The sequence below is a fragment of the Halarcobacter bivalviorum genome, from assembly GCF_003346815.1.
GTDB classification, from domain to species: Bacteria; Campylobacterota; Campylobacteria; order Campylobacterales; family Arcobacteraceae; genus Halarcobacter; species Halarcobacter bivalviorum.
The window spans coordinates 346,029-576,714 of record NZ_CP031217.1 but is presented as its reverse complement, the minus strand read 5'-3'; the positions used below and the strand labels follow the sequence as shown (position 1 = coordinate 576,714).

Sequence of the window (230,686 nt, the reverse complement as noted above, 5' to 3'; positions counted from 1 at the left end):
TTCTACACCCTTATATTTTTCAGAAATAAATTCTTTTGTACCAACATCAATAATTTTTTCATCAAAAACAATAGCACCATCTTTTATGATGGCACTATCTTCATTGCAAGTTATTATCCATGAGGCACTTAGAATTTTCATTAATTAGTTCTCTTCTTTTTGTGCTTGAGCTTTTGCTAAAGCATCTTGTTGAGCTTGCTGTGCTGCTTTAACTTCTGCAATAATTTGAGTTAAAGAGATAAGTCCTAAATGATAAGAGAAAGGACCAAAACCTGTAATAACACCTGTTGATGCACCAGCAGTAATTGATTTTTGTCTAAACTCTTCTCTTTTATAAATATTTGAAATATGTACTTCTACAGTTGGAAGATTAACTGCACTTAAGGCATCTTTGATAGCAATTGATGTGTGAGAAAATGCTGCAGGATTAATTAAAATACCATCAACTGTACCTAAACACTCTTGAATTCTATCTACAATTTCACCTTCTAAATTTGATTGAAAAAACTCTAATTCAACCTCATTTTGTGCTGCACTTGCTTTCATTTGCTCATGGATTTGATCTAAAGTCATTGGACCATAAATATGTTGTTCTCTAACACCTAACATATTTAAGTTTGGACCTTGAATAACTGCAATTTTCATATTATATTCCTTTTATAAATTTTGGGTAAGATTATATTCAAATTTTAGTTAATGAAAGATGAGTTATGCAAAATTATATACTATTAAATGAAAACGCTATCTACTATGAATGTGGATTTTCATGTGACAATGTAATATTTATTAAACTTGGAAAAGAGAGCTTTTTTATTACAGATGCTAGATATACGATTGAAGCAAAACAATATACTCAAAATTGTAAAGTTATTGAAAGCTCAAATCTAGTAGAAGAGGCTCAAAGAATTCTAAAAAAATCTAAAATCAAAAAAATTGATTTTGACCCAAATGATTTCACTTACTCTTTATATGAAAAATTAACTTTTGGTTTAAAAACTGAGTTTATAAAAAAAGAGAATTTCTCAAAATTAAAAAGAATAATCAAAACAGATGAAGAGATTGAATTTCTAAGAAAAGCTTCTAAAATAGGAAAAAAAGGTTTTAAACAATTAGCTAAATATATTAGAAAAAATGGTTTTGAACAAAAAGAGACTTTTTTACATTTTAAAGCTATTGAAAAACTAAGCTCTTTTGGAAAATATGATTTAAGTTTTGACCCAATTATTGCAATAAATGAAAATGCAGCAAAACCCCATGCTCTTCCTACAAATAAAAAACTAAAACTAAATGATTTACTTCTTGTTGATGCAGGAGTAAAATATAAAAGATATTGTTCAGATAGAACTTGTACTGCAAATGTAAACTTTGAGACTTTTAACTTTAAAAGAGAACAAAACTTTAAAAATAAAAAGTATCAAAAAATCTATGATATTGTATTAAAAGCTCAATTAAATGCTATTTCAAAAGCAAGAGTGGGAATGAAAGCAAGTGAAGTTGATAAACTTACTAGAGATATAATTGAAAAAGCAGGCTATGGGAAATATTTTGTTCATAGTACTGGACATGGTGTAGGATTAGATATCCATGAGTTTCCAAATATAAATAGTAAATCTGATGTAATTATTGAAGACAATATGGTTTTTACAATTGAACCAGGTATTTATCTTCCAAATAAATTTGGAGTAAGAATAGAAGATACTGTTGTAATGAAAAATGGAAAAGTAGAAATTCTTTAAAAAATTAAAAAATAATCTTGACTAACTTAATTAGTTTTATATAATAAAAGGAAATTATGAAAAAAATTCTAAGCAAAGATTTAACACTATTTTATACTTCAAATTTTCCAAAAACTTTTAATACCTCTACAAATAAAAAATATATTGTAACTATAGGTATTGGGGGGAATATAGGAGATACAAAAAAACTATTTGATAAGTTAGTCTTATCTTTAAATAAAAATCATAAATTTGATTTACTTATGACTTCACCCCTACTTTTAAATCCTCCTTTTGGATATCTTGAACAAAAACCATTTTTAAATGGTATAATCAAACTTAGTACAAACCTTAGTGTAAATGAATTTTTTAAAATTACACAAAGATTGGAAAAAAGATTTGGAAGAAAGCGGTCCTTTCAAGATGCGCCTAGAACCTTAGATATTGATATAATATTTTTTGATAACAAAAAAATAAGTACAAAAAAACTTATTATTCCTCACAAAGACTGGGCAAATAGAGAATCAGTGATTATTCCTTTAAACTATATGATGAACATTTAATTGTTCTTTTAAAATAAAATACAAATCAAATATATAAAAATTTATAAGGCTAGAGAATGAAGAAAAAAGTAGTTGTTGGAATGTCTGGTGGTGTTGACTCTTCAGTTACTGCATTGCTCTTAAAACAGCAAGGTTATGATGTAGTAGGTTTATTCATGCGAAATTGGGAATATGGAATCAAAGGGAGTCAATGTCCTAATCGTATTGAGTTTGAAGATGCAAAAAAAGTTGGAGAATTAATAGGAATTGAAGTAAAAGGTAAAGACTTCGTAGAAGAATATAGAAATAAAGTATTTGATGTATTCTTGGAAGGTTTAAAAAAAGGTCTTACTCCTAATCCAGATATTCTTTGTAATAAAGAAATTAAATTTAATGTATTTTTAAATGAAGCAAAAAAAATGGGTGCTGATATGATTGCAACTGGTCATTATGCAAAAATAGCAAAGTATAAAGACCATTTTGTATTAGATACTCCAAAAGATAGTTCAAAAGACCAAAGTTATTTTTTACATGCTCTTTCAAGTGAACAACTTTCTCATGCTATGTTTCCACTTGGTGATTTAACTAAAACAGAAGTGAGAGAAATAGCAAGAGAACATAATTTACCTGTAAGTGATAAAAAAGATAGTACAGGAATTTGTTTTATTGGTAACCAAAGATTTGATGATTTTATTACTCAACACTTAAAAGCAATTCCAGGTGATATTATTGATGATACAGGAAAAGTAATTGGTAAACACAAGGGTCTTATCTGCTATACATTAGGACAAAGAAAAGGTATAGGTCTTGGTGGATTAAAAGAGACAGAAGGGGATAATAATATCCATAAACCTTGGTATGCAGCCAAAAAAGATATTAAAAACAATACTTTAACTGTTGTTCAAGATACTAATCATCCCTTACTAATGAGTGAAATAGTAGAAGCTTCTCATATGCATTGGGTACTAGAAGAAGCACCAAAGGTTGGGGATAAACTAATGGCACAAGTAAGATATAGGCAACAAAAACAAGCTTGTACAGTTATAAGAGCAGATGAAACTAAAGTTTTAGTTAAATTTGATAAACCTCAAAGAGCTGTAACTTTAGGACAAAGTCTTGTTTTATATGAAGGAAACTACTGCTTAGGTGGTGGTTTTATAAGTGATTACCATTAATATGATATAATCCCGTTTTCTACTAATCTTTGCAGAATAATGTAAAGATTAGAGAATAAATATGGAAGAAAGCGATCCTTTCAAGATACGCCTAAACCTAAGATTAAATATCATATTGGGCAAATAGAGAGTCAGTGATTATTCCTTTAATAAAAGGATAAATAGATGAAAAAAAAAGTAATGGTAGGTATGAGTGGAGGAATTGATTCTTCAGTTACTGCTTATATGCTACAAAAAGATGGATTTGAAGTTGAAGGTTGTTACTTAAAACTTCATGATAGAACTGATGGTTATCACGAAAAAAATCTAGCTTACATTGAAGATGTAGCAAAATTCTTAAATATTAAATATCATGTATTAGATTTAACAAAAAAATTTGAACAAGAAGTATATGATTACTTTATTAATTCTTATTTAGAAGGTACGACACCAAATCCTTGTGTTAAATGTAATAGACAAATCAAATTTGGAGCTATGTTAGATTTTGCAAAAGAGCATAAAGCTTCATATTTAGCAACAGGCCATTATGTAAAAACAGATGGTAAGTTTTTCTATCAAGCAGACGATGATACAAAAGACCAAAGTTATTTTTTATCTCAAGTAGATAAAGAAGCCTTACCTTTTATGATGTTTCCATTAAGTACATATAAAAAAGAAGATATTATAAAATTTGGTGCCGAACTTGATGTTGCATACAAAAGAATTACAGAGAAAAATGAATCTCAAGAGATTTGTTTTGTTGAAACAGTTTATACAGATGTGGTAAAAAGACATGCAAACATTGATATTCCAGGAAAAGTTTTAGATGAACAAGGAAATGTTGTAGGAGAGCATAAAGGATATATGCACTATACAATTGGTAAAAGAAGGGGCTTTACTGTTCATGGAGCACATGAACCTCATTTTGTTACGAAGCTAAATCCAAAAGATAACACAATTATTGTTGGTAAAAAACAAGCCTTAGAAGTAAACCAAGTAAAAGCTGAAAACTTAAATATGTTTATTGATGAAGAAGAGTTTGATTGTACTGTAAAATTAAGATATAGATCAACTTCTGTTCCTTGTAAGGTTATAATTAAAGATGATAAAGCAACAATTAATTTAAAAGAGCCTGCTTTTGGAGTTGCAGCTGGACAATTAGCTGTTTTCTATGAAGAAGATAAAGTTATTGGTAGTGCTTGGATTAAAGCTACTTCATAATTAAAACTAAGAGGTAAGCCTCTTAGTTTTTAAAATGAGTATGAAAGTGTTAAACTTCCATATGTACTATCATTAGAGTCTGCATCATCACTATCTGTATCAATATCAGCATATAATAAGCCAACACTTAAAGAATCAGTAATTGCATAAGAAACAGTTAAATTTAACTCCTTTTCATCAAAATTATCTGCACCATATTCAGTATCTGAGTATAAAGCTCCTAACTCAACACCTGCTATTTCATATGATAAAGAACCATAAACAGTTTTTGCATCAGCTGAATAGATTTGATTTCCAGAATCCATAAGATTAATATTATCTCCATAAGTATCCATTAGACCTATTCCATAATCTTTATCAGTTTTAATATATCCTAAAGAAGCACTAATTCCTGCAAATGATGTTCCAAGTTCTAAATTTAAAATATTTCCATCATCTGTTGTAATATCTTTCATCTTTGAGTCAACATTACTAGTTGCATAATGAGCAATTGCAGAAAAAATATCACTTGAATATGAAGTTTTTAAACCATAAAAATCAACTGCATCAGGTGCAGAGTATGCATAAGGATTAAACTCTAAAGAATCAAAAGCTTTATATTTTATATCTAAAACATAAGCTCCTTCATTTGTTAGTTCAGTAAAATCACTACTCTCATCTTCATCTGAAATTGCTTGTCTATCTGTATAACCTAATATTATAGTAGTATCAGGAATTGCTGTTATTGCAGCAACTATTGCTTCATTATAATCTCCTAACCATTCTAAATCAATTGCTTGTCTACCAGCAGTAATAGAAAAAGACTCACTTGCATATTTTAAATAAGCCTCTGTCATAAGTGCATCATGTACAAAAAAGTTTTCATAATCACCCTCTTCTACTTCAGAAAACTCATGATTTGCTCTAAAACCCATTTTTGCACTTAAACCATAAAAACTTCCTGTTTCATAAGCTAAACCAACTGTTCCAGCAGTAAATCCAGAATCAACAACACCTTTATTATCATATTTAACTGTGTGTAGAGTAATATCTCCACTTACTTTTCCACTTTTAAATGCTTCATCAATAGAATCAGCTGCGAACACTGTTGATGTACTTAATAATAAAGCACAAGTAAAAAGACTAAACTTTTTCATAACTCTCCTTTAATTTCTATGCAACTATTCTAATACTGCAATTAAATTTTGTAAACAGTTTATTTGTATATTTATTAATCATTTTTAATATATATTTTTTATTCTTTTATATATAAATTCAATATAAGAAGTATTTAGCTAAAATCACAAAAAAATACTTACTACACACAAACAAGGAATATCTAATGTCAAAATATAAGCTTTTTAGTGGTACTGCTAACCCTGAATTTGCTAAAAAAGTTGGGAAATATCTTAATGTTGAAGTTGGAGAAGCTTCTATTAACAAGTTCAGTGATGGAGAAATCTCTGTTCAAATTAAAGAGAGTGTAAGAGGACAAGATGTATTTATTGTTCAACCTACATGTGCTCCAACAAATGACCACTTAATGGAACTATTAATTATGATTGATGCACTTAAAAGATCAAGTGCTGCTTCTATTTCTGCTGTTATTCCATATTATGGTTATGCAAGACAAGATAGAAAAGCTGCTCCAAGAGTTCCAATTTCTGCTAAATTAGTTGCTGATATGTTAGAAGCTGCTGGAATTGATAGAATGATTACTATTGATTTACATGCTGCACAAATCCAAGGTTTCTTTAACGTTCCTGTTGATAACTTATATGGTTCTGTTTTATTTGTAAGCCACTTAAGAAGCAAAAATTTAAAAAATCCTATTATTGCAAGTCCAGATATTGGTGGAGTTGCAAGAGCAAGATCATATGCTGATAAATTAGGATATGACTTAGTAATCGTTGATAAAAAAAGAGAAAAAGCAAATGTTGCTGAAGTTATGAATATCATCGGTGATGTAGAAGGTAAAGATGTAATCTTAGTAGATGACATGGTTGATACAGCAGGAACATTAGTTAAAGCTGCTGAAGTATTAAAGAAAAAAGGTGCAAATTCAGTAATGGCATGTTGTACACACGGTGTATTATCTGGACCTGCATTTGATAGAATTAATAATGGTACTTTAGATGAGCTTATTGTTTCAGATACTATTCCTATTCATGGACATAGTGATAAAATTACAGTATTAAGTGCTTCAAGAATTATTGGAGAAACAATTAGAAGAATTACTCATAACGAGTCTGTAAACTCAATTTTTATTGACTAAGAAAAGTAATTTTAAATAACTAAATAATTTAAATAATAGTTGTTTAAATATTTATTCGTTATGATGATTATGAATAAACACAAAAGGAAATAATATGAAAAAAATTATTTTATCAGCAGCATTATGTGCTTCTCTTGCATTCGCGGCAAATAGTGAGTACAAATATGAGATTACACCTTTAGTTGGTGGAAATATTACTGAAGGTAACTTAAACCTAGATGACCATTATGGTGTTGGTGGTTTAAGTTTTGGTGTAAACTTTGATGATACTTTATATGATCAAATTGAAGTTGGAATTTTAACTTCTTTAGAGCAAGTTGATTATGACGGTATTAACGAAGATACAAACATTACAAGATTATTTACTAACTTTGTAAAAGATTATGGTCTTACTGAAAACACTTCTTTATATGCTTTAGTTGGGGTTGGTTTAGAGCATTTTGAAAATGAAGAGTTAGGAAATAAAACTTCTCTATTTGGAAACTATGGGGTTGGTTTAAAATATAAGTTCTCTAATGATATGGCATTAAAAACTGATATTAGACACCTAATCAATACAAACGATAGAGATAACAACTTAATCTATACTGTTGGTTTAGCAATTCCATTTGGTGAAAAAGCTGCTCCAGCTCCAAAAGAAGAGAAAGTTGAGCCAAAACCAGCAATTGCAAAACTTGCAGATACAGATGGAGATGGTGTTCCTGATATTAAAGATAAATGTCCAGATACTCCAAAAGGTGATATCGTTGATGAAAATGGATGTTCTTTAAAAGTAAACTTAAACATCAACTTTGATTTTGACAGTGCAAGAATCAATAATGAGTATGATTCAAAAATCAAAAAATTTGCTGATTTTATGAAAAAATTCCCTTCTGTAAAAGGAAAAATTGAAGCACACACTGACTCAGTTGGTACAGAAGATTATAACCAAAAACTTTCTGAAAGAAGAGCTGCTGCTACAGTTAAAGCTTTAGAAGAGCAAGGTGTTGATAAATCAAGACTTAACTCTACAGGATATGGTGAATCTAAACCTAAAGCAACAAATGAAACTGCTGAAGGTAGAGCTGAAAACAGAAGAGTTGAAGGTTCAATTCAAAGATAATTTCTACTTTAAGTATAGGGTTTAATCCCTATACTTTACCTCCTAAATTTAAAACTTAACTACTAACTAACAAATTTTTAGATATAATCGCGGAATTTAATATAAACATAGGAATTTAATTTTGCAAAAAAATATTAGAAACTTTAGTATTATTGCCCATATTGATCATGGTAAGTCTACATTAGCTGATAGAATTATCCAAGAGTGTGGAGCTGTTACAGATAGAGAAATGTCTTCTCAGATGATGGATACTATGGATATTGAACAAGAACGTGGTATTACTATTAAAGCTCAAAGTGTAAGATTAAAATATATGAAAGATGGACAAGAGTATGTCTTAAATCTTATTGACACTCCAGGTCACGTTGACTTCTCATATGAAGTAAGTAGGTCTTTAGCTTCATCAGAAGGTGCTTTATTAATTGTAGACTCAACTCAAGGTGTTGAAGCACAAACTATTGCAAATGTATATATTGCTTTAGATAATGATTTAGAATTATTACCAGTTGTAAATAAAATTGATTTACCAAGTGCTGACCCAATGAGAGTTTTAGAAGAGACAGAAGAAGCTATTGGGCTTGACTGTACAGAACATAATCTAATTTCAGCTAAAACTGGTCTTGGAGTAAAAGAGTTAATAGATTCAATTGTTGATAGAATTCCAGCTCCTACAGGAGATGAGAATGCTCCTACAAAAGCTCTTATTTATGATTCATGGTTTGATAACTATCTTGGAGCTTTAGCACTTGTAAGAGTTTATGATGGTTCTATTAAAAAAGGTCAAGTACTAAAGATGATGAATACAAAAGTTGAACATCCAGTATTAGACTTAATGTATCCACACCCAATTAAAAGAGAAAAAACAACTGAAATAAAAACTGGTGAAATTGGAATTGTAGTTCTTGGACTTAAAACACTTGATGGGATTGCTGTTGGTGATACAATGACAGATGCAAAAAATCCTACTTCAGAAATAATTGATGGATTTGAACCTGCTAAACCATTTGTATTTGCAGGAATTTATCCAATTGAAACAGATAAATTTGAAGATTTAAGAGAAGCTTTAATTAAGTTACAACTAAATGATTCTTCAATCTCTTTTGAGCCAGAATCTTCAGCTGCACTTGGAAGTGGATTTAGAACAGGTTTCTTAGGAATGCTTCACATGGAAGTTATCAAAGAGAGACTAGAAAGAGAGTTTAACCTTGATTTAATTGCAACAGCACCAACAGTTGTATATGAAGTGGAAAAAACTGATGGAGAAAGAGTTATTATTCAAAATCCTTCAGAACTTCCTGAGCCAAACTATATTCAAACTATTTTTGAACCATATGTAAAAGCTACAATTTTAGTTCCTGATGAATTTTTAGGAAATGTAATTAAGCTTTTAAATGATAAAAGAGGTATTCAAAATAAAATGGATTATCTAGGTAAAAGAGTTTTACTTGAATATGATATTCCAATGAATGAAATTGTAATGGATTTTTATGATAAATTAAAATCTACTACAAAAGGTTATGCTTCATTTGATTATGAGCCAGTTGGATTTAGACCTGGAAACCTTAAAAAACTTGATGTTAGAGTTGCTGGAGAAGTTGTTGATGCACTTTCTATTATTGTACCTGAAGAAAAAGCAGTATCTAGAGGTAGAGAGTTTATTAAAGCACTTAAAGAACTAATCCCTAGACAGCTTTTTGAAGTTTCAGTACAAGCTTCTATTGGTAATACTATTATTGCTAGGGAGACTGTTAAGTCTATGGGTAAAAATGTTACTGCTAAATGTTATGGTGGGGATATTACAAGAAAAAGAAAGCTTTTAGAGAAACAAAAAGCTGGTAAGAAAAGAATGAAGGCAATTGGTAAAGTAAATGTGCCGCAAGAGGCTTTCATGGCAGTTCTTAAAATCTAATATTTAACGCATCTTCTGCGTTGAAGAGGAACGGTTTCGTATAGTCACTTAGTTTACTAAGCTTCTATACTCAACAACCCTCTTCACCTTGAATCTACATAAAATCTTAAATTTTTACTTTTTAAATATCAATCTCAACAAATAAAATCTAAAAATCCAAACTATCTTGAATTGTGAGCATTTAAAAATAGCGTTAATTAAAAATGCATAAAATATATAAGAAATTAAAACTGTTCGAAGCCTTTAGGCTGAGTTTTTTAATTTCTATATTTTAAAATTTTTATAGCGTCATTTTTATCTCTGCTCACGCTTTTTTGCGATACTTTTTATAAAAAAAGTATCATACCTCTAAGAACAACAAGAACTTCCACTACAACAACTTGTAGCCTCTTCTTTCTTCTTCTCACTTTTTACTTCAGTAGAACAAGAGTTATCTTCACATACTGATTCTTTTGGTTTATCTTTTATAGTTCTAAGTATTCTCATTGAATTGAAAATTGCCAATAATGCAACTCCCACATCAGCAAAAATTGCCTCTTTCATACTAATCATTGCTCCAGCTCCAAGTACTAAGAAAGCAACTTTAATAGCCATGATAAATACAATATTTTGGTACACAACTACTTTTGTTTTTTTAGCAATTTTAATTGCATCACTTATTGATTTGATATTATCATTTAAAATTACAACATCAGCAGACTTAACAGCAATATCACTACCAACGCCACCCATAGCAAAACCTACATCAGAATTAGCAAGTGTTGGAGCATCATTGATACCATCACCTACAAAAGCAGTAACCTTGTTTGTATCTTTTTTTATAATTTCAAAGTTTGATAACTTATCTTGTGGTAAAAGTTCATATTTAACTTCATCTATACCTAAATAGTTTGCCACATTAAGGGCAACCTCTTTTTTATCTCCTGTAAGCATATATGTCTTTTCAATACCTAAATTTTTAAGTTCAGCTATTACCTCTTTTGCTTCTACTTTTATAATATCACTTACTACAATATAACCTGCAAATTTTGAGTTAATAGAGATAAATACTACATTTAACTCTTCTTCTATATTCTCATCTATTTTTACACCAAATTTTTCTAGTAATCTATCATTTCCTACTAGAACCTCTTTTGAATCTATTTGTGCTTTTATTCCTAAACCACTTAACTCTTCATGCAAAGCTATTGCTTTTGAATCAATCTCTTTACCATATGAAGAGACAATTGATTTTGCAATTGGATGAGTTGAAAAACTCTCTACATAAGCAGCTACTTTTAAAAGCTCATCTTCGTCTATACCAAAAGCTTTTACTTTTGTTACTTCAAATACACCATGAGTAAGTGTTCCTGTTTTATCAAAGATAATATTTTCTATCTCTGTTAGTTTTTCTATGTAGTTTGCACCTTTAACTAAAACACCTCTTTTTGATACTGCTCCAATAGCAGAGAAAAATGACAGAGGAATAGATACAACTAAGGCACAAGGACAAGAGATAACTAAAAATACCAATGCTCTTTCAATCCAATCAGCGTATAAAGCTCCTTCTATAAGCATAGGTGGAATAAAAGCTAACATCACTGCAAGGATTACTACAATAGGAGTATATCTTGAAGCAAATTTTGTTATAAACTTTTCTGCTTTTGCTTTTTTAGAACTAGCCCCTTCTATCATCTCAATAATCTTTGCAACAGTTGAGTCTTTATATAAAGATTGCACTTTTATATAAGTAGCATTTGAAAGATTGATAAAACCACTTAATACTTCATCATCTTGTTTTACAGTTTTAGGTTTAAATTCCCCTGTAATAGCACTTGTATCAAAAGAGCAAGTTTTATCTAAAAGTACTCCATCAACTGGAACTTTTTCTCCTACTTTTACTAATATAGTGTCACCTATTTTAACTTCATCGGGAGATTTTTGGACAACTGTTTCCCCCTCTTTAACATTTGCAAACTCTGGCTTTATATCTATAAGTGAATTTATACTATCTCTTGAATTATTTACTGCAACTGCTTGGAACATCTCTCCTACTTGATAAAATATCATTACAGCAATACCTTCAACATACTCCCCTAGCCCAAATGCACCAATTGTTGCAATTGACATTAAAAAGTGTTCATCAAATAGTTTTCCACTTAGTAGATTTTTTCCTGCTTTATATAAAACATCCCATCCAACTAAAAAGTATGCTATTAGATAAACAGCTAGTTGTAAATTAGCATTTTGAATATAGTTATATGAAATATAGGTTACTACAATAGATACTATTGTTATAAACAATAACTTTTTATCAAGTAGTTGCCAAAAAGTTCTTTGAGTTCTATTTTCATCTTTTATTATAAACACTTCTCTTTCAATATTTTGAATCTCTTTTTCTATCTTGTCTAATAAATCATCATCTGTATTTTGTTCAAAACTCAAAGTTGATGTTGAGAAGTTTAGCCTTACATTTGATAATTCATCTAATTCATTTAATCTTTTTTCTATCTTTCCTGCACAATTTGCACAATCTAAGTTTTGTAATTTGACTTTTTGCATAGATTATTCCTCTTAGCCTTTTATGATATGTTCTAATCCCATATCATAGATTTTTTTAATGTGTTCATCATCAAGAGAATAATAAATCTGTTTTCCTTCACGTCTAGGTTTAACAATTTTAGAATTTTTTAATACTCTTAATTGATGAGAAACTGCTGATTGACTTACATTTATAAGTTCACTTATAGCTCCTACACATAACTCTTCTTCTTTTAATACTGAGATGATTTTTATTCTTGTTGTATCTGCAAAAGCTTTAAAAAGCTCCGCTACATCGTATAGAGTCTCTTCTTCTATTAATGTCTTTTTTACTTTTTCTACTTCGTTTGAATGATCACAACACTTATTACTCATATTAATTCCTTTTTATATGTACATATGAATAAGTAATCATATGTTATTCAAACTTAAAACTTTATTAGTTTATAAATCAAAAAGTTATAATATTAAATATTATGAAATGTCTTATATGTGAAAGTTATAGTTTTAATATTTTTTGTAAAACTTGTCAAAAAAAACTCTTAAAGCCTTCTTTTTATAAAAGAGAGTTAGAAAAAGGGTTTTTTAATTACTGCTTTTACTCTTTTTCAGAGATAGAAGAGTTTTTAACTTCAAAATACTATTTTCATGGAGATAGAGTTTTTAATATTTTGGCAAAACTATCTTTTAGTAAATTTGCAAAAAATTTCAAATATAAAGAGTTGATTTATTCTATAGGAATAGATGAACACACAAGGCATGAATTTTCCCAGACAGCAATTTTATCAAAACATTTAGAATCAAAATATATAAAACCTCTTTATGGAAAATGTAAAGCAACAAATATAGTTAAATATGCAGGAAGAGATTTAAAATTTAGAAAAAAGAACAAAAAAAAGTTTGATATTAAAGTGTCAAATAAGAGTATTATTTTGGTGGATGATTTAATAACTACAGGAACAACTATTCTTGAAGCAAAAAAAGCTTGTGAAGAAAAAAATAACCAAGTTTTATTTTCTTTAACCCTAGCTGATGCAAAAATTTAGTATAATCTCATTTTTTTAAAGGATATAATTTTGGTTGGAATTATCGACTACAATATGGGAAATCTTGCTAGCGTTTACAATGCATGTCATTTAGTTGATGCCAAAGCTTCTTTTGTAAAAGACCCAAATGATTTAAAAAATTTTGACAGAATCATTTTACCAGGGGTTGGTGCTTTTGGTGATGCAATGGAACATCTTAATCAAACTGGAATGAAAGAAGCTATTTATGAATTTGCTAAAAGTGGAAAACCAATGATTGGTATTTGCCTTGGTATGCAACTTCTTTTTGAAAGCTCTGAAGAGTTTGGAGAACATAAAGGTTTAGGTTTAGTAGATGGAAAAGTTGTAAAATTTGATAAATCAAAAATGCATGAAGATACAAAAGTTCCTCATATGGGTTGGAATGTAATTAAAACTTCAAATGAACACACACTATTTGAAGGATTAGCAAATCCATACCTTTATTTTGTACACTCATACCATGCAGTTACAGATCCTAAAAATGTAATAGGAACTACAGAGTATGGATATGATTTTGTAAGTGCGGTACATAAAGAGAACATCTATGGTTTTCAACCACATCCAGAAAAATCACACGATAATGGATTAAAAATACTTAAAAATTTTATGAATATTAAATAATAGGGAAAAGATATGGATATTTTACCAGCAATCGATCTTAAAGATGGAAAAGCAGTAAGACTTAGTAAAGGACTTATGGATAGTGCAAAAATCTATTCAGATGAGCCTTGGCAAGTTGCAAAAAGATTTGAAGAATTAGGAAGTAAATGGGTTCACGTTGTTGATTTAAATGGTGCATTTAAAGGTGAACCAGCAAACTTAGAACAAATAAAAAAAATCAAAGAGAACTGTAATCTAAAAATCGAAGTTGGTGGTGGAATCAGAGATGAAGAGACTATCAAAATGTATGTTGAGCTTGGAATTGATAGACTTATATTAGGTTCAATTGCAGTAAAAGATCCACAATTTGTAAAAGATATGGCAAGTAAATATCCAATTGCTGTTGGAATTGATGCTATGAATGGAATGGTTGCAGTTGAAGGTTGGGCAGAAGTATCAACTATGAAAGCAACTGATTTAGCACGTGAGTTTGCAAATGCTGGTGTTGAAGCAATTATTTGTACTGATATTTCAAAAGACGGAATGCTTTGTGGGGTAAATGTAGAGTTTACAGAAGAGATTGCACTTGCATCAGGTGTTGATACAATAGCTTCTGGTGGAGTAAAAGATATCAATGATATCACGAACTGTAAAGCAAATGGAAATATTGCAGGTGTAATTGTAGGAAAAGCATTCTATGAAGGTACACTTGACTTAGAAGAAGGATTTAAAGCCTTATAAAAAGGATAAAAATGCCTTTAAAAAAAATCAATTCTGATAGTATTTACAATAAACTTGTAAATGAAGAAGATGCCAGAGTTTGTAAAGCTATTGATGAAAGGGCTTGCAAGGTAGTACCTGGTAACTTCCTTCTTACTATTATTTCTTACTTTTTTAATAAACTTGCAGATGCTGTTGCAAATGCAAAAGTTGTCTTACCTTGGATAATGGAGAGTTTAAATGTTCCATTATTTCTTATTAGTTTTTTAGTTCCAATAAAAGAATCAGGTTCTTTACTTCCACAGCTGTTTATAGCTGCATATGTTAGAAAACTCCCCATTAGAAAATGGGTTTGGTCTTTAGGGACTTTCTTACAAGCTTTATGTATGTTTGGTATTGCTCTTGTAGCTTGGAATATGGAAGGTTTAAGTGCGGGACTTGCAATCATTGCTTTACTTATTGCAATGAGTTTAGCAAGGGGCTTATGCTCTGTTGCTGCAAAAGATGTAGTAGGGAAAACTATTCCTAAAACTAGACGTGGCGCATTAAACGGCTTATCTGCTATGCTTGCTGGTTTACTTGTTGTGGTACTTGGAGTCTATTTTTTATTAAATGGTGAGAAACCATTTTCAGCTCAAAACTTTGGGGTTTTACTTTCACTTGCAGGATTCTTTTGGATATTAGCTTCTATAATTTATCTTCAAATTAAAGAATTTCCTGGGGAAACTGATGGTGGAGGAAATGCTTTTACTGTAGCAATAAGTAAACTTGGTATTTTAAAAACTGATAAACCTTTTAGACTATTTGTGATTACAAGAGCTCTGTTTCTTTGTTCTGTTTTATCTGCACCTTTTTTTGTAATCATAGCTCAACAAAATAGTGATGCAAATGCTTACCTTTTAGGTCTTTTTATTCTTTCAAGTGGTTTAGCTGATCTGTTATCTGCAAACTTTTGGGGTAAATTCTCTGATGTATCTAGTAAAAAAGTTATGATTATAGGAGCAACTATTGCAACAACAGTTGGATTTGTCGTAGTCTTCATTGACTTTTTTTATAAAGAATTATTTTCTATCATTTGGATTATGCCTATTATCTATTTTATTTTAAGTATTGGATATCAAGGTATTAGAATAGGTAGAAAAACTTATATTACTGATTTAGCAGAAGGAAATAAAAGAACAGACTACGTTGCTGTAAGTAATACTTTAATAGGCTTTATCTTACTTTTAAGTGGTCTTATTGGAACACTTAGTTCTTTTATAGGACTGGGTGGAATAATCCTTGTATTGTCTCTTGTAGGGCTATTAGCTATTTATTTAGCAAAACAATTACCTGAAGTGCAAGAAGATTGATTTGACATTAGAATCAAAAAGTGATACAATTTTATCAAACCATCGTTTGGGAAAAATATGGCAATAAAAAAAACATCTAAAGAAGAGATATTAAACAAAGCAATTAGCCTTTTTAAAACACAAGGTTTCTACAATACTTCAATGGCAAATATTGCAGATGAGTGTGGTTTAATAAAAGGAAGTATCTATCACCATTTTAAAAATAAAGATGAGATAGGACTTGAAGCACTTAAATATATAAGTGAATACTTTGATAAAAATATTTTTTCAATAAAAGATGAAGCACTATCTACAAAAGAGAAACTAAAAAAGATAGTTGCAAAAACAGATGAGTACTTTTTAAATAGTAATGGAGGTTGTTTATTAGCAAACTTAGCAACTGAAGTTTCTAGTCAAAATGAAGAGTATAAAGCTATTATTGTTGATTATTTTAAAGTTTGGGAAGAGTGTTTAGCCAAAATATTAGAAGAGAAATATTCTAAAAAAGAGGCTGAAGATTTAGCATATGAATATATTTGTACACTGCAGGGTTCAATTATAATGTTTAATCTTACAAACAATAAAAATAGACTTTTAGAAATAGGAAAAAAACTATTAGCTAAGGTTTAAATTTTTTTTGCCCTTTTAACCAAACAATCGTTTGTTTGATATAGGAGAATTTTATGAGTTATATAAAAAAAATAAAAGGAAATAAGGCAGAACTTCCCCCAAAAGTAGAGGCTATTGAGGTTGCCTTTGCTTTTATTGGTGCATTTATTGCAATATCAGTTGTTGCTTACTTAACAAATAGTTATGAAAATATCTTTATCATGGGTTCATTTGGAGCAACTTGTGTTTTACTATTTGGATTTAGTGAGAGTCCCTTCTCTCAACCAAGAAATATCTTTTTTGGACATGTAATTTCTACATTTATGGGATTATTCTTTTTCCATTTTGTGGGAGATTATTGGTGGAGTTTAGCCTTAGCTTTAGCCTCTGCAGTTGCCATGATGTTACTTACTAGAACAGTTCATCCTCCAGCAGGTTCAAATCCTGTTATAGTATTCTTAATGGGTGCTTCTTGGGATTTCCTATTCTTACCTACTGCTTTAGGGGCTATGATTATAATTTTAGTTGGTGTTCTTTATAACAATTTACACAAAAAAAGAGTCTATCCAAACTACTGGATATAAAGAGTAAAGCCTAAACTTTACTCTTGCTCTTCAGCCATAGTATAATGAAGCTCTAACCCTTTTGAAGTTGCCACAAAACCATTTACATTGATTTTACCCTCATGTACCATTTTATGATGAAGTTTACAAAGCGGTATTAGATTATATTTATGGTTTTGATTTATATGACCTATAAAACCATCTTTATTTGCTCTTGCTTGTTCTTTGATATGGTGTACATCATCACAAGCTCTTCCACAAATAATACAAGTAGAGGCAAATAAATCTTTATTGTATTTAGAGGTTTTCTTTTGAGTAAGTCTCTCTATCTTATCGTAATCATCTGTTAATCGTTTTCTTATCTCATTTGCAACGCTTAAGAACTCTCTATCCATATGGAGTGATTTAGCATACTCTAATCCATACATTGATGAACCACTTCCATATTTTAATTTTCTATCAAAAATAAGCTTATCTTCCTCATCTTGATACATCACAGAAAGATGAAGTGGAATTATATTTTTAAGATTTTCAATCTCTTTAATCTCTGGAAGTTGATGAAGATGTGTTGCAAAAACAAAGATTGATTCAAGTTTTGCTAACTTTAAAATAGCACTTGCAACAATAGATAAACCACTCATTGTTTCTGTACTATGAGAAATCTCATCTCCTAAGATTAAAGATTGTTTTGTAGCTCTATTAAATATATTTTTTAGTTCAAGCATCTCTACTGCAAAAGATGAAAGTCCTTTTGCTATATTATCAGCTCCACTTATTCTTGTAAAAACAGAATCAAAAATAGAAAATCTCATTGACTTACAAGGTACATAAAAACCTGCTTGAGCTAAAATAACTGCTATACCAATTGATTTCATAAGTGAAGATTTACCAGAAGAGTTTATACCATAAAGTAAAACTCCATGCATTTTATTATTATAAATATTTACAGGGTTTGAGTTTTTAATAATTACATTATTTTTAAACTCATCTTTTGAAAGGGATAACTCCCCTAAGATAATATCATTTGGTACATAAATTCCCTGCTCTTCATTTGCTTCAATAATTGGATGTCTTAAGTCTATTAGTTCTAAAAAGTTTTCATCATCTTTTGTTTTTACTATTTTTGGACAAACATAATTATATTTTTTTGCTGTTTTGATATTTGAAACTGTTAAATCAACCTCAGCAATAAACTGAACTAACTCTTCAAGTAGTGTTGCAAATTTCTTTTCAAACTCATTTAGTTTCTCTTTAAATACAAGTTTATTTAGCTCTATAATTTTTCTTAAATTATGTACATATTTATCTGAGATTTCATCACTTAATTTACAAGAGATTTTTACTGAAGTAGTTTGTAGTTTTATATTAAAATCTTTGAAAAGTAGTAACTCATCATCAATAATAAGGTGAGAGTTTAATAACTCTTCTTTTATTAGGTTAAACCTATTTTTTGTAAGTGTTAAAAAGAAACCCTCTTTATCAAGTCTATTAATACCTACAAAGTTTGAATCTTTTGCATTTAAAAGTTTTAAAATATGATTTTTTATTAACTCTAATTTTTCAAAAAGTTTTTCATTCTCTTTATTTAACTCATCTATCTCATGGTTTATTCCATCACAAACCATATTTGATTCAACATCTTTTAACATATATTTACCAGATACTGCTAAATCAAAAGTTGACTCAATAGAATCAATAAACATTTGAAGTTGGGCTAAGCTACAAGGTGGAGTTATAAATTTATAGTTCTCCATGAAAGCAACTACTTCTTTTATACTAAGTAAAGAGTCATATAAATAGTTTAACTCAAAAGGATGTAGTCTTGCAAGTTTTATTCTTCTTGTAAGTCTTTCTATATCATAAATATTTGCTAACTCATTTTCAATAGGTCCATGATAATCAAATAACTCTTTTGATAAAGCATATCTTCTTAACAGTTCTTTGCTATCTTTTACAGGATGAGTAAGTCTCTCTTTTAATAATCTTTTACCCATTGCGGTTGAAGTATTATTGATTAGTTTTATTAAACTTGGATTATGAGAAGTCTCTATGATATTTAATTGCTCTAAAGCATTATTTCCTAAATAGATATATTTTGAGACATCAAGTTTTATAGGAAGTGAAAGTTTTTGAATAATATTTGAATCATGTCCTATTACAAAATCAATAAGTATTGCTAAACTTTGTGAACTAAGAGGAGCTCTTTCCATATCAAGATGTTCTATTGCTGTAAGTAGTGATTCTATATCAAAGACATTTTTGAATAGTTCATTTTGGTAAGTAACTTTTGGAATAAAGTTTCCTATATGAAAAGTCTTTAGTTTTAATTCTAAATAATCAATTACCTCTTTTTGATTTATATTTTTATCAGCAAAGGTAATTACTACCTCATTTGTACGATGCATATTCATATAATTAAATACTTCATCTAAAGAGTAAAACTTATCTTCACTTGTTCCATGAATTTCATTATAATAACACTTACCAGTTGTTACATCAATAGCAGAATATCCTACAAGATAGATACCTTTTATTTGGTCTACTACTAAAGATGTGATATTATTTTCATCTTGGTCTATTACAAAATCAAAGTTTGTACCAGGACTTACAACTGTATCAAGGTATCTACTTACTTTAGGTGGAACACCTTTTTGTCTTATTAGTACTACTGTATATTTTTGTTCTGAAATAATTCTTGCAAGATGTTTTTCTAAAGAGATTGCTGGAACTCCAGCCATAATAGGATTCTCTTTTGAGTTTTCTAAAATAGATTTATTTTTTCTTGTTAATTGTATATTTAATAGTTCAGCAATCTCTTTTGCTTTTCCTATTTGTTCTTCATCATTATTTACTTCATAAACTTCAAAAAAAGTACCTATTTCCATAAGTACTACAGTATTTTCTCCATACTTCTTTTCAAAAAGTTGTTGAAGTTTAAAATAGGTAATTGTAAGTAAGGTTTTTTTATCCTCTAATAAGGCTTGAACTTCTTCTCTCAATTTACTTTTTTACTCCAGTCCAATCTCTGATTAATGTTCTTTGTTCTCTTGTCAAATTAGCTTTATCATGTGCTTTAATATAACTTTGTAAAGGCATAGAAGCATAAGCTGTTCTAAAAATAGCTTTCATTTTCTCTTCTTTTTTCTCTTCATCATAGCTTTCCCAAATTGAGAAGTTTAAAGCTTTTCTTCCATTTGTAACATGAGAATCAATTATCCATGAAAAAGGAGCAATATAAGAATACCAAGGCCATGTTGTAGAGTTTGAGTGGCAATCATAACAAGCAGGTTTAAAAATAGCACTTATCTCAGGAGGTGTTTTCATCTCTAATTCTGGCTTTGTTTCACTATTTATTTTATCTGTTTGTATAAATTGCATTACAATAAATACTATTAAAAATATTAAAAGCGTTCTTTTCATATATCCTAATCCATAAATAAATTGTATGGTCTTTCTAACTCTCTTATAAAGTTTATAACAGAGATATTTCTTCCCTCTCTTTTAAACTCTTTTGAATCAAAAAATACCAAGATAGTTGGTATAGAAAATACCGAAAAATTGCTTGCTATTTCTTTATAGATATCAGCTTTTACTTCATAAGTTTCAATTTTTGGTAAATTAAGATTGATTTGCTCTTCAATTTTAGGTTTTAAGGCAGTACATACAGAACAATTTTGTCCTGAAAAATATATAAGTACAGGCTCACCTGTACTTATAATCGAATTAACTTCTTCTAAACTATTTAGGTTCTTCATTTACAATTTTTGAATGTTCTTGTAATTTTTCAAGAACTTTTTCCTCTTCCTCTTTTATTAATTTTTCTACATTATTTTCTGGATTTTTATGATCTTTTCTATTTACAAAAATATCATGTCTACTTAAACTAATCCCTTTCATATGAGTTAATGGGAAAGCAAAAGCTATACCTTTACCACTTGTTGTTATATGTAGTGAATGAATAATAGATTTTATCACAGGATTCACTAAACTTTGTGGAAGTAAGAATAATAATAGAGCATCATTTGCCTCAAATGAAGTTCTATAGAAGTTATCCATCTCTCCAAGTCCAATCCCATCTGCTCTTAATACTGTAACACCTGAAGCTCCTGCTTTACTTGCAGCTTGAATTGCATCAATTTTTTTATCTTTAGGTACAATAATTACAACTGCTGAAAAATCCATTGGTAAAGAGTGTCTTCTATCACTTCCATCAATATTTACAGTTGCTAAGTCCATATTTTCTGCATCAATAAGTGCATCTTTCAAGATATTTGCAGTTTCAATTTCAGTATCAGATTTAACACCAAGTTTTTCAATAATAATTCCATAAAGCATTACAGTAATCATTGGAAAAAGTGAAGCAAAGGCAATAAGACCAAAACCATCAATAAGTGGGCTTCTTCCTTCTATATTTGTAGCTAATCCAATCCCAAGTGCAGCAACAAGAGGAACTGTAACAGTAGAAGTTGTAACTCCTCCTGAATCATATGCAATAGGAATAATATATTTTGGAGCAATTGAAGTTAAGATAATAACTACAATATATCCAAAAATAATGTAGTAGTGAATATGTCCCCCATCTACAATTCTAAATGCTCCTAAAGCAATACCAACAGCAACCCCAAAAGCAACAAAAATTCTTAAAGCAAAATCATTAATCTTTCCATCACTAATCTCTTTTGCTTTTTTTGCAATAGCCATAAGAGCTGGTTCTGCCATTGTTGTAGAAAAACCAATTGCAAAAGCAAAAGCATAAATCATCATTACTGAATCAGATTTTGTAAGTTGATAAGCCATAGTCTCACCAAGAGTAAATAACCCCATTTCAAGACCAAGGATAAAGGCATCTAAACCTAAAATAACAAGAACAAAACCTAATAATACTGTTTTTAAATTATCAATTCTTTTCTTTAATACGGCATATTGGAAAAATAAAATAATAAGTAAAATTGGTGCAACATCTTTAATTACATTTATTATTCCAGTTAATAAAGAATTAAAAGTAATATTTGCACTTGTAGATACTGTTGCTTGAACTGCAACGTCTGCAACATCTTTAGCTTCAACTAAATTATATACAGCAATTCCATAAATCTGTACAAAAATCATTGGTGTTAATGAAGCAAAAGCGATAAGTCCAAATCCATCAATAACTGGATTTCTTCCTTTTATAGTAGTTGCTAGTCCAATTCCAAGAGCTGCAACAAGGGGAACTGTAACTGTAGAAGTAGTAACTCCACCTAAGTCATAAGCAAGACCAATAATCTCTTGTGGAGCAAAAAAAGTAACTCCAACTACTAACATATATCCAGCAATGATATAGTAGTGAATTGGATGACCTTTATAAATTCTATAAACACCTAAAAATATAGCAAAACCAACAGAGCCTGCAACTACAAGTCTAAGTATAGTAGCATCAATTCTTCCACTTGAAATAGAAGCAGCTTTATCTGCAATAACGGCAAGTGCGGGCTCAGCAATAGTTGTACCAAATCCAATTAAAAAGGCAAAAAATAGAACCCAAAGCATTGTTCCATGCTTTGCAAAATCCCTCGCTAATCCTTCACCAACAGGGAAAATACCTATTTCTAAACCTTGTAAAAATATTGCTAAACCAACTCCAACAATTGCTAAACCAATAGCAGTACTAAGCCACCCATCTGGAACAGCTTGAATAATTGCAAGTTGAAAAAATAAAATTACAACAATAATAGGAACTAAGTCCCTAAAAGACTCTTTTAACAGCTTCAAGAAGAAGTTTAATTGTGTCATACACTCTCTCTTTCACATAAATTTAATATAACCTTTAAATTTTATTTTAATATGATTTTTCAAATTTTTTGCTGAAAAAAGTAATTTTAAAACTTCTTTTTTTGAAAGTTTAGGAAGAGTTAAGTTACAAAGCAGCCCATGGCTACCTTGTTTTATAAATTATACTTGGTGAGTAGTATTTTTAGATAATCTCTGTTTTTGAGAAAGATAAGAGTTTAATGCACTAACATATGCATTTGCAGTTGCAAGCATTGTATCAACACTTAATCCATGTCCAACAAATGATGGAGAAGTATCATCAAAAACAACTCTTGTTGTAACTTTTGCTAAAGCATCTTTACCTTCTGTTACTGAAGTTACATTATAACTTTGTAACTCTCCATTGTAGCCTGTAAGTCTATCAATTGTTTTAAAGATTGCATCCATTGTTCCATTACCAATATTTGCATCTGTTAATACCTCATCATTGTGTTTAATAGATACTGCTGCTGTGGGAACACCATTTGAACAGTCAGAGATTTGTAATCCTACTAATTCATAAGTTTTATCTTGATTTAAAGACTCATCTGTAATTAACATTCTTACATCATCATCAGTAACATCTTTTTTCTTATCAGCTAATACTTTGAATTTTTCAAATGCAGAATTTAACTCTTCATCACTTACTTTATCAAATCCTAATTGATTGATTTTATCTCTAAATGCTGCACGTCCAGAGTGTTTACCTAAGATTAATGTAGAGTCTTTAATAACACCTACATCTTCAGGTCTCATAATCTCATATGTTTCTTGATGTTTTAATACACCATCTTGGTGAATACCACTTTCGTGAGCAAAAGCATTTTTACCTACAATTGCTTTGTTTTGTTGTGGCTCAACACCAGTAATAGTTGCAACTAATTTAGATGTAGCATAAATCTCTTTTGTATTTATATCTGTATATAAATCTCCAAAAGCATCTCTTCTTGTTTTAATAGCCATTACAGCCTCTTCTAAAGCAGAGTTTCCTGCTCTTTCACCTAAACCATTAATTGTTACTTCAATTTGTCTTGCACCATTTAATACAGCTGCTAAAGTATTTGCTGTTGCTAATCCTAAGTCATTGTGATTATGAACAGAGATTCTAGCTCTATCGCCTGCAAAATCTGATAATTCTTTTACCATTGCACCTAATTCTGTTGGTAATCTATATCCAACTGTATCTGGTAAATTAATAGTTGAAGCACCAGCAGCGATAACTGCATCCATAACTTCTTTCATAAATGGAATCTCTGATCTTCCAGCATCTTCTAAAGAGAATTCAACATCATCTACAAATGTTCTAGCATATTCTACTGCATGAACTGCTCTTTTAATAACTTCTTCTTCACTCATTTTTAATTTATATTTCATATGAATTGGTGAAGTAGCAATAAATGTGTGAATTCTATGCATTGCCGCTTTTTGTACTGCTAAACCAGCTTGTTTAATATCATTTTCAACTGCTCTACTTAATGAACAGATTGATGAGTTTGTAACTCTTTCTGCAATTCTTGAAACTGCATCAAAATCTCCTGGGCTTGCTGCTGCAAAACCAGCTTCAATTACATCTACACCTAATTTCTCTAATTGTAATGCAACTTTAATCTTCTCTTCCGTATTCATCGAACAACCAGGAGATTGTTCACCATCCCTTAATGTAGTATCAAAAACTATAATTTTATTCTTATCCATAGTGTGTAACCTTTAAAAATGTGAAATATTATATCTTTTTTTATTTAAAAAAGAAAAACTAAGTCGTGTGATTATTTGTTCTGTAATATGTTATATATTAGAGGAAGTTTTTAAGAAGTAGAAGAGTATTAACACTTTTGATGAAATGGTTTTTATAAAAATCAAATATTTTCATTTTACTCTCCTTTAAAATTATGAGCCTATTATAATCTTTTAAGATTTTTTTGTCAAGACTTATTTAGCTCTCGCTAAAACAGTCTTTCCTGATTCTACTTTATTACCTATATTTACTAAAATCTCTTGTGAATTATCTAATTCTACAATAACTTGTCCATGTAAAAAAACTCCAAGCTTATCTCCCATAAGAGCTTCATTTGAAAAAATAGAAATATCTGTTCCATATAAAGATGAGATTAATTCTATATTCATATCAGAATATTTTATTGTTGCTTTTTCATTTAATTTTTTTGCTTTTAATGAATCTAATAAAGTATTTAAACCTTTTTGATGTATTAAGATAAAATTACCGTTTTTTGGTGCTCTTAAAATGTGATTATCACATAAAGAAACATCAATTATAATTTGTATTTTATTATCTCTTTTATCAATTGTTGATACTTTTCCTGAAATAGGAGCTAAAATATCAGAAATATCATAATCTTTTTCTAATCTTTTGTTTCTATAAATTAATGCAAACCATATAGTAAGCACAAAAAAGATAAAAGATAAAAACTCACAATCTAAAATAAAAAATAAAACAAAAGCTAAAAACAGATAAAAAACTTTACTTTGTCCTTCTTTTGCAATTAAATTATTAAACATCATTTTTCCCTAAATTTTTATTATGATATTATCATCTTATATTTTAATAAATACTTTCTATATTATTTTAAAGTTTTTTAAACTCAATTCTAAAGATAGTTCCTTTAGAAGAAGACTCTTTTAAGAAGATTTTACCTTCCATATTATTTTCAATAATGGTTTTTGTCATATAAAGACCTATTCCTGTACCTTTACCCTCTTCTTTTGTAGTAAAATAAGGATTAAATATTTTCTCTTGATTCTCTTTTTTTATTCCATTTGCATTATCTGAAACCTCAATAACATAAAGGCCTTTTTCTTCAAAAGAGGAGATTTTAATTAAACCATTTTTAATATCATTTTCAAGAATTATATCTTTGGCATTATTTACAATATTAAGTAATGCTTGAGAAAACTCATTTTCATATCCAAAAATAGTTAATTCTTTTTTAGGTATTTCTTGTTCAATTTTTATATCACTACTATTAAAGCTTGCTTCAACTAAAGAGATAACTCTATTTATACTTTTTTGTAAAGAGAACTCAACTTTTACTTTATTTGGTTTAAAAAAGTCTCTAAAATCATCAATTGTTTTAGACATACTATTTGTTAGCATTGTTGCTTTTTCAACTGAACGGTCTAAAGATTCCTTTGTTAAATCCCCAGCATAATATGAAAACTTCAAATTTTGAATAACTAAAGAGACTGCATTTAAAGGTTGTCTCCATTGATGTGCAATATTTGAAATCATTTCCCCCATTGCTGCATGCTTAGATTGTTGGATTAAAATTTGTTCTTGTTTTCTTTGTTTTGCAACTTCTTGTTCTACTTTAATTTTTAAAGTTTTATTTATCTCTTTTTCTTTTTTAATATGTTCTTCAAGTTTAGAAGCCATGGTATTAAATGATTTTTCTAGTTTTCCTATTTCATCATTTGTTGTAACTTCTATTCGATAATCAAGTTCATTTTTTGAAAACTTAGTTGTACCAATTAATAGTTTTTCTATTTTTTTACTTATGTAAGAAGATAAAGCTAAAGCTATTAATATAATTATTAAGACCATTATTAAAGTTACTATAGTTAGTTCATTTATTAACATAATTATAAATTTATGAATTTCAAAACCATTTTGTTCAACAACTTCTTTCATACTATCTGTTTGTTGATTTAAAATTTTAGTTACACTTCTTTTAGTCTCATTTGCAGCAGCATGAAATTCATCTACATTTGCACCTATTGTTACAAAACCAAAACCTCTTTTTGAAGAGGCATATTGTCCAGTATAATAAGGAATTGTTGCAGCTGTTGATAATTTCCAAACATTACTCCAATAGATAATAAAAGAGCCATATCCACCATTTTTAGTAACTTCCATCCAACCATGACATTGAGGTGCAAAGTTTAAATATCTACAATCCAAACCTACATTTCCTTCTTTTATTACTTGTTGAATATTTGGCTTTTTTGTTAAAGTTTGATTTTCAAAAGTTGGATAAGAAGATAAAAATTCATTAATTTCAAGTTTTGAGTCTTCATATTTTTTAGCTAAACTCTCACTTAACCAAGGCATTACTTCTTTTCCAGTTGTTTTATCATAACCTACTATAAAAAAATCTCTTACATGAGAAATATTTCTTCCTTTGTAGTCCCACATAAAAGCATAATTACCAGAACTTGCATCAGTAATATCTTGTACAGGTTCTTTTCCTGTAGGATTTACTGTATCAGTAAACTGCATAATATGTTCATGGTCTAAAGCTAAAGATAAAAAACCTACTTTTTTATTGTTTTTATATACAGGAGTTATAAATCTAATAATTCCTTCAAATTTTTTACCTATTGGGTTTTCTTTTCCTGCATAAGCTGATTTTTCAGGTTCAAACTCTATATTTAATTTATCTGTTCTCTCTTTAGTATATTTACCAATAATTTTTGATTTTACATACTCTCCAATAACATTAGAAACATATATTTCATCTTTTTTTAATTTTTGTATCTCTTGAAAATAGTTTTCTGCATTTACATAGGTATTTTTTTGAAGTGAAATATTTTTTAATTTATTATCAATTGAAGATATTTTATAAAGTTCTTCTCCTTTTAAATTAAAAAAACTAATCTCTTTATAAATTGGTATTTTTTTCTTTTTAAAGTTTTTAGCATCAGTAAAATGAAACTCTCTTTTATTATCTTCAAGAATAGTTCTTTTTATTTCTTCTTGACTATCTTTTTTATTTTTTAACACCCAAACTTTAGTATTTTCATTATAAATATATTCACCATGAACAATTATCTCTCTTTGTTTTGAGTTGTAAAACTTTTCTAGAAGTTCTTGATTTAAATCTACTTTTGATAAAAAAAGTAAATCTTCATCCCTTTGATATAAAAATTGAGCTACATTATTTGCTATTTCATAAGATAGTCTCTCCAGTGAAAGTTGAGATTTTTTGTCTAAGAACTTAATACTATCATCAATAGAAGCTTTTGCAGTTTGATTTATAATATTTTTACTCTCTTTAAATAGATAATCTGTACTATTATGAATATATTTATCTAACTGGATTACTCCTTGATATGCTATATAAGAGATAATTAAAAGAGGTACAATTTTAATTAATACAAAAATTATTATCAGCTTTATTTTTATACTAAGATTTTTCACGAGTTCTTACCAAAGTTATCTTTATATTTATCTCTAATTTCTAAAAATTCATCTAAGTTTTCTAAAAAGATATCTACTAAAGTAGGGTCAAAATGTTTGCCCTTTTGTTCTTTAAAATAATCTAATATTTGTTCTAGGGGCCAAGCTTTTTTATAAACTCTATCACTTCCTAATGCATCAAATACATCTGCAATAGCAGTTATTCTTCCAAAAATATGAATATCTTTACCTTTTAAACCTTTAGGATAACCTGTACCATCCCATTTTTCATGGTGAGTATAAGAGACTATTGCTGCTGCTTTTAAAATAGGTCTTGCTGAATTTTTTAAAATCTCATAACCTATTTCAGAGTGTGTCCTCATTATTTCCCACTCTTTTTCATCAAGCTTTCCTGGCTTATTTAGAACATTATCAGGAATTCCAACCTTTCCAATATCATGCATAGGAGAGGCACTAAATAGATGATTTTCTTCCTCTTTACTTAAACCATAATGTTTTGCTAAAAGTTTTGAATAATTTGCAACTCTTTTTACATGATTTCCAGTCTCTTTACTTCTAGTTTCTCCTACCTCACCTAGTCTATAGATAAGCTCTCGTTGAGTATCCTCTAACTCTTTATGAAGTTTTTCAATATCTGTAATATCATGTCTAACACCCATATACTCAGATATTTCTCCATTTTTATCTACTAAAGGATAAGAGATTGCTTTACAATAAAAAGTTGAACCATCTTTTGCTCTATTTGCAAGTTTTCGTCTTAATACTCTTTTCCCATCCATAGCATCAAACATCGCATTTATCTCTGTTTGATACTCTTCCATAGTAACATTGCTATCTTTTAGCATTGCATAAGGTTTACCTATTAGTTCATCTTTTGAATAGCCACTAACTTCACAAAAAGCATCATTTACAAAAGTGATATTTCTATCTAAATCTATTCTAATTATCATATTTGATTTATCAACTATATCTTTATAGGTTTTAGCTACACGAATTGACTCTTTTAAGTTAGTTGAAGTCTTTTCATTTCTATGTTTAAAGTACTCTTTAGACATCTCTAATTCTGTAATATCATTTCTTAAAGCAATAAATTCTTCAATCTCTCCATCAATATTTACTATAGGTTTTATAATCGTATCAACTATATAATAATCACCATTTTTCTTTTTATTTTTAATTTTTCCTTGCCAAACTTTTTTAGCTAAAATAGTTTGCCACATATCTTCAAAAACCTCTATAGGTGTATCTTCATGTCTAATTATATTATGTGATTTTCCAATTAATTCACTAACTGTATAACCTGAAATCTCTTCAAAAGGCTTATTTATATATGTAATTATTCCATTTATATCAGTTTTTGAAACAATTGATCTTTCATCAACTACACTTTTATATTGCTCAAAAGTATTTAGTATTCTTCTATTCTCTTTTTCTAAAAGTATATTTTTAGCACTCTCAATCATTATTTCAATTAAATAGTTTAAGTCTAGTGGTTTTGTAAGATAATTTCCTAAATTTAATTTTATTGCTTCCATTAAATATTCAGTATCATTAAAAGCCGTAGTAATTATAATTTTAGCATCTTTATTAATTTCTCTGATTTTTCTACTCATTTCTAAACCATTCATTTTAGGCATTTGAATATCAGTAATAATCAAATCAATTTGATTGTTTTTATAAGCTTCTAAACCCTCTTGTCCATTTGAAGCAATTGTTAGACTTTTTACTTTTCCAGATAAAAAGAATTCTAACTCTTCTTGAATATATTTGTCATCTTCTACATATAATACATTTAACTCATTTAGAAGGCTTAACTCACTTTTCATTTGAAGCATTATTACTCCTTATAAGTAGGAAGAGAGATAATGAATTGAACTCCATCATCTAAATTTTTAATACTTATATGTCCTTGCATATTTTTTTCTATAATTATTTTTGACATATAAAGACCAATACCTGTACCTTTCTCTTTTGTTGAAAAATATGGGTCGAAAACCTTGGAGATAACATCTTCAGGTATTCCTCCTGCATTATCTTTAACAATTAAATCAATCATATCATCATTCTCAACAAGTTCTATTATAATTTTAGGTTCTTCTATCTCATTTTCTTTAATTGCATCTTTTGCATTTATTAGTACATTTACTAATACCTGAGAAAACTCATTTTCATATCCATATGCTTGAGTATCAAGTTCTACTTTTGAAGAATCAATTTCAATATTTAAGTTTTCAAAAGAGGCATCAATAATTTTTAAAGCTTTTTTTACTGTATTTTTAACAATAAACTCTCTTTTTACTTTTTCTGGTTTGAAAAAGTTTCTAAAATCATCTATTGTTTGAGACATGGAATTAGTCAAAATTTTTATTTTTTCCATTGCCCTTTCCATCTGTTCATCATTTAAAAGTTGACCTTTATATAAAAAGTTTAAATTTTGAACAATTAAGCTTAAAGCATTTAAAGGTTGTCTCCATTGATGTGCTATATTTGAAATCATCTCTCCTAAAGCAGCATATCTTGATTGTTGAATTAATAAAATCTCACTCTCTTCTCTTTTTTTAAGCTCTGCTTGAACTCTTTTTTCCAGTGACTCATTTAATTCTTTTAGTTGTTTATTAAAATGTATTGCTTCTTTTATTCTTAACAGAGAGTAAATAATTAAAAAAGGACTTAAAATTAATAGCAATAATAGTAATTCATCGAGTTCATAATCTTCATAAGTTTTTAAATACTCTATTAGTAACTCAAATCCATCAATACTTGATAAAATACCCCAAATTATTACACCTAACACCAAAACTATGATTAAATCTCGTATAGTATTTAATTTATCAATCATAACTTAATCCTACAGTTGTATCTTTTATATAGTACCATAATAAATGTAACATATTTATTTACAGTTTAGTAGATATTTATATTTTAATATTAAAAAGTAAGGGAATTCTTACTTTTTAATAAATATATTTTATGAGATTATTATTTAGAGTCGTCTTTAGTAGATTTATTTTCGTCATCTAATGTTTCATTTTCATTAGATTCAAGGTTAGTATCAGTTTCTGTTGAAACTTCTTTTTCATTCTCTTTATTTTCTTCTTCATTCTCAGTAGAAGTCTCTTTTACTTCTTCATTTAAAGCCTCAGTATGTAAGTCTTCATCTTCAAAAACAGTTCCACCATTTTCTTTAATAATTTCTCTTACTCTTTCACCTGAAATAACTTCAATGTCTAAAAGTTCTGCTGTCATTTGCTCAATTGCTTCTTTATGGTCTCTTAACTCTTTTAATACAGCTTGATATCTCTCATTTAAAACACTTTTAACATGTTCATCAAGATTTTTAGCCATCTCATTAGAGAAATCTTTTTGAGTTTGTCCACCAAGGAATTGATTTGTTCTTTTTTCTAAAACCATTAAACCTGCAACATCACTCATTCCATAAATAGAAGCCATTGCTTTAATAATATCAGTTGCCCTTTCAAGGTCATTTCCAGCACCAGTTGAAATTTCTCCAATGAAAACCTCTTCTGCTGCACGTCCTCCAAGTAAAGTATCAACTTCAGCTATTAACTCATGTTTTTGCATTAGATATTTATTCTCTTCTGGAGTATTTAGTGTATATCCAAGTGCAGCAAGTCCTCTAGGAACAATAGATACTTTATTTACTTTTTTAGCACCTTTTGTAATCTCTGCAATTAAAGCATGTCCAGATTCATGATAAGCAACAATTTTTCTCTCTTTTGGAGAGATTCTTCTTGATTTTTTTTCTAAACCTGCAATTTGTCTCTCAACAGCTTCTTTAAAGTCACTTGGTTCAACTTGTTCTTTTAAAGCACGTCCAGCTAAAAGAGCTGCTTCATTAATAATATTTGCTAAATCTGCACCAGCAAGACCTGCTGTCATTTTTGCAACTTCTTTTAAATCAACATCTTTAGCTAATTTAACATCTTTGATATGAACTTTAAGAATTTCAATTCTTCCTTCATAATCAGGTTTATCAACTAAAACTTGCCTATCAAATCTTCCTGGTCTAAGAAGTGCTGGGTCTAATACTTCTGGTCTATTAGTTGCAGCTAAAACAATAACAGGAGCAGCTTCTGTAGAGAATCCATCCATCTCTGCTAAAAGTTGATTTAGAGTCTGTTCTCTCTCATCATTTCCACCCATTGGACCACCACTTGCTCTACTTTTACCTATGGCATCAATCTCATCAATAAAAATAATTGCAGGAGCACTTTTTTTAGCTTGTTCGAAAAGATCTCTTACTCTACTTGCACCAACTCCAACAAACATTTCAATAAATGCTGAACCAGAAACTGATAAAAACTGAACATCTGCTTCTCCAGCAACTGCCTTTGCTAAAAGAGTTTTACCTGTACCCGGAGGTCCTACTAAAAGAACACCTTTAGGAATCTGAGCTCCTAGTTTTACATATCTTTCTGGATCAGATAAGAAGTCAACAACTTCTTGAACTTCTTCTTTTGCTTCTTTATTTCCAGCCATATCTTCAAATTTTACATTTGGTTTTTCTGAATTAATCATCTTCTTAGAACTTCCTATTCCAAGAATTCCTCCAGAACCTCCACCCATTGATTTAGACATTCTTCTTGCTAAGAACATCCAAATTGCAAAGAAAATAAAAATTGGTAAAACCCATCCAAAAAGAACATCTGCTAAAAGATTTTCTTCATTAATTCCACCATAAGCAATACCTTTTTCCTCTAATGAAGGAATTAAAGTATTATCAGGAACTACTCTTCTTGCTGTAAATGTAGTAACTTGACCATTTGTTGGTTTACTTACTGCTTTAATTTGAGTATTTCCAATTCCTACATATTGAATACTACCATTAGAGATTAATTTTTTAAGCTCTGAATATGCAACTGTTTGATTTTTTGCTTGTCCAAAAGCTGCAATATTTTGATTTGTAGCTCCTACTTGAGAATTTCCTTCTGGAAATACTGCTTTGAAAACAAAAATAGTAACTATTGAGAAAATAACAAATACTAATAAAGGATTATTATTAAAAAAGTTATTGTTATTGTTATTGTTATTATCTTGGCCATTTTTATCTGGTCGATTGTTCATTTAAGTTAACTCCTATTTTTAAATATAACTGTTATCCACTCATTTTTATGAATAAGCTCTAACTGTTCTAAATCATTAAATTTTTTAAGTACCTTATCTTTATGTTTATCTAAAATACCTGATATAACTAGGATACCATCATCTTTTAAGCATTTTTTTAAATCTTTATGAATAAACATTAAAACATCAGCAACTATATTTGCAATTACCATATCATACTTTTTATCTTTAACACTATTTGCTGAACCAATCCATGCTTCATTAAAATTACTGTTATTTAATTCAAAGTTTGATTTAGTATCTTCTATACAAATTTCATCTGTATCACAAATATCTACTTTACACCCTAGCTTTGAAGCAGCAATTGCTAAAATTCCACTTCCTGTTCCTACATCTAATACTTCATAATTTTCTTTTGCATAAGTGCTTATTGCCTCTAAACAAGAAGAAGTAGTCTCATGATGTCCTGAACCAAAAGATAGTGCAGGATTAATTATTATATCAATTTTATCTTCTTTTTTTTCATCCCAAGAAGGTCTTACAAAGAATTTACCAACTTCTACAGATTTTACAGATTCTTGATACTGTTTTATCCAATCTTCATTCTCTTTTTTTGTTAGAGTAATAGTACAATTAATATTTATTGCTTGTGAAAACTTTTCAATTCCCTCTTTTACATCTATTAAATCTTCTTCACTTCTTGCAATAACTTTGCCATCTGATTCTTCTATTGCTTCATTTGTTAAAGCAGCAAGCAAATCAATAAAAACTTCTAAGTTATCATCAGGCTCAACTATCAACTCATAATAATAATCTGTCAATTTCTTCCTTATTTTTTAGATAAAATTTATTCTAACTAAATAGCTGTTAAAAAAAGTTTTCTATCATATCTCTCATAACTTTTTCATCAGTTACTCTATTTATGATATCTCTGAATTCTGCTGCACCTTGATACCCTTTTGAGTACGAGTGTAGAAGTTTTCTAAACATTATTGCCCCATGAATACCATGGAATTTAATTACAGCATCAAAATGTTCTAAGATTATCTCTCTTTTTTTATCAGCACTTATATCTTCAATACCATGCTTTAATTGATAAAAAACCCAAGGTTTACCAATAGCACCACGTCCAATCATTACACCATCAGCATTAGTATACTTTAATACCTCTTGAGCTTTCGTGTAGTCTTTTATATCCCCGTTGGCAATCACTGGAATTGAAATAGCTTCTTTCATCATTTTAATTGCGTCATAATCAACAGGTGCTTTATATTTTCCTGCTCTTGTTCTTCCATGAACTGATACAAAATCTATTCCACAAGCTTCAACTGCTTTTCCAATCTCTACTGGAATTTTTGTATCAACACCAAGTCTTACTTTTGCACTTGTATATTGTTTCTTAGAATATCTTTTTACTGTACTTAAAATCTCTTCAAGCTTTTTTAAATCTCCTAAAAGATTTGAACCTGAACCATGATTAAATACTTTTGGAGCTGGGCAACCACAATTTAAGTCAATCCCATCTATTCCTTCAATATCATTCAATATTTCAACAGCATCTCTAACTAATTCTGGTTTATTTCCTGCAATTTGTACAATATAAGGATCCTCTTCAGGAGATTTTTCTATCATTTTTCTTGTTTTTTCAGATTTATAAACAAGAGCATTTGAAGAAATCATTTCAGAAATAGTTACATCAGCACCAAATTTTTTAACAACAGATCTAAAAGGTAAGTCTGTATATCCTGCAAGCGGTGCCAGCACAATAAGTGGCTGGCTAAAGTCAATTTTTTTTGTCATTATTAATTTATGTTAGTTATATCTTCGAAAGAGTAATGTTTTCCAGCATCTTTTAAATCTAGTAAAGCTCTAATTGCTTTATGTTCATCATCATCATTATATCCTGATAATAAATCTTTTAATTGATCAATCATTTCAAGCTCTAATAGAATATAAAAGTATGCACCAATTGCATCTTCATTATCTGTTGATAATGTTTCAAAAAGGTCTAATAATTTATCTGGGTTTAATGCATCTTTATATAATTTCGCAAGAGTTAAATACTCTTCATTTGTATAATTTAAAGTTTTTGTAATTTTTTGTATTTCATCTTTTGATAATCCAAATTCTGTATTATCAATATCTTTTAAAAATAGTTTTAAAGCCATATCTTTTGTAAGTTTTACACTAGAATATACTTTTTTAACAGTTGTCATGCTTTTATTTTCTAAAACAGTATAAAAAGCTGCTTTAACAACCTCTTCTGAAAAATTATCTTGTTTTTTCAGAATATCAACTGCATAATCAACTTGTTCATTGATTTTATTTATTAAATTCTTTTTAGCTAAAGATGAATCTGGATTAAGTTTTAGAGTTTTCTCTGAAACATATTTACCATCTTCAATATCTTTTATTGAAGCAACGATATTATTTAATTCTTCATTTGAAGAAGTAAATGTACCTTCTTTTATTGAGATATTTAATTGTTTTAAAATTGAAGCTAAGTTTTTATAACCTTCAGTTTTAAATCTTCTTTTATCCTCTTTTTCAAGTAGTAAAGCTTTTACTGTTTCAATAATTGATTCTTCATCTTTAACAAAATTTCTTGTTTTAAAGAAATTTAGTGAACCATAAAATATTAGATGCAGAACTGTAAAAAAGAATAATGCTGTAACTGGAATAATAACCCACAATACTGTAGGCAACTGCATAGTATAATCTAAAATTGTAATTTCATAACTACCACTTTCTACACTATAAACATAAAGTCCAATAGCAATTATTAATAAAAGGGAAAACCCTATATATTTTTTAAGTCCCACATAAAATCCTTTATTATTGTTCTTGTTCGTGAATCTCTCTACAAGGAGTACAATATTTTGCAAATGGTTTTGCTCTAAGTCTTCCAATAGCTATAGACTCATCACACATTTCACAAATACCATAAGTACCTTTATCAATTCTTTTTAGTGCATCTTCAATCTCATTTAACTCTTTAATTTGTTGGTTTGCGATAATCCCTTCCTTAAAACTATCACTTGAAACCTCTGCATAATCATATTCATCATTACACTCAGAATTCTTTAAAGAATCGATACTGTCCCTGCTTCCTTGGATATTTCGAGTGATTAATTCTTTTCTTTCCAAGAGAATATTTTTCAACTCTTCAATCTGTTTTGCATTAGCCATATTATACCTTATTTAAAAAATTTTGCAATTATACTGAAAATATTATAAATTATTTATGATATGGGTGATTATTCTTTATTGCTAATCCTCTGAAGATTTGTTCTAGTAAGACGACTGTAACAACTTTGTGAGCCATAGTTAAATCACTAAGACTAATAACACTTTGACATCTATTTAAAAATTCCCTTTCAAAGCCATAAGCTCCACCAATGAAGAAATTAACTTCACTATCATTTGAAATTAATTCAGAGAATTTAAAACTATCAATCTTTTTTCCTAAAACGTCAAGTGCTATACAGTGACCTGTTAAATACTTTTCGAAAGCTTGTGTATAAGATTTTTGTGCTTCATTTTGAGAGATATTTTGAGCTTTTGCAATATTCTTATCAAAGATGTGATGAACTTCAACTTTAGCATATTTTGAACACATTTTAATAAACTCTTTATTTAGTTTATCAAAATCATCACTACTTGGTTTTACTATTGCATAAATATTTATTTTCATAAGAAGATATAAAGTTCCAAAAAGGAACTTTATAAAAAATTAACTTGCTGAGATATTTTTATAAAACATTGTTAATAGGTCAGATAGAGTTTTCTTCATATCACTTCTATTAACAACCATATCAATTGAACCTTTTTCTAGTAAGAATTCAGCTCTTTGGAAACCTTCTGGTAAATCTGCACCAATAGTTTGCTTAATAACTCTTTGTCCAGCGAAACCTACTAATGCACCTGGTTCAGCCATTATAATATCACCTAAGAAAGCAAATGAAGCAGATACTCCACCCATAGTTGGGTCTGTTAATACAGAAATATAAGGTAGTTTAGCTTGGTCCATTTTCTTCAGTGCTGCAGATGTTTTTGCCATTTGCATTAATGAGAAAGTTGACTCTTGCATTCTTGCACCTCCTGAAGCAGAAACAATAATTAACCCTTGATGCTTTTCCATAGCTCTATTTACAGCTCTAACAATTTTTTCACCCTCTACAGAACCTAAAGAACCACCCATAAAGGCAAAATCAAATACAACTATTTGAACAGGAACACCATTAATATTACACTCTCCACTTACAACAGCAGAAGTTCTTCCTGTTTTTTTCTCAGCTTCATCAACTCTTTTTTTATAAGACTTTTTATCAACAAATTTTAAAGGATCTATAGGTCTTAAATCAGCATCATACTCAACAAATGAGTCACTATCTGCTAAAATCTCAATTCTTCTTTTTGCTCCAATTCTCATATGAAAATTACACTTAGGGCAGATATTATTTTGGTTCTCTACCTCTTTAAAAAACATTAAAGATGAACATTCAGGACATTTAATCCAGTGTGTTGGAGCATCTTTTTTTGTAGCTTGTTGCTCTTTATTATCAAATGAAATTTTACTAAATAAGTTTTTTAAATCCATTATAAATCCTTTTTAAAATTTATCTTTTTAAATATTTTTCAGTTTCTCAACTTCGTCAAGTTTTTCCCAAGGATAATCACTTTGTCCAACTTGTCCTCTTGATGCAACATCTGCATAAAGGAAAGTTTTTTCACTTGGTTTATCTAAACCAAATTTTTCAGTAATCCACTTAGGAGTTAAAGGATACTCACTCATTATAACTTGAGATAATTTATCATCATTATGTTTTGTAAAAGTACCCATTGTATCAACAGCAACAGAAGTTGGTCTAGCAACTCCAATTGCATATGAAATTTGTACAATTGCTTTTTTAGCAAGTCCTGCTGCTACGATATTTTTTGCAATCCATCTTGCAGCATAAAGACCAGATCTATCAACTTTTGTATAATCTTTTGAAGACTGAGCTCCTCCACCAATAGGAGAATATCCACCAAAAGAGTCTACAATCAGTTTTCTTCCAGTTAATCCTGAATCATGTAAAGATGAATGATTTACATATCTTCCTGTAGGATTAATATGAATAATTGTCTCATCTTTATTATACATATCAGTTGGTAAACCAGTATCATCAATAAGACCTTGAATTAAAGCTCTTACTTCTTCAATTGGCATACCTTCAACTGAAGGTGCACTTACAACAATTGTATGAATTTTTTGAGGTTTACAATTCTCAAAATTCTCTTTTGTTCCATAATCAACAGTAACTTGAGTTTTAATATCAACTCCAAGTTTTTGATTATGTTTTAATGCATAATTATATACTTTATCACAAAGCATTCTTGCATATGTAATAGCTGCAGGCATTAAATCAGCAGTTTCAGAAGAAGCGAAACCGAACATAATTCCTTGGTCCCCTGCTCCTATTTCACCTGTCTCTTGGTCAACACCTTGAGAGATATCAGGAGATTGTTGATTTAATAAAACTTGAACTTGTACATCATCTGGGTGAAGACATTGCTCTTTTGTAAATGCAGACTTACCGTCATATCCAATTTTTGCTAGTGCATCTTTTACTAGTGTTTCATATTCTTCTTGTGAAAGTTGACATTTCGATTTAACCTCTCCACCAATAACAACGTGCTTTCCTGCAACAAATACTTCTGAAGCAACTCTACTCTCAGAGTCTTCAATAATTAATTTATCAACTATTGTATCTGCAATAATATCTGCACATTTGTCTGGGTGTCCAGGACTTACAACTTCACTTGTAAATAAGTAGCTTGTTTTGTTTTCCATCTTTGTTTTCCTATATTGTTTTCCATTTTTGTTTTCCATCAAATTCATACTTACTTTTTATCTTTAAACTACACTAAAAAAATAAAAAATTAATATTTATTCAACAGTTACCGACTTAGCCAAGTTTCTTGGCATGTCAACATCATTTCCTAATCGTACTGAAATCTCCATAGATAGAAGTTGCAATACAACTAACATTTCAAAAAACTCTAACATATAATGATCAGTTTTTTGAGTTTTAATAAAATCATCACTAAGTTCAAATTCAAGTGGAGAGATTGTACAAATAGTAGAGTCTCTAGCACTTAACTCTTCAACATTAGATTTAATTTTGTCATATAATAAATTTTCAGGCATTAGAGCAATCGTGAATAATTCAGGATCTGCTAATGCAATTGGACCGTGTTTCATTTCACCTGCTGGATAACCCTCTGCATGTAAATATGAAATTTCTTTTAATTTTAAAGCACCTTCAAGAGCTAATGGGAAAAAGACATCTCGTCCTATAAAGAAAAAACCATGGCCATGTAGATATCGTTTTGATAATCTTTTTGTTTTTTCATGCATTTTATCACTTACTATAAGTGATTTTGGCACTTCTCTTAATGCATGAATCTCTTTTTGTAAAGTCTCTTTTGAGATTTTATCATTTTGTTTAGCAAAGTACAAAGAGAGCATCCAAAGAACAACTGTTTGAGTTGAGAATGCTTTTGTTGAAGCAACACCTTTTTCAATGCCTGCTCTTGTTAAAATTGTATGGTCTGCAAGTCTAGTCATAGAAGAGTTATCAACATTACATACAACTAAAGTTTTAAGTCCAGCATTTTTTGCCATCTTTAAAGCTTCTAAGGTATCTGCTGTTTCTCCACTTTGGCTAATTACGATGAAAAGAGTATCTTTTGTTAAAAGAGGTTCTTTATATCTAAATTCACTTGCAATTACAACATTACATCTAACTTTTGCTAATCTTTCAAAAAGATATGAAGCTGTAAGTCCTGCATGATATGATGTTCCACAAGCACAGATTTTAATCTCATTAATTCCTTCTATAATAGAAGAATCAATTTCATCAAATAAAATCTCTTCATCTTGTATTCTTCCAAGCATACAATCACTTACAACATTACTTTGTTCATAGATTTCTTTTTCCATAAAAAATCTAAAACCATCTTTTTGAGCAAACTGCTTTGAAGTTGGTAAAGTGCTCCAAGAGTAGTTATCTGAGAAAAATTCAATATTTGAAGCAGTTGCAATTCCACCAACTCCATCTTCTAAATAAACTACATCATTAGCTAAACCAATTAAAGGAGCATCAGAAGATGCAAAAAGAACTTCTCCTTCTTCATTACCACGTGCTATTATCAATGGGCTTCCATGTTTAAAGAAAAATATTTTTTCAATATTTGCTTTTGTGATTAAAAGAATAGAAAAAGCACCTTCAAGTCTTTCAATTGTTTGCTTAAAAGCTTTATCTTCATCATTACAAAGATTATAATAGTTTTCAAAAAGGTGCACAATAACTTCTGTATCAGTTTGAGAAACAAACTTATGACCTTTTTGAATTAATTCATCTTTTATCTCTTTATAGTTTTCAATAATTCCATTATGAACTACATATGAAAACTCTCCTAAATGAGGATGTGCATTAAGTTCTGTTGGCTTACCATGTGTTGCCCATCTTGTGTGACCTATTCCTATAGAATACTCACTTAATGTAGCTTTTTGAACTTTTTCTTCTAAATTAGATAATTTTCCTAAAGCTTTAAATACATCAATCTTTTCTTTATTTAAAAGAGCAATTCCTGCAGAATCATATCCTCTATATTCTAGTTCTTTTAGCCCATCTAATAAAATTTTTGTTGTATTTTGCTTTCCTATATATCCAACTATTCCACACATTCTTTTACAGCCTTCATTTTTTTTAAAATCAGATATATTACCTAAAAAGTTCTAAATTGTTACTTTACTGATTTAGTAGTTCAACAAGCTCATCATGAATTAAACCATTTGATGCAACTATATATTTATCTTCAAAAAGGGTATATTCACTTCCTGTTAAACTTGTAAACTTACCACCTGCTTCTTGTAAAATAATAATACCTGCACTTACATCCCACGCTTTTAAATTCATCTCATAATAGCCTTCATAAGTCCCTCGAGCGATAAAACATAAATCAATTGCAGCACTTCCAAGCCTTCTAATATCTTGACATCGTGGAAGAATGACTCTTATTTTTTCTATTACATCATTTAAATCATCTTGATTTGTACTATTACTATAAGGAAAACCCGTAGCTAATAAAGATTTTTGAAAATCATTCTCTTTTGAAACTTCTAGTTTTTCTCCATTTAAAAAAGCTCCTTGGCCAATTTGTGCTTCATATAATTCATCTAAAATAGGATTATAGACTATTCCAATAAAGGGTTTTTTATCCTTATAAACTCCAACTGAGATACAAGTATGCGGTACTTGATTTACAAAGTTTGTAGTTCCATCGATTGGATCAATAATTATTGAATTATTAAACTCTATATTTGTATTATCTGATTCCTCTGCAATAATATTAAAATCAGTAAACTCTTTTAAAAACTCTTTTTTTAAATAGTTTTCTACTGCAACATCATATTTAGTAACTAAATCTTTTTTTGCTTTAAAGTTAACTTCTTTATTAGAAAAATATCCCTCTTTTAATAATTTTCCTGCTTCTTTTATAATTTCTACTAATTTTTCTTTCATTTTATCTTCCATTAAAATAGTTTTAGGCATTTTAACAAAACTTTGTTACACTTAAATTAATAAATTAAGAGAGAATATGAAAGAATTTATTGAAACATCAAATTTAAAATTTACTTTTGGTTCATGTAGTAATTGTGAAGCAAATTGTTGTAATGGTTTAAGAGGAACAACTTACTCTCAAATTTTAAAAGAAGAGTTTGTTAAGATATATAAAAATTTTCCTATCCTTTTTATCTTTGGAGATTTAGGCTTTATTAAACCGGTAATTATTTTAACAAATGGCAAAGACTACTGTCCATATCAAAAAAATCAAAGATGTACTATTTATGAAAATAGACCGACTGTATGTAGAACTTATCCCTTAAGTCCAAATCTAGATAATAATATCTATGTAGATAGTTCATGTCCTCAAATAAATCAATCTTCAAATGTATTAGTTGAGAATAATCAAATTATTGATGATTCATATAAAAATGAGATATTTAATAACTATCAAGAAAAATATATTAATACCCATTTTGAATTTGAAAATTTAAAAAAAGAAGACTTTAAAAATATTCTTAAAATTAGAAATATGGATTTTTATATATATACAGGGCAAAGCTCAAGTGAGTATCTTAAAATGCATAAAGAGTCAATAGAAAATCTAAAAAATCTTATCTCAAAAAAAGAAACTGACTTTATAAAATTTTAAGCTTAATAGGAGCATAATTGTTTTAAGAAAACACTACTGGAGGTGCGAATGACAAAGGAACTTCTATTTTAGTATTGTTAAAAACTTAGTTAAAAAAATTTACTAGAAAGTAAATTTATAAATATGAGTTTTATTTATAGATAAGGGAAAAAGGGAAGATGAAAATCTTCCCTTTTTTTATGGCTATATTTCAGAACAAAGCTGTTATAAATATTTAAGCTTCAAAAAATGCAAATTACTTTTGCATATATCCTACGCTTGCGAAAAGGATGAAAGCCAAACTATTGGCTTTCAATTATTCCTTTTCTTACATCATTCCTGGCATTCCCATTCCACCCATATCTGGCATTGCTGGTCCTGCTTTATCTTCTTTAATATCTGTTACAGTTGCTTCTGTAGTTAATAATAATGAAGCTACAGATACTGCATTTTGCATTGCAACTCTTTCAACTTTTGCTGGGTCAACAATTCCTGCTTCAAACATATCAACATATTCACCAGTAGCAGCATTAAATCCAAAGTTTTCATTATCAGATTTTTCAACTTCATTTACAACAACACCAGCATCAAATCCAGCATTTGTTGCAATTTGTTTCATTGGTGCTTTAATAGCTCTTAATACAATATCTGCACCAATTTGCTCATCACCTTCAAGTTCTAAGTTTACTTTAGCAGCAGCTCTAATTAATGCAGCTCCACCACCAATTACGATACCTTCTTCAACTGCAGCTCTTGTTGCAGATAAAGCATCATCAACTCTATCTTTTTTCTCTTTCATTTCTGTTTCTGTTGCAGCACCTACTTTAATTACAGCAACACCACCAGAAAGCTTAGCAAGTCTTTCTTGAAGTTTTTCTCTATCATAATCTGAAGTAGTATTTTCAATCTCTGCTTTAATTTGGTTAACTCTATTTTGAACCATTTCAGCACTTCCTGTACCATCTACAATTGTTGTATTATCTTTATCAATTACAACTCTTGCAGCAGTTCCTAAACAAGAGAACTCAGCAGTTTCAAGTTTCATTCCCATCTCTTCAGAAATAACAGTACCACCAGTTAATACAGCAATATCTTCTAACATTGCTTTTCTTCTATCACCAAATCCTGGTGCTTTAACAGCAGCAATATTTAAAGAACCTCTTAATCTATTTACAACTAATGTAGCTAATGCTTCACCATCTACATCTTCTGCAACAATTAATAGTGGTCTCCCTGATTGATTTACAGACTCTAAAATTGGTAACATCTCTTTTAAGCTAGAGATTTTTTTATCATATAAAAGAATAAATGGATTCTCTAATTCAGCAATCATTTTTTCAGAATTAGTTACAAAGTATGGAGATAAATATCCTCTATCAAACTGCATACCTTCAACTACATCTAACTCATCTGAAATACCTTTTGCTTCCTCAACAGTAATAACACCATCTTTTCCAACTTTATCCATTGCTTCAGCAATCATAGAACCAATTGCTTTATCTGAATTTGCAGAGATTGTAGCAACTTGCTCAATTTCAGTTTTATCAGCAATAACTTTTGATGAAGCTTTTAAGTTAGCTAAAATAGCTTCACAAGCTTTATCCATTCCTCTTTTTAAAGAGATAGGGTTTGCACCAGCAGTAACATTTCTTAGTCCCTCTTTAAATACAGAGTGAGCTAAAACTGTTGCAGTTGTAGTTCCATCACCAGCTTCATCTGCTGTTTTAGAAGCAACTTCTTTTACTAATTGAGCTCCCATATTTTCTAATGTATCAGCTAATTCAATCTCTCTTGCAACAGATACACCATCTTTTGTAATTGTTGGAGCACCAAATGATTTTTGTAAAAGTACATTTCTTCCTCTAGGTCCCATTGTAACTTTTACTGCATCTGCTAATTTTTCAACACCTGAGAATAATTTATTTCTTGCATTATCACTAAAAGTAATCTCTTTTGCCATATTCATTTCCTTTTATAAACGTTTTTTATTTATTAAAAATTTTACTATGTAAAATAATTTTATGTAAGTGCTTAGGTTGCTAAGTAACCTATTTATTACATAACCCCTATAATATTTTCAATATCTAATACTAAATAATCTTCACCTTCTAATGAAAGTTCTGATCCTCTGTATTGTTCAAATACAATAATATCACCTTCTTTTAATTCTGATACTTCAGAACCAACAGCAATTACTTTTGCAGTATTAGGTTTTTCTTTTGCAGAATCTACTAGGATGATTCCGCTCGCAGTTTTTTCTTCAACTTCAGTTCTTTGAGCAAGAACTCTTTTTCCTAATGGTTTAAAATTCATTTAATTCTCCTATAAAGTCTATATTTAAAATATTAGCACTCAAAAAAATAGAGTGCCAAATTTTATAAAATTTTTGATAATTTGTCAAGAGGTATGAGTATAATTGACTAAAGTTTTATGAATTGTGTCTAAAAAGGTATTTTGACAGTAGTTCTATCAAGTTTTCTTTTAAAGTTTCATCAAATTTTTCTAATTGATTTTCACACTTTTTGGCTAAATTATCAGCTGCCTCTTTTGCACCTTGTAAACCTAAAAGATTTACAAATGAGTTTTTAGCCTCATCGTTTTGTGTAGTTTTACCTGCTTCTTCTTCAGTTTGCGTCTCATCAATAATATCATCTTGAATTTGAAATAATAAACCTAAATCAAGCCCAAATGAATAAAGTTTATCTTTTATTTCATCACTATATTCAGCAATAGTTGCACCCATTTTAAGTGAACCAGCAATTAATTTTGCAGTTTTATTTATATGCAAAAACTCTAATTGTTCTAACTCAATTTTTTGGTTTTCAAAATGACAATCAATAGCTTGACCTATAATCATTCCATCAATTCCACCATCACTACTTAAAGTTTTGATTAATTCAATTTTAATATCATTATGTAGTGAAGCGTTTACTATTTTATTAAAACTTTCAGTATTTAAAGCATCACCAACTAAAATAGCTGTTACTTCATCATACTTTTTATGAAGAGTTTGAAAACCTCTTCTTAAATCAGCATTATCCATAGCAGGTAAATCATCATGAACTAGAGAGTATGTATGTAACATCTCTATTCCAAGAGCAACATCTAAAGAGTTTGCTATAAGAAGTGGTTTTCTTGATTTAACTACAGCTAAAAGTAGCATAGGTCTAAATCTTTTTCCCCCAGCTTTTAGCATATCTGCTAAAGCTTCTTCAAAATGGGGGTGAAAAGTTTTAGATTTTGGTAAATTATTTAATAAATGAGATTCAAAAGTTTCTAGTAGTTTTTTCATGATTTAAGATTTTTGACCAAAAGAGCCAAATCCACCCATCATACTCATTGCCATAGCTTTTTTATTTTCATCACTTTGTTTAATTACATCATTCATACAAGAGATTAAAAGGATTTGTAAAGAGTCTTTATCTTCTAATAAAGAGTCATCAATTTGTAAATCAATTACTTCACTATTTCCATTAATTGAGATTTCTACCATTCCTCCACCAGCTTTTGCAGTGAAAATTCTATTTGCATTCTCTTCTTTAGCTTTATCAGCCATCTCTTGAACTTGACCCATCACATCATTTAAATTGATTTTACTTAAATCAATACCATCAAACATGATCACTTCCTACTAATTCATTTGTAATTGTTTCAATATTATTTTTTTCATCAACAATTACAACTGTTGGTAAATAATTTTCTAGCTCTTCTTCTGTATACGAAGCATAAGAGATAACAATAATTTTATCACCAATTTCTACTTTTCTAGCAGCTGCACCATTTAAGCACATATCTTTACTGCCAGCTTTTCCTTTAATAACATATGTAGCAAATCTCTCACCATTATTCACATTTACAATCTCTACTTTTTGACCAACTCTAAGCTTTGCAGCTTTCATTAAGTCTTCATCAATTGTAATTGAGCCTACATAATTAAGATTTGCATCTGAAACAGTCGCTCTGTGTATTTTACTATACAGCATATCAAATGTCATTTTGTCTTTTCCCTTTTACTCTATTGAGCTAAATTTATAGGTTCACCCCAGAACTGTTCTGGAATTAAATATTCTTGTACAGGAGTACCGCCTATAATATGTTCTTGCACTATTTTATCTATTTTTTCCTTAGATAAATTGCTATACATATAATGACCTGGTTCTACCATCATTACTGGTCCCATTTGACATCTTCCTAAACATGAAGTTCTTATTGCTTGAACTGGTCCCATTATACCCTTTTGCATTAAACTTTGAGCAAGATAGTTAAATAAATCTTGCGTTTGTTCATTTACACATGAAGGTTTTGGCATTCCTGGAGGAGCACTTTGTTCACACTTAAAAATATAAAATGTTGGTTGAGGCATTTGAGGCATCATAATTAATCCTTTAACCTATATGAAATTATTATTTGAATTTTAACAAATCTTTATTAAACTCATCTAAAGTATAAGCTTTAATAATGTTTTAAATCTTCAAAGAATATACTAATTTCTTTATAAAATAGATAAAGGATAGATTAAAATGAAAAAGATTTTTCTTTTTTTATTTTCACTTGTAATGTTTTTAGAAGCAAATAACCCTATTGCAACAATTAAAACTAATCAAGGTGATATTGAAATTGAGCTTAGAGCAGATTTAGCTCCAAAAGCAGTTGAAAATTTTGTTACTCATTCAAAAAACGGATACTATAATGGTACAGTTTTTCATAGAGTTATTAAAGGTTTTATGATTCAAGGTGGAGATCCTACTGCCACAGGTAGAGGTGGTGAATCTATTTGGGGGAAACCTTTTAAAGATGAATTCTCTTCAAAAGCTTTATTTGATAAAGCAGGAATTTTAGCTATGGCTAATGCAGGACCAAATACAAATGGAAGCCAATTTTTTATTACAACAGTTCCAACTTATTGGTTAAATGGTAGACATACTATTTTTGGATATGTGAAAAGTGGTATGGATATTGTTAAAAAAATAGAAAATGTTCCTACTTCAGGAAGATATCAAGGTGATAAACCTTTAAGTGATCAAAAAATTATCTCTATTGAGATTAAATAATCTTATTTTGGAAGCTTTTTAAGAGCTTCCAAATATTCTAACTAAAACATCTTTTGGAGCTATATTTAAAAGCTCTTTTTCAAGTCTTTCTACTCTTTTTGCTTCAGCTTTTGCTTTCTCTTTCCAATATGAAAGTTTTTGAGATACAGCTTCTGCATTTTCTACATTTTCAAGTTTCTCTTTTAAAGTATTAAGTTCTTGTTCTAAATCATCTAATTCAACTTCATAATTTACTTTTATTTGTTTACACTCTTTTTCATGATTTGTTTCAATATTTTCTAACTTAGTACTTAACATTTTATTTTCGATTTTTAAATCAGCATTCTCTTTATTTACTTTTTTTACAAGAGTATGTTTCTCTTCTATCATATCAGTTTCATTTTTAAGTTGTTTATATTGTAGTTTTACTTTTTTATTTTCTACTCTATATTTTTCAAGACTATAAATATATTTATCTTTATCTGATTTTGATACTCTTAGCTCTTTTTCTAATTTTTCAATTTCAAATTTTAATCTATTTATTTCATATTGTAATTCTGCACTTGCTTCCTTACCTTTAATAAAAATTTCACCTTTGTCTTTTATTAAATGTGTTTGAACTTCTCTTCTTTTAGTAAGTTCTTGTGTCTCATCTTTTTGAATCATTAAAGAACCAACAAACTCACCAGAGTCGTTTAAAACAGCAACTACAGAAGTATTTGAAATATAAAAACTTCCATCTTTTTTTATATTTTTAACTCTCTCTTCAAATTGCTTATTAACAGGAACCATCATTTTTATTTTTTCATAGATTTTTTTATCTGTTTCAGGATGTCTAAGAGTATCAATATCTTTATCAAGTAACTCTTCATTTGAAAAACCTGTAATATCACAAAAAAGAGGATTTACATATTTGATTTTAAAATCACTATCAGTTCTAATTACAATATTATTATTATAGATAATATCTTTATACTTTTTTAGTTCTTTTGTTTGCTGATCTAATAAAAATTCTTGATATTTCATAAGTGCTAAATCATTTAAAATATTCATAAGCTTTCTTATATCAATAGGCTTAGTTACATATTCAAATACCTTTAACTTTATAGCTTCACTAAGAAATTCATTATCTGAATAAGCAGTTGCAAAAAGTACAAAAACATCTTTGTCTATTTCTCTAATTTTTTTTACCATATCAATACCATTTAAATTTGGCATATTGATATCTGCAATTATTACATCGATTTCATCTTTATTTTCTTCATAGACTCTAAGTCCTTCTTTGCCATCTTCTGCAAAAAAAACATTTTGAAAAAAATTTGATAAAAGACTAACTAGGTCATTTCTAACACTAGCATCATCCTCCACATATAAAACCTTTAATCTTTTTAAAAGATTTTTATCAATATTAGACATTAGTTATTTTTATCCAATTCAACAATTAAATTTATAAATTTAATAAAATCAAAAGGCTTTAGTAAATAATCATTTACACCAAGTTCTTTTGCTTTATTTATATACTCTAATTCTGTATGAGCTGACATTACAATTATTGGAAGATTAATATTTTTTGCTTTTAACTCTTCAATCATCTCTAAGCCATTCATTACGGGCATATTAATATCTGTTATTATCATAGATAAATCAGGATTATCTTCTACAAGTTTTAAGGCTTCTTCCCCATTTTTTGCAGTTAGATAATTACTATCTAATTTATCTAATGTATCAGATATTATTTCAATTAAATCCTCTTCATCTTCTACAAAAAGAAGTTTCATTGACCTAAGTTTTTTGATTTTTTCTTCCATCATGAAAACCTACCTATCGAAGTTCTTCTTTATCAACAACAGATTCAACATCCATAATTACTAACATTTGATTGTTTTCTAATCTTACAAAACCTTTTAAATATTTAGAGGGAATTGCAGACCCCATATCTGATACAGGAGCTAAAGACGAGATATCAATTCTTTGTACATCATCAACTTTATCAACTACTAATCCAATCATTCTTTTATCTTCTGTAATAACTGCAATTACAGCAGTACTCTCATTATAAATTGGTTCACCAGTTTTAAATTTGATTCTAATATCTAAAATAGGAACAACTTCACCTCTTAGATTGATTAAACCTTTTACCCATTTTTTTGTATTTGGCAGAGTAGTAATTAAATCAGGATAAGTTAAAATCTCTCTTATTTTTGGTAATTCAATTGCATATTTCATTTTACCAAGTTCAAATGTCATATACTCACTTGTATTAGCATTATTTACAATTTCTTCTTTATTCATTTTATTTTTTTCCATGTTACCTTCCTTCTTCTAAATTCCACTGAGCATAAAGTTTTTCAGCGGCTAAAATCTCTTCTCTTGATGGTTTTCTTCTACAAGATAAATATCCTTTTGTTCCATCACAACTCTCAAATGGATATACTGTTGCAAATACCCAATAATACCCTCCTGTTTTTGTTGCATTCTTCACATATCCTGTCCAGGTATCACCTTTTTGTACTGTCTCCCACAAGCTTTTAAATGCTTTCTTTGGCATATCTTTGTGTCTTACCATACTATGCGGATTCCCTACTAACTCTTCTAGTGAGTATTCTGCTATTTTACAAAAATCATCATTTGCAAATCTTATCATCCCTTTTGCATCTGTCTCACTAACTAGGAATGCGTATTCATCTAATACTGTCTCTTGTCCTGCTGCCATCTATCTCTTCCTTTAGTTAAACTTTTTACTTTTTGCGTCACTTACTAGTTCATTTGCCATTGTTGCTACTTCATCTGCTATTGCTTTTACTTGATTCGCTTCACTTGCGTTCTCTTGTGTTACTCGGTCTAGCATTGTTACTGCATCATTTATTTGTTCTATTCCTGTCATCTGTTCTTTACTTGCTTTTGACACATCTTCTATGATATGGATTGTTTCTGATATATGTGTATTTAATTCTTTATATCCGTTTATCATCTCATCTGATATCTTTTTACCATCATTTGCTTTTTGGTTTGCATCTTCTACTAAGTCTTTTATTTCTCTTGCTGCTTCTGCACTTCTATTTGCTAGATTTCTAACTTCTTGTGCTACTACTGCAAATCCTTTCCCTGCTTCTCCTGCTGTTGCTGCTTCTACTGCTGCATTAAGTGAAAGAATATTTGTTTGGAAGGCTATTTGATCAATAACAGTAATTGCTTCATTAATTGAAGTTACTTTTTCATTTATCTCATCCATTGAGCTTGCTGTTTTGCTTGCTAACTCTTCTCCTGTTGTTACTGATGTTCTTACTGTTTTTCCTAGCTCAGCCATTTTTGTAGCATTCTCTGCATTATTTCTTGTTATTGAAGTAATCTCTTCTACTGCTGCTGCTGTCTCTTCTAATGAGGCTGCTTGTTCATTCGCTTTTGCTGCTAGGTTATTCATTGAGGCTGTCATTGTTGCTGAATTATTCTCTAAGGTTTGTCCATTATTTAAGTTTAATCTTGCGTTACTCCCTAATGCCTCTCCTAGCTTATTTATACTTTCCATAACTTCTAACATTTTATCTTGAAGTTTTGGAGAGATATTTACTTTATCTGTATAATCATCATTTGCAAAGTGAGTTACTGTTCTCACAACTTCACTCATATTTTTTTCATTTTCATCAAGCATTTTATTAAGAGTATTTTTCAAAGTAACAATCATTGGATTATCAGAACTTGCATGAATTCTACACTTATAAATACCTTGTTCTACTTTATCTGTAGTAAGAACAATCTCTCCAATTACTTTCATATCATCTTTTAATTTTTTATCAAAAATATCTGCTGTTTCATTTAACATTGTCAACATTTGACCAACTTCATCATTTGTATAAACAGCTGGTTTTTTAAAAGTATTTGTTTTAAATGAGATAAAATCTAAAAAATGAGCAAATGAACTTTTAAACTTATTTAATCCACCCGTTACAATTTTCTTAAATAAAATTACTGTTACACTAACTAAAACTAAAGTTAATATAACCATCATTATAAGCATAAAATAAACTAAATTTGCAGATTCATTGAAACTATTATCTACATGTTTAATATGGTCTCCTGTTAAGTATTGACCAATTACATTACCTTGAAAATCTTTAATAGGGAAACTTGAATAAAAATACGAACTATCAGTAAAATATCCTTTAGTTAATAAATCATTAAAATCTAAAGAAGTTGCTGCATTCTTAAACTTTTCATCAACTTCTTTTTGTGAGATATAATATTTACCAACTTTGTTTTGTTCTGTTAAAGCATCTCCTCTTTTTAGACTCTCATTCATTAAAACTAAAAGAAATTCATCTTCTGCTTTAAAATCTTTAACAACAGAATTAAAACCTTGAATAAATTCTAAAGAACCAATATATTCTCCACTACTACTAAAAATAGGAGAAAGTCCTCTTAATACTAAACCTGCTCGCCCTACTTCAATTGCAGCTAAAGGTTTTTGAGTATTTTTAACTTCCAGGATAGTTTTTCTAAAAGAGCTTAATTCATCACCAAATTTTTCTGGCTTCCAATTTCTTAAAAATGAGTTTACATCTTTATCGTGGATATGAATTTTTACATTTTTGAAAGAGGTTCCATTTTTCATTGCACTAGAGATTCCAGCTAATGCTTCAACTGCTAATTCTCTATTATTTGTTTCTAGGGCTTCAATAATATCACTGTTTTTTGAGATTGTAACTGCATTTGAGATACCTATATCAAGCTTTGCTTTGATTCTTTCTTGAATAAGAAGTTCAAAATGATTTTTTGTTTGAAGCTCAATATCTTTCTTCATTCCCATAACAATATAGTATGAGATTCCTGCAGCAATTACAATGATAAATGCAGCAACTACTAAAATTCTACTTAGAATTTTACTTGCAATAGAACTTTCCTTCATGCCCGCTCCTTAAGAATGTTGCTATATTTTATCTACTGTAAACTTAAAATACTATTGCTTTTTTATATCTTCAATGGTACACAAAGCAATTGTTTTAGGGGTTTGTAGTGTAACTTTATCATTAAGGTCAAGATTTTCTAAGTTAACTATTTTATTATCTATTGATAATTGTGCATATCCATTTTTATATTTATTATCAGGATTGCTTAATTTTAATTGCTCTTTTAATAAATCAAGTCGGCTTTGTTTATTCTGGAAATAATTCTTTAAGATATTAAAATAACGCTCTTTTAATACTTTTATTTGCTCTGAAATAAAATTAAATTTTGAATCTAAAGAATTTTGTTCAAAAAGTTTATACATATTTTTTAAATCTACTTCTTTTTTATTTAAAAGATTTTTTAATCTATTTTCTAAATCTGTACTAAAATTGTCTAAATAAATTCTATGTTCATTAATATCAGGAAGTGAAATTTCCATCGCATTTGAAGGAGTTGCAGCCCTTACATCAGCAACAAAATCAGAAATTAAAAAATCTATTTCATGTCCAACTGCAGATATTACAGGTTTTTCACAATTATAAATTGCATCTGCAACTATCTCTTCATTGAAAGCCCATAAATCTTCAATACTTCCTCCACCTCTTCCTACAACTAATAAGTCAACCTCAAGTCTATCTGCATATTTGATTGATTCAACAATATCAAATTTTGAACTCTCTCCTTGAACTAAAGTAGGTATAAGTATAAGTTCAACTAAAGGCCACCTATTTGTTGCAACTTTTTTCATATCTTCAATTGCTGCACCAGTAGGAGAAGTAACTAATGCAATCTTTTTAGGATAGCTTGGAAGTTTTTTCTTTCTTTCTTGTTCAAAATAACCCTTTGCTTGAAGTTTTGCTTTTAATTGTTCAAAAGCAAGAGCCAAAGCTCCTTGTCCAGAGGGTTCAACTTTAGTACACATAAGTTGATAACTTCCCCTTGGGGTGTATACTGTTATTGTCCCTGTAATAGTGACTTTTTGGCCTACTTCAAGTTGAAACTTTAAATATTTTGCATTACCTTTAAACATCACACAAGAGATTGTTGAATTTTCATCTTTGATTGAAAAATAGATGTGTCCAGAATTATGGTAAGTTAAATTAGAGATTTCACCTTCTACATAAACATTGATAAAAGTAGTTTCAAGTAGAGATTTTATTTGAGTATTTAATGTTGAAACAGAAATTGCAGAATTCAAATTTTTCCTTTGCAATATTATTGCAAGAAATTAAATTTTTCTTGCAATAATAAGTGTAGAGATTTTCATAGAGAAAGATTGAACATGAATTGGCTCAAGTCCAGCTTGTTTTAACTCTTTACATAGATTATCAGTTGTTAAAAATTCATCAATTGAATCAGGTAAATATCTATATGCTTCTTTATTTTTTGAAATAATTCCACCAATTGTAGGTAAAACTTTATTCATATAAAAATCAGTAACGTGGTCTAAGATATTTGTTTTTTCTTGTTTTGTAAACTCTGAGATAACTACAAGACCATCTTTTTTAAGTACTCTTGCAAACTCATCAAAAGCCTCTTGTCTTTGTACTACATTTCTAATTCCATATGAAATAGAGATAAGATCTGCACTATTACTATCAAGTGGCATTTGAGCAGCACCTGCTTCAATAAATTCTACTTCTGGAAATTTATTCTTTGCAACATCCATCATCCCAACACTAGGGTCTACACCAACAATATTTTTTAGTTCAATTCCATTTTTTCTAGCAACTGTTTTCCAAAAATCAATCATATCACCTGTACCACAAGCAACATCAACAATTTTTTCTAAACTATCTTTGTTATATAAACTTAATGCTTTATTACAAGCCTTGTTTCTCCAAGACTTATCAATTCCCATACTTAAAATTCTATTTGCAATATCATATCTTCCCGCAATATCATTAAACATAGATACAATTTTTTCTTGTTTATCCATCAATTATCCTAAATTATAATAAATATTTTCCAACAAATAAGCCAGCTATAAAACCAATATTAAGCATAATAATTAAATATAAGATTGATATTTTTTTATCTTTTTCAGGTAGCTGTTTTAATACTTTTTTTTGTTGAATTACTGAATCATCAAGTGATCTTCTTGCATGATCCATGCTATCAAATGAGTTTCTTAGACTAAGTTCTGCTAATTCAAGCCTTTCTACAATCTCTTTGGCTTGTTTAAAAGTCATATCACTCATTTTTTAATATCTAACCACTTATCTAAATCAAAAAAGATTTTATTTAATGTTCCAAGTACATAATCTTTTGCTTCTGTTTGAATTCTTCTAAAGAAAAGATATTTTCTAGCACTATCTAAGTCACCTAACTCTTTTGCTTGCATTGCTTTTTTAGCAAAGTCAGTATTGTTATAAGCCATTTCCCAAACAGTACTTCCTAAATATCTACTCATAGTAATTACTTTATCATTTTTAACTGCAAAATATTTTGGGTCTTTTAAAAAATCACAAAGTACAGAATTACTATCTAAATATTTATGTCCAAAGAAGTTAATAAATTGTTCTTCAATATACTCTTGATCCATTGAAATAGCTCTATTTAAAGCAAATAAAGTATTCTCTTCAAGGTTATTTTCAATTTTTTTGATTTTTTTCATTGTAGCAATGGCATTTTTACCATCTAACTCCCCATCACCTAAAGGAATAATCCATTTGATATTTCCAAATGAACCTACTTTTTTAATCTCTTCTAGTACTAATGAAGAGGTTTTATTTCCACCAACATCAACAATAATTTCATGTTTGTCATCCATTAAAATAAGCTCATCTAATTCTGTTAGCTTATTTGTTCCTAACATTCTTTTTTCAACAATTTCAGTTCTTGTAAAAGACTTACTATCATTGTTTTCATCATCAATTTCAATGTATGTGATTTTTTTACCATGCTTTTTAAATAAATAAGGAGCAATTACTTGCATTGCAACAGTAGATTTACCAACACCACCTTTAGTCTGTGGAATTATTATCATTTTTTTCCCTTATTAAACTGTTTATTTCTTGTTTTCATATACTCAACAATTTTGCCATGAAATCGGCAATATAGCTTATTAAGTGATATTTCATATCCATATAGGTCAAATATTTTATCTAAATTATCATTAATTCCATATTCACACCAAGCTTGCAAATCCTCATATGTTTCAAACTCGTAGCCAAAAGAGCTTACTAATTTCTGAGTATACTTATCTACAACCATTATCTCTTGTCTACAAGCATAACAAAGAATAGCATCTGCTGTTTCTAAACCTATTCCTTTTTGTTCTAAAAGCCACTCTTTACCAACACTTTTGCAAAAAGATTCAAAAGTAAAAAACTCTTCTAAAATATTTGAAACTATTTTTTTAATTCTTATTGATTTTTGATTTTTAAAACCACTTGGAGTAATTGCTAAAACCAAAGTCTCTAAATCTACTCTATTTATAGCTTCTAAGCTTAAAAGGTTTTTTTCTCGTAAATTAGCTAGGGATTTTTCAACATTTTCCCATTTTGTATTTTGAGTTAAGATTGCACCTAAAAATATTTCAAAAGAGTTTTCATTTGGCCACCAAAACTCAGGATATTTTTCTAGTAGACTCTCTTCTTTTAGATATTTTAATAATTCAAAACTGTTACTTATTTCAATCAAAGATTGCCTCTGTTTTTATAATATCAGATTTATTGCAATATTTTTTTAATTTAAAACAATCAACTGCTTTTCCATCTTTTATATCTATTATCATTAGTTGTAAAATTGTTTTACAATTACTTGGAATAGAGAAATGACCACCAATACCAGTTGTAGCTTTTTCAATAGGAATTTTACTATCCATTCCTATTATATTATCTCTACAACCTGTTAAGCCAATATCTGTTAAGTATGCTGTCCCATCAACAACTTGTAAATCATCAGTTCCCACATGAGTATGTGTTCCACAAACTCCACTTACACGACCTTTTAACATTGTAAAAATAACTCTTTTTTCACTTGTAGCTTCTCCATGAAAATCTACAAAAATATTTTTTACTTCTTTTTTCTCTAACTCATCTACTAAAGAGATAGCCCAATTAAAAGGATTCTCTACAGTTGGCATTGCAAATTGACCCATTAAATTTATAACTGCTAGTTTTTCACCATTTATTTCAAATATTTTACAACCAGAACCAGGAAGTCCTTTTGGGTAGTTATCAGGTCTTAATACTGGTTTAGTATCTAAAAGAATGAACATTTCACCTTTTTTATCAAAAGAGTGATTTCCTCCTGTTATAATATCTATGCCACTATTTAAAAGTTCTTGACAATTTTTTACAGTAAGTCCAAAACCATGGCTAGCATTCTCTGCATTTGCGATTACAGCATCAATTTTAAATTCTCTTCTAATATTTTCTAAGTGCTGTTTTATAATTTTTCGACCAGGTCTGCCTACAATATCACCTATAAATGCTATTTTCAAAATAGTCCTTTAATTAAAATAGTTGAAATTGTAGCTACTTATTCTTGTAATTTCAACTTTACTTCAAATACTGCACCTATCTCACTATTATAAGCTAAAATCTCTCCTTCTTGGTCATTAATAATTTTTTTAGCAATATTTAATCCAACTCCCATTCCACTATGAGTTTTTGAACTAACAAAAGGATCAAAAATTTTATCAATTATTGCTTCATTAATTCCACCTGCATTATCTGAAAACTTTACAATTACCTCATCTTCTTGCTGATAAACATCTACTCTTAACTCTCTTTGTTCATAATCTTGCATATTCTTTAATTCATCTAGAGCATTATTAATGATTATAATCCAGACTTGTTCAATTCTTTGTTTTTGAACTTTTGCAAAGATTTCAAAATCATTTTTATCAATAGTTGTTGGAGTAAACTCTTTATTATTTAGATATATTTTAGAAATCTGTTTAGAAACATTGTATGCCATTGTTAAAGAAGTAAATAATGTAGCAAAGATATTAACTCTTTCTCTTGCTTCAGAAGAGCTTTGAGATATCTCTCTCATTGATTCTACTGTTACAGCAATACGATTAATTGCTTCTTCTATTTTTTCACAGCTTTCAAGCATATTATCTCTTGCTGTTTTATCTTCTAAATCTTCAATATCCATAGTTAACATCTCAAAATTACCTTTTAAATATGTTAATGGAGTATTTATTTCATGAGTAATTCCAGCTGCTAAAGTCCCAATAGAAGTAAGTTTTGCATTTTTTATCTGCTCTTCTTGGTGGATTCTATCTTTTTCTATATTCTTTTTAACTTCTTGTGCAACTCTTGATTCTAAATTATGATTAAGTTCTTGAAGTTTTCTTTTATCTTCTAAAGAGTTTGCAACCATAACTATATTTTTTCTATCAGGTAAAAGATTTAATGATACATCTAAATATAACTCTTCTTGATTTTTACAAATAAAAACTAGCTCTATATTTAAAATTGAACCATATTCTTTAACCTCTTCTATTATTTTTTTTAATAAATCAAGACTTCCACTATCAACTAAATCAAAAATTTTTTTCTCTACTATTTCATTTTCTGTATACTTAAAAAGATTAAAAAACTTTTCATTAAATCTTCTAAAGTTTCCATCAAAATCTATTAATGCTATTCCACTATTTGCATTTTGAAAAATTGTATTTAACTGTTCTATTTGATAGTTTAATTCATTATATAGTTTTTCTATTCTCTTATTATCACTAATATCATTTCTAATATCGGTATATCCTATTAACTCTCCAAATTCATTAAAATCTGGTTGAATATTTGATTTAACCCAATAATCTCCTGCAATTTTTTTAATTCCTTGAAGCTCTCCATTCCAAGTTCCAATGCTATTTAAAATATTAATAATATGTTCTTCAAAATGTTTTGCGCTATTTTTAGTAAGAAGTGAACTATATTTCTGACCTAAAAGTTCTTGTTTTTCAAAGCCTGTAACTCTAGATAAATAAGAGCTTGTATCAAGAATTATAAAATTTGTATCTAATTTTATATACATTACATGTTGATCAAGTAAAGCAAGGCTATCATTTAGCATTAAACTATTTCTTTTTATAGAGTCACTTAAAACATTTTTTTCACTCTCTAATTTTTTATTGATATTTGATAAGGGAGTTGTAAAAATCATTGACATTATAAAAGTTATAATGAACATTAGAAAAGCTACATTATAAAAAGAGTTTTCATACTTTAAAAAAAAGTCTTTATAAGTTAATCTTTCATTATCATCAACAAGGGTAAAAAAATGTTCTTTATTAAAAAATATCTGTTTTAAATAATGTGAATTAGTTACAATAAAACTATCACTAAAGATTCTATTACTAAAACCTCTTATTAAATCTTGAATGTTTAAATTAGGGTTATAATATTTTGACCAAGAGTTTAAGCCTGTTTTATCATAAACTATATTTAAATCTTTATCTATTAAATAATCTATTTTTTTAATTGATTCAAGAAGTGTATCTATTTTATAAGAGACAAATATTGTTTTTTCTTCAACTTTATAAATCAAATCAACTACTGTTTCAATTGGTAGTTTTATCTCTTCTTTTTCTTTTAATAAATAAGGTTCTGTAACAAATAGTCTGTTTTTTTCTATCTCTTCATTATTTAAATAAAAATGGATTAAATGACTTAATTCAAGTGGTGTTTTATATACTTTTCTATCTTTCTTTTCTAAAGACAATATACTTTCTCCACTATTTTTTATAATCTTTAAAGAGTGGATATTATCATTACTCTCTACTAAGATTTTAATCTCTTCTTCCAAAATCTCCTTATTATTGATTTTTTTAAAAGAAGGTGCATTAGAGATTGCATACATAAGTGTCTCATTTGAGCTAATAATATCATCTAATCTTTCTTGAAATAGTTCTGCTTTTGTTAAGAAGTTTTCAATATTTTTTTGTTCAACTTTTGTTTGAAAAGTTTTATATGTCAAAAAAGAGGTAAAAACAAAAAAGATTAATGAAAATAGCAAAAATGCTAAAAATAGTTTTAATGAAAATTGGACTTTCAAATTATTGTTCTCTCCTATTTTCTCTTCTATCTTTTGTAATTAATTTTATATAAAAGCAACAACCATTATCTTCATTTTTAGCCCAAATATCACCATCTAATTTTCTAACAATAAGTTTTGCTATATGTAAAGGTAAGCCTCTTGAAGATAGATTCTCTTTTGTACTAAAGCCTGTTTCAAAAATTTTACTTAAAAATTCTTGAGGAATTCCACCTGCATTATCTTTACATTTGATTAATAAATTATCATTGGTTTTATTTATTGTAATAGTTATTTTGCCATGGGGAATTTTTTTCTTTCTAAACTCTTCTATTGAGTTATAAATTATTCCTAAAATAATCTTTCTTAAATCATATGAAACTCCAAAAGTTTCTAAAGTTTCATCTCCCAATAAAGAAATAGTCACATCTTTTTGAGATACTGAGGCAATTGCAGTTTTTATTGCATTATAAACATTATATTTATCTTCACTTGAATTATGAGAAAAGAGCGTTTTAAACTCATTTAAATGCATAGATAAAATTTTCAACTCTATTCCTAGCTCTTTTGCTAAAGTATTAAGATAGTTTTTATTATAAGAATCTTCTGCAACACTATTTTCAAAGGCAAGTATTTTTGAAGAAAGATTTGAAATAGGCTTTTTCCACTCATTAGAGAAAGCATCTAATATCTGTCCCATTAAAACAATTTTGGATTGATCAATATTCATTCTATCTCTTGTTTTTATCTCATTTAGTTTTAAAAACAGGTCTCTTTTTAATAAAGAGTTTACTTTTAAAAGTTGTTTTTCATCACTAATATTAACTCTAATTGATCGATACCCTACTTTTTCATTTTTAAGGTCATAAATTGGTAAAATATTTCCTCTTACCCAATATGAGTTTCCATTTTTATCAATATTTTTTATCTCACCTTCCCAAACTTCATCATTACTTAGTTTTGACCACATATTTTCATAAAATCTTTTTGAGATATCAGGATGTCTTACCACATTAATTGATTTACCAATAAGTTCATCTTTTTTATATCCACTTACATTACAAAAAGCTTCAGAAACATAAGTAATAGTCCCTCTTAAATCAGTTTCAGCCACAATTACATACTTATCTATACTTTTACTTATACTATCTAGTTTTGATTTTGTAATTCTAAATCTATTATAAAAAAGGTTGATTATAAAAAGTAAAAGAGTTATTATAAAAATGGTTGCAATTAAAACATAAATATATAAATCATATCTCTTAACAATATTTTCATATTCATCACATTTTACATTTAACATTAAATATGAATAGTCACTTACAGGAATAAAACTTGTAATATAATATTTGTCATCTAACCTATAGTCAACAACAAAACTATGCATATTTTTCATCTTTTCTCGAATTTGTTTTAAAGCTTCTGAAGGAATTTTCTTAGTAATAAATCTATTAGTATAAAAAGAGTTTTGATACATAAAATTTGGATTTATATAGTGAGGAGAATAATTTTTTATGAATTCTTTATTTACTCTTTTTTTTAGAGTTAATCTATCAAAAATAAAATCTATTTGAAAGTTTTTTTCAATAAAGGTTTCATGAACAAGTTTTGGTAAATCCATAGATACTTCAAATATTGCAAGGGGATTTAGATTTTTGTCAAAAATAGTTCTTAAATATTGAATAGAAGCATTTGTATCATTAACTGAAAGAATAACCTTTGAATTAAACTCTTTTGAGACTTCTTGAATCTCTTTTTTATATTCATTACTTAAGTTCTTATTATATTTTTCAAAAGAACTTTTATATAAAGGTGTTCCATCTAAGGCATAAAAGTTTATCTCTTTTAGATGATGCTTTTTAAAAAATGTTAATTTTTTCTCATATAATTTATCCAAAGAAGCAAACTTTTCTTCTTTTGAATAACTACTTTTTATTATGTTTTCAAGATTTTTATTATTATGAACATAAGTAAAAAAGAAGAGCTCTGATACATCAAGACTCTTCTTCTTGTAAAGATTAATTATATTTTTATTTTTAACTTGTACATCTTCTTTTTGCTTTTCAATTAAATTAGCTTTAGAAAAGAGAAGTACAACTAAAGAGATAGTTGATAAAATAAGAAATAGAAAACTATATCTAAAAACCAACTTATTATTATTCATTTTAAACTACTTTTCTAGTAAAGTTCTAACTTTCTGACCTAAAGCATCTAATGAAGGAAAGGGTTTCATTATATAATTTTCAGCACCTTGTTTGTGAGACTTTAAAACTTTATCTAAAGTTGAATATGCTGTCATCATACAAACTTTTTGAGAAGGAATCTCTTTTTTTATTCCTTCTAAAAATTCTAAACCATCCATTCCTGGCATCATAATATCTAATAATATTAAATCATATTTTGTTCTAATACAAGAATCAAGAGCAACTTTTGGATTTGAAAAAGTTGTTATTTTATACTCTTGAGTTCTTTTTAAATATTTGTCAATTAGTTGTAGAATTTCTACTTCATCATCTATAATTGCTATTTCATAAATCTTTTTTTCCATCATTAATCCTATGAATTAAATAGTTTAGCTGCAGCATCTTTCATTACTGCATTATTTTTTTCTTCTAAAATTTTATCTAGATATTTAAATACATCTTCACTCGCATCTTCAACTAAAGCAATTTTTTGTTCAATTAGCTGTTTAGAACAAGAGATTTCATTTCCAGAACATTCACTTGCTAATTCATTTGCCTCTTTATGTACTATTGAATGGCAATGTTCTAAATGTCTATATGAAGGAACAAAACTAAACTGTTCTTTACCTAATCCTGTATCATACCACTTACCTAATCTACAATTATGATGGTCAACTGCTTTAAAGTTATGTTCCGCTCCAAAAATTAGTTGATATAGATTGTTTTTATAAATTACGTGATCTAATTTTGCTAGATTAATAAAAATTTTATTTGAAACACTCTCAACTTCATATACAGACCTACTAGAGTTTCTTTGGAAACCATTCATTAAATCACTTAATACTTCTACTCTATTTTTTGTTTCGGCAACAACTTCTGAAACTACATCTGAACTATTTTTTATTTTATGAGTTTCATGTTGAATTAAATCAACAACATTTTTAATCTGAGAAGCTGCTTCTGCTGATCTATTAGCAAGATTTCTAACTTCTTGTGCTACTACCGCAAACCCTTTTCCTGCTTCCCCTGCTGTTGCTGCTTCTACTGCTGCATTTAATGAAAGTATATTTGTTTGAAAAGCTATCTCTTGAATAATATTAATAACATCAGCTATATCTTTACTTTTTGCAACTAAAGAGTTTACTACTTCATGTTCAATTTCTATTTCTTTATGAAGGTTTTCTGTATCACTTACAATTTCATTTGTAAGTTCTAAACCTTTTGTAGAACCTTCTGCTGTATCTTTTGATTCTTTCATCATACTTTGAAGTTCATCTAAAAGGTCTAAATAAGCATTTTGTGTAGTTGTTAAAGAGTTAGTCATATTTTGATTGTGTCTTTCTAATAAGCCACCCTCTTTATTGTCATGTACTGAAGTTTGTCTTAATGAAGCAATAACTTTATCTTCATATTTTTCTAATAAAATTGAAGCCTCACAGTCATTTAAAACAACTGTTTGATTTCCTTGTTTTATTGCTGTTAATAATATCTTTGTATCTAATTCATGAGATTTTGCTCTTCTATTTATAAATAATACTTCATCATTTGTATTAAAAGCAACTAAGCCTTCTTCTTGAGAAATTTCAGCTAATCTTTTATAAAACTCTTTCTCTTTTTCTAGCTCTAAAATTTTTTGTTCATCTTTAAAAGATAGTTCAATTTTCTTTTCAAGATTTTCAATTTTTTTATCTTTTAAAGATAATTCTTCTCTTAGTAGTTCAAGCTCATTTTTTAAACTTTTTAATTCTTGGTTATTTTTCTTTGTATTCGAAAAAAACATCTCTATTATGCCTTTAAAATATTTTGTAAAATTAAGTAAATATTATATCTTAATAGGGCTTTATAATCAAAAAAGTTTTTTAAAGTGCTTTTAAAATCGGCTCGCACATAAGCTTGCTTGTGAAAAATATAACTGAAAGTTATAACCGCCTAACTCTCCTGTTGCATTTAAACACTCTCCTATAAAAAAGAGATTTTTTTGAAATTTACTTTCAAAACTATTTTTATCTACTTCTGAAGTATCTATTCCACCACTTGTTACTTCTGCCTTTGAAAATCCAAAAGTTCCAGCAGGTGAGAAGTCATACTCTTTTAAAATATTAAGTTTCTCTTTTTCCTCTTTAGATAAAGAACTAACTGCTTTATCTTTTAAGTCAATTGATTCTAAAAACTCTTGCATAAATCTTTTAGGAAGAGGTAAAGCAGTCGATATATTTTTATTTCCCTTTAATAAAGAGTCTAATCTTTTTTTAGGTAAAAAATCTATGGTTAATTTTCCTTTTTGCCAATATAAAGAGGCATTTAAAACTGCTGGTCCAGAACAACCTTTATGGGCAAAAAGTAGTTTTCCATTAAATTTTTTATTCTCTACTTTTATTTCAACATCACAAGAGATACCACTAAGATTTTTAAACCAAAACTGCTCTTTTTGTACAGTAAAGCCTACAAGTGCAGGTTTAGTTGGAATTATTGTATGTCCAAACTTTTTTGCAAGATCAAAAGCCAAAGAAGAAGCTCCCACAGTTGTATATGAAAGTCCACCACTTGCTACAACCAATTTTTTAGCTTTTATTATTCCTTTTTCTGTTTTAACAATAAACTCTTTATCATAATCTACATCTAAAACTTTTGTGTTCAAAATCTTTTTAGTATGAGAAGTAAGTTTATTGAACATATCAATTACATCAGAAGAGGCATTACAAAAGTAAGTTCCTTTAACAATTTTAGGATTAACTTTAGGGTAAACACCATTTTTATTTAAAAAAGTTAATAAATCTTTATTTGAAAAAAAGTCAAGGCTATTTTTAATAAACTCTTTATCTCCTAAGTAGTTATTTTCACTTACATTTTCATTTGTAATATTACACTTAGCTCCACCACTAATTTTAATCTTTTGACCTATTTTTGCATTTGTATCAACTAAAGCAACTCTTTTATTCTTAATTTGTGATGCAAACATTAAACCACTTGCACCAGCTCCTATTACTAAAATATCGTATTCTATTATTGTTCCTTTTTACAAATAAAAATATTTTTTTCATTTTCATACTTATACTCTAAGTCATAAGCATTTGCTTTTAAAATATTATGCACAATATATAAACCTAAACCAAATGAGTTATCTGTTTTCTGCTCATTTGCAAAAAATGGCTCATAATATTTTTCTAAATCATAAGCTAAAGCCTCTCCACTATTTTCAAAAATGATATTATCATTCTCCGTTCTTACAGTAACTTTTTTATCTTTTGAGTATTTAATTGCATTATCTAGTAGATTTTTAATTGCAATTGAAAATAGTTTAAAATTAACTTCTAGTTTTAAATTATCATGTTGTTCAATAACTCTATCTTCATCAATCATTAAAATATCTTTTGCGTTATCTAAGATATCATTTAAAAAGTATATTTTTTTATCTACATTTTTTGAAGAGATTAACTCTTCAATTGAAGCAAACTCATTAATTAAAGCCTCTAATCTATTAAAAACCTCTTTTAATTTTGCATCATTTTCTTCATTTCTTTGAATTTCAGTTAAAAACTTACCTTTTGTAATTGGAGTTTTTAACTCATGCATAATATTTCTAATAAAAATATTTCTTGCTTCTTTTAGCTCTTTTAATTTTTTTGCACTCTTTTTAAACTCTAAAGCAAGTAAAGAAACCTCATCTTTTCTATCTGTATTACAGCACTCAAAATCAAAGTTTTCATCACCTAAAGTACTAACCTTATCTTTTAAGATTTTTAAAGGCATTAATTTTCTAAGTGTTACTAAAAATGAGAGAATTAAAGTGATTAAAATTATTGCAAAAATCAATATTATATAAATAGCACTACTTTCAGTAAATTCATTTTTATCTTCAACTAAGAAAGTCATATCTTTTCTATTTAAGTATAAAAATTGTCTATTATCTAATTGTAAAACTCTCATAGTATTATTTTTAAATCTTTTTTCTACAATTACCTTAGTATTTGGATTATAAGTTATTGAATCAATTCTACTTTTCTTTAAATATAAATCATAATTAAAAGGCTCTAAACTCTGTTTAAATTCCTCATTTATATTTCCAAATCTATGATGTTGTCTATAAACCATCTTTGTCAAAGGTTGATATCTTTCAAAGAGAGTACTTTCTAATCTTTTTTGATTTCCAATCATAATGATTATAAAACTTACAACAACTAAAATAAGTGATATTATAAATGTAACAGTAACTGTAAAAAATAAAGATTGTCTATTCATTTGTAAATTTGTACCCCATTCCTCTTATAGTATGAAGATATTTTGGTTCTTTTGGATTATCCTCAATTTTTTGTCTAATTCTATTTATTATAACAGCTAAAGAACCTGAGTTTTCATAATCTGAGTTCAATAAATTTGAATTTTCAAAGATATCTTCTCTACTTATTACAAAGCCATCTCTTTGTACCATCAAAGATAATACTTCATACTCAGCTGCTGTTAATTTAATGAATTTACCATTTTTTGTAATCTCTTTTTTATCACAATTTAGCTCAAAAACTCTTTTAATATCATTTTTTTCTTCTACACTATTATGGTTAAATCTTCTTAAAATTGTTTTTATTCGAACTTCTAATTCTCTTGGGTCATAAGGTTTTGGAAGATAATCATCAGCTCCTAATTGTAAAGCTGTGACTTTATCAGTAATATCACTTCTGGCACTTGAAATAATAATAGGAATATCAAAATTTTTAACAACCTCTTTACATACATCAAGACCATCCATTCCTGGAAGTGTTAAATCTAGTATTAATAAATCAAATTTATTGAATTTCAAACTACTTAGAGCCAAAAAAGGCTCTTCGTAATTCGTTACTTCAATATTATATTGCTTTAAATATTGAGTTAGAACATCTGCTAATTCTAAATCATCTTCTACCATAGCAATTTTGATCAAAGTTCATCCTTTTATTCATCATGAAAGAGATTCTCTCTTTTTTTCTATCCATCATTGCTTTAAGCTCTTTTTTTTGCTCTTTATCTAAAAGCTTATAAACTTTATCAATCATTTCAGCTTTAGATTCTATCATATTCTCTCTTCTTTGTTTCATTAACTCAATATACTTATCTTTATCAAAAGATGATTCTGTAAAAGCACTCTCTTTTTGAAATCTGTTTTTAAACATCTCTTGTCTGATTGCTGAAATTTGTTCTTTTTGTTTTTCATTTAAATTTAATTGATAAACCATTGACATAAAACCTGAAGAACCTTTTTTCATCATTTTATGAGGAGCATTATTATAGTTTCCATTTCCTCCGCACATATTGTTACCACCAGACATATTATTATAGCATGATGCATATAAACCACTTGCTAAAACTGTAGCTAATGCTACTGAAATAATCATTTTTCTTTTCATTATTAACTCCTTTTATTTTTAAAATTATGACATCTATGTTTTAACCACTTTTAAATTTTATATTAACCTAATATTAACCAACTCTGATTTTATGATATAATCAGCCCATGAAAATTTCTAATACCATTTCAAAATCTATCTTTATAGTTTCTACTGTTTCAATTATTTTAGTTTTGTTAATCACTATTTTGCTTCAATATAATAATTTCTTACAAGAGAGTCAAGAGATTAAAACTACTTATATTGAACAAAAAAAAAGACATCTAAAAAAAGAAGTTGATAAAGTATATAAATATATTGAATTTAGAGATAAAGAAATTATTGATAACTTAAAAAAAGAGTTAAAACAAAAAGTAGAGAATGCTTATAATACTGCTTTATATATCTATAATGAAAACAAAAATAAAAAGAGTGAACAAGAGATAAAAGAGCTTATTGTAAATGTTCTTAAAAACTATAGCTTTACAAATGAAAGATCTTATTATTTTATTAATAGTAATAAAGGTAGAGCTATTTTATTTAATAAAGAGTCTTATCTTGATTCTTACAAAGATGTTTGGAATTTATATGATGTAAAAGGTGAATATATCATACAAAAACAAAGTACTATTGCTTTAAATCATGGTTCAGGTTATATTACAAACCATTTTGTAAAACCTGATTTAACAAATAACAAACAATATCCTAAACTTTCATATATAAAACATTTTGAACCTTTTAATTGGCACATAGGAATTGGAGAATATCTTGATGATATTGAGAAACAAGTTCAAGATACTATTTTAAACTATGTTGCTTCTATAAGGTATGATAAAAGTGGCTATATTTTTATTAATACTTTAGATAAAAAAGCTTTAATTTTTAGTGGAGAAAAACAAAACCCTATAAAGATTTATCCTGATTATGAACTTTTTAAAAAACAATTAGATGTTTCAACAAATAGTGAAGGTGGTTTTATAAGATATAACTTCACAAAATTAGATTCAAAAAAAGAGTATCCCAAAATTGCTTATGTAAAAAGATATGAGAAATGGGGTTGGATGATTGGAACAGGTGCTTATATTGATGAAATTGATGAGATTATTGAACAAAAAAAACTCTTCTTAAAAAATAGTGTCTTTTTTCAATTAGAGCTTGCTTTTATTTTTATTTTGTTAGTTATTTTAATAATCTATTTTATTTCAAAAAAAACCTCTTCTTTAATAAATATGCATATTGAAAACTTTATTAATGAGTTTAAAATAGCTACAAAAGAGTTTAAAAAAATAAATACTTATAATCTAGTCTATGATGAATTTAAAACTTTAGCAAATAGCCTTAACCAAACTTTAGAGCAAAGAAATAAGGATTATGAAAAACTTAACAATTATACAAAAATTATTAATGAACATATAATAAGTTCAAGTACTGATTTAAATGGTATGATAACTGATGTTTCTCAAGCTTTCTGTGAGATTTCTGGTTTTACAAAAGAGGAACTAATTGGACAGAATCATAATATTATTAGAGATCCTAGTTTATCTAAAGAGTTTTATGAAGAGGTTTGGGAACAACTAAATAAAAACAATTCTTTTAAAGGTGAAATAAAAAATAGAAAAAAAAGTGGTGAAAGTTATTGGGTAGATATTATTATTCAACCTATTTTTGAAAATGGAGTTAAAATAGGTTATACAGCAATAAAACATGATATTACTGATAAAAAAAGAATTGAAGAATTATCAATTACAGATGAGCTAACAAAACTTTACAATAGAAGATATTTTAATATCAAGATTGAAGAATTAATATTAAAAGCTACTAAAAAAGAGCAGGTTTTATCTCTTTTTATAATGGATGTTGATTATTTTAAAAAATATAATGATACTTATGGACATCAAGAAGGAGATGAGGCTTTAATAAAAATCTCTACTTTTTTAAAATCTTTTTTCAAAGAGTATAAATCTTATGTATTTAGATTGGGAGGCGAAGAGTTTGCTATTTTACTTATTTCAAAAGATAAAGAAGAAGCTGTTTATTTAGCAAATTCTCTTAAAGAAGGAATAGAAGATTTAAAAATTATTCATGAAAAAAGTGAAGTTTCATCATATATGACAAGCTCAACAGGACTTGCTTTCTTAGAAAAAGAAATGGAAAGTAAGGAGCTTTATATAAAAGCAGATAAAGCTTTATATAAAGCAAAACAAGAAGGAAGAAACAAAGTATCAATTATCTAATTGATACTTTATCAATAACTCTTTTGTCTCTTGAAAATTTAAAGGTTTAGAGAAAAGATATCCTTGTCCCATATTACAATCAATACCTTTTAAATACTCTTCTTGTTCTTCATATTCAATTCCCTCTGCGATTACACTATAACCTAAACTTTTTGATAGTGCTACTATTGCTTTAGAAATTTGAACATTTCCATTATCATGAGGAGTATTATCAATAAAAGCTTTATCAACTTTTATAACATCGATAGGAAGTTTTGTTAAATAACTCATAGAAGAGTATCCTGTACCAAAATCATCAATTGAAAACCTAAAACCTAATTCTCTTAGTTTTGACATACACTGCATATTAGTCTTAGAAAACTCCATGATATATCTTTCTGTAACTTCTAGCTCTATTTCATTTGGTTGAAGATTATATCTATTTACTATCTCTAAAATATCCGATACAAAGTTTTTGTCTTTAAATTGTACACTTGAGATGTTTATTGCCATATATTTTAGGTTTTTCTTTAATTTTCTAAACTCAATAAAATCTTTACAAGCTGTTTCAAAAATAAATTTACCCACTTCTACAATCATTCCTGTATCTTCAGCAATACTTATAAATTTATCAGGTCTAATAAAACCTAGAACAGGGTGTTCCCATCGAACTAAAGCTTCAAAAGAGACTACTTCTTTAGTTTCAAGTAAATATTGAGGTTGATAACATAAAAACATTTCACCTCTTTGTAAAACTCCTTTTAAAGCCTGTTCAATTTTTAATTGTTCATGAACATCAATTGATAACTGCTTATCATAATATTGATAATTGTCTTTACCTTTCTCTTTTGCATGATACATTGCAGTATCTGCATTTTTTATAAGTGTTGAGATATCTGTTCCATCATTAGGATACATAGAAACCCCAATACTTGCACTTGTATTTAGAACATGGCTTTTAACTTTTATTGGCTCTTTTATTAATTCTAAAATTCTTTGGCAAACATAACCAGCTGCTTTTTTAGTTTTACTTGAATCTAAAACTACAATAAACTCGTCTCCACCCATTCTAGCAATAGTATCAGTATCTCTTAAGACTTTTTTTAATCTTTGAGCTAAAACTTTTAATAATTCATCTCCTATTTGATGACCTAAAGTATCATTGATTATTTTAAATCTATCAAGGTCAATAAATAGTACAAAAAGATTTGATTCATTTCTCTTTGCAATAGAGATATTATAAGCTAAATCTTCTTCTAGTTTTGCTCTATTTGGAAGTTTTGTTAAAGGGTCATGATAAGCTAAAAAATCAGCCTTTTCTTGTGTTTCAATAATCTCTTTTAAATTTGTATGAACAGCAATAAATTTAGAAAACTTTCCATCTTTATCTCGTAAAGCTGAAATATTTAACCAAATAGGAATAATTTCTCCATCTTTTCTTTTATCATAAATTTTACCTCTCCAATAATTATTCTCATTTATTGAAGTCCACATCTTATTATAAAAAACTTTATCATGATAACCAGATTGAAGAATTCTTGGAGTTTTACCTAAAAGTTCTAATCTTTCATAGCCACTAATATTCTCAAAAGCATTATTTACAGTAATAATCTTTTTATTTTTATCACAAATTAAAACACCTTCTTGAATATTATCAAAAGCAATAGAAGATAACTCCAAACTCTCTTTTTGTTTTACATATTTAGTAATATCAAGTTTTATTGCAAGATAATTTACAATTTTTTTATTAAGTAAAATAGGAACAATTGAAGCTTTTTCATAAAAGATAGTTCCATCTTTTCTTTTATTAACAAACTCTCCTTCCCATTTCTCACCATTTTGTAATTTATTATTTAATTCAGAATAAGTATTAACAGGGGTATCTCCTGAATTTAAAAATCTAGGATTATTTCCAAGAACATCCTCTTTTTTATATCCACTTATTTTTTCAAAATTTTCATTCACATATAAAATATTTTGTTCTGGGTCAGTTAAAATAATAGAATTATCAGAGTTTTCAACTGCATATTTAAAAGCTAAAAGTTCATTTTTTATTTTTCTTGTTCTTTTATGCTCTAAATAAATCACTATTATCATAAAGATTAAAAATAGGAAAAATATTGAAGCAATTATTAACTGCATCAACATTTTTTTATTATAACTCTCTATTAAAAGAGTATCTACTCTTTCTAATTTTTGTGCTAAATCTAAATTTGTTACATTATCTTTTAATTTATTTATTTGAACTATTTTATTAATAGTTTTTTTTGTATGTATATATAATAATTCTAATCTTTTATCTTGAATCTCTTTTACTAAGATATCTATTTTATTTAGATTTTTATTCAAAGTTTTTTGATTATCACTTAGATTGATAAAACTTTGCATTAACAAAAATAGTGTTTGATTTATTAAAACTTTATGGTCATTAGAAATTCTACTTTTATTAAAATATTGATTCAAATCATAAATAAAATAGATCGAACTTAAATTTGAAGCTTGTAAAGATTTATATCTTTCAATATAATCTAACTTTTCTGCAAATAAAGAGTGAATTTCAGCTAATTCAATATAAATAATTGGAGAAAATTCTGTTTTGATTTTACTTTTTAAAATACCATTTAATATCTCATCAAAGCCATTTGTCTTTTTTACAATCTCATCAAAATTTACAAATTTATCTTGTTTTTCTAAAAAATTATCTAAATATAAATTTATAAATTTTAATTCATGAATCCCTTTTTTATAAAAGCTATAATTTTTAATACTATTTTCTATATGGTATAAATATGCAAAAAGCGAACCTATAAAAAAAGCAAAAAAGATTAGCTTCATTTCAAATGTTGCAATAAATTTCTTCATCTATTTTATTATTATTAATTCCCCATTTAATGTTTTTAGAAAGGCTACAATTTTTTCTATTTCTTTTTCTGTTATTGGTCTTCCTAATTGAACTAAAGACATTGTCTTTACAGCATCTTTAAGATTATCATAACGTCCATCATGAAAGTATGGAGCTGTTAAACTAATATTTCTTAAACTTGGAACTTTAAAATAGTATTTATCCCATTCATTTTTTGTAATATTATATTTACCTAAATGTTTACTATCAATATCAACTATCATTCCAAATTTACTATAAAGATTCCCTCCAATATTTACCCCATTATGACAAGAGATACAACCTTTACTTCTAAAGAGTTCATATCCTTCTTTTTCAAAAGAAGTAATTGCAGTTTCATCACCTCTTAAAAATCTATCAAAAGCAGAGTTTGGAGTAATTAGAGTTTTTTCAAATTCAGCAATTGCATCAGCAAGATTTTCTTTTGTAATTCCATCAATATATATTTTTTTAAAATCTTTATTATATGTAGTAGTTTTTAGTTTTTCTACTAAAGTAGCAAAGTCATGACCCATTTCTATAGGATTTTCTATAGGACCTAAGGCTTGCTCTTCTAAATTGTGCGCTCTACCATCCCAAAATTGTCTAAAATTGAAAAAAGAGTTTAATACAGTAGGAGCATTTATATCACCTTCTTGACCATCAATTCCTACAGAAAATTTTAAACCATCATCTCCACCATTGTTTAAATCATGGCAAGTAGCACAAGAAATTGAACTATCTTTTGAGAGTATTGGATCAAAAAAGAGTTTCTTCCCTAATAATGCTTTTTCATAATTATAATCGACTGTTTGAGGGATAGGTTCAATACTTGAGCCTAAAAGATATACAATAGCAATTTGTAAAAAAAGAATTTTTTTAAAAAACAATGAAATTCCTAGCTTCTATAATAAATCGCGATTATACCAAACAAAAACAAAAATTTTGATATAATAATAAAAAACCATCAAGGATTATCTATGAAAAATATAGCAATTTTTTATGCTAGTAGCACAGGTAATACAAAAGCAATAGCAGAACAGTTATCTAAAAATTTAGATGGAATAAAAGAGTACAATATAAAACTCACTGGTTGCGAATATATGAGAGACTATGAAAACCTTATTCTAGGTATTTCAACCTGGGAAGATGGAAAAATGCAAGAAGACTGGGAAAAAAGTTGGGAAGAGTTTTCCAGAATAGATTTTAAAAATAAAAAAGTTGCAATATTTGGACTAGGCAATCAAAAAAAATATAAAAATAATTTTTTAGATGCAATGGGAAAGTTATATAAGCAACTAATTAAAGCAAATGCTCAAGTAATAGGTTTCACTTCTACTATTGGGTATGAGTTTGAAAAATCTGAGGCAGTAATTGAAAATAGTTTTGTTGGATTAGCATTAGATTTAGAAAATAAAGAAGATAATTTGAAAAAAATTGAAGAGTGGACTACAATTTTAAAAAGAGAGTTCAAATAGGAGTTTTATCCTATTTTACTCTTGACACTCAGGACAAGTACCATATAATTGCATAGAGTGACTTGTAATCTTAAATTTATTTTTCTTTGCAATTCTTTCTTGTCTTTTTTCTATCTCATCATCTAAAAATTCAATAATTTTTCCACAACCTGTACAAATTAAATGATCATGATGTTCTTTTTTATTGCTTTCATACTTTTTACCGTCTACACCAAAATTAATTGATGTGATTAAATTAACCTCTTCTAAAAAGCTTAGTGCTCTATATACTGTTGCAATACCAATATTTGAGTCAGGATTTTTAGCTTTAATAAGATTATAAATTTCTTCTGCAGTTAAGTGTTCCTCAGCATGAAGTAAAACATTCAAAACAACTTCTCTTTGTTCTGTATATTTTAAGCCTTTTTGTTTAACAATTTTCTTTAATTCATCAATTACTTCATTGCTATTTGCCATAAGTTTACCCTTAAATATTTATTACTTAATAATTATTACAAAAAACAGTTCAATTTTACTTAAAATGATTTGTAAAGAACATTAATTTTAGTTATATTTCCAAAAAACTAGCAGAGCAATATTAAATTAACTATGAAAATTAAGTCGATGTTCAGTATCATTTCATTTGAATGATAATCATTATTAAAGAAGGACTTAATTTTGTATCTTAATGAACTATCAAAAAATGAATGTGCAAAAATCGTTGCTATAAAATGTACTGATAAATTAAAAGCTAGACTCTCTTCTTTTGGAATTACACGAGGCTCTGATGTTTTTATTATCGAACATACATTATCAAAAAATACAATTGAAATTAAAATAAACAATACAAAAATTGCTTTAAGAAAATCAGAGGCAAAACTTATTGAAGTAGAAAAAAGCTCATGCAAAAACTAATAAAAATTGCTCTTGTAGGTCAACCAAATGTTGGTAAATCAATGCTTATTAACTCTATTTCTAATTCAAGATTGAAAGTTGGAAATTTCTCAGGAGTTACAGTTGAGAAGGCTGTTGTTGAGTTTGAATACAAAGATTACCTTTTCCATATTACAGATTTACCAGGTTCTTATGCTTTAAATGACTATACTTTAGAAGAAAAAGTTACTAAAAAATATTTAGAAGATGATGAGTATGATATTATTTTAAATGTTGTTGACTCAACAAATTTAGAGAGAAACTTATATCTTACAAGTGAACTTTTAGCTTTAAATAAAAAAATGGTTATTGCTTTAAATATGATTGATGAAGCAAAAAAAGAGAATATTGAGATTGATGAATTACAATTAAGTAAAATCATTGGAAAACCTTGTATTAAAACTTCTGCAAAAAATAAAATAGGTATTAATGAACTTGTTAAAGCCTTAATAGATAAATTTGAAACACCAAAACTTGAATCAAAACTTATTTTTTCAGATGTTGTTGAAGAAGAGATAAATAATATTATCAAACTTTTAGAAGCTAAAAACTATAAAACAGAAGTAACTTATAGAGAGTTAGCCATAAAACTTCTACAAGAAGATAAAAAGACTTTTCTTAGTTTTCACGATGAACCAATATGGATTGAATTACAACCTCTATTAAACAATGCTTTTGAACATCTTTATATTCATTTTCATACTAAAAATATGAAAGATATTTTTGATGATGAAAAATTTGCTTTTGCAAAAGGAGCTGTAAAAGAGACTGTAGTTTTAAATGAAAAAATAGAAAATAAAACGCTAAGTGATAAAATAGATAATCTCTTAATCAATAAATTTTTAGGACTTCCCATCTTTTTATTTTTGATGTGGGTTCTTTTTCAATTAACCTTTGAACTTGGTAATATTCCAATGGATATTATTGATAGCTTTTTTGCAACTTTAATTGAGAGTACAAAAAATGCTTTAGGAGAGAATCAACTCTCTTCTATTATTGCAGATGGAGCTATTGCAGGAGTTGGTTCTGTAATTTTATTTCTACCAAACATTGTAATTTTATTTTTTGGAATTGCCCTTTTAGAGACTACTGGTTATATGAGTAGAGTTGCTTTTTTGTTAGATGGATTTTTTCATAAATTTGGTTTACATGGAAAATCTTTTATCCCTTTAGTTACTGGATTTGGTTGTTCCGTTCCTGCTTATATGTCAGCAAGAACACTAAAAAATGAAAAAGATAGACTTCTTACACTATTTATCATTGGTTTTATGTCTTGTGGAGCTAGACTTCCAATTTATGTACTTTTTACTGGAGCTTTTTTCTCTCAAGAACAAGCTGGAAATATCCTATTTCTAATCTATATTTCAGGTGCCCTATTAGGTCTTATTGCCGCAAAAGTATTAAAAATAACAGTATTTAAAAATGAAGATGAGCCTTTTGTAATGGAGATGCCTAAATATAGACTTCCTTCCTTTAAACTTATTTGGCATACTGTTTCAAATCAAGCTTTAATGTATTTAAAAAAGGCTGGTACTTTTATTTTAGCAGCTTCTATTCTTATTTGGTTTGCTTCAAACTATCCAAAGCACCTTGATTATGAAGAGATGATGAATAAAAAAATTGAAAAAGCTGTAAATATTCAAGAAGTTGAAAAACTAGAAAATGAGATTGCTTTATATAATTTAGAAAACTCTTATTTAGGAAAAATTGGTAAATTTTCTCAACCTCTTTTTGAACCTTTAGGTTTTGATTGGAGAATGACAGTAGCACTTGAAACAGGGCTTGCTGCAAAAGAAATTGTAGTATCTACTTTAGGAATACTTTATGGTTTAGGTGAAGAACTATCAGAAGAGAGTGATAGTTTAATAGACAAAGTAAGAGCTAATATACCTTTTACTTCAGCTGTAGCATTTATTGTTTTTGTAATGATTTATTTACCTTGTTTAGCAGCATCAATGGTATTTACAAGGGAAGCTGGGGGTTGGAAATATTTTGTTTATCTATTTATATTTACAACTACTACAGCATGGGTATTATCTTTTATAGCATACAACATAGCAAAAGTAATAGTTATTTAAATAACTATTACTTTATTTCAAAAGTTGTTACTGTTTCTCTTTTATTATCTATAACTTTAAATTGCCATATTCCAGGTAATCTTCCTGCAATATATCTAAAATCATAAATTGACCCATGTCCTGCAGGAATCAATACCGTTCTATCTCTAGAGATTTCTCCATTTGGATCAATCCATAAAACTTGAATCTCTTTGTCCTCATCTGAACGTTCGTGAATATATTTACAAACTATTGAGTTTTCATCTTCTAAAATAAGACAATCTGCACTATATTTTGTATCTTCATCAATTGTTTCTGCAAAAATAGTTGAAAATAAAAAAAGAGATATTAGAATAATCTTTTTCATATCTTCTCGCTTTATTAATATTGCAGAAATTATATCATATTTTGATTACGATTTGTACTTTTCCCATATAGCCTCTTCTTCAAGGCTTACTCTGTTAGTTAAAATTTCAAAAGGAGTATACGCTTCTTTATAACCCATTGATAAATGATCTTTTATCCAGTAACCTAAATAGATATATGGAATATTTAATTCTTTTGCAATTTTTATTTGAGCCAAGATAGAGAATTTACCAATTGATAAATCTTCATAATCATGGTCATAAAAGCAATAAATTGAAGAGATTGATTCTGATAAAATATCTACTAAAGCAACTCCAATTAATTTACCATCTCTTACATATAAAAACTCTTTTGTGAACTCATCTTTACCTTGTACATATGACCTGTCATATTCTGCAGGTTCAATAGGGAAATAGTTCCAATCCTTCTTTTTATTCATATGGTAGTGATATTTATCATAAAGTTTTAAGTGATCTAAAGTTAAAGAAGGAGCTTGAATATATAGTTTTGTATCCAAGTTCTTTTTAAATACCCTTTTTTCGGAACGAGAGAATTTGTAATTTTTTACATCAATTCGCATAGAGATACATTTTGTACAAGCTTTGCATTCAGGTACAAAATGCATTTTACCAAATCTACGCCAACCATGTTCAAGCATATTTTGGTAATCCTCTTTTTTACAATTACTTATATATCTATATCTAATATCAGATACTTCATCATCAAAATAGGAACACTCTCTTTGTTCTTCTATAAACTCTACATCTCGTTCTAAAATATGCATATTAATTTATTCGTTAATCTTTTCTTTTATTTCTCTAACAATTTTTGTTATTTTATCAATTTTTTCACTATTTGACAATGAGTCATCAATTAAATGTTTAACAAAAGCACTTCCAACGATTACTCCATCAACATTTTTTGCTTTTTCTTTACAAGTTTTTTCATCTACCCCAAAACCTATATAAAGAGGGGTATCTGAGTACTTTTTAACCGTTTCAATAATAAAACTTAAATCCTCTTGTTGACCACTTCCTGTAATTCCTGCATAAGCAACCATATAAATAAACTTTTGTGCATTTTGAACTATTTGCTTAATTCTATTTTCACTATGAGTTGGAGCTACAAAACTTATATTTGCTTTTTTATACTTATCAAATAAAGGTTTTATTAATTGTGCTTCCTCAAAAGGTACATCAGGAATAATCATTCCATTTACACCAAACTCATCTGCTTTTTTTAAGAAATTTTCTATTCCATAGTTATAAAAAGGATTCATATATCCCATCCATAACATATCCATATTTGGTGCTATTTTTGAAGAAACTTCAAATAAATCATTTAAACTAAATTTGTTTTCTAATGCAATTTGGTTTGCTTTTTCAATAACTGGTCCATCAGCAACTGGGTCAGAGAAAGGAACACCTAGTTCTAAAATATCAACACCTGCTTCTTTCATACTTAAAGCCAAATCAACAGAAAAATTATTGTTAGGAACTGAACATGTAATATAACCAACTAATTTTTTCAAAATAAATCCTATATAAATTATTAAATCCAATTATTCTATCAAAATTTATCTTGTAAGGGTATGAGTATTCCCCTAACTAAAATAAAAAGGATATTTTTGATACAATAATTACAAAATATTATAAATTATTAGGGAACTTTATGAGTATTATTAAAAATGACTTTGAAAAAATGAATGTAACTAAAATCAAAAAAGCTAAAAATAGTAAAAACTTAACAATGATTACAGCTTATGATGCACTTTTTGCAAAACTTTTTGAAGAGATAGCTGATATTATCTTAGTAGGAGATAGCCTAAATATGAGTTTCGCAGGAAAACCTGATACTCTTTCTGCTACTTTAGAACAAATGATTTATCACACAAATGCCGTTTGTGCTGGAGCACCAAAAGCTTTTGTAGTTTTAGATATGCCTTTTGGAACTTATATAAATAAAGATGAAGCCTTAAAAAATGCAGTAAGAGTTTATCAAGAGACAAATGCTGCTGCTGTAAAAATTGAAGGTGGAGAAGATAGAGCAGATATTGTAAAACATCTTACTTCAAATTCAATTGCAGTTATGGGACATATTGGGTTAATGCCTCAATATGTACGAAGTGAAGGTGGATATAAAGTTAGAGGAAAAACAAAAGAGGATACAGAACAATTAATCAAAGATGCTATTGCTATTGAAAAAGCTGGTGCTTTTTGTATTGTAGTTGAAGGAGTGATGTCAGAAGCTGCACAAAAAATCACAGAAGCAATTTCTATTCCAGTAATAGGAATTGGAGCAGGAAATGTAACTGATGGACAAGTTCTTGTATGGTCAGATATGTTAGGTTTCTTTGAAGAGTTTAAACCAAAATTTGTAAGACATTATTTAAATGGGGCTCAATTAGTAAAAGATGCTGTAAATCAATATAGAAGTGATGTTCAATCAAAAACATTCCCTTCAAAAGAAGAAGAGTATTAAAAGATGGAAAGAGTTGTAGAAGTAGAACAAGTATCATTTGAAGAAGATAATGCAGAAGTTAATCTAAGACCCTCTTCTTGGGATGATTATATTGGTCAAGAAAAAATCAAAAAAAATCTAAAAGTATTTATTGAAGCTAGTAAAAAAAGAGGTGAAGCCTTAGACCATATCCTTTTTTATGGACCTCCTGGACTTGGTAAAACTACAATCTCATATCTAATTTCAAATGAGATGAATTCAAATATAAAAGTAACTGCTGGACCAATGATTGAAAAAAGTGGTGATTTAGCAGCTATTTTAACTAATCTTGAAGAAGGAGATATTCTTTTTATTGATGAAATTCACCGTTTAAGTCCTGCAGTTGAAGAGATTTTATATCCTGCTATGGAGGATTATAGACTCGATATAATTATTGGTTCTGGACCAGCAGCACAAACAGTTAAGATTGACCTTCCAAGATTTACTCTTATTGGAGCGACAACAAGAGCTGGTATGCTTTCAAACCCTTTACGAGAGAGATTTGGTATGCATTTTAGAATGCAATTTTATACCTTTGAAGAGTTAGCAAAAATTATTCAAAAAGCTTCTATAAAACTTGATAAATTTTGTGAAGATAATGCTGCTTTAGAAGTATCTAAAAGAAGTAGAGGAACACCAAGGGTTGCCCTAAGACTTCTTAGACGTGTTAGAGATTTTGCAGAAGTTGAAAATGAGAATACAATCAAAATTGAAAGATGTAAATATGCCCTTGATGAATTAGGAGTAAATGATACAGGTTTTGATGAGATGGATATCAATTTACTTGAACTTCTAGTTTCAAATAAAGGTAAACCAATGGGTCTTTCTACAATTGCTGCTGCACTTAGTGAAGATGAAGGTACAATTGAAGATGCTATTGAACCATATTTATTAGCAAATGGTTATATTGAAAGGACTGCAAGAGGAAGAGTTGCAAGTGTAAAAACCTATGAACTATTTAGGTTAAATTATCCAGGAAGTGAAAAACTAGATGAAGGAACACTTTTTTGAAACCACAATATTTTCTAATAGCCCTTACAGCTGTTACACTCTTTTTTATGTTTGAGCTTTTTAGCCCATTTTTAAAACCTATGTTTGTTGCCCTCCTTCTAGCTGTGGCAACAAACTCATTAAATATATATTTAAAAAGACAAATTCCAAGTCAGTTTATTTCATCAATGTTGATGACAATCTTCTTAACTGCAATCTTTTTTATTCCTATCTTATATTGTATTTTTTCATTTGCAACAATGATTAATAAGATTGACCAGAAAGCTTTAATTGAAATCTATAATGCAATGGAACATTGGGTAAAAAATATGCCAAATGATTTACTATTTATAAAAGAGCAATTAAATAAAATTCTTGATAAGATTGATATTCCTCAACTTATTCAAAATCTAATCTCTTTTGGTGCATTTTTAGGGAAAAACTCTGCAAAATTTATTATAGATATGATTATGATTTTAATTTTCTACTTCTTTTTCAATTACTATAGTACAAGCTTATCACACTATTTTAAAGAAGCAATGCCTCTAAAAAAAGAGGATTCAAATGCTTTATTTTATGAATCATCAAATGTAATGAGTGTAGTTTTATATTCAATATTAGTAACTGCTGTTTTTGAAGGTTTATTATTTGGTTTTTTTGTGAGCTTTTTTGGTTATGATGGAATTTTATTAGGTGTATTATATGGTTTTGCCTCTTTAGTTCCAGTTGTAGGAGGTCTAATAATGTGGCTTCCTGTAGCTATTTATGAGATATTTACAGGAAGTACTACTAATGCTATTGCTATTGTAGCTTACTCTATTATAGTTATCTCAATTATTGCAGATACTTTTATCAAACCTATTATTATTAAATATATAAATCAAAGAGTAGTAAAAACACCAAGTGCAGTAAATGAACTTTTAATTTTCTTTGCAATTGTTGCAGGACTTTCTACTTTTGGTTTTTGGGGAATGATTATAGGACCAGCTATGGTTACATTTTTTATTTCACTTATTCAATTACTTAATAAGTTTAGTGATGATTTTTACAGTATAAAAAGAAGTATAAAGAACGAATAATCGTTCTTTACTTCTTTACTCTCCTGATAATAACTCCCCTCTGTAAGTTACTATTCCATAATCTAAATTTGCAACTGAAGAAAACCCCATATCAATCATAATTTTTTGACAATATGCACTTCTACTTCCACTGTGACAATATACTACAATAGGAGTCTCTTTTTTACTTTCTATTTGCTCTAAAGCTTGATAAAATGATGTTGTTGGTACTAAATAATCTGTTCCTTTTATTCTAGCTCCTACCCATTCCATCCACTCTCTTGTATCTACTAATAAAAAGTTTATAAGCTTTAACTCTCTAGCTTCTAATAAAGCTTCTACTTCATTTGCATTTATTTGCTCTTTTTTTAGAATATTTTCACAATCTTCTTTAGATAGACCTAAGGAATGAGTCGGAACTTCTTCTTTAACTTCTTCTTGCTTTAATGAATCAACATACTCTTTTGTACAAAAAATTCCACAGTGACAATGACCTTTTTCAGGGATTTCTTTTGTTAAAGCAGGTGTACAAGGGCATAATCTATTATCCTCTTTTTCTCTTTGAGAAGGAGTCTCTCCTATAACCATAAAACAGGGACAAAATCTTTGTCCATAAATCATTTTATTTCTTGTTAAACCTAATTGAATTGATTCATTTACATCATCTTCCAGATTATAAAAAAATCCATGTTCTTCACAAACTTTAGTAGTAAACTGTTTTGTAAGCTCAAGTTCTGTTTGAAACTCTTCACTTTCAATATCTATTTTTTTAATCATTATTATAATCCTAATTATATTTGTGTAAAAATAACATATTAATAAAGATATAAAAATTAAACAATTGTACTAAAAAAATTAACAAAGTTTTTATTATAATAATAAATAACCAATTTTAACACGAAGAAATAACTATGAAAAAACCAAAATTCTTCTTAAAGATAAAACCTACAATTTCCTTTATTTTAATTTTATTAATCGCCTCTGTAATTGTGATAACACTCTCTCTTCAATATTATTTTTCCAAAGATTTAGCTTTTAATGCGACTGAAAATAATTTCAAAATAACTGCTGAAAAAATAGAACAAAAAATAATAACATTTGATAAGAGTAATAGCGATATATTAACAACAATTATTCACTCTGAAGAGATGAAAGAATTTCCAAAAGTTGGAGAAAACCACAGATTATTAAAACAATTAACTGTTATTTTAGAAAATAAAAAACATATTTATGCCATTTATGCAGGAAATAAAAAAGGTGAATTCTTTGAGGTAATAAACTTAAATGTTAGTGAAAAATTAAGAGCAAAATATGAAGTTTCAAATGAGATAAAATGGCTTATTATAAAAATTTATGAAGAAGATGGTAAAAAAGTCAAATATGAAGAATATTTAGATAAAGACCTTATTATATTAAAAACCATAAAGAAACAAACGAAATATAATCCAAGTATAAGGCCTTGGTTTAAAAAAGCTTTTTCAACAAAAAATGTTATAAAAACAAAACCATATAAATACACAAACTTTGATGAGTTAGGAATTACTTATGCAAAGAAAATCAAAAATAATGATATTGTTTTAGGAGTAGATGTTCTATTAAACAGTATCTCAACTTTTTTAGATAAACAAACACATATAGAAGATAAACAAATTTTAATTTTTCAAGATGATAGTAAAATTATTGCTGCTGCAAATTTGGCTAATAACACAAAAACTGTTCCATATAAGCAGTTAATTGCTTTTTCTAAAGATAAAAAAATTCAAACACTAAATTTCAATCTAAAACTTGAAAAAGAGTATTTTGTTTATTATTCTGTAATTAAAACAGAGTTTAAGAACAAAGACTATTTAGCAATATTAATTCCTATAGATACAATAATGAAGCCCTTTATAGATAAAATCTATAACTCTTTTTTAATAACTTTATTAATTCTTACTCTTACAATTCCACTAATTTGGTATTCTACAAGGATTCTTGTGGAACCTATACAAAAACTAGAAAAAGAGAATGAAAAGATTTCAAATAGAAAATTTGATGATGTAAATCTTATAAAAACTAGAATCAAAGAGTATCATGAGTTATCATTATCTTTACATAGTATGTCAGTATCTATTAAAGAGTATGAACTAAAACAAGAAGAGTTGATGGACTCTTTTATTAAACTTATTGCAAGTGCAATCGATGCTAAATCAAAATATACAGGAGGACATTGTGAAAGAGTTCCTGTTTTAACTATTGCTTTAGCAGATGCAGCTTCAAAATCTCAGGAAGGAATCTTCAAAGATTTTAACTTAAAAACAAAAGATGAAAAAAGAGAATTAAGTGTTGCTGCTTGGCTACATGATTGCGGAAAAGTCACTACTCCTGAATATGTAGTAGATAAGGCCACAAAACTAGAAACACTTTATAATAGAATTCATGAAATTAGAACAAGATTTGAAGTAATACATAGAGACCTTACAATTAAAATGTATGAAAATGTTCTTTCAGGGGCTGATAAAGAAAAAGAAGAGCAGCTTTTAAAAGAAGAGCATAAAAAACTATTTGAAGAGTTTAAAATAGTTGCCACAGCTAATATTGGTGGAGAGTTTATGGATGAAAAAGATATTAAAAAAATAGATGAAATCTCTCAAAGAAAATGGACAAAATATTTTAATGATACCCTAGGTTTATCTCAAGATGAACTATCAAGAATTGATGATAAAAATAGAGTTTTTCCAAAAGAAGAAAACCTTTTAGTTGACAAAAAAGAACATCTAATTGAAAGAAAATATTTTTCACAAGAAGAGTTTGAAAAGTTTAGATTTAAAATGGAGGTACCTAAGTATCTTTATAATTTAGGAGAAGTTTACAATCTAACAATAAAAAAAGGAACATTAACAGAAGAAGAGAGATTTAAAATCAATGAGCACATGATAATGTCAATAAAAATGTTAGAACAACTTCCTTTCCCAAAAATATTAGAAAAAGTACCAGAATATGCAGGTGCACATCATGAGACTTTAATAGGTACAGGTTATCCTAGAAAACTTATAAAAGAGCAGATGTCTATTCCTGCAAGAATTATGGCAGTTGCAGATATATTTGAAGCTTTAACTGCAGCTGATAGACCTTATAAAGAAGCTAAAACTCTTTCTGAATCAATTAAAATACTTAGTTTTATGGTTAAAGATAAACATATAGATGAAGATATTTTTAAACTTTTTCTTACAAGTGGGGTTTATAAAGAGTATGCTCTGAAATATTTAAAAAAAGAGCAATTAGATGAAATTGATATTTCTAAGTACTTATAAACAATCACAAAGTGATTGTTTATAAACTATTTGAAAGAAGCTATATATTCAGATAAAATATCTAAATCTTCATTACTTAACGAGCTTACTTGTGCAATCATTACACCTTTCATTGCTGCTCCATAAGTTCCTTCTTTGTATCCTACTAAAGCATCAAGTACTTTTTGCTTATCCCAACCTTTAATAATTTGAGATTTACCTAAAGCTTTCATATCTCCATTTTGTCCATGACATCCTGCACATTTTAAATATAAAGATTTACCTTTTGATGCTACATTAGTATCTGTCTTTGTTTCTACAATATTATTGATACTTGTTTCAATATTATCTTTTGCTTCTTTTGTTTTATTTACAATTTCATCAGTTAACTCTTTTGCTACAACTTCAGCTTTTGAGCCAATACTTTTTGCGGCTTCAGTACTTTTTTGTGCAATCTCTTTTGACTCTTCAGCAACTTTTGAAGCTACTTCTGAACTTGCTTCTTTTACAACTTGAGTTATTTTTGCAGTAGATTCTTTAACTTGATCAACAAGTTTTGACTCAGCACTTGCTTCTTTTTCTACTTTTACTTCAGTTTCAACTGGCTTTTCAGTTTTTGTTTCTGTACTATCTGAGCATCCTGTTAAAAGAGCTATTGCTACAAAAGAACTTAGTAATACTTTTTTCATAATCAATCCTTGTGTTTTTTTAATTCTACTTTTTTATTGTATAGTTTTTGTAGAGTTTGTTTCAAGCGGTTTATAAGAGAATTTAAACTCATCTTTTACAAAATCAATTTTAACTTGACCACCTTTTTTAAGTTTTCCAAATAAAATTTCATCAGTAAGAATATTTTTAATCTTATCAGAAATAACTCTATTAAGAGGTCTTGCACCCATTGCTTTATCATATCCAAGTCTTGCAAGCTCATTTTTAGCTTTTGCAGTAATTGAAATTTTGATTTTTTTATTTTCAAGTTGCTTTTCTAAATCTTCAATAAATTTTCCAGCTACTCTTGCTACAATATCTTGCTCTAAAGAGCTAAAAGTAACCATAGCATCAAGTCTATTTCTAAACTCTGGTGCAAAGAATTTATTAACAGCCTTACTTTCATTTAAAGAGTCATCTTTAGCAAATCCCATTACATTTGCTTCACTTGCACCTAAATTTGAAGTCATAATTAATACAACATTTTGGAAATCTGCTTTATTACCACTATTATCAGTTAATTCAGCATTATCCATAACTTGAAGTAAAATTGACATTAAATCTGGATGAGCTTTTTCTATCTCATCTAAAAGAAGTACGCAGTGAGGATGTTTTCTAATTGCTTCTGTTAATAAACCTCCATTTTCAAAACCAACATATCCAGCTGGAGCTCCTATTAATCTTGAAACTGTATGTGCTTCCATATATTCACTCATATCAAATCTTTCAAAATGAATACCTAATTGATTTGATAACTCTTTTGCAACTTCTGTTTTACCAACTCCTGTAGGTCCTGTAAATAAAAAGCTTCCAATAGGTTTTTTATCAAGACCAAGTCCTGCTTTGTTTCTTTTAATTGATTGAACAATTGTTGCAATAGCACTATCTTGTCCAAATACTCTTTTCTGCATATTTGTTTCAAGATTTTTAAGTAAAGAAACATCAGATTTTGTTGTAGATTTTGAAGGCACATGTGCCATTCTTGCAACTGTATCTTCAATATCTTTTTGAAGAATTCTAATATTTTTTTTATTTACAGCTGCATACTCTATTTTTTTACTTGCTCCTGCTTCATCAATTACATCAATTGCACTATCAGGTAAAAATCTATCTGAAATATATTTTTTACTTAAATTTACAGCTGCTTCAATTGCTGTGTTTGAGTATGAAACTCCATGGAACTCTTCATATTTAGATTTTAAACCCTCTAAAATTGTAACTGCGTCTTCAAGACTTGGTTCATTTATATCAACTTTAGCAAACCTTCTACTTAAAGCTTTATCTTTAGAAAAATCATTTCTAAACTCAGAAAAAGTTGTAGCTCCAATACATTTTAATTTTCCATTTGCAAGCATTGGTTTTAAGATATTTGAAGCATCCATCGCACTTCCACCAACACTTCCAGCACCAACTATTGTATGAATTTCATCAATAAATAAAATAGCATTTGGGATTTTTACAATCTCTTTTAAAAGTGATTTTAATTTCTTTTCAAAATCTCCTCTATATTTTGTTCCTGCAACCATTGAACCCATATCTAAAGAAAAAACTTTAGCATTCTCTAAAAACTCCGGAACCCTTTTATTTGCAATTTCTAAGGCTAAACCTTCAGCAATAGCTGTTTTACCAACACCTGGTTCACCTACTAAAATTGGATTATTTTTCTTTCTTCTTCCTAGAATTTGAATAACTCTATTGATTTCATTTACTCTACCAATAACAGGGTCTATTTCCCCTTTCTTAGCTAAAGCTACTAATTCAGTAGAATTTCTATCTAATACTTTATTATCATCTTCTTTCTCATCATTTTTAATTTGCTCTTCTTGCTCATTTTCTCGATGAGAAATCTCTTCTAAAATATCTACTCTCTCTACTCCAGCAGATTTTAAAAGATAGGTTGCATAAGATTTTTCATTTTTTAAAATAGCTACAAACATATCTTCTACATTTGCATTTCCTCTACCACTTGTTTGCGTATGTGCAACCATATTTTCAATTGTAGAAGTTAAAGTAAGAGTTTCAATAGGTTCATCTTCTACATTTTCTGGAAAAATAGGAGTATTGTCTTCAATATATTTTTTTATTTCATTAAAAAATTTTTCTTGGTCTAAACCTAAATCTACAAATAGATTTTCAATAACCTCATCATGTAGAAGCATAAGAAAAATATGTTCTACTGTTAAATACTCATGCCGACTTTTCTTAGCATAACTTACAGCTTGTGCAAATATATTTCTTAATTCTTTACTTATCATATTTTATTCTTCTTCCATAATAGCTTTTAAAGGAAAGCCTTTTTCTCTTGCAAGTGTTTTAACCTGTGCAACTTTTGTAGCAGCTATCTCATGACTATAGATACCACAAACTTCTCTACCATTATTATGTATATTTAACATAATTTGAGTTGCCTCATCTACACTTTTTCTAAATATATTTGTCAATACATCAATAACAAAATCCATAGTTGAATAATCATCGTTTAGTAGAATAACTTTGTATTTTTTTGGTTCTGAAACCTTTAAATTACTATCCAATTCTATTTCTAATTCATTTGCCACTCATTTCACCTTTTATTTAATCTATTTGTATTATAACTAAAAAAGTAATTAGCTTCGTAAAAGAAATAGCCAATTAAATATTTTAAGCTATATTTATATTTTGTTCTTTATAAACTCTATAAGTTCTTCTTTACTAAGAGGTTTACTAAAATAATAACCTTGATAAATGTTACAACCAAAACTCTCTAATAGTTTTAGTTCATTTTGCTCTTCAACACCTTCAGCCACCACTTCAAGATTAATGTCTTTTCCAATATTTACAATTGATTTTACTAACTTCATATTCTCTTCATTTAAAAACATATCATGAATAAATGATTTATCGATTTTTAGCTCAGAAATAGGTAGTTTACTTAAAATACTTAAAGAAGAATATCCTGTACCAAAATCATCTAAAGAAATACTAATATTGTATGACTTTATAGTATTTAAAAAAAGAATAATCCCTTTTACATCTCCTAAAAAAATATTTTCTGTAATCTCTATCATAAACTTATCATTGGGGAAATTACTATTTAAAATAAGCTTTTTAAATCTATTCATCTCTTTTATAGAAACTAATTGCCTTGGAGATACATTTACAGAAAGAGTAAACTCTTCATTTGTTTGAGCCCAAACCTCTTTAATATCTTTTTGAGCTTGTTTAATAACATACTCTCCTATATCATTTATAATTCCACTCTTTTCAGCTATTTTGATAAATTTTTCAGGAGATACAAAACCTAATTTTAAGTTATACCATCTAATTAAAGCCTCAACTCCAACTATCTTATTTGTTTTAGAGTTAATTTTTGGTTGATAAACTAAAGAAAATTCTTCTCGTGCAATTGCTTGTCTAAGTTCAGTCTCTATTTGTACTATCTCTTTTGTATTTCCATATATTGCTTTTGAAAAGATTACATATGAGTTTTTATGCTCTTTTGCTTTATATAAAGCCATATCTGCTTGATTAAGAAGTTCAGAGGTTGTAGTTTTATTTTTAGAATATTTTGAGATTCCAATACTAACTCCCGTAAAAACTTCTATATCATCAATTCTAAAGTTATTTGAGAAAATATCTAAAATCTTTTTTGCTATTGTTCTTACGGTCTCTTCATCTCTTTCATCGATTAAAATAATAAATTCATCTCCTGCATTTCTTGCAATATAATCTCTTTTAAAAAGTCTTGCTTTTAATCTTTTAGCAACCTCTTTTAAAAGTTTATCTCCCACTAAATGGCCATAGTTATCATTGATATATTTAAAATTATCCAAGTCTAGAAAGAAGACATAAAAGTTTCTTTTTTTCTCCATTCTATTTTTTATCTCTTCATTCAAAGAGTATCTATTATAAACGCCTGTTAAAGTATCATGATTAGCAATATATTTTAATTGGTCTCTTGTTTTATTTTGAATTTTAATACTATAATTAAAAAGAAAGTATAAAATTAAAAGAAGAATAAACAATAAAATCATTGCAATAATAAGTTTCTTATTAAAATCTTTTGTAACAACATCAAAAGGGATAGAAACTAAAGAGTATAAATTATAATCTTCTATATAAATTACTGAGATTAATCTCTTTTGATTAGAGATATTAGAGATAAAAACTTCTGGAGTAAATTCTTTTACTTCATCTATTTTTTTTAAGATATGAAAATCAAACTCTTTTAAATAAATTTTCTCATAATTATTTTCTACTGGATTCTCAAATTGTAAAAAACCATCTTCTCTTATTAATTGTATTTTTAAATCTTCAGGTAGCTCTTTGATATTTAAAACCGTATCTCCCCCATCTACTTGAACTCCAGCTGTCATAACAAGAAGTATTTTCCCATCATTTGTTTCAATACCCATTCTAAGAGGGATAACCCATTTTGCAAGATTTTCCATATAATAAGTTCTACCTAATTTCATAGAAGTACTATCTCTTGCTTCTTCAAAACTTTTTGCAGTTAGTTTATCATCCATTAAATTAGGTAAATTATCTGTATTACTTAAAGTAGAGACTAGAATCAATTGTCCATCATAACGAGCTAAACCAAAGGCCACAATACCTTTATTTACTCTTTTCATATCATTTATAATTTTTCTTCCATTTTCTGGATTATTTAAAGTATCTAATTCTAAAAGGTTCTCACCTAATATTCTTAAAGTAGATTCTTTATTTCGAAATGATGAAATTGTATTTTGGACACTGATTTTATTAAAATTTGTTAAACTTTCAGTATACTTGTTTTTATTTATAATCCATTCATAATAAAATATAAAAATTGCTGCAGTTAATATTAATGTAGTAACTACGATATAAACAAGCCAGAAGTTAACTTCTTTAAGCTTTGGCATAATCTTCCTAATAAAAAATAACCTAATGATAAAATTTCATAAGGTATTAAAAAATATACAATATATAGTTTTTAATTTTACTTAGATAAAATTCAAAAAAAATTAAAAAGATAGTTTATGGAAAAATCAATTTTTATAACAGCAACAAATACAGATGTAGGAAAAACTTATGCCTGTGAAAAATTTATCAATTTTTATGCAAAAAAAGGTTTAAAAGTTGGCTACTTTAAACCAGTTGAAACAGGGGTTATAGAGTTACCTTTAGATGGTTCAAAGATGTTAAATTTAGTAAAAAAGCTGAATCCTTTTTTTGATGTTTCAATCAAGGATGTTGTTCCTTATCAATTTGAACTTCCTGCTGCTCCTTTTGTAGCTAAAAAAGATAAAAAAATAGATTTAGACTTTTTACTTGAAAAAAAACAAGAGTTAGAAAAAAAGTGTGATATTTTGATAATTGAAGGAGCTGGAGGACTTATGGTTCCCATTGAAAAAGAGTTTTTTATTATTGATTTAATAAAACTTTTTAAAGCAAAAGCAAAATTAATCACGCCATCAAAACTTGGTTGTATAAATGATACTTTATTATCTATAAAAGCTTTAGAAGATAAAGAGATTGAGTTTGATTGGTATATAAATCTATTTTTAGATAAAGATAGTTTTGAAAAGGTTTCACTACCTTTTTACAAAGAGTATTTTAAAGAGTTAAAATATCTGCATGAGCTATAGAAATTAGATAATTTTTCTATTTCTATAAGCTACTGCAATTAGAAGTACTATTATTACTAAAGTAACCGGTACAAAGGTAGGAATTGGTACAGGATCACCTGCTGCATATGAGTGTTTTCCTGCAAGGTAATAGTTCACTCCAAAATAAGTCATAATAATTGAAGCATAAGAGATTGTAGTTAATACAGCAAAAACAAAATCAGATAAAATATCTTTTATATATTTTAAGTGAATTATAATTGCATAAATAATAATAGATACTAAAGTCCAAGTCTCTTTTGGATCCCATCCCCAATATCTTCCCCATGATTCATTTGCCCAGATACCACCAAGAAAGTTACCAATTACTAATAATACAAGCCCTATTAAAATAGACATTTCATTTATTCTATTTGACTCTTTTATACTAACTAAGATATTAAAAAACTTCTCATCCTCTTTTTTAGGATTTGCAAGAGCAAAAAGAATTAAACTTAAAAATCCAAGTAAAGAACTTAAACCTAAGAAACCATAACTTGCAGTAATTACACTAACATGAATTGTTAACCAATATGATTTTAAAACTGGTACTAAAGTTGTAATTTGTGGTTCTAGCCATGATAAGTGAGCCACAAAAAGCGTAACCCCACTTAAAATAGTTGTTGTTGATAAAGCTAAAATAGATTGTCTTGAAAAGATAATTCCAGCTAAAACAATTGCCCATGAGATATAAATCATAGACTCATAACCATTTGACCAAGGAGCATGACCTGCAACATACCATCTTAATCCAAGTGCAAGGGTATGAAAAATAAATGAGATAGTTAATAAAACTAACACAACTTTTGCTATTTTTTCTAACTTAACATTACTTTTAAAAATATTTACAAAAATTAAAACTAAAAGAAAAAAACCTAAAATTAAATATATTGGTGTTAGGTTTTCAAAGATATTGTATTTATTGAAAATCAACTCAGCTTTAATCTTTAATTCACTTGGAAGAATATTTGCATTTGCATTGTTTTTTTGAAACTCTTTTATTTCTTCAAAAGAGGCATCCACTTCCTCCCATGAGATACTATTTTTTGTAGCTTCATTTAACTTTAAATAGTAGTTTTGCATTAACTCTTTAATTTTTGATGCATCTTTAGAGATTAGAAGATTTACAGCTTCATTTGTATTTAGCCATTTATTATTTATATCATCTTTTTTAGGGAAAACTCTTAAGAAGTCTCCTGTGAAAAGAGTATATGCAATATTTAGTCTCTCATCAACTTTAATTAAATCCTTATCAAACTCATCTCTTGCTGAACTCTTTTTTGCATTTGCTATTTCTAAATGCCCTTCAAGTTTATAGAAGCCCTCTTTTGTATAAATATCCATAAAACTAATTGTTTTTGCATTTTTATCTACACCTACAATCTCTTTTAATCTTTTACTTTTAACATTTATAAAGTCTAACTCTTGCCAAATCTTTGGATAAAGCATCATACTTAGAAAAAATTGATTTGCATCTAAACCATAGATTTCATTTTTTCTTGTGATTTTATTGATAATCTCAATAGCTAAAGAGTTAACAGGTTTAATTCTTCCTTGGTAATCTTGAACTAATAATGAACCAAATTTATTAGCATGTTCTTTATTTATATTTAAAATTTGAGGATTCTCTTTTAAAATATCCTTTGCTATTAAATTATTTGGTAAAAACAGAAGTGTAGAAAAAATAAAAAACAGAGATAACACTGCTTTTTTAGCATAATACATTTTTTTGATATTTTCAACATCATATCTTTTTGAACTCAATTTTTTTAATCTTCCTTTTTTTACAAATAGACTTAAGATAAGTCCCGTAAATAGTAAAAAATACCCTATATAAGTAGGAATTTTTCCTGGATCTTTATTTACTAACAGAATAGTTCCATCCTCATTTTTTGTATATGAAGATTGAAAGAATCTATATCCAGCATAATCTAAAGTATTGTTCATATAAATTGTATATTCTAAAGTATTCTTATTTTTTGTATCATAGATTTTAATATCACTTTCATAAGCTGAAGGTGCATTTGAACCAGGATATCTATGTAATCTAAAATCATTTAATAAAATAGCAAAAGGTAGTTCTAACTCTTTTGTCCCCCACTGAAGATAAAACTTCTTATTAGCAATTTTTACCTCTTTTTTAAATCCAGAGAAACCACTCTTTCCAAATAAAGCTACTTGCTCTTTTTTACCATCTACTACTAAATCAACAAGCACAGCAGAAAGTTGTTTCTCTTTAGGAATCATATCTCCTGCATAAACAGTTTTTAACTCCCCTTTTAAAGCTGCTTCATTTATTAGAAATTGAGTCTGCCCCACTTTATAGATAACTCCTAATTCTAATAAAACTTTTTCATTTGCTTTAATTGTTTTTGTTGATTTAAAATCTTTTGTAAAAAGAGTTGTTTCAAGATTTGAAGAATAAAATATACTCTCATTTGTAGTTTCAAAATTTACATAAGCCCTACTTTTATCAACATCTTTATTTAATGAAAAGTCTAAAAATTGAGTTTGAATTAACTCTTTATCTTTTAAATCAAGACTTCTTGAACCATTAAAACCTTTTACAACAATATTTATCATTGCTTTTCCAGTTTCACTTGGAACTATTCTTTCTACTGCATTATCTATAAAACTATTAAAAGTTATCTCTACTTTTTTCTTTTCAACTTCTGTAGTATATGAAAAATTATCCTGTGCAAGTTTTGTCATTAAAACTTTTTTATCATATACCAATTTATCATCTTCATATATTTTTATATACTCATCCATAGAGTACATTTTATTTTCCATTCTACCTTCATAAATTGTTATGTTTGCTTCATACCCTAAATATCTTGTCATAGCAGAACCTACAAAAATAAAAACTAAAGAGATATGAATCATAAATAAAAAGAATTTCTCTTTTTTATACATTTTAAAAACAAAAATATTAATAATTACAGCAAGAGTTAAAAGAAGCATTATTAACTCAAACCAAGTTTGACCATAAATAAAAGATTTAGCCCCTAATGGTCCAAAGTCATTCTCAATAAAAGTAGCAATAGCACATGAAAGAGCAAAAAATAGTAATAAGACAATTACTAAAGGCATTGAAAAAATTGATTTGATTATTTTAAACATTTTAGATTTCCGTAATATTTGTAAATTAGCATTTGTAAGTAACATCAAAAGATTTAATCATAAGTAAGGAGACTGAAATGAAAGAGATTTGATGTTACTTACAAATACCAATTTTATTGGTCTAGAGAACCGAAGTTCTCTAGTTTTTAGTTGTATGAAGTTTTATCTTCTACACCTTCTGTTGATTTAGGGTTATAAACACCTTTTTTCTCTGCTTCTTTTTTCCATTCTTGCATTAAACCATTTCTAAATTTCATTTTTTCTTCAATTAATTTCTCAAATGGTAATCCAATAATTTCTTGAGCTTGTTTTTTGTCTTTAATCTCAGGAGCTTTATAATCACCTGCACCATGTTTAGCTAATACTTTAGCTAATTTGATTCTTGCATCACCAGCTTTTCCTAAAGCAGTACCTAAAATTCTTAGAGTCTCTTCTGGTGCGTGGAAGAATGATGGATGCGAAGCAACAGCATAATCCCATCTCCATTGAGCATGTCTAATATCTTTTAAGATTGGAGCCATTTCTTCTTCAGTAGCACCAACTTCCCAAGCTTTTCCTGCTTCTAAGTGAGCCGCTGCAAGAGCTTTCATAGCTTTTTTGTGAAGCTCATTTTTTCTTTCTCTTTTTTCATTAATATTAGCAAGTAATGATTTCTCACTTACTCTGTGACAATTCATACAAGATTTATCCATATTTTCTAATGGATTTCCAATATTATGGTCTGTATATTTAATACCACCTTCTTGAACATATGGCATGTGACAATCTGCACAAGATACATTATTTTTTCCATGCGCACCAGTTTTCCACATTTCCCAACCTGGGTGTTGTGCTTTTAACATTGGTGTTTTAGAAACTTTATGTGTCCAATCTTTGAACTCCATATTATCATAATATTTTTCCATATCTTCAACTAGTGTACCTTCTGCCCATGGTAAAGTTACTACTGCTGCACTTTTCCCATCAGCTAATGGAGTTTTTGCAAAATAATACTCTACGTGACATTGAGCACAAACCATTGATCTCATATCTTGTTGAGTAGCTTCAGCTAAAGTTTTTTCACCTGCAGCTTTTAAACCTTCATCTAAATATTTTCTATTTACTTGAAGTTCCATAGTTTCTGGATTATGACAATCTACACAACCAATTGGATTGATAATATCAGAACCATATTTAGACCATTTCCCTGTATAATACTCCATATCACCATCTTCTGCCATAATTCTAGGTACATCAGGAGATTTACATGTCCAACATGCAGTTGGCATAGGACCTGTTTTCTCATCAACTGGACCACCAGTTCTTAATGTATTTCTATTATCTTCTACAGCATAGAAGTGACCTCTTGGTGCATTATAATCTTTTGCAAAACCATAACCAGCCCATAAAACTACTAACTCAGGATACTCTTTTAACATATCATGAATTTCATCAGATTTTTTAGTCTCTTTCCAAGAATCAAATTGTCTTGGATAGTGTTTTCTAAACTCTTCGTTTTTTGTTTCCCATCTATCTACTTTAGGAACTTGATTTAACTTCTCTTGCTCGTCTTTTTTCTCATTAATCGAAGCTACTAAGGCAGTCATCAAACCAATTGCAACTAAACTTACTGCAAGTAATATTTTGTATTTTTTCATAACAAACAACCTCTACTTATTCTTTTTCTTTAACACCAAGATTATATGGAGTTGATGTTAAACTTCTAACTTTTCCATGTGGCACAAATTTGTGACACTCCCAACATTTACGTCCATTTTCAAGACTTCCAACCTCTTCACTGTGATATTTGTCAGCGTTCATTTTTAGTGTTGCATTTTCACTAGCATGACATCTAACACAGTTTGCTTGTACACGGCTTGCTCCATCATCACTTATATGAATATTATTCTTATAAGTATTAAGAGTGAATGCAACTGAGTGATTCCACCCATCTATAGCTTTTGCTTTATACTTTGCAACAGCATCACCTACAGGCAAGTGACAATCGACACATCCTGCCACATTCTTATGTGAACTTTTTTCCCAAGTTGCATACGCTGAATTCATCGTATGACAATTTATACAGGCTTTTGGGTCACTTGATAAATATGACAACATATTTGATGCATAAACTGTGTAAACAAAAAGAGCTGAAGCGATTAGAAAACTTAAAATTGAACCATAAACCACAATTTTTTTATTCTTCTCCATCACCTATCCTTTATTTACTTTGAAAGTATACAATTAGTTTTTTTAGTTAAAATTGATACGAGTCAAGAAGTTGAATGAATATTCATATTTAGTTAATCTAAAGTTATAATTGAGACTATAAAGATTATTTTTCTTTAAGTTTATAAAAGCATTACAAAGCCTATAAATAGGCTTTGTATAAGTTTATGTATAAGTTTTGATAATAAATAAAAGATTATTGTTTTTTTTGCTATTTTTTATGAAACTTTTTTGTGACTTTTAAAAATCTAACTTAAATTTTTGCTTTTAACCACTTATAATAAAGAGAAACTATAAAAAATGCAAGACCAAGGAGAATAGTAATAATTTTTAATGATACTAATTCAGCCATAATTCCGATAAATAATGTAGTTAAAACATTAGTTAACATAAAAATCATATCATTATATGAAATCACTCTTCCAAGATATTTATTATCTGTTTTTTCTTGAATTAAAGCATATGTATATGACCAAATTGTAGTTGTTGTAAAACCTACAAAAAATATTGCTATCAAAGATAAATAAAAACTATCTTGAACCAATGCCCAAAAAATAATAGCTGCACCTTGAAAAATAAAAATATAAAAGAGAGTATCTTTATTTACTCTATTTGAAATAAAAAATGGACCTATCATTAAAGCAAGGGCTCTAACTGCATTTGTAATTCCAATTGCTAAAGGTACAGAAATCACATACTTATACTCATTTTTAGCTAATAGAGTAACTAAGGTATCAAATACTGTAAGCCCTACTGAAGAGTGAAGAACTATTAAATGAATTACTATTTTGTTCTTTTTTAAGTATAAAAAACCATCTTTTATTAAAGATAATATCTTCTCTTTCGTATGAATTATCTCTATTTTAAAATTGATATTTATCAATAATATTATTGCAGCGAGGATAATAAAGGCATCTATGATGATTGCTGTTTTAACTCCAACTAAATTTACTATTACTCCACTTGCTGCCATCCCTGCTGCAAAAGTAAAAGACCAAATAATAGAGTGAATCTCATTTGCTTTTTGTAAAGCTACACCTGATACAAGTTTAGGAAGAAGAGACATCTCTGTTGAAAAAAACATAGAAGCACTTGCCATTCTTATAAAGATTAGAATCATTAAAATCCATATCTCTTCTTTATTATCAATTGTAAGAAAAAGAATAGTCATTAATAACTCAATTAATAAAAGAGTTATCATCAAAGGTTTAATTTTAAACCTATCTATAATAGCTCCTGAAAGAGGAGCTATTATAATTGCTGGTAGAAAATGCATTGCAGTTACTAATGAAATAGCAAAAGCAGTTGAGCCAAACTGCACTAACATAGTATAAATAGCAACATTTGAAAACCAAGCAGCAAAGTATGATACTAACTGTAAAATAGATAGTTGTCTAATTACAGTATAGTTTGTTAATAATTCACGATAATTCAATTTCTACTAAAACCTCTTGAAAAATTGCAGAATTAGCTGCTTCGTCAGTTAGAAAAGGTGTTACATAGTTTGCATACTTATTTCCTGAGTATGCAACAACACAATTTTCTTTTATATCTTCACTATTTTTAATTTTAATTTTTGTTTGTCCATATGGTGATTTTAATAAAACTTCATCTTCATTATTAAAACCTAAACATGGGTTTACATATAAATAGTTATCTATTTTAAATTGAGAGTTTAAAGAGTTCTTTCTTTTTGAAGTTAAAAAATAGTATTGATTCTCTTTTTGTTTTTCATATAAACTTTCAACTTCTAACTCTTCTAAGAATTCAAATTTTTTAATAAAAGAGTAGTCTTCTACTTTTGTATTAATATAATAGTTTAAAATCTCTTCTTCATCTTTTAATTTCTCAAAAGCAAACTTTTCATTTAAAAAGTTAGCTAATTCATACTCTGTAATTGTATTTTCATTTTTGCTTTCAATATAGTTTGAAATAGCTTTTAACTCATGTCCATAAGAGAGTCTTACATCTTTTTTTGAAAGAAATGAGCTTGAAGGAATAATTAAATCTGCATATTTACTTGTTTCATTTAATACTGTTCCATAAAAAACTACAAAACTATTTTGAAGTCCTTCAATTACTTTTTTTGTATTTGGAGCTGTAACTACAGGATCTGTTCCTTGAATAAAAACCAATTTAAATTTTGAGAAATCTACAGTTGGAAGGGCAATTTTATTTTTAGCTTCAGCTACTAATTGTTTTTCATAACCATAAGAAGAATCATCTAAGTACCATAAACCACCCTTACTTTTATTATGAACTCCAATATAAGCAGCAAAAGAATCAATTGCTCTAAAAATTTGTGCTCCCTCATAATACTTTTGAGGACCTAAACCTAAAAGAATAGAGACACTTTTATCTTTTATTAATTCAAATAGTTTTGTAATTTCTTGAAGTTTAATACCGATTGTCTCTTCATAAGAGATAAGTGGTCTTGACTTAGCTAAATCAAAAAACCATTCTGCTCCCTCATGTTCATTGATAAAAGATTCATCTTCAAGATTTTCCATATGAGCAAACCTTGTTAGTAAAAGAGCTAATTCATGGTCTGTTTTTGGATTTATTTGTAGATGAAGGTCTGAAATTTTTGCTGTTTTTGTTCTTATAGGGTCTATTGTAATAAAAGTTTTATCTTTTATTAAATCGTACATATGAGAAGAAGTAACAGCTACATTTCTTCCCCAAGCAATAATAACATCACTATTAATCAATTTTTCTAAAGGTGGATTAACATTTATTCCCCCTCTCCCTAACTCTAAACCTAAAGAGCCAGTTTCATCACAAAGACTACCTTTTGTAAGAGTAGCTCCATATTTTGCAAAAAAAGTTTTTACACTATTTTGCATTACTCCTAAATTCCCAGCACCTTTGTAAAATAGGACATCTTCTTTTTTAGTTGCTTTTATTTTTTCAACTAAAATATTTAAAGACTCTTCTAAAGAAATCTCTTTATCTTCAAAATATGCTTTTGTTAGAAACTCTTCTTTTGCAAGATTTGCAAAATTTACGCATAATTTTCCATGGGTAACTAAATGCTCTTTTGAGCCTTTTAAATTTCCTTTTTCATCAACAAAAGCTTGGCAAGTATCAAAGCAGTCTAAAGGGCAAGCTACTAAATTATTTGAATTCAATTTTTACTAACCTAGAAAATATTTTTGGAGAGGGAATAACTATTTCTACTTTATAAGAAGAGATATGTTTAGAGTCTGCCACTTCATAAATTTTATTAAGTTTTAAATCACTCTTTTTACCATCAATATAGATATTTTTATTTTTTATTGTTTCAATATCATCAATAGGAACATAAATCTCTAATTTACCCTTTGATAAATCCTTTGCTTCATAAAGTAAAGTACCCGGAGTAACATAATCTCCTTCTTCTACTGCAATATTATAGATATATCTATTTTTTTCTTTTAAAAGTTTATTTTTAATACTATCTTCTAAATTTGCTATTTTTACTTCAATATCTGCTTTTGTTGTTCTATAATTTATAGCTTTTAATTTTTGTGAATCTTTTTCAAAACCTGATTTAGAAGAGACTTTTAACATTCTATTATAATTTTTCTCTTCAATCTCAAGCATTTCAGATATTGCTTTAAGTTTTATTTTTGATTGTTTTAAATCAATTCTATCTACATAAGAGTCTATTTCAATAATTTTAGAATTATTAGCTTCTTTTCCTTCTATTTCATCATTTACAAATAAAACTTTTCCACTAACAGAAGATTTAATTGCATAAGAATTAACTGGCTCTAATTTTGCATAAAATTCATATGCAAATAAAGAGTTTATAAATAATAATGAAACTATTAAATATCTCATTTTTAACCTTTTATATCTAATTGTTTAACTAAAGAGATAATAGTTTTTTTAATCTCTTTAAATTTGTTTGTTTTTTCACACTTAAAGATTAATTCATCAAGTTCGCTATTATACTTTAAATATGGAAGAAGTATCTTTAATAATTCCTCTTTATTTTTACTTGATTTTATTTTTTTGATTAAAGGATTATTATCTTTTTTTATCCTATTTTTTGAAATCCTAACATAAGTAAATAAACCAAATATTAATAGTGTCACAAAACAACCAAAAAGAAAAAACAATAGTTTTTCTTCAAAAGAACTACTTTTTTCTATAACTTTTGTAGGCTCTTTTTTTACAGCTTTTTCTAAAATTGGTTCTTCTTTATTTTTGATATTATTTACAAGAACTTTATACTCTTTTGTTCTTTTTTCTATAACTTTATTCTGCTTTTTATCAAAATATTTTATTGAAAAACTTGGAATTATTAAAGAGCTATTTGGCACTATAGAAAATATCTTCTCATAAGTTCCTTCTAAACCTGCAGTTGAATATTTTGTTTCAATTTTAGGTTTATTAGCATATATAATTGCATCTTTTAATTCTAAAGTATAATCTTTAATATCATCGAAGTTCCCTACTCCTTTGATATTAAGTTTTAAAGATAAAGCTTCCCCTTCTTTTAATTCTTGCTTATCAATTTCTGAATTAATAAAAAACTCACCTATTAAATCTGTATTTTCTGGAAGTTCCTTAATCTCAAATTCTAAAGGATTTGAATAAATTTTCTTTTCAGTAGGTACTCCTAAGAAAGAGAAATTACCAAATCTTGAATCTTGTTTTACTTGTTGAACAATAATAGAAAGAGGTTTAATCTCAACTTTTCCACTCTTTTGAGCAAAAAGAATATATTCTAGTTCTTGAACTATATACTCATTCTCTTCATATCTTCTATTTGTATCTACTTTTTTATACCAAAAGTTTTCAAAATGTGGTGGTTCAAAACCTAAGTTTGTAATTTGAAGATTTTTTTTATACTTAAATATTAAAGTTAATAAAATCTCTTCTCCAATATAAGCCTCTTTTTTAGAAGAGATTAACTGTAAATCAAAATTATCAGAGATAGTTTTATCTGCTTTTTTTTCTAATATTTTTTTTGAAGTACTCTCTATTTTTATTCCATCAATTTCAAAAATAAAAGAGGGAATTGTAAACTCTTTTTGAGGTAAAATTTGAAATTTTTGGCTTATTTTTTCACTATATTTTCCATTAATAATTTGTAAAGACCTTGAAGTACCTAAGTTTTGTACCACATAATCTTCTATTTTTTCTATCTTTGGAAAGTTTATAGAACTACCACTTACTTCAAACTCAAAAATAAAAGGCTCACCTTTTATAAAAGAATTTGAAGAATTTAAGTTTACACTTGAAAATAGTTGTAGAGAAAATAAAATGAAAATAGTTAAAGTTCTAAATACTGTTTTCATTAGAAATCTAATGTTCCTTCTATTGCAAAGTTAGCTCGTGAATCAAGTTCGGCATGTGATAAAACAGCAACTTGTAATCCAAATTTTTCATAAATTTCTGAAATTCTTTTTCTAAGCATTGGATCAACAACCATGGCAACTTTTGAGAAACCTTTTGATTCAACATGTTCTAATAACTCTTTTGTTTTAGATACTAGATTGTTTATTTCTGCAATTGAAAGCATTAATTGAGAAACTCCATGTTGCTCTTGAAGTTTACCAACAAACTGTTGTTCAATCTCTGGTTTTATAGTAATAATATGTAAAGTCCCATCATCATCTTTAAATCTATTTGTAATAAGTCTATATAGTTTACTTCTTACATGTTCTAATAAAATATCTGGTGCTTTTGTAAATTCTGCAATATCTGCAATTGCTTCAATGATTGTAAGCATATCCACAATTGGAATTTTTTCATGTAATAAATCTTTACAAACTTTTAATAAAGTTCCATAAGAAGTAACTTTCATAGCCTCTTCAATAACAATAGGGAAGTCTTTTTTTAGTCTTTCAACAATATCAACAATATCTTGTCTTGTAATAATATCTTCAGAGTGTTTTTTAATTAATTCAGAAATATGTGTAGAGATAATTGTTGGTGCATCAACAACTGTAAACCCATTCATTAAAGCATCATCTTTTTGTTCTTCATCAATCCATACAGCATCTAAATTAAAAACAGGTTCTTTTACATTAATACCTTTGATTTTTCCAGGTATTCCTCCCATAGCAAGGAGCTTATTAACCTCAACTCTTCCTCTTGCTAAAGGAATTCTTTTTAAATAAAGTTCATACTCATTTGTTGGTAAATTTGCATCATCTGAAATTCTAATTTGAGGAATAATAAATCCTAAATCAGCTGCAATTGTTTTTCTAATTGCTTTAATCTTATCAAGTAGCTCTGAATTTCCTTGAACAAGCTGTAAAAGTCTAATACCCAATTTAAGTTCAAGAACATCCATTTTCATGATATTCTCCATTACTTGTTTTTCATCAGGAATAGCTTCTTGTTTTTTCTTCTCTTTTAGTGCTTCAATACTACTTTTCTCATCAACTTTTTTAGTTTTTTGTTCAGTAGAAGAAAATAGTCTTGTTATAACATTATCTTTGCCATCTTCAATCATAGAGATTGTATATCCAATTCCTGCAAGTAAAATACCCATTACCATTAGAATTCCCGTAGGGAAACCAGGAACAAATCCAAATAATATTAAACCAATACCTACTAAAATTAAAGATTTAGAATCTTTGATAAGTTGAGAAACAGATTGATTAGCAAACTTATCCTCATCCATATTTGAACGAGTAATAATAACAGCTGTTGCCGTTGATAAAATTAAAGCAGGTAATTGAGCAACAAGTCCATCACCAATTGTTAAGATTGTATAAATCTCTCCACTTTGTGTTACAGACATATCATGCTGGAATAAACCTATTAATAAACCACCAATTAAGTTTACTAAAGTAATAATGATACCAGCAACAGCATCACCTTTAACAAACTTAGAAGAACCATCCATAGCTCCATAAAAGTTTGCTTCTGTAATTAGTTCTCTTCTTCTTTTTTGTGCCTCTTTATCATCAATAAATCCTGCATTTAAATCAGCATCAATTGCCATTTGTTTACCAGGCATAGAATCAAGAGTAAATCTTGCAGTAACTTCTGCAACCCTTGTTGCACCTTTTGTTACAACCATAAAATTGATTAATACCAAGATGATAAATACGATAATACCAATTACCATATTTCCACCAACAACAAACTCTCCAAAAGCAGAGATAATTGAACTTACAGATTCAGGTCCATTATGGCCTTCACTTAATATTGACCTTGTTGTTGCAATATTTAAAGAGAGCCTAAATAGTGCTAATACTAATATGATTGTAGGAAAGGTTGTAAGGTCCGAAGGTTTTTGAATATATAATGAAATTAATAAAATTAATAAAGATAATGATAATGAAACAATTAAAAAGAAGTCAAGTACCCCTTTTGGAAGGGGTACAATAATAATCATTAATATTGCTACAAAAAGTGCAACAACAAATAGGTCTTTAGAAAAAATTCTTCTTAAATTCATTTAAACTTTAGCTTATCTTACAAAATTAACTAAAGAAAGTTGGTTCATTTTATTTATTGTTGAATATAAAGCTGTATATGTTACTTCTAGAGCTTTTGCTTCTACAGCTAATTTTGTTAAATCTGCTGCTCCAACCTCATGTGACATAATACTAAATTGAGTGATTTTAGAAGTTACTCTTTCTAATGAAATTTCAAATACTTTATTTCTTCCACCCAGTTTTGCATGTCCTGTATTTGCTGTATCAAATGATAAAGAAATCATATCTAAAGCTTCTGCTAATTCTGCATCTGCTTCATCTTTTGTAATTGTATTACCTGTAGCATCTTTTAATTCTAAAGCATTAATAATTTTGTCTAAAACATCAAAAGTATTACCTTTTGCTTCAAATTTTGTTCCATCTACATTTGGTAAAACAACTTCATAATCTTTATTTGCACCAGCTTTTACTGCTAATACTTCATTTGTTCTAGTACCCTCTTCGTCATATTTAACAATTTGTACTTTACTAAGTTCTGTTGGTGCAGTTGCTGTTGCAGGAGTAATAGTTATTGCAGCCATATCAATACTGTATGGTCCAGTACCAGTTACAGCAATAGAATCTCCTGCTGCATTTTCAACAGCTGTTCCACCTGCGTTTAATCTCCACTCAACACCATTTTCATCCATTAATGGTTCATTTGCATCAAAAGAAAGAACAGAAGAAGGTGAAGTTGCAGTTGTTGATGGTACTACTGCTTCAATTTTCCACTCAAAGCTTCCTTGGTCAATAATTCTATCAGTTTTTTCAAACTCTAAAGTTTCACCTTTTAATCCAAAACTTGCAGTATAAAGAAATGTCTCAAATCCAGTTACACCTTTTTCTCTATAAGAACCATCTTCAACAGCAGTTTTTCTTAAAAAACTATCTCCTTGATATGTAATTTTCCCTGAAGCATCTTGAACAAAAGGTTTAACCATAGAATCTGAACCAGCATAAATATACTCACCTTCTACTTGTTCATTTGATAACATATAAAGATTTTCTTTTACACCTTTTAAGTTTACGGCAATTGCTTCTCTTGCATCTTGACTAGTAGTACCATTATTAGCTTTTATTAACTCTTGCTTTACATAAGTAAGTAAGTTTTTAACTTCTGCTAAAGTTGAATCTGATACATTATTTTGTGCAGTAGTTTTTTCTATTTGAAGTTTGATACCTTCATATACTTTTAGTTTATCATCTAAGTAAATATCTCTTGTAAATAGATTTGCATCATCACTACCATATTGTAGTTTCTTTGTACTACTAATTTGATAACTAATTCTTAATTGTTCTTTATTTAAATTTTCTAATCTAAATAATGTTTCTGAAGTTGATCTAATCATTGGAATACCTCCTTAAACTTCGCTACTATTTCATTAAAATTATACTGTTCTTTCATACCTTGTGTCAAGAAAGTTCTAATTTTATCTTTTCTTGCAAGAGCATCGTCTAGTTCTTTATCCATTCCAGGCTTATATGCCCCTACACGAACTAAAACTTCATTCTCTTTTATTAGTGATAATACCCTTTTTAGCTTTAAAAAATAATTATAGTGTTCATCATTCACAACTTTATCCATAACCCTTGAAGCAGATTTTAATAAATTTATAGGAGGATAAAAACCTTGTTCTGTTAAATCTCTTGTTAAAACAATATGTCCATCTAGAATTGATCTACTTTGGTCAGCAATAGGATCATTCATATCATCCCCATCAACTAAAACTGTAAAAAATGCTGTAATAGAACCCTTTGCATTATTTCCAGCACGCTCCATCAATTGAGGTAATAAAGCAAAAACTGAAGGTGGATAACCACGACTTACAGGAGGTTCTCCTGTACTTAATCCTATCTCTCTTTGAGCCATTGCAAATCTTGTAACAGAATCCATCATCAATAAAACATCATGCCCTTTATCTCTAAAAAATTCCGCAATTGCCATTGCTGTAAATGCTCCATATTTTCTCATTAAAGCTGATTCATCTGAAGTTGCTGCAACTATAATTGTATTTTCTAAATTATTATTCAAATTATAATGAATAAATTCAGGAATCTCACGCCCTCTTTCCCCAATTAAAGCAACTACTTTAATTTGAGCTTCACATCCTTTTACAATCATTCCCATTAGAGTTGATTTTCCAACCCCTGAACCTGCAAAAATACCTACTTTTTGTCCTTTTCCTGCTGTCAACATAGAATCAATAGCTTTTACACCAGTTGAAAATCTTTCATCTATAACTCCTCTTTCTAAAGGAGACATAGAAACTTTATTAATAGCAGAATTTTCTGTTAAATCTTTAATTTTCCCTTTATCATCAATTGGTTCTCCTAAAGCATTTACAACTCTACCTAAAAGACCATATCCAGTGGCAACAGATAATCCATCTTTTTGTAAAAAAACTTTATCATGGATTCTAAATCCATCAATAAAAGAGAAAGGAACAATTGTAAAATCATTTGATTCAATTGAAGCAACCATTCCAAGAACAGAATAAATATGTTGTTGAGACTCAATTCGTACAATATCGCCAACTGCTACTTCTATACCTGAAGCTTTTATTGTAGTAGAAGAGATATGTTTAATTCTTCCAAAGGGAATTGATAGTGATGAAGAATCAATGCTATTTAATAATGAATCAATATCCATTTTTACATCTCATCACACATTTTTTTATAAAAACTATTATTTGTTCCTTCAATTGCTTTACATCTATTTATATATTCATCTTTTTTTATATTATTATTAAACTCTTCATATAGAAGTATTGTTTCATAATATACCTGTGCTAAATCATTTGGACTAATTCTTCTTGTATAGTCTAAAGAGTCCAATAATAGTTTTAAAGCTTTATCATTTTGGTTATTTGTTTGTGCTATTTTTGCTAATTCTAACTCAACAAATGGAGAATAGATATATGCATTATTCTCTTTTTGTTTTGCATATAATTTATTTAAAACATCTTCTGCTTCGTCTTTTAATTCTCTTTTTACTAAATATAAATAATAATAGTAATAAAAGTCGATAATCATTGGTTTATCAGCATTTGCATCAATAAACTCTTTATTTCTATATGCATAGTTAAAGAATTTATCCATAGAAACAGAGTCCCCTTCTGTATTTTTTATTAAAAATCTATATAAGAACTCTTTTTCTAAAACATTTCTATCATCTACCATATCAATTTTTGCCGAAAAAGTTTTGGCATCAGTATAGTTTTGTAAAGATAAAGCCATTCTCTCTAAATATAAATATAAATTTGCATTTCTACTTGTTGTAAAAGTCTCTTTTAATAACTCATAAGCTTTTTCATAAGGTACTTCAATTAAACATTCAAAAAATTTATCTTTTGTTGTATCATCTTCAACTAACTGTTGAAAAGTCTCATTTCTTGCAGTTTGTAATGCCTCATTTAATAAAAAGCATTTTCCACTTGCTAGATATTGTTTAATCAAATCAATAGTAACTTCATCAAAAATTGCATCTACAGATTCATAACCAAATCTTTGTGCAATTGTATTTGAAATTTTTACATAAATTCTTTTTGACTTTAAGATTAAATCATATTTACCTTGTTTTTTGTGATTTAAAAGTTCTTGCACTAAAACTTTCTGTTGCATTGCTTCTGAATCAGGATATTTAGTTGCAACAGCTGCTGGTTCTAAAATCCCTTGTCTCATCAAAATTTCATCTATATACATCTTAGATTTTTCTGCATAAATTCCACCAGCAAAATCATTAATTATATCTTTATATAACTCCCTTGCTTTGATTAAATATTTATCAGAACCATCATACATTTTCATATAGATATCTGCTAATTTGTATTTAAAATCTTCTATCGAAGCTGGCTTATCTGTTCTACTTAATAATTCTTCTAATATTTTTACAGCAAACTCTGGCATATTTGCTTTTAAAAGTCTATTTACTTTTTCTAAAGCTAAAAAAGAATCTTTTGCATAATAATCCATATTTTTCTCTAAAACTTTAGAGATTAATTCATAAGCTTTATCTTTTTGATCATTTAAAATATATACATCAAATAATTCATCTGCAACAAGAGTCGCTACAAGTAAGTCTGTTGTTTTTGTAAGTACTTCATATAAAACTTTTATTGACATATCATAATTATTTTGATACTTATAAACTTTCGCTAAATAGATTTTCCCATAAGCATTTATAACTTCATTTTCAAAGTTATTTACAATAATATTTGCAAAGTATTTAGCATCTTCTACTTTATTAGTATTTAATTTTAATTCAACTAAAACCATATAAGCACGAGCTAAATCATTTTCATGAATTCTTGAGTCATTTATTGCTTTTTCTAACTCTTTTGCAGCTTCTATTATTAATCTTTTAGATTTTTTCTTTAAAGCTAATTCTGAATAAAGGATGATAATATCTGAGTATAAAATAGGAATTTTATTTAATTGTTTTAAAGCATTAACTTGAGTATATGCTTCGTCAATCCTTCCTTCTTTTGATAGCTGTCTCGCATTTTTAACTGTTGCAAAGCCATCTTCTATTTCTTGGATTCTTTTTTGAGAGATTTGATCTCCTGTTGAATCAATAAAACCATAATAAAAGTCTTTTTTAGCAGTTGAAAAAGTAAAAATTAATAAGATAAATAAAAAAACTTTCAAAAACTACCTTTTTTTCTTTTTTAATTCAAAAACATAAGAGAAAATTTCTGCTAATGCCTTATAAAACTCACCTGGAATCTCTTGGTCAACTTCTATTTGAGCATGCAAAGACCTAGCTAACGCAGGATTTTCAATAATTGGAATATCATTCTCTCTTGCAATATCTTTTATTTTTAATGCAATAAAGTCAATTCCTTTTGCAACTACTTTTGGTGCATTATCACTACTACTATCATATTTTAATGCAACAGCATAATGTGTTGGATTAGTAATAACAACATCTGCTTCAGGGACACTATTCATCATTCTTTTTGAATGCATTTGCATTTGGATTTTACGAATCCTTCCTTTTACTTGAGGATCCCCTTCCATATTTTTATATTCATCTTTAATCTCTTGTTTACTCATTTTTAGAGACTTAAAATAATAATGTCTTGTAAAAAAGAAATCTATTATAGCAAAAATTAATATAATTAATAATATTGCTGCTAAAAAATATGTTGTTAACTCAATTATTGTATTAAATGTTGAATAAAACTCTTTATCCATCATAGCTAAAAAAGCTTTATGAGTTAAAGCTAAAACTAAAAACATAACAGCGACAATAATAATTAATTTTAGAGTTAATTTTAAAGCTTCAATAGCTTTTTTCAAACCAAAAATATTTTTTAACCCTTTTATAGGATCTAACTTTTGTAAATCTATTTTTAATGGAATTGCTAAAAAACCAAATTGAGTCCAGTTAGTTACTAACGCTAAAACTAAAACTAATGCAAAAAGAGGAGCAAGAGCTTTTACAGCAGTTATTATAAAAGTATAGCCTATAGAATAATATACAGCAGGACTCATCTCTTCACCTATAAAATTATAAGAGAATAACATCAGCTTTTTAATTGAATCAAAGGTAAAACCAGAAAAAAATAATAAATATACAGAACCAAAGAGTAAAACAGCTGCTCCTGTAACTTCCATAGACTTTGGAACATTACCCTCTTTTTTGGCATCTTCTATCTTTTTACTGGTGGGTTCTTCGGTTTTTTCTTCTTCATCAGCCATAACTAATTACCTATTCAAACTTATTAATCATATAATTTGTAAAACTTTCTGTAAAAACTTCCATACCTAAAATTAAAAAAATAAAAATCAATGCAAACTTTAATTGAAAAGTAATAACAAAAGGCGAAAATGCAGGCATTGATTTTGTTCCATATCCATAATATATATCTAAAATAAATCCTATAAAGAATAGAGGTAAGGCAAAAGCAAAGGCAAAAGCAAACATTCTTTTTATTTCATCAATTGCTATTTGTATTCCATCATAAGAAAATATATCAAACATCCCTAAATGAACCATAGAAAAACTTTTTACAAGCATAATAATTGTAATTTCATACATTCCTGTTTGGAAAAAAAGCATTAATGCTATTAAATATAATAATCTATTTACTAAACCTGAATTTGTTCCACTTGCAGCATCAAACATACTTGCCATAGATAAAGCAGTTGCATATTCTACAAACTCTCCAATAATTCTTACTGCTGCAAAAATAACATGCATAAAGAATGACGCTATTAAACCAAGAGTTATTTCAGAGATTAAAGATAAAATAAAATTATCTTGTGAAAAATCACCTTTTACGTCAATTAAAGGGTATAAAAATATTGTAAGATAAAAAGCAATTCCAACTCTAACCGTAGGACTAACAGAATTATGATCAAAAATAGGAGGCATAAATGCTACAAAAGCTAATATTCTAGCAAATAAAAGTAAAGAACTAAATAGTAGTTCTTCATTTAGTAATGATAAAAGTTGTTCCATTTACATATAGTTTAAATCTTCTGCTACAGTTTTATTTTCACTAACAGCTTCTAAAATATCACTTGATGAGTGTTGTTGTAGTTGAGATTGTCCTTGCTCATTTTGATTATTTTCTGAAGAGTTGTTTTGATTTTCACTTTGCATTCCAAATTCAAAATTAACTTCTGTTTCATTATTAAAATTCTTAGTAATAGCTTCTTTTAATATGCTTTGGTTATCAACAATAGCATCAAGTGTTGAAGAATTAGACATATTCATAGAAATATTTAATCCTCCACCCTCTCTATCATTTTTCATTAAAATAGCAATTTGCCCTAATTGTGCAGGGAAAAGATTAATTCTAAAAGCAGTAATTGGAGGTTTATAGTTTTCATACATATTTCTTGCAATATCAGACATCATTGAAGACATTTGCTGTCTTGCACCTATAATTCTATTTTGAATTGTTAAAGCAGCAGCATTAGAAACTGAAAGATTTACTTCTACTTGTTCTTGAGTTGTTGCATTATTTGAAGAGCTACTGATTTTTGCTGTTGCTGCTGAGATTGATGTCTCTTTTTTAGCATTTTGATCAATTATCATTCTATCAATACTATCTCTTGTAAACTTAATCTCATTTTGTCTATTAAGCTCAGAGCTGCTTTGAACATTAGACTCTTTTGTAACTGAAGTACTTTGAACATTTAAATCTAATTTATCTGCACCTTTTTTTACATCAGCAACACTTTTAGCCTCTTTCACAATTTTTACGGCATCACTTTTATTTGAAATTATTTGATTATATATTGAGTTTTTTTGAGAACCTAAATATATATTTGTTAGTAAATCATTATTTTTTGAATTACTATTTGAAACTTGTTTTGTAGAATCAGATAAATCTTCAGTTGAAATAGTTTTAGGTTGATTACTCTTTAATATTTGATCCATTAAAGATTTTTCTTTTACTTGTTCTTTAGGCTTATTCTCTTCTATTTTATTATCAACAACTTGTTCTTTATTTAGTTCTACTTTTTGTGGTTCTTTTACTAAAGCTTCTTTATCTAGTTTTGACAGATTACCACTCTCTTTTGAATTATTAATAATTTGTGTATTTTCTGCTTTTTTATTTGAACTTTGAGAATCTACTAATTTTTCATCTTTACTTGTAGTTTTTACTTCTTCTTTTTTTAAAATAGATAAATCATTTGATGTCTCTTCTTTATCTACTTTCTTAATAGCATTTTCTAAATTTGTTTTAACTTCTTTTGTCTGTATTTCAGATTTTTTTTCTACATTTAAAGAAGTATTACTATTTTTATTTTCATCTAAAGCTTGTTTTTTTACTGTTTGCTTTTCAGAAACAATAGTATCAATCTTATCTTTTGAGTTTTGAGTATTTAATTTATTTTCAGTTTTTGTAGTAGTCTCATCTTTTGCTAAAATAGAAGATTCATTTTTAACTACTTTATCACTCTTTTTATTTTCAGAAACAGCTATATTTTCTTCTTTTATTGAAGAGTTCTTATTGATTAAATCATTTGCCTCTTTTTTTTGAATCTTTACATCTGTTTTATCTTCTTTTTCAGATTTTGTTTTATCAGCAATTTGATCCATTAAAGAGGGTTGAGTTTGCTTTATTTTACTATCTTCTACTTTTTCTTCAAGAGACTCTTTTTTATTATTTTTAATCTCTTTTAAAGGTAGTTCTTCATTTTTATCTATTACTTTATCACTCTTTGCATCTGAAGAGTTTGTAGTTATAGTTTTTTTTACTTTTTCATCTTTTTTTGAAATTAATTCATCAAAAAGTGAACTTTGTTTAGAAGATTGTGTCTCACTTTTTTCTTCTTTTATCTCTGAAGTACTTATAGTTTTATTTTTCTTTTTTGCTTCAAGAATCATTCTATCTAATAAAGAAGAGGTAGATTTTTTTTCACTTTTTTCTTCTTTTATTTCTTTTTCATCATTTTGTGTCGTTATTGAAGAATTTTCTTTTTTAGATTCTTGTTTTTTTTCTTCTATATTTTCTTTCTTTTCACTATTTAAAATTTTTGTGTTAGAAGTTTTTTCTTCTTTCTTTTCTATTTCAGAGTTAGTTTTTGTTTTAGTAGATTCTTCAGAAGAAGTAGCAGTTTTTATTGTAGCTTTTGTAGTTTCATCTTTTGCTTTTGTAGAATCTGAAGAAGTATCTTTTTTATTACTTACTAATAAAGAATCAAATAAAGACATTCCTTCTTTTTTTGGTTCAGTAGAAGTTTTTACAGTAGTGCTAGTTTTGCTATCTTGTGTTTTTCCAAGGTTTAAAAAATTTACTTCTTCACTCATTTATTAAGCTTTTAAAATATCTAATGTTCTCACATCAATATTCTTATGAGTTGTAAATGCAGTAACATTTGCCTCATAAGAACGTCTTGCTTCTAATAAATTAATCATCTCAATTACAGGATTAATATTAGGATAAGCCACATAACCCTCATCATTTGCATCTGGATGTGAAGGTTCATACCTCATCACAGGTGCAGAATCATCTTCTATAATAGATTTTACTCCTACTCCTCTTAAAGCTAATTGATTTTTATCATTTTCTTCAGCAAAAGGAGCTCTTAAATCATTTGTTCCGTTTGTTTTATTTTTTTCATGTAATAAAACATCATGGAAAGCTACACTTTGTCTTTTATAAGGTCCACCCTCTTCGGTATGTGTAGTCTTTGCATTTGCAATATTTGCACTTGTAACATTTACTCTTGTTCTTTGTGCACTCATACCAGAAACAGCAATATCATATCCATCAAAAAAACCCATAATACACCCCTATTAAACTGGCATTTTCATTATTTCTCTATAAGCATTTATTGCTTTATTCTTAACCTCTAATCCAAGTTTTAATGATAACTCAGCTTCTTCTATTTTTTGAACTGCTTGTTGAAGATTCTTAACTCTTCCCGTTGCAATATTTTCCATTGCATTATAACCTTGAACTTGAGTATCATTTACTTCATTAACTGCATTTTTAAGCATATCTTTAAAGCTTAAATCATTTTGAGTATTATTTAAATTAACCTGATTTGTCTGCTTTGAGCTAATTGAACCTATTGAGTCAGTAATAGAATTAATATTCATCTAATTCCCTTTATTTATCTGAAGTTTTTTTATCAACTTGATTTTGCGCTTCATGCACACTTAGTTCTGCTAACATTGCATCTATTTTATCTTCATTGTATTTAAATTTCAACTCATCTCTTTTATTGTCAAGATTAAAAAGAAGGATTAGTAAAGAGAGCATCATATTTGTAATACCTTTAAGAACAATAGTAACACCCATTATTCCAAATATCATTTCTAAAGGAGTAAATAAATCAGCATTAATTACAAAGAAAATAAGAGTGGCAAAGAAACCTGTAGCTATATATAGTCTAAATATACCACTATTAATAAGATTTTGAGAAAATCTTTCTACAACCATATCTTTCCTAATATAATTAAACCCATATTCTGCTTACTTATTAGCACAAACTAACCTATAACTACTTTATCTCTTTTAATAATATATCAATAATTTTTTGCAATTGAAGAGTTATTTCATCGTGAGTAAACTCTTGCACAAATAGTTTTCTTAACCTTGATGTTGTTGAAATATTTGCAGATGTCGACACATTTCCTATATATTTTACCATAAAATTTGAATTTAACCTATTTTTTTTAGCTAAATTTACTAAAGATTTGGAAATTGTTTCACCAATATTATAATTTTTTGTATGATTAAAACATATTAGCAATTTTTCTTTATCTTTTGATAACATTTTTATTAAGGCATAAACGTCTGTTAAGGCTGAAGGATCAGTTGTGGTTAAAGCTAAGATATTATCAGATATTGATAAGAATTCTTGAACATATTCGTTTAATCCAGCTCCTGTATCAATAATAATATAATCAAAATTGTTTAAACTTTTTACATCATCAACAATTCTTGTTAGAACTAATGATGTTTTTAAACTTGAATATTGATATCCACTTTTTCCAGCAATTAAAGATATATTTTCATATGCAGTAGGAGAGATTACCTCTTCTATAGTATTTCGTCCCTCAATATAATCAAATAATGAATATCTTGGCTTTATATCAAAAAGAACTTGCATATTTGCAAGACCAATATCAGCATCAATTACTGCAACTTTAAAACCTCTTCTTGCAAGAAGATATGCCATATTTGCAGTAAAAGTTGATTTTCCAACACCACCTTTTCCAGAGGTAATTGTTAATAGTTTGGTTTTTGAGACAACTGATTTACTTTTAGTTAAACTTACAAGTTTACTAGCTTGTGCAGAGATTGAATTAAACAATTATTTATCTCCTAACACATGAATTATTCATAAAACAATCAATTAAGAAAGAGGAATCAGAAACAATTAAATCATCAGGAACATTTTGTCCTATAGAAAAATAAGTAATTGATTTTTTTGTTTTATGAGCAAAAGATATTAAGTTTCCAAAACTTCTTGTTTCATCAAGTTTTGTAAAAGTAAGATAATCTATATTTAATCGTGAGTAATTTGTATAAATATCTACTAAATCACTATGCTTTACATTTGCAGGAAGTACTAATACCTTTTCTATAGGTAGTTCATGTACTTTTTCTTGATATTCATTAATCATTTCAATTTTGTCAACATCATACTGACTTGAACCAGCAGTATCAATAAAAATATAATTACAATCTTTTAATCTAAGTAAAGCCTCTACTAAATCTTCAGGTTTTTTTACTACTTCTAAAGGTAATCTCATAATATTTGTATAGGCTTGCAATTGTTCAATTGCTCCTACTCTAAAAGAGTCTAGGGTTACAATTCCCACTTTATAGTTTTGACCTAATTTATAAGCATACCTTGCAGCTAATTTTGCAATTGTAGTAGTTTTACCAACTCCAGTAGGACCTACCATCATTACAATCTTTCTTTGATGCTTTCGAAGTGGTATTTCTTGTTTTATAGGAATAATTCTTCTTAATACTAATTTGAAAAAATCATTTACTTTTTTTGGATTTGCTTTTAAAGCAATAGGTAGTTGCTTAATTGTTTTTTTCATAATTGTATATGTCATCTCTTGATCAAATTCATTTTGTTCAAAAAGATTATACATATCTACAAATTCTAAAGGGATAGTTAAATCATATAGTTGACTTTTTGGATTCCAAAGAGATTTTTGTACTTGCATGATTGCATCTTGCATCTTTAGTATCTCTTCTTTAAAATCATATACTTTTGCTTGAAAACTCTTATCTTTAGTACTATTATTTGATACAGAAGGACTTGTTATTTTTTTTGTATGTTTTATCTCTTTATCTTCATCTTCTAAAGCTACAATAACTTCATACATATCTTTACTACCATCTTTGGCATCAGATATCTTTTTTGTAGAAATTACTATTGCTTCTTCACCACATTCAGCTTGTGCATTTTTTAAAGCAGCAGTAGGTGTTTCTCCTAAAAATGAGAGCATATTCATTTTATTCGTCCATCTTTATATATTTTTTCAATTTCACCATCACTTTTTCTAATTCTAAGATACTCATCATTTTCAAAGATTATTTCACCATGTTTTTCAATTTGAATTGAACCAAAATTAAATAAAACTGATTCATTAGAATACTCTTTTATATCATTTTGGCAAATAATAAATCCCTTTTTCATGTAATGTGTTGCTTGTAGTTTTTTTGTTTTAAAAGCTTCAAATGAAGCAGGAATACAATTTCTTTTTACACTTTTTACTTCTGTTTTTCGTACCATCTTATCTGTTACAAATTCATTATAGTGAATATCTTGAGTAGCGACTACTACTTCAATAGCAAAAAGTTTAGCTAATAATAAAGAACTAATTATAAAAAGACTACTAAGCCTTAACATCGAACATTTGTCCTCCGTTTAATTGTGTTATTTCATCAACAATTTCTTTATACATTTGTTGGATTGGTTGAACTATTAATGCAAGTTTTCTATTTAATTCATAAAGATTTCTTAGTTCAGCTTCAAGATTATCTACTTTACTTCTATAGATATTAACATCTACACCACTTTCCATCTCTTTTACTATCTCTTCATTTAATTGTTGTTTGAATGAAGTGATTTTTTCAATTAGCATCTCTTTTTCACTATTTCTTGTTAAAAGCTCTTCATGTTTTGCTTGTTTTATATCTTCAATATCTTGATTAATATAATCTTGCATTTGTTTAATTAAAGTTACCATCTCATTTATTATTGAATCAACCATTTTAAATACCTTATTTTTTTCTTTCACTTAGAAAATTATATAGCATATCACTAATACCTAAAGTACCTGCAGATTGCCTAGAAATTGAATCTGTATACATTCCTTTTATAATGTCAGAACCACTACCTTCTCCTGCAATAGTACTTTCTTTTAAAGAAATATCTAAAAGTTGTTTCATGAAAAAAGCTTCAAAGTCATCACTTACTTTTCTTAAACTTTGATCTTCAAGTTTAGAAGTATCAATATTTTTATAATTATCAGCTGGGCTTTTCTTTATAGTATTTATATCTACAAAATTAGTATTAATATCCATCTTTTACTCCAATCTATCGAAGAAACTCTCTTCTGACAGTATATCATCATTTGTATTATCAGCAAAAAATTTCATCTCAACTCTTCTATTATCTGAAGCTAATTCACTTTTTGGATGATAAGAAGAGTAAGCTGATACTTTTAATGCACTTGGGTCTATTCTATTTTTAATTAACTCTTTTACAACTGCAATTGATCTTAATGCTGATAAATCCCAATTATCTCTTGGTATTTTTTCATCATTAAAGCCACTTGTTGCAGTATGTCCTATTATTTCAATATTAAAAGCTTGTGGCATTGTTCTAATTACTCTTGCTATCTTAGCAATAAATCTTTTTGTATTAGGATTTGTAATTTCATACTCACCTTCTTTAAACATGATAGTAGAAGGAATATCCAGAGTAAACTCATTTTGCCCTTTTTCTAATTGAATTTGCTCAGTTTCAACGGTACTAATATCATTCATTTGATTTACAAGTTCAGCAACTTCTTGCATTGTCTCTTCAACTGTTTCATCATTTGAATCAGTTTCATCATTTGAAGAATTACTTGTTTCAGAAGAGTGTTTTTCTGATTGTGTTTGAACATCTGTTGAAGCATCTATAAAGCCCATTGCTTTTTTCATAATATCAAAATACTCTTCTACTTTTTTCTTATCCATTACTGCCATAGATAAAAGTAAAATAAAAAAAGTAAGTAATAATGACATTAAGTCACCAAATTGAACTAGCCAACCTGGTAAACATTTAGGACATTCTGGACACTTTTTATCTGCCATAAATTTTACTCTTCTACTTCATCAACTAAAATTGCGTTTAACTGCATTTTTATATTTCCAATAGATTCTTCTGCTGCAATCATTGTTGCACCAAGAATAATAACCTCACAAGCTTCAACCTCTTTTCCATGCTTTTGAGATAATTTACTCTCAATAAGACCTGCAAATAGTGTTCCAATTAAAGCTCCATACATAGTTGTTAATAAAGCAACTGCCATTGCAGGACCAACTGAAGCAGGATCAGAAAGGTTTGCAAGCATAGCTACAAGTCCAACTAATGTACCAATCATTCCCATAGAACCAGAAGTTCCTCCAATATTAGCAAACATCTTATGCATTACACTATGTCTTTTTTCCATATAGTCTAACTTTGTTTGTAGTAAAGGAGTTAATGTTTCAGCTTTAGTACCATCAACTAATAGTTGAAAAGCTTCTTTAAAAAAAGGATTTTCTTCTTCTAAAACCTTTTGTTCAATATGCATTACACCATGTTTTTTAATTTCTGTGGCATAAAAAGTAATCTTTTCTATTAGCTCAGGAAGAGGTTCAACCTTTACTTCACTCATTGCAACTTTCATTGCTGGGAACATTCTTTTTAAATCTGCTGGTTCAAATTGTCCTGCAGTAACTGCCAATGTTCCACCAATAACAATAACAAATGAAGGAACATCAATATAAGGTCCAAAACCAACCCCACCTAACATTATGGCTAAGGAAACTAAGGCCCAACCACCAGCCAATCCACCTGCAGTACTTTTATCCATAAATTACATTCCTATTTGACTAAGTTTCATTGAACTATCACCAATATTTTTGATTTTTAAACCAAATTTACCTTCAACGATTACAGCTTCACCTTCACCTATTTTAACACCATTTACTAAAATGTCTAAAGGTTCATTAACCATTTGTTCTAGTTCAATTATTTCTCCAATATCCCATCTTAAAATATCTTTTAATAAAAAGTTTTTAGTTCCTAATCTAACACTTAGTTTTAGCTTTATATTAAATAATAGTTGTAAGTTTTCTGCTGATTCTTCAGATAATAAAGAACTAATAGTACTTACATTAGGTCCCATAGTTGCAATAGAATTTGGTGCTTGATTATTTGGAGCACTTACTGCTGCTGGTGTAGAGACACTATTATTTACATCTGCTGAGTCATCATATCCAGTAATAGATGATAAATAAGGTAATATTATTTCATCTAATAATAGATAAATTGGTAGTTTCTCTCCATCTAATGATAAATCAAGAGTATATATATTATCACTATCTTCAATATCACTACATACTTTTATAGAAAACTCTGCAACTTCTGATTTTATAGAGCTTACATCAGGAAAACCTTGTGCATTAATTGATGTACATAAACTACCACATACATTAGAGATAATCTCATTTACTGCATCGGCAATTTCATCATCAATATGCTCTTTTAAATCTCCCATTCCTCCAAGCATGAAATATTCAAATTTCGTTGCAGTAATAGAAGGAATATAAAATTTCCAAATAGAGCTAATAGTTGAAAATTCAAACTTAACTGATACTTCAATACATTGAGAATCATCTAAACTACTTACATCTAATGCTGATACAGAGTCAACTGTAGTGCTTTTTGAAAGTAGTTGTTCTAAAGTATTAGCTAATTCATCTTTTAAAAAACTTGATAAATCAGATGCCAAAAATAAACCCTTTGTTCAAATTTCTATTTTAGTTCGTGTTCTTCTAGAGATTCCATCATATGAGCTTTAATTCTCATCATATCTTCGGTAGGATACTTATATTCAGCATCCCCTCTAGTAACTTTTACAAAGAAGTCCTGAGACTGTTTGTTATACCCAAATTTAATATTATCAAGAATAACTTCATTTTTCTCAGTTTCATGTAGTGAACCTTGTACTTTTTTATACTGGTCGTCTTGGATGGTTTTATGCTTTTCATCGACTTCTTGAACTGTTTTAGCTTTATCTGTATGATTAACTTGTGCATTATCTATTTCAGCAATTCTTCCTAATTCCATAAGAGCCTCCTTTAAAAAGTACAGAATTGTAATTATTATATCAAAAAAAAATTAAAATAGATGAATATTACGAAAAAAACGAGGGAAATTATATTATTTTTACAATGACTCTAAGAGGCTATCAAAGTTAGTTAGTTGAAAGTCAATAAAAGAATCTAAATAAGGTTCTCTAAAATATTGAGAGGCACTATTAAGTTTTAAATCTTGAACAAGTTGTACTCCTGTTAAAAAATCTGCACCAGGATCTTTTAACATAGCTTTTATTAATGAAATTTGTAAAAGAGCTTCATTATATTTATCATCTTCTAATTGTGAAGCAACAATTAAATACATAGTATATTTATCTTCTAATTTATACAGTTTTTGTAAAGCTTGTAAAATAGAAAGACTCTCTTTCGGATTTCCATCATGTAATTCTCTTAAAGCTTTTGTTCTTAAATAAGATGGTGTTTCAACTCCTGTTAATGTTAAATCAGCTTTATGAAATAAACCAATTGCTTTTAATAAATCAATATAATATTTAGTAATAATAAGTGGGCCTTCAAGAAAATTATTATTTATTGTTAATGGTGTCTTATCTTGTAATCTAGCGAAATACCCAAAGTTATTTTCACCTTCTCTTCTTATTGTTGATTTCATTAAATAAACTAATGGATCTTTATAATGATCTAAAAATAAAGGGTGTTCTAAAGTTACTTTATCTTCATTTAATTTAGTTAAATAATCTAAAGCTTTATAAAATATTGTTTGATTATAAGTTAATGGTTCAAATTCAACTTTGAATTTTGGTTCTAAAAACTCTTTATATATTGTTTGTCCAAAATATTTATACATACCATTTTTTGATTTAATATTCTGAATAATATATTCTTTATCTTTTATCTTTTTATTAATCTTATCAGCACTTATTAAAGTCATTACAGAATAGAGTTTATTACCTGGATTTAATTTATATGCTTTTGAAAAATATTTATGTGCATTATGGAAATCACTTATTTGAGCATAACATAATGCAAGATTGTAATAAATATATGAGTTTGAATCCTCTTTTATAAAAGATTGCATTTTATTTACTCTAACAATTGGGTCTTCTTGAATTATTTCAATGAAGTTTGCATTATACTTTACCATCTCTTCTAAGCTTTCAACATTTTGTTGATCTTTAAAGATAAATCCTTTTGAAATATCATATAGGATCTCTTGTTTATCAGAGAAAACAAAGGGTGCAAAATAAAAAAGAAAATCTATTTTTCTTTCTTGATTAAATTTTGTTACAAAAGTCAAATACTCTTTTGGAGTAAATTTTGCTCTATTAAAAAAGATTTTGAGAGGATATTCTTGATTTACTTTAAAATTATCTTTTACTTTTTCTATCTCTTTAATTCTATCTAATATCTTAGGGATTTCATTTGCTTTTAAATCTCTGTAAACCATTAGCCATAAAATCAAGTTAATTCTCTCTTGATTAAAAGTTTCTTCTTTTGCTTTTTGAAGATATCTTTCTGCTTTAACATAATCTTGTAATTTTAAAAATAAAAGAGCTTTCTTTAGATTCATAGGAAAATCCATAGTTTCTAATACTTTTAATGCCATTTCATAGTCTTTTAAAAGAATAAAAGTATCCACGACTAATCTTTTTGAATGTTCTGTTAGATTTTTGAATTTTTTAGTAATATTAATTATCGTCTCTAAATAAACTCTCTCTTTCTTTATCATATAAAGATAATAACTGGCAGAGATATAAGAATAAGTATCAGAATAAATAGCTTCTTTATACTCATAAATATTATTTAAGTATAGAACTGCATTTTCTATTTGTCCCAACTTGTAATAAGCAATTCCAATATTTAAAAAAGATGGTATTTTTAATAGTTTTGAAGTAACTTTAAAACTATCAATTGCTTTTTTATACTCCCCTTTTTCAAGTAATAAAATAGCTTTATTAAATTCTACTTGTAGTCTAAATTTTTCTTGATTTTCTTTTAATTTGTCATATTTAAATAGTATTTCAGGCTGAGAATCTATTTTACCCTCATTTGAAAAAGATACAACAGGAATAATAATTAATATAAATAATAAACTAAATATCTTTTTCAAATAAGTCTTCCTAAACCATTGTATTTACTTGTGCGTAAAGCTCTTCTGTTCTTTTTTCTAATATATCAACTTGATGTTTTAATTCTGCATTTTCAAGTCTTAATTTTTGTAAATCATCCCTTGCAACTTGCAAAGAATCTTGAGAATTTTTTAAAGTACCAGCACTAACTTTAACTTGTTTTTCGTACCTTTCAATAATCTCTTGTAAACGTTTATTCTCATCTTCTACCATGTTTTTTTCTTCATTAACTTTTCTATACAAAGCTTTGTGAACATTAGTACTTGAAAAAAAGTATAAAAGTAAAACTCCAATTATTGTAACTAATAAAAAATTATCCAATTTTTTCCTCTTTTAAGTATTTAAGAAGGCAAAAGCCTTCTTAAAATTATCTTTTTAGATTGATCAGTGTATTTAATAACTGATCTGATGTAGTAATTGATTTAGCATTTGCTTCAAATGCTCTTTGGAATACCATTAGGTTAACTAAACTTTCTGATAAATCTGCAGTTGAAAGTTCTAATGTTTTACCTTCAATTTTTGCTGTTTTATCATTATTTAGGTTATAAATTGGTTCCCCAGATTCATTTGTTTTAGCAAGTAAGTTATCTCCACTTGGATTTAATCCTCTTGTATTATTAAATAATGCAATAGAAACTTGTCCAATAGCAAATACTGCACCATCTTGTTTCATAGTAATTAAACCTGTACTATCTACAGAGAATTCACCAAATGCTGAATCTGAAATACCTAAAGTATCAAGTTTTAATTGTAATGAACTTTGAGTAGTTGTTTGATCAACTGTATTAACTAATTCAATAAACTCTGCACCTGCACCTTGTCTTCCACTATAATCATTATTTTTATCAATTGGCACATTAGTTACACCAGTAAGACCATTAGTAAAGTTACTTGTTGTAAAGTTAGTACCAGCATCAGATGTTACTACAACATCATTTCCTACTACAGTAGCACTTAAACCAGATACTGCATTAATTTGTGTAGCAATATCTGCTAAACTATTTGCGCCTGAAATATTTACATTTCCATTAATAGTACCATCATCATAAGTATATGTGAAGTCTATACCTTTTCCAAAATCAATATTTGTTCCAGAAATAGTTGAAGAAGTAGTACCTGTAGTTCCAGCAACGTTAACTACATTTACTGCATCTTTTAAGCTTCCACTAAATTCAACATCATAATTATGATCTTTTGTTTGAATAACAACATTTCCATTGATATTTAAAGCTTCAACATAATCTGCAAGAGCTGGACTTGAGCTTTGAGCTTGAGCATTGAATTGATCTACAAAATCTTGTACACTTGTAACATCTGTAATATTAATATCTACAGGTTGAGGAATTGTTGCATTATCATTTGGTACAGGAATGATTTTTTCTAACTCTTTATCATAAATTGTAAGAGAATATCTAAAATCATTTAATGTTGAGTTTCCAGATAAACCTAAATCAGCTGGAGTATATACATCTTGTTGATTACCAGTAATTGCACGAGCTAAAGCATCTCTGGCACTTTGTAATGCACCTACACCTGTACCAGCTACTGCTATACTCGTAGATTGATAAGCACCTGCTACAGAGTTGTTATTTGAAGTTTCTCCTACTTCTGAGATGTCAAAAGCTTTACCAGGAATTAATGATTCAATTTGAATAATACCTTTTAGCATATCTTTATTTGATGTAGAAAGTTTGAAAATATCATTATCTTCTAATACATCATTATTTGTTCCACCATCTTCGCTTACCATATAAGCTCTAAGCCCTGGAATCTCTGATATTTTATCTGCTAATGCTCTATAAGTTGCTACCCTACCTGCTGCAATATCATAATCAATATCTAAAGAACTATCAAAAGTTTGCTCTGATACAGCACCTGCACCAGCAATATCAATTGTACCTGCAGCACTATTTTTAGTGATTGTAGGTGTAATATTTGGATTTGAATTTATTGCATCTTCTAATCCATCAAGAATTTCATCCATTGTTGCAGTTGAATCTGAATCATAAAATACTGTTTCAGTACCAATTGTTAGTTCATATCTTGTATTACTAGATACTGAATCAATAGTAACTGTTGTACCTGCAACAGAGGCTTTTGCTGAGTCAGTTGTACCTAAGAAACTTTCAATAAAATCATTACTTGCAGTTGTAGGAATATACTCTTGTGAATATTTATTTCCATCTATATATACATAAATTTGCTCACCATTTTTAGTAACAAGTCCATCTTCACCTGATTTAAAGTTGATTTGTGAAATTTGAGAAGTAGAACTAGCACTTCCCCCATCTGGCTCATCTTGAAGTTTTTGAAGCCATGATGCATAACTAGCAACTAAAGCTTCAACATCAGAAATTTTAGATGCTTTACTCTTACCACCTGCTCCTTCAAAAACTGAATCTGAGTCAGCTTTTGCTGTTAAGTTATAATCTGTAGCTTTTGCTGTAATTGTTTCAATATAATTAGAGTGCTTAATTACTTTTGATGATAAAAGTTTTGTATAGTCACCTGTAAAAGTTTTATTATTTGGATTTGTTGATACAACATCTTTATCAGTATCAATAGGCCTCATGGCCCATCCTTGAACTTCATTTCCAGCTGCATCTTGAAGTGTACCATTATCACCCATTCTGAAGTTACCAGCACGAGTATAATAGTTTTCTCCTGATCCACTTGCATTAGTGTTTTTTACAGTAAAGAAACCATCTCCACTAATTGCCATATCATAATCAACTCCTGTAAGTTTCAAGTTACCTTGCACATACAGTTTTTCTGCATCAAGTACTTTAGAACCTTTACCGATTCTATCTTGATACATTTGATCTGCAAAAGAGATTCTAGAGGCTTTATACCCTACTGTGTTAACATTTGAAATATTGTGAGATTCATTATCTAACGCTGTTTGATGAGACGAAAGTCCTGAAATCCCTGTCCATAATGCTCCGATCATGATTTATCCTTTAGATAAATTTTTAAACACTTTTACATGTTCAAATATTAATGCTTACAAAAGCACTGATATTTAAACACTAACTAAAGAAAATTATTTCTTTAGTTGTAATGCTGTTTTTAAAAATTCATCAGCTGTAGTAATTGATTTTGAACTAGCTTCAAAAGCTCTTTGATATACCATCATATCAACAAGTCCATCACCTAAATTTGTATTACTAAGCTCAACCGCTCCACCGACTAATTTATTAACATATTGTGCATTTAGAGGATCTCCTGCTTCTACATTTGCTGCATATAAATTATTTCCTTGAGGATTTAAGCCTTCTGGATTAATAAAATATGCTGTTTCTAATTTACCAATTAAAAATTTGTTTTCGCCATCTTTAGCATAAATCACACCATTTTCAATAGATAAATTTCCAAATACATTCTCTACAATATTTAAACTATCTAATTTTAATTGGATTTCTCCTATTCCTGTAAGAGCAGCATTGCTATTCCCAATTGTATGTGTCATCTCTAAAAACTTTGCATCTGCTGCTTCTAATGCATTTTTCAATGCTGTTCTTGCAGAATCAACCATACCTCTTCCTGAACCAATGCTAGGTGCAATAGTTTCAGTAATTACAGGAGCATTATTATTAATAGCTGCATCTTTTATATCAAAGTCTTTTCCTGGTACTAAAGAATCTATAGTTACTAATCCACTTGTATCAACACTTGCAGTTAAACCAGTAACAGAAGATAATTTATCAGCAAAAAGATTCATTGTCGTTTGTACATCTGTATCAAAATATTGTCTAACATTTTCGCCATTAATTGATACTTCAATATAATCATCTTCACTTTGTAAATCTGTTAAAAATGAAGCATAAGAAATTTGTGTTTGTTGAGAAGTAGCAGGAGTACTTGCAGCATTTGGATTACTAACATAAAGATCTAACTTTTCATTATAATTAGTAATTAAATCTCTAATATCTGAAATTTTTGAAGCTCTATCTTTAAATCCACTTCCTGATACTCCACTATCTTGAGCACTTAAAGTATAATCTGTTGTTTTAGCATTAATTGATTCAATATAATCTGCAGTTGAAATTTGTTTTGAAGTAATTTCAGTATTATACTTATTAGTAAATTGAGAAGTTCCATCACTACTAGTTAAATTTGTTAAAACAGGAGTAGAACCATAAACCATTTTACCATCAACGGTTTGAAGTGTTCCATTTGCACCTACTTTAAAGTTACCTGCCCTTGTATAAAAATTTTCTCCAGTAAGAGGATCATTTACAATAAAAAAACCTTTACCCTCAATAGCAACATCTAAATCATTATTTGTTACTTTCAGTCCACCTTGAGAAAAATCTTTTCTTATATCTTGAACCATAACCCCTTTACCATATCTTGATTGGTACATCATATCTTGAAAAGAGATTGTATCTGACTTATGACCAATTGTATTTGTATTAGAGATATTATTTGATTGGCTACTTAAAGCCTTTTCAAAAGTATCTAATCCACTAATACCGTTCCATAAACCACTAATCATAAATTATCCTTAGAATATTTTTGTAACACTTGAAAAAGGTATACTTGTTAATTGGTCTGAATAAACAGGCATTACTGTACCATCAGCTGTATATCCAGAATCTTCTATTATTTCATTATTTTTATCTAAAATAACAGGATTTCCATCTTCACCTAAGATAATTCTTCCTGGTCCTTCAAGTGCAACTTTATTTCCAGTTTTATTACCTTCTTTATCTAAAATTTCACCCTGTACATTATAATAAATATACTCACCATCTTTATCTTTTACTTGATCTTCAATATAAAGTATTTGTTGAGCTTTTAAATAAACAACACCATCTATACTCTCTACAGATCTTACAGTATATGCTTTATTTACACCATTTTCTCCAACATTGCCATCTTCAATATTTCGTCCAATTACATTTGCTGCATTTGAAAGTCCTGATTGAGCAAATGAATCAGCAAGATATTTCATTGTTTCGATTGTCTGTAAGTTAGTATTAATACTTGACATTTGCATTTGAGTTGATAACATTTGTTGAGAATCCATAGGTTTTGTTGGATCTTGCATTTTAAGTTCTTCAATCATTAATCTTAAAAAGTCATTATTAGTTAACTGGTCGTTACTAATTGAAGAAGTATAGGCGTTCCCATCAACACCTGTTGAAGTATTTACAGATACATTATTTTCTACTGCCATAATTATCTCCTAATTCATTTTTTCATCGAAGAAATATCTAACTACATTGTCAGAATCCATTGCTTCTTGTACTCTAACAGCAAGTTTTTCATCAATTACAATTATATCACCTGTACCAATAATTCTCTTATTAACAAAGATATCACCTCCAGAACCAGCAAGCTTATCTAATGATAAGATATCTCCTTCTGTAAGTTCTAAAAACTCTTTTATTGTAATGTTTGCACTTCCTAACATTACATCTACAGTAATTTCGGTATCTACTAATAAATCATAATCTCTTTCAGTAATTTCCATGAATACACTTTATTTATTAAGTTACTAGATTATATCACAAAAATATAGTAAAAAAGATTATATATAATGAAATATTTGAATAGTTAATTTTAAAGAATTAATTTTTTATAGAATGTTGTCTAAAGATTCAAGCATTGTACTTACTTTTGCTTCAATATTACCATCGAAATTTCCTAAATCACTAGCAATTACTACTCCACCAGCTGTAACATTAGGATCTTCAACTAATTGAATAAAGCTCTCTAATTTTAACTCATTTCTTAAAAGTTCAAAATCTTTTGGGTTTAAATGTATTTTTACTTTTGAAGCATTTTTAATTTTATCTAAAAGGTGTGTTATTGTCTGTTTTGCTATTGCAGAAGAGTTCTCTCCAATTTCGATTGCAATGATTTTTTGAGCTATTGAGATAGAAGTTTTAAGTAACTTAGTCTCCATTTGAAAAGTAGCTTGCTCAAAGAAGTTAGCATAATGTTTTAAATCTTTAATTGCTTGAACAACTTGGGCATCTATATCTTTTGCAGTTGCCCCATTATTTTCAAGATTTACTATTTTAGAGTTCATTTCATTTAATTGATTATTTAAGTTCTTAATCCCTGTTAGTACAGCTTCCATATCACCATTGATATTGCTAGTATTTAAAACCGCTGGAGGAAGATTCACTTGTTGTGTTTGGCCTGCTTCATCTTGTACAAATGTTCCTAACTGATACTCTTGTACTTCACTATTTTTTACAACTTTTGCACTTGAGTATACATTATTACTTTTATTCATTAGTTATCATCCATATCTCTATCAATTGCACCTTCTTCAATCATCTTCTGTGCAACATCAAGCATTTTTCTTTGTGCAGCTTCAATGTCTTTAATTTTAACTTTAGTAAGCATTTCAAACTCTTCTTTAAATCTATCACTTGCTCTTTGCGACATAGCTGAAGTAATTTTTGTCATATCATCTTCTGTAGCATTTTTCATTGCAACTGCAACATCTGCGGTATCAACATTTTGTAAAATTTTCATAACATATTCTGAATCTAGTTTTAATAGATCCTCGAATACAAACATATTCTCTTTAATTTTTGTAGCTAATGAAGTATCAACACCATTAATATTTTTAAGAATATCTTGTGATTTTGGACCTACTCTATTTAACATATCAGCAACAACTTTTACACCACCAACATCAACAATAGATGATAATAAAGATTCTAGTTTTTTCTCTAATACTACAGAAATAGTGCGAACTACATCTGGAGATACATCTTTAATTGTAGCCATTTGCATTGTTACTTTAACTTTTATATCTTCTTCAAGTTGCATTAATACATCAGCAGCTTTTGAAGCTTCCATATGAGATAGAATTACTGCAATAGTTTGAGGAGATTCATCTTTAATAAAGTCTGATAATTGTTTTGGATTAATTGCATCTAAATAAGCAAATGATTGAGCAGCAAGTTTCATCCGTGAAAGTTTTGCTAAAACTTCATCTGCTTCTCCTTTACCTAAAGATTTATATAAAATATCTTTTGCATAATCATATCCACCAGAACTAATAAAGTTTTTAGACCTAGTAAAAAGGTGAAACTCTTCTAAAATAGCTAAGGAAATCTCTTTATCAATTGAAGATATCATTGTGATTTCAGTAGAAATATCTTCAACAATATTTTTAGGTAAATGTTGAAAAATTTTTACAGTTGCATCTTCGCCAATAAGGACACAAAAATGTGCAACCTTACTAAGCATAGACATCCCTTTTAATATATCTTTATTATCGTCAGCCATTTTCTATTTTCTTTCTGGTTTAAATTTTGCACTACCTTCTGATAAAAGTAGTTCAATCATTCTTGCAATCTCTTCTGGATTATTATTTATCTCTTTATCTAAGGCTTCAATAAGTACTTCATATTTTGCAGCACTCTCTTCATCTAAGCCTTCGATATTATTCATAATTTGACTTTTAACTTTTGATTTTAATCTGCCTTTTGCAGTATTAGAATCAAACTCTTGCTCATAGTCCCCTAAGAATTCATTCATAAAAGCATCATCTATAGGATTTCCATCTGCATCTACTTTTCTTTTCCCATCATCTCCTAAGATAACAACTTCATGGTTAACTATAAATTTCTTATAGAAAATAAATAAAAGAATTGCAGCAATTAAATATTGGAAATATTCACTAAACTCTTTTAAAATTGATCTTACCATAGATAAATTATCAATAGATGAATCTTCTGCATTCCCACTTACAGATATAGGATTTCCATTTTCATCTAATTGTACTTTTGCATCTTTCATTGTAACAAATTTAAAGGCTTTTACTGCAATTTTATCTCCTCTTTTTGCATTAAAGCCAATTGTTTCTTGTACAATAGATTCAATAGAAGAGACAAATTCTTCCTTATTTTCACTATTTTCAAAAACTGATGAATCAAAAGTTACAGCAGCACTTACTTTTTTTACAGATGAATAGTTATTACTTTTTTCATCAATAATTTTTTTAGAAATTTCATAGTTTGTTATACTTTTTGTACTTTCACTATTTGAATTAATTCCATTGTTTCCATTTGCTTCATCAGGTTCTTGAATATTATTTTCAACACCTGCAGTACCACCAGTACCTGCATTTCCACCCATTGAGCTTGAACTATTTTCAGTTGTTTGCTGACTTCTTATTGTTCCTTCAGGTTCATATATCTCTTCTTGAACATGTCTTTTTTTGAAATCAAGTTCCATTGTAACTCTTGCTACAACTCTTCCAATTCCAACAACTGGTTCTAATAACTCAACTATCTTCTTTTCATAATCTTTTTCAAGTTTTTGTTTATATTTATTTTGTGTTAATGATTTTTCATTTTCAATATCATCATTTGATAATTGTAATAAAGCACCATCTTGGTCAATAAGTTTAATATTTTCAGTTTTTAAATCAGGAATAGCTGAAGCTATAAAGTTTTTAATACCATCAATTTGTTTTTGAGTTAAAAAAACTCCAGGTTTTAATGAAAGTACTGCTGAAGCTGTTGGATCTGTTTTTCTTTCTGTAAAAATAGTATTTTTAGGAATTGCAATTTTTACACTTGCACTTAAAACTCCAGAAAGTGACTCTAAAGACCTTGATAATTCTCCCTCTGTTGCTCTTAAAAACTTAACATTATTTTCAAAATTTGTAGTTCCTAAAGATGATTTTTCAAATATTTCCCAACCCACATGTTTGCTTGTAGCTGCTTCACTTGTAACAAGTTTTATTTTTGCAATATTTATAAATTCTTTAGATGTTTTAAGTGTTAGTGAGTTTCCACTTCCAATTACAGAAAAAGGAACCCCTGAAGCTTCAAGTTCATTACTAGCCATCATAACTTGATTTTTTGTTAAATTACTTGCAATTGTATAATTTAGTTTTTTATCTTCTGCTTTTATATTTGAGTAAATTAATAACCCAACTAACAGCACAAAAAGAATTGAAAAACCTCCAATTATTACGGCTCTTTGTGCAGCATTTAAGTTGTTAATAAACTTTAAAAGTTGATCCATAAAATAATAATCCTAATTAGTTTTTTTGTGATGACTCAATAACTGACCTAAAAAGTCTTGAATCTTTTTTAATTGATGATTGTATAGCATCAAAAATAATCTTATTTTTTGACATTTCACTCATTTGATTATCTAAGCTTACATTATTACCATCATTTTGTTCTTTTAATCCTTTTACTTCAACTAACCTAGGTTCATTTAATTTGTCAATCTGATTTAATGAAGGATTTATGTGTTTTGTATTTGTTACAAATAAATCGAGGTCTTTTTGTTTATTAGCTCTACTTAATTCATCTTCAAATACTAAGTCTTTTGTTTTATATGCAGGAGTATTAACATTAGCAATATTACTTGAAATTACATTTTGTCTATCACTTCTAAAACTTAAGTGCTTAAAAAGTAATCCTGTTACACTACTTGCTTCCATTATTTACTTGTATCCCCAATTTTTTGAACTAGCACTTCATTCATTTCACTTTCTGATTGAATTGCTTTTTGAGCTTGTTCTAATCTTCTATGTGCATCAATTAAAGCAACCATTGAAGAAACACTATTTACATTTGATTTTTCTAAAGAACCTTGCATAAATTGACCATCATTATTCTCTAATTGTTCAATATTTACACCAGCTTCTTTTATTTTAAAATTATTATCTTTATATTTTTCTAAATCATCATAATTTATTTTAACTACTCCAATTTCACCTTGAAAATATTCACCTGCTTCAATAGCAATAGGCTCATCATCAATTGATAAAACAGCTTGACCATTTGAATCAACCAACATACCATTTAGATTTTTAAAAGAGCCATCTCTTGTATATACTACTTCTCCACTTTTTTCATCTCTTACTTTAAAAAAAGTATCTGATTGTGTTAGTGAAAAATCTAAGGCGTTTCCAGTACTTACAATAGGACCCATTTCAGCATGTATATATTTTGTATCCATTTTAGGAATAGTATTAACAACTTCATTTAATTTAGTTGGATTAAACCCATCTTGTTGCGCTCTTTGTAAATAATAATTAAATGAACCCTCTGTTGTCCCTTCTTGCTTAAACCCAACAGTATTTACATTTGCTAAATTATTTGAAATCATATCAATTCTATTGATTTGATTAATCATTGATGCTGCTAAAGGGTACTTTGCCATTGGATTCTCCTAATTATTAAATTCTGCAATTAATGCATCTAAATCGTCTTCTGCCATTAAATCACCAGTTGATGAATCTCCATGGATATGTTTTGCAACTGCAATTTCTTGATATCCATTTTCATCTTCAAAAAGGTTATTAAGATATACAGTAAGTTTTCTAATTACAGACATTACTCTTTCAATTTTTTGCCTATTAATATCATGGTACTGCATTAATTCCATTGCTTGAAAGATTTCCATATTTCCATTATTTAACTTTTCATTAATATCAGAAATAAAATCTCCCATTTTTTCAGCTTGTTCTAAATTCTCTTTAAATGCTCCTATTTTAGGAAATTTTTGATTTAAAGAAGATAACATTGCTGTTTGTTTTTCGTTAAATGAAGCTAATTCTTGAACATCATTTTGTATTTCATTATTATAATCAAGAATATTACTTAATACATCAAAGATTTTTGTTGCTTTTTCTTCAGAGTCATTTGCAACTTGACTTAATTGATTTACTACTTTAGTGTCTTGTTCTACTGGCAAAGGAAATACTCCACTATTGATTTTAAAATCAATATCTTCTTCATCTACATCAGGTTTCTTTTCTTCTTCAATTTTAGGCTCTTCAACTGAACTACCAGCATCTTGAATTCCATCTATTGAAGCTAAAATATCATCAAAGTTTTCTTCACTGTTCTCTTCTTCTGCTATAGCTTCTGAAACTTCTTCAGAAGGAGGAATAATATCTTCAGATATCTCTTCTTTTATTTCTTCAATATTTTCAACTTCATTTAAAATATCATCAATATTATCTGAAGTTTCAATAGAAGGTACTGTTTCTTCAATATTATTTAAAATATCATCAACAGACTCTTCTTCAATATTTTCTTCTTTATTATTTACTATTTCTTCTGTCTGGGCAATAAGCTCGTTAATATCATCTTCAGACATTGTTGAACTTTCTGTAGTCGCTTCTTGAGGCTCTTCTTGTGTCCCTTGAATAGTTTCCTCTGCAGATTTAGTCTCTTGTTTTGGACTATCATCCTCAAAGTCTAAACCATTCATTAAAGCTTCAATTTCTTCTTGACTCATACTCATTTTAAAACCTTTATTGGTACTATATACTATTATTTATTATTTTAAAACTCCATCAAGTTTCTCTTTTAAAACTTGTGCGTTGAATGGCTTAACAATATAGTTATTTACACCAGCTTTTAATGCTGTAATAACTTCACTTTTACCACCTTCTGTAGTAATCATAATAATTGGAACTTTTTGATGGTTACCTTCTGATCTAACTTTTTTAACTAAGTCTAGACCATTCATATTAGGCATATTCCAGTCAGTTAAAATAATATCATATTGACTTTCACTTAATAATTTCCATGCTTTAACCCCGTCTTCAGCCTCATCAAAATCATCTTTTGCAAAACCTAACTGCATAACAACATTCCCAATGATTCTTCTCATTGTAGAACTATCATCTACTATCAAAATTTTCATAATTTAACCCTTATCAAAAAAACTATATTCAAATCTATACATTATATAAAATTTGATTTAAATTTATACTTAATAAATAAAAAATTGCTTAATAGAATTTATCAAAGTTTAAAAGTACTTTAAATATAATCTTTTAACATTACTTTAATTTAAAGGAATACCATGATAAGAGGTTTATATACTGCAGCCACTGGAATGAATTCTATGCAGCATCAAATTGATGTAACATCTAATAATATCTCAAATGTAAACACTGCTGGTTTTAAAAAAGATAGAGCAGAATTTCAGGACTTAATGTACGAAAGTCTTAATTATACAGCTGGAAGAACTTCTCAAAATACAATTAATCCTACGGGAATGGATGTAGGACTTGGTGTTAGAATTTCTGGTATTCAAAAAGACTTTTTACAAGGGGATTTAAAAAATACTTCAAATCCACTTGATATAGCAATTGAAGGGAAAGGTTTCTTTCAAATCACTCTTCCAAATGGAGAAATTGCTTATACTAGAAATGGGCAATTCAAAGTAAGTGATGAAGGTAATATAGTAAATGGAAATGGATACCTACTTGAACCTCAAATTACTATTCCTGATAACTTAGTGGATATCTCTATAGGTACTGATGGTATTGTTACAGGTAAAGATCCTGCAACTGAAGAAGAAGTAGAGATAGGACAAATCACAATTACTGACTTTATTAACCCAGCAGGACTTACTCCAATAGGAGAGTCTTTATATAGAGCAAGTGAGGCATCTGGTGACCCAATTGATGGAAATCCAACTGAAGATCAACTTGGAGCTTTAAGACAAGGGATGATTGAACTTTCAAATGTTAAGTTAGTAAATGAAATGGTAGATTTAATTACTGCACAAAGAGCTTATGAAGCTAACTCAAAAGCAATTACTACAACAGATAGTATGCTTGATACAGTTAATAGATTAAAAAGATAATAGTTAATTATATAAGTCCATGGATTTAGAAAAACTAAAAAAACTTAGAGAAGAGAATTTTTTAAAACATAAAAAGAAAAAAAGAGAATATTATTTAAAAAGTAAAACTAAAGATTCTCCTGCTAAGTATAAAGACTTTAAAGAAATAGATTATTCTGAAGAGTTAAATGAAGAGAACTTTCTAAAAAATATGAAGTTAATTGCAAAAAAGCAAAAAACGCATATTGATGATCGAAAAGATCAAATTATAAAAAAAATTGAAGATTATAAAAAACAAAAAAAAGATTATTATAAAGAGAATAAAAAAGAGAGACTTAATTATGATAAAGCTTATAGAGAGAGAAAGAAAGAAGAGTTAAAAGAGTATAGAAAAGAGTATTATAAAAAAAACAAAGAAAAAATCTTAGCAAAGCAAAGAGAAAAAAGAAAACAAAATAAAGAGTAACAAATGGCAGAAAAAACAGATCAAGAAATAATTGAAGAGTTAGGTTTAGAACAAGATAAAGATCAAAACTTTGATTCAAATGAAGATTCACTTGAACCCGTTCCAAATAATGAAGAACAAAATGAGCTTACAAATACAGAGGGAATAGATGATGTTTCACAAAATAGTGATTATGATAATAATACTATTGAAAATGAAGATAATGATGAAGCTCCGGTACAAAAGAAAAAGCCAAAAATTCTTAAACTATTAATTGCAGTTATTGCTGGTCTTTCAATTATACTTACAATTGGTACTATTCTTTACTTAACAGGTTTTTATGATGATGAAGAAGTGAAAGAAGAGATGCCTAAAGCACAAGCTATTAAAGTAGAAAAAAAACCTGAAGTAGATATTAATGATATTGATAAAAATAAATTAAATCAAAAACTTAAAATGTTAACTAAAACAGAAATTCTTGATAAAGAAGAGCTTGAAGCTGAAGAAAAAAGAATTCAAGAAGAAGAACAAAAAAGAAAAGAAGCTGAACAAAAAGCTTTAGAAGATGAAAAGAAAAAAGAAGAAGAAAAACTTGCAAAAGAGAAAGAAGCTTTAGAAAAAGAGAAACAATTATTAGAAGAGAGACAGGTTGCTATTCAAAAAGAACAAGAAGAGTTTTTAAAATTTCAAGCTCAAATAAAACAAGAGTTTGAAGATCAAAAAAATCAATTATTAAAAGAGTTAGAGAATAAAAAAACTACTTCTACTATGACAGAAATTGTTAATGATAATAAAGAAAACTCTACTACTAATACTGATGAGATGAAAGAGGAAACTTCAACTACATCAAATAATGAAGAGACTCAAGTTCCTACAGATGTAAACCTTCCTATAGAAGAAACACCTATCCCTACAAAAGAAGATGAAATAATGAATGCAAATCTATTCTTACCATTTATTAATGTTGCTGTAATAAAAGGTGATTTACATAAAGAGTATTTAGAAAAAATAGAAAACATTGATAAGAAGATATCTTTATGTAGAGATACAAAAAATAGAATAGAGATTTACTTTGGTCCATATGACTCTATGAAAGAAAGAACTAAAGTATTTAATACATTAATGGAAAGTGGATATAAAGAGGCTTATTTAGTAGACTTTACTAAAGAAGAGTATGAAAAGAGATGTAAATATTAGAAAACTTTTACGAGTTTTCTAGTATCTCATAAGCTTTATTTGTCTTTATAGTTTTATTTTCAATATCTACCTCTAAAATATAAGAACTCATATCATAAGGTACTAAAAAAGTTTTTGGAAATCCTTGCTCTACTAAATCATTTGAAGTTTTAATTTCTAAATAATCAGTTAAAGGATATCTGTGGATTTCAACAACTTTACCAAGTTGCTTGCTTTCTTCAAGAATTTCACAATCAATTATATCAAACCAAAAGTGCTCATTATCTTTTAAATTACAGCTTTGTTTAGTTTGTTCTATAGATACATATAAAAATTGATTAGTAAGCTTTTTAGCTGTATCTACATCATCATAATCAACAAATTTAATTAAATCTCTATTTGGATTGTATTCTTCAATAGTTAAATCAAGTTTTTTGTTAGTAGTAAAGCTTGCGCCTTTTTTAAATTGCTCAGGAAAATCAGAGTCAATAAAAAGTCTTAAATGACCTTTTAATCCTACTGCTTTTCCTAATTTAGCAACGTAGATTTTATCATTCATTAAATAGATAACACTTGTATTTTGTAAGATACACCATCTTTTGCCTTGCAACCATTTGCCATAGTTTTAAGTGCATTTATCATGTTACCATTTTTACCGATAAGCTTACCGATATCTGCACTATTAGCTTTAATAGTAATCTCAGTAAAAGTCTCATCAACTATATTAGTTGAAAGACTAACATCTTCTGGGTAACTCACTATAAGTTTTGCATAGTTTTCTATAAATTTAGTAATCATGATAAAATCTTATAATAAATTTACTTTTTTTCAGCTAATTTCTTAACTCTCTCAGATGGTTTAGCACCAACGCTTAACCAATAGTTGTATCTCTCTTCATCTAATTTTAATATTTTTGGCTCTACAACTGGGTTATAGTATCCAATAGATTCAATCCATCCTGAATCTCTTCTTTTTCTAGAGTCTGTTACAACGATTCTGTAAAATGGTTTTTTATTTCTACCCATTCTAGTTAATCTAATTACTGTCATGTTTTTTTCCTTCTGTTTATTTATAGTATTGAATTCTAAACTCTTCTTTATTTTTAAGTTTACAACTCAATACTATTTAATTATTACCTTATCTAGGTAAGTTTAGTCCTCCTGGACCACCTGCACCTTGCATCTGCTTCATCATATTTTGTAAACCTTTCATTCCACCTTTAGAAGAAAGTTTCTTAGCCATTTTTGAAGCATTTTTGAATTGCTTTAATATTTTATTTACTTGCATCTCTGAAAGTCCAGAACCAACAGAAATTCTTCTTTTTCTACTTGGATTCATTAAATCTGGATTTTCTCTTTCTTTAGGAGTCATAGAACCAATTAAAGCTTTAATTCTTTTAATCTCATCAGAATTTTCAAAATCCATATCTTTTATCGGTCCAGCCATTTGAGAAAGACCTGGAATCATTCCAAGAATTGATTTCATAGAACCTAATTTACTCATCATTGATAATTGATCTAAAAAGTCATTAAAGTTAAATTCACCTTTTTTAATCTTTTTAGATACTTCTTTTGCTTTTTTCTCATCAATAACTGCAGCTGTTTTTTCTGCAAGACCTTCAATATCCCCTGCTCCCATTAATCTAGAAACAATTCTATCTGGGATAAATACTTCAAGGTCTGGCATTTTTTCACCAATACCAATAAATCTTAAAGGTACTCCAACTTGATGTGCAATAGAGATAGCAACACCACCTTTAGTATCACCATCATATTTAGAAAGAACAACTCCATCAATACCAATTTTTTCTTTGAATGTAGTTGCTGTTTTAGTTGCATCATGTCCTGTTAAAGAATCTGCAACATAAAAAATCTCATTTGGATTTACTGCTTTTTTTACATCATGAAGTTGTTGCATTAACTCTTCATCAATTGCAAGTCGTCCAGCTGTATCTATTAAAAGAACATCAAAATGCTCTTTTTTAGCTTTTTCTTGTGCTGCTAATGCAATTTTAATTGGATCTTTTTCATTATCATCAAAGTAAATATCTACTTCAATTTGAGCTGCAATTTGTTTTAATTGTTCAACCGCTGCTAATCTTTGTAAGTCACAAGCAGCTACTAAAACTTTTTTCTTTCTTAATTTTAAATAATTTGCTAACTTACCAGTTGTTGTTGTCTTACCAGAACCTTGAAGCCCTGTCATTAAAATAGTTGTTGGAGGAGTAGAAGCGAAAACAAAACCTTGATTTCCTTCTGTAGTAAGAACATTTGTTAATTCGTCTCTTAATGCTTTTAAGAATGAATCTTGTCCAATACCATTCTTTTTTGTTTCTAATTCAATTGCCGTTACTAAATCTTTTGTCGTCTTGTGATGAACATCAGCTTTTAATAATGATTTTCTAAGTTCTAAAACTGCTTTTTTTAGAGAAGCAGCGTCATCTTTATGTCTTATTTTATTAACAGCATTTCTTATCGAACCGGTTAGTGAATCAAACAAAATAAACTCCAAACTTTTTATAAATTTTGTGGATTATATTAAAAATATACTTTAAGTTAGTTTAAACCTTTTTAAGATTTAAGGATTTTTTAAATTTATTTTTTTCTAAAACTCCCAAAATAAGGGAGATTTAGATTTTAGTAAACTTAAATTTTAATTAAAGTCATACACCTTAAATTCTCTTGGCTCTACAGCTTCAAAATCATAATCAAATATTTTTGTTCTTTTTGAATGAAGTAATACTCTATTAATATTAGCTACTGGTTTTCCATAAATTGTATCTCCAATAATAGGTAAACCAATATAATTTAAGTGCACACGAATTTGATGAGTTCTTCCTGTATCAATTACTACTCTTACTTTTGATTTATTTCCCTCAACAAACATTGGATAAACAGTTGTTTTTGCTGGTTTCCCTTTTTTATCTACTTTTGATTTTGCTTGTCCTCTATCTTTTGTAGTTAAAATTGGTTTATCAATCTCGATTTCATCAATAACTTTTCCATCAACAATTGCTACATACTCTTTATAGACATTATTTGATTTAAACTCTTTAATCGCTTTTTTCTGAAACTCTTCATTCTTTGCAAAAAGCATTACACCACTTGTCTCTTTATCAAGTCTATTAAGCATAATTGCTTTTGGGTACTTTTTAGCTATTTCATCAGAGGTTAAAAAAGCTGGTTTATTTACAGCTAAAATATCATTATCTTGAAAAATCACTTTAACATCAGCAACATCTTTTACTGAAAATTTAGTATTTATATCAATTTCACCTCTTGCAATTAATACTTTTTTCCCTTGAGCTCTTACTAAACCTTTATCAATAAGCTCTTTTGCTTTTGAATTTGAAATTCCTTCTTGTTTTGCAAGAACTTTGTATGCTTTATCGTATGCCATTTAATTCCTTTAATATTGGCTTTATATCACCTTTTTGAACTAAAGATGATTTTTCTATATTTTTAATATTTTCTAGTGTCAGTTTTAACTCATCATCTTCAATGATTTTATAGTTCTTAACACACTCAAAAAGAGACTTTTGATTAAAAATTCTCTTTCCTGAAATAAGCTTACATCCAAAATAAGCTGGTTCTACAGGATTATGACCTCCAACATTAGCAAAGGCTCCTCCTAAAATAACAATATCTGAAACTGCGTAGATATTATTAAGTTCTCCTAATTTATCAACTAAAATTATATCAGAAGAAAAGTCTTCTTGCTTTGAAAATCTATGAAATGAAAGAGAATTTTTCTTTGCATAATCAGCAAGTAATTTAGCAACCTTTTCAAATCTCTCTGGATGTCTTGGAACTATTACTAATTTACCAAACTCTCTTTTATAAGCGTTTAAAATTAGTTCCTCTTCTTTTTCATGAGTACTTCCTGCTGTAATTAATGTTTCATCAGGTTTAGTAAACTCTTTTGTAACTTTTGGAAGTTGGGCTAATTTAATATTTCCAATAACTTCAACTTCTTTTGCTCCAAGTTCTAATAATCTCTCTTTATCTTCTTGTGTTTGAGCAAAAATTTTATCTATGTTTGCAAATACTTTTTTATAAAAAAAAGAAAATCTTTTATAAGAGTTATAAGACTTATCTGAAATTCTTGCATTTATTAAATAAGTTTTTGCTCCTCTTTTTTTTGCAAAAAGAAAAAGAAAATACCAAAGCTCTGCTTCCATAACTACTAAAGCTTTTTGTCTATTTATCCATAGGGGTAAAAAGATTTCAAAAGGAAGATATCTTACATTTGTAGATAAACTTTTAGCTTCTTCAAAACCTGTATTTGTTATTACACTTATATTTGTTTCATCTAAACTTTCAACCAGAGGTTTTATTGCTTTTGCTTCTCCCATAGAACAAACATGAAACCAAATAGAACTCTTTTCAAAAGAGTTATTGTTTTTCAAAAAAAACTTAGCAGGAATTGCTTCTTTATATTTTTTATTTCTTGTTTTATATAATAAATAAGGGATTGCTAGGATATAAATAAATAGTGTAAGTAAATAATAAAAAAAACTAAAAAGGCTCAAAATTAAGCCTCTTCAGTCTCAACTTCTTTATAAAGAATTCTTCCACAGTGTGGACAGTTGATAATCTCTTCTGATTTAATAACTTCTGAATAAGTTTTGTCATTAATTTTCATAAAACAACCATAACACGCTTGATCTACAACAGGAACCACTGCTGAATCTTTAGCCCATCTTCTAATTTTTTCATAGAATGTTAAAATTTTATTATCAAATTTTTCTAATAATTCACTTCTTTGTTGATAAACTACATTTCTTTCTTGATTAATTTCATCAATAGCATTATCAACTGCAATTTGAATCTCTTTGATTGATTCTTCTTCTTCTGTTAATTTAGCTTGTAACTCTTTTAACTCTTCTTCTTTAGCAGCTGCAATCTCATCTAATCTTTCAATCTCTTCATTTGCAAAAGTAATTTGCTCTTTAGCAATCTCTTCTTCTAATTGTAAAGCTTTTACTTCTTTTTCATTTGTAACTTCATTGTGCTTTCTAGAAATATCATCTAATTTTGTTTTTAATTCAGCTAAATGAATGTTGTTTTTTGTTCTTTTTGATTTTACATCATCAATATGTGCATATGTATCATTAATTGAAGTTTTAATAGCTTCTGCTACTTCAATAAATGTAGATAACTTTGCTTTTTCATTCTCTATTTTTGGTTCAAACATACTAATAGAACTATCATATTTAGATAGTTTTACTAAATCTTGTAAATACTTATTCAACCGTGTCTCCTTGTGTACAAAACTTAAATGGGTTTTTTGAAGCTGTTATTATAGCTTTTAATTGATTTTTTTTCAAATATTCACTAATAAGTCCCTCTAATAAAGGGCTGAAGTATTTTTCACTTTCGTAATGCCTAATATCAATTAGAGAAATCCCTCTTGCTTTTGCTTCCATAGCATCATGATATTTTATATCTCCTGTTAAAAACAGATCAGCTTTTACTTCATTTATTAATGACATACCTGCACCAGTTACTAAAGCAACTTTTTTTACTTTTTCATTGCATTTAACATATTTTAAATATTCTAATCCTAAACTTTTTGAAATCCTTTTTGCAAAGTTTTCAAAACTATCATCTACTATTACATAACAGATAAACTCTTCACTATCAATTACATCAAGACCTAAAATTTCTTTTGCAACATATTTATTTAAATGAGTTTTATCAATATTTGTATGCATTGAAATTAATGCAATATTTTTTTGAATTAATTTTTTTACTAACTTAGAACTATAAGTATCATAATTTATTGTTCTAAGTGCTGAAAAGATTAGAGGATGATGAGTGATAACTAGTGAGTTTTCCTCCATAGTATCAACTATCTCTTCATCTAAATCTATTGAGATATATACTTTATTAACCTCATCTTCAAAGTTACCAATTAAAAGACCTGAGTTATCCCACTTCTCTTGTAGCTCAAAAGGTGAAAGCTCATTTAAAAAATTATATATATCTTTTATTTTCAAAATTTATTCCTAAACAAATAATTCTGGGTTTTTCTCTTTTAAATTTGCTAAAGCTTGTTTAGCAGACTCACTTCCTACTTTTTCTAGTCTTTGAACTTCTTGTTCTTTATAAAGTACAGCACAACCTTGTGCTAACTCTCTAACTTTAAGTATATAGTTTTGTCTCTCTGTTACAGAGATAGCTTTTCTTGCATCTAGTGTATTAAAAGCATGAGAAGCAATCATACATTGATCATAAGCTGGAAGAGGAAGCCCTGCTTCTAAACAAGATTTGCACTCATTAAAAGCATCTTCAAAGTGTCTAAATAGCATTTGTGTATTTGCTACTTCAAAGTTATATTTAGAGAACTCATACTCTCCTTCTTTATGTACATCTGCATAAGTTGTAGTTCCAAAGTCATTTTTATTCCATACAATATCAAATACAGAATCAACACCTTGTAGATACATTGCTAATCTTTCTGTACCATAAGTAATCTCAACAGCTACTGGGTCACAAGCTAGACCTCCAACTTGTTGGAAATATGTAAATTGTGTTACTTCCATTCCATCAAGCCATACTTCCCAACCAAGTCCCCATGCTCCTAAAGTTGGAGATTCCCAGTTATCTTCTACAAATCTAATATCATGTTTTGAAAGGTCTAATCCTAAATACTCTAATGATTGTAAATATAAATCTTGAATATTATCTGGACTAGGTTTTATTAAAGTTTGGAACTGATAGTAAGCCCCTAATCTATTTGGGTTTTCACCATATCTTCCATCAGTTGGTCTTCTACTTGGTGCAACATAAGCTGTACTCCAAGGAGTTGAATCTAAACTTCTAAGTAATGTTGCAGGGTGGAAAGTTCCAGCACCAGCAGGAACATCATAAGGTTGTACAATATTACATCCTTGTTTTGCCCAGAACTCTTGAAGTTTTAATAGAATTTCTGAAAATGTTACCATCTATTTTATTCCTAACTCTTTATTTATTTTTTGTTTATCAAAACCACATATCCATGTGTTTCCAATTAATATCACAGGAGCACCTTTGCATCCATGTTTTTGACAATCTTTTAATGCTTGTTTATTTTTTGTTACATCAATAAGATTATATCTAATCTTTTTTGATTTAAAGTAAGCCTTAGCACTATCACAATGGCTACATTTTGGTAGTACAAATAATGCTACAGGTTTCATTTGTAATACTATAAAATTACTTCAATACTTTTAGAATCAGTCTCAATTTTTTTTGATTGAATAATTCTATCTTCTTTTAATTTTACAGCTAACTCTTTATCAGTAATTGCTAAAATTTGCATAGCAAAATATGCAGCATTTATTGCCCCAGTTTCACCAAGTGTTGTATTACATACAGGAATCCCTGCTGGTGTACACACTGAAGAAAAAGATTCATCGGCATTACTATCTTTTGTTTGATGAGAAATAACTGGTTTCGTAGTTAAAGCACTTACCATTCCAGCTAAATGAGAAACAACTTTAGAGGCTGTTATAAAAATAACTGCTCCTTTTTTTTCTGCATCTAATACATACTGTTCAGTTCTCTTCGGAGACTTTAGGGCGGAAGAAACAATAATCTCATATTTTACATCAAACTTATCAAAAGTTTCAACACTATACTTCATTGTTTCATAGTCAGATTTATTACCTAGAATAACAGATACAAACTTCATTTTCTCACCTGTGATTTTTTAAACCCGTGAATTTTATCAAAGTTTTTCTAATAACTTAATTACTTTTGAAGCTTTAAGCTTTTGCCAACCATCAAACCTGTATAAAAGTAACGACTCATCTCTAAAAATAAATTGACTAAAATTTTTAGATTCATCTTTTACAAAAATAGCTTTTGATAAATTATATTCCATTGTCTGTTTTTTTCTATTTGTATATATTACAACTGTTGGAATAAAAAAAGCATCAGCAATATAATAAGTTGCTGTATCTACAGTTAAGATCTTAGTTGCATTTGATACGATATAACAAAAATCTAAAAAACTTGAAGAATCATTATTTAAATCAAAATACCTTTCATGGGAAAATTTTGAATCAAGTTTCAAAGCAGAGATAAAAGTATACTCAGGCATTTTTTCAATAAGCTTCTTTAAAAACCTTACTGCTATTTCTTTTGGAATAGATTTTTGAGCATTTGCTGAATATGGATGATATAATAAAACCTTTCCTCTTTTTTTAATAGTTTTTATTTTATCTTCTAGCTCTTTTTTAGGTCTATATGCAGCTATATTTATTTGATTATATTTCATCTCATTAGGTATTGTTTGATAATCAATTCCTAATTTATATAACCAAGCATCTGTGTGATTTAAAGTTTCATAAAAACTTCTTTTTGAAACGGAACTTGCATCTATGAAAAAATCATATTGACAAAACTCTTTTACATCAATAGATAAAGCACTTACTTTATTTATAAAAGTTTGATTTGAGAAAATTGTCTTATCTCTGGTATAGAATCTATTTTCTGAAGCATTTAAATAGATATCTATTTTTACACTTTTAAATACTTTCATTAACTTTTCATAAAAGATTCTTAAAGCTGTAGAAGCACAAATCATTTCAGAGATACTAAAACCTAAATTTCCAAGTATTACAATACTTATATCTCTTTTTAGTACCCCTTCTACTTGCTTCTGCAAATCTGCTTTTTCTTCATTTAGGTATAATGACTCTAGTACTGAGTTACTATTTTTAGTTAATATATTTGTATTTTTATATTTATAATTTAGATTATTTGTAATATTATACTCATTGATATTTGTAATTCCTAATTCTCTAGGAAATTGACTTAAATACCTAACCTTTGATTCATCTATTATCTTTGCTTTATATTTATTTCCAACACTAGCAAGAACTCTTTTTAAATCATTAAAATCTTCTAATGTCGAGATATAGATTGTTTCATTTAGTAAGTTAGATGGTCCTTTAACTTTTTCATACTTAATTAAAGTACCATCTGTAGTTTTTATATTAATATTATCAGTTACTCTAAATACTACCATTCTTAATTATTGCAAGAACCTTCACAACAATTTTCTTCCTCATTTTTTACTCTTAGCATAGTAAGATATGGTAATTTTCCAGGAAGTTTTATCTTATTTGTATTTCCACTATGTACTGACTCTAACTCTTTATTTGTTTCAGTTAAAATCTTTTTAAAAGATAGATAATATTTTCCATCCTCTTTTTTATAAATTTTTCCTATTTCATTATCAACTTCTGCAATTTCTGAGTTTAAAGGAGCAAAAATCTCTGTCTCTTCATTTGGATAAGTTTTATATTTACAAAGGAAATGTTCTTCATCTTCTGTAACAAGACCACTTACTTCATAAGAACCTTTACTTAAAGCATATTCATGGTTTTGTGTATCATTTCTATCAAAAGGTTTGTGTACTAAATAAGCATCTGTAAAACCTCTATTTTTTGTTGTTGCAAGTTCTTCTTGATATTTATTAGCATCAAAGTTACCAGCCTCATAATCATCAATTGCTGATCTATAAGCATAAGCTGTAACTGCTGCATAATATGGAGATTTTGTTCTTCCTTCAATCTTAATAGAATCAACTGCTCCTGATTCTAAAATTTCATTTACATGTGATGCTAAATTCATATCTTTTGCATTAAAAATATATGTTCCAACACCTGGTTCTTCTTCTAGTCTAAATAGAGTACTATGATCTTCATTTGCAGCATATAATGTATACTCAAATCTGCAATCATTTGCACAAGAACCTCTATTTGGTACTCTTCCCATTTGTACTGCTGATACTAAACATCTTCCAGAATAAGCAAAACACATAGAACCATGTACAAAAATCTCTATTTCCATCTCTGGTAAATGTTTTTTAATCTCTTGAACATCTTTTAAAGATATTTCTCTTGCAGCAATAATTCTTCTTACACCCATATCCCAAAATACTTGTGCATCTAAATAATTTAATACATTTGCTTGTGTTGATAAATGAATTGGTATTTGAGGAGCTAACTCTCTACAAAGTTTTACAACTCCTGGAGCTGCTACAATAAATGCATCTGGTTCTAATTCAGCCATTTTAATAATATGTTTTTTTAATAAATCTATTTGTGAATTAAATGGAAAACCATTTATTGTTGCATATACTTGTTTACCTCTTGCATGTGCATAATCTATTCCCTCTTTAAATGTTTCAAAGGTAAACTCTTTTCCACTTCTAATTCTTAAACTAAAGTGGCTTACTCCACCATAAACTGCATCTGCTCCATAGGCAAAAGCAATCTTTAATTTCTCCAAGTTACCAGCAGGAGAAAGTAATTCTACTTTATTATTTTTGTTCATTATATTCCTTTGTGTTTCCAAGACACTGTTTTTAAAAGCGAAATTATATCAAAAGTTTTTATAGTTTAAAAATTTAAAAAAAATTAGTTGATTTTTATAAGATTATGCTTAAGATGAAGAGAAGGCTTTAAAAGCTTTCCCATTCATCGTCATCATTGTTATTTGCAGTTATTATTGTACTATTACTTTTTGTAGGTGTATCAACTTTTTTAACAGAAGTTGTCTCTTGAGATTTTTTTGTCACTTCAGTTTTAGGTTTAGACTTAGGCACTTCTCTTTTTTCACTACTTACAATATAGTTTTTACAATGGTCAACTTTAATATTATCCATTGCAGCAAATAAAGCATCAGTTTCATCTTCTAGTTTTTTAGAAATCATCTCTAATGTTGAGTTAGATGCTGAGTTTGCATTTTCTGTAATATATTCTTGAACTGCATTATGAACCTTTGTATGATGTTCTTTTAGTGCAGTCCAATTTGACGTTCTTGTAAAGTCTAATCCTTTACTCTCTTGTTTTGTAATCCACTTACCAAAATCACACTCTTGGCAAGTTATAACTTTCCATGAAGAAGTTGTTTCTCCTAGTTTTGAGAAGTTACTATTTTTAAATACAATATGGTCATTTTTTAATTTTGAAATTTCAAACACTAAATTAATATCACAAATCTCTTTTTTCTTATTCTCATTAAATTTAGCTCTATCTGCAATATCAAGCATATTTGTTGATAAAGTTGCAACTTCATTTGCTAAAGAACTAATTTGTGTAGCAGAAGCTGCATTTCTTTGAGTTGCTTGGTCAAGAGAGTTTACAACATCATTGATTTGAACTATTCCAGTTTCTTGCTCTTTACTTGCGCCATTTACATCTGCAATAAGTTCAATTGTTTCATTTACTTTTGAACTTAATTCACTATATCCACCAATCATATTATCAGCAATTTGTTTACCTTCATTTGCTTTTGAAGTTGCATTTTCAACTAAAGCTTTAATCTCTTTAGCTGCATCAGCTGACCTATTTGCAAGGTTTCTTACTTCTTGTGCAACAACTGCAAAACCTTTTCCAGCTTCACCTGCTGTTGCTGCTTCTACTGCGGCATTTAATGAAAGAATATTTGTTTGGAAAGCAATTTGATCAATTACTGTAATAGCTTCGTTAATTGAACTTACCTGAACATCAATATCTTCCATTGCACTTGTTGTTTTAGAAGCTAGTTCTTGTCCATCTTTTGCTGATTTATTTAATTCATTTGCTAAACTAGACATTCTATTTACTTTTTCATTACTTGATTTAATAATAGAAGTAATCTGTTCAACAGCTGCTGCTGTTTGTTCTAAAGAAGCAGCTTGTTCATTTGCTGAAGTTGATAAAGAAGATGATGATGCTGATAAAACATCTGTATCTCCATTTAACTTCTCTCCTGTTGTTGTAATCATAGATAAGAATTCAGATACTGTTCCTCCAAGTTGTTTTGCACTTGTAAAAATTGAACCTATAATACCATTTGAAGCAGAACTACTTACACTTGTTTTATAATCAAAATTAGAGTTTCCATATTCAATTAAAATATTATTAATCTCTTCTAACTTACTATTTGTTCCTTCTATCATAGAGTTAATAGAAGTTCTTAACTCTTGAATTTGTGGATTATTTGAAGTTTTTTGTACCTTGTAAACATAGAATCCATTATTAACTTTTTGAATTACATCTTTAACTTCATCTATAACTTTTGCATCCTCTTCATATCCATCTTTTAAAGATTTGATATAAGCATTAAAGGCATCTACAACTTCACCTACTTCATCATTATTTGTTTTTTTAATTTCACTTGTAGTTTCTGAGTTATTTGATAATAAAGTGATTGCTTCTTTTAAATCTTCTAATGGGTCTCCAATTACTTTTTTTACTAAATAGCTATATACTGCATAAATAATTACCACTGAGATTAAAATAAAAATTAAAATATAAGTAATGATAGAGTTAATTTCATCATTAGTTCTTTGCTCCATAGCCAAGATACTATCTTCAATATCATCTACATATTCACCAGTTCCAATAATCCAATCCCAAGGAGCAAATCTTTGTACAAAAGAGAATTTTTGCTGAGGAACATCTTTCCCTGGTTTTTCCCACATATATTTTACAAGTCCACCTTCAGCTTTATCATTGGCAACTTTTGACATTTCATTAAATAAAAGTTTCCCTGATGTATCTTTTGAAGCAGATAAGTCTTTTCCATCAAGAGCAGGTTTAATTGGATGCATTACCATTTTTGGATGAGAATCATTTATCCAGAAATATCCATTTTTTCCATAACCCATATTCTTAATAGCATTTAAAGCCTCTTTTTTAAGATGTGCCGAAACATCAGATACATATTCCCCTGTTCCAACAACCCAGTTAAAAGGTTCAAATAGTTTTACAAAAGATACTTTTGGTTGTGGTTTTTCAAATCCAGGTTTTGGCCAAACATAATCAACAAAACCCTCTTTATCTTTTTTTGCAACTTCTGCAAAAACTGTAAAGATTTTCTTTCCACCTTTATCTTTAAATTCAGCTAAATCTTTATTATTTAATGATGGTTTAATTGGATGCATTACCATTACAGCATCAGTATCATTTATCCAAAAATACCCCGACTCCCCATATCTTGTACCTTCAACAATACTTTTAAGTCTTGTCTTCAGCTCTTCTTGAGATACTTTTCCATTTAATCTTTTATATTCAGCTTCTAAGATTGAAAAAAGAAAACCTGTTTGTTCTTTTAAATCTTCTTGAACTTCAACTTTTACTTTGTCAATGGCAGTTCTTTCATAATATGAATTAACTGTTTTCATTGCTAAAGAGACATAGTTTTGTAACTCTTTCTCTTTTTTTAAGTAAGATTCCTTTCTAAAATTTTCAACGTCCTTCTTAGATAACTCTTTGATTGAGTAAATAGATTGTACTGCAGTTATCACTGTAACTAATACAATTGCTATTAACGAGATTATCAATAGTTTCCCTTTAATAGATAATGCGCCCATATTAGTATCCCTTTTTATTATTTTGACTTATTCTATCTTTATAAAACAAAATTTGTCAAGTTAATTACTTAATTTGTAAAAATTATTTTTATTTTTCTTTTATTATGTTAAAATCCAATTTTATTGGAGTAATTTATGATAGGAAAACTATTTAAAAAAACTGCGGATGATTTAATTGAAGAGATAAAAAGTAAAAATTTTAACGAATCAAAAGCAGATTCAATTTTAGAACATATAAATATTAATCATACAAATCAAAACTTACAAAACTTTTTACATATTGCAACTTTAGAAAATAAACCTAAAGCTGTAAAGTGGTTACTTAAAAATAAAATAAATGTAAGAGAAGTTGATGGAGAAGGTCAAACTGCTTTATTGATTGCTTCAAAATATAATTATATTGAATGTATTGAAGAGTTAATCAAATATGATGTTGATGTTAATAGAGTAGATTATGATAGAACTTCTGCTATAGAGTATATTATTGAAAATAACTTAGTAGATATTTATAAGAAAATTAAACATAAGGTAACTGATGTAAATAAAAAAAATCATCAAGGATTAACCCTACTTCAAGTTGCTATTAAAAATAAATCAATTGAGATAGTAGAAGATTTATTAGATAATCCAAATTTAGAGAATAAACATCAAATACTTTTTTATAATGAGACTTTTTTAGATGAAGAGATTTTCAAACTATTAATTCCTAGGTTTGACAAATTTAGTACAGTAGATGAACATCAAAGAAATGCACTTTTTTATATTGTTGAAAATGGAGTAAAAAGTAAAAAGTTATTTGCTCCTTTTACACAAATTGTTGATATAGACCATGTTGATGAAAAAGGAAATAATATCTTATTACATCTTCTTTCTATAGTTTTAGAAAAAGAGAAAAATATTCAAAATGATTTAGTTGAAGATTTTAATGAGGCACAAGAAGAGTTAGAAAATTTAATTCAAATGATACCTCTTGTTGCAAATAGTGGAATTAATTTTGAAACTTGCAACTATGCAAATGAAACTGCTATTTCTTTACCCGTAAGATATAAATCAATAAGAGTTTTAAATCTTTTATTAGATTGTGAAATAGATATTAATATAAAAAATAGGGATAGACAAACAGCACTTAGTCAATCTATTATTAGAGATTCAAGTTATATGGAAATAAATCATGTTCTAATAGATTTTGGAGCGGATCCTAATATTAAAGATAAAGAAAATGTTACAGCTATTGAAAAATTAATTGAAGCTATCCTAACAGTCAAAAGTGATAAAAAACCTAGATTTTCAGAAATTAGTTCAGATACTGATTATATAACATTACTTGAAGCTGTTTTACAAAATACAAATGCAAATCTTACAATGCTTAATTCTAAAAGAGAACCCTACTTTTTTGAAGCCTTAAGATATGGAAATTTTGATTTAATAAAACTTCTTATTAAGCATGGAGCAGATGTAAACCAAACAGATATGGAAGGAATTCATATTCTTTATAAATATATGGAAGAGGGTTTAAAAGAAGAGAATGAAATAAAAAAGAAAAAGTACTATGAAAATCTTGGTACTATTTTACTTCTTGGAGCAAATGTAAATGCAACTGACTCATTTGGTGGAGTTGTTCTTCATAAAGCAATTTTAAATCTTGATATCAATGTAGTTAGAATTCTTATGAAAAATGGAGCAAATCTAAAAGCAGTTGATAATAAAGGTAGACATATGCTTCATAACTCAGTTTGGAAAAATGATTTAAAGATGTTTAAATATATCTATGCTCATTGTCAAGAGCAATTAAATAAACCAGATAAGTTTGGAGTATTACCAATTAACTATGCAGCTTTTCTTGGATATTCAAAAATTGTATCAGAGATGATTCAACTTGAAGCACATATAAATAATCCTCATAAAAAGACAAAATACATCTTAACTTTCTTAAAAAAGTTTCATGATAATTTACCAAAATTATTAGAAGAGACAAAAGATAGATTAAAAAAAGAGAAAGTAACTAAATTAATAGAAAATATGAAAAAAGAGTTTGAGGTTATAGACTAACTCTTTTTTCTAATAAATTCTTAGCAAAGGTATAAGCATCTTCAGTTATATCTGCCCCACTTATCATTCTTGCAATCTCATCTACTCTTGCTTTATCATCAAGTTTTTTTACACTAGAAACACCATCTTTTTTATCAACTAAGAAATGAATATCAGCAGTTGATGTTAATTGTGGTTGATGAGAAATAGCAAAGATTTGATAATTTTGTGAAAGTTTTTCTAAAACAGTTGCAATTGCTGAACTCTCTTTTCCACTTAAGTTTGCATCAATTTCATCTAAAAATAGTATTCCATTATTTACTATCTCAAACTCACTAATTGAAGTTAAAAGAGCAAGTCTTAACCTATTAAATTCTCCACTACTGATTGTTTCAAGATTAACTCCATTTAGTTCAAATTCTACTTCATCAATACCTGTTGAATCTAACTCTTTTTTATTTAATTTTATATTTGCATTTGAAAGATATAAATATTTTAAATAATGATTTATTTTCTCTTCTAAAATCTTTACAGACTCTTTTCTAAAAAGTGAAATTTCTTCTACTAATTTAAAAATACTCTCTTCTAATTTTTTAAGATTTTTTTCTAATTGAGATTTTTCAAAAGAGATATTCTCATAAGAGTCTAACTCTTTTTGCTTCTCTTCTTTATATGCAATTGCTTCTTCTATAGAACCAAATCTTTTTTGTAGTCCAGCTAGTTTTTCTAATCTATCTAATACTGTCTCAATATCTAACTCTTCTAACTCATATAAAGAGTCATTGAACTTTTCAAAGATATTATTTAACTCATTTAAACTCTCATCAAAAAATGTTGAATCTTCATCTAAAAGTTCTAAAGCTTTATTTACATGAGTTGTATAATCAAAGATTGGACTTGCTAATTTAATCGCTTCTTCTATTTTCTCTTTTCTTGATAACTTCTTTTTTATAGAATCTAGCTCTTCAAACTCATCTACTTTAGGATTAATACTTTCTATTTTTTCAATTTCAAACTTTGCAAACTCTTTTAAATCTTCAAGTTTTGATTCATCCTCAATTATTTTTTTTAGCTCTTTTCTTGTTCTTTCTAACTCTTTATACTCTATATCAAATTGTTCTTTTAATTTTGAATACTCTTTATTTTTTTTTGCACATAAAGAATCAAGAAAAGAGATTAATTTTTTACTATCAAAATCACTTGTATCTTTTAAATGAAGATGTTTAATTAACTTCTTTGAAAAGCCATTTAAATTCTTTTTTGAGATAGTTTGAGCATTTAAAAAATATCTTACTTTATCTTTTTTTATCTGTTTAATTATAATCTCATCATCTTTTGAAATATCATATACTTCATCTTCTATATTGCTATTTATTAATGAAACTTCTCCCAAACTTGCTTTACTCTCAGTAATAGCAAATAGAGATAAAATTGATTGCATTAAAACTGATTTTCCAGCTCCACTAGGTCCTGTAAAAATGACTAAACCTTTATCAAGTTCCATCTCTACTTCATCAAATGATAAAAAATCTTTTAAATAAATTCTTTCAATCATAAAATTAATTACCCCACTGTAATTTATCATTTAAAACTTCAAAGAAGTTTCTTTTTGTTCTATGAATTAACTTTGCTTTTTGTTTTGCAATAGTTACTTTAATAACTGCTTCATTATCTACTTCATAAGTATCTTGTCCATCAATAAGTAAGATAGCACCTTGTTCATCTTTTATTTTAAATTCTATTTCTATATCTGCTGGCATTACAAGAGGTCTTTGAGTAAGGCTATGTGGTGCAACAGGAGTAATAATAAAAGCTTCAGTTAAAGGATAAACAACTGGACCACCAACAGATAAGTTATAAGCAGTTGAACCAGTTGGTGTTGAAATAATAACTCCATCTCCATAATAGTTATTAAAAGATGAGCCATTTATTTTTGCTTTAATTTTAATCATAGAAGATACAGTTTTTCTTGAAATTACAATATCATTAAAAGCTACAAAAGATTTATTATTTACTTGACACTCTACTAACATTCTATTATCAATTCTATAGTTATTATTCATAAAATCAATTAAAAATTTTGGAAGTTCTTCATAAACAATATCCGTAAGAAAACCTAATGTTCCTAAATGAATACCAAGTATAGGAATATTAAATTCAAATGAGTTACGAACTACTGATAATAGTGTTCCATCTCCTCCAACTGATACTAAAAAGTCCACTTTTTTACATAGTTCTTCTAATTTTAAACCCCCACTAATATTCAACATCTTAGAACTTCTTTCTTCTACAAATGTCTCTATATTATGAGCTTTAAAATAGTCAACTATTTCATAATACTCTTTTTCAATTTCTGGAGAATCAGGTTTTAATATAATCCCTGCTTTACTCTTTTTTTCGAGTTTTTTTGCACTTCTTGTAAGTTTCAAATATATTTCCTATTTGATTATATAATTTGTAGAGATTTTATCTAATTAAAAGTTAAAAAGTAGTGGGTATAAAAAAAGCCCAAGCCGAAGCTTGAGCTTTGAAGTAAAACTACGCACAATTATGTATGTGCTTAGTTCAGACCTTTTCTATGTAATTACGAAATTAAAATTTTTATTACATATAGAAAAGCTCGTTAATCACTAAAGAAGTGAAGAAATTCACTTCTTATTAACGTGATTAACCGTTTCTCTTAGCAATAATTTCTTCAGAAACATTCTTTGGAACTTCTGCATATGAATCAAATAACATTGCATAAGTTGCTCTACCTTGAGACATAGATCTTAAGTCAGTAGAGTATCCGAACATTTCAGATAATGGAATTAAAGCAGTAACTAGTTTAACACCAGCTCTTTCATCCATAGATTGAACTTGTCCTCTTCTTTTGTTAACGTCACCGATAACATCTCCCATATACTCTTCAGGAGTTTCGATTTCAACTTTCATCATTGGCTCTAAGATTACTGCACCAGCTGCTGCAGATCTACAAGCTTGTTTGAATCCCATAGAAGCAGCTAATTTAAACGCCATTTCAGATGAGTCAACGTCGTGGTAAGAACCATCAAATAATGTAACTTCAATATCAACCATTGGATAACCAGCAAGTACACCACCTGCCATAGCTTCTTCACAACCTTTTTGAACTGCAGGAATATACTCTTTTGGTACAACCCCACCTTTAATTTCGTTGTTGAATTTATAGTTATCTTCAGATCCAGCAGGTAATGGTTTAATATCTAAGAATACGTGACCATATTGACCTTTACCACCAGATTGCTTAGCATATTTGTACTCTTGTTTAACTGCATTTTTGATAGTTTCTCTATATGCAACTTGTGGAGCACCTACTTCAGCTTCAACTTTGAATTCTCTTTTCATTCTATCTACAAGGATTTCTAAGTGTAACTCACCCATTCCTGAAATAATAGTTTGTCCAGACTCTTCATCAGTATTTACTCTGAATGATGGATCTTCTTCAGCTAATTTACCTAAAGCAATACCCATTTTTTCTTGGTCAGCTTTAGTTTTTGGCTCAACTGCAACAGAAATAACTGGATCCGGGAAATCCATTCTTTCTAAAATTACAGGATCTTTTTCAGAAGCTAATGTATCACCAGTAATAGTTGTTTTTAAACCAACAACTGCACCGATTTCACCTGCGAATAATTGAGTAATTTCTTCTCTATTATTTGCGTGCATTTTAAGTAATCTTCCGATTCTTTCTTTTTTCATTTTTGTAGAGTTCATTACATATGTTCCAGATTCTAAAACACCTCTATAAACTCTTGTAAATGTTAATTGTCCAACAAATGGGTCAGTCATAATTTTGAATGCTAATGCAGCAACTTCACCTTCATCAGTTGAAGGAACGATTACAGCATCACCATCTTGAGTTTCACCCTTAATGTCAGCAACTTCAGTTGGTGCTGGTAAATATAAAGCAACAGCATCAAGTAAAGTTTGAACACCTTTATTTTTAAAAGATGTACCACAAACCATTGGAGTAATAGCCATAGCTAAAGTTTGTTTTTTAATACCTGCAATGATTTCATCTTCAGATAAATCACCATCTTCAAAGTATTTTTCCATTAAAGCTTCATCTGATTCAGCAGCAGCTTCTACCATTTTTTCTCTATATTCTTCAGCTTGCTCTAATAATTCAGCTGGAATTTCTTCTTCAGAGTATGCAGAACCCATAGCAGCATCGTCATCCCATACGATAGCTTTCATTTTAACTAAATCAATTACACCCTTGAACTCATCTTCAGCACCGATAGGAATTTGAATTGGAACAGGATTAGCTTTTAATCTTTCAGAAACTTGTTTTTCAACATTAAAAAAGTTTGCACCAGTTCTATCCATTTTGTTTACATAGATAATTCTTGGTACACCATATTTATTTGCTTGTCTCCAAACTGTTTCAGATTGAGGTTGAACTCCACCTACTGAACAAAATACAGCTACAGCACCATCAAGAACTCTCATAGATCTCTCAACTTCAATTGTGAAGTCAACGTGACCTGGAGTGTCAATGATGTTTACTTGTAGTTGTTCATTTGTTTTTGGGTGATTCCAGAAACAAGTTGTAGCAGCAGAAGTAATTGTAATACCTCTTTCTTGCTCTTGCTCCATCCAGTCCATAGTTGCAGCACCCTCGTGAACCTCACCAATTTTGTGAGATACACCAGTATAGAATAAAATTCTTTCTGTTGTTGTTGTTTTTCCTGCATCAATGTGAGCAGCAATACCAATGTTTCTAACTTTTGAAAGTGGTGTTTTTCTAGCCATTTTAATTGTTCCCTATTACCATCTATAGTGAGCAAATGCTTTATTTGCTTCAGCCATTCTGTGCATATCTTCTTTCTTCTTGAATGATGCACCTCTTTCATTAGCAGCCTCGAATAACTCGTTTGCTAATCTCTCTACCATAGTTCTTTCATTTCTTTTTCTAGAAGCATCAACTAACCATCTTAATGCTAAAGTTTGTCTTCTTACAGCTCTAACTTCAACAGGAACTTGGTATGTAGCTCCACCAACTCTTCTAGATTTTACTTCTAAAAGTGGTTTAACATTTTCAATTGCTTTTTCAAATAATTCAATACCAGACTCTTCACCTCTAGTATCTAAGTTTGCAATTGCACCATACATAATTTTTTGTGCAGTAGATTTTTTACCATCTAACATAATTGTATTAATAAATTTAGTGATCACTTTGCTATTGTAGATAGGATCAGCCATAATTTCTCTAACTGGAGCTTTTCTTCTTCTCATTATCTTATCCTTCTACTTATTTCTTAGGTCTTTTAGTACCATATTTAGATCTTGCAACAGTTCTATTTGCAACACCAGCAGTATCTAAAGCACCTCTTACGATGTGATACTTAACACCAGGTAAATCCTTAACTCTTCCCCCTCTAACTAATACGATAGAGTGCTCTTGTAAGTTGTGACCCTCACCACCGATATATGAGATAACCTCAAATCCAGTTGTTAATCTAACTTTTGCAACTTTTCTTAAAGCCGAGTTAGGTTTCTTTGGTGTAGTTGTATATACTCTTGTACATACTCCTCTTCTTTGTGGACATTTGTCTAAAGCTGGCGATTTAGATTTTTTAATCACCTTTTTTCGCTCTTTTCTAACAAGTTGATTGATAGTAGGCATTTCTTTCCTTATAAAATTTGGTTTGAGCTTTAAAGCGGCTCATGCTTCTCGCATACTTTGACATATGTTTAAGTTACATAATCAAAACGATACTACCATTCTAGGAAACGTTGAGTTTTCTAAAAAAGTCATGGATTATACTTAAGTTAAACTTAAATGAGACTTATACATAATTTTTGGGACGAGATGTATAAGTCTTTTTGAGAGGGATTAGATTGTTGAGAGTCAAAATAATCCTTGGCGCTTTTTAGCGTCGATGAAATTATAAAAAATAATGATTTCAATTAGGTTACAAAGTTCTATTTTTCATATAAATTACATATAAAAATGTTAATATTTCAAAAAACTAAAGAAGATTTCATGACTATATTAAATTATAAAAAAATAGGTACTGGTGATACTTCTATTATAGTTTTACATGAACTTATGGGTTCTTGTGCAAACTATGAAGCAATATTTCCATATCTAGATACTACAAAATTTACCTACTATTTTACAGACCTTAGAGGATATGGTTTATCAAAAGATTACAAAGGTGAGTACTCATGCAATGAAGCTTCTAATGATGTAAAAAACCTCATCACTCATTTAAATCTTAGTTCTGTAGATATTATTGCTCACTCTATGTCAACAATGATTGCACAAAAACTTGCTTTAATAGACGATAGAGTAAAACAACTAATTCTTATCACTCCTATTTCAGCAGCTGGTATAAAAATGAAACCAGATGCACAAGCAAAACTACTTGAAAGTATGAAAAAAAATGAAAACCTAATCGAACATGTAGTTGAAAGTGCAAGCAAAAGATACAGCCAACCTTGGAAAAACTACAGAATTAAGATGGGATATGAAGCTTCAACCTTAGAGGCTAGAACTGGATATATGACTATGTATCTTACAACTGATTTTATAGAAGAGGTAAAAGATATAAAAATTCCTATAAAAATAATAGTAGGACACCATGATTTACCTGCATTTCATAAAAACAATGTAAAAAAACAATTTGATGAGTATTACAATGATTTTGAGATAATAGAGTGCATGGAAGCGGGTCACTATCCTATGATAGAGTGTCCTGTATATTTTGCTACAAAAGTAGAAGAGTTTATAAATAAAATAGAAGTTTAGATTTTAGTTGAAATAAATTCACTAAATTCAAAGAAAGAACTTTTATTAAAGTGTCCACCCTCTTCTACTAAGTTTAGCTTTGAGTTTTTTAGTAGTTTTGCTGTTTCTACAGCTCCTTGATAAGGAACTTCCATATCATCTTTTGCATGATACATATAGACTTTAGCCTCAACATCTTTAATAGTAAAACCCCATGTTTTACTTTGAAGTTTGACCTCTTGCCCTAAGCCTTTTTTTTCATTTGCAAGAGAATCTTTAAAGCGAGAAGAGTTTTTAAGCTCTTCACTAAAGATTTCACTATAAAAGCTAAACATAAACTCTCCATTTGCTTCTGCACTTTGCTTTGCAAAGAATTCATAAAATCTTTTTATCTGCTCATAATTACCATAACACTTAATAACTTCTTCTTCATTAATTGCTGCCATACCACCATAAACAAAAATATTATCAACTCTGTGTTTTATCATTGTCTCTAGACAATAAGAGTGTAAAGCACCTGCTGATATTCCAAATAAAGAGAAGTTTTCTATTTGTAAAGAGTCAAGTAGTTTTATTAAAAGTTTTGAGTAATCTAAATAGTTTGCTAACTCTTTATAAGTAGAGTTTCCATAACCTACTCTACTTATCACAAGTAATCTTATATTTTTTTCTTTTAAAAAGTTTGCTAACTCATCTTGCTTTATTGTGCCAAAAGTTCCATAGAGCATTACTAGAGTTTTAGAGCAAGAGCTATTATAATCACTATACTCTAAAAAATGATTAGATTCATAAGCAAACTTTTTTATAGACATTTTATAAAAGCCCTTTTAAACTCTTTACTGTATAAAGTTTAAGACTCTCATTTTTTTGAGATTTCAATTCATTTGTGAAACCATTTTTTGAAAATAAAACAACATAATCAGGCACTATTTCAAGCTTTTCACAAAGTTCTTTTAATTTTCCAATTTCACTATTTTTCATTTTTGAGTTTGAATATTTAGAGCTTCCTACTATAACTTTTCCACTTCTAGTTTGTGCTAAAATATTTATTTCTCTTTTTTCATCATCCCAATATCTACCTATCTCTTCTATCTCATCATCTTCAAAAATTACTTTAATATATTCATGGCATAATTGTTCAAAAACTAAATCCATAAATTCAGCTTGATAATTATCAAACTTTTTAAAGCACTCATCATAATCTTCCCTTGCAATTCCTTTATATAAAGGAGAAACAAAAGCAAACCAAAATCTTAAAAATGGAGTTGTGAAAAGAAGTTTATCTGCTGTTTCATTCTCTTCAAATTGATTTGTTAAGAAATCCATTGAAGTCTCTTGTGTAATAAACTCTAACTCTTCTAGTTTTTCAATAGATTCAATCGCCTCTTCATACTCTAAATCTGCTCTTTTAAAAGCACTATTAATTCTTCTATCTCCTAATGAAGCACCTGTTAATATCTTATGATAAAGTGATGAATTTTTTGTCTTTTTTTCAATATAGTCATGAATTTCATAAAACTCATCTAAGATGTGTCTTATTATTAGAGTTCTTAAGGGTTTTGATAAATCAAGTTTAATATCTAATCCACCAAATATTGCAAAATAATTTACTGCTGTTTGCATATCTTTAGGTTTATTTGTTTCACAAAAATCTTGAAACTGTTCAATTAGTGTTTTATTTGTTAGAATAATTATAAAGCCTTTTTTAAATTTTTTTATTTACGCTATTATATCAGATAAATGACATATTATTTTGCTAAAATTATGAAAGATATTTATTTATAAAGTATTCTCATGAAAAAACATCTCCTTGAACAATCAGTTATATTTTTTAGTGTATTGAAATGGGTGCTTCTATCTTCTACTGTAGGAGCTATTATTGGTGCTATTGTAACCTTCTTTTTAAATACTATTCATCAATCAGAGAACTTAAAAGAGTTTTTACCTTTTCCTTCATATTTTCTTTTGCCTTTTGGCTTGGTTATTACTGTATATTTAATAAAGACTTATGCACCTAGTGCTTCAGGGCATGGAACTGAAAAGATTATTGAAGCAGTACATAAAAATGAAGGGAAAATAGATTTTGCAGTTATCCCTATAAAACTTGTTGCTACTGTTATTACTATCTTTACTGGTGGCTCAGTAGGAAAAGAAGGACCTGGGGCACAAATTGGAGCAGGTGCTGCTTCTTTTATCTCAAAACTTGCAAAATTTTCTGCAAGAGATAGAAAAAAATTAGTAATTTGTGGTATTAGTGCTGGTTTTGCTTCTGTCTTTGGAACACCTATTTCTGGTGCAATTTTTGGAATAGAAGTATTAATTGTAGGTATTATTATGTATGATGTATTATTACCCTCTTTTATAGCAGGTTTTGCAGCCTTTACAACTGCTAAACTACTGGGAGTTCATTATACTTATTATTATATGGAGTTTTTACCTTTTGAAATTACTCTTATTCTAAAAGTTGCTTTAGCTGGTCTATTTTTTGGTCTTGTATCTTATATGTTTATAACTGTTTTAAAACAAACAGAATTAAAAATTAAAGCAATTAAACTAAATCCTTATTTAAAAGCTTTTATTGCAGGTATATTTTTAGTTGTTCTCTCTTTTTTTATTGGAGACCAATTTTTTGGTTTAGGACTTGATACTATTGCAAAACTATTTTTTTCAAATCCTGAGTTGATTGAAGATATTCCTTGGTACTCTTTTATTGCAAAAACTTTTTATACCTCTATTACTTTAGGAGCTGGAGGAAGTGGTGGAGTTATTACTCCTCTTTTTTATGTAGGTGCTACAAGTGGACACTTCTTTGGAAGTTTAGTAGGAGAACATTTAGCTTTATTTGCAGCATTAGGATTTACAAGTGTATTAGCAGGAGCAACAAATGCTCCAATTGCAGCAACCATTATGGCAGTTGAGCTTTTTGGTATTGATATCGCTCACTATGCAGCAATAAGTGCTGTAATTACTTTTTTAATAACAGGACATAGAAGTGTTTTTCCTTCTCAAATATTAAAATTCTCAAAATCTGATATGTTAAATATTGATTTTGGAAATAATATAGAAGAGAGTAAAATAGATTTAAGCATAAAGAGTAGGACAAAAGTTGAAGACTTTAAAAAAAGATTTAAATGGAGTGCAAAGAGATAGATGACTTTACGATTTGCAACTTTTAATCTTTTTCAATTTTGTGCACCACCTTATTCATACTATACAAAAAAAGAGAAGTTTTCAAATAAAGAGTGGAATGAAAAAATCTTATGGATAAAAAACCAAATAGAAGAGCTAAACTGCGATGTTATAGGTTTTCAAGAAGTCTTTTCAAAAGAGGTTCTTGAAGAGTTAGTTAAAGAACTTGGTTTTAAATACTTTATTACTGTAGATGATGCAAAAATTAGTAAAACTCATCCAAATATCTATACTACTACAACATTAGCTCTTGCTTCAAAATATCCTATTAAAAAAGTTTCTCAAGTAAAAGCAAATGGCTACAGTCTAAAAAAATATAATTTCAAAGGCACCTTTAGATTTTCAAGAGTTCCGATTAAAGCTTTAATTGAGTTTCCTAATAATTTAGAAATAACAGTTTATGTAAATCACTTTAAATCAAATAGGTTAAATGAATTTGAGTATATCTTTACAGAAAAAGATACTCTTAAAATAAAAAAAGAGAAGGTAAAAGATGCTTTAGAAAAGGATTATTCCCCTGCACTAAAACAGAGGCTTTGTGAGACTTCTTCTTTATATTATGACTTTAAAAGAACAAAAACTCCAATAATTTGTTTATGTGATTTAAATGATAAAGAGTACTCTTTAAGTATAGATGCACTTACAAATAGAGCCTATCATGAAGAGTTAGATAAAAATTTCAATCTCTTACATGATGCTTATTATTTATATGACAAAAAAGTTTATAATCCACATCCTGAACAAAAAGAGATAAAAAGAACTCCCACAAGTTATTATCAATCTTATGGAAATGTAATTGATTATATTTTTGTTTCAAAAGAGTTTGATAAAAGATATAAAAATCATCTTGGAAAAATAAACTCTTATGAAGTATTTGACAAACATTTACAAGAAAATCGTGATGGAAGTCTAAATAAAAGTGACCATGCTCCTGTTGTATGTGAGCTTTTATTAAAAGATTAAGAAAGAGAGCTTTTTGAAGCTTTTTTTCTATCTTTAATTAGATTACCTAAAAATATTTGCTCTTGTTTATTTATAATTTCACTTTTTAAAAGTTCTCCTAAAATAGCACTTGGTGTTCTTTCAAGTTTTGAAGCAATTAATAAAATTGTAGTATCTTTTTTATAAAGGCTTTTTAATTTGATTTTTTCTTCTAAACTCCATTTTAATCCACTTTTTTTAGCTTTACCTTGCTCTAAATTCTTTTTCTCTTTTAGTAATTGGAGTTCATCATATTGCATTTTTGAAAGATTTACTTTATCTTCATCTTTTTCAAAACTCTCTTTATCTTCTGCTATTTTTCTATTGATTAATTTATCAATTTTAGAACTCATAAGATAATGGAAGTTTTCACTATCTTTTACTAAAACCTCTTTTGCTCTTGTTAAAGCCACATAAAAAAGATTAAATTCATCTATTAATTCTTGATTAGAGATTTTAAGTAGTTCACTTTGAAACTGCTTTAAACTATCATAACCTAAATCAAAAATCAAATCTGCAAAATTTGGAAAATCATCTGCAATAACTACACTATCCCACTCTAAACCTTTTGCTGTATGTGCTGTAGTTAAAAATAGAATTTCATTAACTCTTTTATCAAAATTATTCAAAGCTCTATTTTGCCAAGCCTTATAAAATTTTATAGCTACTTCTTTAAACTCAAAGATCTTCTCTTTATACTCTCGTACAACTTTTAATGCTGTTTTTAGTTCAAAATCATCTACTTCTTTGGCATAAGAACTTAATTCATCTTCATCTTTAAAATCTTTTAAAAATATATTTTTTCTTATTTGTTCTCTTTCATTATTTAACAAATAAAAAACTTCTATACTCAAAGAGAATATCTCTTCTGGATTTCTTACTGTTACAAAAGGTTTTCTATGTTCAATTCTTTTGGAAATAACAGAAATAAGTTGGGCATTTGTTCTTGAAACATAACCATTAGTATTTAGCTCTTTCTCTTTTTCTACTGCTTTGATTTTTACTTTTTCATTTTTAAAATTTTCCAATAAGATATTTGCATAATTTGCTATTGTTTCATTAAATCTAAAACTTGTAGATAGATATAGTTCCTTATCACAAGAGATTTTTTCTAAAGCATTTTTACTTCCTCTAAAAGAGTAAATTTGCTGATGTTTATCTCCCACATAAACTTTTACTTTTGAATTTAAAGCTTCAAAAATACCCAAAGTAACTTCATTTGTATCTTGGGCTTCATCTAACATTACAATATCATATTCAAATTGGGGAATTTGCTCTTTAGAAAGAAGAAGATAATAGTATTTTAAATAGAAGCTATGACTTGGTTTTAACATTCCAATTAGCATATAGTCAAACATCTTTTTTGCAGTTTTATGTTCTAAATCATCTTTTGTAATCTCATCTTGAGTATTATTACAAAAGTTTTCAAAGATTTTTAAAGCACCTATTGCTTGTGTATATGGGATTTCAAACTCTTTTGAAATATCAATTGCTCGATAATTTACTAAAGAGTTTAAATCAACTTGAGTATATTTTTTTACAGCAGAGTATGCTAAACCATGTGTTGTTTTTACATTTGTATTATTAGGGAAAAGAGAATTAGCTTCATTTTTTATTGCACTATTAAAAGCAAGATATAAAATCTTTTTCTCTTTATATTCATTTGCTATTAATTTTAAAGTTGTTGTTTTCCCTGTTCCCGCAAAGGCATTTATCTTTATATTTTTATATTTTTTTACAGCTTTTACTATATCTTTTTGTTCACTTGTTAAATTCATAAAAGAATAGTAGCAAAAAATTTTATATCTAAATTAAAGTATTACAGTTTGCAATTTTACTTTAACTCAACAGAAGTATATTCAATGCACCTTGCACTAAAAAAACCTCTTGAATAATTTGGCGAAGTAAAAAAATGATTTTCTAGTTTCCACTCATTTGATTTTTCAATAATAATACTTTGAGCAACTTTTCGTAAAGTTTTGCTTTCACAAATAATCTTTTTACCCTCATTAAAAGCCGTTTCCACTTTATCTATTCTATTAGTAGTTACTAAATAATGTGTACCAATAAGTATTGAAAGTGTGATACTTACAATAAAAAAACCTTTTTTTAAAGCACCTTTAGGCATAAATTTTCTTGTAGTTACAAAAAGAGTAATTACTAAAATAAAAAGTGCTATTGCTAAATAGCCTGCTTCAAGTTTAAAAAATAGTTCCATTTTAAAATCCTTTATAAATAATTATCTTCCCAATTTTTAAAATCATCACTAAAATATTTAATTCTTACTTTTTTAAATTCTCTTGAAGAATATAAAGGTAAGTTTGATTTATATTCAATCTCTTTTTCTATATTTTTGATAACCTCATTTGTTTCTTCTTTTGTTTTTCCATGAATCATTGTAAATAAATTATAATTCCAGTTTTGATACTTAGGTCTTAAGTAGCAATGAGAAACATTTGAGAAACTAGCAGCAATTTTACCTATGGTGTCTGCTTCTTTTTCATCAATATCCCAAACAACCATTGCATTTGCATTAAATCCTGCTTGTCTATGATTTAAAATAGAAGCAAATCTTCTCATAATTCCACACTCTTGAAACTCTTTTAAGGTAGTAAAAAAATCATCATAACTTAGATTTAACTTCTCAACTATCTTTTTAAAAGGTTCTTGTACAAACTCAATATCATTTTGTATCTCTTTAATAAGATTAAAATGTTTTTCTTCTAGTTTCATAGTTTTGAACTCTTTATTTTCAACTCTCTCTTTTTTATTTTGTTTATTTGTAGTATCTAATTTAACAGAAATTTTAAAAAGTTTTAAAGTAGGTAAAATTATATAATCTAAAGCATCACATAAAATTGATAATTGTTTGACTGTCTCTTCTAAAGTACTTTTAGAATTTGGAGCAATTGCAAGAGTAAACCAAATATTATAACTATGGTTTCTTTCATAATTATGGGAAATACCAGGGTGAGAATTTAAAATTTCTACAGCTTTATCTATATTCTCTTTTTTTACTTCAAAAGCAACTAAAGAGGATTTAAAACCCAATTTTTTTGTATCTAATATGGCTGATGTTTGCCTTATTATATTATTACTTTTTTGTAATTGAAGAGTTTGAAGTACTTCCTCTTCACTTATTTTTAACTCTTGTGCAATCCTGAAAAAAGGTCTTCTCACTAGGGGAAAACTTTTTTGTATTCTATATAAAATCTCATTTTTCATTGTTCTATCCCAAGTCAAATTTTTCAAGTATAACAACAATCTATATTTTTTACATTGATATAAAACAATAATTGATATATGTTAATGTTTTTATCTATATATTTAAATATACTTAGAAAATAAAATAAGTAAAAAGAGTATAAATGGCATATTTCCCAGCATTCATAAAACTTAAAGATAAAAAAGTATTAATTATTGGAGGTGGTACTATTGCCTATGAAAAATTAATGCATTTACTTGAATTTACTAGTGATATCACTCTTTTATCAAAAGAGTATTCAAGAGATATTTCTAACTTAATTGCTGTTACTTCTTTAAACTATATACAAAAAGAGTATGCGCATACAGATATAAAAGGCTTTGATATTATTATTGCAGCCATAGATGATATCTCTTTGCAAGAAAAAATATATATAGAATCGAGAAGTCATAATTGCCTATGTAATTGTGTAGATTTGCCAAATTGTTGTGATTTTATTTTTCCTGCTTATTTAAAAAAAGGAGATTTAACAGTTGCTATCTCTACGGCAGGAACTTCTCCCGCTTTTGCTAAACAGCTTAGAATATATTTAGAAAAAATAATACCAAACTCTGTAAGTGGCTTTTTAAAAAATATGAAAGAGTATAGAGATACTCTACCAAAAGGGGAAGAAAGAATGCAATTCTTAGATAAAAAAGCTAAAGAATATATATCAAAATGGAGAAAAAATGAAATCTAAACCTTTATTAATTATTGCTTTTTTTATAATTTTTATCTTCTTAAGTATTACTGCGTTAAAGGAGTCAATGCCTTCTGCTAGAAATGAAAGAGTCTATTCAATCTTAGAGAACTATATACCTTATATTATTGAAAAAAGAGCAGGAGGTTTATCTATTGTTGATAAAACAACTGGAATAAAAGAGAAACCACCGGCAAAACAAGTCTTTTTAAGATTGGAACAACTAGAAAAACTATGGGCTAAAGAGTTTTTAAAATTAGATAAGAATATATTGATTATTTATAACAAAGAGAAAAAAGAGATTAAAAGAATAACCTTAGAAACAAATGATGAATTAAATTGGGTAAAAGAGTATTTTCAAATAAAATAAAAAAGGGGCTCTTATGATGAAGGATCAATTAAAAGAGATTTATCTATTTAGAGATTTAGATGATGATACTTTAGAAGAGATTTCAAAGATTACTTCTGTTATAAAATTATCAAAAGATAATATCTTATTTTATGAAGGAGAAAAATCTAAATTTTTATATCTTCTTACAAAAGGAATTATCAAAGTATATAAAACCTCATCCAATGATAAAGAGATTATTTTGAAATATTTTCATGCTAATGAATTTATTGCAGAAGTTGCAAATTTTGAAAATATTGCCTACCCTGCTACAGCTCAATGTTTTATTGATTCAGAAGTCTTAAAAATTGATTTTCTTAAATTAAAAGAGATTATTTATAATAATCCTAAACTTGCTTTTATAATTCAAACTTCTTTGATAAAAAAAATAAGAAATCTAGAAAAACTAGTTTCTTTACATATTGTTCTAGATTCAAAAGAGAGAATTGCTAAATATATCTATGAGCAACCTGAACATTTTTTTAATACAAAAAATATACTTATTGCAGAGATTTTAAATATCTCTCCTGAAACCTTGTCAAGAATGTTAAAATATTTTAAAGATGAAGGGTTAGTTGATACAAAAAATAGAACTGTAAATAGAGAAAAACTTGAAGAGATTTTTAGATTAGAAAAATAGAAGTGGTTGTTAAAACCACTTTATTTTTTCTCTTAACTTTACAACTTCTCCAATAACTATAATTGCAGGAGTTGGCATATTTTTTGAAGCCTCTACTATATTTTCTAAAGTTGAAACGACTACTTTTTGATTACTTGTTGTACCTTGAGAGATTACAGCACAGGGATAGTCTTTACTTTTACCTAAGCTAAGAAGTTTTGTAGTAATAAGTTTTATATTATGAAATCCCATTAAAAAAACAATAGTTTCATCATTTAAAAAACTTTCCCACTCTATTTGTGAAATCTTTTTATTTGGAGTTTCATGTCCCGTTACAACTCTAAAAGAAGTAGTAATTCCTCTATGTGTTACAGGAATACCTGCATAAGCAGGAACACTTATACATGAAGTGATACCTGGAATAATTTCAAACTCAATATCTCTATCATAAAGATAAATTGCTTCTTCCCCTCCTCTTCCAAAAACAAAAGGATCTCCCCCTTTTAATCTAACTACTTTTTCATATTTTAAAGCAGCTTGATAGATTATCTCATTTATCTCATCTTGAGGAACACAATGTTCCCCATCCTTTTTCCCTACATATACCTTTTCACAACTTTTTTTTGCTAACTTTAAAATCTCTGGATTTGCTAACCTATCATAAATAATAATATCTGCTTGCTCAACTACTCTTACTGCTTTTAAAGTTAATAGTTCCATATCACCAGGACCAGCTCCTGTTAAATATACCTTTGCCATTATTCACTCCTTTTATAAATAAATATTCCAGAAGGCTTTTTAATATCTAAAATCTCTTTTTCAATTGTCCAGTTTTTAGTATTAATTAGTACAACTTTATTTGTATCATTTACAGAAACATAAAGATTTGGTTTTTCATTAGACCATCTAAGATGTAAAACCTTTCCATCAAAAGTAAAGCTCTTTATAATTTCTAAACTTTTTGTATCAATAATCTCAATCGTTGGAAAATCTTTTCCTGAATAAGTCACTGCTAGGAAATCTTTTTTAGGGCTTAAACTTGTAAAAACAGGTAAACCTTTTGTTTTAATATTTTTTATAAATTCAAAATCATTACCATAAACTAATACTTTTTTATCTCCAACAGCAGGAACAAATACCTTATCCCCACCTATAGACCAAAATCCAAAGTGTGGAACTTTTAAAACCATTTGCCTATTTTCATCTAAAAAGATTTTTACTTTTTTAAACTGCATTGTATTTAAGTCTACTACCCCAAAGTGTTTAGAAGTAAAAAAGCCCACAATATACTTTTCATCTTTTATCATGGCATCAAAGGGTAGTTCTCCAATATCTTTAAACTCTTTAAAAAGTTTAAAGTCAGGCTTTTTTAAACCTTGATTTAAATCCTTATATACAGAGATAATATCATTATCCATTTGTGAAAAGATTAGATAGTTTTTATAGATTTTTATACCTACATTTTTAGAGCCCGTAAAGATTTTTTTAATAGGTTGTAAATCTCTTGTTAAAATATCTACACTTTTATCATCATAATTAGCAACTGCAACATAATACTCTCCAATTACAAAGCCAATTGCAGATTTTGAAGTTTTATATTCACTAATTATCTTTTCTGAGAGAGGATCAAACTTTATTACATAACCATCCCTTGAAATCACATAAGCATCTTTGTCTCTAAACTTTACAACCCCATGATTCATATTTCTCATATTTTCTATTCTATTTGTTTTAGAATCTTTAGAAATAACAGCAAGAGAGGAGTCTTCTCTCTCCACAACAAAAATTTTCTCACCTGCTTGTAAAAAATCAACTATTACAAGTATTAATAAACACCATTTTAAAAATCTCATCTTAGCTCCTAATCTCTTCTAAAGTTAGATAACAAGAAGGGTCTTCTTGCCATAAATCACCACTAAGAGCAAAGGCTCTTGCCCTCGAACCACCATTACAAATAGAAATATATTTACACTCTTCACATTTACCTTTTATTTTTCTTGGAAATTCCCTTAGCTTGTTTAAAATCTCATTTGAAGTATCATTCCAAATCTCATTAAAAGGTGTTTGTAAATAGTTACCTATTGAACAAGGAAAGAAAGGGTCTGGTTTTACAACTCCTTCCCAATTTATATTCCCTAATCTATTTCCACAAGAATTTCCTTTCCACCTTAATAGTTTCTCTTCTAAACTTAGAACTTTTTCGGGATAGACTTCTTTAAACCTATTTAAAAGTAAGATAGCATCCATCTCCATATTTCCAGTTACAATATCTATCTCTTTTTTTTCTTTGTAATACTCAAAAGCTTTATCTATAATATATTCCACATACTCTCTTCTTTTCTCTTTTGAAATATCAATATTTAGGTTTTCTTCTCCTCTTCCTGAATATACTAAATGAGAGATATAAAATTTTTTTATATTTAATTTTTCAACTAATTCAAACATCTTAAAGAAACTGCTTTGAGTCTCTTTTGTAAGAGTAAATCTAAGCCCCGCATTCCCACCATATTTTGAGATTAGATTTATAGCTTCAATAGCTTTCTTATAAGAGCCTTTATGCCCTCTAAATCTATCATGTACTTCTTCTATTCCATCAATAGAAATACCTATATAATTAAAAGTATCTATGATTTTTTCTACATTATTTTCATTTATAAAAAACCCATTTGTAGAGAGATATGTAAAGATTTTTTTCTCTTTCATATATGAAGCTATTTCAAAGATATCTTTTCTTAAAAGAGGTTCTCCTCCTGAAAAAATTACAAAATTGATATTTGCTTCTTTTAATTCATCAATAGTCTTTTTTATCTGCTCTAAAGTAAGAGTATCTTTTTCATACATATCAGCTTTACTATAACAGTGATGACATAGTAAATTACAGCGATTAGTAAAATTCCAAATTAAAATAGAACCATTTAAAGTTCTGGCCTTTGTCTCTTCAAGAGTTGATTTTATTAGATTGGATAAACGTAACATATTAATCTTCTTTTTTAAATGATAGGATAAAGTTTGTAACCTCATCTAATTCTTGGAGGGTTAATTTATCTTTAAAACTTGGCATAACACTTCTTTTATATCCAAGTTGTTTATATGTAGATTTTGGGGCAATTATATGTCCTTTTATTTCACCAACTGTTCTTTTATTTGCAATCTCTTGAAAAGAAGGACCAAAAGCAAGAGAAGTTTCATGATGACATCCCCAACAATACTCTTTAAAAACCTTATTATCTACACTATTTGCAGAAGCTGTTGCATAAAGAATTATTACAAGAGAAACTCTAATTATGAAGCACATTTTTTCTCCTTTTGCTTTAAGACTATAATCATCTTAACATAATACCAAGGGGCTTGTACTTGATATCTATCAATAAATAAAAAAACAAAATCAGCTAAAATATCTAAATAAATTTTAAGGATTTACCATGCAAATTATAATGATATTTGTTTTTTCTATTGTTCTACTTATTTTTATGATATATCCCGCTATAAAAATAGTTGAATACCTAGAAAAATATATAAAAATAAGTAACAAAACCTATGATTTATTAACCGTTCTAATCACAATTTTTCTATCTTTAATAGTTGGATTAGGACTATATTATTTATAAATACTCTTTCTCTTTATACTTTGAAGAAAAGCTTCTAAGCTTCTTTTTTCATAAGTATTTAACTTTAAATTTTCACAAGGAAGAGTATTTTTACACTTTTGCTTAAAAATATCCCAGCCAAAAAGTCTTGGATAAAACTTTCTACTTTTATTTATATAGTTATATTTACCAACAGGTATATTTGCTTTATATGAAGCAAGCTGTTTAAAACTATTTGTATCTAAAACTATAATTTCTCCATCTTTTTCATAAATACTTAAATAAGTATATTTCCCATCTCCACTATATTCAGTATGAATATATTGTTTATTTTTTCTAGGAGTTAAAGTTTTAAGGGAGTAATCTTCTTTATCTATTAATACAAGTTTATCACTGCCATTATCTGTCCAAAGATAAGGTGTATTAGGATGAGTTTTAACAAAAAAACCATCGCCTTTTATATTAACTTGTTTAATAAATTGCCAGTCATACATCTTCCAAATTGTTACATATGGCTTTTTTATATGTGGTGTTGCAAAATAGAAGTTTCCATTTTTATACCAATATGTAGCAGAGAAAAGATGGGGCATTCCTTCCATTTTATATTCAAAAACCATTTTTAAAGTTTTTAAATCAAATACTCGTAAGAGTTTACCTTTTCTTGCTGTTCCTATTAAATAATCTTCAAAAGGGTCTATAAAAAAATCCTCAATTGGGTCATCTATATTTGTATAATTGATTTTAAAACTATTTGTATCAAGAGTTGCCAGTAAAGGTTTATTTCTAAAAGTGAAAATTGCTTTATCTTGTGAATATAATTCATATAAAGCAGAAACTTTACCTTCAAGTTTTTTTACCTCTAAAGGAATCATACTTTTGGTATCAATTATTACAACTTGCTCAGGAAGTAAACAGGTTGCAAAAAGATTTTTTCCATCATTACTTAAAGAGATATTTCTTAAATTAATACAGGCTCTTACTTTGTTGAATCTTTGACCTGTTTTTAAAGAGTAGTTTTGTACCCAACCATCTCTTGTGGGAACATAGATATTTTTTGCATCACTACTATATTTTATACCCCCATGTACATTGGCTAAAGGAAATTTACTTAAAACTCTTGTATCTTCCATAACCCAAACTTTAGAACCATCCCGTTCAACAACAGGAAGTACTTGTTCTATATCTTTTATTTTTAAGGGGTTTAAAGGATCATCAAAAGAAGTAATTGAGTTATAGATATCCTCTTTACTCCATTGTATTTTCTCTTTAATTGGTGATTTAATATATCTTGCTATTGATAATAATTCATAAGGATTTAAAAAATCATATTTTGGCATTAAAGTTTGAGGAAAACCATCTTTTATCTTTGAAGATAACTCTTTTTCTGTAAATTTTCTTAAGAATTTAGGTAATAAAGGAGGTCCATCTAAACCTATTCTTTTTTTATGGTGGCAAGTTGCACAATATTTATTATATAACTCTTTACCAACTTCTTTTTTAGGTAATGCTTCAAGAGTATGAACTAATGCTGCATTATCTGAAGCAAAGACATTACTTAAAAAAATAGTTAGCAAAAAAAAGACTTTCCTTGTAGATTTCATAATATAAGCCTTTCAATAAATTATTTTAGTACCAAGCCTAAGGCTTGATACTAAGAGATAAATTAATATGTATCTGTCATTGTGTTTGTTACATTAAATTTACCTGTTGGTGTAATTAATCTTTTATCATCAATTACTGATTTTAGTTCTAAAGTTTTTGAATCATAGATTAAAATAGGGCTTGCTTTTAATTTATTACCCCAAATTGATGTCCAAACTTCTGAACCATCTGCATTGAACTCAAAATGAACAGGTCCTCTTGAAGCAACCTCTTTACCATCTTCAGTTTTTGCAGGAGTTAAATATTTTTTAGGAATAGGTATAGTTTTAACTACCTCTAAACTCTCTTTATCTAATACATAGATTTGTGTTTGAAGTTTTCTATCTGGATTAACTGGTCTATCAGCAAAAATATATGGTGAGTTTGGATGTCCTTTTATAAATAAATTTCCTCCACCTTCACCAGGAAGAGAAGTTTTCTTAACAACTTTCCAAGCATACTGAGGATAGTTTACAGGATCTGTTCCAATGAAAATAATATCATTTGAACCTATATGCCCTGAACCCCAAATTGGACCATATTTTTTAGAATTAATATTTACACCTCTTCCTGGGTGAGGTTTAATTCCTTGAGATGGAATATTAGCAACTAATTTCCCTTCTTTTGTATCAATTACAGAGATAATATTTTTAGCATTTGCAGCTGTCATAAAATATCTTTTTGATAAATCCCAACCACCATCGTGTAAATATCTTTCAGCTTCAACCATTGTAACTTTAGGGTTTTTAACATTTGAGTAGTCATATAACCACACTTGACCTGTCTCTTTAATATTTACAACCCATTCTGGTTTTTCATGTGAAGCAATAATTGCAGCAACTCTTGCTTCTCTTGTATACTCATTTGTATCATAAGTATAACTTGCTGTTGAAACAATTTTTAAAGGTTCAAGAGTGTCTGCTTCAAGTGTCACAATTGAAGGTGGCCAATAACATCCAACAATCGCATATTTATCTTTAAAATCTGGATGTTTAGATGTATCAATAGCTCTTGCATCATTACAAGTTCTAATTTCAGCTACATTTTTAGGAACCTTCATCCATAAATCAATCATAGAAGCCTTTCCATCTCTTCCAATTACATACATATATCTTCCAGAAGCACCTGTTCTAGTAATATGTGTTGCAAAACCTGATGGTACAACTGAAACTATTTTCTTTGTAACTCCATCAATAATAGCAATTTCTCCTACATCCCTTAAAATAACTGCAAAGTAGTCTTTCCAGTTTTTAGCTTCAGGAGCTTTTGGTCTATCTTTTACAGGTATAAGAATCTTATGTGATTTCTTCATATCTGCCATAGATTTTTCAGGTGGAAGAGGAGCTTTAATTTGGATATATTTAGCCATTAACTCTGTCTCTTCTTTTGTTAATTCACCTGTTTTCCCCCAACCAGGCATTCCCCCTGGTGTTCCATTATTGATTATATACTTTAAAGATTCTGTTCCTATTGCTTTTGAAACATCTGCTTCTAAGCTAGGTCCTAAAGCCCCTTTTCTTAGCATACCATGACATCCAGCACATCTATCAAAATATACTTGTGTTGCTTTTTTCATCTCTTCTTTTGACAACTTAATCTCTTCTGCACCAACTACTGATGTTAATCCTAAACAAGCAATAGTTACCATACCTAATACATTTCTAATCTTCATAATATTTATCTCCTTCGTTTGAAATAAATAAAAACTAATTATTATTAGTTAAGCCTTATCCTTAAATCCCCTACATCAAGCCTCTTCCTCTAATCTTTTTTTCTCTGACTTGTAAATCCAAAACATTGGAAGTACAATTATGGTATGTAAAAATAGAGTCAAAGTTAATGGACCTTGATTTAATGTAGCAAAAAAACTTGGTACTACATCAACAAATGGATCTATCATTTTTTCTCCTTTTTAATGTATATGTCTTAAACTTTTTGAAGTTGTTAATAAATCTTTTACTAAGAATACAAATCCAATAAAAGTTACAACTCCCATAGCAAGTCGCCAACCAAGACCTTGAACAAACCAAGGTAAACTTTGAGAAACAAAGTATGCTTGCCATGTTGCTCCCATTTGAGCTCTTTCTACTAATACTTGTCCATATCCAGCAATAGTTAATGACACAGTCATTCCTAATACTCCAATAGTAATTAATGAAATTGCCATTTTAGAAGCAAAAGTTGCTTTTAAAACTTTAATACCATTTTTACCTTGTACACCTAAATAGAACATTCCAATTAAAATAGTTGCATATGCTCCAAAAAAGGCTAAGTGTCCATGAGCAGAAGTAAATTGTGTACCATGAGTATAAATATTTACTTGTGGTAAAGTATGGAAAAATCCCCAAACACCGGCACCTAAAAAGTTACCAAATGCATTTGTAACAAACCAAGCAAAAGCTGGAGAATTGTTCATAGTTTTCTCTTCTGAACCCTCTTTTAGTCCAGTCTCTTTACCCCAGTCATAAATTACATGCACAAACATTGCAACTAAAGGCACAGGTTCAAGTGCAGAGAATAATGCTCCAATTTCCCACCAATATTCAGGGGTTCCAATCCAGAAATAGTGATGCCCTAATCCTAAAATACCAGAACCAAAAAGCATAGTTACTTCAATCCATAACCACATCTCTACAATTTCTCTTCTAGCTCCAATTATCTTAATAAGACCATAGGCAGCTAAACATCCAACAAATACTTCCCAAGTAGCTTCAACCCATAAGTGGATTACCCACCACCACCAGTATTGGTCAACTGAGATATTATCAGTAAAGAACATTCCAGCAAGATATAAACCAGCAAGAGCTAATACATCTGCCATAAGAACTGTTACAATACCTGTTTGTTTTCCTTTTATTGCTGTTGCAAAAAGGTTAAAAACAAATACTAAAACTACTACTACAATACCTATATCTGCCCATCTTGGAGCTTCAATATACTCTCTACCTTCATTAATAAACCAAATAGTGAACTCACTTGCTGGTCCTACTTGAACTAAAATATATACTAAAACAACAACTGTAACAGCAGCAGTTAATATATAAAAGGCAAGATTTCCAAGTTTAATTCCTACAGTTTCAATTTCAGTTTCATCTGGTAATAAGTAATAAACCGAACCTATCATTGCATAAAGCATCCAGACTACTAAAGCATTAATATGAACCATTCTTGCAACATTAAAATCGAATACTTCAAAAAGAAATCCTGGAACTAAGAATTGAATTGCAGCAATAAGTCCCATAAGTAATTGTGCACCAAATAAAATAGCTGCAACTATAAAATACTTAATTGCTAATCTTTTAGATTCAAATTGTAAATTATTTACCATGAATTGCTCCTGTCACACCATCTATAGACATTCTTCCAAAGTTTCTTGGGAATCCATTTGTATCAATAGATGACATATGTTTTAAGAAAGCTACAAGACCTATTGCTTCTCTTTCAGTAATACCAAGATTTGGCATCATTCTCTCATGCGATGGATACATTGAAGGATTCTGTAAGAATTTAGACATTGCTTCTTCTTTTGTTGTTGAACCTGTCATTGGAATATAATTTTCCCATGCTGGGTCTAACCAAGCTTTTGTTAAGTCAGGAGCATAATATGCACCATTTCCTAATAGCGTATGACAATTCATACAGTTCTTAGCTTGAGAAGCTAATTTCCCTAACCTTAAAAGAGCAGAAGCCTCTTCTTCAGACCAATCATCTCTTCCAAAAAACTTCTCTTTTTCACCAATTTTTGGCACCTCATGACCTCTTCTAGTATCCATTTCATAAGTAATCTTATAATTGATTACTGTTGGAGCTGGTACTCTTTTTGTAATACCATTTTTAAGGTCAGCATCTGTTCCCATAGTAATCTGGCTCATTGAATCAAATGTAAGCCAAATTAATAAGACTGCAGCAAAACCAGTTACCCAACCAGCAGACCTTCTCCAGAAAGGAATACTAGTCCATACTGAAACAACTTTTCTAGACACTTTGTTCCTCCTAATGATTTATTGTTCGTATCTTTCTTCAGAACGAAAATTTAAGTAATAATACAAATGAGGAAGAATAAGATAACAAACCATTGTTACCATAAGTACTTTTATTGTAAAAGGATTACTCTGTATTTTCGCAGCAAAAAAATACATACAATATGTTTGTAAACCCCAAAATATATATGCAAAAGGCATATACATATTTTTAAGTTTTCCCATTTTTACTAGCGTATAAATAGCTACAAAAAATAGCCCAAATATCAATACAAAAGAAGAGGACAAAAATATTGGCAAAAAATCTTCCAATGCAATTTCGGGTCTTCTTATTAAAACAACATCTTCCATATTTCTTCTCCTTTTTGTGCAAACATATGAACCATTAAAAAATTCTAGTCTAAAACTTAGCTTAAAAAAATGATATATATCAATTTTTTATAATTGATGAAGTTATTTGGAAAAATAAAATAAAATGTATTTAAAAAGTAAAAAAATATAGTTTTTTATGAAGAATTGTTTTGATTATTTGATTAAAATTTAAAGAGAGTATTATCTATAGTTTTTGTAAAAAAGCATTTAAAGAGTTAGCAAATTTTTGGACATCTTTTTGTGTAAAAGCAGAAGGTCCTTTAGTAAGTTCTCCACTATCACGTATTTCTTGCATTAAATTTCTTACTGCAAGGCACTCTTTAATATTATCTTGAGTATATTGTAAGCCTCTATGATCCAAAGCATGAGCCTCTTTTTCAATAACTTTATTGGCAAGAGGGATATCAGCTGTTATAACAAAATCATCTTTTTGTAAAAGTTCAACAATTTTATTATCAGCTTCATCAGCTCCTTGTTCTACAATTAAGTATTCTATATAAGAAGAGTGTCCTATATTTATTTTCTTATTTGAAACTACCACAGTTTTTAGAGACAATCTTTCAATAGCTCTAAAAAGAATTGGTTTTAAAAGATTTGGAAAAGCATCACCATCTACATATAAAGTCATTATAAAATCTCTTTTACTCTTCCTACTTGTCCATCTTCTAACTGAACTTTTATGCCATGGGGATGATAAGAAGAGTTGGTTAAAAGTTTTTTTACTATACCTTGTGTAAGTTTATTAGTTCTTTGATCTTTCTTCAAAACAATATTAACTTTTAACCCTACTTCTATATCATCTCTTTCTTTTGGATTTCTAATCATTGAGGTCTATTCGTAAGCTAAAGCTTTTTTTGCTTCATCTAAATGGTAGAAGAATATTGCTTTAAAAGCAAAAGTTACCTTTGTTTTTTTCTCTTCACTTGTATCTAAAATATTGAAAGAGAAAGATTGTCCACTCTCTTTAGATTCAAAAGTTACTGTTGCAGGTTTTAAAGTTTTTATCATATTCATTACTGATTTATACTCTTTTGGATTAATTCCATCTAGCATATCCCCTACTTTCTCTTCTCTTCTAATAGAATCATATAGAGTTGTAAGAGTATCTTTAAGTAATGATTTACTTAATGAGATTTTCACTTTTTTAGTATGGAAAGTACCTGTTTTATTTAATAAAGGATTAGGTTTAATATCTCTTATCTCTTCAATAGTTGTTAAGAAAAAGTTTTTCCCACCTAAAATATCTGAGAACTCTTTAAACTGAGAACTTAGCTTCTCTTTTGTTTCAGTATCTAATTTTTTAAAATCCATAATATTCCTAATTTAATTTAGGCTATTTTATTATTTATTTCATAAGATAAAGATTGAAATTTACACTTAATTAACTTTTTGTAAACTTTTATTATCTAATTTATAAATTGTAGGGGTTAAACTCTCAATAAATGATTTATGATGAGAGACTATTATCATAGATTTTTTAATACTATTTAAAATCTCTACAATCTTTTTTTCTGCATCTTCATCTAAAGCATTTGTAGGCTCATCAAGAAGTAAAATTTTGGGTTTTGTAATTAAGATTCCAGCAAGTGCAACAATTTTTTGCTCTCCTCCACTTAAGTCATAAATATTTCTCTCTTCAAGATGTTCAATTCCTAATTCAGTTAAAGTATTTAGAGCTTTTTCATAGGCTTCATCTTTTTTAACACCCTTTGCTCTTAAATTAAACATTACATCTTCAATAACTGTGGGACAAAGGAAAAAATCACTTACATCTTGTGGTAAATAACCTATATCAGACCTATATTTTTTAAACTCTTTTAAACTATTCATTTTATCGTGAAAAAGAAATACCTCTCCCTCTTTTGGTTTTATTAAGCCAGCAAGAATTTTTAAAAAAGAGCTTTTTCCAGATCCATTAGAACCTATAATTGCTATTTTCTCTTCATGGGATACATTTAATGTAATATTTTCAAAAATCGTTTTTTCATTTACTTCATAAGATACATTTTTTACATTTATTGAACAACTCAAACTACAAAACCTTTAACATATAACATTGAAATTAAAAACAGTAAGATTAAATCAAAATAAGAGATTTTTATTTGGTTTATTAAATATATTCTACCATGAAAACCCCTTAGATTAAAAGACTCCTCTAAAGCTTGTGCTTTTTTGATTGATTTAACAAAAATATGCCCAAATAGATTTCCATAAGTCTCATAAGTAAATAAAGAGGAGTTTGCCCTAAAACCTCTTGCTCTTAAAGTCATACGAATACTTTTTAACTCATCACTTAATATTTGTATCATCTTTAGAGTAAAATAGATTGAACTTACTACTTTATTTGGAAATTTTAAATCATTTAAAGCTCTTACTATGTCATAACCACTTGAACGATAGAAAACTGTAAGATTAAATAGGATTATCATATTTGTACGAAGATAGATATTAAAAGCCTCTTCAAAAGTTGTTTGAAGAAGTAAAACAATAAATATCATAAGAATAAAAAGATTTAAGAAAATCAATCTTTTAAAAATTTGGAAGATATTTTTATATTCACAAAAAAGAACATAAAGTATTGGTAATAAATATAAAAGTTCTACATTTGAAAAACTAATAAAGATTGAATAAAATATTGCAGATACAAAACTTATAGTAGGAGATAGAAAAATCACTTTTTAACTCTTTTTAATCCTAAAAAAATCAAAATTATTAAAATGATTGCAATAATTGATTCTAAAAAAGAGTCTTCTTTTGTAATAGGAGTTTCCTCTTCTTTATTTTGAATATCAATTTTTCCTCTAGTTGCATGTCCACCAAAAGCCTCGACTCGAATACAACTAATATCTTTATAATCTGCTAATAAATACTCTCCATTTTCATCTGTTTGTAAACTTTTAACTAACTTATCATCTTTATCAAGTAACTCTACCTTGCAATTTTTACAAGGGGCTCCTGAATTAAAATAAGAGTAAATATAGAGTTTTTCATCTTTAAAGTCTAGAAAAAGGTTTAACTTATGTGCAAACAATGTTGCCGAAATAAACAGAAGAAAAAAGAGTATTCTCAAAGTTTTGCCTCACTTATCAAATCAGGTATTGATTTCTTTAAATAATTTATTAAAAATAGTGTTACTAAACCCTCTATAAACATTGCAGGAACATTAGCTAAAAAAACTGTATAAGAAGCATATAAATACTCCTCTTTTGATAAGGCTAATATTAAAGCTAAAAATAGAGTTGATAGTAATACAGCAAGAAATCCTATCATAAAGTATTTTATTTTTTCAGAAAAAAAGTTTAAAAATCCATATTTTGAAGCTAAATATATTAAATATGCAGGTAAAGACATAATAATTAAGTTTGCACCTAAAGAACTAATTCCTCCATATCCTAAAAGAGTAGCTTGTAATAAAAGTGCAATAAAAATTGCTAAAAATACTTGTGCACCTAAAATTATACCAATAATACCAATTAAAATTAAATGTATTTGTACAAAACCCAATGGAATATGTACAAAAGAAGCAATAAAAAATAGTGCTGACATAGAAGATACAATGGCAATATTTTTATTTTTCAAATCTTTAAATGAGTAAAGTAAAAATGAAGTAGCAATTATGGCTGATCCAATTGCTACTTCACTTGTTAATATTCCATCAGATATATGCATTTTTAATAAGCCTTAATCCAGATTAATGCTCCATTTTCTATTGGATACATTTTACCTTTATACTCTTTTTCTCCTTCTTCAATCAGTGCTGCAAATCCCCACCAACCTTTATGATTCATAACAAAAGAGAAGTTTCCATTTTCATCTGTTTTCACAACTTGAGTAATATGTGTATCACTTGGTGCTTTTAATCCAAACTCATTATATAGTTCTACTTCTACTTCAACATTACTTGCAGCTTTTCCATTATGTAAAACTTTACCACTGAAAATATTACCAGCATAAAGAGAAAAAGGTTTAACCATAGGAATGATTTCATATTTTAATCCAATAGCTTCATCCCAACCATCTTCCATTGCATATGCAGAGATAATTGATTTTGGAACATGAGAGATAAATTTTTCTTCTGCTGGCTCAAAATAAGGCTCTGGCTGTACAAAAAACTTATAAACACCAGGTCTTTTTATTTTGTAAGTTGTCTCCCAAGCTTTATGTTCAAACTTTGATACTTCTTTTAAAGATAGCTTCTCTTTTTTATTTTCTAAATAAATGCCTTCTGGTTTTTCCATTGTCATACCAGTTTGCTCAAAAGGGTGAATAAACATTGCCTCAAACTTTACAGTTGACTGCTCTTTTGAATTAACATTATCTGTTGAGGGTAGAAATGTTAAGAAGTGTGCATTTGCAATTGTTGCACCTATTAATGCTAGTGATGAAATAAGTTTTTTCAAGATATGCCTCCAAATTTTTTATAAATTATAATTCTTTGGCTTTTATAAGGAAATAAATTTTATGCTTTCTTATGTAGTTTAGGAACTAATTATTATAACTTGCTATTGCAACTATTAATGCTTGCAATCCTAGTATAATCCAAAGAATTTTATTTGAGTTTTTATCAAACCATTTATTAAATTTTTGAAAAGTTGTCATAAGAATTTAAATTAAAAATAGCACTTTAAAAGTGCTATTTTTTAAACTATAAATAAGGCAAGAAGTACTAATGCTGCTAAATAAATAGCACCAAAAATTGCACCTAATAGCCACCATTTTGCTTGAGAGATATACCCTGCTCCATACCAAATTGGAGATGGTCCTGTAGCATAAGGAGTTAAAATGCCCATTAATCCTAAAGAACCTACTAATAATAAGGCTAAAGAGTGAACCATATCTGCTGGAATAAGATTTACTGCAATTCCTATAAATAGCGGTAATAAAGCTACAACATGAGCTGTAACACTCGCAAATAAATAGTGGAATAAAAAGAATAAAACAACTAATGTAAGTACCACAATAGATGGACTTAATCCTTCAAGCCAAGTTGAAATTAAACCTGCTGACCAATCTAAGTAACCTACTTTTTTTAATCCACCTGCCATAGCAACTAAAGTAGCAAACCAAATGAATACATTAATTGCTGCTTTATTAGAAATTACATCATCCCATGAAATTACATTTGTTAAAACAAGTAAACATAAAACTGAAATTGCAGCAACTGTACTATCTACTCCAATTTGTTTTCCAAAAATCCATAAAACTAAAGCTAAAAGACCAAGACCTAACATGATTAATTCTTTTTTAGTAATCGGTCCCATTTTATTTAGTTCTTCTGTTGCCCAAGCTGGAGCTTCAGGAGATTTTTTTTGTTCTGGTGGATAAATAACATATGCTAAATATGGTACTAATAAGAAAAGAGGAATCATTACTATTGCTAGCGTTGAAAACCATTGTCCCCAAGTAATTACTATATTTGCATTTTTTTCAACTAATGATACTGCTAAAAGGTTTGGAGCTAGTGCTGTTAAGAACATTGAACTCGTTACACAAGTTGATGCAATTGCAACCCATGAAATATAAGCTCCTAATTTTCTAGGCTCATTTTCTGGTGTTGAATTAAACATTTGTGGAATATTAATTGCAATAGGGAAAATTGTACCTGCACTTCTTGCCGTATTTGAAGGCATAAAAGGAGATAATACACCATCTGCAAAAGCAACAGCATATCCTAAACCTAAAGAAGTTTTTCCCAGTTTTTTAACTAATATTAAAGCAATTCTTTTTCCTAAACCACTTTTTTTATAACCTAATGCAAACATAAATGCTGCAAAAATTAACCAAATAACACCATTAGAGAAGCCACTTAATGCCCAATCTCTACTAGCTTTTGCACTATCACTTACTAATCCAAAAGATGCACTAAATGCAACACCAACTAATCCAATCATTGCTGCTGGAATAGGTTCTAAAATTAATCCAACAATAACACCTATGAATACTGCAAAGAAATAATGTGCATTTGTAGTTAAACCTTCGGGAGTTGGAAGAATAGCAATAAATATTGCAACTAAAATGGGTAAAGCCATTTTCATTTTGTTAGATAACATAATTAACTCCTTCTTATAATAATTATGTAATATATTTATGATTATTACATAATTTTACTTTAAAAATTTTAAATAATTTATATTTTAAGATTAAAGTATAGGTAGTATTAAACTACCTTACTACACTATACTTGACCGAAGATGAATTAAGAGTTTTTAGGAAGTAGTTTTACAGGAACGATTTGGAACTAAATTATACTAAGCTAAGCCCTAAAATATTTACTTTATCCAAAATAATATATTTATAGTACCGCAAAAAATACCGTAATATTTTATATCGATTTTTATCATTAATATTAAATTAATTTTTAAAACTAACAATTTATATTAAGTTAGGTCTTTTATCAATCTTTTGTTTTATTATATATAAATTAATATTAAATATATAAAAACATAACGCTAAAAAACAATATATTTTCTTAATAAAAAGCCCATTTATAGGGACTTTTACTTTTTATCGACAATTCTCAAAAAATAAACTAAAATTTTCAGAACATATAAAAAAAGAAAGGAAAATAATCAAATGGAAAATGACAAATTACTTAAAATAAAAGAAGTATGTAATCTACTAAATGTATCAACAAGAAAATTTTATGAAGATATAAAAACAGATAAAACTTTTCCGCAAAGTTTTAGATTAGCAAATACTAAAACAAAGTTATATTCACAAAAAGAAATTAGAGAGTGGATTAATTTACAAATGCAAAATAATAGAGTTTCTTAAAACTCTCTCTTAAGACTTTGGCGAGTGAAAGAGAGAGCGTTAATTAAATCCCAAGATAGGTTTTAATCATTTGCATTATAACATATTATAAATTGCACATGATTATTTAACTTTAAATCATATATTAAAGGTAAATAATGAATACCAATAAAAAGTTTTTTTGGTTAAAACTAAAGAATGATTTTTTTGATAGAGAAGAAATCAAAATAATTGAAAATCAACAAAATGGGAAAGACTACATCATATTTTACTTGAAACTTTTACTTAAAAGTGTAGAAAATGAAGGAGAACTTTTTTTTAGAAATACAATTCCATATTCCCCTGATATGCTAGCAACGATAACAGATACATCAATTGATACAGTAAAAGTTGCAGTTAATTTATTTATAGAACTTAAATTAATGGAAAGATGGGATGATGGCACACTATTTATGATAGAAACCCAAAATATGGTAGGTTCTGAGACAAAATGGGCAGAAATAAAAAGAAATCAACGTTCTAAGAATAAACAAAGTGGACATTGTCCAACAAGAGTCCCAAAAAGTCCAGTAGAGATAGAACCAGATAGAGAGAAAGAGACAGAATCAGATTTAGATTATACTAATTGGGACGCTTTGATGTGTATGTATGAAGTAGAAAAAGAAAAAAAGAAAAAGTCAAGAGCTTACACACAGAAACCAAGAACAACCAAATCAACTGCTCATGATACTGCTTAGTTAATTTTAAAGTATAAACAACTAAAAGATACGCAGTACACACATTTTTTTATCTAATAGTTTTTGGATAAACATTAATAAATTAAATAAGATAAAAAAATCGTGCCAGCCAAAAAAATTATTGATTTTACGTACAAATATATTTTAAACTATTTAATTTAAAAACATAAGAAGTACGTATGCACTGTGTGCCTATGTACCATGTATTTAGGTAAACCATAAATACAACTTACTAACCTCTCACTTTGTGTTAGGTTGTAAGTTCAAGGGGTACAGTCGCCACCCTTAAAAATCCCCATTATTCTATACTTAAAGGAGAAGTATTTTGAATCAAACAAAGAAAGTACAAGTTCGTTTTGCAACTACTAGTAAAACTATCCAAAGTATAAACCATGACTTTAGAATTGCTAAACCCAATTACTTAAGACATAATATGTACCACAACAAGTTTGATAATATCTATTTTGGGTATGATCCAAAACAATTAAAACAACAAGCTAAAAAAAGCTTTGATGAATATAATCAATTATATAAAAAGAAACATCATAGAAACTTACAAAAGAGTAAACAATCAGATCATCTAACGGGAGTCATTACCCTAAGTCCTATTATAAACGAATGGCTAGAACAAGGTAAAGTAACCAAAGAGCAACTAGAAAAATCTTTTACAGATTCAGTACCACTAATCCAAGATAAGATACATACTATCTTAGGTGATGATAGCATTAAGTTATCTCATTATGTAATTCATTATGATGAGAAGACACCTCATATGCACTTTGCTTTTAATAACCATACAAAAAATGGTGAAGCTGTATGGTATAACCTAAGAAAAAGTGGAAGACTATCAGAGTTTCAAGATATTGTTGCATCTACTTTTAAAGATATAGGACTTGAAAGAGGTGTTAGAAAGTCTACTGCAAAACATCTGTCTGTTAGACAGATGCATGAAGAAGAGATTAAACAACTTAAAAAAGATATACAAGACCATATCAAACAACTTCAATCTCAAAAGAAGAACCTAAAGAAAACTGTAGAAGATAAGAAAGAATTAAAAAGTGAACTTGATAGTATTGACAGTTTAGTTAAAAAAGCAAGATTAGAGCTTAAGAATGAAAGTTTAACCTTAGAATCAATTACAAAAGAAAAAGAAGAACTTGAAACTACAATCAATACCATAAAAGAAGATAAACCAACCATAGATATAAAACCAACTAAGGTTTATAATACAGATAAAATATTAGATGAATGTATTACCGCTAAGCTAGGTTTTACAAAAGTAGATAAAAATAAATTAAAACAGTATCTTAACTTCTATGCTAAGCACCTAAAAAAGTATAATGAGTTTGCAAATGCAATTAATGGACAAAATCACCCAAAAGACTTACTACTTGAAAATAAAAAGCTCATAGAAGAGAATAAAACACTTTTAAAACAACAAAACAATATAAATACATACTATGTAACCAAAAGAAGATATACCAAGCTTATAGGTGAAAATAGAAGCTTACAAGAACAACTGCAAGAAGAACAAACTTTAACCAAAGAACTTAATGTAAAAGTTGAACAATCAAAAGCATACTTTGGTATAAATAAAAAATTAAAAGATGAAGTAAATGACCTTAAAATAAAACTGCATAACCTTGATATTATGCAAGAAGAACACAAAAGAATGGATGAAGCATTTACTCAAATAAGTAAATATCTTAAATGTGAAGATGATTTAGATGTCATAGTTTCTAAGGTTGCTAAATATACTGGAAGTGAAGATAAAGGGAGAAAGATAAATCATAATAAATTAAAGTGATTTATCTTAATTCTTAAAATATATAGACCTTTTGTAGATATAATTATTTTCTAGTTTATGTTAGTTAGATATAATAATGAAACAAATTTTTTGATAAAGAGATACAATATGATTAAACCAAACTGGAATATTTTTAAAGCAAAGTTTAGTGAAAACCCTCAATATAATTTTGAATGGTTTTGTTATTTACTATTTTGTAAAGAGTTTAACAGAGAGTTTGGAATTTTTCGTTATATAAATCAAGCAGCTATAGAAACTGACCCTATAAATGTTAAAGATGAGATAATAGGATGGCAAGCAAAATTTTATGAAACTTCATTATCTGACCATAAAGAAGAAATATTATCTACTATTGAAAAGTCAAAAAAATATTACTCAAATATTACTAAATTATATTTTTATACAAATCAAGAATGGGGACAAAATAAAGGTAAAAAGCCTAAAGGTTTAATTGAAGTTGAAAATAAAGCCAAAGAATTAAATATAACATTAGAATGGAAAACAGCTAGTTTTTTTGAATCTGAATTTGTATCAAGCAATAATCAAATTTTTGCAAAGCATTTTTTTGTACAGGAAAAAAGTATCTTTAATTTATTAGAAGAACAAAAACAACATACTGAAAATATTCTAAATGAAATCCATACAAAAATTACTTTTAAAAATCAAGATATTGAAATAAATAGAGAATATTGTATAGAAAAATTAAAGGCACTATCTCAAAAAGTTTCAATTTTAACAGGTATTGGAGGAGTGGGAAAAACAGTAATTATAAAAAAATTATACGAACACTTTAAAGAAGTATCTTCTTTTTTTGTATTTAAGGCTACGGAGTTTGAACTAAGACATATAAATGATTTGTTTAAAGACTTTACTTTTTATGAATTTTCTGAAGCGACAAAAGAACAAAAAAATAAAATTATTGTAATAGACTCTGCTGAAAAACTTTTAGACTTAAAAAACACAGACCCTTTTAAAGAATTCTTAGCAATATTAATAAGAAATAAATGGCAAATTATATTCACTACAAGAAATCATTATTTAGAAAATTTATATACAGATTTATCTGAAATTTATAATATAGCACCTTTAAATATTAATATTAATATTTTAAAACAAAAAGAATTAAATGAATTATCTGAAAAATATTCTTTTACATTGCCCACTGATGAGAAACTATTAACACTAATAAAAAATCCATTTTATTTAAATAAATATTTAAAATATTACAATGAAGCTAATAAGTTAAATTATAATGATTTCAAAAATGAACTATGGAATAAAATAATAAAAAAATCTAAACCTGAAAGAGAAAGATGTTTTTTCAATATCGCATATGAAAGAGCAAATAGTGGGCAATTTTTTATTATTTCTGATTGTGAATCAACTATTTTACATGAATTAGTGGAAGATGGTATATTAGGATATGAGAAAGCTGGATATTTTATAACTCATGATATTTATGAAGAATGGGCACTTGAAGAAATAATTGAAGTAGAATATATAAGAAGATCCAATGAATTGGATTTTTTAAAAAAAATTGGACAATCACTACCAATTCGTAGAAGCTTTAGAAATTGGATATCTGAAAAATTACTTCTTCAAGATGAGACTATTAAAACATTTATTGATGAAATTATTACAAATAAGCAAATTGAACAATTTTGGAAAGATGAATTATTGGTTTCTGTTTTACTATCAGATTATTCAAAAGTTTTCTTTGAACTTTTCAAAGATGAATTATTAGAAAATGAACAAAAACTATTAAAACGTATTACTTTTATATTAAGAATGACATGCAAAGAACTTGATAATGATTTATTTTTACAAATGGGAATTAAAAGTCTAAATATATTCTCTTTAAAATATGTACTAACAAAACCAAAAGGAGAAGGTTGGAGTTATCTTATTAAATTTGTTTTTGACAATTTAGAAGAAATAGGAATAAAAAATATAAATTTTATTCTGCCTGTAATACATGACTGGAATAATAAAAATAATAATGGAGAAACTACAAAATGTTCCAGTTTAATTGCTTTACAATTTTATCAGTGGACTATTGAAGAAGATGTTTATTGGTCTAGAGATGATTCAAAAAAAGAACTTTTTCAAGCTATAATAAATGGTTCATCAGAAATAAAATATGAATTAGAAAATATTTTCAATGAAATTTTAGAAAATAAATGGAAGAATCATGGAGAACCATATAATGATTTAATAAAGTTTGTTCTGACAAAAATTGAAGCTATTCCGATTGTTAAAAATCTGCCAAAACATATTTTAGAATTAGCCAATTTATTTTGGACATATACTCCCAAAAAAGACGATAGATTATATCGTTCAAGGATAGAAGTTGAGCAACACTTTGGATTAGAAAGCAATCATTCAGATTATCATCCTGCTAGTGCTTATCAAACACCTATTTACTGGTTATTACAATCTAATCCTAAAGAAACTATTAATTTTATTTTAGAGTTTACTAATAAATCAATAGAAAAATATGTTATTTCTAAGTTTGACCACTCAGTTAAGGTAGTTAATGTATCAATAGATAAAAATACTAACCAAGAGCAATATATAAGTCATTGTCTTTGGAATATGTATAGGGGTACAAGTTCTCCTATAAGTCCATATTTACTTCAATCTATTCATATGGCTTTAGAAAAATACTTTTTGGAAATTGGAAAAGATATTGAAAGTGAAACTCTTGAGAGTTGGTTAATTTACCTTTTAAAACATTCAAAATCAGCTTCAATTTCTTCTGTAGTTTCAAGTATAGTTTTAGCTTATCCTGATAAAACATTTAATGTTGCTCAAATATTATTTAAAACAAGAGAATTTTTTATACAAGATACTGCAAGATTAATTTCAGACCAAGGTGCGGAATCATTATATTCAATTGGTAAAAGTTGGGGTTCAAACCATAATAGTTTTTTCGATGAAGAAAGAATAAGTACTTGCAAAGACAAACATCGCAATTCTACTTTAGAAAATCTTTTTTTAAATTATCAATTTTTTAAAAGTAAAGATGTATCTGATGAAGAAGTAAATAAAAGACAAGAAAATTTATGGTCTATCTTGGATAATTATTATGCTAAATTATCAGAAGAGACAACACAAAGTGAATCTAATAAAACTTGGCGAATTTACTTAGCAAGAATGGATAAAAGAAAAATGACACCAACAGTAGAAAAAACTGAAGAAGGTACCATTATAAATTTTAATCCCGAATTAGAATCAGATTTAAAAGAATTTAGTGAAGCATCAATTAGTAAAAATAGTGAGTCATTAATATATACTCCATTAAAACTTTGGGCTGAATATAAATTCAAAAATGATAAAAAAGCAGAGAAATATACTCAATATAATAAAAACCCCGAAAATGCAATTAAAGATGTACAAAAAATAATTAATAAATTAAATAAAAATGTAGATGATGATGAAAATAATTTTATATTATTTAATAGGTCTACTCCTATTTTTGTTTGTTCTGTATTAATAAGAGATTACTTTCAAGATTTAGATACGGATACAAAAGAATTTTGTAAAAAAATCATACTAGAAATAGCGACTTTTTCACTTAATCCAAGTTATCAATATCAAATCTCAGATGGTGTTCAACAAGCTTTTTCAGTAATGCCTATTTTATTTAATAGTTTTGCTGATAAAAAAGAAGATATTAAACTTATTTTACTTCTAGGATTATTTAGAACTGATCATGTAGGTGGAATATTAGAACATGAAAATTTTAATATTTTTCCAATGTTAGCAATAAATGATTTATGGGAAAAACATTTTGATGATGCTCAATCTTTATTATTTGGATATATATTTCTAAAACCTCTATATGATGAGTTAATCCTAAAAATTAGGCAAGAAAATTATGATAAAGGTGTTTATTCCTATCAATGTAATAGTCTAGAAAGACTCTATGAGGAAAATAAAGATATATTTCTAGAAATCATTGAAAATAAAATAGAGTTTGACAGCTTAGACTTTAATAAATTAGACTTCTTCTCCCTAAAAACAGTATTTAGGCTTATTCCAAGTAAAACACAAGATAAAAATCATAAAGAAATAGTTTTATCAATTGTTTCAAAATTTGCAAATACCTTACTTTCAAGTAATAATGATGATAATATAGACTACACTATCAAACATGATTTCATGCAAAAATATGCTTACTTTGTATTACATTTACCTCAAAATGAGATACAAAAATACTTAGACCCATTTATAGTTAAATTCAATAAATCCGAACATATAGCAGATTTATTAAAAGAATTTATTCATGCTGAAGATAATTTAAATACATATGATAATTTTTGGTTTATTTGGAATAGTTTTAAAGAAAAAATATTTGAAATATGTAAGGATGGTGATGAATACAGCTATGTAGATAAAATAATAAAAAGTTATCTCTTTGCTGAAATTAGATGGAAAGAAACTGCTAAAGACTGGCGTTCATTTAAAGAACAAAATAAAAGATTTTTTAGAGATATTTCTGAAAACATTGGTCATTGCCCATCTACTTTATATTCATTCTCAAAACTATTGAATGACATAGGAACTCCCTATTTAGAAGATGGAATAAATTGGCTATCTACAATTTTAGATACAAATAAAAATTATATTGATAAAAAACTAGAAACAAATACTATATATTACATTGAACATTATATTAAAAGATATATTTATAGAAATCGTGACAGAATTAGAACAACCAAAATATTAAAGGGTAAAGTATTGATAGTATTAAATTTTTTAATAGAAAAAGGTTCAGTAGTAGGTTACATGTTGAGAGAAAGTGTTATATAAATTTTAATATATTAATTTATTTACATCAATATCTAAATAATCTACAATTCTTACTACATGTAATAAATTAAAATGTTTTCCATTTTTATTATTCTCACAATCACAATAAAAACTCACAGAATTAAATCCTACATTTTGTGAGAATTCTAATTGTGATTCGCCTTTCTCTTGGCGATATTTTTTCACATTTGTTGATACTAATTTATAAAATTCTTCTGCATCTTCATAGAGTTTATTCAATTATTCACCTAATGGTTAATTATTTTTTAAAGTCTATCAATATAGAATATTTAAATCATTCAGCTATAGATGAATAAAACAAATAAAGTGTAATAAAATGCAAGAAAAAATAGATATCAAATCATTTCAAAATGCTTTAAAAGAGTATATGGAAATAACAGATCAAAAATTCAAAGACAAATTACAAGAGGATGATCTCCCAGCAGATATAAAATTTGGTCAATTTGAATTTAACTTTATAGATGATCATTATGAACTAAAACAAGTCTTTTATATAAATGATGATCAAAATGATAAAGATGAAATGATAGAACTATCTAAAGTATTAACACAATTTTATAAGGAAAGAAATAATGGCATTAATTAAATGTCCCGAATGTGAAAATGTAGTATCTACAAATGCTAAAACTTGCCCACAATGTGGAGAAAATCTTGAAGATAGTCTAAAAAACTCTTTAGAAAAACTAGGTGGTTCTTTTGTAGGAGTATTTTTAGCAATAGTAATAGCTATTGGTGTAGGGGGTTTCTTTGAAGAGATGAACCTTATCAATGATAATAACTTAGTTTTAGTATATATCATAGCTTTTTCAACATCTATTTTAATAATTGGTAATTTAATGTCAAAGATAGTTAAAAAGTTTGGAAGAAAATTTGAAACAGTTGATGGTGGAGTTCACGATTACAGTCATGATAAAAGTATAAACAAAATAAATAAAATAGCTTTTCCAATAATAGCAGTAATGATAGTAGTTGCTATTGGAATCAAACTAGGTTAACCAATCAAATAAACTCACAACACAGTAAGAATAGGAACTGCATTCAAAGACCATAAATTGAAAATTCCTAGAAATGGCTAGACTTAGATTTTACAAAGTTCTTTAAATAATTTAACTTGTTAAATATATAATACACTACTATGATAAATCATCCATAATCAATTTTTTTAAGTAAGCAGATTTACTCATACCTAATTCAATAGATCTTTTTTCAAACTTTTCATAATCTTCAGCACTAAGATTAGTAGATACATTTTTAAACTTAGCTTGTGCCTTTTTAAGACTTTCTCTTCTTTTTTTATCTTTTTTAGATATTTTTTCTTTCTCTTTTTCTTTAGATAAAATAGTCTTTTTTATCTCATACATATCTTTTGATAAAGAGGCTATATTATAGGATATTTTGTCAATATTTTGTGTTGATAAATCTTCCATTTTTTCTCCAAATAATGATTATTTATAATATTATATATAATCACTACTTAATAAATACAATTGTAAAGTTTTTATATTCAAATTTAAAAGGAAAAACTATGCTTATTGAATTAAAATTAGGAAAACCAGTAGAGCCAGTTGGAGATTGTGCAACATTCTATTATGAGACTGAAAATGAGTATTTTATTAATGAAATAAAAAAATATAAATGTCCATTTAGGTTAGCAATGTTTCTTGATGAAGCAATGGAAGAGTTTGATGATATTAAAGAGCTAATTAGATTAGAACCTAATCAAAAAGTTGACTTACTTGTTGATTTATTAGCTGAATCAGAACGAATGATTAAAGATCCTACTTTATTTGCATTTTCAGATAAGTACTTGGAACAAACTAGTTATTTAGACAAGTATGGATATGAGATTGAAGTTGAAGAATCTGATTTAACAGAAAAAAGTGATAGAGGCTATGAAATGGAAGTTGATAGCTATTTATATAAATAATAATCATAAAATAAAAAAGGACTAATAAAATGAAAATTAAATTAATTGAAAATATATTGCCAGTTATAATAATGTGTATAATTTTACTTATATTAAAAGATGAACTCCCTAAATATTTTTCTAGTGATACTTGGACTATAATTTATCCAGGGAATAAAGACTATGATATTAATCATAATTTTTACCTAACTATTCTCTTCTCAGGGATACTATTAGGATATACAGTCCTTCAAACTTTTTTTGAAAAAAGTAATTTTTGGGTTAAATTATTGGTAAGTGCTTTTTTAATACTTTTTACACTTCCATTATATATGGCACAAAGTAAATTTGTTATAGATGATGCGATAAAAGAGAAAAAACAAAATGAAAAAATAATAAAACTAAATTTATCATTAGAAGAATTGAAATTAGAATTAATGAAATTAAAGAATGATAATAAAAAAAGATCAAAACCTAATTAATATAATATTTTATAACAAGTTTATTTACATTATATAAACGATGTAGAATAATAAGTTAGATACAATACCCACAATAAAAATACTAGTATTATTATTGTTGGGAGATATTAAGACTTATGGCAAAAAAAGAAGTTAAAACAGATTTATGGGTATATGAATTATTAAAAGAAGTTAATATAGATTTAGATCCCCAAGGTAGTTCAATAAAAGAGATTGATGAAGCATTAAAAACAGCTTCAAAAGGTGGAACTGGCAAAGTTGGATTTCCTGAGTATGTTGGTGTTGTAAAAGATTTTATATTAGTTATAGAAAATAAAGCATCAGTTGATAAACATATTAAGTTAAAAGATAAAGTTATTAGTGATAATGTAAAAGATATTAAAGACTATGCAGTTAATGGAGCTTTATTTTATGGAAAACATTTAGTTGAAAATACAACTTATAATAAAGTTATTGCATTCGGTATATCTGGAGATGAAAAGAAACACAAAATAAGCCCACTATTTATAGATGAAACTAAATTTTATAGGGAGCTACCAGAGGTTGAGAGTCTTATTTCATTTAATAAAGATAATATTGATGAATACTATGTAAGAGAGGTTCTACAAGAAGAAACTGATAAAGAAAAAGAGTTGTCAGAAATTTTAAAAGATGCTAGTGACCTGCATGAGGACTTAAGAAACTATGGTAATTTAAAGGATATTCATAAACCCATTATAGTATCAGGAATATTATTAGCATTAAGAGAAACAGAATTTAAAAACTTTTCTATTGAGGACTTAACAGGGGATGAAATAAATACTGATGGAGATAAAATCTATCATGCAATTGAGTCAAACCTAAGAAGATCAAAAGTTTCTCCAGAAGTTAAAAGAGATAAAATACTGAGTCAATTTGGAATGTTTAAAAGTGAACAAGTACTTAATGAAATCAATGATACATTGAACAAAACACCTTTAAAGCACTATACAGAATTTTTAAATAAAAAAATTTATAAAAGTATTAAATACTCTAAATCATCAGAGGATTACATAGGTAGATTTTATGGTGAATTTATGTCTTATTCTGGTGGAGATGGTCAAACATTAGGTATTGTATTAACTCCTAAACATATTACAGATTTATTTTGTGAATTAGTAGATATTAAAACAGAAGATATAGTTTTAGACCCGTGTGCAGGAACAGCAGGTTTTTTAATTGCAGCAATGCACCATATGTTAATCCAAACAGATAATGAAAATGTTAAGAAAAGTATCAGACAAAAACAACTTCATGGAATAGAACAAAGAGCTGATATGTTTACCATTGCTACAACAAATATGATTTTAAGAGGGGATGGAAAAAGTAATCTAATTAATGAAAACTTTTTAAAACAAGAACCTAGTAAATTACAATTATCAACAGAAGCAACCGTAGGAATGATGAATCCACCTTATTCTCAAGGTTCAAAACAAAACCCAGATTTATATGAAATATCATTTACAGAACACTTATTAGATAGTTTAGTTGAAGATGGTAGAGCAATAGTTATTATCCCTCAATCTTCAATGACTGGTAAAACTAAAGAAGAACAATCAATAAAAGAAAACATTTTGAAAAAGCATACATTAGAGGGAGTTATCACACTTAATAAAGATACCTTTTATGGCGTTGGAACTATGCCTTGTATTGCAGTATTTACAACTGGGACACCACATCCAAAAGATAAAATAAGTAAGTTTATTGATTATAAAGAAGATGGTTTTAAAGTAAGTCCTCATATTGGACTAATTGAAACAGAACAGGCAAAAGATAGAAAACAACACTTATTAGATGTTTGGTTTGATAGAATTGAAGCAGAAACTAAGTTTTGTGTAAATACTACTATTGAAGCTGAGGATGAGTGGCTTCATAGTTTTTATTATTTCAATGATGAAATACCAACAAATGAAGATTTTGAAAAAGTAGTAGGAAATTATTTATCTTTTGAGTTTTCTATGATAATGAATGAAAGAGATTATTTATTTGGAGTTGAAGATGACAAAGAAAACAACAAAAAATAGTATAGTAAAATTAAATGAGATTCAATGGAAGGAATTTTTTATTGGTGGAGAGAATGGCTTATTTGATATCACTTCTAGTTCAAGTGGAATAGATAAAAACAAATTAAATATTGAAGAAAAAAATAGCAATATACCCTATATAACAAGATCAAATATTGATAATGGTATTAATCAATTCATCACAATAAATCAATTAGATAAATACAATTTAGATGAAGGTAATGTTATAACTATTGGACTTGATACTCAAACAGTTTTTTACCAACCACATAGTTTTTATACAGGGCAAAATATTCAAGTATTGAGACATAAAAAGATTAATAAGTTTAATGCTTTATTTTTAATACCTTTAATAGAAGTTCAAATGGAAAAGTTTAATTGGGGTGGGAATGGTGCTACCTTGGGACGATTATTTAGAACTAAAATAATGTTACCAATAACCAATAAAGGAAATCTTGACTGGAACTATATGGAAACTTATGGTAAAAATATTTTAATTGAAAAACAAGAACAATATAAGCAGTATATTCAAAAAGTATTCAAAAAGTTAAACTATAAAAAAATTGATAATTTACAAGAAAAAAATTGGAAAGAGTTTTTTTTAACAGATATATTCACAGAAATACAAAGAGGTAAAAGACTTACAAAAGCAAATCAGATACAAGGTAAGAAGCCTTATGTGTCTTCTTCTAGAGCTAATAATGGAGTTGATAACTATATAGAGAATGAAGAGAAAGTTAGAATATTTAGTGATTGTCTAAGTTTGGCAAATAGTGGTAGTGTAGGTGCAAGTTTTTATCATTCTTACGAGTTTGTGGCAAGTGATCATATTACACATTTAAAAAATGAAAACTTTAATGAATATATATATTTATTCATTTCTACATTAACAAGTAGGTTATCCGAAAAGTATAATTTTAATAGAGAAATTAACGATAAAAGAATATCAAGAGAAAAAATACTTTTACCAATAAATGATAAAGAAGAACCTGATTATGTTTATATGGCACAATACATAATTAATATGAAGTATAAAAAAATCAAGCAATATTTAACTTTTAAAGAAAAATAATACATTAGTATTTTAAATTCATAGTGTTCAAGTTCTGTGTCAATCTTTAATATTTTATCAGATTGATATGAGACTTTTAACACTTCTTTATTTTAACCTATCCAACCAATTAGCATACCATTGAATAAGCTCCCTCTTCTCTTCAAAGTATTTAAATTTCGATTCTCTATTATATGATGCTTTAACTCTATTTCTTTCTTTATGAGCTAAACAAGCCTCTATAATATCAGAATGAAAACCATGCTCTTTATAAAGATTATGTGCAATTGTTGAAAACATACTTCTAAAGCCATGTACTGTATGTCTATTTTGATATCCAAGTCTTACTAATGTATCACTTAGAGTTGCACCTGATACACCTCTATCACTTTTTTGAGGTGATGGAAATACAAATTCACTTCTATGTCTTGAATAAGGCTCTATTTCTTTTATAAGCTTAATAGCTTGATGAGGCAAAGGACAAACAAACTCTATATTCATTTTCATCTTCTCTTTTGGTATAGCCCAATAGCCCTCTTCTAAATTTAATTCATTCCATCTCATTAATCTTATATTCTCACTTCTAACAAATATATAAGGAAGTAGTTTAAAGATAAATATAGTACTTATATCACTTCTGTATTTTTCACTTATTGAATTTATATCAATAAGCAACTGTTTAATATCTTCTGGTTCTATAAGTGCTGGAAGGTGTGCATCTTTTTTATTTGGTACAAGAATTGATTTTTTATCTATATCAGCAATGATATTATGCTCTACATATTCATTTGTAACTGCATACATATATATTTTATTTACTAAAGCTAGTAATCTATGAGCAGATTCTATTACACCTTTTTCTTGATACTTTTGTAAAGCATTTATAATATCTATTCTTCTAATATCTTTTATTGCTATATTACCTAACCATATAGTGATATTTTTTAGTATTCTTTTATTTTGAATAATAGTAGCTTCTGATTTACTCTTTTTTCTTAACTCTAACCAATCTTCTATTACATCACTTAAAGTTATTGTTTCAGATGTCTTTTTAGCTTTTTTAATTGATATAGGATTTACATTATTAGCTAATGAGTACTTAGCTTCATCTTTTTTTGTTCTTGCATCTTTTAAAGATACAGTAGGATAAATACCAAAAGACATAGATTTTCTTTTTCCACCATAAGTGAAGTCATATCTCCATGATTTTGTTCCATTCTTTTTAACTACAAAATAAAGACCTTCACCATCACTTAGTTTGTAATCTTTTTCTTTAGCTTTAGCATTTTTAAGTTGCGTATCATTAAGGGGTTTAACGGTTCTTGCCATTTTATTACGGTACTCACTTTCTAAAAGTTTCTCAGTACCGTCAATAATACCGTAAAAATACTGTAATTATTCTAAAAAGTTTGTAATTGATTGTTATTGTTTTGCAGTTTTAAACCCTACAAAGTATCGATTTTATAGGGTTTTTGTGATTATTTATTAATCTTTAGGAAGTAACTTAACAGGAACGATTTGGAACTCTTCCATATTCCAAACACCATTTTGTACATATGGCTCATTTGATAACCATTCATTGATTTCATCATCATCTTCAAAATCAACAAATAAAGTTGAACCAACCATTTGTTCTTCTTCAATTAAAGCACCTGCTTGGATAATCTTTCCTTCTGCCATTAATTTTTTTGCTCCCTCAACATGAGCATCTCTAACTGCAAGTCTTTTTTCTAAGGCCCCTTCATTGTCATAAGCGATTACTAAGTACTGCATCTTATCTCCTTCTTTTTTAAAAGTATATCATTTTATAATTACTAAATCATTAAAAAAATAGCCTTGCATATAGTCACATCCTAGGTTTACTGCCAAATCATAATCTTCTTTAGTTTCTATTCCTTCAATAATTGATTTTTGATTATTCATTTTTATTGTTTTTAATAAACCTTCTAAGTAAAATGTATAGTTTTTATTTTCTCTTATTTGAGCTAAGAATGATTTATCAATCTTTATATATTTACTTCTTGACATAAGAAAAAAAGAGAACATGGAACCATCTTGTCCAAAATCATCTAAAGCAGAATCGATATTTTTATTTTTAAGCCATTGACTAAACTGATGAATTATTTTAGTACTTTTTTCATCATCACTTCCATTTTCTGTTATTTCAACAACAATATTTTCTTTATGTGGTTTTAAAAAGTCTTCCCAATACTCTTTTTGTTCAATTGTATTTACTATATCAGCATCAAAATTTAAAAATAATTTTTTATCTTCATCAAAACATTCTATTTGTAACTCTTTATTTCTTCTTTCTAATTCAAAAAAAAGAAGATTATTATGATGAAGTTTTCTAAATATTTCTTCTGTACTAATTATCTCTTGATCTATTTCAAATTTTGAAAGTGCCTCATAAGCATATATTGATTCATTTTTTGAATTAATTATAGGCTCATATTTTGTTTGGTATTTTGCATTTTTAATTAAATATCTAAATTCTTGTGTGTTCATAAGCAAAATAATAGCAATAAATCACTTAAATATTATTAATAGTGATTATCAATTTTATAAATTAAAATAATTTGTTGCTATTAGAAATGTAATAGGATAGATAAGTACATTTGCATATCTAAAAAGTAGTCCTATTTTAATATTTGGCATAATTTCATCAAGTTCAGTATTAGCTGCAATCTTTGACATTATATTTAGTTTAAAGGCAATATCTAAAAACTTAATACCTACAATACTTAACATCCAAAAAGAGTTGTTTTGTAAATATATAACTAAAAATATTGAATATATAAAACTAAAATTTAATAAAAAAAATAAAAAGATATTGTATCTATATACTTTATAGTTATTAGCTAATATACCATGTAAAGTATCAGATTTTTGCCAGTTTGTTTCAAAGAGTTCAATGGCTACAAAAATGAAAAAAAGAGAAAGAATATCCATCTTTATACACCATTAGGGCCGAAGCCCTTTTTGGTTTTACTCAGAATCTTCTTCAGTTGAAGAAAATTTAACTTTTTTGTCTTTATATAGACCAGTTCCAACAGGAATTGTTCTACCAATAACTACGTTTTCTTTTAAGTCTTCTAACATATCCATCTTAGCAGAAATAGCAGCTTCTGTTAATACTTTAGTAGTCTCTTGGAATGATGCCGCAGAGATAATAGAGTCTGATGTTACAGCAGCTCTTGTAATACCAAGTAATAATGGTTCAGCAATTGCTGGTTTACCACCTAATTTAATGATTCTTGCATTTTCTGCTTGGAATCTTTTCTTAGAAACCATATCCCCAATAATAAACTTAGTATCTCCACCATCTAAGATAGAAACTTGTCTTAACATTTGAGATAAAATAACCTCAATATGTTTATCAGCAATATTTACCCCTTGAGATCTATATACTTGTTGTACTTCAGATACAATAAAGTAATGTAATGCTTTTTCACCTAAAATTCTTAATACATCATGAGGAGAAACTTGACCATCAGTTAATGCCTCACCAGCATGAACAAACTCACCTTCGTGTACTAAAATTTGTTTAGACTTCTCTACTAAATACTCTGCTTTATTAGCATTTTCATCAGTAACAATAATTCTTTGTTTGTTTCTTAAAGGTTTACCAAAAGAAACCATACCATCAAATGATGCAAGAACAGCAATTGATTTTGGTCTTCTTGCTTCAAATAATTCAGATACTCTTGGAAGACCTCCAGTAATATCTTTAGATTTTTGAGTTGCTTTTGGTGTTTTACCAAGAATATCAGCAACTTCTACTTCTTGACCTTCATTTACAAATAATGAAGTTTTTGGCTCTAAAGAGTATCTTAATAACTCTTTATTCTCAGTTGCAAGAATAATTGTTGGTTTATAACCAGCAGGGATATACTCATTAACAACTAATTTAGAAGTACCTGTTAACTCATCAAATTGCTCAGCAACTGTTACACCTGGAATAACATCTTCAAATGCAATTTTACCTTTTTCTTCTGCAATAGATGGGTTTGAATATGGATCCCACTCAGCAATAACTACTTGCTCAGCACTTGCAGGATTTGCAATAACTGAATCTTTTTCTACTGAAGAGTTATCATCTAATTCAACTACAGAACCTCTTGCTACATAGTGTCTTAAAGCTTCTCTATCATCAACATCAACGATAACAGCAAATAGACCTTTTTCATTTACAGCTTCACCAGCTTTAATGTCATGTCTTCTTTCTAAATAGTCACCTTTAAGCTTATAGTATTTAACCATACCTTTAGCACCAGAAACTATTGTAGATGTAATAGGAGCTCCATCTTCAACTTTTAATACAGAAGCAAAAGGAATTCTGTTTGGAACGTTCCATCCATCTTTAATCATCTCAACGATAGATTCATTCTCTTCAACTTCAAATTCGTCTTTGTATGGAAGATATAATTTACCTTCAATTTTACCAGATACACCTGCTAACTCATTTGGTTTAGCAACGTCATTCTTTCTTAAGTAATATTTCTTCTCTTCTTTACCATTTGTAATAGTTAAGATTGTCTCTTCGTGAATTGTCTCAACTGTTACTTTACCTTTAAATGGTGCATTAATTTTTGGTTCAACTAATAAGATACCAGCATTTCTTCTGTTAGAAACAATTTTTCTACCATTTCTATCAGTATATGTTCTAATGTTGTAGTATCTAATGAAACCTTCTTTATCAGCTCTTAACTCTCTTTCTGTTTGAGTTGCAGATGCTGTTCCCCCAACGTGGAATGTTCTAAGTGTAAGCTGTGTTCCTGGCTCTCCAATTGATTGAGCAGCAACAACACCAACAGCCTCACCTGGAGTAGCTTTTCTTTGCTCACCTAAGTTTAGACCATAACATTTTGAACATAAACCAATCTCTTCTTTACAAGTTAATGGAGTTCTAATTACAACAGATTTAACTTCAGCTTCTGCAACAACTTTTGCATCGTCTTCAGTAATTAATGTCCCCTCTGCAAATAAAATTTCATTTGAAATAGGATCAATAATATCTTCTGCAATTACTCTACCAGTAATTCTTTCTTCTAAAGACTCAATTAACTCATTACCAGAAGAGATATCTGTAATTTCAATACCTTCGTGAGTACCACAATCTTCATTTGTGATTCTTACGTTTTGAGATACGTCGATTAACTTTCTTGTTAAGTATCCAGCATTCGCTGTTTTTAAAGCTGTATCCGCAAGACCTTTTCTAGCACCGTGAGTAGAAATAAAGTACTCAAGTACGTTTAGACCTTCTCTAAAGTTTGAAATAATTGGTGTTTCAATAATAGTACCATCAGGTTTAGCCATAAGACCCCTCATACCTGATAACTGTCTAATCTGAGCTGCAGAACCCCTTGCTCCTGAGTCAGCCATCATATAAATAGAGTTGAATCCATCTTTATCTGATTGTACTAAATCCATCATCTCAGAACCAAGTTTATTATTAACCTCTGTCCAGATATCAATAATTTTATTATATCTTTCTTGCTCAGTTAATAAACCTTGTGCAAATTGCTTTTGAACTTCAATTACATCTTTTTTAGATTTAGCAATATGTTCTGGCTTAGTTTCTGGAACTTTAATATCATCAATTGATACAGAAATACCAGCTTCAGTTGCATATCTAAAACCTAAGTTTTTAAGATCATCTAAGAAAATTGGAGTTACTTTATATCCACCATATTTATAAACATAGTCAACTAATGTTCCAATATCTTTTTTCTTTAAAATTTTATTCCATAAAGTAGTTGGTACAAAATCAGGTAAGATTTCTTTAATAATTAATCTACCAATTGTTGTATGAATTACTTTATCTTCTACTTTTGTTCTAATTTTTGCATGTAAGTCAACTTGACCCATCTCTAATGCAATTTTAGCTTCATTTACATCTGTAACTAATTTATGTTCACCTTTTACACCATCTTTTTCTAATGATAGGTAGTAAATACCTAAAATCATATCTTGTGATGGTACAGCAATAGCTCTACCAGATGCTGGTAAAAGAATGTTCATAGATGACATCATAAGAATCTTAGCTTCTGCAATAGCTTCTTGTGATAACGGTACGTGAACTGCCATTTGGTCACCATCGAAGTCGGCGTTGAATGCCGCACAAACTAATGGGTGTAACTGAATTGCTTTTCCATCAATTAATACTGGGTGGAAAGCTTGAATAGACAGTTTGTGAAGAGTTGGAGCTCTGTTTAATAAAATTGGATATTCATCAACGATTTCATTTAAACATTCCCATACTTCATTTGCTTCTGACTCAATTAATCTTTTTGCAGATTTTAAAGTAGTTGCATAACCTTTTTCTTCTAACTTAGCCATTAAGTGTGGTTTGAATAGCTCTAAAGCCATTTTCTTAGGAATACCACATTGGTCCATATTTAAAGATGGTCCAACAACAATTACAGATCTTCCAGAGAAGTCAACCCTTTTTCCAAGTAAGTTTTGTCTAAATCTTCCTTGTTTACCTTTAATGATTTCAGATAAAGATTTAAGTGGTCTTTTGTTTGCACCTTTAACAGCATTTGCAGTTTTACCATTATCAAATAATGCATCTACTGCTTCTTGAAGCATTCTTTTTTCATTTCTAATAATGATTTCAGGAGCATCAAGTTCTGTTAATCTCTTAAGTCTATTATTTCTGTTAATAACTCTTCTATAAAGGTCATTAACGTCTGAAACAGCAAATTTACCACCATCTAATGATACAAGAGGTCTTAAATCAGGTGGAAGTACTGGTAATTGAGTTAACATCATCCACTCAGGTTTATTTCCAGAGTTAATAAAGTTTTCAACTACTTTTAATCTTTTTACAATAGTCTTTCTTTTTGCTTCAGACTTAGTAGCAGACATTTCAGATTTTAATACAGTTAATAATTCAATTAAATCAAGATTTTCTAGTAGCTCTCTAATTATTTCTCCACCCATGTTTGCTTCGAAACCAGTGTGGTCAAATAAATCAGAAATAGTTCTGTATTGTTCTTCATTTAAAATATCATATTTATTAACTTTTTTAGTCTTTTCGTTGTCATAGTATGCTTCACCTGATGCAGAAACAATATATGCTTCATAATAAAGTACTCTTTCTAAGTCTTTTAATTTAACACCAAGTAATGTACCAATTCTTGTTGGTAAAGAAGATACCATCCAGATATGAGCAACTGGAGATACTAAGTCAATGTGACCCATTCTGTGTCTTCTAACTTTAGATGAAGTTACTTCAACACCACATTTTTCACATACAACACCTTTGTATCTCATCTTTTTATATTTACCACAAAGACATTCGTAATCCTTTACAGGTCCGAAAATCTTTGCACAAAAAAGACCATCTCTCTCTGGTTTTAATGTTCTATAGTTAATAGTTTCTGGTTTTTTAACCTCACCAGAAGACCAAGAAAGAATTTTTTCTGGGCTTGCTAGTCTTAATTGAAAAGCAGAAAAATCTTGCGGTCTTTCTAACTCTTTAATTTCAATAGGTTCTAATACTTTTTCATTATTGCTCATTATCTTCTACCTCGTCAAAAATATCAACATCTAGTCCAAGAGCTTTAAGCTCTTTAGTTAATACGAAGAATGTTTCAGGAACACCTGACCTTGGAACGTTTTCACCATTTGCAATAGCTCTATATGCTCTAGTTCTACCTTCAACGTCATCCGACTTAGTCGTTAACATCTCTTTAAGAACATTTGTTGCACCATAAGCTTCAAGTGCCCAAACTTCCATCTCTCCGAATCTTTGTCCACCAAATAATGCTTTACCACCAACTGGCTGCTGTGTAACAAGTGAGTAAGGTCCTGTAGATCTTGCGTGAACTTTTTCATCAACTAAGTGGTGAAGTTTCAGCATATACATATAACCTACGTTTACTCTCTCTTTCATTTTATCACCAGTTTTACCGTCATAAAGTGTAGATTTACCATCTGAATCAATTTTTGCTAATTCAAATAGTTTTTCAAACTCATAAACTTCAACACCATCAAATACTTGTGTTGCAAATCTTACACCTTTTGCCCAGTCTTGACCATATTTTACTAACTCTTCATCAGATAATGAGTCCATGAACTCTTTACCCTTCATAAGTTTAGCAACTGAAGCAATTTCAGTCATTTTTTCTCTAAGTTCTTTAATAAACTCTTCTCTTTTTGCTTCAAAAATTTCTTGGATTTGGTTACCAATTTTTTTACCAACTAATCCTAAGTGAACTTCCATAATCTGACCAATATTCATCCTTGAAGGTACCCCTAGTGGGTTAAGAATAACGTCAACTGTAGTTCCATCTTCTAAGTATGGCATATCAACTTGAGGAACAATATTAGAAACGATACCTTTGTTACCGTGTCTTCCTGCCATTTTATCCCCAACTTTGATTTTTCTCTTAGTTGCAATATAAACTTTAACTTGTTTAATAACACCACTTGGTAAGATATCATCATGCTCTAATACTTGAAGTTTTTCTTCATGGTCTTCTCTTAGAGTTGATTTCTCTTTAATAAAGTGATCTTTAATTGTGTTATATTGTTTTTCTACTTCTTTAGAGAATGATGCAACAACTTTTTTCATAGCAAATCTATTAACATTTGCTAATACATCAACAGGGATATTATCACCTTTTTTGAATGTTGTACCATCTAGCTCTAAATCTTTTTCTAATGATGCTTTAGATAATAAATCATTAATTTTTAGAATTTCTTCTCTATCAAGCATTAATAATTTATCATGATGCTTAATATCTAATTCATTCTTCTCAGCTTCAATTTCTGCAACTGCTCTTTCGTCTTTTTCGTATCCTTTTTTAGTGAATACTTTAACATCAACAACTACACCTTCCATTGAAGTTGGACAGTATAATGATTTATTAATTACGTGACCAGCTTTTTCACCAAAGATTGCTCTTAATAATCTCTCTTCTGGAGTTGGTTTAATTTCACCTTTTGGAGTAACTTTACCAACTAAAATCATTCCTGATTTAACATGCGTACCAACTTTAACAATACCTGAATTATCTAAGTGAGTAATTGATTCTTCTTTAACACCTGGTAAATCTCTAGTAATCTCTTCATTACCATGTTTAAGTTCTCTACACTCAACTTCTTTTTCATAAATATGAACAGAAGTAAAGGCATCTTCTTCAATTAATCTTTGAGATAAAACAATAGCATCCTCATAGTTATATCCATTCCATGGCATAAAGGCAACCATTGCATTAACACCAACAGCTAACTCTCCATTATCCATTGAAGGACCATCAGCAATAACTTGACCTTTTCCTACAAAATCACCTTCTTTAATAGCAGTTCTTTGTCCAAAAGATGTATTATTATTAGTTCTAACATTTTTGTTTACTTCATAATGGTCAATAAATGCACCATTTTCATCTTCACCAGAGATGTAAATGTTTTTAGAGTCTGCTTTTTCAACAATACCAGCTCTTTTTGCTTTAATTGCTTCCCATGCATCTCTTGCTACAGTTTTTTCTAAACCTGTACCAACAATTGGAGCATTTGGTCTTAATAATGGAACAGCTTGTCTCATCATGTTCGATCCCATAAGTGCTCTGTTGGCATCATCGTGTTCTAAGAATGGAATTAAAGATGCAGCAACACCCATTACCATTTGAGAAGAAATATCAATTAAATTAACTTTGCTTCTTTCTACTAATAGAATCTCTCCATCTTGTCTTGCTTCAATTAAGTTTTCTGCAATCTTTCCATTATCATCAACTTTTGTTGAACCTGGAGCAATAATCATTCCCTCTTCTTGAGTAGCAGTTACATAGATGATTTCATCAGATATAACACCATCAACAACTTTTTTATATGGAGCTTCAATAAATCCTAACTCATTTACTTTCGCAAATGTAGATAAAGTATTGATAAGACCAATGTTTTGACCCTCAGGAGTCTCAACTGGACAGATTCTACCATAGTGAGTTGGGTGAACGTCCCTTACTTCAAATCCAGCTCTCTCTTTAACAAGACCACCTTCACCAAGTGCAGAAAGTCTTCTTTTATGAGTAACTTCAGATAATGGGTTAGTTTGATCCATAAATTGTGATAACTGACCAGATGTAAAGAACTCAGTAATAGTTGATGTAATCATTTTAGAGTTAACTAAATCATGAGGCATAATATCCTCTAATGTACCAGATAAAGTAGTCATTTTATCTCTAATTGCTTTTTGCATCTTAATTAAACCAGAGTGTAACTCATTTGCAAGTAATTCACCAATTGCTCTAATTCTTCTGTTACCTAAGTGATCTCTATCATCGATGTGACCATGACCAGCTTTAACTTTTACAAGATACTGAACAGTTTTGATAATATCTTCATAAGTTAATACAGTTACATATTCAGGAACATCTACACCTAACTTGTGGTTCATTTTCATTCTACCAACTTTAGTTAAGTCATATCTTTCTGGATCAAAGAATAGTTTTCTAACGAACTCTTTTGCAGCTTCTTTAGTTACAGGCTCACCTGGTCTCATAACTTTATAAATTCTGATTGCTGATAAATCATTTTCATCATCAATTTGCTCAGTTTGTTTTAATAGTTTTAAAGACTCTGCATCTTGTTTAAATGCATTGATAATAGAGTTATCTACACCTGAAGCTAAATCATTTGCAATATCAAAATTATCAAAACCAAGGTCAAGTAATTTTTTAAGTTTTAACTCATCTAATGTAGTTAAAGCATCAAATAATACTTCTCCTGATTCTGGATCAAAGATTGTATTAGCTGTTGATCTATCCATTAATAAATCAACTGGATACTCTACTAATTTAAGACCACCATCAACTAAAGCTTTCGCTTTTCTAGCTGTAAGCCTTTTACCAGCAGCAATAACTAAATTACCTTTATCATCTTTAATATCAAATTCAACTCTTCCTGTAAAATCATCAGGATTAAATTCTGTTAAGAATTTATTGTTTTTAATTTTAATATTTAAAATTGGATAAAATAATTTAACGATATCTTCTTTTGAATAACCAAGAGCTCTAAAAAGAATTGTTACAGGAACTTTTCTTCTTTTGTTAATTCTTACATATAATACATCTTTTGCATCATATTCAAAATATAACCATGACCCTCTATCAGGAATAATTTGACCTGTGTAGATTAATTTATTTCCTGCAGTATTTGATTCTTCTTCTTTAAAGATAACACCTGGAGATCTGTGTAATTGATTAACAACAACTCTTTCAACACCATTTACAATAAATGAAGTTCTGTCTGTCATTAATGGAATTTCTCTGATAAATAAAGATTGCTCTTTCATATCTTTAACACCGATTTTTTCACCAGTTTTTTCGTCTAAATCCCATAAAGTTAATCTAATATTGATTTTTAAAGGTATAGAGTAAGTTAGTCCTCTTACCATTGACTCTCTAACATCATACTTAGGTTTTCCTACCTCAGAACCTAAATATTCTAATGTTATTCTGTTTTGTGCATCATGAATTGGGAAAACTGATTTGAAAACTTTTTCTACACCAGCCTCGTCTCTTTCATCTTTTCCTATCATTAGGAAATTTTCATAACTGTTTTGTTGTAATTGTAATAAATTTGGAATTTCAATTTGTTGAGGATTTTTTGCAAAATCAACTCTAAGTCTATTACCAGATTTTAAAGAGTTTAACATTGTCGACCTTATTAAAAATGTGGTTTACTTTTTAGCTTTGTTTATAAAGCGCAAAAGCATCCTTAAAGGATAGGGTTAAAATTCCTTGAAAAATTCTAACCTTAACCTTCAAAGATGCTGATTTTATGCAAGGGCCTAAGCCCTGCATAACGGTATATAAATATACGGGAGTGTAGAAATTATGCTAATTCTACAACTGCTCCAGCAGCTTCTAATGCAGCTTTTGCAGCTTCAGCGTCTTCTTTAGAAACACCTTCTTTAACTACAGCACCAGCTTCTTCAGCCATAGCTTTTGCTTCTTTTAATCCTAAACCAGTTAATGCTCTGATTTCTTTAATTACGTTGATTTTTTTAGCACCAGCGTCTTTTAATACAACGTTGAATTCAGTTTTTTCTTCTGCAGCTTCAACAGCTCCACCAGCTACAGCACCAGCTACAGCTACAGGTTGTGCAGATACACCAAATTTTTCTTCGAATTCTTTTACTAATTCAGATAACTCTAATACAGATAAACCAGAGATGTATTCTAATACGTCTTCTTTAGAAATTGCCATTTCGTTTTCCTTATAATTCTTTTTTTATTATTAATATTTATAAATTGCGTTTAAATTACGCAGCCTCTTCTTCTTTTTTTCTTCTAAGAGCATCAAGCCCAATAGTAAAGTTTCTAACTGGTCCCATCCATACAGATGCAAGCATACCAAGAAGTTCTTCTCTAGATGGTAATTTAGCAAATGCATTAACAGTTGCAAGATCAGCAATTTGACCTTCAATAATACCAGATTTAATTGCGAACTTATCTTTATTTGCAGTAGCAAATTTATCAGCAACTTTACAAGCAGAAATTTGATCTTCAGACCATAAGAAAATGTTGTTTCCAGTTAACTCAATGTCACCTAACTCAGCATTTTTAACAGCAACTGTTACTAATGTGTTTTTTGCAACTTGAACTTTAACACCAGATTCTTTAGCATCAACTCTTAATTTTTCTAAGTCTTTGTGTGAAACACCATTGAAATCACAAACTACGATAGCTTGAGACTCTTTAAACTCAGCACATAAGAAATCAATTACTTCAGCTTTTTGTTGTTTAGTCATAATAATTCTCCTTTCAAAACATCCAACTTCGGCAGGTTTTACAAAGTACAGGAGTAGTACTTAACCGGCTATCTTCAGTTTTTAATGTAGTGCTTTGATTAACACTCAAACGTGGGGATAATTTATCCCCACTATTGAATATTAATTAGTTAATATAATTATTTGATATCCATAATTTCAGCTGCATCTAATGTAATAGATGGAGACATAGTTAATGAAATTGCTGCATTAGTAACATACTTACCTTTTGCAGATGCAGGTTTAGCTTTGTTAATTGCAGTAATAAATGCTTCAATATTTTCTTTGATTGCATCTTCAGTAAATGATACTTTACCTACTGCTGCTTGCATATTACCTTTTTTATCAACTCTATATGCTACTTGACCACCTTTAGCATCGTTTACAGCTTTAGTTACATCCATAGTAACTGTACCAGTTTTAGGGTTAGGCATTAAACCTTTAGGTCCTAAGATTCTACCTAATTTACCTACTAGACCCATACAATCAGGAGTAGCAATTAATACATCAAAATTAATTTCTCCACCTTGTACAGTTTCTACTAAATCATCGTTTCCAACAATATCTGCACCAGCAGCTTTTGCTTCATCCATTTTAGCACCTTTAGCAAATACTGCAACTCTTACAGTTTTACCAGTACCATTTGGAAGTACAACAGCACCTCTGATCATTTGGTCAGCATGTCTTGGATCAACATTTAAGTTTAATGCAACTTCTACTGACTCATCAAATTTAGCAGATTTTAAATCTTTTAATAAAGTACAAGCTTCTGCTAATGAATATTTTTTATCTTCAATTTTTTCAGATAAAGCTTTAAATCTTTTTGAAACTTTTTTTGCCATTTTTTTCTCCGCAATTTATATTTTTTTGCTACCGCTATTTAAAGCCAGTGGTCAGGCTAGTTTGTTGAATTATAATTCAACATCAATTCCCATAGATCTAGCTGAACCAGCAACAATTTTTGCAGCTTGCTCTTTATCATCAGTATTTAAATCAGCGATTTTCATATCAACGATTTCCATAACTTGATCTTTAGTTAACTTTCCAATTTTATTTTTAAGTGGATTGTCTGAACCTTTTTTAATACCAGAAACTTTTTTAATTAAATCAGTCATTGGTGGTTGTTTTAATGTAAAAGTAAAACTTTTATCTCCATAAATTAAGATTTCAACTGGAATTGTATAACCAGCTTTATCTTTAGTTTTTTCATTGAATGCTTTACAGAATTCCATGATGTTAATCCCTCTTTGACCAAGAGCTGGACCAACTGGTGGTGATGGGTTAGCAGCACCTGCAGGAATTTGAAGTTTTAAAATACCTTGTACTTGTTTAGCCATGCTATTTTCCTTTATAAATTTATTATTGTTTTTAATGTGATTTAGGCATTAGGGAATAAAACTCTATGGAAGCGAAGTTTTATTGCCTAATGCCTAAATAATTAAAATTAAACTACTCTTTCTACTTGAGTATAAGTAATTTCAACAGGAGTATTTCTTCCAAAAATAGAAACATTTAATTTTAGAATTCCTGATGCCATATCAAAGTCTTCAACAATACCATTAAAGTTTGCAAATGGACCTTCATTAATTCTAACAGTCTCACCTTTATCAAATGACACTTTAGGTTTAGCTGCTGCTCTATTTTGTACTTTATCTAAAATAGAATCAATATCTTTTTTTGATAAAGGAGTTGGTTTTTTAGACTCTCCAATAAATCTTCCAACCTTTGGCATTGATTGAATTCTATGCCATAATGCTGTATCTAAATCGATTTTAGCAAAAGCATATGCAGGATATAAAGGTCTCTCTACAATAGATTTCTTACCTTTTTTTACCTCAATTAAATCTTCTGTTGGAACTAATACTTCAGAGATTCTTCCATCTCCCATCTCTTCAGAAAGTCTTTCTAATGCTCTTTTAACTGCTAGTTCACTTCCTGAGTGTGTTTGAATTGCATACCATTGTTGTGCCATTAATTATTTCCTTAGTTCATTACAGCTGATAAGCTTAAAGACATGATTGTGTCAATTAATGCTAAAAATAATGTGATAACTGTTACTACTACAAATACAGAAAGATAAGCAGATCTGATTTGTTCTTTGATAGGGAAAATTACTTTGAATAGTTCTTCTTTAGCATTTTTATAGTATGTTTTAAATTTGTTCACAATCGACTCCAAATATTTAAGCTTAAAAATTCTTTTAAAAAAAGTCGAAACTGTTTTTAAAAAAACTTTTTCAAGTGGCAGGCCAGGAGGGACTCGAACCCCCAACCATCGGATTTGGAATCCGGCGCTCTACCATTGGAGCTACTGACCTTTAAGTAAAGGCAGTTAAGAAAGTCTTACGACTTTAACTTAACTTCCTTATGAATTGTATGTTTTTTTAATCTTGGACTATACTTTTTAATCGCCATTTTCTCAGTATGAGTTTTTGGGTTTTTGTAAGTAGTGTAGTTGATATCACCACACTCCTCACATTTTAGTCCGATTTTGATGCTTACACCGTTACCCATAAGTTATCCTTACTCGATAATCTCAGCAACAACTCCAGCACCTACAGTTCTACCACCTTCTCTAATAGCGAACTTAGTTCCTTTTTCTAGAGCAATTGGAGCAACTAATGATACAGTTAACTCAATGTTATCACCTGGCATAACCATTTCAGTACCTTCTGGTAATTCACAAGAACCAGTAACGTCTGTTGTTCTTACATAGAACTGTGGTCTATATCCTGAGAAGAATGGAGTATGTCTTCCACCTTCCTCTTTAGAAAGGATATACACCTCTCCTCTGAATTTAGTGTGTGGAGTAATTGAACCTGGCTTAACAAGAACTTGTCCTCTTTGAACATCTTCTTTTTTAATACCTCTTAAAAGAATACCAGCATTATCTCCTGCAACACCCTCATCCATTTCTTTTCTGAACATTTCAATACCAGTTACAGTAGTTTTTTGAGTATCTTTCATACCAACGATTTCAATCTCTTCGTTTAGTTTGATAGTACCTTTTTCAATTCTACCAGTTACAACAGTACCTCTACCTTGGATAGTAAATACGTCTTCTACAGGCATTAAGAAATCTTGATCAGCATCTCTTTCTGGAGTTGGAATATATTCATCAACTTGAGCCATTAAGTTATAGATTTTTTCTGACCACTCACCTTGAGTACCAGCTTTTGCTTCTTCAAGTGCTTGGAATGCAGAACCTGCAACGATTGGAGTATCATCACCTGGGAAATCATACTCAGAAAGTAATTCTCTTACTTCCATCTCAACTAATTCTAACATCTCTTCTTTATCTTCGTCATCTAATTGATCTTCTTTATTTAAGAATACAACGATGTATGGTACACCTACTTGCTTAGATAATAAGATGTGCTCTCTTGTTTGAGCCATTGGTCCATCAGTAGCAGCGATAACTAAAATAGCTCCATCCATTTGTGCAGCACCAGTAATCATGTTTTTAACATAATCGGCGTGACCTGGACAATCTACGTGAGCATAGTGTCTGTTATCAGTTTCATACTCAACGTGAGAAGTAGCAATTGTAATACCTCTTTCTCTTTCTTCTGGAGCATTATCAATTTGATCATAATCCATAGCAGCTTGACCATTTTTTAATGATAAACACATAGTAATAGCAGCTGTTAAAGTAGTTTTACCGTGGTCAACGTGACCAATAGTACCAATATTTACGTGCGGTTTGCTTCGCTCGAATTTTTCTTTTGCCATAAAATTCCCCTTAAAAAATTTTGGTTATTGCCCTCTGAGTAGATAAGCCCGATGGCTTCTCTATTCAGAGGGGATCTTTTTTATTATAAATACAAAAAAATATCGCCTATCTTTTTGTGGACTGGTATTTTACTTAAAAAATACTAAAAAAAACTTTAATGGGAGTTAACTTTGAATAAAAAGGAGTTATAAAAGTAATTTGCGTTATAACTCAGCTCCCAGTAATCAATAAATAATTAATGGAGCGGGAGACGAGACTCGAACTCGCGACAATCTGCTTGGAAGGCAGAGGCTCTAGCCAACTGAGCTACTCCCGCAACATTTGCGTGGTGGTGAGGGAAGGATTTGAACCTTCGAAGCCTAAGGCGACGGATTTACAGTCCGTAGGATTTGACCACTCTCCAACCTCACCGGTTAAAAGACATTATTGTTCTGGTCAAGCGCTGGTCTTAAGACTTACGCACGACAAATAAATGGAGCTGGTGAAGGGACTTGAACCCCCGACCTGCTGATTACAAATCAGCTGCTCTAGCCAACTGAGCTACACCAGCATCCAAAAGTAATTTAAGTGGTGGCGCGGGGCAGAATCGAACTGCCGACACAAGGATTTTCAGTCCTTTGCTCTACCGACTGAGCTACCGAGCCAGATACGCTTTTGATTGCGTCCTTCTTAAATTGGAGTGAAATTATATACAGAAGTTTATTAAAGTAAGCTTAAATCATAAACAAGCTTTTTAAATTCTTTTCCTCTTTGCTTGTATGAGCTAAATTGATCAAGTGAAGCAGCAGCTGGAGATAACATTCCAACTCCCTTAGAATCAAGCTTTTGTGAGATTTTTTCCACAGCAATATTAAGAGTTTTACACTCATGAAAATTTAATGAAAATTTTTTAGAAAGTTCATTCAATCTCTCAAAATTACTTCCAATAGTATAAATTTCTACATTTAAATCCTTTAAATATTCAAATAAAGGTATTAAATTTGCACCTTTATCATCCCCTCCAAGTATTAAATGTATCTTTTTTTCTATATATGGAACTAAAGCATTTATAGTTGCATCAACATTTGTAGCTTTAGAATCATCAATCCATACTCTATTTTTTTTGTCTTTGAATTCTTCTACTTTATGTTCATCTACTTTATATGTATTAATATTTATATAGTCTACCTCATCAAATATTATCTTCTTAGCAGCTAATGCTAATAATGCATCTAACAAAAAAGGTTCTTTAAAATTTACTTTTGTTTTATCAATATTAAATTTTTCACACAAATCATCACTATCTTTATATGTAATTAAATGACAAAGAGTTTTTATATCTTTATATTTTTCAGGAATAATTGCAATTTCACCCTCTTCCATCATAGATAAAGGTTTTAATTTTGCTTTCTCATACTCTTGAAAATTTCCATGCCATGAAACATGATCATCTGATATTGGTAATAATAGATATAAATTGGGTTTTGCATGCTGTGTATAATGAAAAGTAAAAGAAGAGGTTTCTAAAATCCAGATTTTAGAATCTTTATTTAGTTTAGAAATAGGTGTACCTATATTTCCTCCACAAAGACTTCCTTTATCTTTTAAGATATGTTGACACATTTGAGTTGTAGTTGTTTTTCCATTGGTTCCACTTATCCAAATAGAAAAAGGCATTTCATTATATAGTAGATCATAGTCACTTATTATATTATTTGAATTTAATACCATTTCATTAAAAGGAGGAATACCAGGACTAACTACTGTTATATCTTCTGACTGTTTATCATATTGATTAAAATCACTATCATCATATAATATAACATCTTCAAATTCTTCTTTTATTGCTTGAGCTGTAAGCCCTTTACCTAATACTCTTATCATAATACTCTTTACCTTATTTTAAGACTCATAAGTGCCAGTAAGTTTGCCATAAATGAGATTATCCAAAACCTAACAATAATTTTATTCTCTTTCCAGCCCTTCTCTTCAAAATGATGATGAATAGGTGCCATAAGGAAAACTCTTTTTTGTCTTAACTTATATGAACCTACTTGTAAAATTACAGATACTGTCTCTAATACAAAAATAAAACCTATTATCACTAATAAAATCTCTGATTTACCAACTATTGCCATATAACCCATAAAAGCACCAATAGGTAAAGAACCACTATCTCCCATGAATACTTGTGCAGGATGACAGTTATACCATAAAAAAGCAATTAAAGAGCCAATCATAGCTGTACCAACTATAGCAAGTTCTCCTGAAGTTTTTATATTCGGTAATAATAAGTAAGAAGAAAAAATTGCATGACCACATACATATACTATTGCAGATAAAGAGACTAATCCCATTATAGAAGGAACTGTTGCAAGACCATCTAAACCATCAGTTAAATTAACTGCATTTGAAGCTGCAACCATAACTAAAATCCAAAATACTAAAGCTATCATTCCCATATCAAAAACTGGATACTTATAAAAAGGAGTATATAAAGTTGTTGTATGGTTATAAACTATTAAAATAGTAGCCACAATAAAAGCAGAGATAAACTGTAAGATAAGCTTAGCTCGCGAAGATAAACCTGCATTATTTGCATTTTTTGCAATCTTTGAAAAATCATCTTTTATACCAATTAAAGAAAAAAGAGCTAAAGTTAATAAAGCCCCTACAACATAGAAGTTATTTAATTTTACAGTTAAAAGTGTTGCAATAATTGTTGAAAAAATAAATACTACTCCTCCCATAGTTGGTGTTCCTGCTTTTTCTTGATGAGAATTAGGAGCATATTCATAAATTGGCTGAGAAGCTTTTCTTGCTTTTGCCCATCTTACAAATTTAGGAAGCAGATACATTGTTAAAAAAAATGAGATAAAAAAAGCAATTCCTGCTCGAACAGATATATATTGAAAAATATTTATGTCTAAGTGTCTATAAAACCAGTAAAACAAATTTTAACCTTAATTATCAGGAAAGAAATCCCTGAGTAGTGAGCTAACTCCTTTATCTTTTTATAAAGAAATATATTTCAGCAAATATAGGAGTAAGTTTTGATATAATCGCGAGATTATACTAAAAATTTACTTAATATTTTTACTAAGGTTATAGAATGACAAAAAAAGCAATACTGATAATTACAGATGGAATTGGACATAATGATTCTAATGATTTTAATGCATTTAAAAATGCAAATACTCCTACTTACGACTACTTATTTAAAAATGAGCCTTACTCATTAATTCATACATATGGAAACTATGTTGGGTTACCAAATGGACAAATGGGTAACTCTGAAGTTGGTCATATGACAATTGGTAGTGGTAGAGTTTTATATCAAGACTTAGTAAAAATAAATATGGCTATTGAAAATAATACTCTAAAAGAGAATGAGGTTTTAAAAACTACTATAGACTCTTCAAATAATGTTCATTTAATTGGTTTGATTAGTGATGGAGGAGTTCACTCACATATAAACCATATAATTGCCCTTGCAAAAATTGCAAAAGAAAAAGCAAAAAAAGTTTTTATCCATATTATTACAGATGGTAGAGATGTTGCACCAAATTGTGCAAATGAATATATCACTCAACTAGTAGATATTTGTGATGAGGATATTAAGATTGCAACTATTGCAGGTAGATATTATACTATGGATAGAGATAATAGATGGGATAGAGTAAAAAAAGGTCATGATGTTATTGCTTTTGCAAACCCTAAAACTTCTACAAATGTTTTAGAGTATGTAGAAAACTCTTATAAAGAAGAGATTTTTGATGAGTTTATTCTTCCTACTTCTTTTGAAGGATATGAAGGATTAAAAGAGAATGATTCAATTATCTTCTGTAATTTTAGAAGTGATAGAATAAGAGAGATTTCAAATGCAATTGCAAATAAAAACTTTAGTGAGTTTGATAGATTTGAAGGAACTTTAAATATTGCTACTATGACAGAGTATGATAAAAATCTTCCTTTACCTATTTTATTCCCAAAAGAGACACCTAAAAATACTCTTGCAGAAGTTATTTCAAATGCTGGTCTTTCACAGGTTCATACAGCTGAAACTGAAAAATATGCACACGTAACTTTTTTCTTTAATGGAGGAGTTGAAGAACCTGTTTTAAATGAAAGTAGAATCTTAATCCCTTCTCCTGATGTTGCAACTTATGATTTAAAACCAGAGATGAGTGCCCCTGAAGTAAGTGTTGAAGTACAAAAGGCTATGGATGCTCAAACAGATTTTATTGTAGTTAATTTTGCAAATGGAGATATGGTTGGACATACAGGAGTTTATGAAGCAGGTATAAAAGCTGTTGAAGCTGTGGATAAAGAGTTAGGCCAAATCATTGAGAAAGCAAAAGAGTTAGAATATAGTATAGTTCTAACAAGTGACCATGGTAACTGTGAAAAAATGAAAGATGAGGCAGGAAAAACACTTACTAACCATACGGTAGGAGATGTTTACTGTTTTGTAATCTCTAAAGAGGTAAAAGAAGTAAAAGTTGGAAGTTTAAATAATATCGCTCCAACAATTTTAAAATTAATGAATTTAGAAATTCCACAAGAGATGGATGAGGCATTAATTTAATATGTCTATAGCTGTAGAGATAAAACAACTACTAATTACAAGTAATAGAAATGAGAAGTTAGTAGATATAAATTTTACAATTAATAGTTCTACAGCTTTAATAGGACAAAGTGGAAGTGGAAAATCTTTAACACTAAAAGCTATATTAAATCTACTTCCCTCTTCTTTGATTTCTAAAAAAGAGATCTCTTCAAATTTTGAATTAAATCATAATACAATAGGATTTATTCCACAAAACCCTTTTACTTCTTTATCTCCTATGACAAAAATTAAAGATCAATTTTTTTGTGAAGATAATAAAAAAATGGAACTTTTAGAACTTGTAGGATTAAATAAAGATTTATTAAATCGTTTTCCAAAAGAGTTAAGTGGAGGACAACTTCAAAGAGTAGTAATTGCAATTGCTTTGTCTAATAATATAAAACTTCTTCTTTTAGATGAACCTACTACTGCTTTAGATGAAGCTTCAAAAGATACAATATTAAATTTAATAAAAGAGTTAACATCAAAACTAAATCTACTTATGCTTTTTGTAACACATGATATTGACTCAATTAAAAACTTATGTAAAGAAGTTATCATAATAAAAGATGGAAAAATTATTGAACAAGGTATTACAGAAGATATCTTAAATAATCCAAAAGAGGAATATACCAAGATGCTAATAAACTCAACATTTAAAAATAAAGAATTTAGGAAATAAGATGATACGATATATTTTTGCCTTTATAATATTTATAGCTGTAGCTATTTCTGGTTGGTTACTATATTTATACTCTGAAATTAGACATGATATTGACAAAATTGTTAACTACAAACCAAATATGACAACTCAATTCTATGATAAAAATGGAAAACTTATTGCAAATATATTTGATAATAAACATAGAATTTATGTAAAGTATGATGATATACCTGCAAGAGTAGTTGAAGCACTTGTTGCAATTGAAGATACTCAGTTTTTTGAACATGGAGGAGTAAATCCTGATGCAATATCAAGAGCTATGATTAAAAATGTAAAAGCTTTAGGTTATGTTGAAGGGGCAAGTACACTTACTCAACAATTAGTAAAATCTATAGTTTTAACAAGAGAAAAAAAACTTATTAGAAAAATAAAAGAGGCTTTACTTTCAATAAGACTAGAAACAATACTTACAAAAGAACAAATATTAGAAAGATATCTAAATGAAGTATATTTTGGTCATGGATATTATGGTATTAGAACTGCTGCAAAGGGTTATTTTAAAAAAGACCTTTATGAATTAAATATCAAAGAAATAGCTATTTTAGTTGGTCTTCCAAAAGCTCCTAGTTTTTATGACCCTACAAGAAATTTAAAATATTCTTTAACAAGAGCAAATCAAGTTGTAACTAGAATGCATAAACTTGGTTGGATAAATGAAGAACAGTATAATGATTCTATAAACTATATACCAACAGTGTATGACCAAACTTTAACACAAAATAAAGCTCCTTATATTATTGATTATGCATTAAAACTATTAAAAAAAGATATTCCTGATATTAAAACAGGAGGATACACTGTTAATTTAACTATTGATTTAGAAGCACAAGAGATTGCAAGAGAATCACTGAAATTAGCATATGATAAAATCTTAGAAAGAGATGCATATCTTCAAAAAAATCCAGTTAACAATGTAGATGTAAATGGTCAGCCTGTTGAAGAGGGCTATTTTATTAATACCTTAAATGGGGCAATGGTTTCAATAGAAAACAATACAGGAAAAATCTTAGCACTTGTAGGTGGAATTGATTATAAAGAATCAAATTTTAATAGAGCTGTACAAAGTGAAAGACAACCAGGTTCTGCTGTAAAACCATTCTTATATCATACTGCTATAGAACTTGGATACTCTCCTGCTTCACAAGTTGCTGATATTGGAAGAACTTATGAATACAAAGTTGGAGAAGAAGAGAAAAAATGGAAACCTAAAAACTATGGGGGAACATTTAAAGGTATTATTACTTTAAGAGAAGCCTTAATGAAATCAAGAAACCTTGCAACAATTAATTTAGTTACAGATGTTGGAATAAATGAGATGTACAAAGGCTTAGAAAGTTATGGAATTACAGGTATTCAAAGAGATTTATCTATTACTTTAGGTTCTTTTTCGATTTCACCTATAAATCTAAGTAAAGCTCTCTCTTTTCTTGCAAATGATGGAACGCAAGTTGAACCTTATTTAATTAATTCAATTAGTAACTCAAAAAATGAGACTATTACTTTTGATCCCCAATATAAATATATTAGTTCACCTGAGCAAGTATTTTTAACAAAATCAATTTTACATGATGCAGTAGAAAAAGGAACGGGTAGAAGAGCGAGAGTTTCTGGAATTGAGCTTGCTGGTAAAACAGGAACAACAAATGACAATGTTGATGCATGGTTTTGTGGATTTTCTCCAACAATACAAACTGTTGTATATTTTGGAAAAGATAATAATACACCTATGAGAAGAAGTGAGACAGGAGGAGTAACTGCTGGTCCTGCTTTTGCAAATTTTTATAAAAAATATTTAGAAATTCATCCTGAAATACAAAGAGAATTTAGAAAGCCTGATAATGTAAAAACTTCTATTATTAATGGAGAAAAAGAGTATTATACTGATAAATCTCCTTTACCTGAAATTGATACTGTACCATCAACTAATACACAAGAACCAAGTATTCAATTTTAAGAAAATATTTTATATAGACATAAAAAAAGGTAAGCTCATATAAGCTTACCTTTTTTATTAAATTTATTCTTTTATTAACAAGAATAAGTTGTTTTAAATTCAAACGCAGTTGGTCTAGCTTCGTATGGCCAAACTTGAGTTTCAAATTTATAATGTTGATAAATATCAATCATATCTTGAGTAAATACTGGTTGTAAGAATTCATTATCTCTAATTAATGCTTCTAAAGAACCTCTTAATGTATGAGGCATTTGAGGAATTTGTCTCTCTCTAATTTCATCTAAAGATAATTCAAATAAATCATCATCCATTGGTCCAATAGGCTCATATTTATTTTTAATACCATCTAATCCAGCACATAACATAGCAGCAAATGCTAAATATGGGCAAGCTGTTGAATCTGGGAATCTCATTTCAATTCTTGTTGCTTTTTCTCCCGCTCCATAAGGAATTCTACAAGATGCAGATCTATTTTGAGAAGAATAAGTTAAAATTGATGGTGCTTCAAATCCAGGAATTAATCTCTTATAAGAGTTTGTTGATGGATTAGTAAATGAAGCAACTGCTCTAGCATGTTTAAAAATTCCACCCATATAGTGTCTTGCCATATCTGAAAGGTTTCCATATTCACCTTCTTTATAGAATAAATTTTTACCATCTTTCCAAATTGATTGGTGTACGTGCATACCATTTCCATTATCACCAAATAATGGTTTTGGCATAAATGTTGCAGACTTACCATTTAAATGTGCAACCATTTTGATAACATATTTTAATTTTTGTACATTATCAGCAGCTTCAATTAAATCACCAAATACTACACCAATTTCGTGTTGACCTTGAGCAACTTCGTGATGTCCTAAAACAACAGTTAAACCAACTTGCTTTAATACTTGCATCATTTCAGCTCTTAAATCTACACCATTATCAATAGGAGCTACTGGGAAATAACCACCTTTTGTTCTTGGTCTATGTCCAATATTTCCAACTTCATAATCAGTTGAATCATTCCATTCTCCATCTTCAGAGTCAACTTTATAATAAGACTCATTAATAGAATCAATAATTTTTACATCTTCAAATACAAAGAATTCATTTTCTGGTCCAAAGTAAGCAACATCACCAACACCAGACTCACTTAAATGAGTTAATGCTTTTTTAGCAATTGATCTTGGACATCTTTCATACATATCATTTTTATAAATATCATATACATCACAAATAACAATGATTGTAGAATCAGTAGTAAATGGATCTAAAAAAGCAGTCTCAACATCAGGCTTTAAAATCATATCTGATTTATTAATTGGTTGCCATGCTTCAACAGATGAACCATCAAATGGTAAACCATTATCTAATTGTTCAACACTTACAGCTTCCATCATATAAGTTACGTGGTGCCAAGTACCTTTTAAATCTGTAAATCTAAAATCTACGAATTGTACTTCGTTTTCCTCACAATAATTGAAAAACTCTTCAGTATTGTTAACAAATTTTCCCATTATAATTACTCCTTGAAATTGTTATGATTAATTGTAGCTAAATTTAGAAAATATAAGATAAAAAAACTGTATAAAAAATATACAATGTAATATTTTTTATATTAGATATTAAGAGTTTTTTGTCTAAAAATTAACTACTATTTTTTCTCTATTCTTGAATTTTATACAAGTTGTATAACCGATATTCTTAGCTAAAGAACTTACCTCATCATACTTAAATCCAATCTGCTCAATTTCATGTGCATCTGAAGAAAAAGTAATAGGAATATTCATTTCATATGCTAATTCTAAAAGCTCTTTTGAAGGATAGGTTTCATTAATAGGTTTTCTTAAACCTGCAGCATTTATTTCTAAAACCATATTTGCTTTTTTAATTTCACTCATTGCCTTTTTTGCTAATAGTTTTATATCTTTATTTGGAAGATATTTAAAAACCTTTATTAAATCAAAATGTCCAACCACATCAAAAAGTTTTGATTTAGCCATCTCTTCAATAACTGAAAAATAGTCAGCCCAAATATCATCAATATTTTTTTCTTTATACTTGCCTATAAATTCAGGATTATCAAACCCCCAAAGCTCACTGTTTTTTTCTTGAATAAAATGAACAGAACCTATTAAGTAATCAACTTTTGCATTTAAAATTTCATCTAACATCAAAGTTTTATTTTGCATAAAATCAACTTCGTAGGCTAATAAGATTTCTATTTTACTTTTATATTTCTCTTGTAAAAATTTTATATCATTTTCATAAAACTCTTTTTGAGAGATATCCATTCTATATTTGGGATCAAAGTTCATAGGAGCATGGTCTGCAAAACCAAAAGTATCAATTCCTACTTCTATTGCTCTTTTAACATACTCTTCAGTAGTTCCATTAGCATGGTTACATAAAGTTGTATGATTATGTAAATCTACTCTTTGTTTACTGCTTATCAATTTAAGATACCTGAACCTTGAATTTTTGTACTTCTATCTTCAGCATAAACTCTTTTCCCAGCTATAATGTCATATTTCCAAATAGGAGCTTGTGCTTTAAAATCCTCTACAAATTCATCAATCATCTCTAAAGCTACTCTTCTTTTGGGAGAACAAACAGCTGCAATATAAGAACTTTCATGATTTAATACATCTCCTCTTGAATGAGCCATTAAAACAATTGCATTTTTTTCATTTGCTTTTTTTTGCCAAGAATCAAACCAAGATTTTAAAATAGGTTCATAAATATCAAAAGATAAACCTTCAATTGAGTTTTCATCTCTAACTACCCCAACAAAAGTAATAATTGCTCCATAGTTAGAAGTTTTGAACTCTTGATACCAAGAGTTAGTTATTTGTTCAACAGGTAAAGAACCTTCAAAAAGCTGTAATTTTTCCACTTAAATCACCCACCACATACAGGAGGTAATAAAGATACTCTATCTCCATCGCTTAAAGCTACATCTTTTGTAGCTACTAATGTATCATTAACTGCAACAGCACAGTTTTCTAACCATTTACATACTTCTTGGTCTTCTTTTAATAAAGAACTTAGCTCATTTAAATTAGAAATATCTACATTTAATGCTTCTTTATTAATTGGGCCTAGAAATTCTACTTTTACCATAATTAACCCCTTATTTACTAAAGTTTATGTATTATAGCAAATTTAATTTAAGTTAGGATGACCTAAATCAATGTTATTTGCTAAAATAGATTTTATTAATTTACTTCCATTTCATGTATATATTAAAAGAAATATCAAATCAAATCAAGTTAAAGCCATAATAGAATATAAAAAATCTTATCCTTCTATTATTAATAGCAGATTCAAAAAAAGAAAAGTAGATTCTGCTTTTATCTCTTCAATTGCATCAAGGGGAGAGAAAAGACTTGACCTTGGAATTATTGCAAGAAATGAAGTACAATCAGTAATTTTAATACCTGGAGAAGAAAAAGAAGATTATCAAAGTGAAACTTCAAATGCTCTTGCTAAAGTATTAGGATTAAAAGGAAAAGTTCTAATTGGAGACAAAGCTTTAAAATATTTCCATGACGCAGAAGATAAAAATTTTATAGACCTTGCTCTTGCTTGGCAAGAGAAATATAACTTACCTTTTGTTTTTGCAACCTTGTGTGTAAATAAAAATGAAAAATATTTAAAAAAAATCACTAAAAGATTTAATAAAAGAACTATCTATATTCCACAATATATTTTAGAAAGCTATTCAAAAAGAAGTGGAATCTCAAAGAGTGCTATTTTAGATTATTTGAAAAAGATTGATTATGATATTGGAATCAAAGAAAAAAGAGCAATCAAAAAATTTTTACAATTAACAAAGAGTTTATAATGACAATATATGATTCATTTATTTTAGGAGTTATTGAAGGTATTACAGAGTTTTTACCTATCTCTTCAACTGGACACTTAATTGTTGCCAGTGAATTTTTAGGAATTGATCAAACCTCAGTAAATAAAGCTTATGAAGTAATTATTCAGTTTGCTGCAATCTTAGCAGTTGTATTAAACTATCCATCTAAATTTACTTTTTCACATATTAATTTATGGACAAAAGTATTTATTGCTTTTTTACCTATAGCAATAATAGGATTTATCTTTTCTGATTATGTTAAAGCAATGTTCTCAATTGAGATTGTTGCTTGGATGTTTATTATAGGTGGGATTGTTTTCTTAATAGTTGAAAAATATTATGATGAGTCAAAACATACTACTTCAGATGTTGAAGATATAACTTTCAAACAATCATTATATATAGGACTTGCTCAAATCTTTGCTTTAATACCTGGTACTTCAAGAGCAGGTTCTTCTATTATTGGAGCAATGCTTGTTGGATTAAATAGAAAAGCTAGTGCTGAATTCTCTTTTCTTTTAGCTTTTCCTGTTATGTGTGCAACTACAGGTTATGATGTATTAAAACACCATGAAGAATTAATGATGTCTGGAAATTTAATAAATCTTGCTATTGGATTTGTAGTATCTTTTGTTGTTGCATTTATTGCAATAAAACTATTCTTAAAATTCCTAGAAAACTTTACTTTTGTAGCCTTTGGAATTTATAGAATAGTATTTGGTGTATTACTTTTAACTTTTATCTAACATATCATCAACAATTGACTCTATAGCATTATATTTTATAGAGTCAACTAATTTTTTACTTATTATATAGTTATCTTTTTTTAATATCTCAATAAACTTCTCTTTGGATAACTCTTCTTCTCTTAATAAATAGCATAAACCTTTATCTTCTAAGAATTTTGCATTTGTATATTGATGATCTTTTGCTGCATGGGGGAAGGGAATAAAAAGTGTAGGTAAAGAGTTTGCACAAAGCTCCCATAAAGTTGAAGCACCTGCACGACTTACTGCAAAATCTGCTTCATTCATCTTTTCTGGTAAATTATTTGTAAAAGCAAAAACATCAGCTTCTATACCTAAATTTTCATAAGCATCCTTTACTCTTTCAAAATCTGCTTTTCCTGTTTGATGAATAATTTTAATTTTTAATCTTGTTAAATCTGTAGCAACTTTTAATGCAAAATCATTAATAGCTCTTGCACCTTGAGAACCACCTAAGAAAATAACAGATTTTAACTCATCTCTTATTCTTGCATTATCAAAAAAATCATCATTTACTGGATAATCTTTTACAGGAGATTGAGGTAAAAATGAAGAGTAAATTTCAGAAGCAAATCTTGCTGTTTTTTCATTTAGTTTACCCATAACTGAATTTTGTTCATGTATAAATAAATAACAATCAACTGTTGTAATTGCAGCAAAAGTAGCAGGTGCAGCAGAAAATCCACCAACACTAATAACTCTACTTATATTAAATTTTTCAAAAATTGTTCTACATTTACTTACTTGAGAAACAATTTGCATTAAAGCTTTTATTTTTCCAAAAAAACTTTTATTTACAACACCTTTAGTATCTAAGAAAAAAGCCTTTTTTAATCTCTTATCATCTTCAAACCAATTAGGGTCTTGCCCATTTGCTGAACCAATAAAAATTACTTTAAAGCCTCTTTTATGAAACTCTTCAATAAAAGCATCTGCAACTTTAAGGTGTCCACCAGTTCCACCACCAGTTATAACAACTGTCTCTTTCATTATTTAACCTTTTTTCTCAAATCAACAGATTTACTAATAGATAATACAAGCCCTATTGCAATTGCCATAGACAACATTGAAGAACCACCATAACTTACAAGAGGTACAGCAATACCTTTAATTGGAATCATTCCTGAAATACCATAAGAGTTAATTAAAAATGCAATAATTATCATTAAAGCTACACCAATAGTAAATAGATGATATATCTTATTTTCAACTCTTCCACTAATTTTAAAAATTCTAAGTACTATTAAAAACATTAAAACACTAATTAATACTAAACCAACAAAACCTATCTCTTCTGTAATACCAGCTAAAACAAAGTCTGTATGAACTTCAGATAAAAATCCTAATTTTATATCCCCTAAACCTAAACCTTGTCCAAACATTCCTCCGTTGTTCATTGCATTTAAAGAGTGTGAAACTTGATAAGGTTCTGGTAAATCTTCAATTCTTAGGTATTTATCAGCCCAAGAAGGTAAAACCATTAATATTCCATCTTGAACCATTGCCCACCATGAAAAAATTCTCTGAATTCTATGAGGTGCTGCAACAATAAGACCAACTAAAGCAATTACTCCAACTAAACCTAAAGTAACAAAAACTTTATAAGATCTATTTGCAAAAATCAAAAGAATAAATAAAATACCACCTAATAAAACAACTTGACCTAAATCCTTTTGTAAAAAAGCAATAATAAATACAATAATAATAAAACTGAAAAAATATGGAAGTAATAAAATAAACTCTTCTTTAAGTGTAATTTTTTTAGGAATCTCAATCAATCTTCTATGAAAAGACCAAGAAAGAAAATAGATAAACCCTATTTTAAAAAATTCTACAGGCGAAAGTGAAAAACCAGGAAGCCTAATCCATCTATTAGCTCCACCAGAAGCAGTTACTAAAGAAGCTGGTAAAAAAGGCATAATAGCCATAAGAATAAAAAAAGTTATAAAAAGAAACATTCCCAATTTATTTACAATTTTATCAGGATTTAGTAAAGAAAAACCCCACATAATAAAAATAGATAAAACTCCCACAAATAGTTGTCTTATAAAAAAGTGAAACTGATTGTACTCGAAATATTGCACTGTATATACACTTAATGAATATGAAAATATTATACTAGTTATAATAAGTGCTGATACCAATAAAAATAGTACATAATCAGCTTGATAAATTCTATTATTTTTAATTTGATTTTTGTTAGAATGCATTCGCTATTATATTATATTATGGATAAATATGTCTTCAAAACTTAACGAGAATGATAATAAAATTAAGAAAATTGTAATTCTATTTTTTTTCATACTTTTTTTAATTATTATATTAATTGTCTCTGTTTATTTTACAATAAACAAAGATAGGAATTTACCCAGTCTAGAAATATCCAAAAAGGAGCTTTCTGTACGAGGTGAAATAATTAGTGCTGATAATTTTAAAATAACAACTTCAAAAAAAATATACAAAGCTTCAATTGATTCAAGATATTTAGATAAAAATAAAAAAGAACTCTTTATAAAACTATTTTCTATTTATAGTAATATCCCTTATAAAAAAGTTGAAGAAAAAGTAAATGAGTCTTTTTCAAACCCTGGTTATTTAGTACTATCTTATAATATTGATTCTAAAACTGCAAAAAACCTAAATGAACTTGGATTTAAACTCAGAAAACTTGGTGTCTTTAAAGCAAGAAAAGTTGATGGTGGAAGAGTTCTTAGAGGCTTAAGTATTGTCGAAAGTGGTGAAAAAAGAATCTACTCATACGAAGATACTTTAACTCCTGTTGTTGGATATATTAGAAAATATGAATCTGAAAATGGAAAAACAAAAGTTAAAGGAATCAAAGGATTAGAAAGAAAATTTGATGATTTACTAAATAATAGTAAAGATGGAGTTTTAAGTGGGAATAGAGATGTTTTATCTTATATCTCATTTAATAAGGATTCTACAATCAAAAAAAGAGTAGATGGGGCAAATTTAGTATTAAATATTCCATTAAAACTTCAAAAAAACAATGAGTCAATCTTAGATAGATATAAACAAAAACTTGGAGCTGAAGAGATTATAGTGTCAGTCATGGATAGTAAAACAGGTGAAATTCTATCTCTTGCCTCTTCAAATAGATTTAATCCAGAAAGAATCTTTCAAAAAGATATCCCTTCATTAAATGTAAATGCAATAGAGTATCAATATGAGCCAGGTTCTGTTATTAAACCAGTTGCAATTGCTTTAGTATTAGATAAAAATAGAGTTAAAAAAGATGAGCTATTCTTTGCACATAATACAAAAGGAAAACCTAATCAAAAAGGTGAATACCCAAAAGGAAGATATAAATTAGATAGGTTTTCTATTAAAGATGACCATAGATTTAAAAAACATTATCTTACACTAGATGATATTTTTATCTTTTCTTCGAATATTGGTACATTGCAATTGGCACAAAGACTAAGTGGGCCAGAATTTTTTGAAGGGATGAAAAGATTTGGTTTTACAAGAAAAACTGGAATTGATTTACCCTATGAAAAAGTTGGTGTAATGCCAAAAGTTTGGCAATTCTCTGCAAACGATAAAGAAAAAGAAGATAATGTATTTAAAGCAACTGTTTCATATGGTCAAGGTATGACTTCAACTTTTATGCAAGTTATGAAAGCCTACTCTATTTTTAATAATGGAGGTAAATCAGTTACTCCTAAAATAGTTTCACATATAGAAGTAGATAATGAAAAATTTAAAAAAGATATCTTAGAGGGTGAAAGAATTATTAAAGAATCAACAGCAAATGAAATAAAAAGAATGTTAGTAAAAACTGTTGAAAAAGGAACAGGTAGAGCTGCACAAGTTGAAGGTTTAGAAATTGGTGGAAAAACAGGTACTGCACAAATTGCAAGAGGTGGTAAATATCTTAAAAAATATATCTCATCATTCTTTGGTTTTGTAAATGATGGAAATAATACTTATACTATTGGAGTAACTGTTGTTGATCCAATTTCTACAGGTCAATATTGGTATTACCACTATGCTGCATGGTCAGCTGTACCAGTTTTTAAAGAAATTGTTAATAACCTAGTTAAGTTAAACTATCTTACACCAAAAAAAGATATAATTTCAGAAAAATAATAAAGGATTTAAATGTTCGGTTTTGGAAGAAAAGAACTAAAAGAATATAACTATTCAGCTGAAGAGTTAGCAAAATTTCAATATGCAAAGATTGATACAGAAAAAGGAACTATTTTTGTTAAACTTTTTAATGAAGAGACTCCAAATACAGTATCAAATTTTGCAACACTTGCAAATGAAGGTTTTTATGATGAATTAAACTTTCACAGAGTAATTCCAGGTTTTATGGCTCAAGGTGGATGTCCAGAAGGTTCTGGTATGGGTGGTCCTGAGTGGGCTATTGAATGTGAAACAGATGCTGAAAAGCAAGTACACAATAAAGGAAGCTTATCTATGGCTCATGCTGGTCCAAATACAGGAGGAAGCCAATTCTTTATCTGCTTTGAATCTCAACCTCATTTAGATAGACAACACACAGTTTTTGGTGAGATTGAAGAGAATGATGAAGAGAGTTTTGAAGTTCTTGATTCAATTAGACAAGGTGATAGAATTAATTCAATTCAAATTTTAGAAAAAAGAGACTAATCTCAATTTTTATATTGAAGAGCATTCTACTGCTCTTCAAGCTTATTTAAACACCTATAAACAAAATCCAATACAAACCCCATATACAAAGATATTTTAAAGAACTTAAAGTCTAAAAAGGGCTTTAAACAGTAGCAGAAGAATTAGAGGGGGAAATAAAAGAAGGCTAAAAAAAAGGCTTACCCTTAGCAACTTAAAAGAAGTTGATAAAGATAAGCCTTGTAAATACTCAAGAGCTGGCAGCGACTTACGTTTCCACAAGGGGACCCTGCAGTATTATCAGCGCAGAAGTGCTTGACTTCCAGGTTCGGAATGGGTCTGGGTATTTCCACTTCGCTAAAACCACCAGCAATATGAGTATCAAACATACTTAATAAGTATGCTCTGTACTCACATTGTTTGAGTTTAAAGTTTTAATGTTAAGTCTTTCACAATTATTAAATACTATTTTAAGTACTTAATAAGATAGTAGTCCAAGAAATTATATAAAAAAGCCAAACGATCTATTAGTACTAGTCAGCTAAACGTCTTACAACGCTTACACATCTAGCCTATCAACCAGCTAGTCTTGCTGGGATCTTCAGGGAAAGTTCATCTTAGAGTTGGCTTCGAGCTTAGATGCTTTCAGCTCTTATCACATCCGTACATAGCTACCCAACGATGCCCTTGGCAGAACAATTGGTACACTAGTGGTACGTTCATCCCGGTCCTCTCGTACTAGGGACAAATCTCTTCAACTTTCCTACGCCCACGGAAGATAGGGACCGAACTGTCTCACGACGTTCTGAACCCAGCTCGCGTACCGCTTTAAATGGCGAACAGCCATACCCTTGGGACCTGCTCCAGCCCCAGGATGCGATGAGCCGACATCGAGGTGCCAAACCTCCCCGTCGATGTGAGCTCTTGGGGGAGATCAGCCTGTTATCCCCGGCGTACCTTTTATCCTTTGAGCGATGGCCCTTCCACACAGAACCACCGGATCACTATGACCGACTTTCGTCTCTGTTCGACTTGTATGTCTCACAGTCAAGCTAGTTTATGCCATTATACTCAACTGGCGATTTCCATCCGCCATGAACTAACCTTTGTAAGCCTCCGTTACTTTTTAGGAGGCGACCGCCCCAGTCAAACTACCCACCA

At 28.4% G+C, this 230,686-nt stretch carries 217 protein-coding genes, 5 tRNA genes and 2 rRNA genes (2 of these 224 only partly in view); 51 read left to right on the top strand and 173 right to left on the bottom strand.

What is annotated here, in order from left to right; all coding sequences use genetic code 11:
- Nucleotides 1-141 carry the beginning of an aminofutalosine deaminase family hydrolase gene (mqnF, locus tag ABIV_RS02860; RefSeq protein ID WP_114838463.1) on the bottom strand. It extends 1,089 nt beyond the left edge of the window, so only the first 141 of its 1,230 coding nucleotides appear in the window; it begins with the start codon at nt 139-141; its stop codon lies off the left edge, out of view.
- Between the two features lie 3 nt (nt 142-144).
- Nucleotides 145-645 carry a type II 3-dehydroquinate dehydratase gene (gene aroQ / locus ABIV_RS02855; protein ID WP_114838462.1) on the bottom strand — a complete coding sequence of 167 codons (501 nt, stop codon included), beginning with the start codon at nt 643-645 and terminating at the stop codon, nt 145-147.
- Between the two features lie 65 nt (nt 646-710).
- Between aroQ and ABIV_RS02850 the strand changes: the two genes are divergently transcribed.
- The 4 genes from ABIV_RS02850 (at nt 711) to mnmA (ABIV_RS02835) (ending at nt 4,632) form a co-directional block, all read left to right on the top strand.
- The gene (locus ABIV_RS02850) at nt 711-1,736 is read left to right on the top strand and encodes a M24 family metallopeptidase (protein ID WP_114838461.1); all 1,026 of its coding nucleotides are present in this window, start codon (nt 711-713) and stop codon (nt 1,734-1,736) included.
- A gap of 56 nt (nt 1,737-1,792) precedes the next feature.
- Nucleotides 1,793-2,278 (top strand): 2-amino-4-hydroxy-6-hydroxymethyldihydropteridine diphosphokinase, encoded by a 486-nt coding sequence (gene folK, locus ABIV_RS02845; protein ID WP_114838460.1) that lies wholly within the window; start codon nt 1,793-1,795, stop codon nt 2,276-2,278.
- Between the two features lie 56 nt (nt 2,279-2,334).
- Nucleotides 2,335-3,432: a tRNA 2-thiouridine(34) synthase MnmA gene (mnmA, locus tag ABIV_RS02840; RefSeq protein ID WP_114838459.1), complete on the top strand. Its 1,098-nt coding sequence runs from the start codon at nt 2,335-2,337 to the stop codon at nt 3,430-3,432.
- Nucleotides 3,433-3,597: 165 nt separating this feature from the next.
- On the top strand, nt 3,598-4,632 hold the full coding sequence (gene mnmA, locus ABIV_RS02835) for a tRNA 2-thiouridine(34) synthase MnmA (RefSeq protein ID WP_114838458.1): 1,035 nt from the start codon (nt 3,598-3,600) through the stop codon (nt 4,630-4,632).
- Nucleotides 4,633-4,661: 29 nt separating this feature from the next.
- Here the strand turns inward: mnmA (ABIV_RS02835) and ABIV_RS02830 are convergent, their stop codons facing one another.
- A complete protein-coding gene (locus ABIV_RS02830; protein ID WP_114838457.1) occupies nt 4,662-5,768 on the bottom strand; it encodes an Opr family porin in 1,107 nt (368 codons plus the stop codon).
- Between the two features lie 185 nt (nt 5,769-5,953).
- Between ABIV_RS02830 and ABIV_RS02825 the strand changes: the two genes are divergently transcribed.
- From ABIV_RS02825 to lepA, 3 genes are all read left to right on the top strand, one after another.
- Complete coding sequence (locus ABIV_RS02825; RefSeq protein WP_114838456.1) at nt 5,954-6,886, top strand: ribose-phosphate pyrophosphokinase; 933 nt, start codon at nt 5,954-5,956, stop codon at nt 6,884-6,886.
- A 94-nt stretch (nt 6,887-6,980) separates the two neighbouring features.
- Nucleotides 6,981-7,988: an OmpA family protein gene (locus ABIV_RS02820; RefSeq protein ID WP_114838455.1), complete on the top strand. Its 1,008-nt coding sequence runs from the start codon at nt 6,981-6,983 to the stop codon at nt 7,986-7,988.
- Between the two features lie 121 nt (nt 7,989-8,109).
- Nucleotides 8,110-9,897 (top strand): translation elongation factor 4, encoded by a 1,788-nt coding sequence (gene lepA, locus ABIV_RS02815; RefSeq protein WP_114838454.1) that lies wholly within the window; start codon nt 8,110-8,112, stop codon nt 9,895-9,897.
- A 348-nt stretch (nt 9,898-10,245) separates the two neighbouring features.
- Here the strand turns inward: lepA and ABIV_RS02810 are convergent, their stop codons facing one another.
- A complete protein-coding gene (locus ABIV_RS02810; protein WP_114838453.1) occupies nt 10,246-12,438 on the bottom strand; it encodes a heavy metal translocating P-type ATPase in 2,193 nt (730 codons plus the stop codon).
- 12 nt (nt 12,439-12,450) lie between these two features.
- Nucleotides 12,451-12,792 (bottom strand): ArsR/SmtB family transcription factor, encoded by a 342-nt coding sequence (locus ABIV_RS02805; RefSeq protein ID WP_114838452.1) that lies wholly within the window; start codon nt 12,790-12,792, stop codon nt 12,451-12,453.
- A 101-nt stretch (nt 12,793-12,893) separates the two neighbouring features.
- On the opposite strand from ABIV_RS02805, the gene ABIV_RS02800 reads away from it, so the two are divergent.
- From ABIV_RS02800 to ABIV_RS02775, 6 genes are read left to right on the top strand one after another with little or no spacing between them, the layout of a single operon-like run.
- On the top strand, nt 12,894-13,463 hold the full coding sequence (locus ABIV_RS02800; protein ID WP_114838451.1) for a phosphoribosyltransferase: 570 nt from the start codon (nt 12,894-12,896) through the stop codon (nt 13,461-13,463).
- A 30-nt stretch (nt 13,464-13,493) separates the two neighbouring features.
- Complete coding sequence (hisH, locus tag ABIV_RS02795; RefSeq protein ID WP_114838450.1) at nt 13,494-14,105, top strand: imidazole glycerol phosphate synthase subunit HisH; 612 nt, start codon at nt 13,494-13,496, stop codon at nt 14,103-14,105.
- Nucleotides 14,106-14,117: 12 nt separating this feature from the next.
- Nucleotides 14,118-14,825 (top strand): 1-(5-phosphoribosyl)-5-[(5-phosphoribosylamino)methylideneamino]imidazole-4-carboxamide isomerase, encoded by a 708-nt coding sequence (gene hisA / locus ABIV_RS02790; protein WP_114838449.1) that lies wholly within the window; start codon nt 14,118-14,120, stop codon nt 14,823-14,825.
- An 11-nt stretch (nt 14,826-14,836) separates the two neighbouring features.
- On the top strand, nt 14,837-16,156 hold the full coding sequence (locus ABIV_RS02785) for an MFS transporter (RefSeq protein WP_114838448.1): 1,320 nt from the start codon (nt 14,837-14,839) through the stop codon (nt 16,154-16,156).
- 57 nt (nt 16,157-16,213) lie between these two features.
- Nucleotides 16,214-16,765: a TetR/AcrR family transcriptional regulator gene (locus ABIV_RS02780; RefSeq protein ID WP_114838447.1), complete on the top strand. Its 552-nt coding sequence runs from the start codon at nt 16,214-16,216 to the stop codon at nt 16,763-16,765.
- A 53-nt stretch (nt 16,766-16,818) separates the two neighbouring features.
- A complete protein-coding gene (locus ABIV_RS02775; RefSeq protein ID WP_114838446.1) occupies nt 16,819-17,328 on the top strand; it encodes an HPP family protein in 510 nt (169 codons plus the stop codon).
- A 17-nt stretch (nt 17,329-17,345) separates the two neighbouring features.
- On the opposite strand, the gene ABIV_RS02770 is transcribed toward ABIV_RS02775, so the two are convergent.
- From ABIV_RS02770 to ABIV_RS02680, 19 genes are all read right to left on the bottom strand, one after another.
- The gene (locus ABIV_RS02770) at nt 17,346-20,306 is read right to left on the bottom strand and encodes a MutS-related protein (protein WP_114838445.1); all 2,961 of its coding nucleotides are present in this window, start codon (nt 20,304-20,306) and stop codon (nt 17,346-17,348) included.
- A gap of 1 nt (nt 20,307) precedes the next feature.
- On the bottom strand, nt 20,308-20,727 hold the full coding sequence (locus ABIV_RS02765; protein WP_114838444.1) for a heme-binding domain-containing protein: 420 nt from the start codon (nt 20,725-20,727) through the stop codon (nt 20,308-20,310).
- 5 nt (nt 20,728-20,732) lie between these two features.
- Nucleotides 20,733-21,062 carry a thioredoxin family protein gene (locus ABIV_RS02760; RefSeq protein ID WP_114838443.1) on the bottom strand — a complete coding sequence of 110 codons (330 nt, stop codon included), beginning with the start codon at nt 21,060-21,062 and terminating at the stop codon, nt 20,733-20,735.
- Nucleotides 21,046-23,079 (bottom strand): DUF1538 domain-containing protein, encoded by a 2,034-nt coding sequence (locus ABIV_RS02755; RefSeq protein WP_114838442.1) that lies wholly within the window; start codon nt 23,077-23,079, stop codon nt 21,046-21,048. The genes ABIV_RS02760 and ABIV_RS02755 overlap by 17 nt, the downstream gene beginning before the upstream one ends.
- A 159-nt stretch (nt 23,080-23,238) precedes the next feature.
- Nucleotides 23,239-24,792: a 2-isopropylmalate synthase gene (locus ABIV_RS02750; RefSeq protein WP_114838441.1), complete on the bottom strand. Its 1,554-nt coding sequence runs from the start codon at nt 24,790-24,792 to the stop codon at nt 23,239-23,241.
- 234 nt (nt 24,793-25,026) lie between these two features.
- A complete protein-coding gene (locus ABIV_RS02745) occupies nt 25,027-25,614 on the bottom strand; it encodes a phosphatidylserine decarboxylase (RefSeq protein WP_114838440.1) in 588 nt (195 codons plus the stop codon).
- Between the two features lie 67 nt (nt 25,615-25,681).
- Nucleotides 25,682-28,252, bottom strand: coding sequence for a sensor histidine kinase (locus ABIV_RS02740; protein WP_114838439.1), 2,571 nt, complete (start codon nt 28,250-28,252; stop codon nt 25,682-25,684).
- The gene (locus ABIV_RS02735; RefSeq protein WP_114838438.1) at nt 28,249-30,087 is read right to left on the bottom strand and encodes a PAS domain S-box protein; all 1,839 of its coding nucleotides are present in this window, start codon (nt 30,085-30,087) and stop codon (nt 28,249-28,251) included. Before ABIV_RS02735 ends, ABIV_RS02740 begins: the two co-directional genes overlap by 4 nt.
- A 2-nt stretch (nt 30,088-30,089) precedes the next feature.
- Nucleotides 30,090-31,091 carry a sensor histidine kinase gene (locus ABIV_RS02730; protein ID WP_114838437.1) on the bottom strand — a complete coding sequence of 334 codons (1,002 nt, stop codon included), beginning with the start codon at nt 31,089-31,091 and terminating at the stop codon, nt 30,090-30,092.
- Nucleotides 31,092-31,231: 140 nt separating this feature from the next.
- Nucleotides 31,232-33,337: an ATP-dependent zinc metalloprotease FtsH gene (gene ftsH / locus ABIV_RS02725; RefSeq protein WP_114838436.1), complete on the bottom strand. Its 2,106-nt coding sequence runs from the start codon at nt 33,335-33,337 to the stop codon at nt 31,232-31,234.
- A 5-nt stretch (nt 33,338-33,342) separates the two neighbouring features.
- Nucleotides 33,343-34,158 carry a 50S ribosomal protein L11 methyltransferase gene (locus ABIV_RS02720; protein ID WP_114838435.1) on the bottom strand — a complete coding sequence of 272 codons (816 nt, stop codon included), beginning with the start codon at nt 34,156-34,158 and terminating at the stop codon, nt 33,343-33,345.
- 46 nt (nt 34,159-34,204) lie between these two features.
- Nucleotides 34,205-35,137 carry a tRNA dihydrouridine synthase gene (locus tag ABIV_RS02715; RefSeq protein WP_114838434.1) on the bottom strand — a complete coding sequence of 311 codons (933 nt, stop codon included), beginning with the start codon at nt 35,135-35,137 and terminating at the stop codon, nt 34,205-34,207.
- 2 nt (nt 35,138-35,139) lie between these two features.
- Nucleotides 35,140-36,159, bottom strand: coding sequence for a hypothetical protein (locus ABIV_RS02710; protein ID WP_114838433.1), 1,020 nt, complete (start codon nt 36,157-36,159; stop codon nt 35,140-35,142).
- A gap of 13 nt (nt 36,160-36,172) precedes the next feature.
- Nucleotides 36,173-36,526, bottom strand: coding sequence for an RNA polymerase-binding protein DksA (gene dksA / locus ABIV_RS02705; protein WP_114838432.1), 354 nt, complete (start codon nt 36,524-36,526; stop codon nt 36,173-36,175).
- 49 nt (nt 36,527-36,575) lie between these two features.
- The gene (locus ABIV_RS02700; RefSeq protein ID WP_114838431.1) at nt 36,576-37,031 is read right to left on the bottom strand and encodes a 23S rRNA (pseudouridine(1915)-N(3))-methyltransferase RlmH; all 456 of its coding nucleotides are present in this window, start codon (nt 37,029-37,031) and stop codon (nt 36,576-36,578) included.
- A 39-nt stretch (nt 37,032-37,070) separates the two neighbouring features.
- Nucleotides 37,071-37,937: an acetyl-CoA carboxylase, carboxyltransferase subunit beta gene (accD, locus tag ABIV_RS02695; RefSeq protein WP_114838430.1), complete on the bottom strand. Its 867-nt coding sequence runs from the start codon at nt 37,935-37,937 to the stop codon at nt 37,071-37,073.
- Nucleotides 37,938-37,964: 27 nt separating this feature from the next.
- Nucleotides 37,965-39,173 carry a methionine adenosyltransferase gene (metK, locus tag ABIV_RS02690; protein ID WP_228254328.1) on the bottom strand — a complete coding sequence of 403 codons (1,209 nt, stop codon included), beginning with the start codon at nt 39,171-39,173 and terminating at the stop codon, nt 37,965-37,967.
- A 96-nt stretch (nt 39,174-39,269) separates the two neighbouring features.
- Nucleotides 39,270-41,072, bottom strand: coding sequence for a glutamine--fructose-6-phosphate transaminase (isomerizing) (glmS, locus tag ABIV_RS02685; RefSeq protein WP_114838428.1), 1,803 nt, complete (start codon nt 41,070-41,072; stop codon nt 39,270-39,272).
- 64 nt (nt 41,073-41,136) lie between these two features.
- Nucleotides 41,137-41,910, bottom strand: coding sequence for an inositol monophosphatase family protein (locus ABIV_RS02680; RefSeq protein ID WP_114840434.1), 774 nt, complete (start codon nt 41,908-41,910; stop codon nt 41,137-41,139).
- 76 nt (nt 41,911-41,986) lie between these two features.
- Between ABIV_RS02680 and ABIV_RS02675 the strand changes: the two genes are divergently transcribed.
- Complete coding sequence (locus ABIV_RS02675) at nt 41,987-42,604, top strand: YkgJ family cysteine cluster protein (protein ID WP_114838427.1); 618 nt, start codon at nt 41,987-41,989, stop codon at nt 42,602-42,604.
- 307 nt (nt 42,605-42,911) lie between these two features.
- Here ABIV_RS02675 and groL read toward each other — a convergent pair whose 3' ends face one another.
- From groL to ABIV_RS02645, 6 genes are all read right to left on the bottom strand, one after another.
- Nucleotides 42,912-44,543: a chaperonin GroEL gene (groL, locus tag ABIV_RS02670; RefSeq protein ID WP_114838426.1), complete on the bottom strand. Its 1,632-nt coding sequence runs from the start codon at nt 44,541-44,543 to the stop codon at nt 42,912-42,914.
- A gap of 95 nt (nt 44,544-44,638) precedes the next feature.
- Nucleotides 44,639-44,896 (bottom strand): co-chaperone GroES, encoded by a 258-nt coding sequence (gene groES / locus ABIV_RS02665; protein WP_114838425.1) that lies wholly within the window; start codon nt 44,894-44,896, stop codon nt 44,639-44,641.
- 115 nt (nt 44,897-45,011) lie between these two features.
- Nucleotides 45,012-45,875, bottom strand: a complete 864-nt coding sequence (locus ABIV_RS02660) for a polyprenyl synthetase family protein (RefSeq protein WP_114838424.1) — start codon at nt 45,873-45,875, stop codon at nt 45,012-45,014.
- A gap of 3 nt (nt 45,876-45,878) precedes the next feature.
- A complete protein-coding gene (locus tag ABIV_RS02655) occupies nt 45,879-46,202 on the bottom strand; it encodes a YbaB/EbfC family nucleoid-associated protein (protein ID WP_114838423.1) in 324 nt (107 codons plus the stop codon).
- Nucleotides 46,195-46,578 carry an aspartate 1-decarboxylase gene (gene panD, locus ABIV_RS02650; protein ID WP_114838422.1) on the bottom strand — a complete coding sequence of 128 codons (384 nt, stop codon included), beginning with the start codon at nt 46,576-46,578 and terminating at the stop codon, nt 46,195-46,197. The genes ABIV_RS02655 and panD overlap by 8 nt, the downstream gene beginning before the upstream one ends.
- Before the next feature lie 20 nt (nt 46,579-46,598).
- Nucleotides 46,599-46,958 carry a (2Fe-2S) ferredoxin domain-containing protein gene (locus ABIV_RS02645; RefSeq protein ID WP_114838421.1) on the bottom strand — a complete coding sequence of 120 codons (360 nt, stop codon included), beginning with the start codon at nt 46,956-46,958 and terminating at the stop codon, nt 46,599-46,601.
- A 145-nt stretch (nt 46,959-47,103) separates the two neighbouring features.
- Between ABIV_RS02645 and ABIV_RS02640 the strand changes: the two genes are divergently transcribed.
- Entirely contained in the window at nt 47,104-47,634 is a 531-nt protein-coding gene (locus tag ABIV_RS02640) for a peptidylprolyl isomerase (RefSeq protein WP_114838420.1), read from the top strand.
- An 18-nt stretch (nt 47,635-47,652) separates the two neighbouring features.
- Here ABIV_RS02640 and ABIV_RS02635 read toward each other — a convergent pair whose 3' ends face one another.
- From ABIV_RS02635 to ABIV_RS02545, 19 genes are all read right to left on the bottom strand, one after another.
- Nucleotides 47,653-49,029: a response regulator gene (locus ABIV_RS02635; protein ID WP_114838419.1), complete on the bottom strand. Its 1,377-nt coding sequence runs from the start codon at nt 49,027-49,029 to the stop codon at nt 47,653-47,655.
- Nucleotides 49,029-49,421: a response regulator gene (locus ABIV_RS02630; protein WP_205526947.1), complete on the bottom strand. Its 393-nt coding sequence runs from the start codon at nt 49,419-49,421 to the stop codon at nt 49,029-49,031. Before ABIV_RS02630 ends, ABIV_RS02635 begins: the two co-directional genes overlap by 1 nt.
- Nucleotides 49,422-49,434: 13 nt before the next feature.
- The gene (locus ABIV_RS02625) at nt 49,435-49,920 is read right to left on the bottom strand and encodes a chemotaxis protein CheW (RefSeq protein WP_114838418.1); all 486 of its coding nucleotides are present in this window, start codon (nt 49,918-49,920) and stop codon (nt 49,435-49,437) included.
- Nucleotide 49,921: 1 nt separating this feature from the next.
- Nucleotides 49,922-50,326 carry a PAS domain-containing protein gene (locus tag ABIV_RS02620; RefSeq protein ID WP_114838417.1) on the bottom strand — a complete coding sequence of 135 codons (405 nt, stop codon included), beginning with the start codon at nt 50,324-50,326 and terminating at the stop codon, nt 49,922-49,924.
- Between the two features lie 12 nt (nt 50,327-50,338).
- Nucleotides 50,339-52,516, bottom strand: coding sequence for a methyl-accepting chemotaxis protein (locus ABIV_RS02615; protein ID WP_114838416.1), 2,178 nt, complete (start codon nt 52,514-52,516; stop codon nt 50,339-50,341).
- A gap of 51 nt (nt 52,517-52,567) precedes the next feature.
- Entirely contained in the window at nt 52,568-53,755 is a 1,188-nt protein-coding gene (gene xseA, locus ABIV_RS02610; protein ID WP_114838415.1) for an exodeoxyribonuclease VII large subunit, read from the bottom strand.
- Between the two features lie 30 nt (nt 53,756-53,785).
- Nucleotides 53,786-54,496: a bifunctional demethylmenaquinone methyltransferase/2-methoxy-6-polyprenyl-1,4-benzoquinol methylase UbiE gene (gene ubiE, locus ABIV_RS02605; protein WP_114838414.1), complete on the bottom strand. Its 711-nt coding sequence runs from the start codon at nt 54,494-54,496 to the stop codon at nt 53,786-53,788.
- A gap of 13 nt (nt 54,497-54,509) precedes the next feature.
- On the bottom strand, nt 54,510-54,749 hold the full coding sequence (locus tag ABIV_RS02600) for a hypothetical protein (RefSeq protein ID WP_228254327.1): 240 nt from the start codon (nt 54,747-54,749) through the stop codon (nt 54,510-54,512).
- Nucleotides 54,750-54,754: 5 nt separating this feature from the next.
- Nucleotides 54,755-55,546: a P-loop NTPase family protein gene (locus tag ABIV_RS02595; RefSeq protein ID WP_114838412.1), complete on the bottom strand. Its 792-nt coding sequence runs from the start codon at nt 55,544-55,546 to the stop codon at nt 54,755-54,757.
- A complete protein-coding gene (locus ABIV_RS02590; protein WP_228254326.1) occupies nt 55,543-56,202 on the bottom strand; it encodes a 3-methyladenine DNA glycosylase in 660 nt (219 codons plus the stop codon). Before ABIV_RS02590 ends, ABIV_RS02595 begins: the two co-directional genes overlap by 4 nt.
- Nucleotides 56,195-57,007 (bottom strand): TIGR00282 family metallophosphoesterase, encoded by an 813-nt coding sequence (locus ABIV_RS02585; protein ID WP_114838411.1) that lies wholly within the window; start codon nt 57,005-57,007, stop codon nt 56,195-56,197. Before ABIV_RS02585 ends, ABIV_RS02590 begins: the two co-directional genes overlap by 8 nt.
- Nucleotides 57,008-57,045: 38 nt before the next feature.
- Nucleotides 57,046-59,574 (bottom strand): PAS domain-containing sensor histidine kinase, encoded by a 2,529-nt coding sequence (locus ABIV_RS02580; protein ID WP_114838410.1) that lies wholly within the window; start codon nt 59,572-59,574, stop codon nt 57,046-57,048.
- Nucleotide 59,575: 1 nt separating this feature from the next.
- Nucleotides 59,576-61,717 carry a PAS domain S-box protein gene (locus ABIV_RS02575; RefSeq protein ID WP_114838409.1) on the bottom strand — a complete coding sequence of 714 codons (2,142 nt, stop codon included), beginning with the start codon at nt 61,715-61,717 and terminating at the stop codon, nt 59,576-59,578.
- Nucleotides 61,718-61,723: 6 nt separating this feature from the next.
- The gene (locus tag ABIV_RS02570) at nt 61,724-62,101 is read right to left on the bottom strand and encodes a response regulator (protein ID WP_114838408.1); all 378 of its coding nucleotides are present in this window, start codon (nt 62,099-62,101) and stop codon (nt 61,724-61,726) included.
- Nucleotides 62,102-62,109: 8 nt separating this feature from the next.
- Nucleotides 62,110-63,516, bottom strand: coding sequence for a methyl-accepting chemotaxis protein (locus ABIV_RS02565; RefSeq protein WP_114838407.1), 1,407 nt, complete (start codon nt 63,514-63,516; stop codon nt 62,110-62,112).
- A gap of 90 nt (nt 63,517-63,606) precedes the next feature.
- Nucleotides 63,607-64,728, bottom strand: coding sequence for a BaiN/RdsA family NAD(P)/FAD-dependent oxidoreductase (locus tag ABIV_RS02560; RefSeq protein WP_337442128.1), 1,122 nt, complete (start codon nt 64,726-64,728; stop codon nt 63,607-63,609).
- A gap of 11 nt (nt 64,729-64,739) precedes the next feature.
- Nucleotides 64,740-65,975 (bottom strand): ArsS family sensor histidine kinase, encoded by a 1,236-nt coding sequence (locus tag ABIV_RS02555; RefSeq protein WP_114838405.1) that lies wholly within the window; start codon nt 65,973-65,975, stop codon nt 64,740-64,742.
- Entirely contained in the window at nt 65,968-66,651 is a 684-nt protein-coding gene (locus ABIV_RS02550; protein WP_114838404.1) for a response regulator transcription factor, read from the bottom strand. The genes ABIV_RS02555 and ABIV_RS02550 overlap by 8 nt, the downstream gene beginning before the upstream one ends.
- Nucleotides 66,623-67,114, bottom strand: coding sequence for a Spy/CpxP family protein refolding chaperone (locus ABIV_RS02545; protein ID WP_114838403.1), 492 nt, complete (start codon nt 67,112-67,114; stop codon nt 66,623-66,625). Before ABIV_RS02545 ends, ABIV_RS02550 begins: the two co-directional genes overlap by 29 nt.
- A 107-nt stretch (nt 67,115-67,221) precedes the next feature.
- On the opposite strand from ABIV_RS02545, the gene ABIV_RS02540 reads away from it, so the two are divergent.
- Entirely contained in the window at nt 67,222-69,327 is a 2,106-nt protein-coding gene (locus ABIV_RS02540; RefSeq protein WP_114838402.1) for a cache domain-containing protein, read from the top strand.
- On the opposite strand, the gene ABIV_RS02535 is transcribed toward ABIV_RS02540, so the two are convergent.
- Together ABIV_RS02535 and ABIV_RS02530 are read right to left on the bottom strand one after the other, a co-directional pair.
- Nucleotides 69,316-72,168: an EAL domain-containing protein gene (locus ABIV_RS02535; RefSeq protein ID WP_114838401.1), complete on the bottom strand. Its 2,853-nt coding sequence runs from the start codon at nt 72,166-72,168 to the stop codon at nt 69,316-69,318. The two genes, ABIV_RS02540 and ABIV_RS02535, sit on opposite strands and share 12 nt — an antisense overlap.
- Nucleotides 72,169-73,077 carry a cytochrome-c peroxidase gene (locus ABIV_RS02530; RefSeq protein WP_114838400.1) on the bottom strand — a complete coding sequence of 303 codons (909 nt, stop codon included), beginning with the start codon at nt 73,075-73,077 and terminating at the stop codon, nt 72,169-72,171.
- A 90-nt stretch (nt 73,078-73,167) separates the two neighbouring features.
- Here ABIV_RS02530 and ABIV_RS02525 point away from each other — a divergent pair, with 90 nt between their 5' ends.
- Entirely contained in the window at nt 73,168-73,665 is a 498-nt protein-coding gene (locus ABIV_RS02525) for a flavodoxin (protein WP_114838399.1), read from the top strand.
- A gap of 15 nt (nt 73,666-73,680) precedes the next feature.
- On the opposite strand, the gene ABIV_RS02520 is transcribed toward ABIV_RS02525, so the two are convergent.
- Nucleotides 73,681-74,121 carry a Fur family transcriptional regulator gene (locus ABIV_RS02520; RefSeq protein WP_114838398.1) on the bottom strand — a complete coding sequence of 147 codons (441 nt, stop codon included), beginning with the start codon at nt 74,119-74,121 and terminating at the stop codon, nt 73,681-73,683.
- A 201-nt stretch (nt 74,122-74,322) separates the two neighbouring features.
- Between ABIV_RS02520 and ABIV_RS02515 the strand changes: the two genes are divergently transcribed.
- A complete protein-coding gene (locus tag ABIV_RS02515; protein ID WP_114838397.1) occupies nt 74,323-74,559 on the top strand; it encodes a FeoA family protein in 237 nt (78 codons plus the stop codon).
- Nucleotides 74,547-76,655, top strand: a complete 2,109-nt coding sequence (gene feoB / locus ABIV_RS02510; protein WP_114838396.1) for a ferrous iron transport protein B — start codon at nt 74,547-74,549, stop codon at nt 76,653-76,655. Before ABIV_RS02515 ends, feoB begins: the two co-directional genes overlap by 13 nt.
- A gap of 7 nt (nt 76,656-76,662) precedes the next feature.
- On the opposite strand, the gene ABIV_RS02505 is transcribed toward feoB, so the two are convergent.
- The 3 genes from ABIV_RS02505 to trpA are packed head-to-tail and all read right to left on the bottom strand — an operon-like array spanning nt 76,663 to nt 78,531.
- The gene (locus ABIV_RS02505; protein WP_114838395.1) at nt 76,663-77,001 is read right to left on the bottom strand and encodes a hypothetical protein; all 339 of its coding nucleotides are present in this window, start codon (nt 76,999-77,001) and stop codon (nt 76,663-76,665) included.
- 45 nt (nt 77,002-77,046) lie between these two features.
- Nucleotides 77,047-77,784 carry an arginyltransferase gene (locus ABIV_RS02500; RefSeq protein ID WP_114838394.1) on the bottom strand — a complete coding sequence of 246 codons (738 nt, stop codon included), beginning with the start codon at nt 77,782-77,784 and terminating at the stop codon, nt 77,047-77,049.
- Between the two features lie 6 nt (nt 77,785-77,790).
- Entirely contained in the window at nt 77,791-78,531 is a 741-nt protein-coding gene (gene trpA, locus ABIV_RS02495; RefSeq protein WP_114838393.1) for a tryptophan synthase subunit alpha, read from the bottom strand.
- A 140-nt stretch (nt 78,532-78,671) separates the two neighbouring features.
- Between trpA and panB the strand changes: the two genes are divergently transcribed.
- The 3 genes from panB to ABIV_RS02480 are packed head-to-tail and all read left to right on the top strand — an operon-like array spanning nt 78,672 to nt 81,568.
- Entirely contained in the window at nt 78,672-79,481 is an 810-nt protein-coding gene (panB, locus tag ABIV_RS02490; protein ID WP_114838392.1) for a 3-methyl-2-oxobutanoate hydroxymethyltransferase, read from the top strand.
- 3 nt (nt 79,482-79,484) lie between these two features.
- Nucleotides 79,485-80,510 carry a Holliday junction branch migration DNA helicase RuvB gene (ruvB, locus tag ABIV_RS02485; RefSeq protein ID WP_114838391.1) on the top strand — a complete coding sequence of 342 codons (1,026 nt, stop codon included), beginning with the start codon at nt 79,485-79,487 and terminating at the stop codon, nt 80,508-80,510.
- On the top strand, nt 80,507-81,568 hold the full coding sequence (locus tag ABIV_RS02480; RefSeq protein WP_114838390.1) for an AI-2E family transporter: 1,062 nt from the start codon (nt 80,507-80,509) through the stop codon (nt 81,566-81,568). Before ruvB ends, ABIV_RS02480 begins: the two co-directional genes overlap by 4 nt.
- 15 nt (nt 81,569-81,583) lie before the next feature.
- On the opposite strand, the gene ABIV_RS02475 is transcribed toward ABIV_RS02480, so the two are convergent.
- On the bottom strand, nt 81,584-82,324 hold the full coding sequence (locus tag ABIV_RS02475; protein WP_114838389.1) for a ferredoxin-thioredoxin reductase catalytic domain-containing protein: 741 nt from the start codon (nt 82,322-82,324) through the stop codon (nt 81,584-81,586).
- Nucleotides 82,325-82,458: 134 nt separating this feature from the next.
- Between ABIV_RS02475 and ABIV_RS02470 the strand changes: the two genes are divergently transcribed.
- Nucleotides 82,459-84,840: an HD domain-containing phosphohydrolase gene (locus ABIV_RS02470; protein ID WP_114838388.1), complete on the top strand. Its 2,382-nt coding sequence runs from the start codon at nt 82,459-82,461 to the stop codon at nt 84,838-84,840.
- A 26-nt stretch (nt 84,841-84,866) separates the two neighbouring features.
- On the opposite strand, the gene ABIV_RS13670 is transcribed toward ABIV_RS02470, so the two are convergent.
- From ABIV_RS13670 to ABIV_RS02450, 4 genes are all read right to left on the bottom strand, one after another.
- A complete protein-coding gene (locus ABIV_RS13670) occupies nt 84,867-85,508 on the bottom strand; it encodes a c-type cytochrome (protein WP_114838387.1) in 642 nt (213 codons plus the stop codon).
- A gap of 33 nt (nt 85,509-85,541) precedes the next feature.
- Nucleotides 85,542-87,782 carry an ATP-dependent Clp protease ATP-binding subunit ClpA gene (gene clpA / locus ABIV_RS02460; protein WP_114838386.1) on the bottom strand — a complete coding sequence of 747 codons (2,241 nt, stop codon included), beginning with the start codon at nt 87,780-87,782 and terminating at the stop codon, nt 85,542-85,544.
- Between the two features lie 3 nt (nt 87,783-87,785).
- Entirely contained in the window at nt 87,786-88,085 is a 300-nt protein-coding gene (gene clpS / locus ABIV_RS02455; RefSeq protein ID WP_114838385.1) for an ATP-dependent Clp protease adapter ClpS, read from the bottom strand.
- A gap of 93 nt (nt 88,086-88,178) precedes the next feature.
- The gene (locus ABIV_RS02450; protein WP_114838384.1) at nt 88,179-90,410 is read right to left on the bottom strand and encodes a bifunctional diguanylate cyclase/phosphodiesterase; all 2,232 of its coding nucleotides are present in this window, start codon (nt 90,408-90,410) and stop codon (nt 88,179-88,181) included.
- A gap of 117 nt (nt 90,411-90,527) precedes the next feature.
- On the opposite strand from ABIV_RS02450, the gene bioD reads away from it, so the two are divergent.
- Nucleotides 90,528-91,136, top strand: a complete 609-nt coding sequence (gene bioD / locus ABIV_RS02445) for a dethiobiotin synthase (RefSeq protein WP_114838383.1) — start codon at nt 90,528-90,530, stop codon at nt 91,134-91,136.
- 3 nt (nt 91,137-91,139) lie between these two features.
- Here the strand turns inward: bioD and ABIV_RS02440 are convergent, their stop codons facing one another.
- From ABIV_RS02440 to ABIV_RS02245, 39 genes are all read right to left on the bottom strand, one after another.
- Entirely contained in the window at nt 91,140-94,277 is a 3,138-nt protein-coding gene (locus ABIV_RS02440) for a cytochrome c biogenesis protein (protein ID WP_114838382.1), read from the bottom strand.
- 146 nt (nt 94,278-94,423) lie between these two features.
- A complete protein-coding gene (nrfA, locus tag ABIV_RS02435) occupies nt 94,424-95,914 on the bottom strand; it encodes an ammonia-forming cytochrome c nitrite reductase (RefSeq protein ID WP_114838381.1) in 1,491 nt (496 codons plus the stop codon).
- 16 nt (nt 95,915-95,930) lie between these two features.
- Entirely contained in the window at nt 95,931-96,467 is a 537-nt protein-coding gene (gene nrfH / locus ABIV_RS02430) for a cytochrome c nitrite reductase small subunit (RefSeq protein WP_114838380.1), read from the bottom strand.
- Nucleotides 96,468-96,738: 271 nt separating this feature from the next.
- Nucleotides 96,739-97,920: an MFS transporter gene (locus tag ABIV_RS02425; protein WP_114838379.1), complete on the bottom strand. Its 1,182-nt coding sequence runs from the start codon at nt 97,918-97,920 to the stop codon at nt 96,739-96,741.
- Nucleotides 97,907-99,616 carry a molybdopterin-dependent oxidoreductase gene (locus ABIV_RS02420; RefSeq protein WP_114838378.1) on the bottom strand — a complete coding sequence of 570 codons (1,710 nt, stop codon included), beginning with the start codon at nt 99,614-99,616 and terminating at the stop codon, nt 97,907-97,909. The genes ABIV_RS02425 and ABIV_RS02420 overlap by 14 nt, the downstream gene beginning before the upstream one ends.
- Nucleotides 99,603-100,310, bottom strand: coding sequence for an efflux RND transporter periplasmic adaptor subunit (locus ABIV_RS02415; protein WP_114838377.1), 708 nt, complete (start codon nt 100,308-100,310; stop codon nt 99,603-99,605). Before ABIV_RS02415 ends, ABIV_RS02420 begins: the two co-directional genes overlap by 14 nt.
- Before the next feature lie 2 nt (nt 100,311-100,312).
- Complete coding sequence (locus ABIV_RS02410; protein WP_114838376.1) at nt 100,313-101,776, bottom strand: BatD family protein; 1,464 nt, start codon at nt 101,774-101,776, stop codon at nt 100,313-100,315.
- Complete coding sequence (flhA, locus tag ABIV_RS02405; protein WP_114838375.1) at nt 101,776-103,893, bottom strand: flagellar biosynthesis protein FlhA; 2,118 nt, start codon at nt 103,891-103,893, stop codon at nt 101,776-101,778. The genes ABIV_RS02410 and flhA overlap by 1 nt, the downstream gene beginning before the upstream one ends.
- A 12-nt stretch (nt 103,894-103,905) precedes the next feature.
- Nucleotides 103,906-105,261: a flagellin N-terminal helical domain-containing protein gene (locus ABIV_RS02400; RefSeq protein ID WP_114838374.1), complete on the bottom strand. Its 1,356-nt coding sequence runs from the start codon at nt 105,259-105,261 to the stop codon at nt 103,906-103,908.
- A complete protein-coding gene (fliI, locus tag ABIV_RS02395) occupies nt 105,258-106,562 on the bottom strand; it encodes a flagellar protein export ATPase FliI (RefSeq protein ID WP_114838373.1) in 1,305 nt (434 codons plus the stop codon). The genes ABIV_RS02400 and fliI overlap by 4 nt, the downstream gene beginning before the upstream one ends.
- 2 nt (nt 106,563-106,564) lie before the next feature.
- Nucleotides 106,565-108,559 carry a tetratricopeptide repeat protein gene (locus ABIV_RS02390; RefSeq protein WP_114838372.1) on the bottom strand — a complete coding sequence of 665 codons (1,995 nt, stop codon included), beginning with the start codon at nt 108,557-108,559 and terminating at the stop codon, nt 106,565-106,567.
- Between the two features lie 3 nt (nt 108,560-108,562).
- Nucleotides 108,563-109,615: a flagellar biosynthesis protein FlhB gene (gene flhB / locus ABIV_RS02385; protein WP_114838371.1), complete on the bottom strand. Its 1,053-nt coding sequence runs from the start codon at nt 109,613-109,615 to the stop codon at nt 108,563-108,565.
- A gap of 10 nt (nt 109,616-109,625) precedes the next feature.
- Nucleotides 109,626-110,378 (bottom strand): flagellar biosynthetic protein FliR, encoded by a 753-nt coding sequence (locus tag ABIV_RS02380; RefSeq protein WP_114838370.1) that lies wholly within the window; start codon nt 110,376-110,378, stop codon nt 109,626-109,628.
- The gene (locus ABIV_RS02375; protein ID WP_114838369.1) at nt 110,379-112,682 is read right to left on the bottom strand and encodes a hypothetical protein; all 2,304 of its coding nucleotides are present in this window, start codon (nt 112,680-112,682) and stop codon (nt 110,379-110,381) included.
- A gap of 3 nt (nt 112,683-112,685) precedes the next feature.
- A complete protein-coding gene (gene flgC, locus ABIV_RS02370; protein ID WP_114838368.1) occupies nt 112,686-113,159 on the bottom strand; it encodes a flagellar basal body rod protein FlgC in 474 nt (157 codons plus the stop codon).
- A 12-nt stretch (nt 113,160-113,171) separates the two neighbouring features.
- Entirely contained in the window at nt 113,172-113,477 is a 306-nt protein-coding gene (fliE, locus tag ABIV_RS02365; protein ID WP_205526946.1) for a flagellar hook-basal body complex protein FliE, read from the bottom strand.
- A 10-nt stretch (nt 113,478-113,487) separates the two neighbouring features.
- On the bottom strand, nt 113,488-113,820 hold the full coding sequence (locus tag ABIV_RS02360; RefSeq protein WP_114838367.1) for a hypothetical protein: 333 nt from the start codon (nt 113,818-113,820) through the stop codon (nt 113,488-113,490).
- Between the two features lie 61 nt (nt 113,821-113,881).
- The gene (locus ABIV_RS02355) at nt 113,882-114,697 is read right to left on the bottom strand and encodes an AAA family ATPase (RefSeq protein WP_114838366.1); all 816 of its coding nucleotides are present in this window, start codon (nt 114,695-114,697) and stop codon (nt 113,882-113,884) included.
- Between the two features lie 4 nt (nt 114,698-114,701).
- Nucleotides 114,702-115,859 carry a flagellar biosynthesis GTPase FlhF gene (gene flhF / locus ABIV_RS02350; RefSeq protein ID WP_114838365.1) on the bottom strand — a complete coding sequence of 386 codons (1,158 nt, stop codon included), beginning with the start codon at nt 115,857-115,859 and terminating at the stop codon, nt 114,702-114,704.
- A complete protein-coding gene (locus ABIV_RS02345) occupies nt 115,856-116,257 on the bottom strand; it encodes a hypothetical protein (RefSeq protein WP_114838364.1) in 402 nt (133 codons plus the stop codon). Before ABIV_RS02345 ends, flhF begins: the two co-directional genes overlap by 4 nt.
- On the bottom strand, nt 116,244-116,621 hold the full coding sequence (locus tag ABIV_RS02340) for a hypothetical protein (protein ID WP_114838363.1): 378 nt from the start codon (nt 116,619-116,621) through the stop codon (nt 116,244-116,246). The genes ABIV_RS02345 and ABIV_RS02340 overlap by 14 nt, the downstream gene beginning before the upstream one ends.
- 10 nt (nt 116,622-116,631) lie before the next feature.
- On the bottom strand, nt 116,632-116,934 hold the full coding sequence (locus ABIV_RS02335; protein WP_114838362.1) for a rod-binding protein: 303 nt from the start codon (nt 116,932-116,934) through the stop codon (nt 116,632-116,634).
- 3 nt (nt 116,935-116,937) lie between these two features.
- Nucleotides 116,938-117,711, bottom strand: a complete 774-nt coding sequence (locus tag ABIV_RS02330) for a flagellar motor protein MotB (RefSeq protein ID WP_114838361.1) — start codon at nt 117,709-117,711, stop codon at nt 116,938-116,940.
- Nucleotides 117,712-117,716: 5 nt separating this feature from the next.
- Nucleotides 117,717-118,475, bottom strand: a complete 759-nt coding sequence (locus ABIV_RS02325; protein WP_114838360.1) for a motility protein A — start codon at nt 118,473-118,475, stop codon at nt 117,717-117,719.
- 3 nt (nt 118,476-118,478) lie between these two features.
- On the bottom strand, nt 118,479-119,396 hold the full coding sequence (locus ABIV_RS02320; RefSeq protein ID WP_114838359.1) for a FliM/FliN family flagellar motor switch protein: 918 nt from the start codon (nt 119,394-119,396) through the stop codon (nt 118,479-118,481).
- 23 nt (nt 119,397-119,419) lie between these two features.
- Nucleotides 119,420-119,734, bottom strand: coding sequence for a flagellin (locus ABIV_RS02315; RefSeq protein WP_114838358.1), 315 nt, complete (start codon nt 119,732-119,734; stop codon nt 119,420-119,422).
- Between the two features lie 99 nt (nt 119,735-119,833).
- The gene (locus tag ABIV_RS02310) at nt 119,834-121,831 is read right to left on the bottom strand and encodes a tetratricopeptide repeat protein (RefSeq protein ID WP_114838357.1); all 1,998 of its coding nucleotides are present in this window, start codon (nt 121,829-121,831) and stop codon (nt 119,834-119,836) included.
- Between the two features lie 10 nt (nt 121,832-121,841).
- The gene (locus tag ABIV_RS02305; protein WP_114838356.1) at nt 121,842-122,171 is read right to left on the bottom strand and encodes a hypothetical protein; all 330 of its coding nucleotides are present in this window, start codon (nt 122,169-122,171) and stop codon (nt 121,842-121,844) included.
- A 46-nt stretch (nt 122,172-122,217) separates the two neighbouring features.
- Nucleotides 122,218-124,800, bottom strand: coding sequence for a flagellar hook-basal body complex protein (locus ABIV_RS13655; RefSeq protein ID WP_205526945.1), 2,583 nt, complete (start codon nt 124,798-124,800; stop codon nt 122,218-122,220).
- A gap of 93 nt (nt 124,801-124,893) precedes the next feature.
- Entirely contained in the window at nt 124,894-126,348 is a 1,455-nt protein-coding gene (locus tag ABIV_RS02290; RefSeq protein ID WP_114838355.1) for a flagellar hook-basal body complex protein, read from the bottom strand.
- Nucleotides 126,349-126,357: 9 nt separating this feature from the next.
- A complete protein-coding gene (locus ABIV_RS02285; protein ID WP_114838354.1) occupies nt 126,358-127,032 on the bottom strand; it encodes a flagellar hook assembly protein FlgD in 675 nt (224 codons plus the stop codon).
- A 9-nt stretch (nt 127,033-127,041) separates the two neighbouring features.
- The gene (locus ABIV_RS02280; protein WP_114838353.1) at nt 127,042-127,329 is read right to left on the bottom strand and encodes a FliM/FliN family flagellar motor switch protein; all 288 of its coding nucleotides are present in this window, start codon (nt 127,327-127,329) and stop codon (nt 127,042-127,044) included.
- A gap of 105 nt (nt 127,330-127,434) precedes the next feature.
- Nucleotides 127,435-128,100 carry a FliH/SctL family protein gene (locus tag ABIV_RS02275; RefSeq protein WP_114838352.1) on the bottom strand — a complete coding sequence of 222 codons (666 nt, stop codon included), beginning with the start codon at nt 128,098-128,100 and terminating at the stop codon, nt 127,435-127,437.
- Nucleotides 128,100-129,107, bottom strand: coding sequence for a flagellar motor switch protein FliG (fliG, locus tag ABIV_RS02270; RefSeq protein WP_114838351.1), 1,008 nt, complete (start codon nt 129,105-129,107; stop codon nt 128,100-128,102). The genes ABIV_RS02275 and fliG overlap by 1 nt, the downstream gene beginning before the upstream one ends.
- Nucleotides 129,108-129,110: 3 nt before the next feature.
- Nucleotides 129,111-130,856 carry a flagellar basal-body MS-ring/collar protein FliF gene (gene fliF / locus ABIV_RS02265; protein ID WP_114838350.1) on the bottom strand — a complete coding sequence of 582 codons (1,746 nt, stop codon included), beginning with the start codon at nt 130,854-130,856 and terminating at the stop codon, nt 129,111-129,113.
- Between the two features lie 16 nt (nt 130,857-130,872).
- Entirely contained in the window at nt 130,873-131,283 is a 411-nt protein-coding gene (flgB, locus tag ABIV_RS02260) for a flagellar basal body rod protein FlgB (protein WP_114838349.1), read from the bottom strand.
- Complete coding sequence (locus tag ABIV_RS02255) at nt 131,283-132,008, bottom strand: flagellar hook-basal body protein (protein ID WP_114838348.1); 726 nt, start codon at nt 132,006-132,008, stop codon at nt 131,283-131,285. Before ABIV_RS02255 ends, flgB begins: the two co-directional genes overlap by 1 nt.
- A gap of 9 nt (nt 132,009-132,017) precedes the next feature.
- On the bottom strand, nt 132,018-133,091 hold the full coding sequence (locus ABIV_RS02250; RefSeq protein ID WP_205526944.1) for a hypothetical protein: 1,074 nt from the start codon (nt 133,089-133,091) through the stop codon (nt 132,018-132,020).
- Between the two features lie 42 nt (nt 133,092-133,133).
- Nucleotides 133,134-133,502: a response regulator gene (locus ABIV_RS02245; RefSeq protein ID WP_114838346.1), complete on the bottom strand. Its 369-nt coding sequence runs from the start codon at nt 133,500-133,502 to the stop codon at nt 133,134-133,136.
- A 162-nt stretch (nt 133,503-133,664) separates the two neighbouring features.
- On the opposite strand from ABIV_RS02245, the gene flgG reads away from it, so the two are divergent.
- The 3 genes from flgG to ABIV_RS13560 are packed head-to-tail and all read left to right on the top strand — an operon-like array spanning nt 133,665 to nt 136,074.
- Nucleotides 133,665-134,453, top strand: a complete 789-nt coding sequence (gene flgG / locus ABIV_RS02240; RefSeq protein WP_114838345.1) for a flagellar basal-body rod protein FlgG — start codon at nt 133,665-133,667, stop codon at nt 134,451-134,453.
- Nucleotides 134,454-134,472: 19 nt separating this feature from the next.
- Nucleotides 134,473-134,898 (top strand): hypothetical protein, encoded by a 426-nt coding sequence (locus ABIV_RS02235; protein WP_114838344.1) that lies wholly within the window; start codon nt 134,473-134,475, stop codon nt 134,896-134,898.
- Nucleotides 134,899-134,901: 3 nt separating this feature from the next.
- The gene (locus ABIV_RS13560; RefSeq protein ID WP_121499728.1) at nt 134,902-136,074 is read left to right on the top strand and encodes a hypothetical protein; all 1,173 of its coding nucleotides are present in this window, start codon (nt 134,902-134,904) and stop codon (nt 136,072-136,074) included.
- A 7-nt stretch (nt 136,075-136,081) separates the two neighbouring features.
- On the opposite strand, the gene rimM is transcribed toward ABIV_RS13560, so the two are convergent.
- From rimM to ABIV_RS02165, 14 genes are all read right to left on the bottom strand, one after another.
- A complete protein-coding gene (gene rimM, locus ABIV_RS02230) occupies nt 136,082-136,612 on the bottom strand; it encodes a ribosome maturation factor RimM (protein ID WP_114838343.1) in 531 nt (176 codons plus the stop codon).
- Nucleotides 136,612-136,851: a KH domain-containing protein gene (locus ABIV_RS02225; RefSeq protein ID WP_114838342.1), complete on the bottom strand. Its 240-nt coding sequence runs from the start codon at nt 136,849-136,851 to the stop codon at nt 136,612-136,614. The genes rimM and ABIV_RS02225 overlap by 1 nt, the downstream gene beginning before the upstream one ends.
- 20 nt (nt 136,852-136,871) lie before the next feature.
- Nucleotides 136,872-137,102 carry a 30S ribosomal protein S16 gene (gene rpsP, locus ABIV_RS02220; RefSeq protein WP_114838341.1) on the bottom strand — a complete coding sequence of 77 codons (231 nt, stop codon included), beginning with the start codon at nt 137,100-137,102 and terminating at the stop codon, nt 136,872-136,874.
- A gap of 88 nt (nt 137,103-137,190) precedes the next feature.
- Complete coding sequence (gene ffh, locus ABIV_RS02215; protein WP_114838340.1) at nt 137,191-138,552, bottom strand: signal recognition particle protein; 1,362 nt, start codon at nt 138,550-138,552, stop codon at nt 137,191-137,193.
- Between the two features lie 153 nt (nt 138,553-138,705).
- A complete protein-coding gene (locus tag ABIV_RS02210) occupies nt 138,706-139,452 on the bottom strand; it encodes a pseudouridine synthase family protein (RefSeq protein WP_114838339.1) in 747 nt (248 codons plus the stop codon).
- Nucleotides 139,439-140,587, bottom strand: coding sequence for a lipid IV(A) 3-deoxy-D-manno-octulosonic acid transferase (gene waaA, locus ABIV_RS02205; protein ID WP_114838338.1), 1,149 nt, complete (start codon nt 140,585-140,587; stop codon nt 139,439-139,441). Before waaA ends, ABIV_RS02210 begins: the two co-directional genes overlap by 14 nt.
- On the bottom strand, nt 140,587-141,306 hold the full coding sequence (locus ABIV_RS02200) for a zinc ribbon domain-containing protein (RefSeq protein ID WP_114838337.1): 720 nt from the start codon (nt 141,304-141,306) through the stop codon (nt 140,587-140,589). The genes waaA and ABIV_RS02200 overlap by 1 nt, the downstream gene beginning before the upstream one ends.
- On the bottom strand, nt 141,299-142,054 hold the full coding sequence (locus ABIV_RS02195) for a Nif3-like dinuclear metal center hexameric protein (protein WP_114838336.1): 756 nt from the start codon (nt 142,052-142,054) through the stop codon (nt 141,299-141,301). The genes ABIV_RS02200 and ABIV_RS02195 overlap by 8 nt, the downstream gene beginning before the upstream one ends.
- Nucleotides 142,055-142,063: 9 nt before the next feature.
- Nucleotides 142,064-143,002 (bottom strand): glycine--tRNA ligase subunit alpha, encoded by a 939-nt coding sequence (gene glyQ / locus ABIV_RS02190; protein ID WP_114838335.1) that lies wholly within the window; start codon nt 143,000-143,002, stop codon nt 142,064-142,066.
- Nucleotides 143,003-143,236 (bottom strand): glutaredoxin family protein, encoded by a 234-nt coding sequence (locus ABIV_RS02185; protein WP_114838334.1) that lies wholly within the window; start codon nt 143,234-143,236, stop codon nt 143,003-143,005. It abuts the gene before it with no gap.
- Between the two features lie 8 nt (nt 143,237-143,244).
- Nucleotides 143,245-143,730: a 5-(carboxyamino)imidazole ribonucleotide mutase gene (locus tag ABIV_RS02180; protein ID WP_114838333.1), complete on the bottom strand. Its 486-nt coding sequence runs from the start codon at nt 143,728-143,730 to the stop codon at nt 143,245-143,247.
- Between the two features lie 36 nt (nt 143,731-143,766).
- Complete coding sequence (locus ABIV_RS02175; RefSeq protein WP_114838332.1) at nt 143,767-145,071, bottom strand: hypothetical protein; 1,305 nt, start codon at nt 145,069-145,071, stop codon at nt 143,767-143,769.
- Between the two features lie 2 nt (nt 145,072-145,073).
- Nucleotides 145,074-146,384 carry a peptidase U32 family protein gene (locus ABIV_RS02170; protein WP_114838331.1) on the bottom strand — a complete coding sequence of 437 codons (1,311 nt, stop codon included), beginning with the start codon at nt 146,382-146,384 and terminating at the stop codon, nt 145,074-145,076.
- Between the two features lie 127 nt (nt 146,385-146,511).
- Nucleotides 146,512-149,379: a methyl-accepting chemotaxis protein gene (locus ABIV_RS02165; RefSeq protein WP_205526943.1), complete on the bottom strand. Its 2,868-nt coding sequence runs from the start codon at nt 149,377-149,379 to the stop codon at nt 146,512-146,514.
- Nucleotides 149,380-149,544: 165 nt separating this feature from the next.
- Here ABIV_RS02165 and ABIV_RS02160 point away from each other — a divergent pair, with 165 nt between their 5' ends.
- On the top strand, nt 149,545-151,458 hold the full coding sequence (locus ABIV_RS02160) for an ankyrin repeat domain-containing protein (RefSeq protein WP_114838329.1): 1,914 nt from the start codon (nt 149,545-149,547) through the stop codon (nt 151,456-151,458).
- Here ABIV_RS02160 and ABIV_RS02155 read toward each other — a convergent pair.
- The 5 genes from ABIV_RS02155 to rpsL all read right to left on the bottom strand — a co-directional run bounded on the left by ABIV_RS02155 (nt 151,448) and on the right by rpsL (nt 157,087).
- A complete protein-coding gene (locus ABIV_RS02155; RefSeq protein WP_114840429.1) occupies nt 151,448-152,992 on the bottom strand; it encodes an AAA family ATPase in 1,545 nt (514 codons plus the stop codon). The genes ABIV_RS02160 and ABIV_RS02155 overlap by 11 nt on opposite strands.
- A gap of 4 nt (nt 152,993-152,996) precedes the next feature.
- Complete coding sequence (locus ABIV_RS02150; protein ID WP_114838328.1) at nt 152,997-153,866, bottom strand: NAD(+)/NADH kinase; 870 nt, start codon at nt 153,864-153,866, stop codon at nt 152,997-152,999.
- Nucleotides 153,867-154,104: 238 nt separating this feature from the next.
- Complete coding sequence (gene fusA / locus ABIV_RS02145; protein ID WP_114838327.1) at nt 154,105-156,213, bottom strand: elongation factor G; 2,109 nt, start codon at nt 156,211-156,213, stop codon at nt 154,105-154,107.
- Nucleotides 156,214-156,228: 15 nt separating this feature from the next.
- Entirely contained in the window at nt 156,229-156,696 is a 468-nt protein-coding gene (gene rpsG, locus ABIV_RS02140) for a 30S ribosomal protein S7 (RefSeq protein WP_114838326.1), read from the bottom strand.
- A gap of 16 nt (nt 156,697-156,712) precedes the next feature.
- Nucleotides 156,713-157,087: a 30S ribosomal protein S12 gene (gene rpsL / locus ABIV_RS02135; RefSeq protein WP_114838325.1), complete on the bottom strand. Its 375-nt coding sequence runs from the start codon at nt 157,085-157,087 to the stop codon at nt 156,713-156,715.
- A 360-nt stretch (nt 157,088-157,447) separates the two neighbouring features.
- Between rpsL and ABIV_RS02130 the strand changes: the two genes are divergently transcribed.
- A complete protein-coding gene (locus ABIV_RS02130) occupies nt 157,448-158,215 on the top strand; it encodes an alpha/beta fold hydrolase (RefSeq protein WP_114838324.1) in 768 nt (255 codons plus the stop codon).
- Here the strand turns inward: ABIV_RS02130 and ABIV_RS02125 are convergent.
- Both ABIV_RS02125 and ABIV_RS02120 read right to left on the bottom strand, forming a co-directional pair.
- On the bottom strand, nt 158,212-159,006 hold the full coding sequence (locus tag ABIV_RS02125) for an alpha/beta fold hydrolase (RefSeq protein WP_114838323.1): 795 nt from the start codon (nt 159,004-159,006) through the stop codon (nt 158,212-158,214). The genes ABIV_RS02130 and ABIV_RS02125 overlap by 4 nt on opposite strands.
- 1 nt (nt 159,007) lies before the next feature.
- A complete protein-coding gene (locus ABIV_RS02120; RefSeq protein ID WP_114838322.1) occupies nt 159,008-159,817 on the bottom strand; it encodes a DUF234 domain-containing protein in 810 nt (269 codons plus the stop codon).
- A 171-nt stretch (nt 159,818-159,988) separates the two neighbouring features.
- Here ABIV_RS02120 and ABIV_RS02115 point away from each other — a divergent pair, with 171 nt between their 5' ends.
- Together ABIV_RS02115 and ABIV_RS02110 are read left to right on the top strand one after the other, a co-directional pair.
- Nucleotides 159,989-161,344 carry a chloride channel protein gene (locus tag ABIV_RS02115; protein WP_114838321.1) on the top strand — a complete coding sequence of 452 codons (1,356 nt, stop codon included), beginning with the start codon at nt 159,989-159,991 and terminating at the stop codon, nt 161,342-161,344.
- Nucleotides 161,345-162,346, top strand: coding sequence for an endonuclease/exonuclease/phosphatase family protein (locus ABIV_RS02110; RefSeq protein ID WP_114838320.1), 1,002 nt, complete (start codon nt 161,345-161,347; stop codon nt 162,344-162,346).
- Here the strand turns inward: ABIV_RS02110 and ABIV_RS02105 are convergent.
- The 3 genes from ABIV_RS02105 to ahbB are packed head-to-tail and all read right to left on the bottom strand — an operon-like array spanning nt 162,343 to nt 165,589.
- On the bottom strand, nt 162,343-164,142 hold the full coding sequence (locus tag ABIV_RS02105) for a UvrD-helicase domain-containing protein (RefSeq protein WP_114838319.1): 1,800 nt from the start codon (nt 164,140-164,142) through the stop codon (nt 162,343-162,345). The genes ABIV_RS02110 and ABIV_RS02105 overlap by 4 nt on opposite strands.
- Nucleotides 164,143-164,198: 56 nt before the next feature.
- Entirely contained in the window at nt 164,199-164,582 is a 384-nt protein-coding gene (locus ABIV_RS02100; RefSeq protein WP_114838318.1) for a hypothetical protein, read from the bottom strand.
- 11 nt (nt 164,583-164,593) lie between these two features.
- On the bottom strand, nt 164,594-165,589 hold the full coding sequence (gene ahbB / locus ABIV_RS02095) for a siroheme decarboxylase subunit beta (RefSeq protein WP_114838317.1): 996 nt from the start codon (nt 165,587-165,589) through the stop codon (nt 164,594-164,596).
- A 143-nt stretch (nt 165,590-165,732) separates the two neighbouring features.
- On the opposite strand from ahbB, the gene ABIV_RS02090 reads away from it, so the two are divergent.
- From ABIV_RS02090 to ABIV_RS02080, 3 genes are read left to right on the top strand one after another with little or no spacing between them, the layout of a single operon-like run.
- The gene (locus ABIV_RS02090) at nt 165,733-166,308 is read left to right on the top strand and encodes a precorrin-2 dehydrogenase/sirohydrochlorin ferrochelatase family protein (RefSeq protein WP_114838316.1); all 576 of its coding nucleotides are present in this window, start codon (nt 165,733-165,735) and stop codon (nt 166,306-166,308) included.
- Nucleotides 166,298-166,678, top strand: a complete 381-nt coding sequence (locus ABIV_RS02085) for a hypothetical protein (protein ID WP_114838315.1) — start codon at nt 166,298-166,300, stop codon at nt 166,676-166,678. The genes ABIV_RS02090 and ABIV_RS02085 overlap by 11 nt, the downstream gene beginning before the upstream one ends.
- A gap of 16 nt (nt 166,679-166,694) precedes the next feature.
- Nucleotides 166,695-167,336: a Crp/Fnr family transcriptional regulator gene (locus ABIV_RS02080; protein ID WP_114840428.1), complete on the top strand. Its 642-nt coding sequence runs from the start codon at nt 166,695-166,697 to the stop codon at nt 167,334-167,336.
- 9 nt (nt 167,337-167,345) lie between these two features.
- Here the strand turns inward: ABIV_RS02080 and cobA are convergent, their stop codons facing one another.
- The 19 genes from cobA to ABIV_RS01985 form a co-directional block, all read right to left on the bottom strand.
- A complete protein-coding gene (gene cobA, locus ABIV_RS02075) occupies nt 167,346-168,074 on the bottom strand; it encodes a uroporphyrinogen-III C-methyltransferase (protein WP_114838314.1) in 729 nt (242 codons plus the stop codon).
- Nucleotides 168,074-169,168 (bottom strand): cytochrome D1 domain-containing protein, encoded by a 1,095-nt coding sequence (locus tag ABIV_RS02070; protein WP_114838313.1) that lies wholly within the window; start codon nt 169,166-169,168, stop codon nt 168,074-168,076. Before ABIV_RS02070 ends, cobA begins: the two co-directional genes overlap by 1 nt.
- Before the next feature lies 1 nt (nt 169,169).
- On the bottom strand, nt 169,170-170,291 hold the full coding sequence (locus ABIV_RS02065) for a radical SAM/SPASM domain-containing protein (protein WP_114838312.1): 1,122 nt from the start codon (nt 170,289-170,291) through the stop codon (nt 169,170-169,172).
- A 1-nt stretch (nt 170,292) separates the two neighbouring features.
- A complete protein-coding gene (locus ABIV_RS02060; RefSeq protein ID WP_114838311.1) occupies nt 170,293-170,610 on the bottom strand; it encodes a c-type cytochrome in 318 nt (105 codons plus the stop codon).
- A 303-nt stretch (nt 170,611-170,913) separates the two neighbouring features.
- Nucleotides 170,914-172,476, bottom strand: coding sequence for a nitrite reductase (locus ABIV_RS02050; RefSeq protein ID WP_162917967.1), 1,563 nt, complete (start codon nt 172,474-172,476; stop codon nt 170,914-170,916).
- Nucleotides 172,477-172,565: 89 nt separating this feature from the next.
- Complete coding sequence (locus tag ABIV_RS02045; RefSeq protein WP_114838308.1) at nt 172,566-174,215, bottom strand: nitrite reductase; 1,650 nt, start codon at nt 174,213-174,215, stop codon at nt 172,566-172,568.
- Nucleotides 174,216-174,290: 75 nt separating this feature from the next.
- A complete protein-coding gene (locus ABIV_RS13570) occupies nt 174,291-174,443 on the bottom strand; it encodes a hypothetical protein (protein WP_162917966.1) in 153 nt (50 codons plus the stop codon).
- A gap of 12 nt (nt 174,444-174,455) precedes the next feature.
- Nucleotides 174,456-175,871, bottom strand: coding sequence for a cbb3-type cytochrome c oxidase subunit I (locus ABIV_RS02040; protein ID WP_114838307.1), 1,416 nt, complete (start codon nt 175,869-175,871; stop codon nt 174,456-174,458).
- Complete coding sequence (locus ABIV_RS02035) at nt 175,861-176,526, bottom strand: c-type cytochrome (protein ID WP_114838306.1); 666 nt, start codon at nt 176,524-176,526, stop codon at nt 175,861-175,863. The genes ABIV_RS02040 and ABIV_RS02035 overlap by 11 nt, the downstream gene beginning before the upstream one ends.
- 18 nt (nt 176,527-176,544) lie before the next feature.
- Entirely contained in the window at nt 176,545-176,874 is a 330-nt protein-coding gene (locus ABIV_RS02030; protein ID WP_114838305.1) for a hypothetical protein, read from the bottom strand.
- A gap of 205 nt (nt 176,875-177,079) precedes the next feature.
- Entirely contained in the window at nt 177,080-177,523 is a 444-nt protein-coding gene (locus tag ABIV_RS02025) for a YaiI/YqxD family protein (RefSeq protein WP_205526942.1), read from the bottom strand.
- The gene (locus ABIV_RS02020; RefSeq protein ID WP_114838303.1) at nt 177,523-177,720 is read right to left on the bottom strand and encodes a YwbE family protein; all 198 of its coding nucleotides are present in this window, start codon (nt 177,718-177,720) and stop codon (nt 177,523-177,525) included. The genes ABIV_RS02025 and ABIV_RS02020 overlap by 1 nt, the downstream gene beginning before the upstream one ends.
- A 6-nt stretch (nt 177,721-177,726) precedes the next feature.
- Nucleotides 177,727-178,206 carry a hypothetical protein gene (locus tag ABIV_RS02015; protein ID WP_114838302.1) on the bottom strand — a complete coding sequence of 160 codons (480 nt, stop codon included), beginning with the start codon at nt 178,204-178,206 and terminating at the stop codon, nt 177,727-177,729.
- 66 nt (nt 178,207-178,272) lie between these two features.
- Nucleotides 178,273-178,926, bottom strand: a complete 654-nt coding sequence (locus tag ABIV_RS02010) for an energy-coupling factor ABC transporter ATP-binding protein (protein ID WP_114838301.1) — start codon at nt 178,924-178,926, stop codon at nt 178,273-178,275.
- Entirely contained in the window at nt 178,923-179,570 is a 648-nt protein-coding gene (locus ABIV_RS02005; protein ID WP_114838300.1) for an energy-coupling factor transporter transmembrane component T family protein, read from the bottom strand. The genes ABIV_RS02010 and ABIV_RS02005 overlap by 4 nt, the downstream gene beginning before the upstream one ends.
- The gene (locus ABIV_RS02000; RefSeq protein WP_129088503.1) at nt 179,567-179,965 is read right to left on the bottom strand and encodes a peptidase associated/transthyretin-like domain-containing protein; all 399 of its coding nucleotides are present in this window, start codon (nt 179,963-179,965) and stop codon (nt 179,567-179,569) included. The genes ABIV_RS02005 and ABIV_RS02000 overlap by 4 nt, the downstream gene beginning before the upstream one ends.
- Nucleotides 179,962-180,564: a cobalt transporter CbiM gene (cbiM, locus tag ABIV_RS01995; RefSeq protein ID WP_114838298.1), complete on the bottom strand. Its 603-nt coding sequence runs from the start codon at nt 180,562-180,564 to the stop codon at nt 179,962-179,964. Before cbiM ends, ABIV_RS02000 begins: the two co-directional genes overlap by 4 nt.
- A 2-nt stretch (nt 180,565-180,566) precedes the next feature.
- On the bottom strand, nt 180,567-181,295 hold the full coding sequence (locus ABIV_RS01990) for a DUF4198 domain-containing protein (RefSeq protein ID WP_114838297.1): 729 nt from the start codon (nt 181,293-181,295) through the stop codon (nt 180,567-180,569).
- A gap of 240 nt (nt 181,296-181,535) precedes the next feature.
- Nucleotides 181,536-182,945, bottom strand: coding sequence for a DASS family sodium-coupled anion symporter (locus ABIV_RS01985; protein WP_114838296.1), 1,410 nt, complete (start codon nt 182,943-182,945; stop codon nt 181,536-181,538).
- A gap of 523 nt (nt 182,946-183,468) precedes the next feature.
- Between ABIV_RS01985 and ABIV_RS01980 the strand changes: the two genes are divergently transcribed.
- From ABIV_RS01980 to avs4, 4 genes are all read left to right on the top strand, one after another.
- Nucleotides 183,469-183,669 carry an AlpA family phage regulatory protein gene (locus tag ABIV_RS01980; RefSeq protein WP_114838295.1) on the top strand — a complete coding sequence of 67 codons (201 nt, stop codon included), beginning with the start codon at nt 183,469-183,471 and terminating at the stop codon, nt 183,667-183,669.
- A 137-nt stretch (nt 183,670-183,806) separates the two neighbouring features.
- Nucleotides 183,807-184,385 carry a phage replisome organizer N-terminal domain-containing protein gene (locus ABIV_RS01975; protein ID WP_114838294.1) on the top strand — a complete coding sequence of 193 codons (579 nt, stop codon included), beginning with the start codon at nt 183,807-183,809 and terminating at the stop codon, nt 184,383-184,385.
- Between the two features lie 325 nt (nt 184,386-184,710).
- Nucleotides 184,711-186,192, top strand: coding sequence for a plasmid recombination protein (locus ABIV_RS01970; RefSeq protein ID WP_162917965.1), 1,482 nt, complete (start codon nt 184,711-184,713; stop codon nt 186,190-186,192).
- 108 nt (nt 186,193-186,300) lie between these two features.
- Nucleotides 186,301-191,007, top strand: coding sequence for an AVAST type 4 anti-phage nuclease Avs4 (avs4, locus tag ABIV_RS01965; protein WP_114838292.1), 4,707 nt, complete (start codon nt 186,301-186,303; stop codon nt 191,005-191,007).
- A gap of 3 nt (nt 191,008-191,010) precedes the next feature.
- On the opposite strand, the gene ABIV_RS01960 is transcribed toward avs4, so the two are convergent.
- Nucleotides 191,011-191,247, bottom strand: coding sequence for a helix-turn-helix transcriptional regulator (locus ABIV_RS01960; protein WP_114838291.1), 237 nt, complete (start codon nt 191,245-191,247; stop codon nt 191,011-191,013).
- A 97-nt stretch (nt 191,248-191,344) separates the two neighbouring features.
- On the opposite strand from ABIV_RS01960, the gene ABIV_RS01955 reads away from it, so the two are divergent.
- The gene (locus tag ABIV_RS01955; protein WP_114838290.1) at nt 191,345-191,614 is read left to right on the top strand and encodes a hypothetical protein; all 270 of its coding nucleotides are present in this window, start codon (nt 191,345-191,347) and stop codon (nt 191,612-191,614) included.
- Nucleotides 191,601-192,023, top strand: a complete 423-nt coding sequence (locus ABIV_RS01950) for a zinc ribbon domain-containing protein (RefSeq protein WP_114838289.1) — start codon at nt 191,601-191,603, stop codon at nt 192,021-192,023. The genes ABIV_RS01955 and ABIV_RS01950 overlap by 14 nt, the downstream gene beginning before the upstream one ends.
- A gap of 138 nt (nt 192,024-192,161) precedes the next feature.
- Here the strand turns inward: ABIV_RS01950 and ABIV_RS01945 are convergent, their stop codons facing one another.
- On the bottom strand, nt 192,162-192,455 hold the full coding sequence (locus ABIV_RS01945; protein WP_114838288.1) for a hypothetical protein: 294 nt from the start codon (nt 192,453-192,455) through the stop codon (nt 192,162-192,164).
- A 98-nt stretch (nt 192,456-192,553) separates the two neighbouring features.
- On the opposite strand from ABIV_RS01945, the gene ABIV_RS01940 reads away from it, so the two are divergent.
- From ABIV_RS01940 to ABIV_RS13665, 4 genes are all read left to right on the top strand, one after another.
- Entirely contained in the window at nt 192,554-192,955 is a 402-nt protein-coding gene (locus ABIV_RS01940; RefSeq protein ID WP_114838287.1) for a hypothetical protein, read from the top strand.
- A gap of 29 nt (nt 192,956-192,984) precedes the next feature.
- Nucleotides 192,985-193,416, top strand: a complete 432-nt coding sequence (locus ABIV_RS01935) for a hypothetical protein (RefSeq protein ID WP_114838286.1) — start codon at nt 192,985-192,987, stop codon at nt 193,414-193,416.
- A gap of 116 nt (nt 193,417-193,532) precedes the next feature.
- The gene (locus ABIV_RS01930) at nt 193,533-195,458 is read left to right on the top strand and encodes an HsdM family class I SAM-dependent methyltransferase (RefSeq protein WP_114838285.1); all 1,926 of its coding nucleotides are present in this window, start codon (nt 193,533-193,535) and stop codon (nt 195,456-195,458) included.
- Nucleotides 195,433-196,530: a restriction endonuclease subunit S gene (locus tag ABIV_RS13665; protein ID WP_114838284.1), complete on the top strand. Its 1,098-nt coding sequence runs from the start codon at nt 195,433-195,435 to the stop codon at nt 196,528-196,530. Before ABIV_RS01930 ends, ABIV_RS13665 begins: the two co-directional genes overlap by 26 nt.
- Nucleotides 196,531-196,617: 87 nt before the next feature.
- Here the strand turns inward: ABIV_RS13665 and ABIV_RS01920 are convergent, their stop codons facing one another.
- The 21 genes from ABIV_RS01920 to mraY form a co-directional block, all read right to left on the bottom strand.
- Nucleotides 196,618-197,838 (bottom strand): tyrosine-type recombinase/integrase, encoded by a 1,221-nt coding sequence (locus tag ABIV_RS01920; protein ID WP_114838283.1) that lies wholly within the window; start codon nt 197,836-197,838, stop codon nt 196,618-196,620.
- A 156-nt stretch (nt 197,839-197,994) separates the two neighbouring features.
- The gene (locus ABIV_RS01915; protein ID WP_114838282.1) at nt 197,995-198,282 is read right to left on the bottom strand and encodes a YciI family protein; all 288 of its coding nucleotides are present in this window, start codon (nt 198,280-198,282) and stop codon (nt 197,995-197,997) included.
- 27 nt (nt 198,283-198,309) lie between these two features.
- Entirely contained in the window at nt 198,310-199,017 is a 708-nt protein-coding gene (locus tag ABIV_RS01910; RefSeq protein ID WP_114838281.1) for an EAL domain-containing protein, read from the bottom strand.
- A 54-nt stretch (nt 199,018-199,071) separates the two neighbouring features.
- Nucleotides 199,072-199,461: a hypothetical protein gene (locus ABIV_RS01905; RefSeq protein WP_114838280.1), complete on the bottom strand. Its 390-nt coding sequence runs from the start codon at nt 199,459-199,461 to the stop codon at nt 199,072-199,074.
- A gap of 36 nt (nt 199,462-199,497) precedes the next feature.
- Nucleotides 199,498-204,036: a DNA-directed RNA polymerase subunit beta' gene (gene rpoC, locus ABIV_RS01900; protein ID WP_114838279.1), complete on the bottom strand. Its 4,539-nt coding sequence runs from the start codon at nt 204,034-204,036 to the stop codon at nt 199,498-199,500.
- Nucleotides 204,026-208,174 (bottom strand): DNA-directed RNA polymerase subunit beta, encoded by a 4,149-nt coding sequence (gene rpoB / locus ABIV_RS01895; RefSeq protein ID WP_114838278.1) that lies wholly within the window; start codon nt 208,172-208,174, stop codon nt 204,026-204,028. The genes rpoC and rpoB overlap by 11 nt, the downstream gene beginning before the upstream one ends.
- Before the next feature lie 179 nt (nt 208,175-208,353).
- Complete coding sequence (gene rplL, locus ABIV_RS01890) at nt 208,354-208,728, bottom strand: 50S ribosomal protein L7/L12 (RefSeq protein ID WP_114838277.1); 375 nt, start codon at nt 208,726-208,728, stop codon at nt 208,354-208,356.
- Nucleotides 208,729-208,783: 55 nt separating this feature from the next.
- Nucleotides 208,784-209,272 (bottom strand): 50S ribosomal protein L10, encoded by a 489-nt coding sequence (gene rplJ, locus ABIV_RS01885; RefSeq protein WP_114838276.1) that lies wholly within the window; start codon nt 209,270-209,272, stop codon nt 208,784-208,786.
- Between the two features lie 158 nt (nt 209,273-209,430).
- Nucleotides 209,431-210,132: a 50S ribosomal protein L1 gene (gene rplA / locus ABIV_RS01880; RefSeq protein ID WP_114838275.1), complete on the bottom strand. Its 702-nt coding sequence runs from the start codon at nt 210,130-210,132 to the stop codon at nt 209,431-209,433.
- Nucleotides 210,133-210,201: 69 nt separating this feature from the next.
- Nucleotides 210,202-210,627, bottom strand: coding sequence for a 50S ribosomal protein L11 (gene rplK / locus ABIV_RS01875; RefSeq protein ID WP_114838274.1), 426 nt, complete (start codon nt 210,625-210,627; stop codon nt 210,202-210,204).
- Between the two features lie 107 nt (nt 210,628-210,734).
- Nucleotides 210,735-211,262: a transcription termination/antitermination protein NusG gene (nusG, locus tag ABIV_RS01870; RefSeq protein WP_114838273.1), complete on the bottom strand. Its 528-nt coding sequence runs from the start codon at nt 211,260-211,262 to the stop codon at nt 210,735-210,737.
- Nucleotides 211,263-211,273: 11 nt separating this feature from the next.
- Nucleotides 211,274-211,456: a preprotein translocase subunit SecE gene (secE, locus tag ABIV_RS01865; RefSeq protein ID WP_114838272.1), complete on the bottom strand. Its 183-nt coding sequence runs from the start codon at nt 211,454-211,456 to the stop codon at nt 211,274-211,276.
- A 75-nt stretch (nt 211,457-211,531) separates the two neighbouring features.
- Nucleotides 211,532-211,607 (bottom strand) — tRNA-Trp (locus tag ABIV_RS01860).
- Between the two features lie 25 nt (nt 211,608-211,632).
- Nucleotides 211,633-211,803 (bottom strand): 50S ribosomal protein L33, encoded by a 171-nt coding sequence (gene rpmG, locus ABIV_RS01855; protein WP_072682534.1) that lies wholly within the window; start codon nt 211,801-211,803, stop codon nt 211,633-211,635.
- A gap of 9 nt (nt 211,804-211,812) precedes the next feature.
- A complete protein-coding gene (gene tuf, locus ABIV_RS01850) occupies nt 211,813-213,021 on the bottom strand; it encodes an elongation factor Tu (protein ID WP_114838271.1) in 1,209 nt (402 codons plus the stop codon).
- A gap of 240 nt (nt 213,022-213,261) precedes the next feature.
- Nucleotides 213,262-213,338 (bottom strand) — tRNA-Gly (locus tag ABIV_RS01845).
- A 10-nt stretch (nt 213,339-213,348) separates the two neighbouring features.
- Nucleotides 213,349-213,433: transfer RNA gene (locus ABIV_RS01840), tRNA-Tyr, on the bottom strand.
- Between the two features lie 62 nt (nt 213,434-213,495).
- A tRNA-Thr gene (locus ABIV_RS01835) sits at nt 213,496-213,572 on the bottom strand.
- Nucleotides 213,573-213,590: 18 nt separating this feature from the next.
- Nucleotides 213,591-213,666, bottom strand: a tRNA-Phe gene (locus ABIV_RS01830).
- 58 nt (nt 213,667-213,724) lie between these two features.
- Nucleotides 213,725-214,885, bottom strand: a complete 1,161-nt coding sequence (gene murD / locus ABIV_RS01825; RefSeq protein WP_114838270.1) for a UDP-N-acetylmuramoyl-L-alanine--D-glutamate ligase — start codon at nt 214,883-214,885, stop codon at nt 213,725-213,727.
- Between the two features lie 8 nt (nt 214,886-214,893).
- Nucleotides 214,894-215,955 (bottom strand): phospho-N-acetylmuramoyl-pentapeptide-transferase, encoded by a 1,062-nt coding sequence (gene mraY, locus ABIV_RS01820; RefSeq protein WP_114838269.1) that lies wholly within the window; start codon nt 215,953-215,955, stop codon nt 214,894-214,896.
- Nucleotides 215,956-216,113: 158 nt separating this feature from the next.
- On the opposite strand from mraY, the gene gpmI reads away from it, so the two are divergent.
- Genes gpmI through ABIV_RS01805 form a run of 3 tightly spaced genes read left to right on the top strand, consistent with a single transcriptional unit; the run spans nt 216,114 to nt 220,288 of the window.
- Nucleotides 216,114-217,589: a 2,3-bisphosphoglycerate-independent phosphoglycerate mutase gene (gene gpmI / locus ABIV_RS01815; RefSeq protein WP_114838268.1), complete on the top strand. Its 1,476-nt coding sequence runs from the start codon at nt 216,114-216,116 to the stop codon at nt 217,587-217,589.
- A gap of 1 nt (nt 217,590) precedes the next feature.
- On the top strand, nt 217,591-218,292 hold the full coding sequence (locus ABIV_RS01810; RefSeq protein ID WP_114838267.1) for an ATP-binding cassette domain-containing protein: 702 nt from the start codon (nt 217,591-217,593) through the stop codon (nt 218,290-218,292).
- A gap of 1 nt (nt 218,293) precedes the next feature.
- Nucleotides 218,294-220,288: a penicillin-binding protein 1A gene (locus ABIV_RS01805; protein WP_114838266.1), complete on the top strand. Its 1,995-nt coding sequence runs from the start codon at nt 218,294-218,296 to the stop codon at nt 220,286-220,288.
- 74 nt (nt 220,289-220,362) lie between these two features.
- Here the strand turns inward: ABIV_RS01805 and glnA are convergent, their stop codons facing one another.
- The 4 genes from glnA to ABIV_RS01785 all read right to left on the bottom strand — a co-directional run bounded on the left by glnA (nt 220,363) and on the right by ABIV_RS01785 (nt 223,396).
- Nucleotides 220,363-221,790 carry a type I glutamate--ammonia ligase gene (glnA, locus tag ABIV_RS01800; RefSeq protein WP_114838265.1) on the bottom strand — a complete coding sequence of 476 codons (1,428 nt, stop codon included), beginning with the start codon at nt 221,788-221,790 and terminating at the stop codon, nt 220,363-220,365.
- 123 nt (nt 221,791-221,913) lie between these two features.
- Nucleotides 221,914-222,726, bottom strand: coding sequence for a histidinol-phosphatase HisJ (hisJ, locus tag ABIV_RS01795; RefSeq protein WP_114840427.1), 813 nt, complete (start codon nt 222,724-222,726; stop codon nt 221,914-221,916).
- Nucleotides 222,726-223,169, bottom strand: coding sequence for a molybdopterin synthase catalytic subunit (locus ABIV_RS01790; protein ID WP_114838264.1), 444 nt, complete (start codon nt 223,167-223,169; stop codon nt 222,726-222,728). Before ABIV_RS01790 ends, hisJ begins: the two co-directional genes overlap by 1 nt.
- Nucleotides 223,170-223,174: 5 nt before the next feature.
- Nucleotides 223,175-223,396, bottom strand: coding sequence for a MoaD/ThiS family protein (locus tag ABIV_RS01785; RefSeq protein WP_114838263.1), 222 nt, complete (start codon nt 223,394-223,396; stop codon nt 223,175-223,177).
- Nucleotides 223,397-223,466: 70 nt separating this feature from the next.
- Here ABIV_RS01785 and ABIV_RS01780 point away from each other — a divergent pair, with 70 nt between their 5' ends.
- Both ABIV_RS01780 and ABIV_RS01775 read left to right on the top strand, forming a co-directional pair.
- Nucleotides 223,467-224,120: an MqnA/MqnD/SBP family protein gene (locus tag ABIV_RS01780; protein ID WP_114838262.1), complete on the top strand. Its 654-nt coding sequence runs from the start codon at nt 223,467-223,469 to the stop codon at nt 224,118-224,120.
- Nucleotides 224,120-224,887 carry an undecaprenyl-diphosphate phosphatase gene (locus ABIV_RS01775; protein WP_114838261.1) on the top strand — a complete coding sequence of 256 codons (768 nt, stop codon included), beginning with the start codon at nt 224,120-224,122 and terminating at the stop codon, nt 224,885-224,887. Before ABIV_RS01780 ends, ABIV_RS01775 begins: the two co-directional genes overlap by 1 nt.
- Here ABIV_RS01775 and ABIV_RS01770 read toward each other — a convergent pair.
- Both ABIV_RS01770 and ABIV_RS01765 read right to left on the bottom strand, forming a co-directional pair.
- Nucleotides 224,873-225,898, bottom strand: a complete 1,026-nt coding sequence (locus ABIV_RS01770) for a UDP-N-acetylglucosamine--N-acetylmuramyl-(pentapeptide) pyrophosphoryl-undecaprenol N-acetylglucosamine transferase (protein WP_114838260.1) — start codon at nt 225,896-225,898, stop codon at nt 224,873-224,875. The genes ABIV_RS01775 and ABIV_RS01770 overlap by 15 nt on opposite strands.
- Entirely contained in the window at nt 225,898-227,118 is a 1,221-nt protein-coding gene (locus ABIV_RS01765) for an FtsW/RodA/SpoVE family cell cycle protein (protein WP_114838259.1), read from the bottom strand. Before ABIV_RS01765 ends, ABIV_RS01770 begins: the two co-directional genes overlap by 1 nt.
- A 28-nt stretch (nt 227,119-227,146) precedes the next feature.
- Here ABIV_RS01765 and ABIV_RS01760 point away from each other — a divergent pair, with 28 nt between their 5' ends.
- Together ABIV_RS01760 and ABIV_RS01755 are read left to right on the top strand one after the other, a co-directional pair.
- Complete coding sequence (locus ABIV_RS01760; RefSeq protein ID WP_114838258.1) at nt 227,147-229,021, top strand: peptidoglycan D,D-transpeptidase FtsI family protein; 1,875 nt, start codon at nt 227,147-227,149, stop codon at nt 229,019-229,021.
- Nucleotides 229,022-229,033: 12 nt separating this feature from the next.
- A complete protein-coding gene (locus tag ABIV_RS01755; protein WP_114838257.1) occupies nt 229,034-229,546 on the top strand; it encodes a peptidylprolyl isomerase in 513 nt (170 codons plus the stop codon).
- A gap of 234 nt (nt 229,547-229,780) precedes the next feature.
- On the opposite strand, the gene rrf is transcribed toward ABIV_RS01755, so the two are convergent.
- A 5S ribosomal RNA gene (gene rrf, locus ABIV_RS01750) occupies nt 229,781-229,896 on the bottom strand.
- A gap of 135 nt (nt 229,897-230,031) precedes the next feature.
- Nucleotides 230,032-230,686: ribosomal RNA gene (locus ABIV_RS01745) — 23S ribosomal RNA — on the bottom strand; it runs 2,256 nt beyond the window's last position.

Bases quoted from the DNA above. Each gene is read 5' to 3' on its own strand.
- ABIV_RS01920 (WP_114838283.1), bottom strand. From the start codon at position 197,838: ATGGCAAGAACCGTTAAACCCCTTAATGATACGCAACTTAAAAATGCT.
- clpA (WP_114838386.1), bottom strand. From the start codon at position 87,782: ATGATAAGTAAAGAATTAAGAAATATATTTGCACAAGCTGTAAGTTAT.
- ABIV_RS02410 (WP_114838376.1), bottom strand. From the start codon at position 101,776: ATGAAAACAGTATTTAGAACTTTAACTATTTTCATTTTATTTTCTCTA.
- ABIV_RS01765 (WP_114838259.1), bottom strand. From the start codon at position 227,118: ATGCATTCTAACAAAAATCAAATTAAAAATAATAGAATTTATCAAGCT.
- ABIV_RS02595 (WP_114838412.1), bottom strand. From the start codon at position 55,546: ATGATAATAATTCCACAGACTAAAGGTGGTGTTGGTAAATCTACTGTT.
- ABIV_RS02540 (WP_114838402.1), top strand. From the start codon at position 67,222: ATGAAAATTTCTAATACCATTTCAAAATCTATCTTTATAGTTTCTACT.
- ABIV_RS01810 (WP_114838267.1), top strand. From the start codon at position 217,591: ATGTCTATAGCTGTAGAGATAAAACAACTACTAATTACAAGTAATAGA.
- ABIV_RS02680 (WP_114840434.1), bottom strand. From the start codon at position 41,910: ATGAAAGAAAAATTAGTAGAAATTATAAAAGAAGCAGGAAAATTATTA.
- ABIV_RS02600 (WP_228254327.1), bottom strand. From the start codon at position 54,749: ATGACTTTTAAACAAGCCAAAGAGATTGTAGAAAGGCTTGAATTAGCA.
- ABIV_RS02565 (WP_114838407.1), bottom strand. From the start codon at position 63,516: ATGTTTTTTTCGAATACAAAGAAAAATAACCAAGAATTAAAAAGTTTA.
- ABIV_RS02765 (WP_114838444.1), bottom strand. From the start codon at position 20,727: ATGAAAAGAACGCTTTTAATATTTTTAATAGTATTTATTGTAATGCAA.
- rplJ (WP_114838276.1), bottom strand. From the start codon at position 209,272: ATGACTAAACAACAAAAAGCTGAAGTAATTGATTTCTTATGTGCTGAG.
- gpmI (WP_114838268.1), top strand. From the start codon at position 216,114: ATGACAAAAAAAGCAATACTGATAATTACAGATGGAATTGGACATAAT.
- ABIV_RS13570 (WP_162917966.1), bottom strand. From the start codon at position 174,443: ATGATAGATCCATTTGTTGATGTAGTACCAAGTTTTTTTGCTACATTA.
- mnmA (WP_114838458.1), top strand. From the start codon at position 3,598: ATGAAAAAAAAAGTAATGGTAGGTATGAGTGGAGGAATTGATTCTTCA.
- ABIV_RS02675 (WP_114838427.1), top strand. From the start codon at position 41,987: ATGAAAGAATTTATTGAAACATCAAATTTAAAATTTACTTTTGGTTCA.
- ABIV_RS02450 (WP_114838384.1), bottom strand. From the start codon at position 90,410: ATGCCAAAGCTTAAAGAAGTTAACTTCTGGCTTGTTTATATCGTAGTT.
- ABIV_RS02110 (WP_114838320.1), top strand. From the start codon at position 161,345: ATGACTTTACGATTTGCAACTTTTAATCTTTTTCAATTTTGTGCACCA.
- ABIV_RS02785 (WP_114838448.1), top strand. From the start codon at position 14,837: ATGCCTTTAAAAAAAATCAATTCTGATAGTATTTACAATAAACTTGTA.
- rimM (WP_114838343.1), bottom strand. From the start codon at position 136,612: ATGAATGATAAAATCTACGTTGCTAAATTAGGAAAAGCAGTAGGATTA.
- ABIV_RS02015 (WP_114838302.1), bottom strand. From the start codon at position 178,206: ATGGATTTTAAAAAATTAGATACTGAAACAAAAGAGAAGCTAAGTTCT.
- ubiE (WP_114838414.1), bottom strand. From the start codon at position 54,496: ATGGATAAACAAGAAAAAATTGTATCTATGTTTAATGATATTGCGGGA.
- ABIV_RS02340 (WP_114838363.1), bottom strand. From the start codon at position 116,621: ATGGTTGATTCAATAATAAATGAGATGGTAACTTTAATTAAACAAATG.
- ABIV_RS02155 (WP_114840429.1), bottom strand. From the start codon at position 152,992: ATGATTGAAAGAATTTATTTAAAAGATTTTTTATCATTTGATGAAGTA.
- ABIV_RS01915 (WP_114838282.1), bottom strand. From the start codon at position 198,282: ATGCAGTACTTAGTAATCGCTTATGACAATGAAGGGGCCTTAGAAAAA.
- ABIV_RS02360 (WP_114838367.1), bottom strand. From the start codon at position 113,820: ATGGTTGTAGAAAGATTTTCTCAAAATCTTATTAATAGTGGTATATTT.
- ABIV_RS02060 (WP_114838311.1), bottom strand. From the start codon at position 170,610: ATGTGCTTCATAATTAGAGTTTCTCTTGTAATAATTCTTTATGCAACA.
- ABIV_RS02575 (WP_114838409.1), bottom strand. From the start codon at position 61,717: ATGAATAATAATAAGTTGGTTTTTAGATATAGTTTTCTATTTCTTATT.
- ABIV_RS02805 (WP_114838452.1), bottom strand. From the start codon at position 12,792: ATGAGTAATAAGTGTTGTGATCATTCAAACGAAGTAGAAAAAGTAAAA.
- metK (WP_228254328.1), bottom strand. From the start codon at position 39,173: ATGGAAAACAAAACAAGCTACTTATTTACAAGTGAAGTTGTAAGTCCT.
- glyQ (WP_114838335.1), bottom strand. From the start codon at position 143,002: ATGGTAACATTTTCAGAAATTCTATTAAAACTTCAAGAGTTCTGGGCA.
- ABIV_RS02335 (WP_114838362.1), bottom strand. From the start codon at position 116,934: ATGGATATTAATACTAATTTTGTAGATATAAATACTATAAAGAAAAGC.
- rpoC (WP_114838279.1), bottom strand. From the start codon at position 204,036: ATGAGCAATAATGAAAAAGTATTAGAACCTATTGAAATTAAAGAGTTA.
- ABIV_RS02830 (WP_114838457.1), bottom strand. From the start codon at position 5,768: ATGAAAAAGTTTAGTCTTTTTACTTGTGCTTTATTATTAAGTACATCA.
- ABIV_RS02020 (WP_114838303.1), bottom strand. From the start codon at position 177,720: ATGATTAGAAATCCAAAAGAAAGAGATGATATAGAAGTAGGGTTAAAA.
- ABIV_RS01980 (WP_114838295.1), top strand. From the start codon at position 183,469: ATGGAAAATGACAAATTACTTAAAATAAAAGAAGTATGTAATCTACTA.
- ABIV_RS01905 (WP_114838280.1), bottom strand. From the start codon at position 199,461: ATGGATATTCTTTCTCTTTTTTTCATTTTTGTAGCCATTGAACTCTTT.
- ABIV_RS02100 (WP_114838318.1), bottom strand. From the start codon at position 164,582: ATGGAACTATTTTTTAAACTTGAAGCAGGCTATTTAGCAATAGCACTT.
- ABIV_RS01780 (WP_114838262.1), top strand. From the start codon at position 223,467: ATGTTATTTGCTAAAATAGATTTTATTAATTTACTTCCATTTCATGTA.
- ABIV_RS02175 (WP_114838332.1), bottom strand. From the start codon at position 145,071: ATGGTAGTATTTAGAGTAACTGATAATATTAATATAAAAACTACAGAT.
- cobA (WP_114838314.1), bottom strand. From the start codon at position 168,074: ATGGCAAAGGTATATTTAACAGGAGCTGGTCCTGGTGATATGGAACTA.
- ABIV_RS02160 (WP_114838329.1), top strand. From the start codon at position 149,545: ATGATAGGAAAACTATTTAAAAAAACTGCGGATGATTTAATTGAAGAG.
- ABIV_RS02080 (WP_114840428.1), top strand. From the start codon at position 166,695: ATGAAGGATCAATTAAAAGAGATTTATCTATTTAGAGATTTAGATGAT.
- ABIV_RS02105 (WP_114838319.1), bottom strand. From the start codon at position 164,142: ATGAATTTAACAAGTGAACAAAAAGATATAGTAAAAGCTGTAAAAAAA.
- ABIV_RS02505 (WP_114838395.1), bottom strand. From the start codon at position 77,001: ATGAAAAAGATTATTCTAATATCTCTTTTTTTATTTTCAACTATTTTT.
- ABIV_RS01955 (WP_114838290.1), top strand. From the start codon at position 191,345: ATGCAAGAAAAAATAGATATCAAATCATTTCAAAATGCTTTAAAAGAG.
- ABIV_RS02070 (WP_114838313.1), bottom strand. From the start codon at position 169,168: ATGAGATTTTTAAAATGGTGTTTATTAATACTTGTAATAGTTGATTTT.
- ABIV_RS02750 (WP_114838441.1), bottom strand. From the start codon at position 24,792: ATGGATAAGAATAAAATTATAGTTTTTGATACTACATTAAGGGATGGT.
- ABIV_RS01760 (WP_114838258.1), top strand. From the start codon at position 227,147: ATGTCTTCAAAACTTAACGAGAATGATAATAAAATTAAGAAAATTGTA.
- fliI (WP_114838373.1), bottom strand. From the start codon at position 106,562: ATGGATATTGATTCATTATTAAATAGCATTGATTCTTCATCACTATCA.
- ABIV_RS02380 (WP_114838370.1), bottom strand. From the start codon at position 110,378: ATGGAACAACTTTTATCATTACTAAATGAAGAACTACTATTTAGTTCT.
- ABIV_RS01775 (WP_114838261.1), top strand. From the start codon at position 224,120: ATGACAATATATGATTCATTTATTTTAGGAGTTATTGAAGGTATTACA.
- ABIV_RS02645 (WP_114838421.1), bottom strand. From the start codon at position 46,958: ATGATGCCTCAAATGCCTCAACCAACATTTTATATTTTTAAGTGTGAA.
- ABIV_RS02090 (WP_114838316.1), top strand. From the start codon at position 165,733: ATGGCATATTTCCCAGCATTCATAAAACTTAAAGATAAAAAAGTATTA.
- ABIV_RS02040 (WP_114838307.1), bottom strand. From the start codon at position 175,871: ATGGTAAATAATTTACAATTTGAATCTAAAAGATTAGCAATTAAGTAT.
- ABIV_RS02715 (WP_114838434.1), bottom strand. From the start codon at position 35,137: ATGACAAAAAAAATTGACTTTAGCCAGCCACTTATTGTGCTGGCACCG.
- groL (WP_114838426.1), bottom strand. From the start codon at position 44,543: ATGGCAAAAGAGATTACTTTTAGTGATAATGCAAGAAATAAATTATTC.
- ABIV_RS02640 (WP_114838420.1), top strand. From the start codon at position 47,104: ATGAAAAAGATTTTTCTTTTTTTATTTTCACTTGTAATGTTTTTAGAA.
- flgC (WP_114838368.1), bottom strand. From the start codon at position 113,159: ATGGGTTTTTTTGATGGATATGATATTGCTGTTTCTGGTATGAGTGCA.
- rplK (WP_114838274.1), bottom strand. From the start codon at position 210,627: ATGGCTAAACAAGTACAAGGTATTTTAAAACTTCAAATTCCTGCAGGT.
- ABIV_RS01945 (WP_114838288.1), bottom strand. From the start codon at position 192,455: ATGGAAGATTTATCAACACAAAATATTGACAAAATATCCTATAATATA.
- ABIV_RS13560 (WP_121499728.1), top strand. From the start codon at position 134,902: ATGGCAGAAAAAACAGATCAAGAAATAATTGAAGAGTTAGGTTTAGAA.
- ABIV_RS02850 (WP_114838461.1), top strand. From the start codon at position 711: ATGCAAAATTATATACTATTAAATGAAAACGCTATCTACTATGAATGT.
- hisA (WP_114838449.1), top strand. From the start codon at position 14,118: ATGGATATTTTACCAGCAATCGATCTTAAAGATGGAAAAGCAGTAAGA.
- ABIV_RS02250 (WP_205526944.1), bottom strand. From the start codon at position 133,091: ATGAGTCAAGAAGAAATTGAAGCTTTAATGAATGGTTTAGACTTTGAG.
- tuf (WP_114838271.1), bottom strand. From the start codon at position 213,021: ATGGCAAAAGAAAAATTCGAGCGAAGCAAACCGCACGTAAATATTGGT.
- ABIV_RS02275 (WP_114838352.1), bottom strand. From the start codon at position 128,100: ATGAATAAAAGTAATAATGTATACTCAAGTGCAAAAGTTGTAAAAAAT.
- ABIV_RS02555 (WP_114838405.1), bottom strand. From the start codon at position 65,975: ATGAATAGACAATCTTTATTTTTTACAGTTACTGTTACATTTATAATA.
- rpsG (WP_114838326.1), bottom strand. From the start codon at position 156,696: ATGAGAAGAAGAAAAGCTCCAGTTAGAGAAATTATGGCTGATCCTATC.
- fliE (WP_205526946.1), bottom strand. From the start codon at position 113,477: ATGAATATTAATTCTATTACTGACTCAATAGGTTCAATTAGCTCAAAG.
- ABIV_RS02025 (WP_205526942.1), bottom strand. From the start codon at position 177,523: ATGACTTTATATGTAGATGGTGATGCTTTTCCAAATCTTTTAAAACCA.
- ABIV_RS02325 (WP_114838360.1), bottom strand. From the start codon at position 118,475: ATGGATAAAAGTACTGCAGGTGGATTGGCTGGTGGTTGGGCCTTAGTT.
- ABIV_RS02825 (WP_114838456.1), top strand. From the start codon at position 5,954: ATGTCAAAATATAAGCTTTTTAGTGGTACTGCTAACCCTGAATTTGCT.
- ABIV_RS01975 (WP_114838294.1), top strand. From the start codon at position 183,807: ATGAATACCAATAAAAAGTTTTTTTGGTTAAAACTAAAGAATGATTTT.
- nusG (WP_114838273.1), bottom strand. From the start codon at position 211,262: ATGGCACAACAATGGTATGCAATTCAAACACACTCAGGAAGTGAACTA.
- ABIV_RS02170 (WP_114838331.1), bottom strand. From the start codon at position 146,384: ATGAACAAAAATAATAAAGTAGAATTACTTTCTCCTGCTGGTAACTTG.
- ABIV_RS02345 (WP_114838364.1), bottom strand. From the start codon at position 116,257: ATGTTAAGGCTTAGTAGTCTTTTTATAATTAGTTCTTTATTATTAGCT.
- ABIV_RS02760 (WP_114838443.1), bottom strand. From the start codon at position 21,062: ATGAAGAACCTAAATAGTTTAGAAGAAGTTAATTCGATTATAAGTACA.
- ABIV_RS02570 (WP_114838408.1), bottom strand. From the start codon at position 62,101: ATGGAAAAAAAGATTTATGAAATAGCAATTATAGATGATGAAGTAGAA.
- mnmA (WP_114838459.1), top strand. From the start codon at position 2,335: ATGAAGAAAAAAGTAGTTGTTGGAATGTCTGGTGGTGTTGACTCTTCA.
- ABIV_RS02180 (WP_114838333.1), bottom strand. From the start codon at position 143,730: ATGAAGTTTGTATCTGTTATTCTAGGTAATAAATCTGACTATGAAACA.
- ABIV_RS01770 (WP_114838260.1), bottom strand. From the start codon at position 225,898: ATGAAAGAGACAGTTGTTATAACTGGTGGTGGAACTGGTGGACACCTT.
- rpmG (WP_072682534.1), bottom strand. From the start codon at position 211,803: ATGGGTAACGGTGTAAGCATCAAAATCGGACTAAAATGTGAGGAGTGT.
- flgB (WP_114838349.1), bottom strand. From the start codon at position 131,283: ATGGAAGCAAGTAGTGTAACAGGATTACTTTTTAAGCACTTAAGTTTT.
- feoB (WP_114838396.1), top strand. From the start codon at position 74,547: ATGCAAAAACTAATAAAAATTGCTCTTGTAGGTCAACCAAATGTTGGT.
- ABIV_RS02235 (WP_114838344.1), top strand. From the start codon at position 134,473: ATGGATTTAGAAAAACTAAAAAAACTTAGAGAAGAGAATTTTTTAAAA.
- fliF (WP_114838350.1), bottom strand. From the start codon at position 130,856: ATGGATCAACTTTTAAAGTTTATTAACAACTTAAATGCTGCACAAAGA.
- ABIV_RS02290 (WP_114838355.1), bottom strand. From the start codon at position 126,348: ATGATTAGTGGTTTATGGAACGGTATTAGTGGATTAGATACTTTTGAA.
- ABIV_RS02635 (WP_114838419.1), bottom strand. From the start codon at position 49,029: ATGTCTAATATTGATAAAAATCTTTTAAAAAGATTAAAGGTTTTATAT.
- ABIV_RS02045 (WP_114838308.1), bottom strand. From the start codon at position 174,215: ATGAAGATTAGAAATGTATTAGGTATGGTAACTATTGCTTGTTTAGGA.
- ABIV_RS02225 (WP_114838342.1), bottom strand. From the start codon at position 136,851: ATGATTACTAAATTTATAGAAAACTATGCAAAACTTATAGTGAGTTAC.
- ABIV_RS02475 (WP_114838389.1), bottom strand. From the start codon at position 82,324: ATGATTAAAAAAATAGATATTGAAAGTGAAGAGTTTCAAACAGAACTT.
- accD (WP_114838430.1), bottom strand. From the start codon at position 37,937: ATGGATTTAAAAAACTTATTTAGTAAAATTTCATTTGATAATAAAGAG.
- ABIV_RS02415 (WP_114838377.1), bottom strand. From the start codon at position 100,310: ATGAGATATTTAATAGTTTCATTATTATTTATAAACTCTTTATTTGCA.
- ABIV_RS02400 (WP_114838374.1), bottom strand. From the start codon at position 105,261: ATGATTAGATCAACTTCAGAAACATTATTTAGATTAGAAAATTTAAAT.
- ABIV_RS01940 (WP_114838287.1), top strand. From the start codon at position 192,554: ATGCTTATTGAATTAAAATTAGGAAAACCAGTAGAGCCAGTTGGAGAT.
- ABIV_RS02185 (WP_114838334.1), bottom strand. From the start codon at position 143,236: ATGAAACCTGTAGCATTATTTGTACTACCAAAATGTAGCCATTGTGAT.
- ABIV_RS01985 (WP_114838296.1), bottom strand. From the start codon at position 182,945: ATGTTATCTAACAAAATGAAAATGGCTTTACCCATTTTAGTTGCAATA.
- ABIV_RS02780 (WP_114838447.1), top strand. From the start codon at position 16,214: ATGGCAATAAAAAAAACATCTAAAGAAGAGATATTAAACAAAGCAATT.
- ABIV_RS02375 (WP_114838369.1), bottom strand. From the start codon at position 112,682: ATGAGTGAAGAAGTAAATTTTTTAAACCTTGGAAAAACACAAGATAGC.
- ABIV_RS02620 (WP_114838417.1), bottom strand. From the start codon at position 50,326: ATGGCAGCAGGACAAGAGACAGTATTAGATGAATACGCATTCCTAGTT.
- flhF (WP_114838365.1), bottom strand. From the start codon at position 115,859: ATGAATATGCTCTCATTTTTAGGAGAAACACCTACTGCTGCTTTAAAA.
- ABIV_RS02210 (WP_114838339.1), bottom strand. From the start codon at position 139,452: ATGGCATACGATAAAGCATACAAAGTTCTTGCAAAACAAGAAGGAATT.
- ABIV_RS13655 (WP_205526945.1), bottom strand. From the start codon at position 124,800: ATGATCGGAGCATTATGGACAGGGATTTCAGGACTTTCGTCTCATCAA.
- ABIV_RS02525 (WP_114838399.1), top strand. From the start codon at position 73,168: ATGAAAAATATAGCAATTTTTTATGCTAGTAGCACAGGTAATACAAAA.
- flhA (WP_114838375.1), bottom strand. From the start codon at position 103,893: ATGAATTTAAGAAGAATTTTTTCTAAAGACCTATTTGTTGTTGCACTT.
- murD (WP_114838270.1), bottom strand. From the start codon at position 214,885: ATGATAAGAGTATTAGGTAAAGGGCTTACAGCTCAAGCAATAAAAGAA.
- rplA (WP_114838275.1), bottom strand. From the start codon at position 210,132: ATGGCAAAAAAAGTTTCAAAAAGATTTAAAGCTTTATCTGAAAAAATT.
- panB (WP_114838392.1), top strand. From the start codon at position 78,672: ATGAGTATTATTAAAAATGACTTTGAAAAAATGAATGTAACTAAAATC.
- ABIV_RS02800 (WP_114838451.1), top strand. From the start codon at position 12,894: ATGAAATGTCTTATATGTGAAAGTTATAGTTTTAATATTTTTTGTAAA.
- dksA (WP_114838432.1), bottom strand. From the start codon at position 36,526: ATGGCTAATGCAAAACAGATTGAAGAGTTGAAAAATATTCTCTTGGAA.
- glmS (WP_114838428.1), bottom strand. From the start codon at position 41,072: ATGTGTGGAATAGTTGGATATATAGGAAAGCAAAATACAACAAAAATT.
- ABIV_RS02245 (WP_114838346.1), bottom strand. From the start codon at position 133,502: ATGAAAATTTTGATAGTAGATGATAGTTCTACAATGAGAAGAATCATT.
- ABIV_RS02735 (WP_114838438.1), bottom strand. From the start codon at position 30,087: ATGCTTCAAATGAAAAGTGAGTTAAGCCTTCTAAATGAGTTAAATGTA.
- ABIV_RS01935 (WP_114838286.1), top strand. From the start codon at position 192,985: ATGAAAATTAAATTAATTGAAAATATATTGCCAGTTATAATAATGTGT.
- ABIV_RS02775 (WP_114838446.1), top strand. From the start codon at position 16,819: ATGAGTTATATAAAAAAAATAAAAGGAAATAAGGCAGAACTTCCCCCA.
- ABIV_RS02520 (WP_114838398.1), bottom strand. From the start codon at position 74,121: ATGGCAAATAGCAATGAAGTAATTGATGAATTAAAGAAAATTGTTAAA.
- rpoB (WP_114838278.1), bottom strand. From the start codon at position 208,174: ATGTTAAACTCTTTAAAATCTGGTAATAGACTTAGAGTTGATTTTGCA.
- ABIV_RS02065 (WP_114838312.1), bottom strand. From the start codon at position 170,291: ATGTTACGTTTATCCAATCTAATAAAATCAACTCTTGAAGAGACAAAG.
- ABIV_RS02285 (WP_114838354.1), bottom strand. From the start codon at position 127,032: ATGGCAGTAGAAAATAATGTATCTGTAAATACTTCAACAGGTGTTGAT.
- ruvB (WP_114838391.1), top strand. From the start codon at position 79,485: ATGGAAAGAGTTGTAGAAGTAGAACAAGTATCATTTGAAGAAGATAAT.
- nrfH (WP_114838380.1), bottom strand. From the start codon at position 96,467: ATGGAGAAGAATAAAAAAATTGTGGTTTATGGTTCAATTTTAAGTTTT.
- ABIV_RS02700 (WP_114838431.1), bottom strand. From the start codon at position 37,031: ATGAAAATAAATATTTATGCAATAGTAAAACCAAGTAGTGATGATTTT.
- ABIV_RS02755 (WP_114838442.1), bottom strand. From the start codon at position 23,079: ATGACACAATTAAACTTCTTCTTGAAGCTGTTAAAAGAGTCTTTTAGG.
- ABIV_RS02535 (WP_114838401.1), bottom strand. From the start codon at position 72,168: ATGAAGAAATTTATTGCAACATTTGAAATGAAGCTAATCTTTTTTGCT.
- ABIV_RS02255 (WP_114838348.1), bottom strand. From the start codon at position 132,008: ATGGCAAAGTACCCTTTAGCAGCATCAATGATTAATCAAATCAATAGA.
- folK (WP_114838460.1), top strand. From the start codon at position 1,793: ATGAAAAAAATTCTAAGCAAAGATTTAACACTATTTTATACTTCAAAT.
- ABIV_RS02315 (WP_114838358.1), bottom strand. From the start codon at position 119,734: ATGGAATTAGGAAGAATTGCTGAAATAGATAATGCACAAGTTAATCAT.
- ABIV_RS01930 (WP_114838285.1), top strand. From the start codon at position 193,533: ATGGCAAAAAAAGAAGTTAAAACAGATTTATGGGTATATGAATTATTA.
- fliG (WP_114838351.1), bottom strand. From the start codon at position 129,107: ATGGCTGACGATAATAAAGATATATTAAAAGGGATGTCTATGCTTAGT.
- ABIV_RS02115 (WP_114838321.1), top strand. From the start codon at position 159,989: ATGAAAAAACATCTCCTTGAACAATCAGTTATATTTTTTAGTGTATTG.
- ABIV_RS02615 (WP_114838416.1), bottom strand. From the start codon at position 52,516: ATGAAGGAAAGTTCTATTGCAAGTAAAATTCTAAGTAGAATTTTAGTA.
- cbiM (WP_114838298.1), bottom strand. From the start codon at position 180,564: ATGCATATATCTGATGGAATATTAACAAGTGAAGTAGCAATTGGATCA.
- ABIV_RS02030 (WP_114838305.1), bottom strand. From the start codon at position 176,874: ATGGAAGATGTTGTTTTAATAAGAAGACCCGAAATTGCATTGGAAGAT.
- ABIV_RS01785 (WP_114838263.1), bottom strand. From the start codon at position 223,396: ATGGTAAAAGTAGAATTTCTAGGCCCAATTAATAAAGAAGCATTAAAT.
- ABIV_RS02440 (WP_114838382.1), bottom strand. From the start codon at position 94,277: ATGTTTAAAATAATCAAATCAATTTTTTCAATGCCTTTAGTAATTGTC.
- ABIV_RS01805 (WP_114838266.1), top strand. From the start codon at position 218,294: ATGATACGATATATTTTTGCCTTTATAATATTTATAGCTGTAGCTATT.
- groES (WP_114838425.1), bottom strand. From the start codon at position 44,896: ATGAATTTTAAACCATTAGGAAAAAGAGTTCTTGCTCAAAGAACTGAA.
- ABIV_RS01950 (WP_114838289.1), top strand. From the start codon at position 191,601: ATGGCATTAATTAAATGTCCCGAATGTGAAAATGTAGTATCTACAAAT.
- ABIV_RS02745 (WP_114838440.1), bottom strand. From the start codon at position 25,614: ATGTTTAATAATTTAATTGCAAAAGAAGGACAAAGTAAAGTTTTTTAT.
- ABIV_RS02655 (WP_114838423.1), bottom strand. From the start codon at position 46,202: ATGTTTGATGGTATTGATTTAAGTAAAATCAATTTAAATGATGTGATG.
- ABIV_RS02130 (WP_114838324.1), top strand. From the start codon at position 157,448: ATGACTATATTAAATTATAAAAAAATAGGTACTGGTGATACTTCTATT.
- flhB (WP_114838371.1), bottom strand. From the start codon at position 109,615: ATGGCTGATGAAGAAGAAAAAACCGAAGAACCCACCAGTAAAAAGATA.
- ABIV_RS02820 (WP_114838455.1), top strand. From the start codon at position 6,981: ATGAAAAAAATTATTTTATCAGCAGCATTATGTGCTTCTCTTGCATTC.
- bioD (WP_114838383.1), top strand. From the start codon at position 90,528: ATGGAAAAATCAATTTTTATAACAGCAACAAATACAGATGTAGGAAAA.
- ABIV_RS02470 (WP_114838388.1), top strand. From the start codon at position 82,459: ATGAAAAAACCAAAATTCTTCTTAAAGATAAAACCTACAATTTCCTTT.
- rpsP (WP_114838341.1), bottom strand. From the start codon at position 137,102: ATGACAGTAATTAGATTAACTAGAATGGGTAGAAATAAAAAACCATTT.
- ABIV_RS02630 (WP_205526947.1), bottom strand. From the start codon at position 49,421: ATGGAAGAAAAAATCAAAAAACTTAGGTCAATGAAACTTCTTTTTGTA.
- ABIV_RS02625 (WP_114838418.1), bottom strand. From the start codon at position 49,920: ATGGAAAAAAATAAAATGAATAAAGAAGAAATTGTAAATAATGCTAAT.
- ABIV_RS02545 (WP_114838403.1), bottom strand. From the start codon at position 67,114: ATGAAAAGAAAAATGATTATTTCAGTAGCATTAGCTACAGTTTTAGCA.
- fusA (WP_114838327.1), bottom strand. From the start codon at position 156,213: ATGGCTAGAAAAACACCACTTTCAAAAGTTAGAAACATTGGTATTGCT.
- ABIV_RS01755 (WP_114838257.1), top strand. From the start codon at position 229,034: ATGTTCGGTTTTGGAAGAAAAGAACTAAAAGAATATAACTATTCAGCT.
- avs4 (WP_114838292.1), top strand. From the start codon at position 186,301: ATGATTAAACCAAACTGGAATATTTTTAAAGCAAAGTTTAGTGAAAAC.
- glnA (WP_114838265.1), bottom strand. From the start codon at position 221,790: ATGGGAAAATTTGTTAACAATACTGAAGAGTTTTTCAATTATTGTGAG.
- ABIV_RS02120 (WP_114838322.1), bottom strand. From the start codon at position 159,817: ATGCAAACAGCAGTAAATTATTTTGCAATATTTGGTGGATTAGATATT.
- ABIV_RS02330 (WP_114838361.1), bottom strand. From the start codon at position 117,711: ATGGCAGATAAAAAGTGTCCAGAATGTCCTAAATGTTTACCAGGTTGG.
- ABIV_RS02730 (WP_114838437.1), bottom strand. From the start codon at position 31,091: ATGATTGATAAATTAAATACTATACGAGATTTAATCATAGTTTTGGTG.
- aroQ (WP_114838462.1), bottom strand. From the start codon at position 645: ATGAAAATTGCAGTTATTCAAGGTCCAAACTTAAATATGTTAGGTGTT.
- panD (WP_114838422.1), bottom strand. From the start codon at position 46,578: ATGACATTTGATATGCTGTATAGTAAAATACACAGAGCGACTGTTTCA.
- rpsL (WP_114838325.1), bottom strand. From the start codon at position 157,087: ATGCCTACTATCAATCAACTTGTTAGAAAAGAGCGAAAAAAGGTGATT.
- ABIV_RS02660 (WP_114838424.1), bottom strand. From the start codon at position 45,875: ATGAAAAAACTACTAGAAACTTTTGAATCTCATTTATTAAATAATTTA.
- ABIV_RS02125 (WP_114838323.1), bottom strand. From the start codon at position 159,006: ATGTCTATAAAAAAGTTTGCTTATGAATCTAATCATTTTTTAGAGTAT.
- ABIV_RS02810 (WP_114838453.1), bottom strand. From the start codon at position 12,438: ATGCAAAAAGTCAAATTACAAAACTTAGATTGTGCAAATTGTGCAGGA.
- flgG (WP_114838345.1), top strand. From the start codon at position 133,665: ATGATAAGAGGTTTATATACTGCAGCCACTGGAATGAATTCTATGCAG.
- ABIV_RS02280 (WP_114838353.1), bottom strand. From the start codon at position 127,329: ATGGAAATTACTGAAAGAGATTATGATTTATTAGTAGATACCGAAATT.
- ABIV_RS13670 (WP_114838387.1), bottom strand. From the start codon at position 85,508: ATGAAAAAAGTATTACTAAGTTCTTTTGTAGCAATAGCTCTTTTAACA.
- nrfA (WP_114838381.1), bottom strand. From the start codon at position 95,914: ATGAAAAAATACAAAATATTACTTGCAGTAAGTTTAGTTGCAATTGGT.
- ftsH (WP_114838436.1), bottom strand. From the start codon at position 33,337: ATGAACAATCGACCAGATAAAAATGGCCAAGATAATAACAATAACAAT.
- ABIV_RS02500 (WP_114838394.1), bottom strand. From the start codon at position 77,784: ATGCATATTTTAGAACGAGATGTAGAGTTTATAGAAGAACAAAGAGAG.
- rplL (WP_114838277.1), bottom strand. From the start codon at position 208,728: ATGGCAATTTCTAAAGAAGACGTATTAGAATACATCTCTGGTTTATCT.
- ahbB (WP_114838317.1), bottom strand. From the start codon at position 165,589: ATGAAAAATGAGATTTTATATAGAATACAAAAAAGTTTTCCCCTAGTG.
- ABIV_RS02085 (WP_114838315.1), top strand. From the start codon at position 166,298: ATGAAATCTAAACCTTTATTAATTATTGCTTTTTTTATAATTTTTATC.
- ABIV_RS01910 (WP_114838281.1), bottom strand. From the start codon at position 199,017: ATGAACACACAAGAATTTAGATATTTAATTAAAAATGCAAAATACCAA.
- ABIV_RS13665 (WP_114838284.1), top strand. From the start codon at position 195,433: ATGACAAAGAAAACAACAAAAAATAGTATAGTAAAATTAAATGAGATT.